Genomic DNA, 230,686 nt, shown 5'->3' on the forward strand with positions numbered 1-230,686 from the left:
TCTGGTGTACCGCCCTCCAGTTTAGTGTTGTCTACTAAAATGGCATATTTATTCTCGTGAAAGCTCTCTACAACTTTTTCCACTCCTTGTGCATAGGTGTTTGCGCCTAAATCATTAAAAGCACCTGTTAAGGTGGCTATAATAATATTGCCCTGGCATTCGATATGTACACACCCGTGTTGGTTTTGGATCAAATTGCGCTCTAATGTGATTATGTTTTTTGCTAGTTTACATCTTCTGACAGCTTAATTATTTAGTCAATATTTTAAGCAGTTTAACTAACCTATCCTTAGGTGCTTAGCAATTAACATCTGGGTGAAAGGTATCTTAAGATAAAAGCCTCTAGGCAATGTTTTAAATGGCCTCCCGTGTTTATCAAAGGCGTCAGTTTTGGCTTTGCTATTTGCGGCTTTAGGTCTTAACTGCATCACCTGCCCATGTCGGCCATTAATATTTTCAACTTCACCGAGTACGATCATGTCGGTAAGTTCTTGCCAATCGCAGGCAAGTAGGTTTTCTTCTTCTGGTGACGGTGACCAAAGAAATGGTGTCGCCACTATTCTCTCTGGTATTGGAATGTCACGTTCGGCAACAATAGGCACCCAAAGTACTCGTGAAAGCTTATTTTTAACATGACTGTTTTGCCAATTTGAACCTACCATCCCTGTTAGTGGAGCGACACTGACAAACGTCGTCTCTAAAGGCTTACCTTGGCGATTAATTGGTATTGTTTTTAACTCGATGCCGAGTTCAGGAAAATCAGGTTCTGGCTTAGAACCTGCAGTAGCACCTAAGGTATATTCAAGTAACAGACCAGGCCAACCTTTATCTCGATTAAGGTTTTTAGGAACGGTAATATTTGCTTGTTGCGCAATTTCGCCTAAAGAAAGACCTGCTAAACTTTGCGCCTTTTCAATTAATGCTTGTTCGCTTGCTGGAATATTTTCAACGGGGGTGATCATTTAGCTTGGCCACTTTATAACTTGCCTGCATTCTAACCTACTTAAATAAAAAGCAAAAAATAATCTGATGATTTATTTGCTCGTGTTCCAATATTGTGGAAGAATCAATTCATAAAGAATATTTTACTGGGAGTTCCTGTGATAGATGCCGAAGGCTATCGAGCCAATGTCGGCATAGTAATAATCAATGACAGGGGACAAGTATTTTGGGCAAGAAGGTTTGGACAACATTCATGGCAATTTCCTCAAGGGGGAATCGACGAAGGTGAGTCAGCAGAAAAAACACTTTATCGAGAACTATACGAAGAAGTGGGATTAAAGCCTGAACACGTTAAAATTGTTGGACAAACAAAGCATTGGCTGAGATACAAATTACCGAAGAGATTTATTAGACACGACAGTAAACCTGTTTGCATTGGTCAAAAACAAAAGTGGTTTTTGTTAAAGCTTGTTGCAGATGAATCGGCAGTTAATTTATTGCATTCATCGCATCCAGAGTTTGATGACTGGCGTTGGGTTAGTTATTGGTATCCTGTTCGCCAAGTGGTGTCTTTTAAGAAAGACGTTTATCGAAAAGTGATGAAAGAGTTTGCATCAACGGCTATGCCGTTTCATCGCCATGAACGAAAGAAGCGTAGAAACTGATTATTATTATGTTTATCAATCGCTTACCTTTTTAGGTGAGCGATTTCATTTTTACATGATGGAGTAAATTTTCCTATCAATCACTAAAGCATGATCTGCTGCTTTGCAAAAGGGATTACATGTTAACCACCTTACGCCGAATAGTACTGGAATTTAGTCAAGAACCTGAACTTGAATCAGCGTTGAAAAAGCTCGTCTCGCAAGTAAAACAAGCAATGGTAACCGACTGTTGTTCAATATATCTTGCCGATTATCAGCACCAGCACTTTTTACTAATGGCATCTGACGGTTTAGCGAAAGACTCTCTTGGTCATACTCGTATTGGTTTTACTGAAGGTTTAGTCGGCCTTGTTGGCCAAAGAGAAGAACCCTTAAATATTGCAAATGCACAAGCGCATTCACATTTTAAACACTCACCTGAAGTAAAAGAAGATGAACTAAACGCTTTTCTTGGAACGCCAATTATTCACCAAAGAAAGGTAATTGGTATTCTGTCTATCCAACAAAAAGTAGCAAGACATTTTGATGAAAATGAAGAGGCGTTTCTAGTCACGCTTGCCGCGCAACTAGCGACGGTAATAGCGACGACGAATAAGCACATAAATGACGCGGCCAATGAGCTACATTCTTTTAGGCAGCTAAAAGGGGTCGCCGGTTCAGCAGGTGTCGCAATGGCACCAATGAAAGTCATTCAACCTCGTGCAGATTTAAATAAATTACCTTTACAAAAGGTGTATGCCAGTGTTGAACAAACACAGCGATTCATCAAAGCGATAGCAAAAACTCGAATCGATTTTGATGCAATGAGCATGAAACTAGCCAATGTAGTATCTAAAGATAGTTTAGATATTTTTGAGGTCTATAAACAGCTTCTTGATAGCGCTAATATTGGTACAGAGGTTGAAGAAAAAATTAAATCTGGCTGGTGTGCAGAAAGCGCATTAAAGTTAGTTATAGATCACTATGCGGTGCAATTTGAAGCATTAGAGGAACAATACTTAAGAGAGCGAGCTAGCGATATACGTGACTTAGGTAATCGTATTTTATTTAACTTACAACAATTGTCTTTATCGTCTGAAAAATTACCCGCCGAATTTATCTTAGTTGCCAACGATGTTACTGCTTCTATGATTGCTGAATATCAGCATCAAGGCTTAAAAGGAATCGTTTCATTAACTGGCTCAAATAATTCCCATGCCGCTATTTTAGCTAGGGCTATGGATTTACCTGCAATAATGGGCGTGAGTTCATTACCACTGAGCCAATTAGATCACCAACAAGCAATACTTGATGGATATAGTGGTGATTTGTTTATTTCACCAGACAATACACTCATTCAGGAATACCAGCATTTAATTGAAGAAGAAACGGCGCTAACTGAGAAGGTTAAGTCTGTTGCTAACTTACCAGCAATTACACCCGATGGAAGGCCGATAGAGTTGGTGTTAAATGCAGGGTTAAGCGCTGGTTTTGAGCACTCACAGAAAGTGGGAGCGGTAGGGATTGGTTTATATCGAACCGAAATTCCATTTATGAATCGTAGCTGTTTTCCTTCAGAGCATGAGCAAACATTATGGTACAAAGAAGTGCTTGCTGCTTTTCCGACTCAAGCCGTTACTATGCGTACGCTCGATGTTGGCGGTGATAAAGCGTTACCATATTTTCCTATCAGCGAAGACAACCCGTTCTTGGGGTGGCGCGGAATACGTATTACATTAGATCATCCTGAAATATTTCTCCTACAAATTAGGGCAATGATCAGAGCCAATATTGGTCATAATAACTTAGAAATTATGTTGCCAATGATTACCAGTGTTACAGAAGTTGATGATGCCGTACGATTGATTAATCAAGCCTATCATGAGTTGTGTACTGAGTTTAATGAGCGACTGACGAAGCCTAGAGTGGGCATAATGCTAGAAGTGCCTGGTGTCATTTATCAATTAAAGGAGTTGGCTCAAAGAGTAGACTTTTTCTCAGTCGGTAGTAATGACTTAACACAATATTTATTAGCCGTAGATCGTAACAATGCTCGGGTCGCCACTATTTATGATTATTATCATCCGTCAGTTTTACGTGCATTAAACGTAATTGCTCAAGAATCGACCAATTATCTTGTGCCATTAAGTTTATGTGGTGAATTAGCAAGTGAACCTGCAGGTGCTCTGCTATTATTAGCAATGGGCTATGATAAATTGAGTATGAACTCACACAATGTTGCCCGAGTTAAATGGGTTATTCGTCATGTAGAAATGCAACGAGCAAAAGTTATGCTGTCACATGCATTAACCTTGAGTACAGCAAAACAAGTTCACAATTATTTGAATGAGCAGCTAGAACAATTGGGCCTTGGTGGCTTTGTTCGTGCTGGTATGTAGTTGGTTTATTCGCATTCATGCTTACAACATTTTTTATTGCTTGCCTTTTATTAGGGGCGTTAGTTGGTTTTTTAGCTGGCCTACTCGGTATCGGTGGTGGGCTAGTTATTGTACCTGCGCTAGTCTATCTGTTACCGCAAGTAGGCATTGAAGCAAACCTCATTATGCCTGTCGCGTTAGGGACTTCTTTAGCGACCATAGTGCTAACTTCAATGTCGGCTGTTAGGGCGCACCATAAAAATCGAAATATTCCATGGCAGTTGACTCGGCAAATTATGGCTGTAGTTGCTCTTGGCGCTTTACTCGGTGCATTTATCGCTGATGAGCTGTCAAGTCAGACTCTTGCCTATATCTTTGCTTGCGCGGTGACTTTACTTGCTATCTACATGTTGGCGTCTATAAGACGAAATAAAACACGAGATATGCCAAGTAATCTTGTCTTTCAAGGTGTCGGTTTGTTTACTGGTGTTATGGCAAGTCTTATGGGCATAGCAGGTGGCGCTATTCTTATTCCAATACTAAGTTATTTTGGCGTTCAGATGCGCCAAAGTATCGGTGTCGCTACAGCGTGTGGGTTAATCGTGGCTTTGTTTGGATCTCTTGGGTATTTTATTACCGGACTTGATCAGGATAATTTGCCTGGATTAAGCCTTGGCTATATATACTTACCGGCATTGGTAGGAATAAGTTTAACTTCTTCTTTATTTGCTCGTTATGGCGTTAAATTGGCGACTAAACTTCCTGTGCGCACTTTGAAGAAATGCTTTGCTGTATTCTTGATGATTGTTGCAATTAAAATGGCTGTGTAAACGAGTAAAATTGCCTAGTAATCGACTGTGAAAATCGGCATAATTCCAGCATAATTTTAATAACGAATTTATCGACCTAAGGTCGATGATAACTATCATTAATGTCATCTCAATTTATTCAATTTCCTGAAATCGACCCAATTATTTTTAGTGTAGGGCCATTGGCAGTGCGCTGGTATGGGCTAATGTATTTAATTGGCTTTGTTGCAGCAATGTATATTGCAAATCGCGCAGCAGATAAAAGCAACGGGCAATGGACCAGAGAGCAAGTCAGTGACTTGTTATTTTATGGCTTTCTTGGTGTCATATTAGGTGGCCGCGTTGGTTATGTGTTGTTTTATCAATTTGAATACTTTTTAGCAGATCCTTTATATTTATTTAAAATTTGGGAAGGTGGTATGTCCTTCCATGGAGGATTGCTTGGCGTTATTACTGCTGTATTTTTGTTTGCTCGCAAGACAAACAAGGCTTTTTTCGCGGTAGGTGACTTTGTGGCTCCGTTAGTTCCAATTGGCTTAGGTATGGGCCGAATAGGTAACTTTATTAATGCCGAGTTATGGGGTAGACAGACAGATGTTGCTTGGGGAGTTGTTTTTCCAAATGATCCTCTACAAGTACCGCGCCATCCTTCGCAGCTTTATGAATTTGCTTTAGAAGGTGTCGTATTATTCGCCATTTTGTATTGGATTGTTCGTAAACCAAGAACACTAGGGCTAGCTTCAGGCACGTTTTTAATTGGTTATGGCGCATTTAGAACCTTTATAGAGTTTTTCAGGGAGCCGGATGCGCACTTAGGGTTCATCTTTAGTGGTATTACACAAGGCCAGATATTGAGTGTCCCTATGGTCATTGCCGGTGTGGCAATTATTCTAATTGGACGCAATATTCACGCAAAATCAGCTGTTAAAGCTGACAGTTAAGGTAATCAAATAATGAAACAATATTTAGATTTATGTCAACGTATTGTTGATGAAGGTGTTTGGGTTGAAAATGAACGTACCGGTAAACGTTGCTTAACCGTGATAAATGCTGAGCTCAATTATAATGTCGGCAATAATGAATTCCCATTAATTACAACACGTAAAAGTTACTGGAAATCAGCAATTGCCGAAATTATTGGCTATTTGCGTGGCTACGATAATGCTGATGATTTTAGACGCCTTGGAACCAAAACTTGGGATGCTAACGCTAATGAAAATCAAGCATGGTTAGATAACCCTCATCGTAAAGGAATTGACGATATGGGTCGTGTCTATGGCGTACAGGGTCGTGCATGGGCCAAACCTGATGGTGGCCATGTCGACCAGTTTAAGAAAATCGTCGATAATTTATCTCGTGGCATTGACGATCGCGGTGAAATATTGTCTTTTTATAATCCAGGTGAATTCCATATGGGCTGCCTACGTCCTTGTATGCATACTCACAACTTTTCTTTGTTAGGTGATACGCTTTATTTAACCAGTTATCAACGCAGCTGTGACGTACCGCTAGGCCTCAATTTTAACCAAATACAAGTTTACGTGTTGTTAGCGTTAGTCGCGCAAATAACTGGACTAAAAGCAGGTATGGCTTATCATAAAATTGTAAATGCACATATTTATGAAGACCAATTGGATTTGATGAAAAACGTGCAACTTAAGCGAGAGCCGTTTGCCGCACCAAAACTGCAAATTAACCCAGAGATAAAATCTTTGAAGGATTTGGAAACTTGGGTAACTATGGATGACTTCTCAGTTGAAGGCTATCAACATCACGAACCGATTCAGTATCCATTCTCAGTTTAGTATGTATAGTTAAAAGGGCTTTTAGCCCTTTTTTAATGTCTTATATAACCTGAAATTTGTCACAAATTCCGATAGTTAACCTGATAAAAATTTAATAAGCTATTTGCAATACTTAGTGGTTTTAAAAATAACAATAAATATTAGGAGTAAACATGAATATGAACTTTGATTTGGCTATTACTGGCTTATATGCCAGTTTATTAGCGATGTTATTTGTCGCCTTGTCCTTTAACGTTATTCGATTTCGTCTTAAACATAAGGTTGGTATAGGTTCTAATGGTGTTAAAGAACTCGATCAAGCTGTCAGAGTTCATGGTAATTTTTCTGAATATATACCGCTCGCCTTAATCGTTTTAGCTGCACTGGAGCTTGGAGGACTAGAAGACACATGGTTGCATGCTTTTGGAGCTACTTTGTTCGCTGGTCGAGTACTACACGCGATAGGTTTAAGCAAAACTGTTGCGACTTCATTACCGCGTTTTATCGGCACCTTATCAACCTTTATTACCTTAGTAGCGATGGCGATAACTTTTATCGTCAGTCATTATTTATAAAGCTACAACCAGTAACAGTTCATTGAACTGTTACTGGCTTATTTATCCAGTAACATGCCGATATGTGGGATACCATCTTCTAAGTACATCTCGGTTACTTGCTTAAATTGATGTTGCTGATAGAAGTTTGAAAGGTGTTGTTGAGCCGAAATCTTAATCGTCTTTTCGCTGAAATGTGTCTGACAGGCATTAATACCGACCCTAACTAGCTCGTGACCAAGCCCTGTCCCTCTTGCTGATTCTGCTATGATAACTCGCCCAATACTATTGTATTGTTCATAAGTTGTTCCTTTAGGGAGAATACGCAAATAACCTAATATTTTGCCATTTTCATAACAAAATACGTGTAGAGTTTGGGGGTGCCTATCTAACTCATCTAAATCGGGGTAGTAGCAAGTTTGCTCAACAACAAACACGTCAATACGTAACTTCAAAAAGTCGTAAAGTTCGTCAGTGGTTAACTGACCAAATGATTTTATTTGCCAATCCATATTTAATCTTTGCAAATTACATAAAGCAATATTGAAACATGAAACACAAAGCTTATCTATATCTAGACTAACTCGCTTTTTGAAGAACCTGTAAATAACCTTCGTAGCTTTTGCTCTCTAGGTAGTCCAAAATTTCCTTTTTGTACTGCGCTATATCTAGATCCGGAAATTCACTTGCGGTTACTGTAGATATTTCACTAGGAGCTAAAAATAGAATATAACCAAGAGGTAAAAATTGAGGGTTAAAGTCTTTTTGGTAGATAGTGGCTCTAATTTGATGAGCTGAATAGTAAATTTGTTTACCGTAGCGCTTTTCAAGCGTAGGTAGTAACTTAGTGCCGTATTTTTTGATAGACCAATATTTTAACATTGCCATTCCTTAGCGATAGTGCATCGTCCCTAATACAGGCTGAGGATTATACAAAAATGTTATGGCAATGCAACTTAATAATTCCTAACTTTAGCTAACTCTTTGAACTTTGGTTTAATATTTTTATTTTACTTTTATCTACGAAAAAACCGGCTTGTTGGTACGCTTTGGTGATTGCGCCTTTACTTCTTAAGGCCTTTAATCCTATATTTATGGCCTTAAATGCTTCTTTCCCGTAAATGTGTTTTTTACTAATGACAAAATGGCGGCTATCTTCCAGCGCAATGGCGACTCCAGGTACAGGAATCAAGTGGATATTCTCTAAGGTAAAGCTTTTGTCTGGTGTCGAATGAAAAGGCATTAACATGAAGTCGACCCAGCCCATATTTACCATGCGAGCCATACTTAGCCATTCATCTTCTCTAACCAATTTCCTTAGTGGTAATGCATCGAGCGTTTGCCAATCTGTTCGCCATTTAGGTGTCGATACCGCTGTAAACTTGGCTAAGTCTTCGAGTTTATCTATTGATAATACATCTACTCGTTTAGGTGGCGTATAGATACCTGCAACATATTCACCATTTCGAATGACTGGTGCCGAAATGTGTAAATTGTCTTGCATAGTCAAAGCGTCCTTAAGCCAATAAGAGTCGAAGCTTATTAATAACTTTCCTGCTTCAAGCATCTTTGTATTTCTAAAGTTAACTTTGCCTGAGGCATATTGAAATGTGTGCTCAAACCCGCCAAGCTTTAAGGCTTGTTGGGCGATGATCATATCGACTACATCACGACGAATAGTCTTGCCAGAAAAAGACTTAATTTCGAGTACTTCACGTCCTTTAATAAAAGAAATGTAGTCTTCGTAAACATCGTCACGTATATAGATAAGGATGTTGTCAGCAACAACCGAAGTAGAAATGGACAATAAGAATAAAAGGCTTGTAATAAACTTCATACTATACAAGGCAATATTGAGTTACTTACTTAAATATAGCGGCTGGCAGAGATTTGGCAAAATCTACCAGCGACAATTTTCGAGTGGTTACAACTGTTATTTACTATGACGCTTTTGTAATACTGCCATAACTTCAGAAAGGTTCACTTCTTTGTCTTGCAGCAACACTAATGTGTGGTAAAACAAATCTGCGCATTCTCCAAGCAAATCTTCTTTAGTTTCAGCTACAGCTGCTAGCGCTACCTCTACGCCTTCTTCTCCTACTTTTTGAGCCACTTTAGTGGTACCTCTTGATAAGAGTCTTGCAGTGTAGCTTTCGTCAACAGGATCGTTTTTACGCTCGCCGATATATCGTTCGAGATATGAGATGAAATTTTGTTGAGTTAACTTTTGCTCGGAAAAGCAACTTTCGGTGCCTAAGTGACAAGTTGGTCCGTTAGGTTTTACTGAAACTAATAAACTATCTTGATCGCAATCTGTCAGTACTTGCTGGACGTCTAATGTGTATCCTGAACTTTCACCTTTCATCCAAAGGCGCTGTTTCGAACGGCTATAAAAAGTGGCTTTACCTGACGTTATTGTCGCACTAAGAGCTTCTTGATTCATATACCCTTGCATCAATATCGCACCAGTAGCGGCATCTTGGATAATAGCAGGTATTAGGTTGTCCATTTTTTGCCAAGCAAGAGAAGCTATATTGTCATTATTAATAATCATGGTTAAATCCTTATCTCGATGTTGGCAGCTTTCAGAGTTTGTTTTAGTTCACTCATATCGATGATCCCTTTGTGGAAAACACTGGCGGCAAGTGCACCATCGACATCAGCTTGCTTAAATACCTCAGTAAAGTGACTTATTTCGCCAGCGCCACCTGAGGCAATTAGCGGAATGTTTGCTGCTTTTCTAGCCTGTGTTAATTGTTTAATGTCATAGCCTTGTCGAACGCCATCTTGGTTCATACAGTTAAGGACAATCTCACCAGCACCTAATGATTGTACTTTTTCAATCCAATCGAAAGTTTGCCATTGCGTTTTTTGGGTGCGTTTTTCATCACCCGTAAATTGATATACTTGATAATGATTAGTTTCTTTATCAAAGTAACTATCAATACCAACGACCACACACTGAATACCGAAATGATCAGCTAATCTCGCTATTAAACTTGGATCTTGTAGGGCAGGCGAGTTGATACTTATTTTATCTGCGCCCATCATTAGAATGTCTTTTGCATCTTGTTCTGATTTGATGCCTCCAGCAACACAAAATGGAATATCAATAACTTCGGCTATTCGACTAACCCAGCTTTTATCAACCACTCGCCCATCTGAACTTGCGGTAATATCATAAAAAACTAATTCGTCGGCGCCGGCCTGTGCATACTTTTCTGCCAAAGGAACAATATCGCCAATAATTTCATGATTACGAAACTTAACGCCTTTTACTACTTTTCCATCACGAACATCTAGACAAGGAATTATGCGTTTGGCCAACATGCTAATGCCTCCTCTAATGTAAACTTACCTTCCAATAATGAACGACCCAAAATTACACCACTAACGCCGGTTGGTTTTAATGCTTCGATATCATCTAGCGAGCCAATTCCGCCAGATGCTTGCCATTGAATGCTCGGGTATTGCTGACAAAGTTCACTATAAAGTTGCACGTTACTGCCTGTTAAGGTGCCGTCTTTACTTATGTCGGTGCAAAGCACGTGTGATAGTCCAGCTTCAATATAATCGTCTAGTAGCTCTTCTAAGTTAACACCGCTGTCCTTAATCCAACCGTGAGTAGGTAGCGTTTTATTGCCGTGTTCGTCGATTTTCACATCAAGTGCCAATACTATTTTTTCACCGCCAAACTCTACTAACCACTCACGTACAAGGTTCGGTTGTTTAATAGCCAAACTGCCGATTACTACGCGATCAGCACCTAGCTCAAGTAGGTCGACCACGTCTTGCTTATCACGTACTCCACCACCAACTTGAATGACCATGCTTGGATGTTTTACTAATGTTTTAAGCAGCGTTAACTGGCGTTTACTGCTGTCTTTCGCCCCATCTAAGTCGACGAAATGCATTACCTTCGCCCCAGCGTCGCTATAAGCTTGTTGGCGCTCTGCAGCAGTGTATTGATAATTAGTTTTTTGGGCATAATCGCCCTGATACAGGCGAACTACTTCGCCGTTGATTAAATCGATTGCAGGTATTAGCACCTTACATCTCCAAAAAGTTTTTAATTATTTTGCTGCCATTTACGCCTGAACGTTCAGGGTGAAATTGGCAACCAATAAAGTTTTCTCGCACTACTGCAGCTGAGAACTCACTACCATAATCGCAACTTGCGGCAGTAAATTCGTTAATCGGCGCTGCAAAGCTATGCACAAAATAAAAATAATCCCCAACATTTACATTGGCAAACACAGGATGGTCAATGATTGACGTTAGTGTATTCCAACCCATATGAGGTAAGCGTAAACCTTTTGATGCTAGGGGTTTTACTGATGTTGGAATCAGATCTAAACAATTGATTAGTTCGCTATCTTGTCCCACGGTACTTTCTAGTGAGTCACTACACATTAACTGCATGCCTAAACAAAATCCAAGTACTGGCTGTTTAAGGCCTTGAATACATTCAACCAAGCCTTTCTCTTCGATATTCTTCATGGCATGTTTGGCATTGCCAACACCTGGAAGTATTACCTTTTTGGCGGTCTGAATAGTAGCGATATCGTCTGAAATGATTACATCATAGCCAAGGCGTTTTATCGCAAATAGCACGGATGATAAGTTCGCACACCCTGTATCAATAATTACATTGCTTACGTTTTCCGTCATTAAAGTGCACCTTTTGAACTTGGTAGCTCAGAGCCTTTTATTTCAACCGCTTGTCGTAAGGCGCGGCCAAAGACTTTAAATAAACTTTCTACTTGGTGATGGCAGTTTCCTTCACTTGTCGATAAGTGCAGAGTAATTGCCATGCTGTCGGCAAGTGAACGGAAAAAATGTGAGACCATTTGCGTTGACATTGTTCCTACGCGCGAGTCAGTAAAGTTTGCATCGAACTCAAGCCAAGGTCGTCCTGATAAATCAATGGCACACTCAGCGCGGCATTCGTCCATAGGTAGAACAAAGCCAAAACGGCCTATACCTCGTTTGTCGCCTAACGCTTGTTTTAACGCTGTACCTAAGGCAAGAGCGGTGTCTTCAACACTGTGGTGTTCATCAATGTGATAATCACCATCAACACTTACACTTAGTGAAAACCCGCCGTGCGTTGAAATTTGCTCAAGCATGTGATCAAAAAAGCCAAGCCCAGTATTAATACTACTGCCTGTCTTATCTAAATTAACCTTAATCGTAATGTCAGTTTCTTTGGTGGTTCTTGTGACACTAGCTGTTCTAGGCTGAGTAAGTAATTGTTCTTTAATATCAGACCAGTTAAGTAATTTTCGGTTGTACTTAATACCTGTTATGCCCATGTTGGCGGCAAGTTGCATATCAGTTTCTCTATCACCAATGACATAAGAATTTTTAAAGTTAACCTTACCTTGTTGAAGATAGTCAGACACTAAGCCTAATTTTGGTTTACGGCAGCTACAATTATCTTCGTCAAAGTGAGGACACAAAAGTACTTCATCAAATATCACCCCTTGTGAGGTAAACAAGTCCATCATTTTGTCGTGTGGTAAATCAAAATCTTCTTGTGGATAGCTATCTGTGCCCAATCCGTCTTGATTCGATACCATGACTAAACGAAAGCCCTTTTCTTGTAAAGCCAATAAAACAGGAATAACGTTTGGCTCAAAGACCAGTTTTTCTAGCGTGTCGACTTGAAAATCAATAGGCGGCTCTTCAATTAAAGTTCCGTCGCGGTCAATAAATAAAATATTCTGTGCTGACATCGTTATACTTCCTGCGCCGTTTGTACGGCTACTGTTTGATCAATGATTTGGTTAATTGCTTGTTTGACTGTGTTTAGCTCTTGCTCACTGCCAATACTTATACGTAAACAATTATCGAGTTGTTTTTGTTTTGACTGGTCGCGAATTAAGATTCCTTGAGCTTTTAAGCCGTCAAAAATGACAGATCTGTATTGGGTTCTAAACAGTACAAAATTAGCATCACTGGCAAATACCTCACTACACCAATCTTGTGAGACAAGCCATTGGCTCAAGTCTTTTCTGAGTGAGTTGCTCTGTTGTACACGTTCTTTCATTAATTGCAGGTTAGTTCCTGTTAGAAACTGACTGGCTAATTCTGCTACAGGCGCAGAAATAGGGTAGGGAGCAATGACTTTTGAAAGTAACGTAATAATTTCTGGTGAAGCTAAGGTAAAGCCACAACGTAATCCAGCTAACGCAAATGCCTTAGATAAGGTACGTAGTACCACTAAATTTGGGTAATCGCCTAACCAAGTTTGTATAGAATCTTGTGCAGAAAACTCTATGTAAGCCTCGTCTACTACGACAATTGCTTTTTCCTTTGCAGCATCTAATACGGCTTTAATTTGTGATTTTGGTAGTAAATTACCTGTTGGGTTACCTGGTGAGCAGAGAAAGACAATGTTAACTTGATCAAGTTTATTTACTATGGCTTCTACATCAAGTTGACAACTTGTTTGCGGCACACTAACAACGCCAGCCCCGTGGTTTTCCGCGCTAATTGCATACATGCCATAGGTTGGCGGGCAAATTAAAATACTGTCTTGGTAAGCGGTACAAAAGGTACGAATTATCAGCTCTATACCTTCGTCAGCACCGCGGGTTGCAAGCAAGTTTTCTACGGGGAGTTGGCAATATTCGCTATAAGCATTGAGTAGGTTGTTTGGTTGAAAGTCAGGGTATCGATTAATACAATCAGCTGACAATTGGTAATCACCAGTCCCTGAAGCTTCATTTGCATTGAGCCATATTTTATTTGAAAAGCTAGACTCGCCATCTGCTTTTTGTAAACGACGGGCAGATTGATAAGGCACCATATCAATGAGCTCTTTACGAGCGAGCTTTTTTATAGAACCTGTCATTAGCTTGCCTCACAATCTGTACTATTTAAACGAATCGTTACCGCTTTTTGGTGTGCCATTAAGCCTTCTGCATCGGTTAATTCAATAATACACGGAGCCAAGTTTTGCAGTCCTTGACGCGTGATTTTTTGCACCGTATACCGACGAGAAAAGTCAGCCAATGACAAACTGCTAACAACCTTAGAATAACCGTAAGTTGGCAGTACGTGGTTAGTGCCGCTAGCATAATCGCCTGCAGATTCAGGAGTATAAGCACCTAGAAAAATTGAACCTGCATTTCTTAGTTGACCCACTAATGAATCTGGATTTTTCGTTTGGACAATCAAGTGCTCAGGGCCGTATAAATTAGATACTTCAATTGCCATGTCTAGAGAATCGGTTAATATTAATCGGCTTTTTGAAAGTGCAGCTTTTGCTATCTTAGCTCTCGGTAGCGCTGCTAATTGGCATGACAGCGCCGCTCGTACTCGCTCTATCATTGATTTGCTGTCAGACAATAAAATGACTTGGCTGTCTTCACCATGCTCTGCTTGCGAAAGCAAGTCGGCGGCAACAAAATCTGCATTTGCATCGTTATCTGCAATTACTAACACTTCAGAAGGACCAGCTGGCATATCGATGGCAAAGCCTGGAATCTGTTGTGATAATTGGCTTTTAGCTTCCGTAACAAAACGATTTCCAGGGCCAAATACTTTGTTCACTGCTGGGATGGACTCTGTTCCTATAGCAAGGGCTGCAATTGCTTGTGCACCACCGACTGCATAAATTTCATTGATCCCACAAAGGTTTGCCGCGGCTAATACCTCTGGTGCAACGTTGCCTTTGTTATCAGGTGGCGATACTAAAACTTTTCTAGGGCAACCTGCTATCTCTGCTGGTACGCCAAGCATTAGCACAGTAGACGGTAGTGGTGCCGAACCAGCTGGGATGTATAGACCAACAGCCTCTATGGCTTCGGTTTTCAATATGCAAGTAACACCTTTGCAAGTTTCTACTTCAACATCTTGGTTTACCTGAGCTTGATGAAATCGTTTAATTTGACCATAGGCCGTCTCTAAAGCAGCAAGTCTTTGTGAAGAAAGGCTGCTAATTGCCGACTGTATTTGTTGTTCGCTTACCTTTAGTGATTCAAGTTTAAAACCATCAAATCGTTCAGTTAAGTCAATTAATGATTTGTCGCCAAATTCTTTCACTTGGTTAATGATGTTCTCTACTTGTGTTGCAAGTAGACCGCTTTCTTCTATTGCTGGTCGGCTTAGCGCGTTACTCTGCTCTTGACGAGAAAGTGTTGACCAAACGGATGTAGGTAGTAAATTTTGTAATGACATCTTAGCGCCCTTTTAACCCATCATCTTTTCAATTGGCATGACCAGAATTGAATCACAGCCTAGTGCTTTAAGGCTTTCCATGGTTTCCCAGAAAAAAGTTTCTGTTGCAACGACATGCACGGCCACCAGATCATCACGGCCGGCTAACGGCAATACTGTTGGTGTTTCTTTGCCGGGCATTAAATTGCTTACTTCCGCTAATTTATCTTTAGGGGCATGCAGCATGATGTATTTACTTTCTTTGGCTTTCATTACCCCTTGAATACGAGGTAACAGGGTATCTAAAATTTCCTGTTTTTTATCGGTCATCGTAGAAGTTGATTGAATTAGTGATGCTTTCGAGCGATAGATAACTTCAACTTCTTTTAGGCCATTTGCTTCAAGTGTTGCACCGGTCGATACTAAATCACAAATACCATCGGCAAGACCTACACGAGGTGCCACTTCAACAGAGCCTTTTAGTAGACAGTAATCGAGCTCGATTCCACTTTGCTGTGCAAAACGTTTTAGTAGTTGAGGGTAGGTGGTCGCAAAGCGAAGACCATTTAATGATTTAATACCGGTATATTCAAACTCTTCTGGCATCGCCAAAGATAAACGACAGCCGCCAAAGTTTAGCCCTGTAGTTTTAATATAGTCTGACTTTTCACCTAACAACTCGCGCTCTAACGCCGTTTCTTCTAGCGTATTATCACCGACAATGCCTAAGTCACACACGCCATCCATTACAAGTCCTGGAATGTCACTTGAACGAACACGCATGATGTCAATTGGCATATTGGTGACATGGGCTAACAATCTGCGATCGGCAACGTTAAGTTTTAGTCCACAACGCTTTAGTAATTGTTGTGTTTCTTCACTTAATCGACCTGACTTTTGCATAGCGATTCGTAAGCGAGTTTCTGTAGTCATTTTCCCATTCCTAGTATTTTTAATAAATTAGTGGTGTAAGTAAATTTAAGTCCTAAAACGTAAAAACCCCGAGAGAGTTTGACTCTTTCGGGGTTTTGGGAATTTTTTAATTCGCATGCCGCTGAAAGAGCCATAGCCCCTCAGCGAATAAACCTGAGCGGCTAATCCGTATGATGGTGATGATGGATAGTGCTTAGGTTTAAAATCATTATTTGCGTTGCCTTAAAAATTGTAAATTATCTATAAATCTATTGTGAGCTAATGCCTTAACAGCGTTACGCGTTTATTATTTTTTTTATTTTGCGTTTTTGCTCTAATTGCTACTTAACATACTGGCTAATTTTCATTCGCGCAACCCCTAAATATGAATCTTTTATGAAAAAATGTTTAACATTAGTCCATTTAGCACTAAGGGTTTTTGAAATTTAGTCGATATATAGGTTAGAATTTAAACAGGAAATGCATAAAGCAAAAGGTGTGGCATGGATATTTTTACGACGCAATTAACGCGAGTCGCGCCCAATAGAATTCGACCAAACAAGTTGAAAGTTAAAAGTTTGGCGAAAGAAGCGCGATCACAGTCAATCGATCAAGAGCATGATCATTTAGATGAACATGAGGTTAATACTGTCACTCATCAACATGCTGAAAAGCAATTTAGTCATCACAAAGATGAAGATATTGCCGAACAAAAACAATCAGGCTCTTCAGAAGAAATTGATGACGAGGATACTGAGAAACCACGTCACCTTGATATTTTTGTTTAATCCTCGTTACTTGCCGATATAATACGCGGGCCTTATTAATTTCATCATTACTGAATCACCCGTATGTCCTCTGTAGAACAAGCTTTTTCTTCTAGTGGTTTGCTTGCCAAAGCCATAACAGGCTTTTCCCCGCGCCAAGCACAATTGGATATGGCTCTTGAGGTAGAGCGAGCAATTGACAGCCAAACTTCTTTGATTGTCGAAGCAGGAACGGGAACTGGAAAAACATTTGCCTACTTAATTCCTGCGCTGATGTCAGATAAGAAAGTTATTGTTTCGACAGGTACCAAAACCTTACAAGAGCAATTGTTTCATAAAGATATTCCGGTGATAAAAAATGCCCTGGCAACTAATGCGCAAATGGCGTTATTAAAAGGGCGTTCCAATTATTTATGTTTGTATCGACTAGAGCAGTTCCAACACACAAGAGGGCAATTAGATGCGCAGGGTTTAGCTGACTTTGTTCATGTAAGGAATTGGGCTAATTCAACGCACCACGGTGATATTGGCGAGTTAGACAGTGTTGCAGAAGATTCAACAATTTTTCCGCTTATCACTAGCACGGTTGATAATTGTTTAGCAAGAGACTGTCCTAATATTGATGATTGCTATCTAGTGAAAGCCAGACAGCGAGCAATTGAAGCCGATGTTGTAGTGGTTAATCATCACTTGTTTTTTGCTGATATGGCACTTAAAGACACAGGCTTTGGTGAACTCATTCCTAAGGCTGAAGTGATTATATTTGACGAGGCTCACCAAATATCTGACATCGCGAGTGAATATTTTGGTGACGCATTTTCGACAAGGCAAGTCATTGAATTGTGCAGTGACGTTATTCAAGCATATAAAACAACCGTTACTGACGTAAAGCAATTAGGCAAGGCAGCAGAAAAACTTGAACGTACCTGCCAAGACTTTCGTTTACTGTTTGCCCATGATCCCGAGCGCGGTAATTGGCGAGATAAGCTTGCCAATGGTCGTATAAAGCAAGTGTTTGAGCATATAAAAGAAGATTTAGAGTTTTTGTATCAAGTGCTTAAATTGAACGTTTCCCGTAATGAACAGGTTGATAATTGCTTCGAAAGAGTGGTTACTTTGCGGACAAAATACGACATTGTCGCCAATGTTGATGCATTTGAAGTAAGCCTTTGGTATGAAACGACACGCAGGCACATTACATTGCACCAGACTCCGCTAACCATTGCAGATAAATTTAGCAAAGTGGTTAAGGATTCTGGCGCTGGCTGGATATTTACTAGTGCGACATTAGCGGTAAATAATGGGTTCGAACATTTTGCTAAACCACTAGGACTTTCCCAAGAAAATACGCTATTGCTAGATAGTCCGTTTGATTACTTGAATCAGTCTCAATTGATAGTGCCTCGTTATCTCCCAGAAGCCAATGATGCTAAGCGACCACAAGCGCTGGCAAAACTCGCGATACCATTAATTAAAGCCTCTCGAGGCTCGTGCTTTATGCTATTCACTAGCTACCGAGTAATGAATCTTGTGGCTGAAATATTAGCCGAAGAAATTGATAATCGGTTGTTGGTACAAGGGCAAATGGCTAAGCGCAATTTATTAAGCGAGTTTGTCAATGAATCTAACGCTGTTCTATTAGCTACAGCTAGCTTTTGGGAAGGCGTCGATGTTAGAGGTGATAAGTTAACTTGTGTTATTATCGACAAATTGCCGTTTGCCTCACCAGATGATCCGTTACTGCAAGCTCGTAGCGAAGACGCTAGACGACAAGGTAAAGATCCTTTTGCACAAATTCAACTGCCACAAGCTGTAATCGCCTTAAAGCAGGGAGTTGGACGACTAATTAGAGATGTGAACGATCGTGGTATATTAGTTATATGCGATAATCGTTTGGTAAATCGCCATTATGGGCAAGTATTTCTAAGTAGCTTGCCGGATATGAAAAGAAGTAGGGATGTTGATTACGCAGAAGCCTTTTTATCAGCAATCCATAATGAATCTATAGAAAATGAGAAAGCCTAATTGTGAAATTATTAGCCATTGACGCTTCAACAGAAGCTTGTTCGGTCGCCATTTATAACGATGGAAACGTTTATAGCGATTTTGAGTTATGTCCACAATCACATAGTTTAGTTTTATTACCTATGGTTGATAGACTGCTAAAAGAATCAAATAGTCAGCTAAGTGACTTTGATGCTTTGGTTTATGGCCGAGGTCCGGGTAGCTTTACCGGTGTAAGAATTGGTATTGGTGTCGCACAAGGACTAGCATTTGCAGCAGACATACCGACAATAGGTATTTCTACTATGCAAACTATGGCGCAGGAGGCGTTTGAAGTTCACGGACAAAAATACGTTAATGTGGCAATTGATGCTCGCATGTCTGAAGTTTACTGTTCTTCATGGCACTTAACTGATAAAGGCTTGATGGAACTAGCAACTCAAGAACAGGTGATGCCGCCTGAGAAATTTTCATCTTTAATTGAAAATAGCGGGTACGGCGTTGGAACTGGTTGGCAAGCTTATCCTCAATATTTAGCCGAAAAATGTCAAAATAATGAAGAAGTGGCAGTATTATATCCTAATGCTAAATATATGATTCCTTCAGCAATTCAATCTTTTAAAAATGGTGAAACGCAACCTGCGGATCAAGCTCAGCCTGTTTATGTACGTGATACGGTTTCGTGGAAAAAGTTACCCGGAAGAGAATAAGTCGCCAGTTTCGAAAAGATTTGCTAAATTATCCTTATGCAAGTAAATAATACCGGACTATCTTCGCAGATAGTTCGAAATCAACCGAATAGTGAACAGCTTAATCAGCAGGCCGAACGCGCTGCTGAACAAGTTCGTGAGCAACAAAAACAACAAGCTGAGCAAACTCAGCGTGTTAATCGAATAGAGGTTGATGAAAATGCAATAGCTGTTTTAGAGCGCGAAAATGCTCAAAGACAAAATTCAAGTGCGCAAAGCAATGGTAGCAACAACCAAAGTAGTGATAGTCAGACCAGCTATGATACACCGCCTTCACAAAACGCCACTGCTATTGCAACCTATCAATCTGTTAATAATATCGAACGTCGAGACAATGTTCAGCAATTACTAGGTGTTGACGTTTTTGCCTAACGTTAACTCTGCAATGACAAATCAAATAAACTCATCTTCTTTTTTTCAACGCTATGCGTTTTGGTTCTTACTGTTGGCAGCGGCATTATTAAGAAGTATCCCGATAATTTCATTGCCTTTTAACTGGCTTGAGAGTTATTTTCATGAAATTAGTCATGGACTAGCTGCGCTAATTACAGGTGGCAGCATAGTTAAAATTGAGCTATTTCCTAACGGTGCTGGTTTATGTACAACCATAGGGGGAAGCCGCTTCTTTACCAGTTTTATGGGATATACGGGCGCGGCCACATGGGGCGCTATGCTTTATTCGTTAGCCTCAATTAACCAAAAGCTTACTAAAGCGGTTTCTGGTGCTTTGCTACTATTGCTTATTTGTTCTTGTTTATTGTGGGTAAGAGACTTATTAACACTGGTTATTTTGTTTTTATTAATGGCGTTATTAGCTGTCAAAATAAGGTGGTGGCAAAGCAAGTGGTTTTACTATGGAATGCAATTAATAGGTTTAACAGTTTTATTAAATGCATTATTTAGTCCTTTTTATTTGATTGATGGCAGAAACCAAGGTGATGGTGCGACACTAGCTAGCCTCACTTTAATGCCAGAAGTCGTTTGGGTTGCAATTTGGGTAGCGATTGCTTTAGCTTTGTTGTACTTACTCGCAAAAAAACAACAATAAGGCTGATTGATTTGTGAAAATCGAAACCGAAGAAGTGTGTTATGACATAAACGAATTGTCATTGCATGGCTTAACTGCAGGCGATCCTGAACAACCGATTACACTTTGTTTGCATGGCTGGTTAGATAATGCCGCAAGCTTTTTACCGCTTATTCCTTTTCTTCCCGATAGACGAATCATTGCTATTGATTGGCCGGGTCATGGCTTTTCTTCGCATCGCAGCGGTGATGCACATTATCATTTTATTGATTGGGTTTATGATTTAGTTCAGCTATTTGAAGTCACACAATGGCAAGCGGTAGACATTGTTGCACACTCGATGGGCGGAATGGTTGCAACCGCATTCGCAGCAGCATTTCCTGAAAAAGTAAGATCATTGACCTTACTTGACTCTATCGGCTTTGTTTCAGACAAAGCTGAAAACACCACCGAGCAATTACGTAAAGGTTTGCAAAGCCGTATTGCTGGCCAAACTAAACGTAAGAATCTTCACCCTTCAGTCGAGTCGGCCATTAAAGCTAGAGTTGCGGTATCCGATCTAAATACCGAACAAGCAACATTGATTGTTAAACGAGGCTTAATGCAACAGGGGGGTGACTATATTTGGCGTGCTGATAGCAGGTTAAGGAATACATCTCCGTATCGTTTAACTCGTGAACAAGCAAAACAATTGATCTGTGACGTAAAATGTCCCGTCCATTTAGTATATGGTGATAAAGGATTAGACATGGTGCATATAGGAATTAAGGAGTTTTCTTCTTTATTTAACCAGTTTAGTTTGTTTGAACTTGAAGGTGGTCACCATGTTCATATGGAGAAGCCTGCGCAAGTTGCAGAGCAAATTCAGCTATTTTGGCAAAATATCACTGTATAGTTTCACAAAATACTAGGATTTTTATTCAAAATATGAAATTATGCTGAACTTTCGAGTAAAAGCTCAGAGGTCGGACAAGCGACTTTTGTAGCATACTTTATGGTGGCGATATCAGTAGATACTGACAATACTAATAAAATAATAATCGTCCCGAGTGTCACGTATATTAATAGGAGAGAACGGTGGAAAAAATTTGGCTTGAGAAAAGTTATCCTCCTGGTGTTCCACACGAAATTGATCCCGATAGATATTCATCTATTGTCGAAATGTTTGATAAATATGTTGGTCTTTATGCAGACCGAGCGGCCTTCATTAATATGGGCGCCGAAATATCATATAGGGAGCTAGAAGCTCAGGTAACGATGTTTGCCGCATATCTCCAAAAGGATCTTGGCTTAGAGAAAGGCGATAGATTTGCCATCATGGTACCGAATACCCTGCAATATCCAATTGCGTTATTTGGTGCGTTAAAAGCAGGTCTTACTGTCGTTAACGTTAACCCGTTATACACAGCAAGAGAGTTAGAGCATCAGTTAAAAGATTCTGGTGCTAAAGCTATGTTAATTGTTGAAAACTTTGCACATACGCTTGAGCAAGTTATCGATAAAACACCTGTCGAAAAAGTTATATTAACTGCCTTAGGTGATCGTCTAGGTGGTTTAAAAGGTAAGATTGTCAACTTTGTCGTGAAGTATGTGAAGAAAATGGTACCAAGTTATAAGCTTGAAAATACCATTAGCTTTAATCAAGTGTTGGCTAAAGGTCAGTCGCTATCGTTGGAGCCTGTTGCGATAGAAGGTGAAGACTTAGCATTCTTACAGTATACCGGTGGTACGACAGGTGTATCTAAAGGCGCCATGTTAACTCATCGAAATATGGTGGCTAACTTAGAGCAAGCTAAAGCGGCGATTAAGCCAATTTTAACTGAAGGTGAAGAATTGGTGGTAACGGCATTGCCGCTTTATCATATCTTTGCACTGACGGCGAATTGTTTGACCTTTATGACATTAGGTGGCACTAATTTGTTGATCACTAACCCGCGTGATATGCCTAATTTTGTTAAAGAATTAGCCAAGTACCCATTTACTTGTATTACAGGGGTTAATACCTTATTTAATGGCCTGCTTAATACACCAGGTTTCTCCGATTTAGATTTCTCAACGTTAAAGCTTACATTAGGCGGTGGTATGGCTGTTCAGCAACCAGTAGCTGAACGTTGGCAACAGTTGACTAAAACTCGATTGTTAGAAGGTTATGGCTTAACAGAATGTTCACCTATGGTGTCTATTAGCCCATATAACATTGATGGCTACGACGGTACTATTGGTTTACCAGCAGCGTCGACTAACGTGAAAATTGTTCGTGAAGATGGTACGGATGCGGATACTGGCGAAGCTGGTGAAATGTGGGTGAAAGGCCCGCAAGTTATGAAGGGCTACTACCAGCGTGAAGAAGCTACAAATGAAATCTTAAAAGATGGCTGGTTAGCGACTGGTGATATTGCTGAAATGGATGAAAATGGTTTCTTTAAGATCGTTGATCGTAAGAAAGATATGATTATCGTTTCTGGCTTTAATGTATTTCCAAATGAAATTGAAGAAGTTGCAATGATGCACGAAGGCATTGTTGAAGCTGCTGCTGTTGGTGTTCCACATGAAGTCAGTGGTGAGATTATTAAACTGTTTATTGTTAAGAAAGAAGATGGTTTATCTCAAAAAGACATTATTGACCATTGTAGCAAGCACTTAACCAACTACAAAGTACCTAAATTAATTGAATTTAGAGATGAATTACCAAAAACGAATGTGGGTAAAATTCTTCGTAGAGAGCTTAGGTAGTAAGTTCTAATTGGTACAAAATAAAAGCCGGCTAATGCCGGCTTTTTTATGTTCAGGACGAACTGTATGTCGAGATGTCATGGAAGACAAAGAACGACGATGTTCAGGACGAACTGTATGTCGAGATGTCATGGAAGACAAGGAACGACAATGTTCAGGACGAACTGTATGTCGAGATGTCATGGAGGACAAGGAACGACGATGTTCAGGACAATCTATTGAGCTTTTAAGGTTTTACCTGTCACATCTACGCTATCATCAGACATTAAGTAAACATATAGCGGCATAATATCTTCAGCGGTTGCTAACTTGTTTGCATCTTCGGCTGGGTAGGCAGAAGCACGCATACCGGTGCGGGTCGCGCCGGGATTAATTGCATTAGCACGTAGGCTAGTATTGTCATATTCATCAGCAATGAGCTCCATCATTCCTTCGGTAGCGAATTTCGATAAGCTATAAGGTCCCCAGAATGCGCGACCTTTGCTACCAACGCTTGACGACGTAAATACTATTGAACCATTGTTTGACGTTAAAAGTGCTGGCACAAGAGCTTGAGCAAGTAACAGTTGTGCTTTTACGTTTACTTGCATCACATCGTCATAAGTTTGCTCATGTATTGCGGTAAATGGCGTTAACTCACCTAAAATAGAAGCATTTAGCAGTGCACCGTCTAATTTACCAAACTGACTTAGTATCGTATTAGCCATATCAATATAATGCTGTTTCGTCGCGCCTTTCATATCTAAAGGTACAATTGCAGGTTCCGGATAGCCAGCAGCGACAATTTCATCATAAACGGATTCTAATTTTTCTACCGTACGGCCAAGTAAAATTACCGTAGCGCCTAAGCTTGCGTAAGTTATTGCTGCTTGTTTGCCAATGCCATCACCAGCGCCGGTAACTAAAATAACTTTTTCTAAAAGGTTGTTGTCTTTAATTTGATAATCAAACATTTCATCGAAAGGGTAATAATATAAAGTGACGGGATTTTACTCTTGTCAGTAGGCTGTGACGAGCAAAAATTATCAAAATTCATACAATTTATGGAAATATCGTTACTAAATATAAAAAACCGCTAGCACTTAGTTAAATCTTGGGGTAACTTTAACTGGTCTAACTAGTTAACTTGGTCGTGTTATACGACAAAGAAAAATAACAAGTTTAAACCTATAAAAAATAATAAGTAGACTAGTCTCTGGGGAGATATAATGAAAAAGCTAGTTCTTAGTATGGCCATTGCAGGTGCACTTGGATTAAGTGGCTGTGGTGATGAAACCATCAAAGATGTACAAGAAAATGTCGATAAAAATGGTGCAGTAACATCACCAACTGCGCGAGTAGTTTTCGACCCTTCAAATGGTGTATTGTCCGTTCCAAATGATTTACTTTTCTCAGGAACAACTGATGGCACACTTAATATGCCTGTTGCTGACCCAACAGACTTTGCAGATCCAACTGTTGCGCTTAGTGCTTTAGATGGCTGGTCAACTGTTCAACCTTTCGTATTGGATATCGACTTTCCAGCAGGTGTAAGCTTAGATGGTAATAGTGTATTCAACCCAGCATCTGTTCGTGTATTTGAAACAGAAATGGGCGGTCCTTTAGCTGCATCAGCAGGGTGTCAGGCACTACCACAAGGTACGGCGTGTCAGGTAATTGGTGAATTAACATTTGGCAGCGACTTTGTAACGCAAAAATCCGGTAATAGTATCGCTGTTGTACCACTTAAGCCGTTAAAAGCAAAAACATCATATGTTGTTGTTTTAACTAACTCGTTAATGGATGACACGGGCAAAGCCGTTGCCGGTTCAACAACTTATGAATTAGTTCAACAAGACTTAGCGACTAAGCCTTTAGGTTCACAATCGCAAAAAGATTTACAAGGCGTAATTAATAGTTTTGAAGCGGCTGTTGCAGCAGCTGGTGTTGATAAATCAACAATTATCTACACAATGGCAATGACTACACAGTCAACTGCTGATGCGGTAGGTACGTTAAAACAAGTTATGGCGCAAAATGCTGGTTTAGGACAAGTGCCTACAATTGGTATTCAAGATACAACGTTATCTGTTTATGACGTATTAACGTCTCAAGGTATCGTTTTACCACCTGAATTGGCTCCGGTATATCAAGCAGCCAATTACATGCAAGGTTCAATTACTTTACCTTATTATTTAGGTACACCAAGTGCAGAAAACCCTATGGCACCAGTTAATGATTGGTGGAAAGCACAATGTGACTCTGCTGTTATGTTGGCAGGCCTTGCAGCACAAAACCCTGATGCTATCCCTGCAAACCCTGTTAGTGAAACTGACGGTCTTTGTATGGCACTATCAGCAGCTGCTGGATTGCCAGCACCAGGTCTACGTGATTTAAGTACTGTGCTTCCGTTAGATACTGAACGTAATATTACTAAGTTCAACCCGCTTCCAGCTAAACGTGTTGATATGGCACTAGATGTTCAGGTAACTACACCTGATTTAGCTGTTGCTAATGCTGTTCGCGCTAGCTTAGGTATGCCTGCATTAGAAGAGCCTGCTACTGGTTGGCCGGTAGCTATATTACAACATGGTATTACTTCTAAGAAAGAAGACATGCTAGCAATTACTGGGGCATTAGCACTTCAAGGTATTGCGACAGCAGCAATTGACCACCCATTACACGGTAGTCGTGGTTTTGATTTAGACCCAACACAGCCAGGTGATGAAATTAATGCATCAACTGTATCTGCTACGCACTACATGAACTTGGCAAACTTATTAACTACACGTGATAACTTACGCCAGTCAACGATTGATACGCTTGGTTTACGTTTAGGTTTAAACTTTGCAGGTGGTTTAGATGCAACAGGTAACCCAATAAAGCTTAATGGCCAGCAAGTAACTTACTTAGGTCATTCATTAGGTGCAATTACAGGTATCAATACAGTAGCACTAGCTAATTTACCGTTAGATCCAGCCGTTGACCCATTATTCCGTGTTGCAGCAACATCATTTGCAATGCCAGGTGTTGGTGTTGCTAACTTCTTATTGGAGTCAGCTGCATTTGGTGGATTAATTAGAGCAAGCCTTACATTGGCTGCATCTCCTGAATTCCAAGCATTTGTAGCTCAAACATTCCCTGCAGGTCCTTCAGAAGCTGAGTTAGTGCAAGCATTTGACATGTTCTTCGCGGCATTAACGCCTGCTCAGCAAGGCGAGTTAAATGGTACGTTTGCACAGTTTACTTTTGCTGCTCAGACAGTGACAGGTTCAGGTGACCCTGTAAACTACGCAAGCATGTTAGCGATGACGCAAACACCTACGCATTTAATCGAAGTTGTAGGTAACGGTGCAGATAACCTACCTGACCAAGTTATTCCAAATGCTGTATCTTCTATGCCTCTTTCAGGTACTGAAGCTGCTATCGCATTACTTGGATTATCAGGCGTGAGTGAAACCACAGAAGGTTCAGGTGCTGTGCGTTTTGTTGCTGGCCATCATGGTTCAATTTTAGATCCTTCAGCTCGCCCTGAGTCGCCGGATCCATTGATGAGTGCTGCTGCGACAACTGAGATGCAAACACAAGTGACGACTTTCTTTGCAACACTAGGTCAGTTAATATCAGTAACCAATACTGATGTTGTGATGTAATTCATTACATTTAATTGAAAAAGCTCCCATCAGGGAGCTTTTTTTTTGTCGTTTAGACCCTATATAGTAATCATTGGTCAGCAATTGAATGCTTACATGATTGGAGAGTACATTGGAATTTTTATATGAATATGGCTTGTTCTTAGCTAAAGCGGTTACGTTGGTTTTGGCTGTTGTTGCAATTGTCGCGGTTATCGCAGGAGCAGCAATAAAGCAAAAAGCGAAAAAAGGTGAGTTGGAGATTGAAGACCTGTCTGAGCATTTTGAAGATGTTGAGCAGGAGATCGTGCATTCACTGTTAACGAAAGAAGAGCTTAAAGAAAAAGAGAAAGCAGATAAAAAAGCAGAAAAAGAACGCGTAAAAGCCGCGAAGAAAGGCGATACGCCAGATGCTAAGCCACGTATGTTTGTTTTAGACTTTAAAGGCAGTATTGATGCGAAAGAAGTCGCGAGTTTACGTGAAGAAGTATCGGCTGTTTTAGCGGTAGCTAAACCTGAAGATGAAGTGTTTGTGCGCTTAGAGTCAGGTGGCGGAATGGTACATGGCTATGGCTTAGCGTCATCACAGCTTGATCGTATTCGTCAGCGTGAAATTCCGCTGACGGTTGCTGTTGATAAAGTGGCTGCAAGTGGTGGTTATATGATGGCTTGTGTTGCCAATAAAATTATTGCAGCGCCGTTTGCAATTTTAGGCTCTATTGGTGTGCTTGCTCAGGTACCTAACTTTAATAAGTTATTAAAGAAAAATGATATCGAATTTGAGCAATTAACTGCTGGTGAATACAAACGTACGTTAACCATGTTCGGTGAAAACACTGAAAAAGGACGTGAAAAGTTTGTAGAAGAGCTGGAAGAAACCCATCAACTGTTTAAAGACTTTGTTAACGAGCACCGTGCGTCACTAGATATTGCAAAGGTAGCAACCGGTGAGCACTGGTTTGGTACTAAAGCGAAAGCGTTAGGCTTAGTTGATAGCATTCAAACCAGTGATGACTACTTATTTGATGCAGTGAAAACCCATAAAATAGTTGGTATTCGATACGAAACGAAAAAGGGCTTTGCAGAAAAACTATCTAAGGCTGCCTCATTATCTGCAGATAGCTTTATTTCTAAATTGCTTCAGCGTAATCGTATTTTTCCAGGCTAAGGCTAAGCGTTGCATATGAAAGCAGAGTTTTGGCATAAGTGTTGGGAAAAAAAAGCCATTGGCTTTCACCAAGATGCAATTCATCCTTTTCTAAAGAGTGAATTGGCTCAGCTTAATTTTTCAACAAGCGATACAGTGTTTGTCCCCTTGTGTGGAAAGTCACTGGATATGCTTTGGTGGGCTGAGCGCTGTCAGGTTGTTGGTAGCGAGTTAAGCGAGATCGCATGCCAAGAGTTTTTTGCTGAAAATGATTTAACAAGCCAAAAGCGAAAAAGTGATGCGTTTACTGTATATCAACTGGATAATTTAGCGATTTACCAAGGGGATTTCTTTGCGTTAGCACCGAATAAATTGCCTAAATTTAAGTATATTTATGATAGAGCTGCACTTATTGCTTTACCTGAACAAATGCAAAAAGCCTATGCTGCACATTTATCTCAATTTATTGGTCAAAACACTGAACTGTTATTAATTTCAGTTGAGTTTCCAAATGAAGAACATCAAGGGCCTCCTTTTTCTACATCAGCACAGTGTGTTAACGAGTTATTCGACCATTTTGTGGTGGAAGAGTTAGCGGTTAATGAACTTAAAGATAAACAGTTTGCTCGTAGAAGTTTGGATGTAAGTTATTTAACAGAAAGGCTTTATCGTATAACGAGAAGTTAATTTTTTACTGTAGCTGGTCATGAAATAAGTGGAAGTTTTTTAATAAAAGGTGCCTTTTGGGGCGCCTTTTTTTTGCCTATTTCTTTTAATCGATTTCTATTGTTTTAAGAATTCTATTGGCATAAATGTAAACTATAAATTATACTGTAAATATATACAGTATTTTGGTTTTGTGTTTGTGCAGATAATTGAACAGTTAAAAACTAAAGCTTTAATTTGGCAAGGCTATCAAGCAGAGCAAATAACGGAAAGTTGTAGCTCAAGCTATCCGGTTTTAGATTGTAAGCTTAACGGCGGTTTCCCTAAACAGGGGGTGATTGAGATTCGATCAAAGAACGGGATCGGTGAACTAAGACTCATACTGCCTTACCTACAACAAAGGGGGAGCGAAGGTTTAGTGATTTTTATTGCTCCACCTTCGGTTATTAGTGCAGAAAGTTTGAGTTTGTCTGGGCTAAATTTAGAAGAGGTTTGGGTTTTAGATGCCAGTGATGAAGAGTCATTATGGTGTGCAGAACAGTGCTTAAAAAGTGGCTGTTGCACTAGTGTTGTGCTATGGCACCAATGCTTTGAAATTCATCATATTAGACGCTTAACGTTAGCGTGTGAGCAGGGAGCTGCATCACTTATTATCTTTCGAGCCAATGATAGCCATGCATTGAGTTTGCCTGTTAGGTTAACGCTAACTTTGGTTGCACATCCGTATGGCCTGCAAGCTCAAATAGATAGACGTCGAGCCGGTGCACCAACTCCGCCTTTTGTTGTTGATATGGCAAGTGTTTGGCCTGAGTTATCTTTATCCTCATTACCTGAAAATGTTGTTTCTATTAATGAGTTTAAACTGCGAGCAGTATAATGCTTTGGGGGTACTTTTATTTTCCTCAATTGCAGCTGGATATCTTACAGCAAGTGCAAAGCTGTGATCAGCCATTAGTGATTGTAGATGGCCACAGCAACCATGTCGTTCAGTTAAATGAGTTGGCAATAGCACAAGGCATTAAGAAGCAAATGGGCTTGGCAACTGCAGCTTCCTTGTATCATCAACTACAAGTCATTCCTTACCATGAAACAACAGAGCAGCAAGCGCTTATTCATATTGTGGAAAGCTTATACGATCTAGTCGCGGATATTGCGGTTGATGAAGTTAATGGTGTATTTATTCGTTTTGGCAACATGTTGAAGCTATATAAAGGGCTTGATGGTCTAAAACAAAGCCTGTTGGCACGGCTAGCTGACATTAATCTGTGTTTTTCATACGCATCAGCCTATAGTCCTATTGCCGCTAAGGTGCTAGCTAAGTCATCACTTAACCAGTTTTATACTGAAGAAGAGCAACTTAATGTAGAGCTTGAACGTTTGGCAATTACTCAAGTTTTTGAGTCTACAAAAGACCAAGAGCAATTGGCTCGTTTGGGCATTAAAAGACTAGCGCAACTTAATCAGATTTCCTTTGGTGAGCTATCTAAACGTTTTAGTCATTCATTTTTAAGTTATTTTTTACAGCTTCAGGGTAAGCAGCCGTTAGCGATTACGTTTTATCAACCAAAACCTAGATTTGCTCAAGAAATTGAATTGCTCTATGAGATTTCAACGATCGATATTTTGCTTAAGCCTTTAGCTGGCTTGTTAAAGCGCTTAGCAAGCTTCTTGGTGTTGCGAGGTTTAGCTTGTCAAATGTTGACCCTGCGCTGTCGTTATCGCAGCAGTGATATTGTTTGTTGGGATATTCGCAGTGCAGAGTTTTGCGATAATGCAGATAAATGGCACCAGCTAGTTTCGTTGCAATTAGAAAAAGTTCAATTAAAGGAACCTGTTGTTAGTATTGGTTTGTTTTGTGAACAGCTCACATTAAAGGTGGTCACTCCTCAAGTATTATTCGGCCAACGCCAATCACAATTAACTCAATTGGAGTTGATGAGTTTGCTGCAGGCTAAACTGGGTATCGACAAAGTAAAACGGCCGACATTTTGCTCGGAGCACCGCCCTGAGCTAGCAAATCAAATGAGTACGACACTTACCGAGTCTAGCGCTGCTTCAGCAGAGCAACTAATTGCTAATATGCGGCCGAGTTATTTATTAGCTACACCTCAACCCTTAACTTGTTCGATTGATGTCATTCATGGACCAGAGCGTATTGAAACCGGTTGGTGGCAACATAGTGTTATTCGAGATTATTTCATTGCTCGTAATGGTCAAGGTCAGTGGTGCTGGGTATATCGTGAACCAAACCAGCAGTGGTTTATACATGGCTATTTCGGGTAGGTTGAGAAATGGCTGCTTATGCTGAATTAATTTGCCAAAGTAATTTTTCATTTTTACATGGTGCTTCTCATCCAGAAGAATTGGTAGAGCATGCCGCTCGATTAGGCTATCAAGCGCTTGCCATTACTGATGAATGCTCTGTTGCAGGAGTTGTTCGTGCATACTCTTATATTCAAACGCATGGTTTATCGATTAAGTTGATTGTTGGTGCACTGTTTACTATTGAAGTGGCTGACAGTTTAACCGCCAAAATTGTTTTGTTATGCCCAAATCGTCAAGCTTACGCTGAGTTATGCCGAGTGATCACCAACAGTAGAAGAAGAGCAGCTAAAGGTGAATATCAATTACACGAGTGGGATTTAAAATCTGTTCGACACTGTTTCGTACTTTGGCTGCCAAGCCATCAACAAGCGTCCGATCAATTTTGGCTTGAGTGGCTCAAACGTCATTACAAATCTCGATTGAGTATTGTCATTTCACGCGAACTTATCAGCGGTGAACATCACTATATTGAATATTGTCGACGCCTAGCTGAACAGCATAAAATTAATACCATAGCATCGAGCTTAGTGTTGATGCACTCCAAAGTGCGCATGCCTTTGCAGCATACGTTAACCGCGATAGCACGCGGCTGTGAAATTGAGCGCTTAGGTCGAACGGCATTGAGTAATGGTGAACGAAGCCTCCGCTCCATTGATAAACTCTCTAAGCTGTTTTTGCCTGCAGAGTTATTGTCGACGTGTTTGTTGGCGAACTTATGTCACTTTGAATTATCAGAGTTGCAATACGAATATCCTTCAGAGTTAATCCCTCAAGGTGTTAAAGCGAATGATTACTTAGTGACCCTGGTTGAGCGAGGGAAAAAAATTCGATTTCCTGAAGGGGTACCAACTGATATTGAACAAATCATTAATAAGGAGTTGCGGTTAATTACAGAGCTTGGTTATGAACACTTCTTCATTACGATTTATGACATTATCCAGTTTGCTAAAGAAAAAGGCATTCTTTACCAAGGGCGAGGCTCGGCGGCAAATTCAGTGGTGTGCTATTGCTTAGAGATTACCTCGGTAGATCCAAAGCAAATATCGGTATTATTTGAGCGCTTTATCTCTCAAGAACGCCAAGAACCACCCGATATTGACGTTGATTTTGAACATGAACGTCGAGAAGAGATTTTTCAGTATATCTATGATAAGTATGGCCGAGAGCGTACTGCAATTACAGCAACGGTAATTACTTATCGATTAAAAAGTGCGATTAGAGAAGTAGGGAAGGCACTAGGTATTGATGAAATGCGATTAGATTTTTTTATTAAGAATATTAACCGCAGAGATAGCCATCAGCCGTGGTTTATTCAACTCACAGAGCTTGGGTTAGATATAAAAAGTAAAAAGGGCCAATTATTTATTAAACTTGTTGAAGAAGTTAAGGGCTTTCCTCGGCACTTGTCACAACATGTTGGTGGCTTTGTTATTTCAAAAGGACCTTTGTATGAATTGGTGCCCGTAGAAAATGCCGCCATGGAAGGTCGTACAGTTGTACAGTGGGATAAGGATGACTTAGCGGCACTTTCACTACTGAAAGTCGATATTTTAGCGCTTGGTATGTTAACAGCGATCAGGAAATGTTTTCATTTAATTACACAACACTATCAGCAAGATTATTCCATTGCTGCGATTACACGTAAAAAAGATGACAAGGCGGTTTACGATATGATCCAGCAAGCGGATACCGTTGGTGTTTTTCAAATTGAGTCTCGCGCACAAATGAGTATGCTGCCGAGACTAAAACCCAAAACCTATTATGACTTAGTGGTACAAATTGCCATTGTTAGACCTGGTCCTATTCAGGGCGGTATGGTGCACCCATATTTGAAAAGACGAAATGGTGAAGAGGCGATTATTTATCCCTCAAAACCGCTAGAAGCTATATTGTCTCGCACCATGGGCGTGCCGATTTTTCAAGAGCAAGTTATTAAGCTTGCTATGGTGGCGGCGGGGTTTACCGGCGGAGAAGCTGATCAACTTCGTAGAGCCATGGGAAAGTGGAAGAAAACAGGGGAGTTAGATAAGTTTAAAGATAAACTAATCAATGGCATGTTAACTCGGGGTTATACATTAGAATTTGCAGAGCAAATTTTTCAACAAATCTGCGGTTTTGGTGAATATGGTTTTCCAGAGTCCCACTCTGCCAGTTTCGCGGTATTAGCGTATGTATCTGCATGGCTAAAATGTCATTATCCTGCGGTGTTCTATTGTAGTTTGTTAAATAGCTTACCCATGGGGTTTTATTCAGCGTCACAGCTAATACAAGATGCCAAACGTCATGGCATCGAGGTTAAGCCTGTTTGTATTAATCAATCAAGTTGGCATCATTATTTAACGGGTAATGCTGATAACGAACTGGTGTTACAGCTTGGTTTTCGTATTGTAAATGGCCTTAACCAAGCATGTGCAGAAACTATTGTGCAGCACCGACCTGAAGCAGGGTTTAATAGCTTTTACCAAATACAGCAACTTGGTCTTCGCAAAGATCAGTATCAGGCGCTAGCCAGTGCCAACTGTTTTCATGATATTGCTGATAATCGTTATGCTGCTCGCTGGCAGCTGCTTAACCACGAGCATCAACTGCCACTTTTTGCTGAAGCTGACTCTTCACATGAAGCAGGCTCTGCGCATAGAGAATGCGTAAAAGAGCCAAGTCCGCAGTATGATATTTTGCCAAACGACTATGATGATCTAATTGAAGATTATGCCGCGACAGGCTTAAGTTTAAATAAGCACCCCATTCAATTGTTACGTGACGCCGGCGCACTCGTTCGGGTAACCACAGCAAAAGATCTGAACAATATTCGCCATAAGCAAACGGTCACTGTAGCAGGAGTGGTTATTGGTCGGCAAAGTCCAGGAACTGCATCAGGTGTTACTTTTGTGACACTTGAAGATGATACGGGGAATGTTAATGTGGTGGTTTGGGTTGCTACCGCAAGAGCACAGAAGCAAGCATTTCTTGCCAGTAAAATATTAAAGGTAACGGGTATTGTTGAGCGAGAAGGGCAAGTCATTCACGTTATTGCTGGTCGCTTGCTCGATATTACCGATGAATTAAGTGAGTTAAACAGCCACTCAAGAGACTTTCACTAATGCGTTCAAATCACAGAAAAAGTAATCGCAATTACCAAATTAAAAAACGAGGTGTTAAAGATGATTATATTGACAAGCAGATCACCGCGATCCATCAGGCGATAGTTGAAAAGCTCATTGTTCAGCCAGAGCTTATTGTACAAGTACAGCAACGACTAGATGATAAAAGAGAGCAAGGCTCAATTGGCTATGGTGCATATATTACTTGGACATCAATTCTTGAACTCTATGACGACCAAGAAGCGTTTCGCCAAGGTATATTGGAAGATACACAACAAATGAAACGACTAAGGCGGACTACACCATTTGTTGGGGTTTTGACCGAGCAAGAGCGTAAAGAGGCATTGGAGTCTGGTGCGATAGCCACCATTAAAAATACTGACGTATTGTTTTTGTAGGCCAAAAATAATGAACCAGGCAGAAGAAAAAATTTTAAGCTGCCGATAACTAAAGTTCAAAATAGATACTCACAAAAGGCAGCCGTAGCTGCCTAATCAGAATACCAGAGAATTAGCCCCTTCTATATCTACCAAAAGCTAGAAGTGCTAAGCCAAACAGACTAAGGCTAGCCGGTTCTGGAACATCTTGAACGGTAGCTGTGAAGAATACCCTTTGGTCAGAAGAGTTCATAGAAACATTATTGGTACCGGTGACATTATATGTCCAACCAGGACTCACGTTCCCGCCACCTAGTGCGTGTGTATGGAAGGATAAACCTCTAGCTTGAACACCACCAGCTGAGACTTCCCTCTGTATAAGAGAGTTAGTTAAATTTACATCGGCACTTTGCAATGTAACAGTATCAATTGTGGTAAACCCCCATGAACCATGGCCAACTGTTCTATACCAATTTAAACCATTACTCCAGTTATTCAGAGCACCGTCTACAACATCATCAGTCGCCGGTCCGCTAAATGATACAGGAGGGTAACCACTAGAAGAAGTACCATATGTGAAGCGTGTTACTACATCAAATTCCCCCGCTCCTGCTATTCCGTACATTCCGAGTGACTCATCCCACAATGCCATCATCAAGTAATTACCATCATCACAATTATCCAGAATGCTTTGAGTGGTGATATTATTCGACCATGCTGACGTTCTACTACACTCAGTCCAGCCCCAGCCCTCAATTTCAGCTTGAGATAAATTTGATTGCAAGCCCAACGGGACGGTTATTAAAGAAGCCAAAGCCTGAGGAGAAAATATCGTTAAGAATGCTAAAGTTATTAAAATCTTAGAAGTCATATCAAAAACCAACGTTAAATTATATTAGATAAACTTCACAAAAAAAGTCTACGTAGTTATTCTAAGAAGTATTGCAATAAATGTACCAGGGATTTAACTCTTTGCTTTTAAATGAAAATTTTAATTAGGTAAGGCTTGTGTGTAAGAAAAGCTGACGCGTTATTTACAATAAAATTAAATAAATACATTTGTGAGAATTGGAAAAAGAAAAGTACTATCTAGGTTAACTAGAATGTAAAAGTCTCCTATCTAATTACTTAAATTCGCCAGGTTATATAGTTCTCTCTGCCAACATCCGATGCTAAATCTAATTAATACTCTAATAATAGCTAATATGGATAATGTTAGAGTATATTATTATTCTCTGAATCATTTGCTGAATGGTCCATGCATTGTATAGCTCCCGTCCAATCCATTATATATACTGACAAAATATGCATTTGAATTGGTATCTTTATATAACAAATACGATAAACCATCCATCATTTCAGGAGTGTGGATTTTACAAATAGGTTGATAATGTTGTGCGACTTTAAATGGGGTGTATGGCGTTGGATTTTTACTTAAATCAAGCTTGTTTCGTACAAGCCCTTCTTCAGATTCTGTACAATTTTCTATTGCAGATGCACTAAAAGGTAGTGCCATGATAGCTAACAAAAATATAAACTTACGCATAGTTCCCTTTACAAATATAGTCCGCAGAACAGGCTGATAATACTTGGCTATACTGTGCAACTATGTGGAACCAAGCAAACTACTAGCAACCCCAACATAGATTTGGCATTGAACGACTACTTTTTCGTTGCAACAAATGTTTTGTTGATAATGCGCCATTCGTTTTCTCGCTTGTACATTACAAGATAGTCAATGTAATGTGTTTTTGGCGTATCAAAATCTAGCTTTACCATAGCCATTTTGTCATCAACTATATCAACTGACAGGATATTTGCTGACCATATATCCTTAGTCGCTTTTTTGAAGTAACCAGAGAACTCTTTTAAAGGAACCGTTCTAATTGTTTCTTTTCCGGTTTTCTTATCAACATTAATCATTTTCACATGACCGAATTCCAAATCAAAAGCTTTTGAAAGAAGCTTTTGATTCCCATTAGCTGCGCCATTAAAATAGTTATAAGCCGTATCGACAACTGCTTGGTATTCTTTACCTGTCACAGATTCAGCGCTACTGGTCGCAGATAAGAATAAAGTGAAAACTGCAACAATCACCAATAGTAGCTTTATTTTATTCATTATATTTATATCCCACTAAGAAATTTAGATTTTTATAACTAAAGCACCATAATCTGAAAAAACGATTTGGTACACGCATAATAATTAAGTCGCTCATGAAAACTGTTACAAATTATGAGGGAATAGAGCGGATTGAAAGATGAAACAGTTAGACAAGTAACTTATTATTTCGCATTATTTTTTAACCAGTTACTAATATGATTGGTTGTGTCTTTAATTGAAGCTACTTCATTCAGTATTAAATCAGCGTTATTTCTAACTTGGTTGACAGCTGAGATATAAATATCTCTATAGTGATCTTCGTATTTATCCAAATAATTAGAAATAGAAGATATTGAATCAGAGTCTGGTTGTTCAGTATGCCTCTTGATAATACGAGAAAGACACAATTCCATGGGTTGATCTAATAACACAACGTAATCAATTAATGACGACATGGATTCACGCTCTTTACCAAATGGCTCTTCAATGAAAATTAAATCATTGCTATTTTTTGAAATTAAGCTTTCTAATGCAGTGACAAATTTTGGCGTTTTAATCAGAGAAACGTTTGCTCCATTAATTAGCCAATTTTTCATATTTTGAGGGTATGTATTTTTATCAATGTGATCATCAAAAAGTAGAAACGGGCGACTAAACTCTTTGGCTAGTGCTTTAACAATTGTGGTTTTTCCCGAACCAGATGTTCCACTTATAGCAACTACTTTTGTGTTACTCATACTACCCTAGTGAGGCTAAACTCAATTGCAAACTAATGTACCATTTAGGAACTGTTAATAGATTGCTTAAATAATGAACGTTGCGAACACTGCCAGCTGTTGTGTGTCCGTTTACTTTAACGTCTTGCTATATATCACTATACTCTGACTTAATTAAACCAAAGCACTTAAGATCATGAAACTGGTTTTTCCAAAAGCCACTTTGACGTCTTATACCTTCCTCCTTAAACCCTACCTTTCGAAGAAGTGCCTCAGATGCAGAGTTCCCAGGAACAGTATCACCTTGGATGCGGTTAAGTTTACCGCAAGGTAATTCACCTAAAAACGCAGCTTTAACTATTCGATGTACTGCTTCACTGGTAAAACCCATGTTCCAATATTTAGGCAATAAATCATATCCAAGAACAGCATTTTTCATTTTAGGACACCAAGTATTAAAGCCACAAGTGCCGATAAGTTGATTTGATTCTTTTAGGCGAATAGCCCAACGAATACCAGAGTTTTCTTCAAATCGAGAATTAAATAATTCTATTAAATTACTTGCTTGTGACACTTCAGTAAAAGCTTCCAGATTATAATATTCGACAACTGAATTGTTCGAGAATAACTTAAATAAGCTATTTGAATCTTCTTTAGATAACTTATCCAACCTTAAACGGCTTGTTTTTAAAACTGGAAATAACAACCTTAACCCTCCTTGAAATATAACTCCCTGTTAAGGGGCTAATAATGTTTGGCAATACTCGTGTAGCGAAGCGAACAAAATCTAGCTTTATTTCCTCAACTACAACCTGATACTCAAATATCGTGCTAATAAAAGCGCCATTAAGGCGCTTTTTTATACCGATAGAGGCATCTATTTCGTTATTCGCCAGAAAGCGAAAATTGCTGCAAAAAATAAGATCATGGGATAAAAGGCATAAACAATCACATCAACTGGCGATATGCCAATTGTCGCGCCAAGTAATAAGGCTTGTGCGCCGTAAGGTAATAGCCCTTGGTTAATACAAGCAAATATATCCAATAAACTAGCAGACTCTGCAGGGGAAATATTACCGTCATCAGCTAATTCTTTAGCTGTTTCACCAGTGATAATAATTGATACCGTATTGTTAGCGGTAAAGAAGTTCGCACTAAAGGCTAAACTTGCAATACCCAAACCAGAGGCTCTTTTCGGGTTGTTAGGGCTTAACTTGCCCGCAAGTTTTTTAAGGCTTTGTGTCAAGGCGTTTAATCCGCCTTGTCGGCGAACAAGTTCACTTAACCCACCAATAAACAACGCGAGAATGAATACGTCTTGGACATTAGCAAAACCTTTATTAATGTCTTGTATTAACGCTGATAATTGATAACCATTGTTAATAAAGCCCGTAACTGCAGCCAGAAGAATACCAACTAACAGCACCACAAAAACATTCACGCCAGATAATGCCAATACTAGTATCACGACATAAGGTACTAAGCCGACTATATCAATCGCTTCATTACTTTGGTATTGAGCACTTCCTCCAATAAACGTAAAAATAGTGAGTGCAACAATAGCGGCAGGTAAGGCAAACTTAAAGTTCACTCTAAACTTGTCTTTCATGTGTGCACCTTGGCTTCGCGTTGACGCAATCGTTGTGTCAGAAATAATTGACAAGTTGTCACCGAAAATTGCGCCAGATAAGATACTGCCGGCAACTAGTGCTGGGTTTAACCCAGCTGTGTCAATAAAGCCCGCTGCAATAGGGGCAATAGCGGCAATTGTACCAACAGAAGTACCCATCGCCGTTGACAAAAAAGCAGCAACCAAAAATAAACCGGGAATAATAAGATAGTCTGGAAATACCGCTAAACCTAGTTGAACACTAGCATCAACACTGCCTGTCGCTTTGGCGACAACCGCAAACGCACCAGCGAGCAAATATATGACACACATCGTTATGATATTGCTGTGGCCGGCACCTTCAATAAATTGCTGAACTTGATTAGTAACTGACTCTTTTCCCATACATATCGCTACAATAATAGCGGGTATAATCGCGACACTGGCTGGCAATTGGTAAAAGGCAAACTCAACATCTTGTAGCGTTAAAGCGATACCTGTACCTAAAAATAACGCCAAAAAAACGCCAAAGGGAATCAAGCTCATCAAGCGCGTAGGAGCAGTTTGTTCTGTCATAAATTGTCTCTTATTATTTTTCTTTGCATTGTTTATATCACTGCTAAAGAAAAAGGCCAAAAAAGAATGGAGTAAAAGTAAGGAGCTGATTATAGAGGACTCAATAGCTCTGTCAATCTAGATGTGTAGATGGCCAAATGAGAGGGTTTGATTTTAATTCACTTTTAACCGGTTAAATAGCGATTTAGATCTACTTTCTAGCTAGGGTATGTGCTATTCTTGCCGCCAATTTTTATACGAACTATTATGCGAAGAAAGACAGATGTCAGATAATAAATTTGAAAGTATTGAACAACGCGTAAGTTACGGCGTAGGTCGTCAATTAGGTGACCAGTTACGTAACAATCCATTTAAAGAATTTGATGTAACTGCTGTACAAGCAGGTTTAGCTGATGCACTTGCTGGTGCAGATAGCCAAGTAAGCGAAGAAGCATTAAACGAAGCATTTGCTGTAGTATCGCAAAAATTACAAGCACAAGAGCAAGAAGTTGCTAAAGAAAAATCTGCTGAAGGTGAAGCATTTTTAGCGAAAAATGCAGAACGCGCTGAAGTAACAGTAACTGAGTCAGGTCTTCAATATGAAGTAATTACAGACGCTGATGGCGAAAAGCCAACTGCTGCTTCTACTGTGCGTACACATTACCATGGTACGTTCATTAATGGTGACGTATTTGATAGTTCATACGATCGCGGTCAGCCAGCTGAATTCCCAGTAGGTGGCGTTATTGCTGGTTGGACTGAAGCATTACAATTAATGAGTGTTGGCGCGAAATGGCGTTTATACATTCCATACAACTTAGCTTACGGTGAGCGTGGTTCACACGGTGCAATTCCTCCGTACTCTGCGTTAGTATTCGATGTAGAATTACTTGATATTCTATAGTAGTGAATAAGCCGGGTTTTCCCGGCTTTTTTATGTGTTAAATAGCTATAAAAGCGAGTGAACAGGAACTACCTAGTTAAACCAAGATAATGCAAGCACAATTGACCCATCTATTTTCAAGTTATATTGGCGCATTTGCCTCATTAGATGTTAACGCCACAAAACTCTGTTATCGAATCCCTTGTATATTGTCGACGCCAGATAAAACATTACTCATTACAACTGACGCTGAATTTGAACAAGAATTTAGTGAAATTTTCAGTTTCTTATCTCAAAATACCATCACTGGTTTTAAAGCGAGTAACGCCAGTTATCAATCATTTGGTCCCGAGCAAATATTGGTCAGTATTGATTGGCAATTTCTTGATAAAAATGAAAGCGTTATTGCAGACTTTTGTGCCGTTTATCAATTAACGCAACAAGCTAATCAATTTAAAATATCGCATGTTAGCTCAATTGGGTTGGAGCAGTCGCTTTCACTAGAAAATCAGCTAACCTTAAACGTGGAGAATAATTAACTAATGACCATCAAAGTAGCAATTTTAGGATGCAGTGGCCGAATGGGGCGAAACTTAATTCAGGCTGCCCACGAGCATGAACAGATAACCTTAGTTGGTGGCACGGTTCGTCAATCTTCCTCATTTGTTGATTTTGACTTAGGAGAGCTTGCTGGCATTGGTAAAATAGGCAATAAAACAACCACTGAAATTAGTGACTTAACTGCGGCGGATGTTTTTATTGACTTTACTTCAATAGAGTCAACATTTGAACACCTAAAGTGGTGTCAGCAACAAAACAAAGCGATAGTTATTGGCACTACTGGCTTTAGTGACGAACAAGTCAACGACATTAAGACGTATGGCAAGACGAGCCCTGTGTTATTGGCACCTAATACTAGTGTTGGCGTAAATCTTCTATTTAAATTACTAGAAATTACCGCTAAAGCAATAGGCGACTATACTGATATAGAAATTTTTGAAGCACATCACAGATTCAAAAAAGACGCACCTTCGGGAACTGCAATGAAAATGGGGCAGGTTATTGCCGAAACACTGGGCAGAAACCTAGAAGAATGTGCGGTATATGGTCGTGAAGGGATTACCGATGAACGAGATCCAAATACCATAGGTTTTGCAACAGTACGTGCTGGAGATGTGGTAGGTGAACATACAGCGTTTTTTGCAGATTTAGGTGAAAGGCTTGAAATTACGCATAAAGCTAGCTCTCGGATGACCTTTGCCTTAGGTGCGATGCGAGCTGCTTTGTGGATAGCTAATGCCGATGCAGGTTATTACGATATGCAAGACGTGTTGGGGTTAAAATAAAACCACTAGCTAAATGTTAAAATTTGGTGACTAGAATTAGGGATAATTGTCACTTTTAAGGCTTTAGTTGTAAATACGGCTAATAAGCCTAATTTTTGTAAATTATGCTGGACGAAAGGTTCGTTTGAGCGTAGAATGCGCGGAATTTGTCAAAAATTTGCATTTTGCAAGCCAAAAGACGGATTAATGAACAATTTTCGCGCTTAATAAATCAGCAATAAATTGCTGGTTTTTGTTAAGTTTACTTTCTTCTTTTCGGAGGTTAAATTGACTAAATCTGCCATTTTGGTGCTAGAAGACGGCACTATATTTAACGGCACCGCAATCGGTGCAGAAGGAATGGCTGTTGGTGAAGTGGTATTCAACACTTCAATGACGGGCTACCAAGAAATCCTAACTGATCCTTCATACGCAGAACAAATTGTTACCCTCACTTACCCTCATATTGGCAATACTGGAACTAACTCGGAAGATGAAGAGTCAGGCACCATTTGGGCTAAAGGTTTAGTGATTCGAGATTTACCATTATTAGCCAGTAATTTTAGAAACGAAGAAAATTTGAGCGACTACCTAAATCGCAATAATATCTTAGGTATTGCTGATATTGATACGCGTAAGTTAACGCGTATTCTACGTGAAAAAGGCGCACAAAACGGCTGTATACTTGCAGGCGACAACCTAGAAGAAGCAAAGGCTTTAGCTGAAGCGAAGGGCTTCCCAGGGTTAAAAGGCATGGATTTAGCAAAAGTTGTTTCTACTAAAGAACAATACACATGGACAGATGGTAGCTGGCAGCTTGGCAAAGGCCATGTTTCTCCAGAAAACTTCGACTTTCACGTAGTTGCATACGATTTTGGTGCTAAGCGTAATATTTTACGTATGTTAGTTGACCGTGGCTGTAAATTAACTGTCGTTCCGGCACAAACACCTGCAGCAGATGTTTTAGCGATGAATCCCGACGGTATCTTCTTATCAAATGGCCCGGGCGATCCAGAGCCATGTGATTATGCGATTAGCGCAATTAAAACATTCCTTGAAACAGATATTCCTGTATTCGGTATTTGTTTAGGCCACCAATTACTGGGCTTAGCAAGTGGCGCCAAAACAATCAAAATGAAGTTCGGTCATCACGGTGGTAACCACCCAGTTAAAGATTTAGACCGCGACGTGGTAATGATTACTGCACAAAACCATGGTTTTGCAGTAGATGAAGATAATATGTCAGATAACTTACGTGTAACACATAAGTCTTTATTCGACGGTACGATCCAGGGTATTCATCGTACAGATAAGCCAGCATTTAGCTTCCAAGGACATCCAGAAGCGAGCCCCGGTCCGCACGATGCTGCACCATTATTCGACCATTTCATTGAATTAATAAAAGCTAGTAAAGCTTAAGATTAGGAGTATAAATTACTATGCCAAAACGTACTGACATAAAAAGTATCTTAATCTTAGGTGCCGGCCCTATTGTTATCGGTCAAGCATGTGAGTTTGATTACTCTGGCGCACAAGCGTGTAAAGCACTTCGTGAAGAAGGTTACCGTGTAATTCTTGTAAACTCGAATCCCGCTACGATTATGACGGATCCAGAAATGGCTGATGCAACATACATCGAGCCAATTCACTGGGAAGTTGTTCGCAAAATTATAGAGAAAGAGCGTCCTGATGCGGTATTACCGACAATGGGTGGTCAAACAGCACTAAACTGTGCACTTGAGCTTGAAGCAAAAGGTGTATTAGAAGAATTCAATGTTGAAATGATTGGAGCAACGGCTGACGCGATTGATAAAGCGGAAGATCGTAGCCGTTTCGACAAAGCCATGAAGAACATTGGTTTAGAGTGTCCTCGTGCTGAGATTGTTCACTCAATGGAAGAAGCGCGTGATACAGCAACGCGTATCGGCTTCCCTTGTATCATTCGTCCATCATTTACTATGGGCGGCACTGGTGGGGGTATCGCTTATAACCAAGAAGAGTATGAAACGATTTGTACTCGTGGTTTAGATTTATCTCCAACAAGTGAACTACTAATCGATGAATCATTAATCGGTTGGAAAGAGTATGAAATGGAAGTGGTTCGAGACAAAAATGATAACTGTATCATTATTTGTTCAATCGAAAACTTCGACCCTATGGGCATTCATACTGGCGACTCAATTACCGTAGCGCCAGCACAAACGTTAACGGATAAAGAATACCAAATCATGCGTAACGCATCGCTTGCGGTATTACGTGAAATTGGTGTTGAAACTGGTGGTTCAAACGTACAATTTGGTGTGTGTCCAAACACTGGCCGTATGGTTATCATCGAGATGAACCCGCGTGTATCACGTTCATCAGCGCTAGCGTCAAAAGCAACTGGTTTCCCAATTGCAAAAATCGCTGCGAAGTTAGCGGTAGGTTATACCCTTGATGAATTATCAAATGACATTACTGGTGGTGCGACACCAGCTTCATTTGAACCAACAATCGATTATGTTGTGACTAAGATTCCACGTTTTAACTTCGAAAAATTTGCTGGCTCAGAAGACCGTCTTACTACGCAAATGAAGTCTGTTGGTGAAGTTATGGCGATTGGCCGTAACCAACAAGAGTCAATGCAAAAGGCTCTTCGTGGCTTAGAAGTTGGCGCAAGCGGTTTTGATCCTCAAGTTGATGTCACTCAACCTGGTGCTAAAACTAAAATTATGCATGAGCTTCAAGAAGCTGGTGCAGATCGTATTTGGTACGTAGCAGATGCATTCCGTTTAGGTTTATCAATTGAAGATGTATTCCGTGCAACTAAGATTGATCGTTGGTTCTTAGTGCAAATTGAAGACATTGTTAAAGAAGAACAAGCGGTTTATGAAGGCGGAATGGCTGGATTAACTGAAGACCGATTACGTAAACTAAAACGCAAAGGTTTTGCAGATTCTCGCTTAGCTGATGTTATTGGTGTAAGTGAAGCGGAGATTCGTAAAAAGCGTCATAACGCTGAAATTTTCCCTGTCTACAAGCGTGTTGACACTTGTGCAGCAGAATTTAGCTCTGATACGGCATATATGTATTCTTCTTACGATGAAGAATGTGAAGCGGCGCCGACAGAAAAAGACAAAATCATGATCTTAGGTGGCGGTCCAAACCGTATCGGTCAAGGTATTGAATTCGATTACTGTTGTGTACATGCGGCACTGGCCTTACGTGAAGACGGCTATGAAACAATCATGGTTAACTGTAACCCTGAAACGGTTTCTACCGACTACGATACTTCAGATCGTTTATATTTCGAGCCGATTACCTTTGAAGATGTTTTAGAAATTGTTCGCATTGAAAAGCCAAAAGGCGTTATCGTGCAATATGGTGGACAAACACCACTTAAATTAGCACGTGCACTTGAAGCGGCTGGCGTACCAATTATTGGTACTTCTCCAGATGCAATTGACCGTGCAGAAGACCGTGAACGTTTCCAACAAGCTGTTGACCGTTTAGGCTTATTACAACCTGAAAACGCAACGGTAACTTCGTTAGATGAAGCGGTAGCTAAGTCAAAAGAAATTGGTTTCCCATTAGTTGTTCGTCCTTCATATGTACTTGGTGGCCGTGCAATGGAAATTGTATATGACGAGCAAGACTTGCGTCGCTATATGAATGAAGCGGTAAGTGTTTCTAATGACTCTCCAGTTTTACTTGACCACTTCCTTGATGACGCAATTGAAGTTGATATCGATGTAGTGTGTGACGGTACTAGTGTTGTGGTTGGCGGTATTATGCAACATATCGAGCAAGCAGGAGTTCACTCTGGTGACTCGGCATGTTCATTGCCTGCATACAGCCTTGACCAAGACGTACAAGATGTTATGCGTAAGCAAGTAACGGATCTTGCATTTGAGCTGGGTGTAATTGGCTTAATGAATACGCAAATGGCAGTAAAAGACGGCAAGGTTTACTTAATCGAAGTTAACCCTCGTGCTGCTCGTACTGTACCGTTTGTATCTAAGGCGACGTCTGTACCATTAGCCAAAGTTGGTGCTCGCGTAATGGCAGGTAAAACACTGGCTGAGCTAGGTATAGTTGAAGAAACTGTGCCAGATTACTTCTCAGTGAAAGAAGTGGTTATTCCATTTAACAAATTCCACGGTTCTGATCCGTTAGTTGGCCCAGAAATGCGTTCAACAGGTGAAGTTATGGGCGTTGGTAAAACGTTTGAAGAAGCCTATGCTAAAGCTAATTTAGGAGCTGGAGTTTCTGTACCTAAATCAGGTCGCGCATTAATCTCTGTTCGCAATAGCGATAAAGAACGTGTAGTTGAACTAAGTAAGCAGATGGTTGAACTGGGCTATGAACTTGATGCAACGCATGGTACCGCAGTAGTGCTTGGTGAGGCAGGAGTTCCATGTCGATTAGTGAACAAGGTTCACGAAGGTCGTCCACATATTCTTGATAGAATTAAGAATGGTGAGTACAACTACATCATTAATACTACGGAAGGTCGTAAAGCGATTGAAGATTCGAAAGTATTACGTGGTGGTGCATTGCGTTATAAAGTTGCATATACCACAACGTTAAATGCAGCATTTGCAGCATGTCAGGCACACTCAGCAGATGATCGAAATACAGTCACGTCTATCCAAGAATTGCACGCTACTGTGTAGCTAAGCAAAACTTATAGATTCGACAAGGTTAGGTATACTTTGTCGAATCATTTCAGTTTTGTTATGCTTATAACATTACTGAAATGAATATATAAAGGTGGTTAATAGCCACCTTTATCTTTTTCTGATTATTACGATATAAGAAAGAAAAAGAGCATGATTAATAAGAAAGGAAAGCAAAGAACAAATGAATCAATTTCCGATGACAATGCAAGGCGCAGAAGCCTTGAAAGAAGAATTACACGAATTAAAAACAGTTAAGCGTCCGCGAATTGTAAACGATATCGCTGAAGCGCGTGAACACGGTGATTTAAAAGAAAATGCTGAGTATCATGCTGCGCGTGAAGAACAAGGCTTTTGTGAAGGCCGTATTCAAGAAATTGAAGGTAAACTAGGCAACGCGCAAATTATTGATATCATAAAAATACCTAATACAGGTAAAGTGATTTTCGGTGTAACGGTCGGTTTATTAAATATAGAAACTGAAGAAGAGGTTACCTATCAAATCGTAGGTGATGACGAAGCCGATATTAAGAACAATCGTATTTCTGTTAATTCGCCAATAGCACGAGGTTTAATTGGTAAAGAAGTTGATTCAGAAGTAGAAATTAAAACCCCGGCAGGTTTAGTCGAGTTCGAAATTATTTCGGTTGAACATAAATAATTAAGAACGAAAATTTATTAAAAAAAGCCAAGCTAGTAATTAGCTTGGCTTTTTTGTTTTCTAAGCATTTATATTTTATTTAAAGGAATACAGGCCGTTCTTTATCACTTTATTTTTATTTTCTGTCATTTAACGCTAAAACCAATATTTTCATCGTTTAATCAAAGCACTATTAAATTTTATTAGCTATATTGATAGGTCAATAAATGGATTTATCCATCGATGTAAACGCAAAATCGTTATAACGAGCTTAACTTGGTAATCAATCAAGATACTAGGGCGCTAGAACAAGCACTTAAGCAAGTTAATGTATCTTGGGTTAAAGGTAAGTCATTGTAAAGTTTTAGAGCTGTTGGTAGCTTTATCAACTGCTTTTCTAAGTAATTTATAAAAATAAATAATAATATTAAGGTTATATAATCAAATGAAAAAATCCTTAACATCGCTGTTTGTTTCTGCAGCGTTATTAACAACAAGCGCTTATGCATCAATAGATACCGACTTACTCTCTGGTATCAAAGTTCGTAATATAGGTCCTGCGGCCACCAGCGGTCGTATTTCAGACATTGAAGCTGTTGTTTCAAATCCTAATATCATATACGCCAGTGCTGCATCCGGCGGCGTGTGGAAATCTGAAAATGCAGGCCTTAACTGGCAACCAATTTTTGACAATGAAGAATGGGCGTCAACAGGTGCACTCGCAGTACACCCGGCAATACCAGATATAGTTTGGTTAGGTACAGGTGAAGGTAATGTGCGTAACTCTACGTCAATTGGTGGCGGCATATACAAGTCTATGGATGGCGGTAAAACGTGGAAGAACATGGGTTTGAAAGGCACTGAGCGAATCAATCGAATTGCACTTCATCCTACTAACCCTGATATCGCTTATGCTGCAGCGATGGGAACGCTTTGGTCAAAAAACAAAGAGCGTGGCATATTTAAAACAATTGACGGTGGTAAAACTTGGAATAAGATTTTATACGTCGATAATGTTACTGGAGCGTCTGATATCAAGATGGATCCACGTAACCCGAATAAACTATATGCGTCAATGTGGCAGTTCCAACGTTGGCCAGATAAATTTGAATCAGGTGGTCCTGGTTCTGGTATGTTTGTTTCAACTGACGGCGGTGAAACATGGCAAAAACGCACATTTGCAGACGGATTACCTAAAGGCGAATTGGGTCGTATAACCTTTGACATCGCCGAAAGTCAGCCAAGTACGGTATATGCTTTGGTCGAAGCACAAGACAGTGCATTGTTGCGTTCTGATGATGGTGGTGATAGCTGGCGAACGGTAAATAGTGAGCACAATGTTGCAGACCGCCCATTCTACTATTCTGAAATAGAAGTTGATCCAAATAACCCTGATATTATCTACAATATCGCGACTATGATCCGTCGCTCAATTGATGGTGGCAAAACCTTCTCTACGGTTGATAAGGTGAATTGTTGTGCAACAGGTAACACCATTCATATCGATAACCACAGCTTATGGATAAACCCGAATAATTCAGAACATTTAATCTTGGGTAATGATGGCGGCATTGCTATTACTCAAGATAAAGGTGATAGCTGGCGTTTTGTACAGAACCTAGCGATTTCTCAGTTTTATCATATTCGTGTAGATGATGCGGTACCTTACAATGTTTATGGTGGTTTACAAGACAACGGCTCTTGGCGTGGTCCTGCAGAAGTTTTCCATACAGCAGGTATTCGTAATGTACATTGGCAAGAAGTAGGGTTTGGTGATGGTTTCGATACTATGCCATTTCCAGATGATGTCACTAAGGGTTATGTGCAATCTCAAGGCGGATACTTAAATCGCTATGACTTAGTAACTGGCGAGCAAAAGTTAGTACGACCAGCGGCGCCAGATCATGATACTGAGTTGCGTTTTAACTGGAATGCTGGCCTTGCCCAAGACCCTTTTAATGCGGACACTATCTACTACGGTAGCCAGTTCGTGCACAAGTCAACAGACCGCGGTGAAACTTGGCAAGTTATATCGAATGACTTATCGTCAAATAACCCTGAATGGCAACGCTATAAAGAGTCTGGTGGCTTAACGCCAGATGTGACTGCTGCTGAAAACCATACTGCCATAATTGCTATCGCGCCAAGCCCGATCAAGCAAGGCGTAATTTGGGTGGGCACAGATGATGGCCGTATACATGTAACTCAAGATAGTGGTAAAACATGGAAGAGCGTAGAAAAGAAAGCGCGTAAAGCACCGAAAAATGCATTTGTCCCGCACATTCAACCTTCACTTCACAACCCTGAAGAAGCGTTTATCGTTTTTGATAATCACAGACGTGGTGATATGAAACCTTATGTATTTAAGGCGTCTAAATATGGTAGTAAATTTACTAATTTAACAAGCAAGAATATTCGAGGTTATGCACTTTCAGTTGTTCAAGACCATGTCGATGAAGACTTATTATTCTTAGGTACTGAACTTGGATTGTACGCAACAACTGACGGTGGTGATTCTTGGTTTAAATATGATCAAGATGTGCCAACAGTATCTGTAATGGATATGGCTATTCAACAACGCGAAAATGACTTGGTATTAGGTACACATGGCCGTTCTGTGATTGTTATTGATGATTACAGCCCATTACGCGGATTAAATAAAAAATCATTTGATAATGAATTTGAATTTTTAAGTGTCGGCGATGGCCAGCAATATGTCTCAAGCCGCGCACCTTCAACACGTTTCTGGGGCGACGCCGCTTATGTGGGTGATAATGAAGTGTACGGTGTAACAATAAATGTTATGGCTTCAGGTGACCACTTAGTCCACCCAGATAAAGACAAAGAAAAGGCTCGCCAATTAGCAAAAGCAAAAAAAGATGCAATTGCTAAAGATACCGACGAGAAAGACAAAAAAGAAGAGAAATCTTTATCTGATAAAGCACGTGTTACGGTCAAAGACGCCAGTGGCAAGGTTGTACGTACGTTTGTTACTAAGCTTCAACAAGGCGTGAATCGCATTGTTTGGGGATTAGAGTCAGATGGTGATGGTCGAATGCCTGGCCAAGAACCAACTGAAGACAAGGACATTAAACCTGCAGGTCCGGAAGTGGTACCTGGTACTTATACCATTACTGTTAAACTTAACGAAAAAGAGTTTGAAACCACTGCAAAGGTATTGAAAGATCCTCGTTTCAGTGATGTGACTGACGCAGATATGCAAGCACGCTATGAACTTGAACATCAGGCTGTAGCGATGTATTCAACGTTGACTAAAGCTGTACATGCACTTACTGACAGTAAAAAAGATATTGAACTGATCAAAGGTATGGCAAATAAAGCGTTAGCAGATATTTCAGAAAATAAAGAAGATCACCCAGCAAGTAAATTAGCAAAATCTGCTAGCGATCTTGTGAAAAAGATAGGTGAGCTTGATAAGAACTTACGTTCTATTCCTAAAACAACAGGCATAGTTGATGAGACTTATAAAGTAACGTCTCATTTATTTATGGCGTGGGGTTATGTTGGCGGTCGATACGGTAAACCGTCACCAACGGCTGAAATCTATCTAGAGAAAGCTAAGCTTGAATTAGATAAAGGTGTAGGCAAAGTTAACGAGTTTATAGAGCAAGATCTTGCTGAGTTTAAAAAGGAATATCAAAACTCAGGATTAGGTCTACTCACTACCACTCAACCAATCGCGCTTAACTAAGCGTTTAATAAAGAAACCCAAAACAAGTGTTTTGGGTTTTTTCTTATATAGTATAAAAATAATAGGATCGAAAAATGAAACTATTTCCTTCATTATTGGCGGCATCCATTGCTCTTAGTATTTCTAGTAGTGCAATTGCAGCTAAATCAGATAAAAAAGCAGTTGATGCATCTATTTATAGCGGTATTAAATTAAGAAATATGGGGCCTGCGGTAACTGGTGGCCGTGTTAGTGATTTTGCATTTAATCCTAATAATCCTGCGCAATATTTTGTTGCAACCGCGTCAGGCGGTATGTGGAAAACTGATAATGCCGGTATTACATGGAAGGCAGTGGCTGATTCAATGCCTAGCTATTCATATGGCGATGTCACTATGGACCCAAACAACACTAATGTGATTTGGGCGGGTACCGGCGAAAATAACTCGCAACGTTCAGTAGCATACGGTGACGGTGTTTATAAATCGACCGATGGTGGCGCAAGCTGGAAAAATGTTGGACTTAAGAACTCAGAGCATATTGGCGAGATTTTAATCGATCCACGCAACTCTGATGTTGTGTATGTAGCATCGCAAGGACCACTTTGGAGTAAAGGTGGAGATCGTGGTTTATATAAAACTACCGACGGTGGTAAAACGTGGAATAATGTCTTAGAAATAAGTGAACATACTGGTGTCAGTGATATCGCATTTGATCCACAAAACCCTGATGTGATTTATGCAACGTCGTATCAACGTCGTCGCCATGTTTGGACATTAATTAATGGCGGCCCTGAGTCTACGATTTATAAATCAACTGACGCAGGTAAAACATGGAGCAAAATTAATAAAGGTCTACCAAGCGTTGATTTGGGTCGTATCGGTATTGATGTAGCTCCAACTGATGGCAATATTATTTATGCAATTGTAGAAGCGGCAGATGGCAAATCAGGCTTTTATCGTTCAACAGATGCAGGGGCTAGTTGGCACAAACAAAGCAGCTATGTTTCAGGTAGTCCACAATATTATCAAGAAATCGTGGTAGACCCTGTTATTCCAAATAGAGTTTATTCTTTGGATACCTACCTTATGGTTTCTGAAGATGGTGGTAAAAACTTTACAAGAGCGGGGGAAGCACATAAGCATGTTGACAATCATGCACTTTGGATAGATCCAAATAATAACAATCACCTTATCATAGGCAGCGATGGCGGTGTTTATGAGTCGTGGGATCGTGCTAAGAATTGGACGTTTAAAGACAATATGCCATTAACTCAGTTCTATAAAGTAACTGTGGACAATGATTACCCGTTTTATAATGTTTTTGGCGGCACTCAAGATAATGCATCTCTTGGTGCTCCTCACCGTACTACAACAAATTCAGGTATCCAAAATAGTGACTGGTTGTTTACGCAATTCGGTGATGGTTTCAAAACGGTAATCGACCCGAAAAATTCAAATATTATTTATTCTCAATATCAATATGGTGGTTTAGCGCGCTACGACAAAAAGTCTGGTGAACGAGTTCAAATGCAGCCTGTATCGCCTGATGCAAACGTTGCGCAGCGCTTTAACTGGAATTCACCATTACTGATAAGCCCGCATAATAACGAACGTATTTACTACGGCTCACAAACGCTTTTCCAGTCAGATAATCGTGGTGATGATTGGCAAGCAATCAGTGGTGATTTATCAAGAAATATTGATCGTAACAAGTTAAAAGTCATGGATAAAGTCTGGGGGGTTGATACGGTTGCAAAGAATAAATCGACTTCCTTCTATGGTTCATTGATTGCGCTAACAGAATCGCCGCTTCATGAAGGGATGCTATATACCGGTAGTGATGACGGTGTTATGCATGTTACTAAGAATGCTGGGCAAGAGTGGAAGAAACTTGACTGGCCTTCGAAAGTACCAGACAACTCGTATGTTGCAGACATGGAAGCATCTCTGTTTGATAAAAATACAGTCTTTGCAGTATTTGATAACCATAAACGTGGTGATTTTAAACCTTATGTTTATCGCAGTGATAACAATGGTAAGAGTTGGAAAAATATCACCGGAGATTTACCAATTCGAGGCTCTAGTTATGCTATTGCACAAGATCATAAGAATAAGGACCTGCTGTTTGTTGGTACTGAATTTGGCGTGTTCTTTACTCAAAATGGCGGTAAGAACTGGGTTCAACTGAAGTCGGGTTTACCAACAATAGCTGTTAGAGATGTAGAAATTCAACGCCGTGAAAGTGATTTGGCTCTGGCAACATTTGGTCGAGGTTTTTACATACTAGACGATTATTCACCTCTGCGAGAAAATGCGACTGAAGTGAAAAAGCAAGATGCAACCTTATTCCCTGTACGCCGTGCATTTCAATTTATTGAACATGACCCATTAGGGCTACCTGGTAAAGCAATGCGCGGTGCAGATTTCTATTTTGCAGAAAACCCAGAGTACGGTGCTACCTTCAGCTATTATATCAATGAAGACTTCAAATCATTGAAAGCTCAGCGACAAGCTAAGGAAAAAGAGCTGCGTAAAGAAGGTAAAGCGACTAACTACCCAAGTTGGGAAGCTTTGAAAGAAGAAGATTTTGAGCAAAAGTCGGCACTAATTTTAACGGTAAGAGACAACGAAGGTAACTTGGTTCGTCGCATTAAGGCGCCAGCGAAAAAAGGGTTTAATCGTATAAACTGGGATTTAAGTTATCCAGGGTTTGATCCTATAAAGCCAAGTGGTGATATGAATGAAGGTTGGCTTGTCGTACCGGGGACTTACAACGTTTCAATATCAAAAGTTGTTAATGGCGTTGAGACAGCATATGACCAAAGTCAAACATTTGAAGTAGCTTCAATTGACAATCGTACCTTCCCAAGTAGTGACCGTAAGGCAGATCTTAAATTTGATATGAAAGCAGGGCGTCTATACCAAGCAATTGCTGGCGCACGTAAGTATTTAGGTGAGTTAGAAAGTCGCATTAAGCATATTAAGGCTGCTACAACAGAAACCTTAACACTTGATCAAAAAACGCTTGGACTTGCACATCAGATGCAACGTGATCTGCAAGAGATTAAATTAGATCTCAATGGTAACTCTGTAATTGCGAAACGTGCCGAGCCAACAGAGACGTCAGTTTATGGCTACATCAGTTATTTATTATGGTCAAGAAGCGAAAGTACTAGCCCTGTAAATGGCCAGCAAAAGCTACGTTTTAAGCGAGCTAGTGAAGGCTACGCTGATACTTATCAACGCATTGTACAGTTAGCTGAGTCGGTTAAATTAACTGAAGAAGCGATTGCAAAAGCCGGTGGTAACTGGATGCCTGGCATGTTGCCTTCTAATGGTAAGTAATGATTGGCAATGTTAGTTTTAGATACTAAATGCTAAGCAACAAAAAAGCGCCTGTTAGGCGCTTTTTTTATAGGTTTAATATGTGCGATTAGGTTTATTTCAACGACAACTTCATATTGTGCTTAAAGCCCGGCACTTTCTTGAAGAACATCTACTTGTCGATAATCATCTTGTTCTGAAATAACCACGCGTGTGGCAATATCTTCTAAATAATAAATAACCGTAAGTCGACCACGTTTTCTCTCTTGCTCTACTGGTTCACCATAGTTTTCCGTATAAAAAGCAATAACGTCATCTTCAGTGGCATAAGTGTAGAAGTTAACTACCGCTGGCATAGAATCAATAAATTCAGCGAATACTTTGGCATCATCTAATACTGGAATATAAACGTCACCTTCTTGAGGGATAGGGCGTTCAAAATTGTAAGCGTTTGGATTGAACTCATCGTCATTACCTAAAGCTTCTTCACCAGACAAGTCAGACAACGTATCTTCTAGCTTAGTTGCTTCTTCGCTATATTCTTCATCGCTAATCTCATCAACAAGAACTGGCTCTGATTCAGCTAATTCGTCAATTGATTGCTCTTCAAGGGCTTCTTCTTCAACTGGAGCGATTGTTTCCTCAAGTGATTCATCGTCTAATGACTCTGTGGTTTCTTCAATAACATCTTCAACCACTTCTTCTACGCTCTCAACGTTATCGATACCTAATTCTGTTTCTTGTGGAGCTATGTCAATTTCTTGATAGGCATCTTCAGCAACAGCTTCTTGTTCTTGAAGCTCTTCGGCTAAAGGCTCAACTGCATCAACTTTTTGTGCTTGTTCGGTTGTTGGCGCTGCTTGATTATCGTCTATCGCATCCGTAGTCTGCGCATTTGCTGAAGCAAGCTGCAATAAAGCTAATGCGGCGATAGTAGAGGGTAAATTCACTTTCATTAAAAAGATACTCCATAACTTTTACATAACTGTAAAAGTTACAGGGTAAGGGGTCAACAACTTTTAGGGAAAATGGCTGAAAAGAAAGAGGTTTATGTCATTTTTTTATCTTTATAGTGATCAACCCATAACGCAGTTGCACCACATATGGCGACAGGCATCACTATCATGTTAACAAGTGGCACCATAGAAAATAGTGCGGTTGTAATACCAAAACCGTAACTTTGACCTTTTTTCTCATTAAGCTGTTGCTTCATTAAGTCGAAATTAATCTTATGATTATCAAAGGGGTAGTCTAAATATTGCACTGCCATCATCCATGAAACAAATAAAAACCAGATTAATTGTCCTATTACCGGGATAAACCACATGATGATAAAAAATCCTATGGCTCGAGGTAAATAATATCTAAATTTGCACCATTCTCTGCTTAACGTGCGCGGAATATCTTTAACAACATCTGACAATGTGCCACCTGAAAGTGGCTTGTTGGTAAGCAGCGCTTCAACTTTTTCTGAAAGTAAGCCATTGAACGGTGCCGCTATCCAGTTGGCTAGCGCACTAAAAATAAAGGAAAAGCCTATTAAAATAGTCATAATAGCAAAAGGCCAAATAATGTATTCTAACCAGAGTAACCACTCAGGTAGCCAAGACAGTAGTTGCTCAATAAAGATATTTAACTGGCCAAATAAAAAATAAAACGCTACACCAAAGATAATAAAATTAATTATTAACGGGATTAATACAAATCGCCGTAATCCTTTCGTATTAATTAAATCAAAGCCTTTTAAAAAGTATCCTGCACCGCTTTTTGCTAACATTTTATCTACTTCTATTGCTAGTTTGCCTCGATTATAGGGTTTTTTATCGTTAAACCAAGTGTTGGCTGCATCTTGTATGTTACAAAGTGCATCATTATTTGATAAATTACTTTTAATAATAACAATATTCTATTGGCCTTTATGCGCTTAAAACAAATAAAACTGGCAGGTTTTAAATCGTTTGTTGACGTAACTAAAGTGCCGTTTCCTCATCAAATGACCGCAGTTGTTGGACCTAACGGTTGTGGTAAATCAAATATTATTGACGCTGTACGTTGGGTGTTGGGCGAGAGTTCAGCCAAAAACTTACGTGGCGATGCGATGACCGATGTCATTTTCAATGGCTCAACTGAACGTAAGCCTATTGGTCAAGCAAGTGTTGAATTGTTTTTTGATAATCAACTCGACTCTATTAATCCGCAATTTAGTCTATCGGGTAGTCTTGCTCAGCGAAATGAAATATCAATAAAACGCTCAGTAAGTCGTGATGGAGTCAATCAATATTTTCTTAATGGGAGTAAATGTCGTCGTAAAGATATTACTGATGTCTTTCTAGGTTCAGGTTTGGGGCCAAGAAGTTATGCCATTATTGAACAAGGCATGATCTCGCGCCTTATTGAATCAAAACCTCAGGAACTTAGGATATTTGTTGAGGAAGCTGCTGGGGTTTCTAAATACAAAGAAAGAAGACGAGATACTGAGCTAAAACTTAAACATACGGGTGAAAACCTGCAGCGATTAGCTGATATTAGTCAGGAAATCGCCATTCATACACAAGTGCTACAAAAGCAAGCAGAACTGGCGCAGCGGTTTAAAGCGCTAAAAGCTGAACAGCGCAGTTTAAAGGTTGAAATAGCTACCTTATCACTGGCTAAAGTGACTAGAGCGGTTGATAAATTAGGTAAGGAACAATCAAGCCTTGTTGAACATATAGAGCAACAGAGCGAAAAGATAACTGCTAAACGCAGCTATTTAAAGTCTCTAGATCAGCAATTAAATCACGCTTACGATAAGGCTAAAAACCTACAGCGTGATAGTGCAAACGCAGAAAAATCTAAATCGTTAATACAACATGAATTAACAGTGACTCAGCAGCAATTTAATAAGCTCGAATCGGTACGTGAAAGTGCACAAATTCGAAAGCAAAAAATACAAGATAATTTAACTCAACTAGCCGATGAAAAAGATGTGCTGCAAGTAGCTTTCAACAGAGTAACACCAGAGCTTGCTGCGTTAACCGAACAAATTAAAGCAGAATTAAAAGCCTATGAATTGGCGCTTGAGTTACTTTCGGAAAAAGAACAGAGCTGGCATGAGAAAAATAATCAACTCATTGCGGAAAAACAGCAAGATATAGCACGTCGTCAACAAGCTATGAATAAGCAACAGTTTTTGGCAAACCTAATTGCACAACTCGCTGAAAAAGAGCGTCAATTGAGCGCGGTTGAAGATAATACCGATTCGGATTTGTCTAAGCTTGAGCTGCAACTTGAAGAAACACGACAAAAATTAAATGCTCATGAAATAGGTCTAAAAGAGTTAATGGAGCAACAATTGGCATGCTCACAGCATATTTCTCAGATAACCGATCATTTAGTCTTAGCGCAAGGGCAAGAGGCTAAAATTTCTGCGTCGTTAAACCTTACACATCAGCAGCTAACGCATAAAGCAGATTGGCATCAAACAGCGGAGAGGTTGTTAAAGGATAGCGGAATTGAACACGGCGGCTCTTTCTATCAACACATACAGGTTGAACAAGATTGGCAGCTGGCCGTGAAAAAAGTACTAGGCCAATGGTTAAATGCCTTAGTGCTAGACATCGGATATTCTGAGTTGGGTTTTGCCAGTAACATTGAGCAATACTGGTTTATCAATAAAAATGAGCTTACACATGAAGTTACTGAAGGCTCATTGGCTTCTGTACTGGGCTCAAAAATAGGTGTTTTTTCATGGATAAACGAGATTAAAATAGCCTCTTCAGTACAACAGGCATTAGCAATAAGAGAATCTTCAGGTGTTAATCAAAGCGTTATTTGTATTGATGGAACGTTTTTTAATGGTGCAGGCCTATCAAAAGGACTTAATGAATATAAAGTTGATTTCTTAGCGTTGGCACGACAGCAAAGCCAATTAGAAGGTGAACGAGAAAATAGTCTACTATCTATCAAAAATACTCAACAGCAATTGGATGATACAAAATCGTCACTGCAAGCAATCGAACAACAACTTGTAAGCGAAAAAGAGATAAAGCAAACGTTGAGCGTTAATGTTTCGACCTTGTCACACCAAATAGCGACACTGCAATTACACGAAAAAAACGAGAGACTTAAGAAAGAGCAATTAACGAGAGAAGTCGCACTACTTAAGAAGCATATTAATCAAGCTGAAGAAAATTCTATAGCTTTGTCTTCACCTTTATTACCTGAGGTATATCATGCTCAGGAGCAGGTGTTAGAAAGGTTGAAACGAGAGATTGACGGGCTGAAACTTCAGTCTGCAAAACATGATGCTAAACTCAACGGACTGAAAGCTCAGCAGCAGCAATTACAAATTGAGCAGCAGCAAAACTCTGTTTCATTGTCGCAAAATCAGCTTCAACTTAATCATTCAAAAGAAACTTTTGATTCATTAGAAGAGCAGCTGTCAATGTACCAACAAGAACTTGATTCCTTGACAGATGAAAGGCAATTAAAAGAGCAATTAATTGAAATAGAAGCAAGTTGTTGCGGATTAATTGAACAGTTAACAATGCTAGACCATGATATTGCTAAAATAAAAGCATCAAAAGAAGAAATTATTATTGCTAATGAGCAATTAGAAAAAGAGTTTACTTTGCTTGAAAATAAGCAACATAAAAAAGCATTAAAAAAAGAACAGTTAATATTTGAACTTGAATCTTTCAAGAAGGAGCTTAATGAGCTACAAGGCAGTATTAATATGATGTTGCCACTGAATGTAGATAATAAAAATTTGGCTCAACATCAACAGGAATTAATAGATGTAAATGCGCAATTAGCGCAAATAGGACCGGTAAATTTAGGTGCAATTGATGAATATGAATTGCAACAACAACGAAAAAATAAAATTGATTTACAAATAGAGGATTTATCTCAGGCGCTAGCCACGTTAGAATCAGCTATTGTAAAAATAGACAAAGAAAGTCGTAGTAAATTTAAAGCGACTTTTGAACGAATAAATTTAGATTTTTCTACCTTGTTTCCAAAAGTATTTGGTGGTGGTAGTGCTTATTTAACACTAACCTCGGAAGATGTATTGGAATCAGGTGTTAGCATTATGGCTAGGCCTCCAGGCAAAAAAAATAGCACAATTCACCTGTTGTCGGGTGGTGAAAAAGCGCTAACGGCATTATCATTAGTGTTTGCTATTTTTAGGCTAAATCCTGCGCCGTTTTGTATGTTAGATGAAGTTGATGCTCCACTTGATGATGCAAATGTCGAACGATTTTGTAATTTGGTGCGAGAAATGTCTAAAACCGTGCAGTTTATTTATATCAGTCATAATAAAATAGCGATGGAAATGGCTTCGCATCTTACTGGCGTTACTATGGTGGAACCTGGAGTTTCTCGAATGGTCTCAGTAGATATAGACGAAGCAATTGCCATGGCAGAAGTATCATAAACAGGCTTGATGATGGAAGATAATTTTAGAAACGCGTTAATTATTATCAGTGCAATAATTATTGCCGCCATTTTTATCCACGGATTGTGGACAATTAGAAAAAATAAAAACCCTTACAAGTTAAAAACCAATAAAACTAAGGTAGAACCATTATCGAGAGATTTTGATGGTTCAGGCTTTGATCAAGATGGCGTTAGTGAAGTGCGTGTAATAAAGCAAACTGCATTGACAGGGGAAATAGATAATCCTCCATCAGAAGAAGAAATACCTCATAAACCAGCCCCTGCGCCTGAATATCATGATGAGCCATTGCCCGTTGATATTGAAAAAGAGTCGGCACCTGTTGATGCTGAACCTACTCATGAGCCAATGGTGCAAGTTGATGAACCATCAATTGAGTTGACGCCGCCAGAAGCGGAACCTGAGCAGTTGTCGCAACCAAATTTGGCGACGGAACCTGAAACTAAAAAAGAAGAGTCGGTTTATCAAGAGCCGGTGATTCAAGCCAAGCCAAGTGCCCAAACCATTGCACAGAAAAGCAAATCAAGAACGAAAAATGCAGGTGCGAAGAAGAATCAATTTGAATTAAATTTTGATGACGCGTTAGATGAAATTGCCATTGATGACCCTAACGAACCAACGTTTGGTGCTAGTGAAAACAAAGCTAAGGTGGAAATCGAAACAGAAGTACTCGTTGTTTCTGTTGTAATGCCAGAAGGGCATGCTATTTCAGGTGCAGCACTGTTACCTAGTTTACTAACGCTAGGCATGAAGTTTGGTGATATGGATATTTTTCATCGCCATCAAGATAACGCCGGAAACGGCAAGGTAACATTCAGTCTAGCGAATATGATGAATCCTGGAACATTTGACTTAGATAATATGGAAAACTTCACTACGCAAGGCATTAGTATGTTTATGACGCTACCTAATGCGGGTGATGCATTCGAAGTTTTTGAGCAAATGATGGCCGCCGCTAAACAATTGGGGCAAGAGTTTCATGCACAGGTGCTTGATGACAAACGTAGTGTCATGACCAAGCAAACAGAGCAACATTATGTCAGCAAGATTAGAGAGTTTGAGCGTAAAAGCCGAATAGCCAACGCTTAACTAGATCTACCAATTTTAGTTTAAGCCTCCGTTTGGGGGCTTTTTTAAAACGCGAAATTTATTTATGTCAATCACAACTGCTAAATCACAACGCGATCATTTAGTTGATCAAATTCGCCAATATAACCATGAATATTATGTTTTAGATCAGCCTACTGTGCCTGATGCCGAATATGATCGATTACTGCGCGAGTTAATCGATATAGAGGAAAAATATCCCGAATTAAAGGCGATAGATTCGCCTTCGCAAAGGGTAGGTGGTGCAGCGTTAAAAACCTTTACGCAGGTGACACATCAGTTGCCAATGCTTTCACTTGATAACGTGTTTTCTGAACAAGAATGGCAAGCGTTTATAAAACGTATTAAAGATAGATTAAAAAGTGACAAAGATATTAGCTTTTGTGCTGAGCCCAAATTAGATGGACTTGCGGTAAGTTTAAGGTATGAACGTGGTGTATTAGTTCAAGCGGCGACTCGTGGTGATGGTGCGACTGGTGAGAATATTACTGAGAACATTCGCACGATAAAATCAATACCGCTTAAATTAATCGGTCAAGGGTACCCTGAAATATTGGAAGTTCGAGGTGAAGTATTTATGCCTATTTCGAGCTTTAATCAGGTAAATGAACTGGCTAAAGCAAGGGGCGATAAAGTTTTCGCAAATCCAAGAAACGCAGCTGCAGGTAGCTTACGGCAATTAGACTCTAAAGTTACTGCGAAAAGAAATTTAGCATTTTACGCCTATGGTATTGGTTTTGTCAGTGAGGATGGCGATTCATGGTTGGCAACTTCTCACTATCAGCGACTTAGACAACTCAAAGTTGTTGGTATGCCAATGTGTCCTGAAGTTAGGCTGCTAGCCAGTGCCAACGAATGTGAAAGTTTTTATCAAGATATCTTAGCTAAGCGTGATAGCTTGAGCTACGAAATCGATGGCACCGTGCTGAAAGTGGATGATATTGAATTGCAAGAGCAACTTGGTTTTGTTGCCAGAGCACCTCGTTGGGCAACGGCGTACAAATTTCCTGCACAAGAAGAACTGACGATATTAGAAGATGTTGAGTTTCAAGTAGGCAGAACTGGCGCAATAACGCCAGTGGCTCGTTTAAAGCCAGTATTTGTAGGTGGCGTAACGGTTAGTAATGCGACATTACATAATCAAGACGAAATAGAACGCTTATCAATCATGATTGGCGATACTGTTGTTATTCGTCGTGCTGGCGATGTGATCCCACAAGTTGTAAGCGTTGTAAAAGATCGTCGTCCAGACAATGCCAAATCGATAGTATTTCCTGATTGCTGTCCTGTTTGCCAATCACCTGTTGAAAGAATAGAGGGTGAGGCTGTGCTGCGATGTACTGGCGGTTTAGTGTGTGGAGCGCAGCGTAAAGAGGCGATTAAGCATTTCGCCTCGCGTAAGGCGTTAGATGTAGATGGCTTGGGAGATAAACTTGTCGAGCTTATGGTTGACGATAAATTGATTGCGACACCAGCGGATTTATTCGGTTTGACCGAATTACAAATAAGTAGCCTTGAACGAATGGGGCAAAAGTCTGCGCAAAACCTTGTCAACGCGTTAGAAACGGCAAAAACTACTACCTTTGCTAGATTCATTTATTCGCTTGGCATTCGTGAAGTTGGTGAAGCTACAGCTGCTAACTTAGCGAATCATTTTTTAACTTTAGCAGCATTGCAAAGTGCTGATGTAGAAAAGCTTCAGCAAGTTAATGATGTTGGCGAAGTTGTTGCAGCAAACATCGTTAAGTTTTTCTATCAAGAGAGCAATCTTGATGTAGTCGAAAACCTGATTGCTGCTGGTGTTAATTGGCCAGATATTGAAATTAAAGACGCTGACGACCAGCCACTTCTTGATCAAACTTTCGTTTTAACTGGTACGTTGTCACAAATGGGGCGAACTGAAGCAAAAGCAAAGCTACAATCTTTGGGAGCTAAGGTGTCAGGTAGCGTATCAGCAAAGACACACTATTTAGTTGCTGGCGAAAAAGCGGGATCGAAATTAACTAAAGCACAAGACCTGGGCGTGAGTGTACTGTCAGAAGATGAGCTAGTTGCACTCTTGACGAAATATGGTGCTTAATTAATGAATAGCGTATTAATTGATTTTGCTCAGTGGTTTCGTCCATACCAAACACAATGTGCTATGGCCATTATTGCGACTTTATTGGTGCTGTTTGGTGCGGAAATTTCACAGGCTATAAGGCAACTAATAAAAAAGCAGCATATCCTAGTAAGAACGTTGGTTTTTGTTTTCGTTTGCGCTTTTGGTTATGGAGCGCTGACAGTTTGGTTGACAGGTTTGTTTTCTCAGTGGCTTGGTATGATTAGTGATTTATATTTAATGCCAGTGATTTTACTTATTTTCATTGTATTAGGTTTGTATGCGCAAAAACAGCGCCATATTTAGTGCTAATTAACAAAACATTAACAAGCATGGATGATTTTGCTATCTTTAGTGAGTGAATCGCTTCATTTAAGGGAAATAGAATGAAAAAGGAATGGGCAGCACTTTGTTTTGCTGTTTCGTTAGCTTCTGGGCAAATTCAATCTGCGACTATCGCTGAGCAGTTGATTGACATGTCGGATGAACAAAGCCAAGGAGGTAGCTTGACAACAAATAAGACGATACAAGTTATTGCCGAACCTTTATCTGACGCTTCAGCATTGCAGTATGTTGGGGGAGAGGTTGCTAAAACCAAAATTAATAATTACTTAGTACAGCTTAAGGCGCTGCTAGGTAATGAGTTTGCTGTGTTTCGCCAAAAGCAAGTTGAGCGCGATCATGGAAAGTTTCATATTACGTTAGTTAATCCTTTTGAATTAAAAGAAGTAAAACCTTCGTTAATTCAAAAACTATTAAATGATAAAACACCATTGTCGTTTCAATTAAAGGGGCTAGGTAGAGTAAAAAATGAAAATGGAAAAGCCTATTTTATTGTTGCCGAATCAAGACAAGCGCAAAGTATCCGAGCTAAACTTGGACTTAAACCAAAAGATTTTCATATAACGTTAGGCTTTTCTCCTAAAGACATTCATGGTGTTAGAAAAGATAAAACAACGTTAATCTACTAAATAAAGCTATTTATTAATATTTATCGTGTTAGGACAAATGATGAAAAAATATTTATCAGTTATTGCTGCTTGTGTACTCGTGTCAGCATGTTCAACCTCTTCCACAGGTCGTCAGCAATTGACTCTTTTTTCAAGCGGTGAATTAAATAAAATGGGTGTTTCCTCGTTTGAACAGCTAAAAGAAAAAGAAAAGATCAATCGGGACAAAAGAACTAACGAATACGTAAAGTGTATTTCAACTGATATTGTTAAGCAGATCTCTTCAACGTCCGATATAAAAAATTGGGAAGTGGTGGTATTTGAATCTGAACAAGTTAATGCATTTGCATTACCTGGTAAGAAAATCGGTGTTTATACCGGCATATTGAAAGTTGCAGAGACACCGGATCAGTTAGCGGCGATTATTGGGCACGAAGTAGGGCATGTTTTAGAGCGTCATTCAAATGAACGTATGTCTTCAGGGCAGTTAGCCCAAATTGGTATGCAAGTAGCTGATGCCGCATTGGCGAGTCAAAATGTTCAGTACCGCAATGCGTGGATGGCTGGGCTTGGTTTAGGGGTTCAATATGGTGTGCTAATGCCTTATGGCCGAACGCACGAGTCAGAAGCTGATATTGTTGGTCAAAAGTTAATGGCAAAGGCAGGTTATAATCCTGAAGCGGCGATTCAACTGTGGAGAAATATGGCAAAAGTTAGCAAAGGAGCACCACCTGAGTTTCTTTCTACGCATCCATCAAGCCAAACCCGCATTAAACAACTCACCAATAATTTGCCGAATGTTCAAGGGAGTTACCGAAATGCCAATAAGGCGACTTGTAAGAAGTAGCCTATAACATATTGACGTTATTCGGTATTTAACGCGTTAAGCTCTTCTATTCTATTTTGGCTCAGCTTTATATAGCACTTTTTATAAGCTGGGCCTGCACCTGTTCCTGGTGATAAAGCAAGATACTGCCAACGACAGTTGTTTTCTCTATATTTAATAAAATTGCTTTGTGATCTTTTGAACATATTTAAAGCGGACTTTCGACCGGTTTGAAGTGCGAACTCTTCGAGTATAAATACTTGATTATTCACCCAGGTTTGTAGCTCACGATCAATCGATTCTTTAACGCCGTCTAAGCAACGAGAATATTCAATATTATCGGTTTGCTTCGTATCACAGTCTTCAACAGACTTAGCATGTGAGCTAACACTAATGAATGAAGTGAATAATACAGTGGTTAGTTGTTTACGCATTGTCATAATAGGCTCTAGGCAGGCAATACTTTTTTATAAGGTTTAACAATCACTTGTTGATAAACTCCAGCGTCAACATAAGGATCGACATCAGCCCATGCTTGCGCATCACTTAAAGAATTGAAGCTGGCTATAACCAAAGAGCCAGTAAAACCAGCTTCACCAGGGTTTTCACTGTCAATGGCAGGACAGGGTCCGGCCACGAGCAACCTCCCTTCATCTTGTAATAGCTTTAAGCGAGCTAGATGTGATTCTCTTACTGGTGTTCTTAGCGCAAGGCTATTCTCAACATCTTCACTATAAATCATGTAATACATGTTAATTCTCTACGGTTCTTTTTTTTCTGATGCAGGTGTTTGCTGCTCATCTTCTTGGGGGAAGTGCTTGTATAGCGCCATAATAGAGCCAATTGCAAACGCAAATGTTAAACCCATTAAACCAAATACTTTAAAATTAACCCAAACTTCTTGGCTAAAGTTAAATGCAATGTACGCGTTTAATACGCCACAAAACGCAAAAAAGCCTACCCAGCTCAAATTAAGTTTACTCCAAATTTCTTCTGGTAACTCTAAAGCTTCACCCATTAATTGTTTAATTAAATTCTTTTTGAATACATACTGGCTTACTAATAAAGCTAGCGCAAAAAACTCATTGATGATAGTGACTTTCCATTTTAAAAAGGTGTCATCTTGCAAAAATATGGTTAAACCACCAAAGCCTGCAATTAGGCCAAATATGATCCAGTTTTTTGTTGGTACCTTTTGACGAGTGAATACAAAATATAGAATATGAAGTGCGGCTCCGACAATTAACACTCCTGTTGCAGCGTAGATGTCGTAGAACTTATAAATAATGAAAAATAAAACTAGAGGAACGTATTCAAATAATGCTTGCATAATTCGGGTTGTAGAAACAATTAACTGGCTAAGAACTTCATTCTACCTAAAGCGAAATTCATAGCCAATTAAAAGTGTGTTAAGGGATATTAATTTTCACTGCCAAATGGGTCGTCTATGGCAAATGATGGCTCTGTGAACCACTTGGGGCCTGTATCTGTCATATAAAAATGATCTTCTAAGCGAATACCAAATTCATTAGGAATAACTAGCATAGGCTCGTTAGAAAAGGCCATACCTCTAGCAAGTAGGGTTTCGTCGCTTCTCACTAAGTATGGCCATTCATGGATGTCTAGGCCAATGCCATGGCCTGTTCGGTGAGGGCAGCCAGGAGTTTCGTAGTCTGGGCCAAGCCCTTTACTTGCTAGAAAATCTCTTGCGGCCCTGTCTACATCGCCACATGGCATGCCTATTTGAGCGGCATTGAATGCCGCGAGTTGCGCATCTTTCTCTATTTGCCACATAGTGCGTTGTTTTTCTGTAGGCTCTCCAAAAACGTAAGTGCGGGTTATATCAGAGTTATAACCTTCGACTTGGCAACCAGTGTCGATTAGTACAACGTCATCTTTGTCTAGTGTTTTGGGGGTCTTTACGCCGTGGGGATAGCTTGAGTCTTCGCCAAACAAAACAATACAGAAATATGAGCCTGAGTTGGCACCGACTTTTCGATGTGCAGTGTCTATAAATTCAGTTACTTCTTGCGTTGAAATACCGTCATATAAAATGCTGGCAGCCGCTTTATGCACTTCTAGTGTCATATCTTTTGCACGTTGTAACAAAGCAATTTCAGTATCAGATTTTTGCATACGACAACCAGCTGAAATCACTTTAGAATCTGCTAGTGTTAAGTCTGGACAAACTTGCTCAATACCTTTAGCGATAAAGTAAGGGGTTGATTCGTCTACCGCTAGTGTACCAGTTATTAAACCTCGTTGACTTAATTGTTGAGCAACTAATTGATACGGACTTTCATGTTCTTGCCACGAGAAAATATCGCCTGTAACTGTCATATATTGGTTTAAGGTATTTACTTCAAAATGAGGAGCTATGTAGAACAAATCACCTTGCTGAGGAATGATAGCTGCTACCATACGTTCACTGGCGTACCAGCGGGTTCCTGTAAAGTAATATAAATTTGTACCTGCATTTAAATAAAGTGCATCAATGTTTTGCTCTACCATCAATACTTGAGCTCTTTTTATGCGTGCTTGATATTCGTCAATGGTAATTGGCTTAATATCGTCAGTCATATTTGTCAGGCTTGCTAATGCCTGTTCTTTTGAACGTCCACCTATTCCTTTCAAGGGGCTCTCCAAGTTAACGTGTTTCCGATATTTTACTATTTTATACAATATACACAAGTGGTCGTGTTACCAAATTTGTAAATGTTTTATGACTGCGTGATTACATTACAAGGTAGTTTTGATTTGCTCGGCTTTTGAAAATAGCTCAGGGTCTGCTTGTTGAAAGTGTTCCACACGTTTTATTGCTTGCGGCAAACCTTGTTCCGCGGCGGTTATTAGCCAAGCTAAGCCTAAACTAGGATCTTCTTCTACACCTTCAGCAAGAAAGTATGCTCGACCTAGCGCACCTTTTGATTTCACACAACCGAGTTTAGCGGCTTGTTTAAATAAGGGGATAGCGTCGTCTAACTGTGCTTGTTCGCGATACTGTAATGCTTCTTTATAAAGTTTAATGGCCAATTCGTCATCAATTTCAATGGTGCTTTCATTTATCGTCTCTGTAATTGAAAGTTCTGTTTCTTCGACACTTTCTAATGGCAATGTAAACTCTATTGGAGAGCTATCGTCTTCATCTGCAAAGATAGCTTCAATTTCGATATCACGCTTTTTTTGGTCCAAAAACGTGGTCATTACTGCATCGTATCTAGCGTTGAGCTGTTCGATTGAATTTTGCTGTTGCGAAATTTGCTGTTTGTAATAGCCGATATCACTTTGTAATTGAGCTATGGTCGCTTGGCTTTGTTCCAGTTGTTGTTGATGAGCTACTTTCAGATTTTCTATATGTTGATTATTGGCTTCGTCTAATCGGGCTTGTTGCTTTTCGTTATACTGCTCAAACCTATTTAATACAGCATTTACCGTATGCTCATAGTTTGATTTCATTTTCTCAAACCAGCGAAATACTTGGCTTGGTGCTTTGAAGTTTTCAGACGACATGGGAAGACTCTATTTTTATTCTAATCGCTCAGTTACTACCTTAATGATTTGTATTTTTTAAATCAATTTCTCTTTACGGGTTTTGTCGTTATGTTTTGTTACATTTAAGCTAGTTGGTTAATTTATAGTCATTTTTTACTGATAATTTTATTGTGAATTTATATAGGAAATAATCATTATGGGCAATATAGCGATGTGTACAAGATCTATACAGTTAGGTTAACTGTGTGTAAATAGCTGATTAAAGATAGGTTTATTTGAAATTTATTCTTGACGTGTAAGTAAGTTGACCTATAGTTTTTATTAACTATATAAGAGAGTTACGATAAAAATATAAATAATAGGGATATCATGTTTAAACTGCCTGCAGAATTAACAATTGCAAAAGCTGAAGCATTTAAGCAAATACTCATGGAATATGTTGCCGACCATGATTCTATAGTAATTGATGATAGTGAAGTCGAAAAAATTGACACTATTGGTGTTCAATTACTAATAGCTATGATCACCTACCTAATATCAATCAATAAAAATATCGAATGGCAATGCAAAGCCGAAATAATCAAAGAAAGTGTTATTAAGCTTGGCATTAATGAACCTATTTTGTCTCAATACTTCGATAATGAGTAATAACGAAAAGAAATAAAGGAAAAAGAAATGGCCAAAGTGCTTGTAGTAGATGACTCAAACTCAATTCGTGACATGGTGAGCTTTACGCTTAAAGGAGCCGGTTATGAAACAGTGGAGGCGTCAAATGGTCAAGAAGGTCTGACTAAAGCGCAGTCAGGTGCTTTCGATTTAGTTATCTCCGATGTCAATATGCCAATCATGGATGGTATTACTTTATGTCAGGAATTACGAAAGTTACCTAGTTTTAAATTTACGCCGATTTTAATGCTCACAACTGAAAGTTCAACTGACATGAAAATGAAAGGGAAGGCAGCAGGAGCGACCGGTTGGCTTGTTAAGCCATTTAATCCAGATAAATTATTATCGACAATAAAAAGAGTCATTCGGTAAAAACATATGAGCGTAGATCTCTCGCAATTTATTCCAACGTTTCTTGAAGAAAGCTACGAAGGGTTAGCGTTAATGGAGTCAAGCTTGCTCAACTTAGAGCAAGGTGATGACGAAACGATTAATTCGATATTTAGGGCTGCTCACTCGATTAAAGGTGGTGCTGGTACTTTTGGGTTTGGTCATGTAACTGACTTTACTCATTTAGTTGAAACCTTACTAGATGAGATGCGAGATGGTCGTCGAGAAATACGCTCAGAAGAAGTTGAAGTCTTATTAGAATCTGTTGATTGTATGCGTTTAATGATAGACGCAATTCAAAATGAAACGGATTATGACAATTCTAGCATTGATGTTACATCCGAAAAGTTAGAATTACTATTATCAGGTTCGTTGAGCGATGATACAGGTGCGGATACACCTGTTGAGACCAGTAAAAATGCTAGCTCGTGGCAAATAATATTTATTCCTGAACATCATTTAGTGCAAACCGGTAATGACCCATTACTACTGTTTAATGCGTTAGAAGACTTAGGTGAATTAAAGGTTAATGCGATTGTTGATAGCTTACCCTCACTTACCGAAATGGATGTTGAAGAACTTTATCTTCAATGGGAGTTGCAATTATTTTCGGACTCAGTAACCGAGCAAGATATTCGTGAAGTGTTTGAGTGGGTTGAGGACGAATGTGAGTTGGAAGTGACGCCTGTTAGCTTCGACGAACCTGAAACTGAAAGTACTTCGTTAGACGAAACTTCTGAAACTGCAGAGGTAAAGCAACCAAATGACGAAACTCCAAGTCCTGAAGTTACAGCTCCTAACATTGAACCTGAAATAACACCTTCTCCAGCTGGTGCGCCAGTAACAGAAAACAAAGAAGTTAAAGTTGCAACCAAAGCAAAACCCGAAGGCGGTTCAATTCGAGTTGGTGTTGACAAAGTCGATAGTCTAATTAACCTTGTTGGTGAACTCGTCATTACCCAAAGTATGTTATCAGAGCTAGGTAATGATTTTGATTTATCTAAAGTTGATAAACTTACTGCGGGATTAGAGCAGCTATTACAAAATACTAAAGAACTTCAAGAAAGTGTCATGCGTATTCGCATGCTACCTATCAGCTTTGCATTCAATCGATTTCCGCGATTAATTCATGATTTAGCTAAGAAAACTGGTAAAGATATTGAATTGATAATTAATGGTGAAAATACTGAGCTCGATAAGACCGTAATGGAGCAAATTGGTGATCCGCTAGTTCATTTGGTAAGAAATGCTGTCGACCACGGTATCGAAACTGCAGAAAAACGTTTAGCAGCAGGTAAACCAGAAAAAGGGACGGTTTGGTTGGATGCGTATCATCAAGGTGGCAACATTGTCATCGAGATTAAAGATGATGGCGGCGGCATTAATCGTGATGCTGTTTTTAACAAAGCATTAGAGAAAGGGCTAATTGAACCAACAACAAATTTAACAGACAACCAAGTATTTGAATTGATACTTGAGCCAGGCTTTTCGACAGCAAAAGAGGTTAGCGATATTTCAGGCCGTGGCGTCGGAATGGATGTTGTTAAGAAAAATATTCAAGCATTAGGTGGGCGAATTCAAGTGGACTCAACACCTGGTGAAGGTAGTACGTTTAAAGTAAATCTTCCCCTAACGTTAGCTATTTTAGATGGTCAATTAGTGCGGGTTGGCGAAGAAGTATTTGTTGTCCCCTTAATAACGATTGTCGAATCGTTGCAGGCTAAGTCTGAAAATATTAATCGTGTTTCAGGCGATATGATCTTATATCGTTTACGAGACGAAAATGTTCCTGTTATTCCTATTTTTCAGTTATTTAACTTACCGGCAGACAGCCAAGATGTAGATGACTCTTTACTTGTTGTGGTCGAAGCTGATGGACAAAAAGTCGGGTTAATGGTTGATGATTTGTTAGCTCAGCAACAGGTCGTGATTAAAAGTCTAAAAGATAATTACCAAGATGTCTCAGGCGTTTCTGGCGCTACTATACTTGGAGATGGTTCTGTCGCTATGATTTTGGATATTCCAGGCATCATTCAAATGGCACTAGACATAGCGAATAAAAAACAAAAAGAAAAACAATTGAAAATGCAAAATGAAGGAGCGCTAATTTAATGGATATCCAAGCTTTAGCGCAAGAAATTCCTGTTGAAGGTGAGTATTCACTTGAAGGCATTGATTTTATTACCAGCGGTGAACAATACCTAACCTTCTTGCTTGAAACCGAGCAATATGCGGTAGATATATTGTGTGTTGAAGAAATTCGTAGCTGGGAAAGACCAACCAAAATTCCTAATGCGCCCAGTTATGTTAAAGGCGTTATTAACATGCGTGGCGTTATCGTACCTATTGTCGATTTACGTTTGAAATTTGGTATTGGTGAAGCAAATTATGATGAAACAACGGTTGTTATTGTTTTGAAATATGAGTCAGCTGAACAAGGAAGAACTATTGGGTTTGTTGTAGATGCTGTTTCTGATGTTTTAAATGCAGAAGAAAACGAAATTAAAAATGCTCCGGCATTCGGGGGCATTATCCCACACCATTATGTCAATGGTTTGGTTAATGTTGGTGAAGGGGTTGTAACCTTGTTAAATGTTGAAGCGTTACAGCAAATTGAAGCTCACACAATAGGCTAAGGCAAAGTAGCGATGGAACAAGAATATTTAACTTTTATTCTTAGTGGCGAAGAATTCGGTGTCGATATCCTATGCGTACAAGAAATTAGAGTGCTCACAACTGTCACCGAACTACCAAACAAGCCAGATTATTTGAAAGGTGTTATCAATTTACGTGGTGTCATTATCCCCATTGTCGATTTGCGACAAAGATTTGGTAAAGATCCTCTAGATTATAACGATAAAACAGTAACCATAATTTTACGTAGCCAAAATAGCGTTAAGCCTATGGTAGTCGGCATTATTGTCGATGCGGTGTCAGAAGTTTATAAGTTCGAAACAGCTAATATTCGTCAGCCACCAGCGCTGGGTAATCAAATCGATAGTTGTTTTTTAAAGGGCATTGCTGCTGTAGAAGAAAAACTCATTATTTTATTAGATACCAATACCTTACTTGATCAGGATGAACTTTTTAGTCTTGAAGCTGAAAATGAAGAAGCTGAACTTATTGGATAAACCTAACTAAAGCAAGTGGATTGAAAATATGACGCCTAAACAAATAACTACGATCAGAGACAGCTGGGCAAAAGTTAAACCAATAGCGCCACAGGCTGCGCAAATATTTTATGACACTTTATTTGAGTTAGATCCCGAGGTAAAACCGCTGTTTAAAGCAGATATTGCCGAGCAAGGTAAAAAGTTGATGACCATGCTTGATACTGCGATAACGTTATTAGATAAGCCAGACAAACTTATTCCTGCATTACAAAAGTTAGGCCAAGGTCATGTTAAATACGGAGTAAAAGCTGAGCATTACGATACTGTTGGTGCAGCGTTACTTAAAACGTTAGAAATAGGTTTAGAAAAAGAATTTACTGCAACGGTAAAGCGCGCTTGGACAGCTATGTATAAAACTGTAGCTACAACTATGATTGATGCCGCTTATAACAGCGAAAATGACAAGCAGACAACAGTGGAAAAAGAGACTGATATGGACACAACAGCAAACCAAAATGATTTAGCAGTACGTCTTCAAGGAGCATTAGACCAATCATCTACCGCATTTATGATGATAGATAGGGACTTTAACGTAACATATGTTAACGCTGCGACCATGGCGCTGTTAGAAAGGCATGAATCGGTATTTCAGATGAAATGGCCAAGTTTTGTAGCTAAAAAGGAAAGCATTTTAGGCGCATGTATTGATATGTTTCATGTTAAGCCAGAACATCAACGCAAATTGTTGTCAGATCCAAGTAATCTGCCTTTTACAACCGATATTCAAATTGAATTTTTAACAATTGAATTAAATGTTACGGCTATCAATGATGCTGACGGGAATTATATTGGCAACTCACTAGAATGGAGTGATGTTACTGAAATAAGAGCCCAAGAAAACCAAGCAGTGCAGTTACAAGGCGCAGTAGATCAATCTAATACGCCGTCGATGTTTATTGATCGTGACTTTAATATTACCTATGCAAACAAAGCAACCATGGAATTACTTAAGTTGCATGAGCAAACTTTTGCTAAGAAATGGCCGGGCTTTAAGGCTAATGAAGAGTCAATTCTTGGTTCTTGTATTGATGGTTTTCATGTAAACCCAGATCACCAACGAAAATTGCTTGCTGACCCTAACAACTTACCTTGGAATGCTGACATCCAAATTGAACATTTGACGTTTGAACTAAATGTTACGGCGATTATGGATGCTCAAGGTAACTATATCGGCAATTCACTTGAATGGCAGGATGTAACCGAAGTTCGCGATAAAGCGGTTGAAGTTGGGCGATTAATGTCTGCGGTAGAGGGCATGACAACTAACCTAATGATGGCTGACTTGAATGGTAATATTGTTTATGCCAACCCTTCAGTATTAACCATGTTGCGTCGCCGTGAAGCAGAGTTACGCAAAGTACTTCCTTCATTTAGTGTCGATACTATTGTTGGTTCAAACTTTGACTCATTCCATGCCAACCCTGCTCATCAGCAAAACTTGCTTGGTAATGCTGAAAATATGCCATATACGGCGGAAATTAGCGTTGCGGGATTAGTGTTTGAACTTATTGCAATTGCACTTAAGGATGATCAAGGTAACCATGTTGGCAATGCTGTTCAGTGGCTTGATTTAACAGAGCAAAAAGACGCTCAAGGGCAAGTTGAAGGTCTAATAAATGCTGCCATTAGTGGTCAATTAGATCGAAGAATTGATACCGCTCATTATCAAGGGTTTATGGCAGCTCTTGGTAATAATATTAATGGACTTATGGATGCCATTATTGAACCCATTAATGATGCAATTGAAGTGGCACAAGCATTAGCTGAAGGCAATTTAACGCAAACGATGGATGGTAGCTATGACGGTGAATTTCTAGCGCTTGCTGAAGCGATGAATGGTTCAATTGATAATTTGAACAATATGGTTGATGAAATTCGTCAAGCATCTACAAATGTATTTGATTCAGCAAGAGAAATTGCCGAAGGAAATAATGAATTAAGTCATCGTACCGAGTCTCAAGCATCAAGCCTTGAGGAAACCGCATCAGCAATGGAAGAGTTGACTAGTACTGTTCAGCAAAATGCAGAAAATGCGACAGAAGCTAGCAAGCTTTCGACTAATGTAGTGGATAAAGCGGTTAATGGTGGTGAAGTCGTTAAAAATGCCATCACTGCGATGAGTGATATAAATAAATCGAGCAAGAAGATTGCCGATATTATTAGTGTCATCGATGAAATTGCTTTCCAAACCAACTTGCTAGCATTAAATGCCGCAGTTGAAGCTGCAAGAGCTGGTGAACAAGGGCGTGGGTTTGCGGTAGTAGCTGCAGAAGTACGAAATCTAGCACAGCGCTCTGCTGGTGCAGCGAAGGAAATTAAAGGCTTGATTAATGACAGTGTTGAGGCGGTTGGCCAAGGTACAAAATTAGTTGACGATACAGGCAAAACATTCGAAGAGTTGGTTACCTCTATAGAAGAAGTTGGAAAAATGATCAGCGATATCGACAGTGCAGGTAAAGAGCAATCTGCCGGTATTGGAGAGGTAAGTGCTGCGGTAAGCCAAATGGATGAAATGACACAGCAAAATGCTGCATTGGTTGAAGAAGCAGCAGCCTCAAGCAAGTCAATGGAAGAGCAGTCTCAAGCATTATTGGATCAAGTGTCTTATTTTAATAATGGTGAAGAGGAAGAAGAGCCAGTGCGTAAGCCTGTTAAAAAGACTAACGCTAGAGTACAAAAACCTGAAAAGTCAGCAACTCGTAAAGCCAGCCGACCACAGATTCAATCTGACGATGAATGGGAAGAGTTTTAGGCTGCTGAATGGGAGACTCTAGAGATAGTGCGTTTAAGTTAAGTAACAAAGAATTTAAGTTTATATGTGACTTTGTTTATGACGTTGCCGGAATAGTATTAGGGGACTCGAAACGAGAGATGGTTTACCGCCGTCTCACTCGAGTTATAAGGGAACGAAAATTACCTACTTTTTCGGACTACTGCATTTTACTTAAGGAAAATCCAGAAAAAGAAAAAAACTATTTTATTAATGCCATTACGACCAATTTAACGAGTTTTTACCGAGAAAAGCATCATTTTGATTATTTGGCGTCACATGAATTTCCTGCGTTATTGGAACGTAATAAACGTAGTAAACGAATTCGGCTTTGGTCTTCTGCGAGTTCGACAGGTGAAGAACCCTATAGCTTGGCAATTACAGCATTTAAGTCGTTTTCAAGTGTCTTAAGTAATTGGGACATTAAAATATTAGCGACAGATATTGATAGTAATGTTTTATCTACGGCTAAAGCAGGCGTCTATCAACAAAATAGAATAGAAGATGTACCTAAAGCTATTCAGGAAAGTTTTTTTAAGAAAGGTACAGGTAATAATGAAAATAAAGTGCGGGTTACGGATAATGTTAAGTCACTTATTACGTTTAAACAGCTTAATCTGTTACACGAGTGGCCAATGAAAGGTCCATTTGACGTGATTTTTTGTCGTAATGTCATTATCTATTTTGATAAAGCCACGCAACAAGATTTATTTGAGCGCTATTACAATATGTTGGCCCCAGGTGGACTATTGATGTTAGGGCATAGTGAAAACTTAGGCAATTATCAGCGCTATTTTGAAAATGTAGGGCGCACTATTTTTCGAAAGCCTAAATAAACCGTAATTAAGTTGTTGATTTTATGGTAACAAAAAAACATCAGTTACAAGTTAGAGCTGTAATTGCGAAGTGTTTACCAGAGTTTAAACATGTAAACCATTACTGGGATGCACAACGAAAAATGGTTGTCGCAAAAATATTACCTGGTGAGTTTTATATGACTAGTACCCCTGTTGCAATATCTACAACTTTGGGGTCGTGCATTGCTGCGTGTATTTGGGATGATCGCTCAGGAATTGGAGGGATGAATCACTTCATGCTGCCGGAAACAGATAAAAATGCACATGAAGTTAACTGGGGAAGCCGAGGCTTAGCTTCCGATGCAACCCGTTATGGAAACTTTGCTATGGAACACTTGATTAATATGGTGTTGAAAAACGGCGGCTATAAGAATTCGCTGAAAGCCAAGGTTTTCGGTGGTGGTAAAGTACTAAAAAAAATGTCTGATGTAGGTGAACGCAATATAGATTTCGTTTTTGATTACTTAGAGACCGAGCAAATAGAAATAGTAAAACATGACGTGGGGTCAATTTTCCCAAGAAAAGTTCTTTTTGAACCAACGACAGGTAAGGCCTTTGTAAAGCGGTTGAATAATCTACATAACGATACAATTGCAAGACGAGAAGTTGATTATCGCAATAAAATTGATAACGAATCGGTTGAAGGCGACGTGGAACTTTTTTGATTATAAGGAGTCATTAATGTGAGTAAAATTAAAGTATTAATAATCGATGACTCTTCTGTAATTAGAAGTATTGTAAGGGAAATCATTGAGTCAGATCCGCTACTTGAAGTTGTTGGCGAAGCACAAGACCCATTTGTTGCTCGTGACCAGATAAAGAAATTAAATCCAGATGTACTAACGTTAGATGTCGAAATGCCAAAAATGGATGGCATTACCTTTCTAAGTAACCTAATGCGTTTAAGACCTATGCCTGTTGTAATGTTGTCTACATTAACGACTAAAGGTGCTGATATTACCTTAGAAGCACTAGAGCTTGGTGCGGTTGACTTTATTGCCAAACCTAGCTTTGAATTACTGCTTGAAAACCGAATGGCATTTAAAGAAACGTTAATAGATAAAGTTAAGTCCGCTGTTATTGTTGACCAAAAAAGTTACCAACTTTCATCCGCAATTGCCAAAAGTATTGAAGGTGGAACTTTAGCTTTTTCTGGCTGTAAGAGAGCTAATCACGTTATTGCTATTGGTGCTTCGACTGGTGGCACCGATGCAATTAAGTCAGTGGTTAGAATGATGCCAATTAACTGTCCTCCCATCGTTGTAACGCAGCATATTCCCCCAAAATTTAGTGAGCGTTTTGCCCAGCGGCTTAATGGCAATTGTGCCGTTACTGTGCAAGAGGCAAAACATGGTCAAAAAATGAAGGAAGGCAATGTTTATATTGCTCCAGGCGACAAGCACTTAAAAGTAGCAGCTAAGAGTGGCTCGTTATTCTGTACATTAGAGGATACCGAACCGGTAAATCGCCATAAACCCGCTGTGGATGTTCTATTTTATTCACTTGAACCTATAGCAAATAACGTACAAGCAGTATTATTGACAGGAATGGGACAAGATGGTGCGCATGGTATGTTAGCGTTGAAGAAAAGTGGTGCCCGTACATTAATTCAAGATAAAGCAAGCAGCTTGATATGGGGAATGCCCGGCAGTGCATATGCAATTGATGCACATACACATGAAGCATCGTTAAATGATGTCGCTAAGGAGCTATTATCTTTTGCGAAATTATCTCGAGATGAAATGAAAGAGGCGTTACATGGCTGAATATAAGAATAAAATTGTTTTAGCTTTAATAGGGTTATGTGCGCTTATAGTTGCCAATGAATTTTTACTAAATCTACCTTATTTGAACGTTACTTTAGCTATAGTCATTGCGATATTAGCATTTGTTACAACCGGTTCTAGCGAGGAACAAGTGAGTACGAATGTAAACCAAGACACGATATCCTCTTCAATTGAGCCTTTACTTATTTCAAACTCTTTTGAAGACATTAAAAGTTTAATAGATCAAGAGCTTGATGTAATTAGCCAGGAACATGGACGTGTCTCACAGTTAGTAAAAGATGCGATAGAAGGTATTTCACATAGCTTTAAAACATTGCAAGCATTAAGCACTGAACAGCAGCAGATGATAAATGAAGTTATTTCGGTAAATCAAGATATCGGTGATGCAGGACACACTACCTTAGAGTCATTTGTTAAAGACTCTAGTAAAACACTTGAAGATTTTGTTGGTGTTATTGTTAATACCAGCAAGCAAAGTTTAGAGACCATGTCCTACACTGATGAGATGGTAAAGAAGTTTGACGGTATTTTTGCGTTGTTAGAGCAAGTAGAAAACTTATCGAGTCAAACGAATTTGTTGGCGTTAAATGCGGCAATTGAAGCTGCGAGGGCTGGTGACGCAGGAAGAGGTTTTGCAGTAGTTGCCAACGAAGTTCGTTCTTTATCAGTAAATTCAACAGAGTTAAATAATGATATACGAGCGGAAATTTCTGAAGCTCAAACTACTATTGCTAATTTAAGGCGATCTGTTGAGGTAATGGCCTCTGCTGATATGACGTCTACACTAGAAGCTAAAGATCGTGTAAAAGTAATGATGGAGCACGTTGGACACGTCAATATTGAAACACAGGAAGCTGTAGAGCGCTTAGCTGAAATTTCACCGCAAATTGACGAAACAGCGACAATCGGCGTAAGGTCACTACAGTTTGAAGATTTAACTTTTCAAACACTTGACTCTTTATCCCTGAATATTAGCAATTTAGCTCAATTGAGTGAGCAATTAAATCAGTTTAATGCTGATGATGATATTGCTGCTCGATTAATTCAATTAAGTGAGCTTTGCCAACAAATAATGGCAGAGTCAAAGCTGGCTGATCAAGCTAGAACAGTATCTCAATCTTCGATGGATGAAGGTGACGTAGAATTATTTTAATTAGGAGAGTAGTAAAATGTCAGTGAAGAAAATTGTAGGTGATAGTGCACGCGATTTAACTATTGCTATTGACGATAGATTTGATTTTTCTTTACATCAATTATTTCGCGATAGTTATTCAGGCGCGGAAGAAACTGGAACGGTTTTTACACTAGATTTATCTAAAACCTCTTATATGGACAGCTCTGCATTAGGCATGATTCTATTATTAAAGGATCACGCGGAGAAGGTTTCAGGAAAAGTTATTATTAAGAACCCAAGTGACTCCGTTGCAAAAATCTTAGAAATTGCGCAGTTTCACCGCTTAATGACTATTGAGAAGTAGTTATGGCTGACGGGCTAAATGAACGTCATTATAAGCTAGCACTTGTTGTCGATGATTCGGTGATGCAATGTAAAGTCCTTAGTGTTTTGCTTAAAGAAGAAGGCTATCGAGTCTATAGCGCCAATGACGGTGCTCGAGGCGTAGACATGTACATTAAATACCAGCCTGATTTGGTATTAATGGACATTAATATGCCGATAATGAACGGCTATGAGGCTGCTCGTCAAATTAAATCTCTATCAAAGAATACATTAGCGCCACTGATATTTATCACCAGCATGGATACCGATCAGGCCTTTATTGAGAGTATAGAGGCTGGTGGTGATGGTATTTTAGTACGCCCTTTCTCTCCTGAAGTATTTAAAGCAAAAATAAAGTCCATACAGCGTATTAGTGATTTATATGCACAAGTGAAATCGCTACAACAAGCACAACAAAAAGATGCGGAACTTGCAGAGCAGTTAATGTCCGGCGTTATTGAGTCTAGAAATTATGCATTAGAGCGCATTGGTATTTTTAAAAAAGCTGCAGATTTATTTAGTGGAGACATACAATTAACTGCGCAATGTCCTAATGGTGACGTTAATGTGCTTTTAGGTGATTTCACTGGTCATGGATTACGCTCCTCTATCGGAGCAATACCGCTTGCCGAAACGTTTAGGGTCATGACCAAAAAAGGCTTTTCTCTCTTTGAAATAATCGATCAAGTTAATGCTCAATTGTATGATTTACTTCCTTCAGATTTGTTTTTGGCAGCGACGTTTGTAAGTGTCTCAAGCCATGACTCAACCGCTTATGTTTTTAATGCTGGCTTGCCTGATACTTATATTTATGATGAACAAGGCAATGTGAAACATAAAATTCCTTCTTCTCACCCTCCGTTAGGTGTAATACAGCAATTGCTACCAGGTTGCCAATTAAATGTCGTATCGGTAAACGAAGCAGATCGAATTCTTTTGTTAAGCGATGGCATCATTGAAGCTCGAAATGAAAAAGGCGATATGTACGGTATCGAGCGTTTCGAACAGGCGGCAATTAGCGGAGTTAAAGAAGGAGATATCACTAAATCATTACTCGCTGATTTAGAGGATTTTTGCGGCAATATGGTGCAGGAAGATGACATCTCTTTAATAAATATACCTTGCAAAGGCTGGGAAAGCCCAATTCTAGTAGCGCAAATTCAGCAGGGAGATTCCTCACTTGGAGAGTATGTAGAATTGGCTGAAAATGGCGCTATTTGGCAATGGCAAGTGAAACTTACTGGTGAAAAACTTGCTAAGGTAAATCCAATACCGATGGCGATGGGCTATGTTCACGAAGTAGAAGGTGGAGGTGAGCAATGGCAAAATTTATTCACCGTTTTAACAGAGTTGTTTGTTAATGCACTGGATCACGGTGTACTTGGCTTAAATTCAGATTTAAAGAAAGAGGCGGATGGTTTTGCTCAGTACTTTCATGAACGCGAAAACCGTTTAAAGTCATTATCAACTGGATTTGTTGAATTAACCTTAAGTTACTACGCTGCAGGAAACGGTGGGCGCATGCTAATAAAGATAAAGGATAGTGGTAAGGGCTTTGACCATCAAGCACTAGAGTTATCGACTAAGCAGGTAGCAATAGAAAGTCAGCAATTGAGTGGTCGGGGTATTTTATTGGTTTCCCAGTTATGTGAGCAACTTCATTATCAAGAAGACGGCACAATGGTTAGTGCCGAATATGTCATTAACTAAGGAATGTAATGAATATATTGGTCGTTGATGACAAAAAGTTAATTAGAGATTTGGTTAGCGCAATGGTGTCCGAAATTGGTCATCAGGCTTATAGTGCTGATGGCCACATTCAAGCGCTTGAGGTGTTAAGAGAACAATCAATTGATTTGATATTGATGGATGTAGAGATGCCAGAGATCAACGGCTTCGAATTGACGAGTTTAATTAGACAGCGCATATCTCATTGGTTTCCTATTATTTTTTTAAGTGGCAATGATAGCGAAGATTTTTTATCTCAAGGCATTGATGCTGGCGGTGACGACTATTTAACTAAACCGGTTAAACAAGTAATTTTAGCTGCAAAAATTAAGGCAATGGAGCGAATCGCCGATATGCAAAAGGCGCTTGATAGTGCAAATCAAAAACTCGCACAGTTAAGTCATGTCGACGAGCTTACTCAAATAGCCAATAGAAGAGGAATGGACAAGTTTCTCGAAAATGCTTGGCAAACTAATTGTCGCCAAAATGCCGAGCTATCGTTAATGATGATAGATATCGATTACTTCAAGCAATTTAATGATAACTATGGGCATCAAGAAGGGGATAGGTGTCTTAAAAAGGTTGCAGATATGCTAAGCCAGAGCATAAATAGAGCAACGGATGGCGTGTTTCGGTTCGGTGGTGAAGAGTTTGTGATTGTTCTACCTTTTACACCTAGCTCTGGTGCTCGTTTTAAAGCAAAAGAAATTATTGGCAGATTAAATGAACTTGCAATAATACATGATTTTTCAAAAATAAGTGAAAAGCTCACGTTAAGCATTGGTTTATCCAGTACGGAAAGTGGCGCTGATAGCGTAACTAGACTGATTGAACAGGCAGACAAAGCACTTTATCAAGCTAAAGAATTAGGTAGAAATGATTATCGTGTATTTAAAAATACGTAGTTAGAAAAAGGAATATATAACTGTGAATACATACAAGAAGTCGGTGTTAATAATTGATGATGATGATCAATACCTTGAGTTATTGGCAGAGAGCTTAGAAGACAAATTTAATGTCTCAACTGCAACAAACTTAACACAAGCACAAGCACAAATTGACGAGCATAGTAAATTTGACATTGCACTAGTAGATGAACATATAGGTGATGAACTAGGATCTGAATGGATCAAATTGTGTGTTGAACAAGAACGAGCTGCCACCTCATTTGTTTTGTATTCAGGTTTAGCATCTGAAGAGGCTATATTAAAGGGACTGGAATGCGGTGCTGATGACTTCTTGGCTAAACCTATTTCATTATTGTCGCTTGGCCAAAAATTGGAAAAATTAAGCGCTTACCAAGATAAAATACATGATTTTGAAAGCGAGCTGACATCAAAAGATCGTGTTATAAATATATCCATGGCTCAAGCGTCAAAATATGGCGCTTGTATGCAATTAACATCTCGATTAAACCAATGTTTTAGTTTCGAAGAAATTCGCGATGAAATATTTTCATTCTTTTATGGTATGAATTTGACTGGTTGCATTGCTTTCTATCCGCTGCAGGAGAAACCACTATTTTTTAGCTCAAAAAATGGCTTTTGTTCGCCTGTTGAAATTGGGGTGATGGAGCTACTTAAAGTGAAGCCTAGATTATATCGTTTTGGTACGCGAACTATATTTAATCACCCACTTGTCTCTTTGTTAGTTTTAAATTTAGAAGAAGGCGCGATAGATACTGATATTTATATCGACGCCTTGGCGTCTGTTATCGAGTGTATCGGGGCGCGAATGGCGTTTATCACTTATAAAAATTCGTTAGTTGATGTGCAAGAACAAATTCAACTTGCAGTCACTAAAACTAAGAAAATGATCGAAATATCCAAGCATCACCAACAAGAAGTGATGAATGAGATTGTTCAAAATATGGGAATGAGCTTCCATGTATTAGACATGAATGAAGAGCAAGAGAGTTATTTAACCAATTTAGTGCATACTGCACTGAAAAAACACACGCAAGACGATGTAAACTTTCTAGAAGTTTCTCAGTTGTTAGATGATGCGTTGGGTAGTGTAGATAGACTTAAATCTCTTAATCAACAACAAGATAAAGTCGAAGATGAAATTGATGATGAAGATGAGTTGTTTTAATGACTCTGCCAATGTTAGACATCAATAACATTCCTTTTGCTATTCTCGTTGTTGACAGAGATCAGGAACTTGTTTCACTTAATAATATTGCACAGGACTTAACCGGTTATTCGGAAGAAGATTTAGTCGCAAAACCAATTAGTTTTCTAATCGAAGAACTGGACGTTGACAAAACGCAAGAAACACTTGCTTTGACTGGTGAAAGTTCAAAAAGCTATTTGCTGAAAAAGTCAGATAAGTCATTGAATAGCGTTCAAATTAGAAAAGAACACAATGAAACATTTTGTTATCTATATTTATATGAACCGTTTGTAAAAAAAGACGAGATTTCGGAACCTTTGAAGGTTGATACTCGCACCGCATTAGAGTCTTTAGATGAAATGTTTTGGGAATGGGATATAGCTTCTGATCTTATCTATTTCTCTGCTGAGTTAATGGCATTAGTTGGCTATAAAAAAGAACCATTACAAGCTCCTAGAAGTTTTTTGAAGCAGCATGTTGAAAAAGAGTCTCGACAAGAACTTATTCGTCAAATGCAAACGTTACTAGATGGAGAAAGTTCTAGCTATAACCATACCTATCAAATATTGACGCGAGATAATCAACAGCTTTGGGTTAATGTTACTGCTAGGTCTATGAATGATGGTGATGGTGTCGGCAAAAGAGTATATGGCGCTTTAAGAAATGTCACCGAAACCAAAAGTCTAATTCGCCAGCTTAAAAAGCAAAATAGCTATCTGTCTTTAGCTGAAAGGATCAGTAACTCCGGGCATTGGCGTTATGATGTTGTCGCTGAAAAAATGTTTTGGTCGACTGAGCTATATCGTATCTTTGGTACTGAACCGCAAAGCTTTGTTCCTTCTGTTGATAATGAGTTAAGTTTCCATACAGAAGAAGAGCGAGAAAGTATCAAAATAGCGCTACAAAACAGCATTAACAATGCTCAGAGTTACTACAATAAATCGACCATTATTAGGTCTAATGGCAGAAAAGCCAAAATTGAAACGATAGGTGAAGTGGAGGTCGACTCGAATGGTAATGTTATCGCATTATTTGGTATATGCCGTGATGTCACCAAGTCAGAAGTTATCTTCGAAAAACTTAAACTATTGGCGTTAGTAAATTACACAATCAAAGTCCCTATTTTCTTTATTAATGAAGAAGATAATGTGGTTTATCAAGACTTATCACCGCAGCAAGGGGACGGTAAAACGGTATTGTTTAACTATATAAACTTTAGTATTTCAGAATATTTAAAGCTGAAAAAAATAGCGAAATCTAAAGGTCAGCTAAAACGTATAAATATTAGCTTTGACGACTTTAATACCGTGTTTGACCTATCCGTCACTTATGAAGCGGATGAAGGGGTTTATATTTGGATTGTCGAAAACGTCACTGAGAAGTTTAGAAAAGAACAACAACAAATAATAAGCAATAGGTTAGCACTTTTAGGCAATACCTTTGGCAACGTATCCCATGATATTAATAATGTATTAGGGGTTGCTCTAGGCGCCATTGAAATGCTCGAGCTGAAATTTTCTCAAGGCGAACAAGATATTTCTCGTTATATTGATCGTGTTAAAAATGCAATCGACAAAGGTAAAAGTGTTACTGAGCGCTTATTAGCATTTACTAAAAAGCCAATGGTAAAAGTGGTCGAATTCGACCCATTAAAAGACATTGTTGATAATCAGTATTTATTTAAGCAAATGCTAATTAATACGATAAAACTTAATATTGAACTACCTGAGCAGCAGTGCACGATAAACTTTCCGCAAGGAGAATTTATTAACATATTGCTCAACCTTGTTATCAATTCACAAGACGCTATTAAAGAAAAAGGCCTAAGTGGTACGATTGAAATAAAGGCTAACTACAACACTGACAATAACCTAGAAGTTCATGTAATAGACAGTGGCATTGGCATTCAATCAGAAAACTTAAATAAAATATTTGACCCTTTTTATTCCAGTAAATCGGTGAATAAAGGAAATGGTATCGGTTTAGCTAATGTGTATAGCACAATTTATAAACATAATGGCCAAATAAAAGTACTGGGAAAATCGGAACTTGGTGGTGCTCATTTTATTCTAGAGTTTAAATGTAAGAAGCTGCATGAGCCCGCAAATACCGGTGTAATTAGCAGTAACTTGTTAACATTGAAACAGCGAAGAATACTCATACTTGATGATGAAGAGAGTATCGCAGAATTTGTTGCATTATTTTTGGAAACTCATGGTGCTCATACCTTTCATGTGAGTGATAAGAAGCAACTTATCAACGCTATTGAGCATGAAGGTCCATTTGATATCTTTATGACCGACATGATATTGCCAGACCTGACAGGACGACAAGCCACCGATCTAGTGTTGCAGCACTTTCCATATATCAAAGTTTTTTCAATGAGTGGTTACATTGATAATGAAAATGAGAGTTGGCCGTACCCTGTGTTAAGGAAGCCTTTCAATTCAAATGAACTGTCAGAGTTTCTTGCGGCGAGTTATCGATAAATTAGTTGCCATTATACTGAGTCATTTTTGGAATTAAGATTGGTTAGTTGATGTTGCTATCATCATAGAGTTTTATCTGGTATTAATGAGTAAAATTAGCGTCTAAAGCAATATATAAATCCGCTTTATTATTTGCTATACAACATAATAAGCTACAACAAGGTTGCAAAGGTACAATGTCTGATCTAAAAGCTTCGAACTCCTTTCGGTCATTGAAATATAAGATACCCATCATTAGCTTTATCGTTTCGATATTTGTCGCTTTTGTTATTAGTTACACCTTTTATGTAGAAGGTAGCCATATATTAAGAGATCGGGTTGAACGAGATCTGAAAGAAAATGCTGAACTGATTTCGCCTTTGGTTAAAAATTTTTTGACTAAAAATATATATGATGCGCAGGTAATTTCTTCAGCCCCAACTGTTGTAAACCTCTTAAATTCGGTAAACATTAATCAGTCGTTCGCTACTATTAAACGTAATAGTGACACTGTAACCACAATGTTTGATTTGGTTATCAATGCAAAAAATGAATTTAGCAAAATAATGCTATTTGACAACAACAACCAAATCTTAGCCGAAAGCTCTAATAAAGTTTCTCCTAAGTTAAAAAGTACATTAGTGCAAACTAACCAAAATTGGTTAGCTTTAGGGACATCACAACGTTCAAATTCTTCATTTTATCGAGTCGAGGCAGATGAAGGGAGTAGTGCAGACGCCTACTTTTTAATTGTGAGTGAAGTCATTATAAACGACCAACATCTTGGAAATTTGGTCTCTGCTATTACTTTTAGCCAGTTTTCCTCGCTACTTGACTCCTTTCAAAAGCCAGGAGAAACGTTTTATATCATTAGTAACTTAGGCAACCATATTTATAACTCTGCTAATTACATGACAAATGCTGCTCAAAAGTTAGCCGATGAGTTGGTCTCACAACAATTTAGTGCAGATAGACAAGGTGAACCGTTAATAGAGCTTGAGCCAAAAAAACAAAATTCAGTTAATTTAGCCTATATTAAGCGCATTTCTTTTTCTGAGCTAGGCCAATATCAATCGCTAAATTTAGTATTGTTTCACTATAAAAATAACCTTTCAGCTTCATTCGAAAATTTAGAAGAGCGTAGTTATATATTGGCATTTTTGCTGGCAGTTATAACGTTTTCTTTATCATTTTTTGCGTCAAGAAGGCTAATTCAGCCGATGTCACAAATGATGGAAAGTATTCGACATTACGAAACGACTGGTAAAGTATTAGAACTACCAATTAATTCAAATGATGAAATAGGCCTGTTGGCCAGTAGTTTTGAACGCATGTTGTCTCGTGTTGAAATAAATAAAGCGTCACTGGAAGATGCTGCGAATGAAGCTAAAGAGTCATATGCTAAATTGCAATCAGTTTTAAACTCCATTGCTGATGCTGTTATCAACATAGATGATGATGGCAATATTATTGCGTTTAATCAGTCTGCTGAACAAATGTTTGGCTACGAAGAAAAAGAGGTTAAAGGCAAACTTTTTCATATGCTTATGCCGTCAGACTTTAGCCGAAATCATGAACAGTTTGTTGCTCAATATTTAGAAACAGGAGTGAATCAGAAAAATCGCTTTGGTAGTGAATTACCAGCCGTACGTAGTGACGGTGAAGTTTTTCCTATGCTATTGAGTGTTTCGCAAGTAGAAAGCGGGCAAGGGCAAATCTATACCTGTGTTATCAGAGATAATACGTACTACAAATTGTTGGAGTCTGAGCGACAATCTGCTTTAAAGGCTGCCGAAGAAATGGCTTGGCGTTTAGATTTTGCTTTGTCTGCGCCAAAGATAGGCGTGTGGGAATACAATAAACTTTCTGGTCGTCTATCTTGGGATAAACGAATGTATCGTTTATACGGTATAGAAAAAGACTCAGGAGTACACCCAGAGCAAGTTTGGTTAAAAGCATTGCACCATGAAGATAGAGAGAGAATGGAGCAGGCCATAGAGCAGTCTTTTGCAAGCGGTCAAGATCTTTCCGTTACTTGCCGCATTACAACGCCTGATAAACAAGTGCGCTATATTGAATTTAAAGCCAAGGCTATTTTTGAAAAAAATCAATTGATTAAGCGAATTGTGGGCACCTCAAGTGACGTAACGGAACAGCTTTTATTGAATGACTTAAAGCAACAAGCGCTTGATATGGCAAAGGAGTCGTTAAGATTAAAGTCTGAGTTTCTCGCAAGTATGAGCCATGAGATTCGCACACCAATGAATGGTGTCCTTGGAATGTTAGGGCTTCTGGAGAAAAGTGAATTAAATAAAAAACAGCAACATTACGTGCAACTAGCAAGCTCTAGTGCGTATTCTTTATTGAATCTAATTAACGATATTCTTGATTTCTCAAAAGTTGAAGCAGGAAAACTTGATTTAGAAATTTTAGAATTTGATATTGGGGCTCAGCTCGGTGAAATTGCAGAATCCTTAGCGATCAAAGCGCAAGAAAAAGGCTTGGAAGTTATATTAGATGTCAGTCAAATTAGTACGTCTATGGTTAAAGGTGATCCTACTCGTATTCGACAAATCATTACCAACCTTGTCGGTAATGCTATTAAATTTACCGAACAAGGAGAAGTCGTTATTACAGCGCGGTTAGAGGCTGAGCAGTCAGGTATTCGGCTGTTTTGCTCAGTACGAGATACGGGGATTGGAATATCGCCAGAACAAGTGAACAAGTTATTTGATTCCTTCACTCAAGTTGATTCTAGTACTACTCGAAAGTATGGCGGCACTGGTTTGGGTTTAGCTATTGTTAAAAAGCTTTGTACATTAATGAACGGAAAAGTTTCAGTTAATAGTATTGAAGGGCAAGGAAGCGAATTTAAATTTAACGTTTTACTTGCGCCTTGTCAGCGAAAGCTAGCTCAAATTCCGAAAGTTAATATCGCTGAGAGTGAAATTTTAATTGTTGATGATAACACTACCAACTTGGAAGTTTTAGAAGGGCAGTTAGTATCGTGGGGCGCTAGAGTTACTCGAGCAAAAAGCGGTGTCGAAGCGATAAATATCATTAACAGTCAAGAAGCTAATAAGTATCAAGTAGCGATACTTGATATGCAAATGCCTAATATGGATGGTGCCATGCTTGGCGCTAAATTGCGGAAGCTACCCAATAGTCAAAATACAAAATTAATTATGATGACATCGATGGGTGAAAACGGTGATGCAGAGTATTTTGCTAGGCTTGGGTTTAGTGCTTATTTTCCTAAACCAGCAACAGTCTCTGATTTACACGATGCCCTAGCTATAGTACTTGATAATAGTGAAGCACTTAAACAAGCGCTGCCACTGGTAACACATCATAACTTGCAAGCAATGAAACAAGTAGCGGATGATAAGTCGTTAGCTGAGACTCGGATTTTACTTGTAGAAGATAACCGCATAAACCAAGCAGTCGTTCAAGGTATGTTGGCAGATGTTGGTAGCCAAGCAGTTATCGCAGCTGATGGTTTAGAAGCATTAGAATGCCTTAAAAATACCAGCCAAAATGATGTATTTGACCTTATATTAATGGATTGCCAAATGCCAAAAATGGACGGATACCAAGCAACAAAGGCGATAAGAAAGGGGCAAGCAGGTATTCAATATAAGCATATTCCTATTGTTGCGATGACTGCCAACGCAATGAAAGGAGATCGAGAAAAGTGCCTAGAGTCAGGTATGAATGACTATTTAACTAAGCCTGTTGATTGTGATGTTTTGTATCAAGCTATTAATCAATGGTTGGATAAAGAAAAGCAGTCGCACTCCAGGAGAGAATTGCCTAAAATTGAAGGTGAAAACGTAACTGAAAGTGATAGCGTAGATGACGGTGGCGAAGTTAATATAGCTTGGGATAAAGAGGCTTTATTAAAACGAGTTCGTAAAAATGAAGTACTCGTAAATAAGTTGGTTCAACTATATTTAGAGGATACGCCAGCGCTATTTCAGCTTTTGAATAGCTCAATAGGAAGCGAACAATTGGAAGATGTTGTTGCGCACGCTCACAAACTTAAGGGCAGCTCCAATAACATTGGTGCCATTGAGTTTGCTAAAGTGGCTTCTGATATTGAACAAGCAGGTAAAAATAATGACTTGCTAACCGCTAAGTCATTGCAAGAAAATTTTGCTAAAAGCTTTGAACGATTGCAAGTAGAGTTAAGTAGTTACTTAAGTAATAATGTTCAAATTTAGCTTATATAATTGATTTTTATTAGCTAATATAAATTTATAGATAAAAACTGGGTGTTGATATGCAAACAATTTTGGCTGTGGATGATGCCAAAGATACATTAATGTTGCTTGAATTTGATTTACAAGCGGAAGGCTACCAAGTATTAACTGCTAATGATGGTGCTAGTGCTTTATCAATACTCGAAAATGAAAATGTAGATATGTTATTGCTTGATTTGTATATGCCGGGTATATCTGGCTTAGACACGTTAAAAGCTATTCGTGAAAATCAAGACTTGATTAACTTGCCTGTTATTATGCTGTCTGCGTCCGATGATGAAGATGAAATTGTTAGTGCGTTGGAATTCGGTGCGCATGATTATGTAACTAAACCTTATATTGCCAAAGTATTGTTGGCCCGAATACGTAATGCGTTGCGTTTGAAAGAAAAAACCATGAAGTTAGAAAATTTGGCAAAAACTGACTTTCTTACAGAGGTTAATAATAAAGGGGAGTTTGAGCATCAAGCGCTGAAGTCAATTAGCCAAATGTCGCGAATTAATCACAATTTAGTTATTGCTATGCTTGATATAGACCATTTTAAGGCGGTTAATGATACCTATGGTCATGATGCAGGTGATATTGTTCTTAAGCACTTTGCTAAGGAGTTGACTAAAACTTTTCGCGATTATGACATTATTGGCAGAGTAGGTGGTGAAGAGTTCGCTGTTTGTATGCCGAATACCGCACAATTAGATGGTTATAGTGCGTGTGAGAGGTTTAGAGTAGCGCTGGAAAATTTGATTATTGATATCGGCAATGATCAGACACTAAGTATTACTGCAAGTATTGGTGTGGCATCCGCCCAACATATTGATGGTGGCTATGACTTTAGCAGGTTAATGCATTTAGCTGATCAGTTTTTATATCAAGCGAAAGAGCAATCACGAAATAAAGTGGTTAGCCACGCAACCCCTATAATGGAAAGTGAAGTAAACCAACAAATAGAGAGTGATATTATGGCGAATGAAAGCGATGAAAAATACGCCGGTATAGATTACCAAGTTGGGGTTAATAATGTGTTAGGTGATGAAAATTTGTTTAAAGAAATTTTGAAAATGTTTTATGACGATCATCATCAAGATGGCGCTAATATTCAAACGGCAATTAGCAACGCAGATCAGTCTAGGCTTAAACATTTAGTTCATACCCTTAAAGGCGTCGCTTGTTCAATTGGCGCAATGCAGCTTTTTGAAAAAACAAAAGAATTAGATGTGGCTGTTAATGAAGGAAATACTGGAAGTTATCAAAGCTTATTTGACAATGTCGCACATGAATTAGAACGAGTGATTGGCGGAATAAAGTCAGAGCTAGATATTCGGTAGTGAGTATCTAATCAATCTCTATATCTATATCGGTATGGGGTATGCAACAACAGGGGAGTATCTCATCCTCCCCAACAAAAGCTAGTGGCTCACCTTGTGGGTAGGTTACTTGCCCATCATTTAACTTGACTCTGCATGCACCACAAAAGCCATCTCGGCAATGATAATGAACTTCAACATTCGCACTCTCTAAGCACTCCAGTAGTGTTCTATTCTGATCGGTGAATATGACTTCTGTACCGTTAGCAATAACGGTTTTTCTAGATTGGTGCTCACTCATTACATAATAACAATCTGTGATTGTCCATAATTACGAGCACCTATCGAATCGGTTATAAGTCGAAATCGTCAAAGTCATCAGCAGACACGGCAGAGTCTACTTGACCAACTAAGTAACTAGAAATTTCTGTTTCTTGAGGCGCAACTTGAACATTGTCACTAACAAGATATGCATTCATCCAAGGTAAGGGGTTACTTTTAATCGCAAACGGGGCTTCAAAGCCAATTGCTGTCATACGTTGGTTTGAAATGTATTCAATGTATTGATTTAAGATTTCAGCATTTAATCCAATCATCGAGCCATCTTTAAATAAGTACTGTGCCCACTCCTTTTCTTGTTCAACAACATCCATGAAAATTTGCCGACCTTCTTCACGAAGCTCATCTGACACTTCTTTCATTTCTGGGTCATCAACACCATTAGCCCAGTTATTTAAGATGTGTTGTGTACCTGTTAAGTGCAATGCTTCATCACGAGCAATTAGCTTAATGATTTTAGCATTACCTTCTAATAACTCGCGTTCTGCAAAAGCAAATGAACAGGCGAAACTAACATAAAAGCGAATAGCTTCTAATGCATTAACTGAACAGATGGCCAAGAATAAGCGCTCTTTAAGTTTACGCATTGAAACGTCGATTTTTTTGCCTTCTACTTCGTACTCGCCGTCACCTTGTGACTGAAGAAGTTGCGTTGTGATTATTACGTCATCGAAGTACTTAGCAATGCTGCTCGCACGTTTTAAAATCGCAGGGTTAACAACTATATCGTCGAACACTTCACCTGGTTCAGTAAATAAATTACGTAAAATATGCGTGTATGAACGAGAATGTATCGTTTCACTAAATGCCCATGTTTCTACCCAAGTCTCTACCTCAGGTAATGACACTAGTGGCAAAAGTACAGCATTAACAGAACGAGCAGCCATGCTGTCTAGTAATGTTTGATATTTTAGATTAGATATAAATATATGCTTTTCAGATTCTGTAAGGCTTTGCCAATCAGCTCTATCTTTTGAAACGTCAACTTCTTCAGGGCGCCAGAAAAATGATAATTGCTTCTCTATTAATTTTTCAAAAGCGGTATAACGTTGTTGATCGTAACGAGCAACATTAACACTATTTCCCAGAAACATTGGCTCTAATAATGCGTTATTTGGGGTCTGATTGAACGTGGTATAAGTCATTAAAAACTCCGGTAATATCACATAGACTATTTATGTGACCGCTAAAACACATTATTGAAGTTTTGTTAGCGTGTTGTAGCAATTGTTCATTGAAAAGCCGCTTTAATTTCTTAACGCGGCTTATTTTCTTATTTTGTTCGGTAAGCGTTAAATCTTACACGCACCGCCTTCACAGCCTTCATCAACTGTTTCTTGCGAGTCGTCTGCACCATCGCGAGTATTATGGTAATAAAGTGTTTTAACACCTAATTTATATGCATTAAGTAAATCTTTGATGATTTGCTTAACTGGTACTTTACCGCCTTCATACTTCGAAGGATCGTAGTTAGTGTTTGCAGAAATTGTTTGGTCAATGAATTTTTGCATAATACCTACGAGCTCTAAGTAGCCATCATTACTAGGAATATTCCAAAGTAACTCATAGTTGTCTTTTAAGCGTCTATACTCAGGAACTACCTGCTTAAGTACACCATCTTTACTTGCCTTGATACTAATTAAGCCTCGCGGTGGTTCAATACCATTAGTCGCGTTGGAAATTTGTGAAGACGTTTCTGAAGGCATTAGCGCAGATACTGTCGAGTTTCTTACACCATATTCTTTTATATTTTCACGAAGTGTTTCCCAATCTAAATGAAGTTTTTCACCAGTGATTTGGTCAATTTCTTTTTTGTAAGTATCAATTGGTAAGATACCTTTGCTTAATTTGGTCTCATTAAACAATGGACACGCACCTTGCTCTTTTGCAAGCTGGTTTGATGCCTTTAACAAGTAATATTGAATCGCTTCAAATGTTCTATGAGTTAGGTTGTTTGCACTACCGTTTGAATAGAATACGCCATTCTTAGCTAAGTAGTAGGCATAGTTGATTACACCTATACCCAATGTACGACGACCCATAGTAGCAGAGTGCGCTGCTGGCACAGGATAATCTTGATAATCGAGTAAGCTATCTAAAGCACGTACCGCTAAATCGGCAAGACCTTCTAATTCATCTAAACTCTCAATTGCACCTAAGTTGAATGCTGAAAGTGTACATAGCGCTATTTCGCCATTTGGATCATTAACATCTTCAAACGGCTTAGTCGGCAAAGCAATTTCTAAGCATAAGTTACTTTGACGAATAGGGGCTTGCTCTGAATCGAATGGGCTGTGAGTATTACAGTGATCTACGTTTTGTAGATAGATACGACCCGTGCTTGCGCGTTCTTGGGCAAATAAGCTGAATAGTTCAATTGCTTTGATGCGTTTTTTGCGAATTGACTCGTCCTGCTCGTATTTTACGTATAGCTCTTCAAATCTTTCTTGATTTTGGAAGAATGCGTCATATAAACCAGGTACGTCGCTTGGACTAAACAAGGTAATTGACTCACCCTTAATCAAACGTTGGTACATTAATTTATTGAATTGCACACCATAATCTAAGTGTCTTACACGGTTTTCTTCAACACCACGGTTATTTTTTAACACTAACAGGCTTTCAACTTCGAGGTGCCATAGTGGGTAGAATAAAGTGGCTGCACCACCACGAACACCACCTTGAGAACAACTTTTAACAGCTGTTTGGAAGTGCTTATAAAAAGGAATACAGCCAGTATGAAATGCTTCACCATTGCGAATAGAGCTACCTAACGCTCGGATACGTCCTGCGTTAATGCCAATACCTGCACGTTGAGAGACATATTTAACAATTGCACTAGAAGTCGCATTTATAGAATCTAAGCTATCGCCACATTCAATTAATACACATGAAGAGAATTGGCGCGTTGGTGTACGAACGCCCGCCATAATTGGCGTAGGTAATGAGATTTTGAAAGTAGAAATGGCATCATAGAAGCCTTCAATATATTTCAAACGCTCATTAGTTGGATATTTTGCAAATAAACAAGCCGCCACTAGGATGTATAAAAATTGTGCACTTTCATATATCTCACCAGTAACACGGTTTTGAACGAGGTATTTACCTTCTAATTGCTTAACAGCCGCATAACTAAAGTTTAAATCTCGGCTGTGATCAATAAAGGCTTCCATTTGCTCAAATTCAGCTTGCGAATAATCAGCTAGCAAATGTTGGTCGTATTTGCCCATCTCTACCATGTCTAAAACATGTTCAAATAACTTAGGTGGCTCAAATTTTCCGTATGCTTTTTTACGTAGGTGAAAAATGGCCAATCGAGCAGCTAAATACTGGTAATCAGGTGTTTCTTCAGAAATTAAATCTGCCGCAGCTTTAATGATCGTTTCATGAATATCTTCAGTTTTTATACCGTCATAAAACTGAATGTGTGACTTTAATTCTACTTGAGATACAGAGACCTCATCTAAGCCGTCAGCGGCCCAAGCAATAACTTTATGAATTTTTTCTAAGTCAATTGCTTCCTTTTCACCATTACGCTTGGTTACAAATAGATTACTGTTCATGAAAGACCTTGAGATTGTTTTATTGTTTTAATTATTTTTGCGGTAGATATTGTTGCAGCGTTAAACCGTTGCAATTGAGAGAATTCAACTAGTAGGTGTTTGAACATCCGATGCACAATATATTGGGTTTTTAAAATTTATAATCACAAGATAATGAGGTTCGGTGGCTAATGCAAGCGCTAAAAATCTGTGTGATTATTTAATAATCTGAGCGATTTTTAGCTGGTTAGTAATGACTAACGTAGTAGTGCTTTTTTAAAGTGATTTTATTAAAACGCAATGTTTTTTTTATGCTAATTTACCCCTATAGAATTATTTGTTACATAAAATAAGTAAGCTTAGAACAAAAAGAAATATATAGGTGTTATGGTCTAAAATTCAAGCAATTAGCGATTAGATTAAAAAATAAACACCTACAAAACGTGTGCTTTTAGTGCAATTGGGTGGTCAATTTTTATATTCGCCAACCATTCATCGATTTCATTGAGGTTTTCTATATATCCCCATTTGGCTATTACAGTGAACATGTTGGCTCGATTACCAGCTTCAATATCTCGAGGAGCATCGCCAACATATATGCAGTCACTCGGAGCAACACCTATTTCTTTTGCTGCTTGAAGTAAAGGTGCAGGGTGGGGTTTTCGTTGAGGTAAAGAGTCACCACCTAAAATACTTTGAGCATTTGATAATTCAGTAAATGATGGTAGTAGCGCATTGGTGAGATTAATTGGCTTGTTAGTGACAATTCCCCACGGAATATTATTTTCGTCTAAATATGCAATTAAATCGTTTATGCCACTATATAAACAAGTATGAACTGCGATGTTTTTTTGGTAATAGTTTAAAAACTCTTTACGCAATGCTTCATAGTCATATTGTGACAGTTTGTCTTTAAAACCTAACTCGAGTAATCCTTTGGCACCATCCGATGCTACTGGACGGTATTTTTCTCGAGCTACTGTAGGTAAGTTATGCTGACTTAACACAAAGTTAAGTGCTTCACCTAAGTCATTTGCGGTATCGAGTAAGGTACCATCTAAATCAAACAGTACCCCTTTAAATTTACTCATTCTTAACCTACCTTTTGACAGCACAAAATATAATTAACATCCAAACCTGGTGCTAACTTGTGGTTTTCTGTTACAGGGTTGTAGTGAATGCCAGTCGCGTCAATGCATTTTAATTGGCTAGCTTCGGCCCAGCCAATTAAAGTTGAAGGTCGAATAAATTTGTCGTGATCATGGGTACCATCTGGCACTAATTTAAATAGCTTTTCTGCGGCTAAAATTGCTAATAAATAGGATTTGGTCGTTTTATTCAGTGTCGAAAAAAATACATAACCACCGGGTTTTACCAGTTGAGCACACGCATTAACGATTGATGCAGGGTTTGGCACATGTTCTAGCATTTCCATACAAGTAACTATATCAAACACTTCTTGGTTTTCTTGGGCCTTTTCTTCAGCAGTTATTTTTTGATAACTAACTTCTACTCCAGATTCTAGCGCATGAAGTTTGGCTACGTTTAAAGGTTCCTCTCCCATATCTATACCAGTAACATTTGCACCTAACTTAGCTAAACTTTCCGCAAGAATTCCGCCACCACAGCCGACATCTATTATAGATTTACCAAACAATTCAGAAACGTGTTGTAAGATAAACTGTCTGCGCAAAGGATTTATTTGATGAAGTGGTTTAAAGTCTCCTGAGAGATCCCACCATTGGCTAGCAACTTTTTCGAATTTTGCTATTTCATTCAAATTTACGTTGAGAGATTTTGACATTGTTATAAGGTAGTGATGAATCTTGGCGAAGATTCTAAACCAATAAATTCAAGCAAGCATTAAAATAATAATAAAAAGGCACTAATGATGTCTCAAAGCAAACTTAAACGGGTAATCGGTAAATTTGGTATAGCAGCATTAGCGATTAATGGACTGATTGGTGCAGGGATATTTGCATTGCCGGCAGGGGCTGCTGCCCAAACTGGTAACTTTAGCCCATGGGCGTTTTTAATTTGTGCGGTACTTATGCTGCTCATTGTCTTGTGTTTTGCGCAGCTTGCCATGGGGTTCGATCATACTGGTGGACCGGTCGCTTACGCTAAGCGAGCATTTGGTGATCATATAGCATTTCAAACGACGTGGTTATTGTATATAGGGCGCTTAACGGCACTTGCCGCTAATACCAACGCAATAGTGTTATACCTTAGTTTTTTTTATGATGGATTTGCCCAAGGATTTCTACATTCGTTCAGCATCATTTTTGTGTTAATCACCTTATTGTGGCTTAACTTAAGAAATGCTGCTCAAACAATGTCAATTATTAACATTATCACTGCGATAAAGCTGCTGCCCCTAGTACTATTTGTATTGTTAGGTTTTACTTATATTGATTTAGATAAGGTTGTGGCATTTAATCTTGATGAAGTTGAAAACTTAAGTGGAGCATTATTATTACTAGTATATGCATACATTGGTTTTGAAGGAGCAGTAATACCAGCGGGGGAGAGTAAAGAGCCTAAGAAAATGATTGCTAAAGCATTAATTTCTACTTTGCTTATAACCGCAATACTTTATTTTTGTATTCAAGTGGTTTCTATTTCTGTATTAGATAATGTTGCAATTAGCAGTGCGCCACTAGCTGATAGTGCGCAAGTTATGGTTGGAAGTATAGGAGCAGCCATTATTGGCATTGCAGCGATTGTATCAATTTCTGGTAATTTATCAGCGATTGTATTTACCGCTCCAAGGATGACTTTTGCCTTGGCCCGACAAGGTAATTTACCTAAGTGGTTTGCATCAATATCTGAAAAAACTAAGACACCGCAAAACTCTATCATATTTCTTGTTGTTTTTGCCATGATATTGGCATTGACTGGCAGCTTTATTTGGCTAGCGATAATCAGTTCATTGGCGCGTCTAATTGGCTATTTTATTACGATTTCTGCGCTTGTTAAATTAAAAAAAGAACTGATTCAAAGCCAAACTCAATGGATATTACCATTGGGCTTATTGATTCCTTTGTTAGCGCTTTGCGTGTGTTTATGGCTTGCAAGTGCCGCTAGTTGGCAGAGTTGGTTAACAACAATGGCTTTTTGTTGCTGTGGTAGTGGGTTATTTTGGTTAACCCGACCTAAAACAAAAAATAAAAAAGTTGAGTAACTTCGTTTGAAATAGTCATAAAGTATTAAAAAATAGCTTAAAGCTAATACACTATTAATTAGCAATTAATAGTGTATTTGCGCTTCTTTCTGATAGTCGATAGACTCGCCGTATACCCTATCTCCCAGTTTATTCATAATATTAACGATGCCAGCGCACACAGCAATAACCTGTTTATCGTCTTTAAAGTCATTAGGTAAAGTCACACGCCCATTTTGATTGCGAGGAAAATTTCCATAGTGATGTTTTAGTTGTAAGTCCTGCTCGTCATAATATAGAACAGTGACTAGTTCATTAATGGCGTTCATGTTTGAACCCTCAATCTCATGTAGTTGTTACAATGTAATTTCAATTCAGTTATTTGTCTGTTGTGAATTGGTATTCAATTGTTACTCAACTGTAACGCTAACAATTGGTTTAGGTATAGTGAGTGGTTGTTTATTGTTCAATTTGAGATGTCGTCTATTCGCATCAAGAGAAATGACTTAGGTTATTCTGGATGTTTGCATATAAAATTTTAATATAAACAAGGAGATATTAGGGTTTATATATGGTTGTAATATTCCCTTGATAATCCATGACGAACATAGCAAAATGAAGCTCAGAAAGCTGTATGGCATCCCTACCTTTTGTGGTAGTATGCACTGCTTAAATTAAAATAATAATTTCGAAAAATTCTGTATAAATAGGGATACCATCGATTTATGTCCGATCTGGCAAAAGAAATCCTCCCGGTCAATATTGAAGACGAGTTAAAAAGCTCGTATTTAGATTACGCAATGAGTGTAATTGTTGGCCGTGCACTTCCTGATGTACGTGACGGTTTAAAACCAGTACACAGACGCGTACTTTACGCAATGAATGTACTAGGCAATGACTGGAATAAACCATATAAAAAGTCAGCCCGTGTTGTTGGTGACGTAATTGGTAAATATCACCCGCATGGTGATACTGCTGTATACGATACAATTGTTCGAATGGCGCAAGATTTTTCTATGCGTTATATGCTCGTAGATGGTCAGGGTAACTTCGGTTCGGTTGACGGTGACTCTGCGGCGGCAATGCGTTATACCGAAATACGTATGAATAAGATCTCACATTCGATCTTAGCTGACTTAGAAAAAGAAACCGTAGACTTTGTACCTAACTACGATGGTACAGAACATATTCCTGCGGTAATGCCAACTCGAATTCCTGCACTATTAGTTAATGGCTCTTCAGGTATTGCGGTTGGTATGGCAACAAACATACCTCCACACAATCTAACCGAAGTAATCAACGGTTGTTTAGCATTAATTGATAATGGTGAATTAACCATTGATGAATTAATGGAATACATTCCAGGTCCAGATTTCCCTACCTCAGGTATTATCAGCGGTAAAGCGGGGATCATAGAAGCTTATAAAACTGGTCGCGGTAAAATCAAAATTCGAGCGCGAGCAGAAATTGAAGTCAATGAAACTTCAGGCAAAGAAACCATCGTTGTTCATGAGTTGCCTTATCAAGTTAACAAAGCGCGCCTAATTGAAAAAATGGCAGAGCTTGTTAAAGAGAAACGTCTAGAGGGTATCTCTGCCTTACGTGATGAGTCTGATAAAGACGGCATGCGTATGGTTATTGAAGTAAAACGTGGAGACGTTGGTGAGGTTGTATTAAATAACCTATATAAACTGACTCAAATGCAAGTGTCGTTTGGTTTAAATATGGTGGCATTGACCGAAGGTCAGCCTAAATTATTTAACCTTAAAGAAATGCTTGATGCCTTTTTGCTTCATCGCCGTGAAGTAGTTACTCGCCGTACTATCTTTGAATTACGTAAGGCGAGAGACAGAGCTCATATTTTAGAAGGCTTATCAATTGCGTTAGCTAATATCGACCCTGTTATTGAACTTGTTAAAAGCTCAGCGAATCGTAAAGAAGCGGAAGAAAAACTAGTTTCACAAGGGTGGGCACTAGGCAACGTAAGTAGCATGCTGGAAACCGCCGGTACCGATGCTGCACGCCCAGAATGGTTGGAGCCTGAATATGGTATTCGTGATGGTTTATATTACCTAACCCCAGAGCAAGCAAAAGCGATTGTAGATCTACAGTTGTATAAGCTTTCTGGCATGGAACACGAAAAGATTCTAAATGAGTACAAAGAGTTATTAGACTTAATCGCTGAATTATTGCACATTTTGAGCTCGCCAGAGCGCTTGATGGAAGTGATTAAAGAAGAACTTGAAGCAATTCGTGAAGAATTTGGCGATGAGCGACGTACTGAAATTACCAATGCTTCACATGATATTTCATTAGAAGATTTAATTAATGAAGAAGATGTCGTCGTAACACTTTCGCATGAAGGTTATGTTAAATACCAAGCACTTAGTGATTATGAAGCACAACGTCGAGGTGGTAAGGGTAAAGCTGCTACTAAGATGAAAGAAGAAGATTTCATTGAGCGTCTTTTAGTTGCTAATACACATGACACTATTTTATGTTTTTCAAATCGCGGAAAACTATATTGGTTGAAGGTATACCAATTACCATTAGCTAGTCGAACAGCACGTGGTCGTCCAATTGTAAACTTATTGCCATTGGAAAGTGATGAACGCATTACGGCAATTTTACCTGTCCGTGAATATGAAGAAGACAAGTACATCATTATGGCTACAGCGTCTGGTACTGTTAAGAAAACGCCATTAACAGCGTACTCGAATCAACGTGCTAACGGTATTATTGCTTTGAATTTACGTGACGATGATACGTTAATTGGTGTTGATATTACCAACGGTGAGAATGACATCATGTTGTTCTCTGACGAAGGTAAAGTTGTGCGCTTTAATGAGAAGCAACGTGACAGCGAAACCGGTGAAATTAAGCTTGATCCTGAAACAGGTGAAGAAGTCTTAGCATTAAGGCCAATGGGTCGTACTGCGACAGGTGTACGTGGTATTAAGCTTGAGGGTGATCAAAAAGTTGTTTCACTTATTGTACCTAAGAATGATGGCCCAGTGTTGACGGTTACTGAAAATGGCTACGGTAAGCGTACTTCATTAGCAGAGTACCCAGCGAAGAGTCGTGCTACCAAAGGTGTAGTTTCTATCAAAGTGAGTGAGCGTAACGGTAAGGTAGTCGGCGCTGTTCAAGTTGAAGAAAACGACGAGATAATGATGATTACTGATAACGGTACGTTAGTACGTACTCGTGTCAACGAAGTTAGTGTTATTGGTCGTAATACTCAAGGTGTACGTTTAATTCGTACTGTTGAAGATGAGCACGTAGTTGCACTTCAACGTATTGATGAAATTGAAGAGTGTGATGACGTTATCGAAGGTGAAGTGGAAGCTTCTTCAGACGGTAGCGAAGCGCCAGTACAAGAAAAATCAGAGTTTAGTGAAGAGTCGCTCGGCGACCCTGAAGAGTAACGCCTGAAAAATAATAATAATGGGCGGTCTAACCGCCCATTTTTTTTCACTAATAAAAATTGAATAAGGAATATCGAGATAATGTCTGCAACATATAATTTCTGTGCAGGTCCTGCAATGTTACCGTCTATCGTGATGGAAAAAGCACAATCCGAGCTTATTAACTGGCAAGATTTAGGGTGTTCGGTAATGGAATTGAGCCACCGTAGTAAGGCCTATATGGCTGTCGCAGAAAAGGCTGAAGCAGATCTTCGTATGCTGATGGATATTCCTGAAAACTACCATGTACTATTTATGCATGGTGGAGGCCGAGGTCAATTTTCTGCGGTTCCATTAAACCTGTTACCGACTGATGCAAAAGCGGATTATATTGTAACAGGCTCTTGGTCCAGTGCAGCGGCAAAAGAAGCTGCAAATTATGGCAATATTAATGTCATAGATGCAGTGCAAGACATTGATAACATCAAGTCAATAAAATCACCGACTGATTGGGCGTTATCAGCAGATGCACAATATGTACATTACTGTCCAAATGAAACTGTTGATGGTATAGAGATTTTTGAAATACCAGAAACTAATGGTGTGCCATTAATAGCCGATATGTCATCGACTATTTTGTCTAGAGAAATAGATGTAAGTAAATTTGGGCTAATATACGCAGGTGCACAGAAAAATATTGGGCCGTCAGGTTTAACAATAGTAATTGTTCGTGACAACTTAATTGGCAATGCTCGAAAGGAAACGCCTTCCGTATTTAATTATCAATTAGCGGCTAACAATGGCTCAATGTACAACACGCCGCCAACGTTCGCCTGGTATTTAGCTGGCTTAGTTTTCGAGTGGCTGAAGGATATAGGTGGTGTAGAAGGTATAAGTAGAGTCAACATAGAAAAAGCGAATATGCTTTATCAATGTATTGATCAGAGTGGTTTTTACAAAAATAATATCGATAAATCAAATCGCTCTTTAATGAACATTCCATTTTGGCTTAATGACGAATCATTAAATAGTAGTTTTCTCGCTGAAGCTGAACAATCTGGTTTATTAGCGCTTAAAGGCCATCGAAGTGTAGGTGGTATGAGAGCGAGTATATATAACGCAATGCCAATTGAAGGGGTAGCCGCGTTAGTCAACTTTATGAACGTATTCGCTGAGCGTCATAAAGCATAACAAAAAGAAATGAAGGAAGTATTCATGTCAGAACATAAAACAAAACCAGCGTTGGAGGTTAACTAACATGGAACAGTTAACTCTACAACCTATCAATAGAATTAACGGTGAAATATTTTTGCCGGGTTCGAAAAGTTTATCTAATAGAGCGTTATTAATAGCATCACTTGCTAGCGGCACGACGAAAATAACTAACTTACTAGTAAGCGACGATATCAATCATATGCTTAATGCCTTATCCAAACTAGGCATTGAGTATTCATTAAGTGACTGTGGCACAGAGTGCACAGTTATTGGAAACGATGGTTTTTTTAAAGCCGAACAACCACTTGAACTTTATTTAGGTAATGCTGGTACAGCGATGCGTCCATTGTGTGCTGCGCTTGCGGCAAGTGATGGTGAGTTTGTATTAACGGGCGAACCTCGAATGAAAGAGCGTCCTATTGGTCATTTAGTGGATGCGTTGAGCCAACTTAATGCCAATGTCGAGTACCTTGAAAATAGAGATTATCCGCCTGTCAAAATTATTGGTAAAGCACTAGATGGCGGCAAAGTTTCAATTGATGGCTCTATTTCTAGCCAATTTTTAACGGCTATTTTAATGGTTGCACCACTATTAAAAACAGATACATACATTGATATCCAAGGGGACTTAGTGTCCAAGCCTTATATTGATATCACGCTCGATATTATGTCGAGGTTTGGTGTGAAAGTAGAAAATAACAATTATCAGTCATTTACTGTTAGTGGTAACCAATCATATCAAGCCGTCCCTAAGTATATGGTAGAAGGCGATGCATCTTCTGCATCTTATTTCTTAGCTGCTGGTGCGATAAAGGGTGGTCAAATAACTGTACACGGTATTGGTAAATTAAGTGTTCAGGGCGATAAACATTTTGCCGATGTACTTGAGAAAATGGGTGCAGAAGTGACGTGGAATGATGAATCAATTTCCGTAGTTGGAAAACCATTAACTGCGGTTGATATGGATATGAACCATATACCTGATGCTGCAATGACAATTGCTACCACTGCGTTGTTTGCTAAAGGAACAACAAGCATTCGCAATATCTATAATTGGCGAGTTAAAGAAACCGATCGACTCAACGCTATGGCGACAGAGCTTAGAAAGGTTGGGGCAACAGTAGAAGAAGGTGAGGACTATATAAGTGTTACACCTCCTGCCACACTTAAGCACGCAGAAATTGATACTTACAATGATCATCGTGTGGCTATGTGCTTTTCATTGGTTGCTTTAAGCAATACACCGGTCACGATTAATGACCCAAGGTGTACTGCAAAAACATTTCCGGACTACTTTGAAAAGCTGTCACAAGTTTCGAGTTAATCTGGAATATTAAATTAGATATAGAGGTCTATAGCAATAATCCGTTTGCTATACCTCTACATCGCGCTTGGTTTCTACAAATATTTAAAGCATCAAAGGCAGTCGAAAATAACTTGTTTTAAAATTGTTACAAATTAACTTTTTGGGCGATTTTGAATGACAATTCACGTATAATGCCGCCGATTTGCGACATTAGGAGAATAAATGTATGCAAGAAAGCATTCCAGTAATCACGATAGATGGGCCTAGTGGGGCCGGTAAAGGGACAGTATCTCGTTTTGTTGCAGACCAATTAGGTTGGCAGTTGCTAGACAGTGGCGCAATTTATCGAGTGCTAGCTGTAGCATTGATGCATCACAATATTGAAGTTCAAGAAGAAGAGCCGCTAATTCCAATTGCAGCTCATCTTGATGTGCAATTTGAAATTACCGGTGAAGGTGAAAGTAAGGTGGTTTTAGAAGGTGAGGATGTGTCTGATAGCATTCGCACTGAAGAAGTTGGTGCGCTTGCTTCAAAGGTAGCTGCGTTTCCTCGAATTCGAGAAGCATTATTACGTCGCCAAAGAGCATTCCGAGTTGAGCCAGGGCTAGTTGCTGATGGCCGAGATATGGGGACGGTTGTTTTCTCTGATGCGCCAGTTAAAGTATTTTTAACTGCTAGTGCAGAAGAGCGTGCCGAACGTCGATATAAACAGTTGAAGGAAAAAGGCTTTGATGTTAAAATCGGGCGCCTTTTGGATGACATACGTCAGCGAGATGAACGTGATCAGAATCGTTCTGTAGCTCCGTTGGTGCCAGCAGAAGGTGCGTTAGTTATTGATTCTACTGATCTTTCCATACAGGAAGTGGTTAATAAAATCTTGTCATTTACGAATGAAAAATTGACGCAAACAGAAGATATTTAAACCTTGCGTAAGGATACAAAAGGTATTTTTAACAACCCCATGAAACATGTATGTTGATTGGATTAATTTAAAAGAGTTTATACACAGGTATGACTGAAAATTTTGCACAACTTTTTGAAGAAAGTTTAAAAGAGATCGAAACGCGCCCTGGTTCAATTATCAAGGGTACTGTAGTTAAAATCGAAAAAGACAACGTAATTGTTGACGCAGGTCTTAAATCAGAGTCTGTTATTTCGATTGACCAATTCAAAAACTCTGCTGGTGAAGTAGAAATTGAAGTTGGTTCTGAAGTAGATGTGGCATTAGACGCTACAGATGACGGTTTCGGCGAAACTGTACTTTCTCGCGAAAAAGCAAAACGCCACGAAGCATGGCAAGTGCTTGAAAAAGCTTACGAAGAAAAAGAAACTGTTATCGGTGTTATCAACGGTAAAGTTAAAGGTGGTTTCACTGTTGAAGTAAGCAATATTCGTGCATTCTTACCAGGTTCATTAGTTGACGTACGTCCAGTACGTGATACTGCGCACCTTGAAGGTAAAGATTTAGAATTCAAAGTTATTAAGCTTGATCAGAAGCGTAATAACGTAGTTGTTTCTCGTCGTGCTGTTATCGAATCTGAAAGCAGCGTTGAACGTGACGAGTTACTTGAGTCATTACAAGAAGGTCAAGAAGTTAAAGGTATCGTTAAGAACCTAACTGACTACGGTGCATTCGTAGATCTTGGCGGTATTGATGGCTTACTACACATTACAGATATGGCTTGGAAGCGTGTTAAGCACCCAAGTGAAATCGTTAATGTTGGTGACGAGATCCAAGTTAAAGTACTTAAGTTCGACCGTGAACGTACTCGTGTTTCATTAGGTATGAAGCAGTTAGGCGAAGATCCATGGGTAGCTATTGCTAACCGTTATCCAGAAGGTTCTAAGCTTTCTGGCCGTGTTACTAACTTAACAGACTACGGTTGTTTCGTTGAAATCCAAGAAGGCGTTGAAGGTTTAGTTCACGTTTCTGAAATGGATTGGACTAACAAAAACATCCACCCATCTAAAGTTGTTAACTTAGGTGACACTGTTGAAGTATTAGTATTAGAAATTGACGAAGAACGTCGTCGTATTTCTTTAGGTCTTAAGCAGTGTGTTCCGAACCCTTGGGAAGAGTTCGCTAAGAACTTCAACAAAGGTGATAAAGTTAGCGGTAAGATCAAGTCAATTACTGACTTCGGTATCTTCATCGGTCTTGACGGTGGCATCGACGGTCTTGTTCACTTATCTGATATTTCATGGAATGGCGGTGAAGAAGCTGTACGTGAATACAAGAAAGGTGACGAAATTTCAGCTGTTGTACTACAAGTTGATCCAGAGCGTGAGCGCATCTCATTAGGCGTTAAGCAAGCGGAAGACGATCCATTCAATATGTATCTGACAGATAACAAAAAAGGTGCTATTGTTAATGGTAAAGTAGTTGAAGTTGACGCTAAAGGCGCTAAGATTGAATTAGCTGAAGGTGTTGAAGGCTACTTACGTGTTTCTGACATTTCTCGTGACCGCATTGAAGATGCAACAACTGAATTATCAGTTGGTGACGAAGTTGAAACTAAGTTCATGGGTGTTGATCGTAAGAATCGTTCAATTAGCTTATCTATCAAAGCGAAAGATCAAGCTGAAGAGCGTCAAGCGATGGATAACTTGAACCAAACTGAAGATTCAGGTTTCACAAACGCAATGGCTGAAGCATTTAAAAACGCTAAAGGTTAATTCTTTAGCGCTTAAGGTGAGGAGGTAATTTATTACCTCCTTTAGTAAAACTGCATGAGCGTGATGCTTAATGACAACTGGGAGGTCTAATGACCAAGTCAGAACTCATTGAAAAATTAGCTGAAAAATTAATTCATATTCCAGCTAAAGATGTTGAATCTGCTATCAAGGAAATTCTTGAAATGATGGCGCAATCCTTGTCAAAAGGAGAGCGTATTGAAATTAGAGGGTTTGGTAGTTTTTCACTACATTACCGTGCTCCACGCACTGGTCGTAATCCAAAGACTGGTGAAGCAGTAGAACTAAGTGGTAAATATGTACCACACTTTAAGCCCGGCAAAGAGCTGCGTGAACGCGTTAATGCTTCCTTAGCTTAGTTGCGAAATATATCTAAAAACGGCATGCTTTGTAGCATGCCGTTTTTTTTCATCAAATATATTTGGATATTCACTTGAAACTCTATTTCACTATTTTTGTGATGTTCGTGCTACTTATCATTGCTTTTATATTTGGAAGCCAGAACGAACAGTTAATTACATTAAACTATTTAATAGCTAAATCTAACATGCCAGTTGCAATGGCGGTTAGCTTATTTACGATGTTAGGTTTTGTATTAGGAATTGTATTTATGTTGTTTTTAAAGTTGCTTAGACCATTAAAGCGAAAGCGTGATAAAGGCTAAATTTCCAATATGTTAGAGTTGCTGTTTTTATTGCTACCTGTTGCCATGGGCTATGGCTGGTTTATGGGACGCAATAGCATTAAACAAAAAGATCAAACTGCGAAGCAAGACCTCTCAATTAAATATTCAACCGGTTTGAATTATCTATTATCTAATCAACAGGATAAAGCGATTGATTATTTACTTGAAGCATTAAAAGTAGAAGATGATAGCGTTGAAGCTCACTTTGCTATGGCAAATCTTTTTCGAAAGCGTGGAGAGTTAGATAGGGCGCTTAAGGTACATGAACATTTAGTTCGCCATGGTAACTTGCCATCCAAAGCACAGCAACAGGCTATCTTTGAATTAGCGAAGGACTTCTTAACCGCTGGCTTGTATGATCGAGCTGAACATATGTTTCAGAAGTTGCTTAAATCTAAGCAATATCAATTGAAATCACTTGGTTATCTAATGCAAATCTATCAGTCAACTAAAGACTGGCAACAAGGTATAGCGCTTAAGAAAACCATATTTAAGCTGAAAGATAAGCAACTCTTACATAACTTGGCCAATTTTTATTGTGAACAAGCGGTTGCAGCGCAAAGTCAGGAAAAGTTTATCGATGTTATTGAACTTTTAGAGCAGGCGTTAGAATGCGATCCAAAGTCATGTCGCGCGAATTGGCATTTAGCGGGTGTATATGAAGAACATGGCCAATTCGAACAAGCCGTGAAATGCTACCAAGCCATATATAAACAAGACAAAGAATTCTTTCCTGAAGTAATCGAGAAAATGCATGTTTGTTATAAAGAGCTTAATGAAGAGCGCATATTTTTTGATTTTATAAAAAAAGTTTATGACGAAACTGCTAGCACTAGTACATTAATTAAATACCTCGAATTTATGATTGCCAGTTATGGCGAAGAAAAGGCGGTAGAGTTTTTATTAGTTGCTTTAAAAAGGCGACCAACAATTAGAGGTTTTAAGCATTTTGTTAAGTTGCAGTTAGCAAGTGAGTCATCAGACAGCCAAAAAGAAAGCTTAGATGTCATTAAGGAGCTTATTTCAGCCTATATTAATATGCGTCCAAGATATAGTTGCAGAACTTGTGGCTTTAATAGTAGTACGCATTATTGGGCATGTCCTTCTTGTCATGATTGGGAACAATTAAAGCCTGTGCGGGGCCTAGAAGGAGAATAGTCGCTTTATTCGTCCTAGACGAGCTTATAGCGTTTATTCTCGATGCACTATGTATTTATAAACAGCGCTTCTCTTCTTAAGCTATTAGCTTTCTAATTAAAATAAATCTTACTATTTAGCACTTAAAAAGTTAAAAAGTTAAGCCAACCAATATAAAATAACGCTAATTATTTCCTAATAACGTAAAGGAAACCTTATATGAGTGATGCGAAAGTTGTCGTTGCATTGGATTTTGATAATCAAGCTGATGCGTTAGCATTTGTCGATAAAATAAAACCAAGTGATTGTCGGTTAAAAGTCGGTAAAGAGATGTTTACCTATTTTGGACCAGAGTTTGTAAAAGAACTTGTTAATCGTGGCTTTGACGTATTCTTGGATCTTAAATTTCACGATATCCCTAATACGGTCGCTAAAGCGGTAACAGCAGCAGCTGAACTTGGTGTTTGGATGGTGAATGTGCATGCAATGGGCGGCACGAAAATGATGGAAAAAGCAAAAGCGGCACTTGTACCATATGGTGATAAAGCGCCATTACTTATAGCCGTAACTGTGTTAACGAGTATGAGTGAAGAAGATCTCGAAGGAATTGGTATTGAAAAAACACCAGCAGAGCATGTTAATAGTTTAGCTACGCTTGCACAAAACGCTGGTCTAGATGGAGTTGTGTGCTCCGCTTGGGAAGCTGAATCACTTAAAAATAGTTTTGGTGTTGACTTTAAACTTGTAACTCCAGGAATAAGACCTGCTGGCAGTAATACTGACGACCAGAAACGTATTATGACACCAGAACAAGCGGTAAATGTTGGCGTAGACTACTTAGTTATTGGTCGCCCAATTACTAAGGCAGATAATCCTCATCAAGTATTACAAGAAATAAATCAATCGCTTATTTAATTGTAAATTTTTGACATTTTTAAAAAAGCATACTAATTATTAAAACAGTCATATTTATATGACTGTTTTTTTTTATGGACAAATATTCACAAGGAGTGAACATGAAAACCTACAAAATAGCTGCATTCGCAGCGTTATTGCTTTCTTCACCATTTTTATCAGTTGCATCTGATGACCTCGCTAAAGAGGAGCAGAAGGTTCAATCAATCATTACGATGCCGATTAATATTAATCAAGCTAGTATTGAACAACTTGTCTTGCTTAAAGGAGTAGGTAAGAAAAAGGCGCGTGCAATAATTAATTATCGCGAAGCTAATGGAAAATTTTATTCAGCTGACGACTTGTCTAATGTTAAAGGCATAAGCGATAAAACGGTGGAAGCTAATAGAACGATTATTGCCTTATAAGGTTTATTAATCTGATTCTTGATATAAAAAGGCCAAAGCATGTGCTTTGGCCTTTCATCGTATATATCGCTTGATAAATTAAGGCTTAGTTGGCCCTGCATTACTCATGTTGGTTGCACTAACTCTAGATGCCTGTTTGTCAGACTTACTATGAGCTTGTCTATCAGCAGCAACCATAAAGTCTGTTGGTATTTCTTTGATTGAATCAATACCTGTCGCTTTAGTCATTGGTGAGCTTGCCTTACCAGCGGGTACACCGTTAGCACGTTTAGCTTTTTTGCTTGTTGATTTAGCTTTTTTAACTGGCTTTACTTTCTCTTCAGTTAGTACAGCTTCTTCATTAACTGTTGCTGTAGCATCGCTATTAGTCTTAGTGCTAACTTCTACAGCGCTACTGTCACTGCTAGCTTTCTCTACAGTACTTTCTGTGTCAACAGAATCGCCTTTTTCAGAAGATACTACTTCGTCTTCGGCGTTGTTTGGCATTTCAACTGGCTGTGGCGTTTCAACCGCTTTAACTTCAGCAGGTTTTATATCAGCTACAACATCGTCACTTGGGCTCTCTGAAGCTTGCTCAGCTTCAAAACCAGGTAATGTTTGTTGAACTTCTGCTTTGTTTTCAGCTGGCTCATTTGGAGCCTCAACGATAGCAGTAACTTCTGGATATCTTGTTTCAACAGGATCTTCAGTAATTTCCGCTGTTATTGCATTGGCATTTTCAATGTTTTCAACATCTGATTTATCTTCAGCTGAACGGCGACGACGTTGGCCATGTGAACGTAAGTGTCTAGGTGAACGTCTGCTTCTAGAACGCTCTGGCTTCGCTGATTCGTTACTCTCTGAAGTTTCAGGAACTGTTGAGATTTCAGCCGTAGATTCTATCTGGTCTAAAGATTGAGCTTTTTGAGCCTTTTCAGCTTTTTTCGCTTGAGGCGCCTTCTTATTTGGTTGCTGAGTTTTTGTGTTATCTAACTCTTCAACATTATTTTTTGCTGTAACTTCGTCAGTCATTCGAACTTTTTTGCGGTTGTTTCTTCGCTGACGGCGTTCTGCTACTTTTTCCTCTTGAGGTTTTTTAGGCGAACGCTCTTGCTCTTGCTTGCGAGGCTTTTTGGCTTTGTTTTGTTGCTTAGGTTCGCGAGCTTCTACGCCATCTTCTTTATTCGTATTTCGTTGGTTGCGACGTTGATTATTTTGTCTACCTTTACGATTACGGTTTTGGTTGTTGTCGCGACGGCCTTTACCTTTAGGTTTAGGCTTTTCTTCTTTTTTAGGTTCTTCCGTAGAGAAAAGGCCACCTAACCAAGAGAATAATGACGCAATAACACCTTTTTCATCTTTAGCTTTCGAATTAGTTTTGGCATTCGGCTTATTCGTCGCTGGTGCTCGGTTTGGAGCAGTCATGCCTTGAATAATTGGCTCGTCTTTCTTAGCCGCTTCTTTGTTGAATTTCGGCATTACCGCTTCTTCAACTTCCGCTTGTCTAACTTTTACGTCGTAGCTTGCTTCATCTACCGTTTCATCTTGACGTACTCGCAATACTTCGTATTGTGGCGTGTGCATATTCGGGTTAGGAATGATTAGCACTTTTACACCATGGTGTTTTTCAACGTGCATTACCGAGCGACGTTTTTCATTAAGCAAATACGTTGCTACAGGCACAGGAACTTGTGCCTGTACGTGTGCAGTATTTTCTTTGATCGCTTCTTCTTCCATTAATCGAAGGATGGAAAGCGCTAGTGACTCAATACCACGAACGTGGCCTGTACCGTTACAACGAGGGCAAACGTTCTGGCTTGTTTCGCCTATTGAAGGACGCAATCGTTGACGAGACATTTCCATTAAGCCAAAACGAGATATACGGCCCAACTGAATGCGAGCTCTATCTTGTTGCACAGCTTCTCTTAAGCGATTCTCAACTTCGCGTTGGTGGCGTACAGGTGTCATATCGATAAAGTCGATAACTACCAAACCACCGGCATCACGTAAACGTAATTGGCGTGCAATTTCTTCAGCAGCTTCTAAGTTAGTATTAAAGGCGGTTTCTTCAATATCTCCACCTTTAGTAGCGCGCGCAGAGTTGATATCTATTGATATCATGGCTTCAGTTGGGTCAATTACAATTGAACCACCTGAAGGTAGACGCACTTCGCGCTGGAAAGCCGATTCTATTTGTGTTTCGATTTGATAGTGAGTAAATAGTGGTACGTCGTTGTTATATAACTTCACTTTGCTTGCGAAATCAGGACGTACTAGTTCGATATGCTGTTTAACGCTATCAAACACTTTAGGACGATCTACGATAACTTCACCGATATCTCGGCGTAAGTAGTCACGGATAGCACGTAAAATTAGATTACTTTCTTGATGGATCAAGAAAGGTGCAGGGCGGCTAGCAGCTGCATCCTCGATTGCTTTCCAGTGATGAAGCAATACATTTAAATCCCAAGCTAGCTCTTCATAGTCTTTTCCTACCCCTGCGGTACGAACAATTAAGCCCATGCCTTTTGGTAAGTCTAACTTATTTAATGAAGCTTTTAATTCAGTTCGTTCATCACCTTCAATGCGGCGAGAAATACCACCTGCACGAGGGTTATTTGGCATTAATACTAAGTAGCTGCCGGCTAGGCTGATAAATGTGGTTAACGCTGCACCTTTTTGGCCGCGCTCTTCTTTATCAACTTGAACAATAACTTCTTGGCCTTCAGTTAACACATCTTTAATGTTAGGTCGGCCTTGGAACTTGTAACCATCAGGAAAGTATTCACGAGCGATTTCTTTCATTGGCAGGAAGCCGTGGCGCTCGGCACCGTAATCAACAAATGCTGCTTCTAATGAAGGCTCGATTCGTGTGATTTTTGCTTTGTAAATATTGGCTTTTTTCTGTTCGTGGCCAGGACTTTCGATATCTAAATCGTAAAGGCGTTGCCCGTCGACTAGCGCTACACGCAATTCTTCAGATTGTGTAGCATTGATTAACATACGTTTCATAGTTTCTGTGACTCTATTTTTGCCACAGCACACCATTTGCTTAGAACACAAAGCAATCTATTGCAAAGGTAACAGCAATCTGTCAGCCATCTCGGATGTCATTCTTACTAAGTCGGTAATACTTAGTAAGCTGTTAAATTATCTGATTGTAGTACGAGGAATTAATCTCGTATTTATAATTCTTTATGTGCTCAGCATATTGTGCTGTGCTTAGTCTACTGAGCTGCTATTGTTTATTAGCTGATACGTTCTAGTATTTGCAGTAGACTTATTAAATTAATTTTGCACTCTTAATGCTGGACAAAATGTTTATGTATCTGCTTGGTAAGTTACACACGCCAAGTTTCACAACGGGCCGTTCAGTTATTGAGTCAATTCTCTATGAATTGCTCAGTAATGTGGCCTCATTTTGCCTCTTACTTTTTCAATAAGTGCTTCCAAAAAAGTTACATATTTCGTCTTGCGAATGTAACGGCCCATATTATCCCACTATATTCATCCGCAAAGCAATCAAATAGCTGTTTATTTTAGCTAAAAGGGGGATTTTTTATGCTAGACTGCGCGCATGAAAGAAGAAAGTAAGCCAAAAGTTCGTTTTTTCACTATCGATGCTGATGAAAGCGGACAAAGAATAGACAATTATTTACTGAAAACTCTTAAAGGCGTGCCGAAAAGTATGATCTATCGGTTGTTACGCAAAGGGGAAATCAGAGTAAATAAAAAACGCACCAAACCAGAATATAAAATTCAAGCTGAAGACATTGTTCGTGTCGCTCCAATTAGAATTTCTGAAAAGTCTGCACCCGTATCTACGCAATTAAATGTCGTAGCTAATTTAGAGTCGCAGATTATTTATGAAGATGAAGTGTTGTTAGTGATAAATAAACCATCAGGGATGGCTGTACATGGCGGCAGTGGGGTTAACTTTGGCGTTATAGAAGCATTAAGGGCATTACGACCACAATCTAAAATGCTTGAACTAGTACATCGCTTAGATAGAGATACCTCTGGTTGTTTAGTTGTCGCCAAAAAACGCTCGGCGCTGCGTAATTTGCATGAGCAATTGCGAAAGAAGAATGTACAAAAATTTTATCAAGCATTGGTCAAAGGTCGGTGGTCACCAAAACTTACTAAGGTAACAGAAGGCCTTAGAAAAAATGACCTTAAATCAGGAGAGCGTGTTGTCATTGTCGATAACATCAATGGTAAAGAGTCTGAAACCCGATATAAAGTCATTCAACATTATGATGGTGCAACACTTGTTAGGGCTTTTCCTGTAACAGGAAGAACGCATCAAATCCGTGTACATTGTCAAACTAAAGGTCATCCAATTGCTTGTGATCCTAAATACGGCGTAGAACCATTTGATGAAGTAATGAAAGAAGCGGGTTTAAAGCGATTGTTCTTACATGCCGCAAGTATTGAGTTTACGCACCCTAGAACAGAAAAGCGCCTTAAAATTGAAGCACCGTTAGATGCTAACCTTGAAAAAGTACTGAAAAGATTAAAAGTAAGTAAAAATGGATAACTATAAACTTTATATTTTTGATTGGGATGGCACGCTAATGGATTCTATAGGCAGGATTGTATCTTCGTTACAGTTGGCTGCCAAACAGGTCGGTTTAGCAATACCTACTGACGTACAAGCCAAAAGCATTATTGGTTTAAGTTTATCGGTGGCTTGCCAGCAGCTATTTCCCGGAATAACGCAAGATGAGGAAAAGCAATTGATAGCGGCATATCGTCAACAATTTTTGTTTGATAACCCTATACCTGCTCCATTATTTGAGCACGGCAAGTTATTACTCGAAAGGCTTCAGGAACAAGGTAAATTGATTGCGGTAGCAACGGGAAAGGCGAGAGCAGGTCTTGATAAAATGTTACTTGATACTGAGACTCATCACTTATTTGATATGACAATTTGTGCTGATGAATCACAATCTAAACCAAATCCGCATATGTTAAATGTATTATTAGCAGAACTTTCAATAGCAACTCATGAAGCTGTTATGGTAGGGGATTCGATACATGATCTTACCATGGCTAATAATGCAGGTGTTGATAGTGTAGGGATTACTCTTGGAGCCGACAGTAAAACTCGATTACAAACATGTAACCCTAATGCCATTGTCGACTCTATTTTAGAGTTAGGGAGATTACTTACTGGTAATCCAATACATTCAAGCCAAACTCCTTAAATATTTCCGTAAGACGAATTAGTGGTAAACCGATAAGTGTATTTGGGTCTGCACCTTCAAGCTTTTCAAATAGACAAATCCCTAGTCCTTCACTTTTAAAACTACCTGCACAGTTAAATGGCTTCTCTGCTTTAATATAGTGTCTGATATCACTGTCAGAGAGTACTTTAAAATGCACATGAAATGGCTCAACGATGATTTTTTCTTTATTGTCGTAGCTATCTATTACCGCTAAGCCAGTTAGAAAGGTTACTCTGTTACCACTAAATGCCTTTAATTGTTTGAAAGCATTCTCTTCATTATGCGGCTTTCCCAAAATCTCACTATTAAAAACGGCGACTTGATCTGAACCTATGATTAACGCAGCGTGACTATGTTGTGCAACCTTAGAAGCTTTTGCTAGAGCTAAGCGAGCAACGAGCTGACTTGGTGTTTCGTTATCTAATGGGGATTCATCGATATCTGGACTAGATGCGTCAAAAGGCAAATTTAATTTTTCGAGCAATTGTCTACGAAAAGGAGAGGTTGAAGCTAAAATGATATTTTTCATCTTTATTACGATTTTTGTATAATAATTAGCTATTATTGTACCTGTAGTCGGAAATTAAAGAAAAACCTTAAATTTCTTTTGACACATGCTCTCATGGGCATTATTATGCGCGCCTTATGCAGAACCTTAAGCTTCCAGTAACGATAGATCCTTACAAAAGCGCTCAAAGAAGACTTGAGTGTGTGGGAGTCTTTGAATTATCGGAAATGAAGCGATTGCTTGACGCTTGCGAAAGCTGTGCGGAGCATATCGAAGTAAGTTTTCAGTTTGATGTGGATGAACTTGGCCTGGTTATTTTTTCAGGTAAAGGCTCGGCATCAGTAGGGCTGATATGTCAACGCTGTAATGAAGTGTTTGATCATAAGTTGGAAATTGATTTTCAATTCAGTCCAGTTAAAAACGCTGAAGGTGCTGCAGATTTGCCGTCATATTATGACGCAATAGAATTAGATGAAAATGGTGAAGTTAACTTGCGAGAGTTAGTGGAAGAAGAGTTATTACTCGCTATTCCGTTAATTCCAAGGCATGAACTCAATGATTGTCAGGCAGATGCCGACAGTACTTGGGGTGAATTGCCAGAAGAGCTTGATAAGCCAAATCCATTTGACGTATTGAAACAACTCAAGTAGTTATATTTTAGTTAGCAACCGATTTTAGGAGTTAGGCTATGGCAGTTCAAAAGAGCAAAAAGTCTCGTGCTAGACGTGGCATGCGCCGTTCACACGACGCTTTAACAGCAGAAAATTTATCAGTAGATCCAGTATCTGGTGAAACTCACCGTCGTCATCACGTTACGGCAGACGGTTTTTACAAAGGTGTTAAAGTAATCGCTAAATAAGTCGTAAGACATAGCGAGAACAACTTTGAATAGTCTAACCATTGCGTTAGATGTTATGGGGGGCGATAAAGGCCCCCTTATAACGATCCCTGCAGCAATAATGGCGGTAAATCATTTACCCTCGTTATCTCTTATCTTATGCGGCGATCAGCACACCATCCAAGACATACTCCATAAAAATAATGCGCTAAACCACCCTAGGTTAAGTATTTGTCATACGACACAAGTTGTTGCTATGGACGAAAAACCATCAACTGCAATGCGCTCCAAGAAAGATTCTTCGTTACGCAAGGCCATTGATTTTGTAGAGCAAGGAAAAGCATCTGCATGTGTTAGCGCTGGTAACACGGGAGCGTTATTTGCTACTGCACATTTCGTTTTAAAAACTTTACCCGGTGTTGAACGTCCGGCACTTATTTCCTCTTTACCGACGCGAGATAAAGACAACCACGTATTTATGCTTGATTTAGGTGCTAATGTTTTTTGTGATGCCGATATCTTGTATCAGTTTGGCCTAATGGGTGCCGTGATGGCCGAACAGGTAGACGGCGTATGTAAACCTCGTATTGCGTTACTTAATATGGGTGAAGAAGATATCAAAGGTAGTGATCATATAAAGCTCGCTGCTTCACAGCTTGCACAAAACCCTGACATTAATTATGTTGGCTTTATTGAAGGTAACGACATCTTTAATAATAAAGCGGACGTTATCGTTTGTGATGGTTTTGTTGGTAATGTCGCTTTAAAAACTTGTGAAGGTGTCGCTACTTTAGTGTACGAAAAGGTTAAATCAGTATTTGAAAAGAATGTTTTCGCGAAAATTTTAGGGCAATTTCTTGCACCAACATTAAAAAAACTGTTTAAATCACTGAACCCCGACCAGTACAACGGCGCAAGTTTGATAGGATTGCGGGGCATTGTGGTCAAGAGCCACGGAAATGCAAATAAAAAAGCTTTTTTTACCGCTATCATGGAAGCTGTAAAAGAGGTTGAGAGACAAGTTCCAGAAAAAATTAAAGACAGCTTGGAACAAGGATTAATACAAAGGCCCTAAATAAAATATGTATTCAAAAATCATTGGTACTGGTAGTTACTTCCCCGAAAAAATTCGCTCCAATGCAGATTTAGAAAAGCTCGTCGATACAACAGATCAATGGATTACTGACCGCACAGGTATCAAAGAACGTCGAATTTCGTCAGAAAAAGAAAACGTCGGATATATGTCAGCAAAAGCTGCTGAAAAAGCCATAGAAATGGCGGGTGTGGATAAAGCTGATATCGATATGATTATTGTGGGTACGACAAGTTCTCATGCAGACTTACCAAGTGCAGCTTGCTTTGTTCAAAAACATTTAGACATGCCATTTATTCCGGCATTTGATATTGCTGCAGCTTGCTCGGGCTTTATTTACGGCTTAAGTGTTGCGGATCAATACATTAAATCGGGAATGGCCAAACGTATTCTTTTAATTGGTGCTGATGTACTTTCTCATTTATGTGAGCCAACAGATCGTAGTACCATTATCTTATTTGGTGATGGTGCTGGCGCAGTAGTTTTAGAGGCCTCTGAGCAAGTTGGTATTCTTTCCACGCATATTCATGCTGATGGCAATTACGGTGCGTTATTAGGAGCAGATTCTCCAAAGCGTGGCGAACCACTAACTGAAGAAAAAGCCTACATCTACATGAAAGGTAATGAGGTTTTTAAGTTTGCAGTTTCCAAGTTAAGCCAAATTGTTGAAGAAACACTTACCGCTAACAGCATGGAAAAGTCAGATATTGATTGGCTAGTGCCACATCAGGCAAATTTAAGAATCATTAAAGCGACAGCGAAAAAACTTAATATGTCGATGGACCAAGTGGTCGTAACCTTAGATAAACACGGCAATACATCCGCTGCAACTATTCCAACTGCGCTAGATGAAGCGATTAGAGATGGCCGAATTCAAAGAGGTCAAACATTATTATTAGAAGCCTTTGGTAGTGGTTTTACCTGGGGCTCGGCATTATTAAAATACTAATAATTGCTATCAACATCATTTCAACACTTAATTTTAGGTACGAAAATGCAAAATAATTTAGCGTTTGTTTTCCCTGGTCAAGGGTCACAAACTGTTGGCATGCTTAATGACTTTGCTGACAATGAGATTGTTCAATCGACATTCGAAGAAGCGTCAAATGCTTTAGGGTATAACTTATGGCAGCTGATTGCTGAAGGTCCTGTTGAAAAACTAAATGCAACTAACCATACCCAACCGGCATTACTGACAGCGAGTGTATCTTTATGGCGCTTGTGGCAGAGTGAAAGTGATAAGACACCTGCTTTTCTAGCCGGTCATAGTTTAGGCGAATATTCTGCGCTCGTCTGTGCAGATGTTATCTCTTTAGCAGATGGTGTTAAGCTTGTAGAAAAACGCGGCGAGTATATGCAAGCTGCTGTTCCTGAAGGAACAGGGGCCATGGCAGCTATTATTGGCCTAGCCGATGATAAAATCATCGAAGCTTGTGAAAGTGCAGGCCAAGAACAAGTCGTATCTGCAGTTAACTTTAATTCACCTGGTCAAGTAGTTATTGCCGGCAATAGTGAAGCAGTAGCAAGAGCCGGTGAACTATGTAAAGAAGCTGGTGCAAAGCGAGTACTACCATTGCCGGTAAGTGTTCCATCGCACTGCGCTTTAATGAAGCCTGCAGCAGATAAACTTGCTTTAGAATTCGAAAAAATAACCTTCAATACCCCTAAACTACCTGTGATTAACAATGTTGATGTACAGGCAGAGCAAGATGTTGAAAAAATTAAATCTGCGTTAATTCGCCAGTTATATAGCCCAGTGCGCTGGACAGAAACGGTTGAACTGTTAGCGAAAGAAAATGTAGAAAAATTACTGGAAGTCGGTCCAGGAAAAGTATTACAAGGCTTGACAAAGCGAATTGATAAATCACTTAGTTGTGTTGCAATAAATGATAATGGCTCGCTAGTTAAGGCTAAAGATCTTGTTTTAGTATAAAACGATTGCTAAACATTTTTATAACAGGAAAAAATATGTTTTCATTAGATGGTAAAGTTGCATTGGTTACGGGTGCAAGCCGCGGAATTGGTAAAGCAATTGCCAGTCAGTTAAAAGAGATGGGTGCTACAGTAATTGGTACCGCAACGTCAGAACATGGCGCTGAAAAAATAAGTGAATACTTAGGTGCAGGTAACGGCCAAGTGCTTAATGTTACGAATAATGACTCTATTAGTGCGCTGTTTGAGACAATAAAAGCTAATCATGGCGGCGTTGATATTTTAGTCAACAACGCGGGTATTACGCGTGATAATTTGATCATGCGCATGAAAGACGATGAATGGAACGATATAATTGATACTAATTTGTCCTCTATTTTTAAAATTAGTAAGGCTGTATTGCGCCCAATGATGAAAAAGCGTGACGGTAGAATTATTAATATTGGTTCTGTTGTTGGTACTATGGGTAACGCAGGGCAAGTTAATTACGCTACAGCTAAAGCTGGCCTAATCGGGTTTACTAAATCTTTAGCTAGAGAAGTTGCTTCTCGTGGCATTACTGTTAACACGGTTGCGCCAGGCTTTATTGATACTGATATGACGCAAACCTTAACCGATGAGCAAAAAGAAGGTATTTTTTCTCAAGTACCTGCAAATCGTTTAGGTAAGCCAGAAGAGATCGCAAGCGCAGTTGCTTATTTAGCATCTGATGCTGCAGCATATATCACGGGTGAGACTTTACATGTCAATGGTGGCATGTATATGGTTTAACATTGCTGTTTCAAGCCTTGTTAAAATTAACCAAACTGATATAAATATAGACAGGCCAACAGGTTAGACCAGAAGAAAAAGTAAAATTAGATGCTTGCATGGTTACTTGATGGCGAATACACTACACGCAATTTGCAAAATTGCATCTTTTTAGTAAAGGAAAAAAAATGAGTACTATCGAAGAACGCGTAAAGAAAATTACAGTTGAGCAATTAGGTGTTAGCGAAGACGAAGTAACAAATGAAGCTTCATTTGTTGACGATTTAGGCGCTGACTCTCTTGACACTGTTGAATTAGTAATGGCGTTAGAAGAAGAGTTTGATACAGAGATCCCTGATGAAGAAGCAGAGAAGATCACAACTGTACAAGCTGCTATCGATTACGTAACAGCTAACCAGTAATATTTATTCAGGCGACTTTTAAAGTCGCCTGTTTACTTTCTAAGTATTACATCTCGTTATTTCTATAACGAACTATAATTACCTTTCTACATTCAACTCTATCGGAGGCAACTCATCCTATGCGACGTGTTGTAGTTACCGGTCTTGGTATGTTAAGCCCGTTGGGCAATACTCCTGAAAAAACATTTGACGCATTATTAGCGGGTCAAAGTGGTATCGGCATGATCGAACACTTTGATACGACTGAATATCCAACTAAGTTTGCTGGCTTGGTGAAGGATTTTGATGCCCAAGACTATATGCCTAAAAAAGAAGCCAAAAAAATGGATTTGTTCATTCAGTATGGTGTGGCAGCAGGTGTTCAAGCATTAAAAGATTCGGGATTAGAAATTAATGATACTAACGCTAGTCGCGTTGGTGTTGCTGTGGGATCAGGCATTGGTGGTTTAGGCTTAATTGAAGAAAACCACGAAAAAATGCTAAAGACTAGCCCGCGTAAATTATCACCATTTTTCGTACCTTCCACCATTATCAATATGATCTCTGGTCATTTATCGATAATGTTTGGCATGAAAGGTCCTAATATCTCCATTGTTACCGCATGTACAAGTGGCGTGCATAACATCGGACATGCAGCTCGTATGATTGCTTATGGAGATGCTGATGCTATGGTTGCTGGTGGTGCTGAAAAAGCCTCTACACATCTAGGTATGGGGGGCTTTGGTGCTGCACGAGCTTTATCAACTAGAAATGATGAACCACAAAAAGCGTCACGTCCTTGGGATAAAGATCGTGACGGCTTTGTCCTAGGTGATGGGGCAGGTGTTATCGTACTTGAAGAGTATGAAAGTGCAAAAGCACGTGGGGCTAAGATCTACGCCGAACTTGTTGGTTTTGGCATGAGTGGTGACGCTTATCATATGACATCACCTCCACCAGATGGTGAAGGTGCAGCAGCAGCGATGCAAAATGCTATTAATGATGCAGGCGTAGATGTTAGTAAAATAGGCTACATTAATGCTCATGGTACATCGACTCCAGCTGGTGATATAGCAGAAACAAACGCCGTTAAATCAATATTTGGTGAGTACGCTAATCAAGTATTGGTTGGTTCGACTAAGTCGATGACTGGACACCTTCTAGGCGCTGCAGGCGCAGTAGAGGCAATATTTACCATCCAAGCATTAGCAAATGGTAAAGTTCCTCCAACAATAAATCTTGATAACCCTGATGAAGGTTGTGATCTTGATTATATTCGAGATGGTGCTCGAGATGTTGATTTAGAGTACGCCTTATGTAATTCATTTGGCTTCGGCGGAACCAACGGTTCACTGATATTTAAAAAATTTGATAGCTAGTTTGAGTAAATAACCAGCAAAAAACAAATTGCGGGCAAAATTAGCTTGCCATCAAAATGTTAAGCCTGAATACTAATTAGTATTCAGGCTTTTTTATTTGTGAATACATGTCGTTATTGTATTTTGAAATCTTCCAACGTGACGAAAGAACTGTTCCAATAACAGAACGTGCTTTGGCATATGGTGATGGGTTGTTTACTACAGCAAAAATATCCTATGGTAAGATTGAGTTAATCGACGAACATATAAATCGATTAAGGCAAGGAGCGCAACGGCTTGGTATTAAAGTTTCATTAAACGGACTGGTAGAAAGGTTAGGTGCCATTGCCTCTGAGTATGAAATAGCAGTCTTGAAAGTTGTAATAAGCGCTGGTGAAGGTGGCCGTGGTTATTCTCGCATCAATTCTTGTTCACAAAAAATTCTGATCTCCGTACATCCATTTCCAGAATATTACTTTGACTGGCAACAAAACGGGATCAGCTTAGGGGTAGCAAAAACGGCAATAGGAATAAATCCGTTACTTGCCGGCTTAAAGCATTTAAACCGCTTGGAACAAATTATCGTAAGACAAGAGTTGGATGCACGCCCCGAGGACGATTTAGTCGTGACCGATTGCCAAGGTAATGTCATCGAAGTATCAGCTGGAAACTTATTTTGGCTACACCTTAATTCTAAAACTTGGCAAACTCCTGCACTTGATAGTGCCGGAGTTAATGGCTTAATAAGGCAAAACTTAGTAGAACAGTTAGACAGTGTAGAAGAAATCACTGTGCAGATTGGAGGTCTAGTAAATGCCAGAAGCATGTTTATTTGTAATTCAGTAATGGGGGTTGTGCCAATTAAAACGTATTTAGATAAACCGCTTGATGTGGCGCCTGTTATGCAATTGAAAAAGCACTTTGAATTATGAAAAAGCTTGCAATCCTCATGTTGTTTATTGCGTTGTCTATATTGTTTGGCTGGCAGCAAATGAATAGTGCACTGCAACAACCATTAAATTTAAAAAATGAACGGTTACTGACGATTACTGCTGGCACGACTATGCATAAGTTTTCAAAGGAGCTAGTAAATGATGGCTATATCGATAGCCGATTTTGGTTAAGAAACTACGCTCGATTATTTCCAGGAAAAGTTGCATTAAAAGTTGGAACTTATCAGCTATTACCAGGCGACTCACTATTGCAAGTCATTGAAAAGGTAACCAGAGGCAAGGAACATCAATTACAAATTACATTTGTTGAGGGTTCTACGCTTAAAGAATGGTTAAGCCAATTGAGAAATAATAAATATATTTTAAAAAGTGCTGCCACAGAAAGCCCTAGTGCTCTATCTAAAGCGTTGAGCACTGAATATAAACATTTAGAAGGTTGGTTTTTTCCTGAAACCTATGCATTTACTCCAGAAACTCAAGATATAGATATTGTTAAACGGGCCTACCAGAAAATGCAGCGAGAACTTGCAGCATTATGGCAAAATAGGGCTAGCGATCTACCCTATAGCAATAGTTATGAAGCGTTGATTATGGCGTCAATAATTGAAAAAGAAACTGCTGTAATTGAAGAGCAGCCCAGAATTGCAGCCGTATTTGTTAACCGTTTAAACAAAAAAATGCGTCTACAAACAGATCCAACCGTTATCTATGGTTTAGGAGATAGGTACAAAGGTGATATAACTCGAAAGCACCTTAGGGAAAAAACGGCGTATAATACATATCGAATTAATGGCTTACCGCCAACACCAATAGCGATGCCAGGTTTAAAAGCTATAAAAGCCGCTTTAAATCCAGAGCAAAGTGACTACTTGTACTTTGTAAGTAAAGGAAATGGTACTCATTATTTCTCCAAATCGTTGGCAGAGCATAATCAAGCAGTTAGAAAATATCAGTTAGGAAAGTCTTAATGAGTTTAGGAAAGTTTATTGTCATTGAAGGTATGGAAGGGGCAGGTAAGTCTTCGGCAATTTCAGTTATTACAGAGGCTTTAAAAGAGCAAAGTATTGCATTTATTCAAACAAGGGAGCCTGGCGGTACACCTCTAGCAGAGCAGCTTCGCGATATTGTGAAATCAGCGAGCCATGAAGAAACCCTTACCCAAGAGACAGAGCTTATGCTGATGTATGCCAGTAGAAGTCAGTTATTAGCGAATGTAATTGCACCTGCACTTAACAAAGGTAACTGGGTTATAGGCGACAGACATGACTTATCATCTCGTGCATACCAAGGTGGTGGTCGTCAAATAGATGATACGGTAATGGAAACCTTAGCTCAGGTAACTTTAAAAGGTTTTAAGCCCGATTTAACCTTATATCTCGATATTGAACCGGCCATTGGATTATCTCGTGCGAAAGCTCGTGGAGAGTTAGATCGAATAGAATTAGAACAAATGGATTTCTTTGAACGTGTACATGCTAAATATAAAGCGCTTGCCGACAAAGACGATAGCATAGTGACAATTGATGCGAGCCAAGCCATGGACAAAGTTCACCAAGATATCCGTTTAGCATTACAGCAGTTTATTACTCAAAATGCATAACGAAGAATATAGCTGGTTAGCCCCACATCAAAGTCGATTGTCGACACAAATCAAGCAACAGAAGTTGCCACATGCTTTGCTTATTACCGGAGCAAAAGGGGCAGGAAAATCACGATTGGCGAACTGGTTAAGTCAAACCATTCAATGTCAGCAAATTTATCAAGATCAAACTGGCGTTTTGCTACCTTGTGGAGTTTGTAAACATTGCCAATTACAGAAGAGCCAAACATTTCCTGATATTGTTGTAATCGAAGAGGCTGACTCGACGATTAGTGTCGATAACATTAGGGCAGTGACGCGATTTTTTGAGACTAAATCTCAGATTGCTCAGCGTAAGGTTGTATTAATTAATACGGTTGAAAATATGACCGTTTCTGCAGCTAATGCACTATTAAAAACACTGGAAGAGCCTAATGAAGGCAACCTTTTAATATTAACTACAGAACATTTAGAACATTTATTACCAACAATAATCAGTCGCTGTCAGCGTGTAGAATTGCGCCCACAACTTGAAGAACAATTTACCCAAGGCACACTATCTGAGCCATATGCGAATACAAGTTATTTGCCAGAGCTTAAAGATAGTGAGGTTCAACAAGCTTATCGGACATTCCTTGATGCTTTTATCCAGTGTTTAACCAACCCAGCAGGCATTATTTCATTTGAACAGCAGTTAAACTCCTCAGAGCGAACTCTAATTTGGTTGGAGCGAATAGTTACACACCTAATGCGGGCTAAAAGTGGTTGGCAAACTCCACAAGAATTAGCCGAAGAGTATAATTTAGCTGCTAACAAATTAGATAATGATTCGTTGTTGGCTATTTTTCAGTTAATATTAGCAGCTAATAAACAGGTGAAAGAATACTCACAAGTTAATTCGGCTATGTTAAAACAACAATTGATTGTAGATTTGGCTGAGATCATTGCAGGTATTGAGAGTTAACATGAATAATTTATATTTGGAATTTATAACAGAGCGGGACTTATACCAGTCGTATATGCCGTTTTTGAAGCATGGTGGCTTATTTGTTAGAACGCCTGAGTATTTTGAACTAGGTGCTGAGGTTACACTTGACGTATTGTTACCTGATTCACTTGAAAAGTCATCTGTTAAAGGCGAAGTTTGCTGGTTAACACCGGTTGGAGCGCAAAATGGTACCCCACCAGGTGTTGGCGTAAGTTTTATTGAAGACAATGAAAACGTTCGTGGTCAAATAGAAAAAATGATCGCCCGCCATTTAAACTCGTCTGAACCAACTCTTACTATGTAAGCACAAATTAAGGTTTATTGTGTATATCGATTCCCATTGTCACTTAGATCGTCTTGATTTAAGTGAGTTTAATCATGAAATTAATAATGTAGTATCCGCTGCTTCTGCAGCAGGTGTTAACAAAATGCTTTGTGTCAGTGTCACGTTAGAAGATTTTCCTGCAATGGTAGAGAAAACCGCGGGATTTGATAATGTGTATTTGTCATGTGGCGTTCATCCGCTTAACCAAGAACATGTGACTAACATTGAACAACTAGAGTCTTTGGCTAAAACCCCTCGTGTAATTGCGGTAGGTGAAACCGGCTTAGATTACTACTATGCGCCGGAAACAAAGCAGCTTCAGCTAGATGCGTTTGTTAAACATATTCAAGTAGCACGAAACATTAATAAACCATTAATTATCCATACGCGTGATGCTAGAGAAGATACAATAAATCTCTTGAAAGCTGAAGGCGCACAACAAGTTGGTGGTATTCTTCATTGTTTTACTGAAAGCTGGGAAATGGCTAAACAGGCAATTGATTTAGGCTTTTACATTTCGTTTTCTGGCATTGTCACGTTTAAAAATGCTCATGAATTAAGAGAGGTTGCCAGGAAGGTACCTGCAGATAGGTTCCTTATTGAAACTGACGCCCCTTATCTAGCGCCTGTACCTCATCGCGGTAAACAAAATCAGCCAGCCTATGTAGTTGAAGTTGCCAAGCATTTAGCCAGTATCCGTGGGTGTAGTGTCGAACAAATTGCACAGCAGTCAACAGATAACTTCAATCAATTATTTCAATTATAAAAGTTAAAGAGTAGTAGATAAAAAAGGACCCGAAACATACGACAGTTTCGGGTTCCAGGGGAATGGCTCAATGGGCTGAGCCGTGCGCTAATTAACTAAATCGAATCGAAAACTGCGAGCATTGATTAAATATTGAGCTAATGTATTTTTAAGTGTAGTGCATTATTTGGGCATTGCTAGAAAAATCAATATATTTTTTAAGTGTTTAATATTTAACAGTTTAATTTAATGTCTTTCTTTGTTTGTCACAGCTTATACCTGATTGTTAACTGGTTGTTCACAAGTTATCTACAGCTGGGCATCAATTCACTTTTATGACATTATTCCTTTACCAAATTAAATAATAAGAAGACATTAGTGTTAAATAAAATTTGGATTAGCTTTTTCTTTTTAGCGTTATTTTCTGCACTATATCAATGGTTGTTCAACGGCAATCAAGAAATTTTTGCTGCACTAATCAATAGCATTTTTGATATGTCTAAAGTAACGGTTGATATTGCTATTGGCTTAATAGGTATACTCAGCTTTTGGCTTGGCGTAATGAAGATTGCCGAGCAAGCGGGGGTTATTAATAAAATAGCACAATGGATTTCCCCGTTATTTACTCGGTTAATGCCACAAGTGCCCAAAGGTCATCCTGCGATGGGATCGATGACGATGAATTTGTCGGCGAATTTTTTAGGGTTAGACAATGCGGCAACCCCGTTAGGGTTAAAGGCCATGAAGGACCTTCAAAGCTTAAATCCTAATAAAGATACAGCAACCGATGCTCAAATTCTTTTTTTAGTGCTCAACACCAGTTCAGTCACATTATTTCCTATCGCAGTCTTTGTTTATCGTGCTCAGCAAGGTGCTGTTAATCCAACCGATGTCTTCATACCTATTCTTTTAGCAACATTTGCGTCGAGTTTTGCGGGGTTACTAGCGGTTTCATATAAACAAAAGATCCATTTAATGCAAAAAGTGGTGTTGATGTATTTTAGCGCTGGTATCGCCATACTGTTCGCACTAATTATTTATTTTGCTCAGTTAAGTAGCGAGTTATTGTCACAACAATCTTCATTATTAGGTAATTCCTTGATCTTTATGACCATCATTGCATTTATCTCTGCGGCTATTTATCGCAAAGTTGATGTTTATGATGCGTTTATCACAGGGGCCAAAGAAGGCTTTGAAACGAGTATTAAACTCATCCCTTATCTACTCGCGATGTTAGTCGCAATAGGAATCTTAAGAGCTAGTGGTGCGTTAGGGCTAATTGTCGACATATTTCGTAGTTTCTTTACTTTATTAGGAGTTAATACCAGTTTTGTAGATGCATTACCGACAGCATTAATGAAACCATTAAGTGGCTCAGGTTCAAGGGCGATGATGATTGAAACAATGAATACCTATGGAGCAGACTCTTTTGCTGGCCGCTTGGCATCTGTGATGCAGGGCTCTACAGAAACGACATTTTATGTATTAGCGGTATATTTTGGCTCAGTAGGTATCAAGCATACTCGTCACGCTGTTTCATGCGGTCTTATTGCTGATTTTGCGGGAATTTTTGCCGCGGTGTGTGTTTGTTACTGGTTTTTTGGTTAAGTCATTTCTTTTTGCTTAACTTAAGGTATTTACTGCTGTCAGCGCTGTAGTCGTGCAAGCTTAATATGTGTTTGCTAATCAATTTATCTAAAATAATGCCGAATTTAATCGTTATTTATAGCTTCACCCTTGTTTGTTTGCGCTTTGATGATAGTTCCATTAAAGCTTTAAGCCAATAATAGCCCAGCAGTTCAAACACTTGGGCACTGTTTGATATTCTTCAATTTCATTACTTTGTAGCTAATTCGTCTTATGCTTATTGATATAGTTAGCTTTTAGTATTTGGAGTTATTGTCGACAATGTTCGTGTGTTTTATTTGACATATCGTTTATTTGAGCTATTATTCGCGTTATATTTTAAAAGTGTCGACAATCCATGCCGTTACAAAACCCTACTCGACAGGCGCCAATTACTGCCGCAGATAAAGTATTCGAACAGCTTCAACATGCAATTGTCGAAGGTGATATTGCCGCAGGCACTAAGATTAGTGAACCTGAACTGGCAAAGAAGTATGAAGTATCAAGGGCTACCTTAAGAGAAGCAATCAACCGTTTAGAAAAGTGTCATTTGGTTGAACGCCAAGCAAATATTGGCGCTCGTATTGTCGAATGTTCTGTAGAAGGGTTACTTGATCTCTATATTACTCGAGAAGCTTTAGAAGGCATGGCTTGCCGACAAGCTGCTGCTAATATGACAGATGAAGAGATTGTTCAAATGCAATCTATGTTAGCAGAGCATGCGAAAGCAAAAGAGTTACAAGAAGGTGTAGCTTATTATCAAGAAGAGGGTGACCTAGACTTTCATTACAAGGTCATTCTAGGCAGTCATAATCAACAACTCATCAATATTCTATGTGGCCAGCTTTATCACTTGCTGCGTATGTATCGTTGCCAATTTGGCATGAATAGCCCTCGAGCCACTCGCGCTTTTGATGAACATTCTCGAATTATTGACGCCATTGCTGATCGTGATGGTGAATTAGCCGAAATTCTCATGCGTCGTCATATAGCGGCGTCGCGTAAAAACATTGAAAAGAAAATTGCGCAGCACAAGCTGCAACAACATAACGAGGACAAATAATATGTCTGTACAATTATCTCCTGGTGCAAAGTTTCGACAAGCATTAGAAAACAACAAGCCGTTAGCGGTTGTAGGTACTATAAATGCGTACTGTGCCATGATGGCAGAGCAGATTGGCCATCAGGCAATCTATCTTTCTGGTGGTGGTGTAGCGAATGCTTCTTACGGTTTACCTGATTTGGGTATGACATCATTAAATGATGTGATTGCTGATGTTCAGCGCATTACTTCAGCATCAAGTTTGCCGCTATTAGTCGACATCGATACCGGTTGGGGAGGCGCATTCAATATCGCTAAGACTATTCGTGATATGGAGAAGGCTGGTGCCGCTGCAGTTCATATTGAAGACCAAGTTGCTCAAAAGCGTTGTGGTCACCGTCCTAATAAAGAAATCGTATCTACAGAAGAAATGGTCGATCGTATCAAAGCGGCTGTTGATGCACGTACAGATAAAGACTTCTTTATCATGGCCCGTACAGATGCATTCGCACAAGAAGGTTTAGAGGCTGCTCTAGAACGTGCCAAAGCATATGTTGCCGCTGGTGCCGACGGTATTTTTGCCGAAGCAGTTAAAACTGAAGAACATTATCGTGCCTTTTCTGAAGCATTAGATGTACCAATTTTGGCGAATATTACTGAGTTTGGTCAAACGGAACTATGGAACCAAAAAGAATTAGGTGAGTGGGGCGCAGATATGGTGCTTTACCCATTATCGGCGTTCAGAGCAATGAATAAAGCTGCAGAGTCTGTGTACCGCACACTATTAACTGATGGCGATCAAAAAGCTGAAATAGATAATATGCAAACTCGTATGGACTTATACGATTACCTTGGATACCACGATTTTGAACAAAAATTAGATAGTTTGTTCTCGGAAGGCAAAAACAAATAAACCTTATAAATATTAAAGAGCTACATTTTCGCTGATTGTGGCTCAATACAACAAGTTAAAAATTGAGGAAAGTGTCATGGTCGATAAAAAATTAGGTGGTGCAGGCCTTCGTGGTCAGAGTGCAGGTGAAACTGCTTTATGTACGGTAGGTAAAACAGGTTCAGGCTTAACGTATCGTGGCTACGATATGAAGGATTTAGCAGAAAATGCACAGTTTGAAGAAGTCGCTTACTTACTTTTATATGGCAAGCTGCCAACACAAACAGAGCTAGACGCGTACAAAGCGCGCTTAAAAGGCATGCGTGCCTTGCCAGCAGCATTAAAAACAGTATTAGAACAAATCCCAGCATCAGCTCATCCGATGGATGTTATGCGTACGGGTTGTTCAATGTTAGGTAATTTAGAAACAGAAGCGACAGATTTCTCAGATCAACTTGATCACATCGACCGCATGCTGGCTACTTTCCCTGGAATCGTGAACTACTGGTATAACTTCAGCCATAACGGCATTCGTGTAGAAACTGACACTGAAGCCGACTCTATTGCTGAGCAATTCCTTTGGACTCTGCATAATAAAAAGCCTGAAGCATTACATGTAGAAGTGATGCATGCATCACTCATTTTGTATGCAGAGCATGAGTTTAATGCATCTACCTTTGCAGGGCGCGTATGTGCATCTACTTTATCAGATATTCATTCTGTTGTTACTGGTGCTATTGGTACGCTTCGTGGTCCACTTCATGGTGGTGCGAATGAAGCTGCAATGGATATGATCGAACAATGGAAATCTGCAGATGAAGCAGAAGCTGCGATGTTAGGTATGCTTGAGCGCAAAGAGAAAATCATGGGATTTGGACATGCGGTTTATCGAACATCAGATCCGCGAAATGCAGTGATCAAAGATTGGTCTAAAAAGCTATCCGAGCAAGTAGGTGATACTCATTTATACGCAGTTTCTGAACGTTGTGAAGCTGTTATGTGGAGAGAGAAGAAACTATTCTGTAATGCAGACTTTTTCCATGCCTCAGCTTATAACTTTATGGGCATTCCAACGAAACTGTTTACACCGATTTTTGTGTGTTCTCGAGTGTCTGGTTGGACTGCTCACGCTATGGAACAGCGAGCGAATAACCGGATTATTCGTCCGTCAGCAGATTATACGGGGCCTGAGCCACAAGAATTTGTTTCTATTGAAAATAGAAGCTAATAAGGAAGGTAATTTTTACCATTAGCAGCGTTACTGAAAAAGGTTGATTGCACACATATTTTAATATGCTGCGCTTCAACCTTTTCCAAAGCCTTGCTACTGGCGAAAATTTCACTTTCTGTAAAATTGACTGTGTTGCTTTATGCCAACATCTGAAGCTTACTTTTTTTAATGTGTAAGCCTTTATATTCTAATCAAATTCAATTGTAGGTTAATTATGAACTATGATTACCGCAAACCGCTACCGGGCGCAGGTATCGATTTTTTCGATACGCGAGAAGCTTGTGAAGCGATAACGCCAGGCGCATACGCCAAACTTCCATATACATCTCGTGTGTTAGCTGAGCAGCTAGTGCGTAAATGTGATCCTGAAAGCTTAACTGCCTCTCTAGAACAAATTCTTTCTAACAAGCGTGACTTGGATTTTCCTTGGTATCCTGCACGTGTCGTATGTCATGATATTTTGGGTCAAACAGCGCTAGTTGATTTGGCAGGCTTACGTGACGCTATCGCTGATCAAGGTGGCGATCCTGCTAAAGTAAATCCAGTTGTTCCAACACAGCTTATTGTTGATCACTCGTTAGCAGTTGAGGCACCGGGTTTTGACCCAGATGCATTTGAGAAAAACCGTGCAATAGAAGACCGCCGAAACGAAGACCGTTTTCACTTTATCGAGTGGACAAAAACCGCATTTAAGAATGTAGACGTTATTCCCGCTGGTAACGGCATTATGCATCAGATCAACTTAGAGAAAATGTCTCCAGTTATTCAAAAACGAGATGGCGTTGCATTTCCTGATACGTGTGTTGGTACCGATTCTCACACGCCGCATGTTGATGCCTTAGGTGTTATTGCAATTGGTGTTGGTGGTTTAGAAGCTGAAACTGTCATGTTGGGTCGTCCATCAATGATGCGTCTGCCAAACATTGTTGGTGTTAAGCTTGTAGGAGAACGTCAACCGGGTATTACGGCAACTGATATTGTATTAGCTATCACTGAGTTTTTACGAAATGAAAAAGTTGTAGGGGCGTATTTAGAATTCTTCGGTGAAGGTGCAAGTTCATTATCAATTGGTGACCGTGCAACTATCTCCAATATGACACCAGAGTACGGTGCATCTGCAGGTATGTTCTACATTGATGAACAAACTATTGACTACCTAAGAATCACAGGTCGTGAACCCGAGCAAGTAGCATTGGTAGAAACCTACGCTAAGCATACGGGGCTATGGGCTGACGATTTAGCAACGGCAGAATACGAACGTGTATTAACGTTTGACTTATCTACAGTTGGCCGCAATATGGCTGGCCCGTCAAATCCACATCGCCGTTTAGCGACAGCAGATTTGGCCGCAAAAGAGATTGCAAAAGACTTAGATAAGGCACAAGCACAAGAGGCAGAAGGTTTGATGCCAGATGGCGCGTGTATCATTGCCGCGATTACTTCCTGTACCAACACGTCAAATCCTCGCAATGTAGTTGCAGCAGGTCTTGTCGCTAAGCGTGCTAATGAATTAGGTTTAGTGCGTAAGCCGTGGGTTAAAACGTCGTTTGCGCCAGGCTCAAAAGTAGCTAAGTTATATCTTGAAGAAGCAGGTCTTCTTTCTGAAATGGAAAAGCTTGGTTTTGGTATTGTCGCCTATGCTTGTACAACCTGTAACGGTATGTCAGGGGCGTTGGACCCGAAAATTCAACAAGAAATTATCGACCGTGATTTATATGCTACGGCGGTACTTTCTGGTAACCGTAACTTTGATGGTCGAATTCATCCATATGCAAAACAAGCTTTCTTGGCATCACCACCATTGGTCGTTGCTTATGCAATAGCAGGGACCATGCGTTTTGATATTGAAACGGATGCGTTAGGGCATGATGCTGATGGTAACGCTATCACGCTAAAAGATATTTGGCCATCTGACGAAGAAATAGATGCGATTGTTGAGGCAAGTGTTAAGCCTGAACAGTTTAAGAAAATTTATACGCCAATGTTCGATTTAGGTGCGTTTGAACCTGCTGAAAGTCCGTTATATGACTGGCGAGAAATGTCGACGTATATTCGCCGACCTCCTTATTGGGAAGGGGCATTGGCAGGTGAACGTACTATGAAAGGTATGCGTCCTTTAGCGGTATTAGGTGACAACATCACAACCGACCACTTATCACCATCAAATGCGATTATGCTTGATAGTGCCGCAGGCGCTTATCTTGATAAAATGGGCTTGCCAGAAGAAGACTTTAACTCTTATGCGACGCATCGTGGTGACCATTTAACCGCGCAACGTGCAACATTTGCCAACCCTAAACTATTCAATGAAATGTGTTTAGATGAAAATGGCGAAGTTAAGCAAGGATCGTTAGCGCGGATTGAACCTGAAGGTACTGAATCACGCATGTGGGAAGCAATTGAGACTTACATGGAGCGCAAGCAACCTTTATGTATTATTGCTGGCGCTGACTATGGTCAAGGCTCTTCACGTGACTGGGCGGCAAAAGGTGTTCGTTTAGCTGGTGTTGAAGTGATTGTAGCCGAAGGTTTTGAACGAATTCACCGTACAAACCTAATTGGTATGGGCGTATTACCACTAGAATTTACCAATGGCGAGACGCGTAAAACCTATAACATTGATGGTACTGAAACATTCGATGTTAAAGGTGATACAGCACCTGGTGGGGTAATGACTGTTATTGTAAACCGTGCAAGTGGTGAAATAGTGGAAATTCCGGTCAAGTGTCGTTTAGACACTGCGGAAGAAGTAACAGTTCATGCCGCGGGTGGGGTATTGCAAAAGTTTGCCAACGACTTCTTAGAGTCTAATGTTTAAAACGACTATTTAAGGTTTCTGCATTGTTGTTGATGCTCATGTACACTTTTACATGAGCTTCAACGCTTAGCAGAATCGCTAAAAATTCTCGTTAAAACATAAAACTCTATTTATACATTGTAAAGGCGGCTTAAGTCGCTTTTATTTTGATTATTATTGAACTATCACTTTGGGATTTTGGTTTTATACAAGGCGGTTAAAAGGAGCGTCGCGTGTTATGTGACGTTAACCAACGTAGAAAAAAACTAAAATAACAAGTGAAAACAAATGAAGGAAAAATATGACATTTCCTGCACAAGTAAAAATTCCAGCTACGTATATCCGTGGTGGTACGTCAAAGGGTGTTTTTTTCAATTTAACGGATTTACCTGAGCGTTGTCAGGTACCAGGTGAAGCACGTGACAACATGTTGCTTCGTGTTATCGGTTCACCTGATCCTTACGGTAAGCAAACTGATGGCATGGGCGGTGCAACTTCAAGTACCTCTAAAACTGTGATCTTAGCTAAATCTGATCAAGAAGGGCATGATGTTGACTATTTGTTTGGTCAAGTCGCCATAGATAGAGCATTTGTCGACTGGTCAGGCAATTGCGGAAATTTAACCGCGGCTGTTGGTTCTTTTGCTATTTACGCTGGTCTAGTCGATCCAGCAAGAATTCCTGATAACGGAATTTGTACCGTACGTATTTGGCAAAAAAACATTGAGAAAACCATTGTTGCGCAAGTACCTATTACCAACGGTGAAGTACAAGAAACAGGTGATTTCGAATTAGACGGCGTGACTTTTCCTGCTGCAGAAGTGCCGGTTGAATTTATCGCACCTGTTGACCCCAGCGAAGCTATGTTTCCAACAGGTAATGTTGTAGATGATCTTGAAGTGCCCGGGATTGGTACCTTTAAAGCCACTATGATCAACGCTGGTATTCCAACGATTTTCTTAAATGCGGATGAAATTGGTTACCAAGGCACTGAGTTACAGGATGATATTAATAACTCAGAAGAAAAGTTAACTTGGTTTGAAACCGTGCGTGCACATGGCGCAATTAAGATGGGCTTAATAAGTGATGTTCACGAAGCAAAATCGCGCCAACACACCCCTAAAATTGCCTTTGTTTCTCCAGCCCAAAACTACGTGGCTTCAAGTGGTAAAGAGATTAAGACAAGCGCTATTGATCTGAACGTGCGGGCATTATCAATGGGTAAATTGCACCATGCAATGATGGGAACTGCCGCGGTCGCAATAGGCACAGCTGCAGCAATTCCTGGTACCACAGTAAACCTTGCCGCAGGTGGTGGTGAGCGTGGTGCTGTTACCTTTGGGCACCCATCAGGAACATTAAAAGTGGGAGCACAAGCGTGTAATAGTGATGGTAACTGGGTTGTTGAAAAAGCCATTATGAGTCGTAGTGCTCGCATTCTAATGGAAGGTTTTGTTCGAATTCCAGAAAATAGTTTCTAGCAATTGAGCGCAATAGAATGGTCAAAAGCAGCTTTTTAGCTGCTTTTTTTATTTATTTGAGGGTAATCAATAACTTTTCTTGAATTATTTTTAAAATAACCTTTACTGAAACTAGTGAGATAACATATTGGTTTGTTTCTATTTTACTTACCGCAAGTTAACCACGCTCAGAGTGCTCTAAAAATTATAATAATTAACGCACAGTTTTACGATTTGAAAATATTAAACACATTAAAAGTCGGGGGAGTATATGACTTTAAACAAGTTAACAGGTGCGTTGCTTATGGCAGTTGCGTCTTCCACTGCTATTGCTGCTGATATTAACTTTAGCGGCTATGGTACTATTCGTGGTGGGATGGCATTTGATGAAGATGCTCAAACTACTAACTTTGGTTACGACGAGACTTTAGATTTTAAAAATGAATCTAAATTTGCTATTCAGGCTATCACACAGTTAAACAAAAAATGGTCGGCGACAATAGTGATGCACGCCGACGGTGCTGAAGATTTTGACATTGAAGCACGTTGGGCTTATTTGAATTATCAATACACTCCTGAGACGACGGTAACACTCGGGCGATTTGCTTTACCTTACTTTAGGCATTCAGATACACAAGACATTGGTTACAGTCATAATTATAGCCGGATGCCAACATCTATATATGATGGCCAGGAGTTTGACCTGATAGAAGGTATTCGGATTACACATGCTACTTATATTGGAGACGCAGATTTAACGCTTAAAGCATCATATGGTTCATTTGATGGAAGCGCTGATACATCTCTAGGAGACGTTGATACTGAGATTACCAATATTATTCAATTTTCCGCAGAATATAGTTATGAATGGTTTTCGTTTTATGCGGGTGTTTTAAGTGCTGACGTTACTTTAGATATAAACGATCAAATAGATCAACAATTAATGTTTACGCTACCGGGATATGTAGTTAGCAACAATACAGTTTACAACCCAACTAATGCAGCGGTTTATGACATGAAAGAAATTTATGTCGAAGAAGACAGTACTGTTTATATGACGGCTGGATTTACCGCTGAGCATGAGAATTGGTTGTTTAATATAGAGTATGCTGCTTACGATGTTGATGATACGTTTTTTGAAGAAAAGAAAGCATTTTACGCTTCAATCTCATACAATTTCGAACAACTGACAGTATCTATAGTTCATGAAGATGCTAGTTATTCTTTTGATTATGATCATGCTAACTCTGCCGATCCTTATGTGAATGGTTTCGCCCAAGCAGTAACAAACGCCTTTTTTAAACCTTCTGAATATGATGCCCAAGGCATACATTTAAGGTATGACGCCATGCCCGGTGTAGCGTATAAATTTGAGTATACCCACTCTAGTGGTGATTTCTCAGGCGATAGTTCTGGTATAGCCACCTTCGGCATTGATTTTGTTTTTTAGGAGCTGTTCATGAGGTTTACTAAGTTTTTGTCTACTTGTTTGTTAGTCACTTTGTGCTCGGTCGCACAAGCTGAAGTCGCGGTAATAGTGCACAAAGATAATTCAGTAGAATTGTCGAAGGGGAAAATTAAACGCGTTTTTATGAAAAAGATTAAGTCGTTTGAAAATGGTAATGAGATTCATGTTGTAAGTCTTAAAGAAGGCCACCCAATTTCAACTGAATTCAATACAAGGGTATTGAAAAAGACGGCATCTAAACTTAAATCATACTGGTCTAAGCTTACCTTTACTGGCCAAGCTAAACCTATGGAGTATATAGATACTTCAGAAGAAATGATTAGCAAAGTAAAAGCCGACCCAAACATGATTGCCTATATCGATGCAAACAAAGTAACAGATGAAGTCAGGGTATTAGCGACATTTTAATTCTTTAGTTATATTTTAACCTTGATATCATATAGAAGCGCCGTTAGGCGCTTTTATTTTTGGTAATATTACTAATGATATACACACCATAAAAACTAAAGGCCTATTTGATGAAACTATTTTATTTTTTCGTTCTTTTTACTTTAAGTTTTAGCTGCACTGCGGAGTTGTTATTTCCCGAACAATATCAAGTGCTAAAAGTAAATGGTAAGGATTATTCAGGAAGTTTTTTTTCATCAGAGTCTCGAGTAGAATTAACTAACACAAAGCAAGTTATTTTGTATCGTTATAATGAGTTGTTTGACGACACTGACAATGACGATCATACCAAAATTAAGTCGGAGCCTTTTGTTTTAATTATCGAAGGCACCCAACAGCGATTGCGAGTCATAGAACCGAACAATCTCGATATTCAACAAGCAAGAACATACGCGTTAAACCCAGTACTTGATATTAGGGGACAATCAGGGCAGGTCATCTCACACACAATAGCTTCTTTGATTGATTTTGAGCAAAGCCAATATCAAAGAGCCGTTAATAAAAATTTAATTAGGCTCGAGCAACCAAGTTCAGCGTTAGTTGATGAGAATGTTGTTAACCAACCTAAACCACTAAAAAATGATTCGCTAGAGAAAGCAAACCAGCCAATTAAAGCACAAAATTCTCGAGCATTAAGTATGTTGAACTATTGGTGGCAACAGGCATCAGAGCAAGAAAGGCAACAGTTCTTACAGCAGCAACTATTAATAAGGCAGTGATATGAAACGTTCAATCCCACTAATTTTCTTACTTTGTTCAAGCGCTTTTTCATTGCATGCCGAGCAACAAGGCATAACTGTAGTTGGTAAAGCGACATTAGAAAAAGCGCCAGATCAATTTAGTGTCTCTTTTACTGTAGAGCAAAGAGGGCGGGTAGTAAGTAAGCTGAAGTCTAGTGTCGATAATAAAGTTAAGCTTTTAGTTAATGCGATAAAGTCGTTACGAGTAGCAGATCGTGATATCACGACCACAAATTTACAAATAACACCCATATATCCACAGCGAAATAATCGTGTTAACCGCGCCTATATAGCCGGAGAAGGCAATGACTCAACTGTATATTCAGTATCTCCTGGCACTAGTAAGACCAAGTCACTTGATATGGAGTTTATGCTAAAGCGTATTGTTAAGGTAAATTTGAACCAAGTAAATCGCTATGAACTTTTATTAGATAAAGCTGTGAAATTAGGTGTCACGAGGATTTCTCCAGTCCAAACGGGTTTTGCAGATGCCGAGAGTTTGTATCAACAAGCATTGATACAAGCATTAAATAATGCGAAAGAAAAGGCAAATAAGCTTGCCCAAAAATTAGAAGTAAACTTAGGCGCTGTTCAGAAAATTCAAGAACAAGCATACCGAGCACCGGGGTCTGTTTTAATGGCAGCAGAGGCTATGGATGTCAGTGCTAGTCGAAAAAATTATACCGGAGTAAATCAAATCTCTGCAGAAGTTACTGTTACATTTGCGATTCAGCATTAATAAAATGCGTTAATAGCGGCATTAAAGCTTTAATTTATTGTGCTATCAAGGTATCTTTAGCGCTTTTCAAATGGTGTTGTTTAAAAGTAATGGAAAAAGCGGCATTTTATCAGCAGTTAAATGAACAAGTAGCTGCGATTATTCATGGTGAGTCAGACTTAATTGCTAACATGGCCAATATCAGTGCGATTTTATTTGAAGCACTTGAACAGGTTAATTGGGCTGGATTTTATCGAAATGTTGACAACGAATTAGTTTTGGGTCCGTTTCAAGGCAAAGTAGCGTGTATTCGAATTCCTTTGGGTAAAGGTGTTTGTGGTACTGCTGCTTCTGAAGCTCAAACACTGCGTGTTAAAGATGTGCATGCATTTGATGGACATATTGCATGTGATGCCGCCAGTAATTCGGAAATCGTCATTCCTGTTATTGTAAACAACCAAGTTGTTGCTGTACTGGATATTGATAGTGTTGCCTATGACCGTTTTGATGAAACAGATCAAAAAGGATTAGAAGCAATTGTTAGTAAACTAGTAGAGCAAGTAAAAGGCTGATGAAAGAGTTCGTTGTAATACATGATTACCTTGTTTCTGAGGCAGTCGTTGGTGACTGGGAAGGACAAGAAGAGCTAGTAGCCGAAAGAATTAACGAAATTTATCACACACTTTATGATATGGCGGAAGAGGATATTGAGCCTGAACAGCTAATCGCGATTTTAGAGTTGGTGTGGGAAACCTGGATACCGCAAGAAGCACTTCCAGAGTTAGAAATGGATGATATTTATGATTGGTGTCGGCACGTACTTGAAAACCGAGATCAATTTATTCAACAGTAAATTAATTAATAAGTAGTATTATGGAAACTAAACGTACTAGCAGCAAAGAAATTATCGCCTATTTAGCAGAGAAATTTCCTGCTTGTTTTAGCATTGAAGGTGCTGCAAAACCTTTGAAAATTGGTATTTTTCAAGACTTAGCAGAGTCATTAAGCGAAGATGAAACAGTAAGTAAAACACGCTTAAGACAAGCGCTTCGTCATTACACAAGCAGCTGGCGTTATTTAAAGTCGATTAAAGCCGGAAGCTTTCGCGTAAATTTAGCGGGTGAAAACGCTGAAGAGATTGATAAAGAGCAAGCTGACTATGCGGCGAAGACTTTAAAAGAAAGCCAAGAAAAGTTTGCTAACAAAAAACAACAAGACAATAACGAGAAAAAGACGTATAAGAATAAGAAGAGCAACGCTAATAAGCCCGCTGGTGACAACAAACGCTCTCAAAAGTTTAAGTCTGTTAAATCACCAGCAAAGAAATCTTCAAAGCCTGCTGCGCCTTTAAAACCTGTAGAATCGTCTACAATTAAAGTAAGCCAAAAGGTTAAGGTGCAACTTGGCCAATCACCAATGAATGCAACGATTACTGAAATTGCAGGTGATGATATTAGTGTTCAGCTAGATTCAGGAATGGTGGTTAAAACACGCATTCAAAACATTTTTTCTGAGTAATTAAGAGGTTACAGGCATGCAAAAATTCTGTCGTATCGCACTTGCCATTTCAATAGCATTTTCTTCTTCTGCTTTCGCTAGCCAGGAAAACACATCTGACGTTTTACCTATATTAGAACCCGAAAGCCAACATGCTACCGCAAGTAAACGAATTACGGCGCAATTTACGCGTGCCCATTATAAGCAAGTCAAAATTGATGATTTGTTATCAGAACAAATCTTCGACCGATATATTAAACAATTAGACTATGCTAAAAATGTGTTTTTAGCGTCTGATGTACAAGGTTTTGAAAAGTATCGAGACGATTTTGATCAAGTAATTGCCCGCGGCAAACTTGATATTGCTTATGAGATATACAACTTAAATCTTCAACGCCGTTTAGAACGATATGAATACGCACTTTCTTTACTTGAAAAACCGTTTGATTTTACTGTTGAAGAGTCCTATGAATTTGACCGTGAAGATGCAGAGTTCTCTGTGTCTGAAGCTGAGTTAAATGAACTTTGGCGTCAAAAAGTAAAGTATGATGCACTTAATTTGACACTTGCGGGCAAAGAGTGGGAGAAGGTTCAAGAGGTTCTTGGTAAACGTTACCGCTATGCGGTTAAACGCTTAAAACAAAGTGAAAGTGAAGATGTCTTCCAGTTAGTTATGAACAGTTTTGCACGTGTTGTTGAACCTCATACGTCCTATTTATCTCCTCGCAATGCTGAACGTTTTCAAATGGAAATGAACCTGTCTCTTGAAGGAATCGGCGCAGTGTTGCGAGCGGAAGAAGATTACACCGTAATTCAAAGTATTGTTAACGGAGGCCCTGCAGATAAATCTAAGCAGTTGAAGGCCAAAGATCGCATTGTTGGTGTTGCACAAGATGACGATGAATTTGTAGACGTTATTGGTTGGCGTTTAGATGATGTAGTCGATTTAATCAAAGGACCTAAAGGCAGTAATGTTAGGTTGCAAGTGCTACCAGGTGAATCTGACGACGAATCAAGCATTAAAACTGTTTCAATTGTACGTGATAAAATTAAATTGGAAGATCGTGCAGCGAAATCTGAAGTTTATTATGAGAATGAACAAGAGCAGGCGGGTAAAAAATTAGGTGTTATTAAAATACCTAGCTTTTATAACAACTTATCTCGAGATGTGAAAAAGGAAATTGAATCTCTTAAAACTGAAAAAGTTGAAGGCATAATCGTTGATTTGCGTGGTAATGGTGGTGGCTCATTAACTGAGGCAACGTTACTAACGGGGTTGTTTATTGATAAAGGTCCTGTTGTTCAAGTACGTGACGGTGCCAATAGGGTTCAAGTTAATAGTGATAAAGACGGTTATAGTTATTATGACGGACCATTAACCGTTATGGTTGACCGTTATAGTGCATCTGCTAGTGAAATATTCTCTGCGGCGATTCAAGATTACGGTCGTGGTGTTATTGTTGGAGAGCATACTTTTGGTAAAGGTACGGTTCAGCAACACAGAGGGTTAGGTCGTGTATATGACCTATACGAAAAGCCGTTTGGTAGCATTCAATTCACGATTGCTAAATTCTATCGAATTAATGGTGGCTCAACTCAACACCGAGGCGTGACACCTGATATTACTTTTCCATCGGCTATCGAACCAGGTGATTGGGGCGAGAGTAAAGAAGAAAATGCTTTACCTTGGGATCAAATAGCTAAAGCTAGATACAATAAGCTAAACGATATTACTACGGACTTGAATTACTTAGATTCTTTACATAAAGAGCGTATTAAAGATAATGCAGAATTTAAGTATTTATTAACTGATATAGCTGAATATAAAGCTGAAAAAGATGATAAGTCTATTTCACTAAACTTAGCTGAACGCAAAAAGAAACGTGAAGATCGAAAAGCGAAGCAGTTAGTACGTACAAATGAAAGGCTAGCAATGTTAGGAATGAAAGCCGTAGAAAATATGGATGATTTACCTGATGAATTAGATGAGCTGGATCCATTCCTAGATGAAGCAGCTAAAATCACTTACGACCTTGTTACACTAGGTCGAGTTGCGAGAAAGTAGTGTTGAATTAGTGTTAGAAGCCGCCTTATATTGGCGGCTTTTTTATTTCGAATAATTCGCTTAATACATTTTTATACAGCTTTCTCGAATAACTATCTGGATAATACTTAATCAATCAATCGGGTTTAGTATAATTACTTTAAAAAATGTCTTGCAGTCGCCTATAACTCTAGGCATGTTAACAACCCATTTGATAAACGAAATAGATTGATTAGGATTTATTAGTACAATGACACAACACTCCGAACCGCAACCTAGAATTCCTAGCATGTTAGATGCGTTGATTCCGATCTTTGCGTTAATCGCTATGCTCTCCACAGCGGTAATTTATTTTGGCGATAATTCTTCTTACGGGCCAAATCAAATAGCGTTGCTTATCGCAATGGGTATTGCGATTATCATTGGGTTAAAAAATGGCTTTACTTGGCCATCCATTGAAAAGGCTATGGTTAATGGCATTTCGTTATCACTTAGCGCTGTGCTTATTTTATTAGCGGTAGGTTCATTAATTGGTACTTGGTTATTATCAGGTACCGTACCGACCTTGGTTTATTTTGGCTTACAAATAATTGACCCAAGCTGGTTTTACGCGGCGGCTTGTCTAGTTTGTGGCATAGTTGCGATGAGTATTGGTAGTTCATGGACCACCGCAGCAACAGTAGGTGTCGCCTTTATTGGTATTGCGAGTGGCTTTGAAATGTCTACAGCTGTTACTGCGGGTGCAGTAATATCTGGCGCTTATTTTGGTGATAAGCTGTCACCATTGTCAGAGACAACAAATTTAGCACCAGCAGTGGCTGGTACAGAGTTGTTTGCTCATATTCGTAATATGTTATGGACGACAGTACCTTCTATTTCAATCGCTTTAATACTATTTTTAATTATTGGCTTTAGTCATTCAGGTGATGGAACTGGCAGTACAGATAGCATCAACAATTTAACGACAACTTTAGAAGCAACCTACAACATTTCAATTTTGAATTTACTGCCGTTAGTTGTTTTGCTTACGTTAGCTTATAAAAAAATGCCGGCATTTCCGGCTGTAGCTATTGGTGCAATAATAGGCGCTGTATGGGCGGTTATTTTTCAGCAAGAACTTATTGCCAGTATGGCGGCAGAAGGCGTAGAGGGTGTAAAAGCAACTATTATGGTTGTTTGGACGGCGTTTTTTGATGGCGTTAAGGTAAGTACTGGCGATACCAGCATTGATGAGCTGCTTAGCCGTGGTGGTATGTCTAGCATGCTAAATACTATTTGGTTGGTTATGACTGCTTTATGTTTTGGTGCCGTACTGGAGCATCTAGGAATGCTTCGACGTTTTGTCGACGCTATTTTATCGGCAGCGAAATCTACCGGTAGTTTGATTACTAGCACGGTAGCAACCTGTATTGGTACTAACTTAATTACAGCAGACCAATATATGGCAATTGTTATGCCAGGTCGTATGTATAAAGAAGAGTATGAGCGTCGTGGACTGCACCCGACAACATTAAGCCGCACATTAGAAGATTCAGGCACTATCACTTCCCCATTAATACCTTGGAATACTTGTGGTGCATTTATGATGGGAGCATTAGCGTTATCATCATATGAATATATATTCTATTGCTTCTTCAATATTATTAATCCAATTTTGGCAATTGCCTATGGTTACTTTGGATTTAAAATAAAAACTTTGCAAGAACAACCTGCGTAATTAAATTGGATAGTTATTCAACTTAATCTATATCTAAAGCCTGCATTTTGCAGGCTTTTTTGATACATTCTCAAATAACAATACTTACCTGTTTTAATCATTATTTATGTCTGAATTTACTGCACGCTATTTAGCTGATTACCAGCCTTCACCGTACTCAATAAATACAATTGATTTAACCATTGAGTTAGATGAACATGCGACTAAGGTTCGAAGCATTTTATCAATCACTAAAAAAGAAGAAAGTGACGAACCTTTGGTACTCGATGGTGAACACTTAATCTTAGTTTCTGTGAGCTTAGGACAGCAAAGCCTTAGCCCTGATGCATATCAATTAACAGAGCAATCACTAACGATTTTTAATTTGCCTTCAGAATTTACGCTTACCGTAGAAACAGAAGTCGACCCAGCGAATAATACTGCGCTGGAAGGCTTATATAAATCAGGTGATGCATTTTGCACTCAGTGTGAAGCGGAAGGTTTTAGACGAATTACTTATTACCTCGATAGACCAGATGTAATGGCAATATTCACAACAAAAGTGATTGCCGACAGAGCAAAATTTCCACAGCTATTAGCCAATGGTAATCCTGTAGAACGTGGTGAGCTTAATAACAACAAGCATTTTGTAACCTGGCATGATCCGCACCCAAAACCTTGCTACTTGTTTGCACTAGTTGCTGGTGACTTCGACCTTTTATCCGATCAATATAAAACAGCTTCTGGCCGAGAGGTGTTATTGGAGATTTTTGTTGATAAAGGTAATAAAGCAAAAGCTGAGCATGCAATGGCGTCACTTAAACATTCAATGAAATGGGATGAGGATGTCTTTGGCCTTGAATATGACCTAGATATCTACATGATTGTCGCTGTTGATTTTTTTAATATGGGGGCCATGGAAAATAAAGGGCTAAATGTTTTTAACAGCAAATATGTATTAGCAGATAGAGAAAGCGCTACAGATACCGACTTTTTTAACATTGAGGCGGTAATCGCCCATGAGTATTTCCACAATTGGACAGGTAACCGTGTTACTTGTCGTGACTGGTTCCAATTGAGTTTAAAAGAAGGTCTTACTGTATTTAGAGATCAGCAATTCAGTGCTGATATGCATTCTGCCGATGTTACACGTATTCAAAATGTTAAGTTACTGCGTGCTCAACAATTTGCTGAAGATGCAGGGCCAATGTCACACCCTATCCGCCCTGAAAAAGTAATGGAAATGAATAACTTTTATACCTTAACTGTCTATGAAAAAGGTGCAGAAGTTATTCGCATGCTACATACATTGCTAGGACAAAACGGTTTTAGAAAGGGAATGGATTTATATTTTGACCGTTTTGATGGGATGGCAGTAACCTGTGATGATTTCGTAACAGCGATGGCTGATGCTAACAATAGAGATTTAACGCTGTTTAAGCGTTGGTATTCACAATCAGGAACACCTGAGCTTACCGTAACGCAACATTTTGAATCGGCAAGTCAGCAATTTACGCTAAATATTGAGCAAATGACTCCAGCGACGGGGAATCAGCTAGAGAAGCTGGCATTACATATTCCGATTAAACTCGAGTTGATTGTCGGGGAAGAAGTTCAAACTCAGTTAGTTGAACTTACTAATCAAAGTCAGCAATTTCAGTTTGCCTGTGAGCAAGAACCTACAGTAGCGTTTTTATGCGACTTTTCCGCTCCAGTAAAAGTTAATTATGAACAATCTACAGCGGCATTGCTTACCATTATTGAATCGAGTCAAAATAATTTTTGTGTCTGGGATGCCGGTCAAAAAATTATGGCCAAAGAAATTGAACAGTTAGTATTACTAGCAGGTAGCCAACCATCAAGAGATATTGAGCGAATGTTCAACGCAGTGATTACCGCTGATTATGATGCCGCTTTTAAAGCCTTGATGCTTACATTACCTTCTTTTGATGAAATGACCGCCCATATTTCAAAAGTTGACCCTCAAAAGCTTATTAGCGCAATTGAAAAACTATCGACATTTATCTCATCAACATTCTCTGCAGAGTTTTTATCTTTATATAAGCAACATAGCGAAGTGGAGCACTTATCTAGTTCACAGCAAGTTGGCTCCAGAGCGTTGGCAAACACTTGTTTAAGGTATTTAGTTAAGTTGACAGAGCATCACTCATTAGTAGCGCAAAGGTATCTACAAGCAACAGATATGACCACAAAGTTGGGGGCGCTTCAATGTTCAATCAAGCAGGTTAATGATGAAACTTTAAGTTTACTTAATGACTTTGAGCAGCAATGGCATGCAGACACATTGGTGATGGATAAATGGTTCAGTTTAAATGCCAACCTTAATGATGAATTGATATTTGAACGATTGGAACAGCTAATGGCAAGAGATGATTTTGCCCTAACAAACCCAAATAGAGCACGTTCGTTAATAGGCGCTTTTGCTATGCAAAATAATAAATATTTTCACGAATCAAGTGGTAAAGGTTATCAGTTTCTAGCTCAGCAAATTATCGAAATGGACAGAATTAACCCGCAAGTAGCATCAAGGTTAATAACTCCACTTATACAGTTTGAAGCATTTAATGAGGTTCACCAATCGTTAATGATTAGCCAGCTACAATTTATAGCATCACAAGACAACCTCTCGCGTGATTTAGTCGAAAAATTAGAGGCTGCACTTAAAGAGTAAAACCATGAAGTATTATTTTGCCATAACGATGACAAAAGATGATTTTATGCCTTATTATCGTGGTCAATTGTCCACGATAATAACCCAAACAATAAACGGTCAGACAGTGCAGTTTCCTGCGATGCATATGCGAAAGTTTCTTACTAACCAAGGTATAAAAGGGCAGTTCTGCCTGGAAACTAAAAATAATAAGTTTATTTCATTAACTAAACTTTAATAATTAGAGTATATGCTTTAAACAGTGGTCAGACCATGCACTTTATTTATGTTCAATATAAATAAAGTGCTCTAATCCCTTATGTTAACTGTCATAAGATGATTTTAATTGAATAATTTTTCGTTTAAAACAGGTGTTTTAAACGCTGTTTGGAAAATATGCTTTTATTGTGTGCAAGTCATTAAAAATAAGTGACTTTGGAGACTGTATTAGCGCTTGCCACTTTTATTAAATGATGCAATTATTGTTTAATCCACAAAGTGGGATATAAAAATATAAGAAGTAAAAAATACTTTGTTTCAGGACTGGGGAGAGATTAATGAAACATAGCCCTCGTGTAGCGTTTTGTAAAAAACCGTTAGCATTAGGCGTTGCTGCAGCAATAATGGCAGTAACTGCACCTTCAGCTTCGGCTGCTAATTTTCAACTAGGCGATTTCGATATAAGCTTTGATTCTACTTTTTCACTAGGTACTAGTATCCGTGTAGAAGATAGAAACTGGCAAGATAATGTAGGTAAAGCGAATAACCCAAATAATGGTTTCGACTATTCGTTCTACCACCCAGCCTTTAATGTTCAACCAAGTGGTGCTGACCTTTGGGATGGCCAAGGTGGTTATTCTACTAATGGTGATAATGCAAATTTGAACTTTGATTCAGGTGATGCTTTTTCTACTGTTTTTAAAGGTACACATGAATTAGATATTCGCAATGATAATATCGGCTTATTTGTTCGTGGAATGTATTTCTACGATTTCGAAATGTCTGATGGCGATCGCGCATGGGATGACCCGTTAACGGGCAAAACTGACGATCCTTGTCGCGATAGCAAAGCAAAAGAGCAAGTGTGTCAAGATGTTCGTTTATTAGATGCTTTTGTATATGGTGATTTTGATATTGGTGAAATGCCACTGTCAGTTCGTGTCGGTCAGCAAGTAATTAGCTGGGGTGAAAGTACACTTATTGCACATGGTGTAAGTGAGCTAAACCCGATTGATATCGCACGTTTACGTACGCCAGGTTCTGAATTAAAAGAAGCATTTATACCATTTGGTGCCGTTTGGGCGTCATTGGGCGTAACAGAAAACTTTAATATTGAAGCCTTCTATCAGTATCAGTGGGAAGAAACCATTCTTGCTGCACCTGGTAGTTACTTCTCTACAAACGACTTTGCTGGTGACGGTGGTCACTACAATAATGTTCAACTTAACTTCTCTAGTAACCCAGACATGGATTTAGACTTTTTAATCGCAGGATTAAATGGTTTAGGTGACATGTTGCGTTCAGGTGACCCAGCATTAGCTGCAGCAGCAAGCGCCGGTTATTTAGCATACGGTACTAAGCTAACGCTTAAAGCGCCAGGAAGTGATGCGGTAATTGAGCCAGATGACGGTGGTCAATACGGCTTACGTTTATCTTGGTACTTACCAGAACTTAATGATACAGAGTTAAGCTTCTACCATATGAATTATCATAGTCGTCGTCCAGTTTTCTCTGGTATTACGGCTGACTTTACGTCGCAAGCCATTGCACAAGATTTGGCTTATATGGCTGGCAATGCAATTACAGAAGAAAATTACGCATCATTGCGCGCTTTTTCTAAAGTAATGCTTGAGTACCCTGAAGATATCAAGCTTTACGCGATGAGCTTTAATACTACGGTAGGTACAACTGCTTTAGCGGGTGAAGTTACATTCCGCCAAGACGAGCCACTTCAAATCGATGACGTTGAATTGCTATTTGCAGCGATGCCACAACAGTTAGCAAATGCAGGTATTCGCCCTGATTTAGATGGCGTGTCGCAAATGCCTGTATATGCTCCAGGTGAGCAAGCGCAGGGCTTTATCTTATCTGACACCGTTCAAGCGCAAATGACATTAACGCATTTATTCGGTCCATCATTTGGCGCAAGCCAATTTACTGGCTTATTAGAAATCGGCGGTATCAATATTAATGATATGCCTGATCCTGATGAGTTACGCTTAAATGGTCCTGGTACTGCTAGAAATGGTGGTATTGCAGGTAAAGAAGGCTTAGAACTAGCTATTCAAGATGGTGTTGAAACTAATCCTTTCCCAGATGAATTTGCTTGGGGCTATCGTGCCGTTGTAAAACTTGACTACAATAACGTGTTTGCAGGAATTAACGTATCACCACGTATTGTTTTCTCGCATGATGTAAAAGGTATAACACCAGATCCATTATTCCTATTTGTTGAAGACCGTAAGTCAGTAGCGTTTGGTGTCGATTTTGATTACCAGAGCCGTTGGTCTGCGAACTTTGGCTACAATGCATTCTTTGGTGGTGTAGGCACCACGAATCAGATGGAAGATCGAGACTTCATCTCATTCAGCATCAAGTACTCTATTTAAGGAAACAACTATAATGAAAAAATCAACCTTATTATCGTTGGCAGTTTCACTTGCAGTAAGCAGTACCGCTGTTTTTGCTAAAGTTTCGTCTGACGAAGCTGCAAAATTAGAAAGTGAACTAACACCAATGGGCGCTGTGCGCGCTGGTAATGCTGATGGCTCTATTCCAGAGTGGACAGGTGGTATACAACAAGCTCCTGCAGGTTATACGCCAGGTGATCATCACCCTGATCCATATCCAGGTGATAAAGTGCTATACACTATCACTGCACAAAATGTATCAGAATACGCAGACCTTCTAACGCCAGGTCAAATTAAGTTATTTGAAACTTATCCTGACACTTATAAGATGAATGTCTATCAGACTCGTCGTAGTGCGTCATACCCTCAACATGTATATGATGAAACTATTAAAAATGCGACGCGTACAGAACTAATTGAGCAAGGCAATGGTATTACTCAGGCAGCTGTAGGTATTCCATTCCCTGTACCTCAAACTGGTTTAGAAGCTATTTGGAATCACATCTTACGATATCGTGGTGAAGGTTTAACACGTCAAGGTGGTCAAGCTGCACCTACTGCAGGTGGTGATTTCACTTACATTGGCTTCGATGAGCAATTAATGCTGCCTTACAATGTGAAAGGTGCTAACCCTGAAGAGCTTCAAAAAACAAATATTTTGTTTAAATTTAAGCAGAAGGTTTCAGAGCCAGCTCGTATTGCAGGTACTGCATTGTTAGTACATGAAACAATGGATCAGATCAAAACTCCTCGTCAAGCATGGACATACAATACTGGTCAACGTCGTGTTCGTCGCGCACCAAACGTAGCTTATGATGCACCAGGTACAGCATCAGATGGCTTACGTACTACTGATGATTTTGATATGTATAATGGTGCACCAGATCGTTACACGTGGACGTTAAAAGGTAAGCAAGAGTTATTAATTCCTTATAACGACTACAAGTTACATAGTGACAGTGTTAAATATGACGACATTATTCAGCCAGGTCACATCAATCAAGATTTAGTGCGTTATGAAAAGCACAGAGTTTGGGTTGTTGAAGCTAACTTAAAGTCTGATACTCGCCATATCTACAAGAAGCGAGTGTTCTTTATTGACGAAGACAGTTGGCAAGTAGCTGTGACTGATATTTACGATAACCGAGATGAATTATACCGTGTAGGTGTAGCTCATGGTATAAATTACTATGAAGTACCGACACAATGGTCTACGCTAGAAGTGTTCCATGATATTCAAGCTCGTCGTTATATTGCTATCGGTTTAGATAATGAAGCAAATATGTACGACTTCGATGCTAAATTGAAAGATAAGTCGTTTACACCTGCAGCGCTTAGACGTGAAGGTCGTCGTTAAACTATAGAGTTTACGGCAAGCGGCTGGCTCTAATGTCAGCCGTTTTTATTTGAACAATATTAAAATAAAGTGTGGTTTTATTGATGAAGTCTGTAATTGCGGCAATTGTTAGTTGTGCCTTAGCTTCGCAAGCATATGCAGCATCACAGCCGATGACTGCGATGCAAGCGCCCTTAGCTAGTAAATCTTTGTTACTAGATATAGAAAACGTTGAACAAGCCTTTATGGTTGTAGTTGGTGAACGTGGGCATATATTGAAGTCTTTTGACGGCGAACATTGGGAGCAGCTTGCTGTTCCTGTCCAATCTACTTTAACAGCGGTGACCTTTGTCGATTTGAAATACGGTTGGGCAGTAGGGCACGACAATACAATTCTCGCTACTACAGATGGTGGAAAAAACTGGGAAGTTCAACAGTTTTTACCTGAACGAGAAAAGCCCCTTTTGGATGTTGTTTTTAAAGACCGTGACAATGGCGTAGCTATTGGCGCTTATGGTCAATTTTTTAGAACTGTCGATGGTGGCAAAAATTGGTCTGAAGAGTTTCACAGTGAATTTCTTCATGAAGAAGACGTTGAATACTTAAATGAGCTTAAGCTTGAAGATGAAGAAGCGTATCTTGATGAACGTGCTAGCATCTTGCCTCATTTTAATAAAATGGTGATGGATGGTCGTACTTCGTACCTTGTAGGAGAAGTTGGATTGATTGCTAAAAGTAATGACTTTGGTAAAACTTGGCAACAATTCGACAGCATTTACGAAGGTTCATTTTTTGATATTGAACGCACCCAACAAGGAAATCTGCTCACGGCAGGGTTACGTGGTAATGTCTTTAGAAGTTTAAGAAATGGAACACCATGGCAGCATATAGATACCGGTTCAACATCTTTGGTAAATGATATCGTGCTAACGTCAGATGATAGGTTATTATTACTTGGTAACAACGGTACTTTACTAATCAGTGAAGACGACGGTCAACGATTTAGTGCACGCCCTCAACCCGATGGTAAAGCGCTTATTTCCGGTACATGGTATAGAAACAAGTTAGTCGCTGTCTCTGAAGATGGTATTAAAACAATAACAATCGCAAAGTAGTTTTATGAGTATTAATCCAGTTATCAATAAATTAGAAAATGGCATTTTTAAGCACCGTGCGTTTGTATTAGCTTTCTTTGCGTTAACTACTGTCGTATTGTTATTTCAAGCGACTCAACTGAAGCTTGATGCCGCATTTACCAAGAATATTCCGCTGAATCATGAATATATGCAGACCTACCTTAAGCATCAAAAAGACTTTGGTGGGGCTAACAATATTCTTATTTCAGTGTGTGATGCAGAAGGTGATATTTTTAACGAGCCGTTTTTTGACGCCCTTAAAGGTGTTCATGACCAGCTATTTTTCATACCAGGTGTCGATAGAATACTTGTAAAATCTCTATTTTCACCTAGTACTCGGTTTGTAGAGGTTGTTGAAGATGGCTTTGCCGGAGGCCCAGTTATTCCTGCCAATTTCCGCCCTGATGAGCAAGGTTTATCCGTTGTAAAAGGCAATATTGAAAAAGCAGGTATTGTTGGCCGAATGGTCGCTGACGATTACAGCTGTTCTATGGTTACGGCGTCGTTAATGGAAATAGACCCTAGTACGGGTGAAAAGCTTGATACGCTATCTATTGCTGAGCAACTTGAAAATGATATTCGTGCTCAATATGAGAATGATCGAATAACTGTTCATGTTATAGGTTTTGCCAAAATGGTAGGCGACGTTGCTAATGGCGCCAAAGGCGTTGTTGTCTTTTTCGCTATCGCTATAGCAATAACGGCCATAATGGTATTTTTCTTCTGTCGCTCTATTACCTTAACGTTATTGCCAATTAGTTGTTCGCTAATAGCTGTTATTTGGCAAATGGGAATGTTATCTAGCTTAGGGTTTGGTATTGATCCTATGTCTATCTTGGTGCCATTTTTGGTATTTGCTATAGGTGTTAGTCATGGTGTTCAAATGATTAATTCAGTAGTTAAGCAAGTTAGAACCGGCATTAATTGTAAAGAGGGTGCTCAAAACAGCTTTAGAGCATTGTTAATACCTGGTGGTGTAGCTTTGTTATCTGACACCATTGGTTTTATCACTTTATTGTCTATTGATATTGGTATTATTCGTGAATTAGCTATCACCGCTTCATTAGGTGTAGCGATGATCATTTTAACGAACTTAGTATTATTACCAGTTTTAATTTCTTACATGAAATTAGAAAACAAGCCTTTAAAAGCATCGAAGCGTGGTGGTATGCACAAGTCAGATGTTTGGCACGCAATGGCTGCTCTGGCAACAAGAGGGCCTGCTACCGTTATATTAGTGCTTACTGCTGGCCTTTATGTTTTCGGCTTATATCATGCACAAAACATGAAGATAGGTGAATTACACGCAGGTGCTCCATCACTACATGAAAACTCTCGATACAATCAAGATACATTCTTAATTACCGATCGTTACGCGATTAGTGTTGACTACATCTCAGTTATTGTCGAAACAACTCCTGATGCTTGTACGTCATATGACAATTTAGATGTGATCGATCGCTTCCAATGGCAACTTGAAAATGTTCAAGGTGTTCAATCTGCAGTGAGCTTGGCTTCGATAGCGAAGATTGTTAATTCAGGCTATAACGAAGGCAACCCTAAGTGGCGTGTGTTATCAAGAAATCAACAAACTTTAGTGCAGTCGATTGCTCGTGTGCCGACTTCTAGCGGCCTATTAAACCGAGATTGTAGTGTAATGCCTGTGATTCTTTTCCTTGAAGATCATAAAGCTGCAACAATCACTCGTGTCGTTGACAAAGTAAAAGCGGTGGCTAGTGAGCTAAATAATGATAACTTAACATTCAAGTTAGCTTCTGGTCCTGTAGGTGTGATGGCTGCAACTAATGAAGCCGTTGAAGCTGCACAGCTCCCTATGATGCTTTACGTTTATGGCGCAGTAATAATACTTTGTTTAGTAAGCTTTAAGAGCGTAAGAGCTACGATTTCAGTAGTATTACCGTTATACATAGTTTCTACATTGGCTCAAGGTGTAATGACAGGGTTAGATATAGGATTAACGGTATCTACATTACCTGTAATTGCCTTAGGTGTTGGTATCGGTGTCGATTATGGTATTTATATCTTATCCACGATGAATGCTCGCCTCAAAGAAGGCGATTCAGTAGAACAAGCCTATTTTGCCGCATTACAAGAACGTGGTAGTGCTGTGTTATTAACGGGTGTAACATTAGCTATAGGTGTTTCGACTTGGTTCTTCTCAGCACTTAAGTTCCAAGTTGATATGGGAATACTATTAACCTTTATGTTTTTGGTTAATATGTTGGCAGCTATCATTGTATTGCCAGCAATTGCCGCATTTTTATGGCCAAAACCCAAAAAAGATGAAAAAAAGCAATAAATTTTTTATTGCATAAATAACCACGAAAATGGCCGAAAGGCCATTTTCTATTTAAACAGCCTGAATAAACAATTACTCCAGCCCTTAAATAGCCTTTTAATTGGTCTACCAGTGAGCTTTAGCACTAAAAAATTGCTCGCAATACCTTAAATTTCTTAATAAAATTGTACTAATGGTCTATTCTCAATAGAACAGGTTGATTTATGTACAATTTATGCGAAAAATAACCAAGTTTGTTAGTGCAATAATTGATAATAAAAATAACAAGCAAAACTCAAATTTGATAAGTCGTATTTTTCATAGATTGCATAACAAAAATACAATAATTATTCATAGCGTGTTATCCAAAAGGAAAGCAACATGGCGTTCGTAGACGGTTTACCCTCAGTTTTATTAAAAAACGTTGCTCAATCTATTCAACAAAAAGTGCCTGAAGAAACGGCCCCGTTAGTTGAGCAATTTGCTAGTTTACTTTATGGCAATATTTCGACTCTAGATTTAGCACACCGTAATGATAGTGATATGTATGGTGCAACAATGAGCTTATGGAGCTCATTAAACGGCCATATTGATGATACTCCAGTGATTAAAGTGTTTAATCCAGAAGTGTCAAAACACGGATGGAAATCTAGTCACACTATTATTGAAGTGATAGTACAAGACATGCCATTTTTAGTGGATTCAGTTCGAATTGCATTAAATCGTCAAGGCTTATCCCCACACTTAATGCTGAATAGCCCAATTCAAGTGGTACGAGACAAGCAACAACAAATTACTCAAATCGCCGCATCTGCGGATAGTGCTCTTAAAGGAGCGAAGACTGAAACAGTTTTCTTTATTGAGGTCGATCGTCAAGACAATCCTGACGTGTTGAGTGCTGTGACAGAAGAGTTGCACTCTGTTGTTAGTGATATTTCTCTGACCGTGTGTGATTGGCAACCTATGTTGAAAAAGCTCGACTCGGTAATTGCTGATGTTAAGAAAGCGAAAGTACCATGTTCTAAGCAAGAGAAGGTTGATGCCCTAGAGTTTCTTGAGTGGGTGTCAAATAATAACTTTACGTTAATGGGCTATCGTTCGTACGATGTAAAAACCTTAAAAGGTGACGTAGCGCTTGCTGCAAATGTCGACTCTAGCCTTGGATTAATGAAAAATTCAAAAGGCACTGAGCAACGCCTTATTTCTTCGTTAAGTGAGACAGCTAGAGAAATTGCTCTAGGTGATAATTTATTAATCTTAACGAAAACCAATTCCCGTTCACGAGTTCATCGCCCCGCTCATCTGGACTATATTGGAATTAAACGTTTTGATGCTAAAGGCAATGTTGTAGGTGAAGAGCGATTTATCGGTTTGTTTGGCTCAGCGTATTATACCAACAGTGCATTAGACTTACCTTTAATCAAATCAAAAGTAACGCGCGTTTGTGAATCATCGGGTTTTGCTGCGGGTTCTCATGCTTATAAAGCGCTAATTAATATTTTAGAAACTTATCCTCGAGACGAGATTTTGCAGTGTAGCATTGACGAGCTTCGTCAAAATGTTAAAGGCATATTGCAGATGCAAGAACGTGACTACACTGGTTTATTTGTGCGTCGAGATGCATTTAGTCGTTTTTATTCATGTATGGTTTATGTGCCACGTGAACGCTACAACACAAAATTGAGGATACAAACACAAGCGTTATTACAAGAAGCCTTCGGTAGTGATCAAGAAGTAGAGTTCAATACTTATTTCTCCGAGTCAGTGCAGGCGAGAACTCATTACATTGTACGTGTCGACCATACAAAAGCAGATATCAACGTGAAAGAAATAGAAAAGAATTTAAACGAAGCGGCGCGTAGCTGGGATGATAAATTGTCAGATGCTTTGAACTCCCATAAAGGTGAAGCTTTAGGTAAAGCGTTGAGTCGTAAATATTCGACTTTCCCACAGTCATATAAAGATGAAGTTTTACCTGGCACGGCTATTGTCGATATCGAGAAACTTGAAGCGGTATGCGACTTATGCCCATTAGAAATGTTGTTTTACCAACCGCAGGAAGAGAAAGAAGGCAGTCGCTTTGTAAAACTTAAACTTTTCCATAAAGGCGAACCGTTACATTTGTCTGATGTGTTACCAATGCTTGAAAATTTTGGATTAAGAGTCATTGGTGAGAGTCCTTATGCAATTCGAACAGCAGACGGCGAAACTTGTTGGATTTTAGACTTCTCAATGTTACTTACCGGTGATCGTGCATTTAATCTAGAGCAAGTACAATCGCTGTTCCAAGATGCATTCGCTAAAGTTTGGGCCGGTCACCTTGAAGATGATGGCTTCAACCGTTTGATTTTAGGTGCAGGTTTAGGTGGTAGAGAAGTTTCTATTTTACGAGCATTTGCTAAATATGAGCGTCAAATTGGTGGTACGTTCAGTCAAAACTACATTGAAGATACGTTTGCACGATACCCGAATTTAGCAGAGCTGATTATCAAACTGTTTAACTTACGTTTTTGTCCAAGTACAAAACGTACAGAAAAAATGGTTAATAAGGTATTAGATGATATCGAAACATCATTAGATAATGTTGCTAACTTAGATGATGACCGTATTATTCGTCGTTTTGTTGAAATGATTAATGCGACTATTCGTACTAACTATTTCCAAAAAGATGCGAGTAATAATGAGAAATCGTATATCTCATTTAAAATTTTACCAGAGCAAATTTCTGAAATTCCATTACCTATTCCGAAATTTGAAATATTTGTCTATTCACCGCAAGTTGAGGGTGTTCACCTACGTGGCGGTAAAGTTGCTCGTGGTGGTTTACGTTGGTCAGACCGTCGAGAGGATTTCCGTACAGAAGTACTTGGCTTAGTAAAAGCGCAGCAAGTTAAAAATACGGTCATTGTTCCTGTCGGTGCAAAAGGTGGTTTTGTTTGTAAACAGCTTCCTGCAGGTGGAAGTCGTCAAGAGATTTTTGAAGCGGGTAAAGAATGTTACCGTACCTTTATTCGTGGACTATTAGATATTACTGATAACATTATAAAGGGCGATGTCGTACCACCGATTGATGTTGTTAGACATGATGAAGATGACCCTTATTTAGTTGTGGCAGCTGATAAAGGTACAGCAACTTTTTCTGATATTGCTAACGCGATTTCTGACGAATATAACCATTGGCTTGGTGATGCGTTCGCATCTGGTGGTAGTGTTGGCTACGATCATAAAGGTATGGGAATTACTGCAAAAGGTGCATGGGAGTCAGTTAAGCGTCATTTCCGAGAAATGGATATTGATTGTCAAACGACTGAATTTACAGTGGCCGGTGTTGGTGATATGGCAGGGGATGTATTCGGTAACGGTATGTTGCTATCTAAGCATATTCGCTTACAAGCAGCATTTAACCACATGCATATATTTATTGACCCAGAGCCGGATGCAGCAAAGACATATAAAGAGCGAGATAGGTTATTTAATCTACCAGGATGTACCTGGGAAGACTATAACACTGACCTGATTTCTGAAGGTGGTGGTATTTTCAGCCGAGCAGCTAAGTCTATTAAACTTACGCCACAAATTAAGAAAATGTTAGGTACGCAGAAACAAAGTATGGCGCCTAACGACTTGATAAAAGCCATTTTAAAAATGAAAGTTGATTTGCTTTGGAATGGTGGTATTGGTACTTATGTTAAAGGTGCTGATGAATCACACCTTGAAGTAGGTGATAGAGCCAATGATTCGCTACGTATCAACGGTGGTGAATTACAAGCTAAAGTTGTTGGTGAAGGTGGTAACTTAGGTTTAACTCAATTAGGCCGCATTGAATACGCTGCAACAGGTGGACGTATAAACGCGGACTCTGTTGATAACGTTGGTGGTGTAGATTGCTCAGATAATGAAGTAAATATTAAAATTTTGCTTAATGGCTTAGTTCAAAGTGGCGACTTAACAGTTAAGCAACGTAATCAATTACTTTATGATATGACAGATGAAGTATCTGAAATTGTACTAAAAGATTGTTACGACCAAACTCATTCTATCTCAATAACTGCAACACGTGGTGCGTCTCAACTGAAAGAGCAAACGCGTTTTATTCATGAACTTGAACGTTCAGATAAATTAGATAGAGCGTTAGAATTCATTCCAAATGATGATGAAATTGCAGAACGATTAGCACAAGACAAAGGCTTTACTCGACCTGAGCTATCAGTGTTATTAGCTTATAGTAAAATGGTGTTAAAAGAAGATTTAGTCTGTGCGGAAATTACTAAAAACCCTTACCACGATCGCTTATTAATTAATGCTTTCCCGAAGCAATTGCAGGAAAAGTATATTGAACAAATGCAAGAGCATCCGCTAAGAGCGGAAATTATCGCTACACGACTGGCTAATAAGCTAGGTAACGATATGGGCTTTAATTTTGTTAACCGTATGCAAGAAGAGACGGGTGCTAATGTTGCCGAAGTTGCTAACTGTTATACGATGGCAAGCGAAGTGTTTGAAATGGAATCAATTTGGCAAGAAATTGCGTCACTTGATAATAAAATTCCAACATCGGTTCAAACTGAAATGTTATTCCAACTGCGTCGCAATGTAAGACGCGCAACTCGTTGGTTCTTGCGTCATCGCGATAAAGGGATGGATATTCAACAAACCATTGACTTCTATAGCCCTACTTTTGTCAGTATGGCTAGTAACCTAGACAAGTACATGGCGGCTGATGAAGTTGAGCAACTTATGCATGTTGAAAATGGTCTAGTTAAAGCTGGAGTGCCTAAGAATACAGCAAAACGTATTTCCCAGTTAAGCACATTGTTCTCAGTAATGGATATCGCTGAAGTTGCCGATAATGATGGCCGCTCAATTGATTTAGTCTCTGAACTTTACTTTAAACTTGGTGATCGCCTAGAGCTACACTGGTTCTTAGACCAGATCACTAAACAGCCAGTTGCTAATCATTGGCAAGCCCTTGCTCGAGCATCATTTAGAGAAGAGCTAGACTGGCAACAACGTGCAATAACCATTGTTGCATTAAAAGCTGATGGGAAGAGTAAAGATACTGATGAGCTATTAGACAAGTGGTTTGAACAGAGTGCTCAACCACTAGAGCGCTGGCAACATATTATTGCTGACTTTAAAACGTCACAAAACCATGAGTTTGCTAAGTTCTCGGTGGCATTAAGAGAATTAATGTTATTGAGTTTACATAGCGCTACAAGTCATTAAAATACAGCCAATAAAAGTCCTCGCTTAGCGGGGACTTTGTTTATCTAGCGCTGTTAAATAAAGAGGAAAACCATGTTGTATTCGGCCATTCGCAAATTGATGTTTCAGTTTGACCCAGAAACTATTCATAACTTAACCATTAAAGGGTTACATTTTACCGGCAACTCGCCACTTAAAGCCGTATATAAGCAAAGCCTCCCTGAAAAGCCTGTAGAAGTCATGGGTATAAAATTTCCAAACCCTGTAGGTTTGTCTGCCGGTTTAGACAAAAATGGAGAATGTATCCAAGCATTCTCAGCTTTAGGTTTTGGCTTTGTGGAAATAGGTACTATCACGCCTAGGCCACAGCCTGGTAATCCTAAACCTCGTATATTTAGGCTTGAAGAAGCAAACGCAATTATTAATCGCATGGGCTTTAACAACAAAGGTGTAGATTATTTAGTTGATCAGGTTAGACAAGCCAATTTTGATGGCGTTCTAGGTATTAATATTGGTAAAAATAAAGATACACCAGAAGAGAATGCCAAGGATGATTACATTCAATGTATGCGTAAGGTGTACAATTATGCGACGTATATCACAGTTAACATTTCATCGCCTAATACGCCAGGTTTAAGGTCGCTGCAATATGGTGAAGCGTTGAATGAGTTACTTTCAGCATTAAAGTCTGAACAAAAGGCATTAGCTGAGCAATATGGTAAATACGTACCATTAACGGTGAAAATAGCCCCAGATTTAACAGAAGAAGAAGTGAATGGTATCGCCCAGTGTTTAGTCGCTAATGAAATAGACGGCGTAATTGCAACTAATACAACACTTGCTCGAGATAAGGTAGCGCATTTACCGCATGGTGAAGAGCAGGGTGGTTTAAGTGGTATGCCAGTTAAGGACCAAAGTACTTTAGTGATTAAACAATTATCTGTCGCTCTTGATGGAAAATTACCGATTATCGGTGTTGGTGGCATTCATAGTGCTGAAGCTGCCAAAGAAAAGCTTGCAGCAGGTGCTTCGTTAGTTCAACTATACACAGGCTTTATTTATGAAGGCCCAGATTTAATTAAAGATATTGTACAATCACTTTAAGTTATCTTTAGGTTATTTCGAAATAAAAAACGCCAGCAAAATGCTGGCGTTTTTATGTTATTTAGTTAATTAAATTAGCCTTTAAAAATTCGCAATCAGCCAGTCTTTATTGTCACTGAAATAAAGCGTACGTACGTCGCCTTTCCCTTCAATGTTGACCATATTGATTTGCATTGGCCACAAGTCTCTTAACGCACCGTTAAATAGCTTAATACCCTTTAAGTCTTTTGGCTGTTTAGCTTCTTGGTAAACCCAAAAAAACTTGCCTTCTACTTCAAAGCCAACATTATTGAGCGGTAATGCTTGATCATTTAGCGTACTAGCCAAAAACTGCGTAGCTACATAGTCAGCAAATTGCTGCTGTGTTTCTTGTGAATCAAGAATGTCAGCATGCTTATCAAACAATGCTTGTACTGCGTGCTCGGTATCATGCAAGTAAAAACGGTGCATAACTTCAAGCAGACCAGAGTTTTTATTGAATAGCACAGTTGTTTCTGCGGCTTTTTGTTGGTGAGCATGTGCAATGTCAGCAGGCATTGCACACATCACTAACACAATAGCTGTGAGTAAAGATAATAACCCTTTGGTCATTAGTTATCCTTGTTCTCTTTTTTAGCGTCTTTGGCTTCGTCGTCAGTTTTCAGTTCAGTTTTGATATCTTGCATGATATCGCGATACACCTTACCTGTACGTTTCTTCGATTTATAAGCTTCAACACGAGAAGGAATAATCTCACGAGGGTAGTGATTATTCTCTATATTTACGTCAGCCGTTTCCCAACCTGGATCAACTACAACATTTGCTAACTCTTTCTCTTTGTCAGTAACAATGAGTTTACGAACTTGTTTAGGACTGCGGCGCCAGATTTCTGCTGGAATGTACATATCTTCAACCGTACCGTCTTTGTATGTTAGCTGAAGAAGTATAGGCATTACCAAACCACCTTTGTTAGAGAACTCTAACACGTAGTAGTTTTTGTCTTCCCTAATCGCACGCTCAAGTGTTTCTCTTTCCCAAGGCTTTAAGTCTTTAAGGAATTTATTGTACTTGTTACGCTCTTTATTCGTTACGGTGAAGCGATCATTTTCGTCGTAGAAGTCAGTCACATCTTTGTTGCGATCAATCCACAATGTTTTGCCTTCAGCTTTGTTACGCTCAACAAATAATGACGACGGCTTATCGTTTTCAATGTCACGTAAACGTGCAAAGTCGATATCAGGGTTGTGCGTGTCTAAACGCATTTTGTAAACCTTGTCGATAGAGATATCAACGTGATCTGTTGAGTAGAACCAACCACGCCAGAACCAATCAAGATCAACACCTGATGCTTCTTCCATAGTACGGAAGAAATCACTTGGTGTAGGGCGTTTAAACATCCAACGCTCTGAGTATTCTTTAAAGGCGAAGTCGAATAATTCACGTCCTAAAATCACTTCACGTAGAATGTTTAGTGCTGCAGCAGGCTTTGTATAAGCGTTTGGACCTAAACGTAAAACACTGTCTGATTGCGTCATAATTGGCACTTGGTTTTGAGACTTCATGTAACCAGTAATGTCACGCGGTTCAACCCCCCATGGAATTGTAGGATCCCATTCGCGACCTGCAACACCGTCAAGGAAACTGTTCAATCCTTCATCCATCCAAGTCCACTGACGTTCGTCAGAGTTCACGATCATAGGGAAGTAGATGTGACCAATTTCATGAATTACAACACCAATTAAGAAGCGTTTTTCGGCTTGTGAGTATGTGCGATCACCGTCGTCACGTAACTCAGTACGAGGGCCGTTGAATGTAATCATTGGATACTCCATACCGCCAACCGGGCCATTAACTGATTGAGCGGTAGGGTATGGGTAATCGAAAGAGTAACGCGAATATACTTCCATAGTGTGAATAACAGACTCGGTAGAGTATTTCTTCCAAAGGTCACCACCTTCTACAGGGAAGAAAGACATTGCCATAACGTGGTCTTGTACATCACCACCTTGTTGGTAACCTTTAGCATCCCACATAAATGTTCTTGATGAAGCCCAAGCGAAATCTCGCACGTTCTTAGCTTTAAATTTCCACGTTTTACGCTTATCGGTACCTTCCTTTTCGTTTTCTAATGCTTCTTCTTCAGTTACGATAAACACAGGGCGTTTAGCTGTTTTCGCTTCTTCTAAACGCTTACGTTGTGTTTTCGTTAGTACCGCTTTCGGGTTTGCTAATTCACCTGTTGAACTGACAATGTGATCAGCTGGAACATCAATTTCAACTTCATAGTCACCGAATTCAAGCGTGAACTCACCACGGCCTAAAAATTCTTTGTTGTTCCAACCTTCGTAGTCAGTGTAAGCGTGTAAACGTGGGAACCACTGTGCTAATAGGAAGATGTCGTTGCCGTCTTCAAACTTCTCGTAACCAGAGCGTGCAGATACCGCATTTTCTTCAACAATGTTGAACGCGAAATCAATGGTAAATTTTACGTCATCGCCAGATTTTAAAGGCTTAGGTAAGTCGATGCGCATTTGCGTACCAACAACGGTAAAAGATAGCTTCTTACCACTGCTATCTTTCACTGCGTTAATTTCATAACCTAACTCGTTATCCGCTTTGAAGTGCATTGCTCGCAATTCGTTAAGGTTTAATTTAGTTGCCTTGTTTGCGTCACCAATAGTATTAACAGGGCCACGACGACCGAGACCACCAAAGTTATCAGTCATATTAGCGATAGAGTCGTCTTTAAAGCGATTTTGATCTAGCTGTACCCAAAGATACTTTAACCGGTATGGTGAGTTATTTTGGTATGTAATATCTTCCGTTGCTGTAATTCGACGTTTTTCTTCATCAAGTGAAACTTTGATTTTGTAGTCGACTTTTTGCTGCCAGTAGTTCTCACCAGGTTCACCCGCTGCGTTACGGTAAACGTTTGGGGTAGGGAGTACTTCATCTAACTGGCGAAACTTATCTTCAAAGTCGCCTTTTGTTTGTTTAATAGCGGAGGCATTTGCAAGTGTCACTATTGTAATTGGTAACATCAATGCTAGCGCTAACGATTTTGTTATATTCATAGAGCTGACAATTATTCTCTTGTTAGGTTGGTTTAAAAAATTAGGTAAGGTAACTCTGTTATAGAGTTACTACCATACCTACTACGTTAAAGACCCATTTATTTGCGATAAACGGTATAATTATTTCTATATTGCCAATCGGTATTAGCATTACTTTTTAAATTTTATCTAACATACTTTTACGAATTTTTAGTTATCAATTGGTTCCCGAGCATCTTCGTCTCATTGGTTTTAGATTGTCAGGAAATAAAGAATGCTATGTTATAATATAACATTTATTGAGACTCAAACTTTATCGTTTGGAGTAATTGATAAATCAGTAGGTTTTATTAGAGGTGTTTAATGTTTCAAATTAGTACCAAGCTTCTTGATTCAAAAAAGCCAGCTAAAAGCTGGCGTTTTTTATTTTAGATTATAAGTCTTATTGAGCTGGTGGCGGTGTAGATTTAGCTTTTAAGCTCTCAACTCGCTCTATTAACATTTTCACTGAGGTATCGAGTTCTTGAACCATAGTTGCTAATTCTATTTGTTGTTTGTCTCGGCCTGAAGACTTGTTCTCTAATGTTAACATTTTGCCATTTAAGATTTCTAATTCAGACTTTATGTTTTGTGCTTGGCCAAGTTGTTCACCTAATGCATCGATACTGAAAGTCGCTGCTGTTTGCTTTTCATTTAAGTCGGCAATTGCGCTTTTATTTGCAGATATGTTGGTAGTAGAGTTTTTAAGTTTATTTTCAGACTTAATTGACTTCGATCGAAGCTCTTTTATTTGTGTTTGGTTTTTGCGCCATGCGGAAGCCCAAAGCTTATCCATTTCACTCCAAAGCTTATCAGTTTTATCAATTAACCCTTCAAGCTTTGCACGCATCGCAACGGCAGATTCACCCATTTCTTCATCTGTTGCTGAAAGTTGTCGCTCAAGATCAACAATACGCTCTTCTGCAGACATTAGTGCTTGTGTACTTTTTACGTCTTGCTGATAGAACCAGTAGCCACCAGCTAAAATAGCACCATAAATGATTAAGCTATTAATGATACCTAAACCTGAAGACTTAGATGCTACGGCCTGATTTTCATTGTCAGGCGGTGTAGAAGTGCTTTGTTTACTTGTTTTCTTAGTGCTACGGTAAGCTTCTACTTGGTCGCGATCAGGCTTTATGCTGGGGATATTGTCTTCAATTTGGTCTTTCAATGGTGAAGTCCTAATACTTACTTAGATAAAGTTACAAAAATTAACGCTTACTTTAAAATAAATTGCTTTAAAAATTAACTGTCAATTGACATTTAACTGCATTTAATCAATGAAAAAGGCGCATTTAGCGCCTTTTATATAAATAGAAGGAGTTAATCCATTAATAACTGTCGTTATGAACCGCTTGCACTGCTCGGCCAGATGGATCTGCCATTTTACTGAATGCTTCATCCCATGCTAGTGCTTGTGGTGTGCTACAAGCAACAGATTTTCCGCCTGGAACGCACTTAGCTGCACTTTCTAGTGGGAATTTTTCTTCAAATACGCTGCGGTAGAAATAAGCTTCTTTTGTATCTGGTGTATTGATTGGAAACTTGAATTTAGCATTTGCTAGTTGTTGATCGCTTACTTGCGACTCAACGTAAGTTTTCAATCCATCAATCCATGAATAACCAACGCCATCTGAAAACTGCTCTTTTTGACGCCATAAAATTTCTTCTGGCAAGTAACCTTCAAAAGAAGCACGTAAAATGCCTTTCTCTACTTTACCACCGCCACACATTTTATCTTCAGGGTTGATTCGCATCGCGACATCTAAAAAGTTCTTATCTAAGAATGGCACGCGTGCCTCAATACCCCACGCAGACATCGATTTATTGGCTCGTAGACAATCAAACATATGTAGTTTATCTAGTTTACGGTTTAACTCTTCATGAAACTCTTGTGCATTTGGCGCTTTATGGAAATATAAATAACCACCAAAAATCTCATCAGCACCTTCACCAGATAAGACCATCTTAATACCCATAGCTTTTATTTTACGAGCCATTAAATACATTGGTGTTGACGCGCGTACAGTAGTTACATCATAAGTTTCCAAGTGATAGATAACTTCTTTTAATGCATCAATACCTTCTTGTTCAGTAAAGATAACGCTGTGATGGACTGTACCTATAGCATCAGCTACTTTTTGCGCAGCGACAAGATCTGGTGATCCCTCTAAGCCACATGCAAAGGAGTGTACTTTTGGCCACCATGCTTCTGATAAGTCGTTTTCTTCAATTCGACGAGACGCATATTTTTGAGTTATAGCCGACACTAATGATGAATCTAGACCTCCAGACAATAATACGCCATAAGGTACATCAGTCATTAAGTGACTTTTAACTGCATCTTCTAGAGCGTTACGAAGTTTATCTTTACTGGTGTGGTTGTCTTTTATCGCGTCGTATTGCATCCAGTTACGTTGATAATACTTACGCAATTCACCAGTTTTGCTATCTAGCACATGGCCTGGAGGAAATTCTTCAACGGTTTTACAAATAGGCATTAATGCTTTCATTTCGGAAGCTACATAAAAGTTTCCGTCTGCATCGTAGCCTGTATATAGTGGAATAATGCCGATGTGATCGCGGGCAATAATATATCTGTCTTGTTTTTCATCGTACAAACAAAAGGCGAACATGCCTTGCAGTTTGTCGATAAATTCAGCACCAAACTCTTGGTACAAAGGTAAAATAACCTCACAGTCTGATGCTGTTTGAAATTGGTAGTCTACGCCTAAGTTAGTCGCTAGTGCTTTGTGGTTATAAATTTCACCATTAACGGCTAAAACATGAGATTTATCTTCATTGTATAGCGGTTGTGCGCCGTGTTCAGTATCAACAATCGCTAAACGCTCGTGAACTAAAATTGCGTTATCACTTAAATAAATGCCAGACCAATCAGGTCCGCGGTGACGTAAAAGACGAGAACATTCTAGTGCTGTTGGGCGTAATGCAGACGCACTAGTTTTAATATCAAGAATACCAAAGATTGAACACATTGAAGCGCTACTCCTTTTTCCAAATTGTAAGAATATAGCTTTTAGCAAGCTTAAAAGTGTCTGCCTAAACTCCTTATTAGCTGGCAGACAACGCTAGTAAGGGCTTGATTATCGGGCTTTACAAACGGTGGGCCGTCTGCAGTTACTATTTAAAATGCAAGGTTTTGCTGTTAATTGCAATAGCAAAATTAAAATTTCTTGTATAAAAGCTCTAATTTTATTCTTTAGACCATACCTTGTCTTCAAGTTTTCCCTGAAAATTGATGTCTTGTTCAGTAAATTCCATATTTTGTTGTCGAGCTCTTTTATCGTTGTAGTTCTTAAATAGGGCTTTAATAGTTGGCGTTAATTGCATAATGGCAAAGATATTAACTAAGGTCATTAATCCTAATGCCATATCCGCCATGGCCCATACTTGGTTGAGAGAAGCGTTCGCTCCCCAAAGCACCATTGCGAGATAACAAAAGGTGTAGACGGAGCGACCAACCTTGTTGTCTAGTTTAAATAAATGCAGGTTACTTTCAGCATATGCGTAGTTCGCTACTACAGAAGTAAAGGCAAATAATGAAATAGCAGCGGCAACGAAATAGACACCGCCATCGCCGATATGGGCGGTCATAGCATCTTGAGTTAATCGTATTCCTTCCATTTCTCCACTCATAGGAATTCCTGCTAATAAAATAATAAATGCAGTACAAGTACAAAGCACCATAGTATCTAAAAATACCCCGAGCATTTGAACATAACCTTGAGCAACTGGGTGGTTAGGCGTCGGGCTAGCACTGGCGGAAGCGTGCGGTACGGAACCGGCACCTGCTTCATTTGAATATAACCCTCTTTGAATACCATTTTTTATTGCCGCACCTAGTGCACCTGCACCTGCCTCTTGAAGACCAAATGCAGAAGAAAAAATATCTAAAAGCAATGACGGTACAAGTTCTATGTTCATTGCGGTAATGAGTAATGCAGCTAATATGTATGCAATCCCCATAAAAGGCACGACAAGTTCGGCAAAGCGTGCAATACCTCTAAAGCCACCCGCAACAATAACACCAGCGAGTACGGTAATGACAAGGCCTGAATATAATGTTGGAATATTGAGGGCGTGGTTTAGGGCATCCGTAATGGTGTTAGCTTGCATTGCACTAAAGCTAAAGCCATAACCAAGGAATAAACACAGCGCGAAAGCAATAGCTAACCAACGTTTATTTAATCCCATTTGTATATAGTAAGCAGGGCCGCCACGATATTCGCCATGTTCGTCTTTTACCTTATACAGTTGACCTAGAACACTTTCGGCAAATCCGGTCGCCATTCCTAAAAACGCGATCACCCACATCCAAAAAATAGCGCCAGCACCGCCTAGCGAAATAGCAACGGAAACACCAGCTAAGTTGCCAGTTCCGACACGAGCAGATAAACCAGTACACAGTGCCTGAAAGGAGCTAATACCTGCTTTATCACCTTTACTGGAGTTTTTCATTACCGAAAACATATGGCGAAAATGAAAAAACTGAACAAATCGTAATTGATAGCTAAACCAAAAACCGGCAAAAACAAGAATATAAATAAGTAGTTGACCGTTTCCCCAAAGCAAATTGTTTATATTGCCGACGATAAGGTTAAACAATTGGTCAATCATATATATTCCTTTTGAAGTTTTATTAGCTTATCGATAACTAGGTGTTTTTAGCCCGCTTTACTTGCATTTTTTACCGGTAAATGTATCCCGGCAAGCATACAACGAATAGAGCCCCCAGCTAACTCTATAGTAGGGATTGCGAACGGTATCAGCGGTACCTTTTCTGTAATTATCTTCATTTGTGTGTGGTTTAAAGCGTTATAGGCGGTTTCTGAAACAGCGATAAAGCGTCCGCTATTTCCAGATAGTTCTAGCATATTACCGGCAAACTGACTAATTTGTAATTCAGTTAATGAGACATGTTTTTTGCCACTTTTCTTGATGGTATCAAGTATCATTTGCCTTTCATCATCATTTTTAATCATTTCATCAGCAATAATGACAAAGTCTGAAGTAACGCACATCAAAACATTAGTGTGATAAACCTCGACCCCTGATTTATCATAGGCAGAGAATAGTACCGGTCTTACATTGAGCTTTTGACAAAAATCTTGCAATGCGCGCTCTGTTGCGCGATTAGAGCGAGATACATAGGCGGCTCGTTGTTCGTAATCGAATACCATCACACCAGTGCCTTCCAAATATTCTTCGCGTGATTCCCAGCCAGTTAAGTCAACAATGCTGTTTACCTTATATCTTTCTTGTAGCATTTCTATGATGTCATTTCTACGCTCTAGCCTGCGATTTTTAGCGTACATAGGGTAAAGGCATAAGTTACCATTAGGATGTGCGGTAAACCAGTTGTTAGGAAATACTGAATCTGGTGTATCGCCAGTTTTATCTTCAAATAAATGAACTGTAACGCCAAGGCTTGCTAATTTATTCGCTACTTGTGTTACTTCCTTATAAGCATTACTTGAGACCAGGTTTTTATCTAAATCGGCAATGTTGCTAACTTGAAAAGCATTATCTGAGGCGGTTTCAACATTAGGTGAAAAGTGGTGAGGCCTAACCATCACTACGATTGAAGGAGCTTGCATATAATTAATCACTTCATGGTCATCAGCAGTATTTTTATAGATTACCTAAAGTTACTGCCTAACAAAAAGTTAGAAATGTGTTAAATTGATACTTAAATTGAGCAATTTGTTAGGTGGTGTTGTGCAAAGTGACAACATTGAGCAGAAAAAACTTAATCCACATCGTTATGATGTCTTAGACCAGTCATTAATCGCTTTATTAAGGGCGGATGCACGAGCATCAGTATCTTTTTTAGCTAAAAAATTAGGCGTATCTCGCTCTACGGTTCAAAACCGAATTGATAAATTAGTAAATACTGGCGGAATACTGGGGTTCACCATAAGAGCACATCAAGATATCGATCAAAATGTGGTTCGCGCGGTAATGATGATTGAAGTGGTTGGCCGCTCGACAGCACAAGTTATCCAGAAACTTCGAGGTATCCCAGAATTGGCTAAATTGCATACGACTAATGGTAAGTGGGATTTGGTCGCTGAAATTACTACAACTAACCTAACTGAGTTTGATCGCATTTTACGGATAGTTAGGGAAATAGAAGGAATTATAGCGAGTGAAACCAGCATCTTGCTTACTAGCATTTAGCAGCACTCGCTATAAAAGTTAATCATTGATTGGTAAGGGTTAATAAATCTTTTTCAAATTCTTTTAATTTAGGATCAGAGTTCTTCTCTGCTATTTTTACTGCTTTAGCGAAGTTTGATTTAGCGAGTTCTAGCTCGCCATTAGCGAGATAAACCTTTCCCAAGCCTTGATGTAAAAGTGCATTTTCTGGGTACTTTGTGATCGCTTCACTGAAATATAATTTGGCTTTACTAAAGTTTTGATGTTTTAAGTAAAATCGTCCAAAGCGATTTTGCCAGTATGCTGAGTCATAGCGTTTAGTCGAGAGTACGTCTTTAAACACTTCCATGAATTTTTCGAAATACTCATAGTTGTCTCTGTTCCAAGCGAGCCATATAAGGTTGTTTTTAGTAGCGTTGTCAATTTCAGGTTCAAAGCCAAACCTTTGTCCTCGTTTCATAAAGTAGGATTTTAGATACTTCATACCACCAAGTTGCTCATATTCATCAATAGAAGAGAACGCTAATGTAGGAAAGCCTCGATAATAGTATCTTAAGCCTTTATACATAGCCGTATAGGGAAGAGATTCATGTGTCTCATCATTAATTAATTCGTATTGCCAATTTAGTGTTTTCGATTGTGTTTGCTTAAGTTTATCTGCCAATTGATTGCTGTATCGAATCGAATAAATGTCTTTAATAGAGTTTACAAGGTACAGATACTTTTCATTAGAAGGTGTTAATTCATTGAATTGTTTTAGCTCGTTATCGGTTAAATAGCCACCATTGCTTGCGATGACACCATTGAATAACTGTTGCTTTTCTACAAGTGCATAAGTTGCAAATGCAGCACCTGCTTCCCATCCAAATAGTATACGCTCGTTGGTTGTACGATAATTTTGATCAATAAAGGGGATTAATTCACTAGCTAAGTATTCTTGGAACGTCTCCACTCGGTTGCCAAACCAAGTTCGGCGCATAGGTTCACTGTTTTCAATCCCGACAACGATCATTTCAGGTAGTGCATCAGGGACTCTTAGTGACTGCAGAATTGCTACCGCGTTAGTATAGTGCCACTGACCATCTAACACATATAAAACAGGATACGATGATGTAGAATCTTGATACTTTTCAGGTAAGTAGATGTGAATTTTGCGTGCTTGTTTTAGTACTTTCGATTGTTGAGTAATTACCTTTCCAGGATAACTGGTGTACTCATTACGGTTAATTTCGCTAGCTTTGGCAAAAGCGCCTATTAAACTTAATAGTACCAGCGAGATTCTTATACGATCCATTTTAAATTCCTTTTAGCATAATGCCTTTTGCATAAGTTCAAGCTAGGCGCTGTGTAAGCTTTCGTAAACTAATCTGGGATGAACGTAAATAAAAAAAGGACGAGTAACAGTAAATTAATGGAAAATAGTGCGTGACATGCAAGATTGAATAGTAAAGTCCACCGCAACGAGCGGGATATAAACGCAAAAAAGGCCGCATAATGCGGCCTTTCCTTAAATGGCTCCCCTGGTCTGATTTGAACAGACGACACATGGATTAACAGTCCACCGCTCTAACCAACTGAGCTACAGGGGAATAAACTTTTACTTTTGAGCTTTTAACTCTCGTAACCGTACTAAACAATAGTTTACTACCATTACTTTTAATTTGGCTCCCCTGGTCTGATTTGAACAGACGACACATGGATTAACAGTCCACCGCTCTAACCAACTGAGCTACAGGGGAATAGTGTTTATTCCGTTAACAAGCTTGCGTCTCGTTAACGGGGCGGAATATTAAAGATCGATAATGAGACTGTCAACACAAAAATGACAAAAATTTTAAATATCGGACTGTTTGCCTGCTTTGTAAGCAATTAGACTTTAATTTGCTCAAGTGCCATAGATGAATACGAAATTATCAACTCTAAGATAGTTATCCACCTAAGTTGTGGATAACTGTGTGAGTTAAAGTGTAATAAATAGTAACTCCAACGAAGTAATAGGGGGTGTAGCCAAATGATGTTTTCTAAGTGTAATTTAATTAATTTGTTGTATAACAATGACATACATACGAAAGTGTAGGAAATAACAACATAGCGCATATTATTTAATCAAACAGCTGAATTGCAGCTATATCTGTGTGTTATTTCAATTTTTTCTTATGTAATAATGTAACTAATGTGTCGCTTTACATTAAGTTTTACAATTGAATACGGTCAATTTTGCTTGAAATTAAAGTTTGCGATAGCGACTCTTACCACTATCTTTTACAATAGCTTCTTTCGTTCTTAGTAAAAGTAACTGCCTTTTAATGACAGATAAAACACATAAGCACCAAATAGACTTACTAGAAGATCCAGTAGGACAAACGCTTAAAAATATGACCATTCCTATGATTTACGGAATGGTACTGCTTATGACGTTTAATTTAGTCGATACATTCTTTGTTGGATTACTTGGTACTCAGCCACTTGCTGCTGTAAGTTTTACCTTCCCTATTACATTTACAGTGATTAGCTTAACTATAGGCTTAGGAATAGGCACATCGGCTGTAATTGCTCGATATCTTGGCGCTAAAGATAAAGAAGCGGCAAAGGATAGCGCGACAAGCGCTATGTATTTAGCGGCAGTTATAGTGTCAGCATTATCTGCAGTTGGCTTTTATTTTACCGATGAAATATTTTTACTGTTAGGAGCTAGTGAAAGCTTATTGCCGTTAATTCATGAATATATGGATATTTGGTATTTAGGCAGTATTTGCCTTATTGGTCCTATGATAGGCAATGCGGTGTTACGCGCGTCAGGCGATACTAGAACACCAAGTATTGTTATGGGAAGTGCAGGCCTAATTAATGCTGTACTAGATCCTGTATTTATTTTCGGATTTGGACCAGTACCTGCCATGGGCGTGCAAGGAGCAGCAATAGCTACGCTTATTTCTTGGTTATTTGGCTTAGCTTTAGTATTAAATATTTTGGTACGAAAACGTCAATTAATTCATGGTCATTTTATTCCATTGCAAACATTTCTTAATGCTTGTAAACGTATTTTGCATATTGGGTTACCAGCCGCGGGGGCTAATATGTTAACGCCTATTGCTGCAGCAGTGATGACCGCAATCATTGCTGGCTATGGTGAATCGGCAGTTGCTGCGTTTGGGGTAGGCTCTCGTATTGAGTCAATTGCTAGTTTAGTCGTACTTGCCATGTCGATGACATTACCTCCCTTTATTAGCCAAAATTTTGGTGCCGGTAACATGGAGCGAGTTGAACAAGCTTATCGAACCTCTGTTAAATTCGTTATGTTTTGGCAAGTATTAATTTATGCATTACTTATTTTAGCTTCTTCGTATATTGCTAATGCTTTTGCTAAAGAGCAAGCGGTGGCTGATTTAATAGAATTGTTTATTTATACCCTGCCGTTAGGCTATGGGTTACAGGGTATTATCATTTTGACTAATTCATCATTTAATGCATTGCATAAACCTATGGTTGCACTTGTGTTGTCTGTTATTCGATTATTTGTTTGTTACGTGCCGTTGGCTTATTTAGGTAGCAAATTTTACGGTATTGAAGGATTCTTTGTTGGAGCCCTGTTAGGTAATTTAGTTATGGCTTTTGTTTCTTATTATTCTTTTACTCGTCAATTTATTGATCAAAATATTGATGTGGAGCCTCAATCAACATGAAGGATTTGCAGTTAGTTTCTGAATATACCCCTAATGGCGATCAACCAACAGCAATAGAACAATTACTAGATGGCATTGAATCAGGATTAGCACATCAAACCCTATTAGGAGTTACGGGTTCAGGTAAAACATTTACCGTGGCCAACGTGATAGCCAAATTAAATCGTCCGACCATGATGTTGGCACCCAATAAAACATTGGCTGCTCAGCTATATGGAGAAATGAAAGAGTTCTTCCCTAATAACGCCGTAGAATACTTTGTTTCTTATTATGATTATTATCAACCTGAAGCGTATGTACCTACGACAGATACTTTTATCGAGAAAGATGCGTCGATAAATGACCATATAGAACAAATGCGTCTGTCAGCGACTAAAGCATTGTTAGAGCGCCGAGATGTCATTATTGTTGCGTCTGTATCAGCGATTTATGGTTTAGGTGATCCCGACTCCTACCTTCAAATGATGTTGCATTTACGACAAGGCGATATCATTAACCAACGTGATATTTTGCGCCGACTGGCTGAACTGCAATACACACGAAATGATGTGGCCTTTCAACGAGCAACATATCGAGTTCGCGGTGATGTGATTGATATATTTCCGGCGGAATCGGATCGTTTAGCGCTTCGCGTAGAGCTATTTGATGAAGAGGTAGAAAAAATTAGTGAGTTTGACCCACTAACTGGTGCTGTAGAAAGAGCATTGGCCAGAGTAACTGTATACCCAAAAACTCACTATGCAACGCCACGAGAAAAGATACTAGCTGCTGTTGATTCGATTAAAATTGAATTAAAAGACCGTGCAAAACAATTAAAAGACAACAACAAGTTAATAGAGGAGCAACGAATAGTTCAACGTACCCAGTTTGATATTGAAATGATGACTGAATTGGGCTATTGCTCAGGTATAGAAAACTACTCTCGTTACTTATCTGGTCGAGCATCGGGCGAAGCGCCGCCGACATTATTTGATTACTTACCTGATGATGGTTTACTCGTGATTGACGAATCACATGTCACAGTACCGCAAATTGGTGCTATGTATAAAGGCGATAGATCTCGTAAAGAAAATCTTGTTGAGTATGGCTTTCGTTTACCTTCTGCCCTTGATAATCGTCCAATGAAATTTGAGGAATTTGAAGCATTAGCACCTCAAACCATTTACGTGTCGGCAACACCTAGTAACTATGAAATCGAAAAGTCAGGTGACGAAATAGCAGAGCAGGTTGTCAGACCGACGGGCTTATTAGATCCTGAAATTATGGTGCGTCCAGTAGATACGCAAGTTGACGATCTATTATCTGAAATTAATAAACGTGTACCGATCGGTGAAAGGGTACTTGCTACCACCTTAACAAAACGCATGGCAGAAGACTTAACTGACTATCTTGATGAGCATAATGTTAAAACGCGTTACCTGCATTCAGATGTCGATACGGTAGAACGAGTGGAAATAATACGTGATTTTCGCTTAGGGAAATTTGACGTATTAGTCGGTATTAACTTGCTCCGTGAAGGCTTAGATATGCCAGAAGTTTCATTAGTGGCTATTCTAGATGCCGATAAAGAAGGTTTTTTGCGTTCCGAACGTTCACTAATACAAACAATTGGCCGGGCTGCACGAAATGTTAATGGTAAAGCAATTTTGTACGCAGATAGAATTACGGGCTCAATGCGTCGAGCAATAGATGAAACTGATAGAAGACGAGAAAAGCAAGACAGCTATAACAAAGAGAAAGGTATAATACCTAAAGGTGTGATAAGAAAAATCACTGATGTTATGGATGTAGGCTTAGATCCTGAACAACAGCTAATTGCCAACAAGGTTGCTGAGAAACAAGCAAACTATAAGGTACTTTCTTTTGAAGAAATTGAAGAGAAAGTTAAGCAGCTTGAAACAACTATGATAGAACACGCTAAAAACTTAGAATTTGAACAAGCTGCCGCAGTTAGAGATGAAGTTGCAAAATTACGTGATCTGCAATTACAACGTTAATTATTTTAATTCTGGCATGGAGTAGCGACCAATAATATCCGCTACAGCTTCACTGTTGCAGTGAGCCAGGTTACTTATTTCTTCGATGATTTTATCTTGCACATCAACGGGAAACAGCATCAATTGTTCCAAATATAAATGAGCTTGCGTTTCTTTGTTGCAATTAATCATATTGGCTAAATGCATGGCATGGTTTTTCCATATAGCACTCATAAAGAGACCCTCATGGTTGTGGCTACCTCTTTAAGTTTAGTCTATTGGGCTGGAAAGGTTATATTCATTGGTTATTTTAAAGCGTAGAGATAATTGTCGAAGTTATAAAGCGGTAATATTATTGTCGCCATTTATTCCAACAAGGGGTAAAATTCCGCATCCAAATTTATTGGTTGTAAGAAATACCAATCAATATGCAAACAGAGATTTAACAACTATATGTCAGAAATAAGAGCCCGAGTTAACCTAAAGGTTGGGCACAACAGCGATATTGATGCAGAAATTCTTAGTTTCACATGTTTTGATAAAGACAACGAGCATGTGGCTATGGTATTTAAGCAAGCCGATTTAAAGCAAGATGTTCCACTTGTTCGAGTACACTCTGAATGTTTAACTGGCGATGTCTTTCATTCTTCTCGTTGTGACTGTGGCGAACAGCTCGATGAGAGTATAGAAAAAATGGCGGAAGAAGGCGGTGTCATCTTATACATGCGTCAAGAAGGCCGCGGCATCGGTTTGTATAATAAAATTGATGCATATGTATTGCAAAGCCAAGGTCTAAATACCTATCAAGCCAATAATCACTTAGGGTTTGACGACGATCAGCGCAGCTTTGAACATGCTATTGCAATGTTAAATGCGCTAGACATAAAGCAACTTAAATTGCTAACTAACAACCCTCGAAAAGCAAAAGCATTAGCAGACCATGTTGATGTTAAAGAAGTGGTAAATACTCGAGTTCACTTAAAGTCAGATAATGCCGAATATCTAGCAGCTAAACAGCAGCACGGTAAACACAATATTAAATTAGACTAAAAATTTAGAGCGTTGATAGGTTTTAACTTTAAACGCTTTAAATAACGATATTTTATAGGAACTCTATGCGCCGCAGTCATCATCCTGATATTGAAGTTAATGAAATTGACTGGCGAGTGTTAAAAACGCTGTGGCCATATTTATTAGAGTTTAAAGCCCGAATAGGAATTGCTGTCGCTTGTCTTATTTTGACTAAAATTGCCAGTGTATATCTTCCTTTTATCCTCAAAGACTTAGTTGATACTTTAGATGTTAATGGCAAGCAAAGTTTGCTGGTGGTGCCTTTGGGGTTAGTCGCCGCCTATGGCCTAGTGCGTTTTTCTATCGTTTTGTTTGCTGAAATTCGAGATACCTTATTTGGCCGAGTCACTGAGCGTGCAATTAGGCGTATTGGACTGAAGGTCTTTCAGCACTTACATCGACTAGAGTTAGATTTTCATTTAAATAGACAAACTGGTGGCTTATCTCGCGATATAGATAGAGGTACATCGGGCATTAACTTTTTAATGCGCTTTATGGTTTTTAATATCGTCCCGACCTTGTTCGAAATCGTCTTAGTTGTTGGCATATTAGGTTATAACTATGGTGCCTATTTCTCGTTAGCTGTCATCCTTTCTATTAGTTGCTATGTTGCGTATTCGGTCAAAGCGACCGAGTGGCGTACCCGATATATACGAGAAGCTAATAAAGCAGACTCTTCAAGTAACACGCGAGCCATTGATAGTTTACTTAACTATGAAACGGTCAAATATTTCACCAATGAGAGATACGAAGCAAATGCTTATGATGAGCAGTTGGCTAAATGGGAACAGGCAAAGATTAAGAATCGCTTAACGTTATTTGCCCTTAATGGCGGGCAAGCCTTAATTATAGCAATGTCGATGACCGTTATGTTGGCAATGGCTGCCTACCAAGTGACTTATCAACAAATGACACTGGGTGACTTCGTCTTAATAAATGCGTTCATGATGCAGCTTTTTATGCCGCTGAATTTTCTGGGGTTTGTTTATCGAGAAATTAAAGGCTCGATGGCTAATATTGAGAATATGTTTGGTTTGTTGTCTAAGGCACCCAAAGTTACAGATATACCTAATGCAAGTACCTTAGACGTTTCTGGTGGCCAAATAGATATCGAGGACGTTAGTTTTAGTTATGATGGTAAGCGACAGGTTTTAGATAAAGTGTCATTTAGTGTATTACCAGGTCAAAAAGTTGCGGTAGTAGGTGATAGTGGGTCAGGTAAGTCTACGTTGGTAAAACTACTGTTTCGTTTTTATGACGTTAATTCGGGAAAAGTTTGTATCGATGCTCAAGATATAAAACAAGTCACGCAAAATAGCTTGCGAAAACATATTGGTATTGTCCCACAAGATACGGTTTTATTTAACGACACGTTGTTCGCAAATATTCAGTATGGCAACCCATTAGCTGATGAATCAGAGGTTAAGCAAGCAATTAAGTTAGCTCATTTAGATAGCTTTATTGACTCGTTACCAGAAGGTGACAAAACGATTGTTGGCGAAAGGGGATTAAAATTATCTGGAGGTGAGAAACAGCGTGTTGCCATAGCAAGAACCATCTTAAAAAATCCTGAAGTATTGATTTTTGATGAAGCAACATCGTCGCTTGATAGTCACTCAGAGCAAGCAATTCTCACAGCCATTAAACAAGTAAGCAAAAATAGAACAAGTCTAGTGATAGCACACCGGTTGTCTACAGTTGTCGATGCTGACAATATCATCGTCATGAAACATGGCAAAATTATAGAACAGGGCAATCATCATTTCCTATTAGCCAAGCAGGGTGCCTATCATTCGATGTGGATGCTTCAACAGCAAAGCTAAAAGTTGATTAATTAACGGAGTTATAAATGTCCTCAAACTTACACCCTGCAGTTGAAAAAACAAAGCGATGGTTAGAAGAAATTGTTATTGGTCTAAATTTTTGTCCGTTTGCTAAAAAAGAATTTGTTAACAACACGATTCATTATCATGCCAGTAAACATGGGATGATAGAGCAAGCATTACATGAGCTTGCCGAGCAAATGCAGTTTTTGATTGAACACCCTGAAATTGAAACTAGCTTGGTCGTGTATGCCACAGGTTTTAGAGATTTTGGCAGATATTTGGATCTGGTAGATTACGCAAACGATCTGTTAGTCTCATTAGAGTTAGAAGGTGAGATTCAAATAGCGAGCTTTCACCCTGATTATATTTTTGAAGGGGAATCAGAGCAATCACCAAGTAACTATACTAACCGTTCACCATTCCCAACTATTCACCTAATTCGGGAGCCGAGTATGGAAAAGGTACTAGCCGTTTATAAAAATCCTGAACAGATACCTCAAGATAACATCGAGCTAGCTCATGAAAAGGGCGTTAAGTTTTTTAAACAGTTTTTGGCTAGCGTTCACAAAATGTAATGAGTTTCCAAGTCGTTTAAATTCGGTACACGTTGTAACAACTTGGTATCCTCCCTGATAGTTTTATTGCTGAAAATTCATACAATAGTAGCGACTAGTAAGGAGAAGACTAATGAGCGCATTGTCTCTAGGTAAACGATTCCATTTTGATAGCCTTGATGATTAACGGCAATTTTACAGCATTCAATTAAAACAAAACCTTTAGCTATTTTAATGTTGTTTGTTACTTTCTAAGGAAATTTCTATCAACAATTATTCTTCATATCAGGTACAATAGCCACTAATTGATGTTTAACTTATGTCTATAAAATAGTACATAAGAGATTGCTAAATAAGGCTTTATTAGTGGAAAAGGATACTATCATTCAAGTTGGCGGGGATATAGAAAAAGCATTGAAAGGTGATTATAAAATCAACCCTAAACAAGTGCTAACCGAAGCTTGGCAAAAAACGGGGAATACCCGTTGGACAATTAATATTGGCTTACTGTTTGTGCTTGTTTTAGGCATGCTTGCATCCGTTGTGCTTGGTCAATATTTAGGTGGTATCGAGCATATCTTTGAAAACCCCCAAGCAAGTATGATCCTTAATTTGGTTGTAACAATTGTGATCTGGCCTTTCTTAGCGGGCGTAGAGATGATGGGGGTTTTACATGCTGTTGGTGTTAAAACACAGCCTAAATTGGTTTTTGCATTTTTACGCCGTGGTAGCTGGGTAGCGATTTGTGCAGTAATGACGTCTATTTTCGTTAGCTTAGGCCTACAACTGTTAATTTTTCCCGGTATTTTTCTCGCGGTAGTTCTATCCTTAACTATACCTTTAGTTGTTGAAAAGCGGTTGTCGCCTGCCAAAGCAATAGTTTTGTCAATTAAGGCACTGCGTTTTCAGTGGTTCAATATTTTTACTGTTTACTTAGCATTAGTCGCTATTTTGGTGGTTGCGATTTTACCACTCGCCTTAGCTCAAGGATCTTCTTTAAGTATCTTTGCTGCTGTATTATTTTTTGTATTGATGTCTTACTTAGCTCCACTGTACTTCAATGTTAAAGGGATACTTTATCGGGATATATTTGGCATGAAAATTCACGCCGTTGCTGATGATCAGCAAGTTGGCAATGACACGTTCGTCGCGTAGACCTAAAGGATTTAGGATAAAAGATGTTAAGGAAATTATTATTAATAAGTACAGTCGTTGCCTTTATATTTTTATTGGCCTGGCCGTTTATATTTAAGCCGCAATACCTAAAGGAAGAAACTGTTGCAGTTAAACCTGAAGTGAAAAAGCCTGTTACTCCGGAAAAGCCGCTTCATAACGTTGCATTACCAAACTTTGCTGATATAAAAGATATAAAGCAAAAGAAATTGGCTTTCTTTTCATTTATTCGCCCAGCAGTGGAAATTCAAAACGACCAAATTCGTAAAGAAAGAACCCTATTGCTAAAAATGCTTGAACAAGTATCCCTTGAAGAAATATTAAGCGATGAGCAATATAGTGCGTTGGAACTACTCGCCACTCGTTACCGGGTGAGTCAAAAAGACAGCCTTATGCAACAGTTAAACGCTTTAATAGCTAAGGTTGATGAAATACCTACTGCACTTGTGTTGGTTCAGGCAGCTAATGAATCTGCTTGGGGAACGTCAAGATTTGCTCGAATTGGTTTAAATTTTTTCGGCATCTGGTGTTATCAAAAAGGTTGTGGCATGGTTCCTCGTTCGCGCAATAGTGGAGCAAACCATGAAGTTGAAGCTTTTCAGAGCGTAGATGATGCGGTAAAAAGATATTTACACAATATCAATACCAACAATGCTTATCAGGTATTTAGAACAATTAGGCAGCAATTGAGAGAACAAGAGCAGCCACTAATTCCTGAAATTTTGGCTACCGGCTTGTTACCATACTCTGAGCGTGGCTCTGACTATGTTATGGAGATATCAGATATGTTAAGACATAACCGCCAGTACCTAACTCCTATAACTACAATACCTGCAACTTCGCCTTAAAATAATTGATAGTAATCATGAAAAAGGGGCTTAGTAGCCCCTTTTTTATAAATATACTTTTATTATTGCACTAACGACACTTTCGTTATCTAAACCATCAATACCAAACTTGTTACGCCAGTAACTATATTCAATGCCGGCTGTTATAGCATTCGGCTTACCAAAGTAATTTCCAATATCTAAACGAATCTGAGGGTTGAAATGGAAATCTGCTGCGTGGTCATCAGCTGCAGACGACCAATCAAAGTACCCATCAATCATTAGTTTATGCTTGCCGAAATTAATAGGATAACCATAGGTCACGGTAAGTTGAACATCATTGTCTGCCAACTCGTTGTTAACTTGGTATAGGTTAGCGCCAAAATATGCAAACCCCGGAATAGTCCATGACGAACCAAGACCTAATAGGTAATTATCAAAACCTTTAGAAAAGCTAGGCTCTGATAAGGTTGAGTGCTCCCATGTAGCAGCTATAAAAAGGTCGTTTAATGGGCCGTACGAGACTTTATGGTTAAATGCATAATCAAAGCTCAATCGTGCTGATAGTTCACCATAAGTTTCTTTATGCCTTGGCGCGTTGTTATCAGCTTTAGCATCAATGCGGTCGACAAACATAAAAACGTCACCCCAGTTATGCCCTGAAGCATGTTCTAGCGTGAAAACATTAATATCGTCGTTGGTTAATACTTCAAAATCACTAGTGTTTTTTAAGTACGTTAAACTGTTTGAGCTAAATAGTGTTTCTGCGTTCACTGCATTTAGTGACATTAACGCACCTACAGCAAGCATAAAAATTTTATTGTTCATAGTTTTATCCAAAATAAATGAATTTAACGATAAATAACGCAGCTAATACTAAAACACTTTTAGATAGTTGCTGGTATTTTCCTGCGAAAATCCTTACGGCGGCATAGGCGATAAAACCAAAAGCGATGCCATGTGCTATAGAAAATGTGAGTGGCATGGTAATGCAAATAAGTGCTGCTGGTACCGCATCTAATAAATCGTCCCAGTCTATATGAGCAAGACTTGAGAGCATTAACACTGCCACAAAGAATAAAGGTCCTGCTGTTGCATAAGCTGGCACCATACCGGCAAGCGGCGAGAACAATAGTGCAAGCAAAAACAGTAATCCGACTACGACAGCGGTTAACCCTGTACGCCCGCCAGCACTTACACCAGATGCACTTTCTACATAACTGGTAGTTGTTGAGGTACCTAACATGCTACCTGCAATTGTCGCAGAAGAGTCGGCTAAAAGTGCTTTATTTAGTCGCGGAAGTGAACCGTCATCGTTTAGTAATTTTCCTTTTTGCGCTACAGCAATCAAAGTACCTGAGGTATCAAATAGGTCGACGAAGAGAAAAGCAAAAATGATGCTTATCATGCCAACTTCGGTTGCCCCGGCTATATCTAGTTGCATAAATGTTGGGGCGATATCTGGTGGCATTGACATCAAGCCATTAAATGCAACGTCGCCAAGCAGCACTCCTAAGCCAGTAATGATTAATATTGAATACATTACGGCGCCATTAATACCTCGACTGGCCATAGCTACAATGAGAAATAAGCCAAGTGCAGCCATTAAAGCAGGTAAGGCTGTTACATCACCCATATCTACTAAGGTGGCAGGGTTGTCAACGACAATGCCTGCGCTTTTTAGCCCGATAAAAGCCAAAAATAAGCCGATACCCGCAGCAATACCAAAACGAAGCGCCTGAGGTATGCTGTTTATGATCCACTCTCTTATCTTGAAAATGCTTAAAATTACGAAAATAATACCTGATATAAACACGCCACCTAATGCTACCTGCCAGGTGTAACCCATTTCCAATACTACGGTATAAGTAAAGAATGCATTCAATCCCATACCTGGAGCTAAAGCTATTGGATAATTTGCAATGAAACCCATGATAAAACAGCCGATAGCTGCAGCAACACATGTTGCAACAAATACTGCCCCATGATCCATACCTGCGTCAGCGAGCATTGTTGGGTTAACAAATATGATATAAGCCATGGTTAGGAACGTAGTAATACCTGCAATAACTTCTTGTCGAACATTGGTTTGATTTTCAGAAAGTTTAAAGAGATTTTCGAGCATAATAGATTGATTATATTATTGTTTAAGCCAAGTATAGTCGGCTTTTTTTTATTTGCGTTCCATGCTCCAATGTTTAATTGGTGGCAATACACCTACCACCATATATAAAAATGGCTAGATATTAGATATATCAATAATAAGAGAATCATCGATGTTGGTAGAAGACACAACTTCTTTTGAAAAATCGTAATCTTGTCTTGGGTTGCTGCGATCAATTGGTAGATTGATAAAATCAAATAGTGCTGTGTCGGCTAATTGACTAGGACTTACGTTCTTAATAGATTTGAAAATGTTTTCAATTCTGCCGGGAGAAGTTTTATCCCACTGTGTCAGCATTGCCTTGATGTTTTGGCGTTGCAAATTTTCTTGTGAGCCACATAAGTTACAAGGGATTATTGGATATTGCCTTAATTCTGCATAATCAATAAGATCTTTTTCGCGACAGTAAGTAAGTGGGCGAATAACCGTATTTCGACTGTCGTCTGCTCTTAGCTTTGGCGGCATAGCTTTTAGTTTAGCGCCGAAAAACATATTTAGGAATAGTGTTTCAACTATGTCATCCATATGATGGCCAAGTGCTATTTTCGTCGCACCAATTTCTTCAGCAAACGAGTAAAGAGTACCACGGCGAAGTCGTGAACAAAGGCCACAGGTTGTTTTGCCTTCAGGCACTTTTTGTTTTACTACAGAGTAAGTATCTTTATCAATAATGTAGTAGGGAATATCGAGTGATTCAAAGTAGTCTGGCAATATGTGCGCTGGGAAGCCAGGTTGTTTTTGATCTAGGTTTACAGCGATTACTTTAAAGTCTATAGGTGCCGCTTTTTGTAAACCAAGTAATATATCGAGCATAGCAAAAGAGTCTTTGCCGCCACTAATTGCTGCCATTACCACATCACCTTCTTCGATCATGTTGTAATCTGCAATAGCTTTGCCGACTTTATTACGAAGGCGCTTTTGCAATTTGTTTGCTTCGTACACTGCTTTTCTATTGTCTGCGTCAATCATATTTAAAACTACCTAGATAAATCGGCGCGTATTATAAAGGGAAAGGGCTTACATGATAAGTAAAAAATAACCAACAATTGTAAGAGGCATGTTGGTTATTTTTGTATTAGAGTTTTATGGTATTAGCTTTGTAATGGTGAAATGTAGTCGGCTGGTTTAAGTGCTAACACATCACAGTTGAGCTTATCGATAACATGCTCTGCGGTATTACCGATAAGCGCAGCGGATAAACCTGTGCGCCCAATTGTACCTAAAATGACTAATTCTGCATCGAGCTTCTGAGATAAACTCTCAATGACATCTTCAGGCAAGCCTTCTTTGACATAAGTGTGTTCTTTGTTAATACCATATTTTTCAGCATGCTCAGCCATGGCGTCTTGATGGTGCTTTAGCATAGTGTCGTTATATTGGCTTGCATCAAACTCTGGAATTTCAATCGCAATATTTACAGGTGTGCCAGGGAAGGAATTAACTAAATGAACGTTGGCATTAATAACATTTGCTAAATGTTTTGCTTCTTTAGTGATAATTTCGTTAAGTGATTGATGTTCATGTTCGTCACTCCCTACATTTACAGCGGCCAAAATGTTTCCGTTGGCAGGCCAAGAGTGATCTTTTACCAATAGTAGTGGGCAAGGGCATTTTCTTAGTAAATGCCAATCTGTAGGTGTAAATATCACCGACTTCAACTTGTCGTGCTCGTGAGTACCCTTAACTACAATGTCGTGATTGCTATTGAGTACTTGGTCGATTACTGCTTCAAAGGGTCTATTGTGCCAGATAACTTTAACATCGATACCTTTGTCCTGTGCACCTAACGCTTTAATTCGTTCTTCTATCCAAACTTTGCGATCTTTGATGACAGTTTGGCGCATTGATTCACGTTCATCGCTTGAAAGCATGGTTGTCATTTCATAAGAAAAATCAAAAATGCTAAGAAATGCTGTAAGCTTAGCATTTGTCTTAATTGACAAGTCTATCGCTCGGCCTAACGCCTTTTGCTCATCAGTTGTAGGATCAATTACAACAAGAATGTTTTTATACGTTTCCATGTTATGCCTCACCACCACATTAAGTTTAAAAACAGTGTGCCTGCTTTAAGTGATAAATAATTTGTTTTAAATCAACAAATAGAATCACCGAGTACGTATACTCAATAGCATAGTATGGAAACGTGGTTTAGAAAAGTGGCAAAAACTAAAGTAATGCCACTTGATGTAATTTGTCGATATCGTTAATTATTATTAATTTTCCGTCAATAGTAATTAAACCTTCTTTATGGAAGCGGTTCAACAATCGACTGATGGTTTCAACGGTAAGACCAATGTAATTACCAATATCACCACGTGTCATTGTTAATCGAAATTCAGAAGGTGAAAGGGCTCGTTCTTTATAACGAGAACTAAGCGTCGATAAAAATGTTGCTAAACGTTGTTCCGCATTTTTACGATTAAGTAGTGAAAGCATATCTTGATCAGTCAAGATTTCATTACTCATTAATCTAAGCACTTGACGTTTAAGTGAAGGCATTGAGTTTGATAATTCATCAAGCGTATTGTATGGGATTTCACAAACCATCGCTGTTTCAAGCGCTTGTGCAAAGCTTTGGTGTTCGCTATTTGCCAGCGCATCAAAACCGAGTAGGTCGCCTGCTAAGTGAAAGCCTGTTATTTGCTCTTCACCGTTTGAATCAATGGTAAATGTTTTAAATGTACCTGAACGAATTGCAAACAACGAGTGGAGGGCTTCGCCATCTTGAAATATTTTTTCACCCTTACGAATAGGGCGTTTACGATCAATAATATTATCAAGGGTATCCAGCTCTTTTTCGTTTAATGAAAAAGGTAAGCATAATTCGCTGATACTACAATTTTGACAATGAATGTGACTTTTGTGTGCGCACGACTGTGACATTAATCTAACTCGACCATGATAAATTTAACCTGACTATGATATTAAATCATAGCTTGGTAGGCAACCTGAACTGTATACATTCCGTAAACAATCATCAAAATAGCCGTTGTTTTTCTAAAATATTTCGATTTAAGTAACGACTGGACTGAAAACACACCAACAGATAATGAAATCATTGCGGGAAGTGTTCCTAATCCGAATGCTGCCATAATTAGCGCTCCCTGAGAGCCACTGCCGCTAGCTACTGACCAAGTCAATGTTGAATATACTAGCCCGCATGGTAGCCAGCCCCAGACAAGCCCCAATGAAAGCGCTTTAGTAGGTGAATCTACCGGCAGACATTTTTTGGCTAATGGTGAAATATGCTGCCATACAAATTTTCCGGCATTTTCTATTTTGGCTAGAATGAAAAGCCATTGACCTAGGTATAAACCGAGTAAAATTAAAAAAATACCAGATATCAATCTCATCGCATTAAGCGGTACACCAATACTTTTCGCAGCCAATGAACCTGTAAAGCCAACCGCTGCGCCAATTAGGCTATAAGAGAGAATACGACCTGCATGATAGCTTAAAATTAGCGGCCATTTTCGTATGCGCTCTTGATTAGGTAGTGCTGACAGTAACATACCCGACACGCCACCACACATAGTAAGGCAGTGACCTGCACCTAAAAGGCCAATGGCAAACGCTGATAACAAATCAATATTCATTTGTTAATGTTATCTTCCGTTTCATCGATTGTGCTATTTTGAGCCGTTTGAGGCTTATCTTGAGAATTATTTTTTAGTTGTTCGTCGTCAAAAAGAATACTTAAACCTTCTTTCTCCAAATCATTAAATTGTTCAGACTTAACAGCCCAGAAAAATAGGTAGATGCCTATTATTGTTAAAATAATAGCGATAGGGATTAAAACGTAAATTACACTCATTTCTTTAACAACCGTAGCGAGTTTGTAACAACTAATATCGAGCTAGCAGACATACCAATAACCGCCATATATGGCGTTATATAGCCCATGACGGCTAATGGCAATACTATTGCGTTATAGCCAAAAGCCCAGCCGTAATTTTGCCAAATGATACGTCGAGTATATTTGCCAATATTAATTAAGGTATTGAGCGATGACAATTGATTATTGAGCAAAATTACATCTGCACCACTTTTTGCTACGTCAGTTCCACTGCCCATAGCGATAGAGACATGAGCGGCACTAAATACGGGAGTATCATTGACGCCATCACCTACCATTGCTGTCGTGTGAACTTTGTTTCTTTCCTTAATAATCGACATTTTTTCATGGGCTGTTAGGCTGGCGTGAATTTGATCGATAGGTAATGCATTAGCAACATTAGCACAGCCGGTTTCACTGTCACCTGATAGCATCAACGTTGAGGTGTTTTGTTGTTTTAATTTATTTAGTACTTTCTCTGCATCATCGCGAAGAGTATCTGTTAGATATAGAGCTGCGCAGGTTTCTTCATTGATAACGACTACTATTTGCGCGTTATTACCGTCATTTTCATGTTGCTGGGTTAGCAGCCAACTTGCTTTACCTAACTTAATGTTTAGGCCTTGTACTTGGCCTGATATACCAAGCCCCGGGTGCACTTCAACTTTCGCTGCATTAATTGAATAATCACGAAATTCGTTAAAAGCATTAGCGATAGGGTGCTGTGAATGGGCCTCTAGTGCGGCAATAAGTGTTAATAATTGCTGCTCTGAATACTGCTGGTTAAATCGTTTGATTTTAGCCACAGTAAATTCACCTTTGGTTAGGGTGCCTGTTTTATCAAAAGCAAAAAGGTCTACCTCAGGAATGGTTTCCATTACATGTCCTGATTTTATCATTATGCCTTCACGGTTTAAGCGAGTCGTAGCACAAGTTAAAGCCGTAGGAGTGGCAAGTGAAAGGGCACAAGGGCATGTGGCTACTAATACTGAAAGCGTTATCCAGAATGCTTCTTCTGGCATGTGTTGTTGCCAATATAACGCAGTAAAAATTGATGTTATTAAAATTAATGCCACAAAATATTGGGCAATTTTGTCTGAAAGTTGTGCAATTTTAGGCTTGTGAGCTTGTGATGATTCGCTTAAACGAATTAATTGACTAAGAAAAGTATTGGTACCAGGCTGCTTTACGCGAGCAATTAGGTTGCCGTCGCCATTAATCGTACCGGCATAAATATTTTCTCCACTTTGCTTTGCAACAGGCTTTTGCTCACCTGATAACATAGCTTCATTTAAGTGGCTATTTCCTGTTTCTATAATGCAATCAGCAGGTACAGTTTCTCCGGGTTTAATCATTACTTGGTCATTAACCGCTAACGACTTAGCAGTGACAAATGATTCAACACCATTAACAACCTTTGTTGCCGTCATTGGCATTAGTTTTAACAAGTTAGCCGAGACTTGAGCAGCTCTAGAACGAGCACGGAACTCTAGGAACTTTCCAATCAACAATAGGAAGGTGAACATCGACACTGATTCAAAGTACACCTCGCCACTTTGCATAATTGTTGCCCAAGCACTAGCAAAAAATGCAAGTAATATCGCAATAGAAACAGGGACATCCATCGAGAGCCTGTGGGCCTTTATAGCGTTTATGGCACCGACATAAAATGGAAATGCACCATAAAATATAATAGGGGTGGTTAGTAGCAGGCTTGTGTAACGCAAGTAAACTAAATTGTGCTCAGACATATCTGAAAAGGCGCCAAAGTATAAACCAATGGCGATCATCATTACTTGCATCATTAAAATGCCAGAAATGCCTAATCGTTTGATAAATGTCTTACTTTGCTCGATGTTTTGCTGTTCGACATCACTAGCTTTAAATGGAAGTGCGTGGTAACCAAGTCGCTCAATATGTTCAATGATTTTACTCAGCTTAATTATTTCATTTTGCCATGTAACCGTTGCTCGTTGAGTTGTAGCGTTTACTGAAATATTATGGATACCTGCAACTTGTTCCAGTTTCATTTCAATTAACCAAGCACATGCTGCACAGCTTATGCCGTCTACGGTGAGAATAGTTTCTCGATTTTCACCTGACTGATGGGTAAACTCATGTTGTAAGTTATCATCATCCAAAAGCCTATTGCGTTTTAGCTGGTCTGGCACCAATGTCGAACCTTTAGGAGCGTTTTCAGTGCGAAATTTATAGTAGTCAGTAAGGTGATTGGCAACAATAGTTTCTGCGACGGCTTGGCAGCCCGCACAACACATTGCTCTAGCGGCGTTATTTATATCGACATTGAGCACAATACCGTTGGGTATCGGCTCACCACAATGAAAACAAGGTTCTGACATTATTGAGCTTCAGCAGGGTTCGGTATTAACTCGATAAAGTTTGCCTGAGGCAAGGCAATGGTTGATTGAATCTTCCAGTTATTTTCAAATGACGAAATTGTTACTCGCCACTTTCCTGAAACTTTTTGGTCAAACGTATGACGAAAATCGCCATTACCGTCAGGTGTAAGTGCTAAATAAAAATCTTTTTCTTGTTGAGTAGGATGATAAAAATTAGCATTAATAATTGGGAACTCCCTCTCAATACCTAAAGGAGTAATAATCAATTCATTATTTGCCAGTTTTAGCCCAAATTTCATACCTAACTTTTGTGCATGCTTAACTTTGGAAACTTGGATATTTATTGCTTTACCTTTTTTGTAGTAATCACCGACAACGAGATCATCTGGATCGGTATTAGCAATTATTAACGTAGTAATACCTGCGATTACTGCTGATAGGGGGAGAAAAAAGACTAACCAAGCCCAGGGCTCTTTATACCAAGGTGTTTTCATTGACTATTTTTATCAGTAAATTTGGGGTCGTATTGTATCTTTTTTCGAATCTTGACCCAAGTAAATTCGTAATATGTAATGGTCTAAATAATAAAAAGCGCCTTGTTGAAAATTCAACAAGGCGCTTTTAAATAACTATTTTAAATCAGTTACTTTTGAGAAAGGCTATAAACGTATGCGCTAATAACGTGTACTTTATCTTCGCCTAAAATGTGTTGCCATGCAGGCATAACACCCGCTCTACCATTACGAATTGATTCTTCAACCGCTTTTTGCGAGCCACCATATAACCAAATGTTGTCGTTTAATGCTGGAGCACCTAGAGCGATACCCATTTCAGCACTACCTTGACCAGCGTCACCATGACATGCGGCACACATTGCAAACTTAGGTGCTGCCTTGGCTGCATCGTCTGCGTTAACTTCACGACCACTTAAACTCAATACATAAGCAGCCATTTCTTTAACGCCTTGCTCACCGCCTAATGCCGCTTTCCATGGCATCATTCCGTTCGCTTTACGACCGTCCATAATACTTGCTTTGATAGCAGCAGCATCACCACTGTATAACCAATCTTTATCAGCAAGGTTAGGGAAGCCAGTTGTACCACGAGCATCTGAACCGTGACATTGAGCACAGTTTTGTAGGAATAAGCGTTGACCAACTTTTAACGCTTCTTCATCAGTTGCTAAGTCTTCGATGCTACGCGCAGCGTAAGCCTCAAAGATTGGGCCATACTTTTCTTCAGCACGAGCAACTTCGCGATCGTACTCAACTAGCAGGCCAGAGCCTTCAGCTAAGCTAGATGCTGTTTGCGCTTTAGAAGAATCCAAAGTCAAAACATCTTGGTTTGAACTTTTCCAGCCCAATAGGCCATCCCAATTTGAACCAAAAACACCTGGGTATAGTGCTAAGTAACCAAAGCCCCAAATGATCGTTAATAAGAAGAATGTACTCCACCACTTAGGTAGTGGGTTATTTAATTCTTCAATGCCGTCGAATTCGTGTCCCATAGACTCGCCTTCAGGCACGCCTGCAAAGTTCTTTAAACACCAGCGAAGTAGGATATAACAACCTACTAAGGTGCCTAGTGTTAGAACAGCTATCCAAATACTCCAGAAGCTAGACATTATTATTAGTCTCCTGTTTGTTTACTTCATCTTTGCGGTCTTCTTCAAAAATTGAGTTAGCAGCATCGTCAAATGAAGAACGACGTTTCTTGCTGTATGCCCAAACCACAATGATAATAAAAAGTGCCAATATAAGGAGGGCGATTAACCCTCTTAGTGTACCGTAGTCCATATCAATTATTTCAACGCATGACCTAATGACTGAAGATAAGCGATAATAGCTTCCATTTCTGTTTTGCCTTCAACATCAGAACGTGCATTTGCAATATCTTCTGCTGAATATAAAGGAATTGGATTACCACTTGCGTCTTTATGACCACGGTTTCTAGTTAGTAAGTTAAAAGTTTCTAACTTTTTGGCCGTTAATTTACCGTCTAACTTATTTTCTTCTAACCATTTAAAAGATGGCATATTTGACTCAGGTACAACTGAACGTGGGTCAATTAAGTGAGCACGATGCCAGTCATCAGAATAACGACCACCAACACGAGCTAAATCAGGACCTGTACGTTTTGAACCCCATAGAAACGGATGTTCCCAAACATGTTCACCGGCAACCGAGTAGTGACCATAACGTTCTGTTTCTGCACGGAACGGACGAATCATTTGGCTGTGACATGTATTACAACCTTCACGGATGTATATATCACGACCTTCCATTTCTAACGCTGTGTATGGGCGTAAGTTTGTTACAGGTGTCGTTGTTTCTTTTTGGAAAAACAACGGTGTAATTTCAACTAAACCACCAATACTGATTGCTAAAATTGTGAATATAAAGAACCAACCAACGTGCTTCTCTACTGCTTCGTGCTTATTTTGCGTATTATTCGACATTATAACTCTCCTTAAGCTGCTTCAACTTTCTTAAGGCTGCCGTTTTCAGCACCTATGGTTTTAAACATGTTGTAAAGCATGATTACGAAACCAGCTACAACTAATACGCCGCCTAAGAAGCGCATAAAGTAGAACGGGTAAGAAGCGGTTAAACTTTCTACGAAGCTATAAGTTAGCGTACCGTCTGTATTTACAGCGCGCCACATTAAACCTTGCATTACACCTGAAATCCACATAGCTACGATATATAAAACAATACCAGCTGTGTGCATCCAGAAGTGGATGTTGATTAAACGAATGCTAAACATACGTTGTTGATTAAATAACACAGGAATTAAGTGGTACATTGCACCAATTGAAACCATAGCTACCCAACCTAAAGCACCAGAGTGAACGTGACCAACGGTCCAATCAGTGTAGTGAGATAAGGCATTAACTGACTTAATCGCCATCATTGGACCTTCAAAAGTAGACATACCATAGAAAGATAATGAAACGATTAGGAAACGAAGAATTGGATCGTGACGAAGTTTGTGCCAAGCACCAGATAGCGTCATGATACCGTTAATCATACCACCCCAAGATGGTAAGAATAAAACAACTGACATTACCATACCTAAGCTTTGTGCCCAGTCAGGAAGTGCAGTGTAATGTAAGTGGTGTGGTCCTGCCCATATGTAAAGAGAAACTAACGCCCAGAAGTGAACGATAGATAAACGGTATGAGTAAACAGGACGTTCTGCTTGCTTAGGAACGAAGTAGTACATCATGCCTAAGAAACCAGCTGTTAATAGGAAACCTACGGCATTATGACCATACCACCATTGCATCATCGCATCGATGGCACCAGAGTATATGGAATAAGACTTCATCATTGAAACTGGAATTGCCATACTGTTACCAATATGCAGTACAGCTACGGTGAGAATGAATCCACCGAAGAACCAGTTAGCCACATATATATGTGACGTTTTACGCTTTATTAGCGTGCCAAAGAATACGATTGCGTAACTCACCCAGACAACGGCGATAGCAATATCGATTGGCCATTCAAGTTCTGCGTACTCTTTACTTGAGGTGTAACCTAAAGGAAGAGTAATTGCGGCAGCAACTATAATGGCTTGCCAACCCCAAAAGGTGAATGACGCGAGGCTTCCGCCAAATAACGCTGTTTTACACGTACGTTGTACAACGTAATATGAAGTAGCGAATAAGGCGCTAGTACCAAATGCAAAAATTACCGCATTGGTATGCAATGGACGTAGACGGGAGTAGGTTAACCAAGGGGTATCAAAGTTTAATGCAGGCCAAATTAATTGTGCTGCAATTAAGACACCAACTAGCGTACCAACGAACCCCCAAATGACAGTCATCACAGTAAATTGACGCACAACATTCATGTTGTAGTCTACTGCTGATGTATTACTTTGACTCATGTTTATGGTTTCCGCAGTTATAATTATTCATTAACAGATAGTGGATCTCGCTCGAAAACCACAATTATATCTATTGATTAGTTATAGACTATAAATTGCAAGTTGACCTAGCGGTTCTCCAATCCGAGCGCATAATAAAGATTTCGTACATAAAAGTCATTAGTATCAAAGGGAAAACCTGTTCTAAATCAAAAAAAATCATAGATAGTTACAATAATTGAAATAAATGCCTGTAAAATAGTGCTAGCAGTTAGTTAATGGGTTGAAAAGTGGTCAAAAAATACTCAGCGTTTTTACTTGTTTTAATTAGCCTTTTAGCTTGTGAAAGGCAAAGTGCTTTTGAAAATTTAATCCAAGAGCCGTCTTGTATCAAAAGCCAGAGTCATTGTCAGTTGAATACTAAGGCAGGACTATTGAATATCCAATTTAATGTCCGGTATCTAATTGCTGAAGCGCCTTTTGAGCTTTATGTAAGTGTTCCCAATGAACGATACACAATCAAAAGAGGCTATATGGAAGGTGTTGATATGTTTATGGGGAAAATTCCGTTGTTTTTTGACGCTCATACTGCTGAAGAGGTTATAGCAGAAAGTATGTTTGGCAGTTGTAGTCAAGATAAAATGCAATGGCGAATTTGGCTAGAAGTTATTGATAAAGAGTTAGGTGAAACTGTGGTTCAAACAGTCTCTTTTACTATTACCAGTTATCGAGGTATGAAAGCGCTTCCTGCTAGCTCATAATTAACCAAATGGCGACGCATATCATCAGTGTGCCAGATACTTGGTTAAGTAACTTTACATTGTTACGTTGAGTAAGCACTTTACCGATAGTTTTTCCTCCAGTAGCGTATATCATCATGCAAACAAACTCTGACACCAAGATGATTGCGATAAGTAAACTTAGTTGTGGAATAACTGGGATTTCTGGGTTAATAAATGGTGGTAGCAAAGAGACCATAAAAGCCCAGCCTTTGGGGTTAGCAATGGCCGTAATAAAGCCTTGATTGAACAGTTGCCATCGCGCTACTTCTTTTACCTTATTTTCCTCAGAAATAGCTAACTTACCTTTTGACAAAAACATGTTGATACCGACATAACACAGGTAGCAACCGCCAAGTATCTTCAATGTTTCAAATGCTGAAGGGTAACGATTTAGTATTGATGACACACCAGCAACCGCTGCGACGGCAACCGTGGCAACGCCTAAAAGCTCTCCACTCATCATGAACATGGTACGCCTAACACCAACGGACATGCCTAAACTCATGGCTAATGTCATACACATTCCAGGTGTAATACTTACGAAGAAAAATGTAGGGATGAATACAGCAATTAAGGCAATATCGAACATCATGATGGCTATTAACTTTTGGTAAGATACAGTAAAGCTCCCGAAGGAGCTTTGATATTTAGATGCTGTTGGTTACATCGACAGATAGTTTGAGCATTTGCCCTGGTTGTAAATATTCTTTACGACTAAGACTGTTCCAACGTTCAATATCGCTAATTTTTACGTTGAATTTGTCTGCAATTCGGGCAAAAGAATCACCACGGCGCACTCGATAAGTGATGTTACGCATAATTGCTTGAGCGTCGCGCTTTTGAGCTGCCTGTTTAAGGCCAACCTTTTGCCAGATAACAAGGTTTTGTCCTGGTTTTATATAATCTTTAGGCGCCATGCCATTCCACTTTGCAATGCTTCGCGTTGATACATTGTATTTACGACTTATGTCCCAAAGCGTGTCACCAGATTTCACTTTATGCATTGTTTTTACGCCGTTGCGACGACGTTGCTGGGTTTTGGTCAAACGTTGCTCTTGAGATAGAATGTAATCGTCTAATGCCTGGGCTGCGACAGGAATTAATAGATGCTTGCCTGCCCGTATATTATTACCACTAATATTATTGACTTTACGAATAAGTTCAGGAGTTGTGTGAAACTTTTTAGCTATACGGATCAGGCTGTCACCATTTTTAATTTTATAACGCTGCCATGAAAGTCGGTCTTTATCAGAAAGCTTTGCTAACCCTTCTTCAAACTTTTCAATTTTTGCATTTGGTAATAATAGGTAGTGTGGGCCTTCAGGGTCGGTTGCCCAGCGATTAAAACCTGGATTTAATCGCTGAAACTCAGCTAAACTTAAATCAGCCAATCTTGCAGCTTTCGCCAAATCAAGCTGTGATTTGATATCGACTGTAGCAATAACAGGCGTGTTATCGATTTCATAGAGTTTTAAACTAAACTGCTCCGGTTGTTTAACGATGTCTGCCAAAGCAAGTAATTTTGGTACGTATGCGCGTGTTTCTTTCGGTAAATCAAGTGACCAAAAATCTGTAGGCTTATTTTTACGCGCGTTATTTTTCATTGCTCGCCTAACTCGACCTTCACCGGAGTTATAAGCTGCTAATGCTAATAGCCAATCACCGTCGAAATACTTGTTTAAATATTTCAAGTACTTAATAGCACCTTGAGTAGAGGCTACAACATCACGTCTACCGTCGTACCACCAGTTTTGCTTCATACCAAAGCGTTTGCCTGTTCCTGGCACAAACTGCCACATACCAGAAGCTCGACCATGAGAATATGCAAAAGGGTCGAAAGCGCTTTCTACAATCGGTAATAAAGCAATTTCTAATGGAATATTCGCCTTTTCCAACTCTTGTACGATGTAAAATAAAAACGGTTCTGCTCGTTTAGCGACCCGATCTAAATAATTAGGGTGTTTAACATACCAATTACGTTGTGAAATAACGCGTTTATTTTGTGGAACGTCAAAAGTTAACTTACCACGAATGTGCTGCCAAATATCTTCAGATACGTGTATTTTGTCTTGATCAAGATCGATTTCTACATCTGCGACAGGGTGAATTACATCAATAGACTCATCTACTAACAGTGCCTGATTAATTTCTACAGGCGTAGCAATGGTATTACTTACCACAAACTCATCTGCAGTGCGCTGCTCTTGTGTCGTTTGGCACCCTAAAAGGAGAATGGATGCGGATAAGGAAAGTGCTAAATGCTTCATAAACAAATTTTTCTTTGAAAAGTAACCGAATTCTACTGGTTTAAAAGGCTATTTCAAGTGTTATTAAAACTCGTCCTTCCAGCGGCGAATAGCAGCAAATACATCCACTTCACTTTTTATACTATTTTCAGTGAAGCGCTCTGCAGCATGTTTAACGTTTTCATTATCGCATCTAAGGAACGGGTTAATGCATAATTCTCGAGATAAGTTAGTAGGAATCGTAGATTTTTTGTCTAACCGGTCTTCTTGCACTTGCTTAAAATAAGCCAATAATTCTGAGTTTTCAGGTTCAACTGCTAAAGCAAAATGTAAATTTGCTAGGGTATATTCATGAGCACAATAAACTTGGGTATTAGCCGGTAATTGTTTCAATTTATTTAACGAGTGATGCATTTGTTCAGCTGTTCCTTCAAATAGGCGTCCACAGCCGCCTGAAAATAGTGTATCTCCACAAAATAATAGCGAATCACTGAAATATACTATATGACCAGAAGTGTGACCCGGAACGTCTAATACTGACAAGCTTAGGTCAATACCCTTGATTGATACTTTGTCACCTTCTTTAAGTTTATGCGTACATTGTGGGATAGATTCATTAGCCGGACCATAAACGCTAATATCTTCACCATATAACGCAATGAGCTCGTTAATTGCTCCAACATGGTCAGGATGATGATGAGTGACTAATATCGTCGTTAGTTTAAGTTGGTTATTTTCTAAGAACTCAATACATGGCTGTGCTTGTCCAGGATCAACGAGTGCGGCTTTGTCGCTACTCGCTTCTGTTATTGCCCAAATATAGTTGTCGTTAAATGCATGAATTGGGGTTATATTTATAGTCATAAGTAAGCTTTTATGCTGAAATTTTTACCATTATAACCTGATTATAGAGAGAGTTAAGCTTGATGAAATCTGCTTTAGCTTATCGTGAACCAAGTAGTCCCGAAAATTGGCAAGAATTGCCAATGGGAGAGCTAGTGCTAGAAGAAATCAATAGCGCAGTAGCTACTTGGACTCCAAAATTTTTTGGTTATCACTTACTCAAAATTGGTGCTTTGAGTAGCCAGATTGATTGCAAGTTGTCGCCAATTAAACATCAAGTTAATGTAGCGCATTGCCGCGAAAAAAGCTCTGTCATAGCCGATATCGACGACTTACCGTTTACAGAACACAGTGTCGATGTTTGTTTGTTGGGACATGCACTGGAGTTTAGTATAGACCCGCATCACGTGCTTCGAGAAGCAAGTCGAGTATTAATACCCAATGGTTATATTGTGCTTACTGGCTATAACCCATTGAGTTTTGTAGGATTAAACAAAATTATTCCTTATCGCCGTAAACAAATGCCGTGGAAAGAGCAGTTTTTCACGCCTATGCGAGTTAAGGATTGGTTGGAATTAATGGGCTTTGAAATACTCGAAGACAAACGGTTATTACATTCAACTTTAAGTGGTAGCACTCAAAACAATAAAGCCAGCAAATTGAAAACACTATGGCAAAGGTTAGCTTCGGATTATTTACCTTCCATGGGCAGTGTTTATGTGATTGTCGCGAAAAAACGTGTTCATCCGCTAACGCCAATTAAACCCAAATGGCGATTAAGGCCAAGTTTAACTCCTGCACGTGTGCCATCGATGAACAGTAATAAAGTCAAACTTAGATGATAAAAAAACCCAGAGACTACTCTGGGTTTTTACTATTTAAGTCTAAGTAAAACTTATTTCAAAGCTTATTTTAGAACTTGTATGTTGCTTGTGCATATGCAAAGCGGCCTTGACCACTATGTACATTTACAACAAATCCCATGAAGTCATGGTATGCAAATGGCGGTTCTTCATTAAACAAGTTAGTTGCACCAATCGTTAAGATCGTATTTTCAATACCGTAGTAATTGAAAGAGGCATCAACTGTAGTCATTGAATCAACTTTACCATTGTCGGCTACTTCTTGTTCGAATTCATCGATGAAGTTAATAGCCATTGTTGCGCTGAAGTCATCTTTGATCCAATCTACAGACGTTGTCCAACGAATTTCTGGTTGTTCAAAACCACCTTCTTCAGTGTTTTTGTAATCCTCAAACTTCAATACGTAATTCATTACGTAACCTAGTTTAAACTGACCATATTCAGTTTCTAAGTTATAACGAACATCAATATCTAAACCTGAAGTTTCTAAATCACCAATGTTTTGGAAACCATCGTTAACTTGAATTACTTCACCTGGGTCACCAGCAATAGAAGTAGGGCGACGCTCTACGATCGCAGGATCCAAACCAAAGTTATCCATCACAAATTGTGTGTCTGAATCAATAATGTCTTCAATGTCGTAATTGTAGTAATCAACAGAGAAACTTAAATCATCAGTAACGTTATAAATAACACCTAAGTTGTAACTTTTAGATTCTTCTGGACCTAAGTCAGGGTTACCTTCAAATACGGCTGTGTACTCTTGAGGTTCACACGCTCTATCTTGATTACCAATTGCATTACAACGTAACGTATCGATTAAGTTTGGTGATTCGTCGGTACGACCTAAACCTAGCTGATGTAACGATGGCGCGCGGAACGCTGTACCATATGAACCGCGTAGACTTAAGTCGTCACTTGGCGTCCATAAGAAAGATATTTTCGGATCAGTCGTAGTACCAAAATCAGAATAGTCTTCGTGACGAACCGCTACTTGAACTTCTAATGTGTCAAGTACTGGGATTGCAACTTCACCAAAAATTGCGGTGTTATCACGTGAACCGTTTGCTTGGGTAGCTTCTGTACCAAAAACATCACCACGTAAAAATTGATCATCAGGGTTATCTGAAATCTTCTCTTCACGATATTCTGCACCAATCGCTAACATTAATTCACCATGGCTCATCTCCATCACTGGACCAGAGAATTTAATGTCGAATGATTTATTCGTTGATTTACCGATACGAGTTGTTGTCGTTTCGATGTAATCAAGCGCTTCTTGTGAATTGCTAGAAGGCTCGAACGGGTTCCATAAACCTGAATCAATGGCTTCTTGAATTCGACGAGAATTAGGGAAACCATCTACACCACGTTCAACTGATTCACTTTTGATATAGCTGTACGCTGCTTCCCAGCTCCAATCGTCAATCTCGCCTTGTAAACCTAAAATTGCACGGTAATAATCAGAATCTACGCGTTTTTCACGGTTACCAATATCAACTGTGCGGCGACGCATTGTTAAATCTTGACCGTGGAATTCGTGATCAGGCATATCAGCAAATGGGTGATTAATACTGTCGCCTGGCATGGTCAATTCGTTAAAGCTTGGGCTACCTGCACCACGTACGATTGATTTTGAGTTTTGGCCATTTAATTCAGCAAATGCTCGTACCGTATCGTTAATTTCATATTTACCCATGTAGTTCCAGCTGAAGCGCTCGGCATCAGGGATCATCGTCATGTGAGGTGCATAGTCATATCGACATAAATTGTTAGCAAAATCACGATCAGCTTCAGGACAAGTATCGTTACCGTATAAATCGATTAAACGGTTTGAAGGATCCGACGCCAATGCGATTGTACCTGGAATACCTGATGACGAACGGAAGTCTGTCGCTAGTGGATCGCCAGTGCGTGCTGCTTGGTTAGCTGTTTTTGAATAGCTACGGTCAGCATAAAGCACTTCTTCACGATCAAAGTATTCTAAAATAAAGGTGTGGCTTGATTTTTCAGTTTGGTTACCAAAAACTAAGCTAACGCTTTGCTCGTCACCGCCGCCATCAGCAGTAGTACCAAACTTGCCTGAAAGCTCAACACCGTCAACGTCATCACGTAGTACAACGTTAATTACACCAGCTACCGCATCTGAACCATAAGTTGCTGATGCTCCATCTTTTAAGATGTCTACACGCTTAATTGCTGATAGTGGGATATTGTTAATATCTACGAATGCAGTATCAATACCCTTAGCGAACGGGCTTACCGATACACGGCGGCCATTAACTAAAATAAGCGTCGAGTCAGCACCTAAACCACGTAGTGATACTGAAGAACCACCATTGGCGGTATCATCAGAACTGTTTGCCTGCGTTGAGAACGTACCTTGTCCTGAAATAGGTAGCTTAGTGAACAAGCTAATTAAGTCAGTTACACCTGATTTAGCGATATCTTCTGAAGATAAGCTAGTAACAGGTGAAGGGCCTTCCATATTTGTGCGTTTAATGTGAGAACCCGTGATTTGAATGCGTTCGACTTCTTCTTCAGTCTCTGCAGCTACAGCGTTGAAGCTTTGAGAGGCAAACAAAGCGGCTGAAATACTGATCGCAAGCGAGGTTTTCTTAGAGAAAAACTTAGTCATTTCCATGTTTCCTTTTGTTTATAATTATATTCGTCAAATCCTACATTAACTAACTGTTAACAAAGCATTAACGAGGGGGTAGCTTTATTAACAGAAGTAAATTTTGACTATGATTTTTGTAACAGATATTGAAAGCTTTAGGAATAGCTTTTATGTTTATAAATTCAAGAATTTGTAAATAAATCTGTCCAAAAAACAAACAGAAAATGACTGCAGACGTTGAATTACGTAATGTCTTGTACGATTTGATTCGTATAAAAGAAAAATTTTCAACTGATTAATTTGTAAACAGTAATGCTTGTGGTTTTTATCATTGCCTATAATTGTGCGACAATCTCGGTTAAACCAAGAATAAATTGGATTGTTAAATGTTAAGAAACGAATTTGAGCAATATTTAACTCAACTATTGCAACCTTCACAGATAAAAGACTTTTCCCCTAATGGGTTACAAGTGCAAGGGAGCGAAGAAGTTAACCGCATTGTAACAGGTGTTACAGCTACAGGGGCATTAATCGATAAAGCGATAGCATTAGGTGCTGATACTTTGCTTGTTCATCATGGCTATTTTTGGAAAGGTGAAAACCAAGCCATTACAGGTATGAAATATCAACGTATTAAAAAGCTAATAGATAACAATATTAACTTATTTGCCTATCATCTCCCGTTAGATATTCATCCTGAACTTGGTAATAACGCACAACTAGCGAAACTATTAGGTATTAAAGTTACAGGCCCACTAGAGTTGGGTAACCCTGTAAGTGTTGGTGTGCAAGGAGAGTTACCTTTTAATATCGATGGGGAAAGTTTCAATCAACTGATTAGTCAAAAGTTGAATCGACAGAGTTTACATATCTCAGCATCATCTAATAAACCAATTAAAACAGTTGCTTGGTGCACTGGTGGTGGCCAAGGCTATATTGATTTAGCTGCCGAGCAGGGCATTGATGCATTTATCTCAGGCGAAGCTTCTGAGCAAACGACGCATATAGCTAGAGAAATGGACATTCACTTTTTTGCAGCAGGACATCACGCTACAGAGCGTTATGGCGCTAAAGCGTTAGGTGAACATATTGTTAGTGAACTAGGCTTAAATGTAGAGTTTATTGATATCGATAATCCAGTTTAAACTTAGTGTTGGCAGTAGAAAGCTTAGTAAGCTATCCACTGCCACAATCTACCCATGGTTTCATACCATGCGATACTAGTTTGTGTGAGTTTTTTACTACTCGGTAAATAGTAAGACCAGCTTTCTTCTTCAAGTTGATTCTTTACCCAAAAACTCGCCGGTGCAGGCGTAGCGTTTACACCTGCTAAAGCAAAATAATGCATAGCTCTTGGCAGGTGATAGGCATCGGTCACTAAGACGACGTGTTTTCCTTTCACTCTTGGCGCAATAAGTTGGGCCTCTTCTCCTGTATCTTTAGGATATGGTTCTACGAGTATTTTATTCGGAGCGACCCCTAAACTAATGGCTGCTTGTTTTACTTTTTCCGCATTAGGAATAGGATCGTTGGCAGAATAGCCTGAAGTAATTAGCATGGCTTCAGGGTGTATGCTTAGTATTCTAATGCCTTCTATCATACGTTTAAGTGAACAGTCTTGTAATTGAGATGTTGGCGGCAAAGCATCATTAGTCGTATGCCCACAACCTAGTACCACAATATAATCAACAGGCTTTATAGAGCGTGTAAAGCTCTCGTATTGTTGCTCCATAGGTATCATGAATCTATCTGAAATCGGTGCTAATGATGAGAAGGTTAAAATAACAAAAGCCGATAATAACCATTTGAATGCTAATTTTGGCTTTGAATGCAGTGTAATCAACGCAAAGAGCATAAAAATAAGGCTCAAAGTAATTGGCATAACGACAATCGACACTATTTTTTTAAAGAGAAAAAAATCCATAGTACTTCTAGGTGAGAATGCATAAGCACATACTAGCGCAGCAGAAAATGTTATCAAAGCAACAATTTGTGTAAGAAACTTACATAGACATCTAAAAGGCTATTGAAATTGGCCTTTAATTAGGGTTTAATAGCCGTGTTATTGAGTTTTTACTTTAATTTAACCAGTAACACCAGAAGAGGCGCGATAGCCAGGTAAATAGCAAGAGGAACCACATTCCTTTGATTGTTATTGAGGGGGACTATCGCCGAGGACATTGTCTTGTGTGGCAAGCAAAGTTCGGTCACTAGGGTTGAATCCCTAGGATTGTCACCGTTTACGTAAGAACGTAAACAGGGTGGAGAGCTTCTGGCTGAAAAATATTTTTGCTTTATTATGCTCGCGAATACTCTCAGCCGTGCTCTTCCTTGTTGTAAATAGTTGATTTGCTATGTAGGGAGAACCTTCGATGAAAATCTTTAATAATATTATTGTAGTCTTTTTGACTTTTTCTCACCCTTTCTTTGTTTGGGGGCGTTATGTCTAATTTAACTGTCGCTAAATTTGGTGGTACTAGTGTTGCTAACTTTGAAGCAATGCAACGTTGCGCTAATATCATAAAAAATGATCTGTCGAATCGAGTAGTTGTCGTTTCTGCAAGTGCAGGCGTTACAAACCATTTGGTTAGGCTTGGTCAAGAAAACGTTGCATTGCATGAGCAACTCGAAATTGTCCAATCAATTAAAACAATTCAGTACGCAATTGCCCAGCACCTTAGTAATAAGGATGCACTGTCAGTTGTAATAGATGGCAAGTTAAGTGAATTGACTGCAATCGCTCAGTTACAGTCTGAACAATATAGTGCGAAAAACGCTGATGAAATATTATCTTTTGGCGAACAGTTCAGCTCTTTATTATTTACAGAAGTATTAAATAGCTTGGGCGTAAATGCCTGTTGCTTTGACGTAAAACAAGTGATGAAAACCAACAGCTTGTATGGCAAAGCTGTCGTTGATAATGAAGCATTGAAAGTTAATGCTGTAGAAAAACTAGCAGCTAAACTTAATGAGCAGGTTATTGTTACACAAGGTTTTATAGGACAGGATGGTTTAGGTCATACTACAACTTTAGGGCGAGGAGGCTCTGATTATAGTGCTGCATTGCTAGCTGAAGCTTTAGATGCCTCAAATTTAGCTATCTGGACTGATGTGGTCGGAATTTTTACTACAGATCCGCGTATCACAGATCAAGCTCGAGCAATTCCTGAAATAAGCTTTGGAGAAGCGGCTGAAATGGCAACATTCGGCGCTAAAATTTTACACCCGGCAACGCTTATTCCTGCAATGAGACAAAACATTCCTGTATTTGTAGGTTCAAGTAAAGAGCCCGAAAAAGGTGGTACTTTGATTCAGCAGTCTGTTGAATCTAATCCTACTTACCGCTCTATTGCACTGCGTAGAGAGCAAACATTAGTGACCGTTAGAAGTCCAGCAATGCTTCATGCAAGTGGCTTTTTGGCAAAAGTATTCGCGATTTTGGCTAAGCATGAATTAAGTGTTGATTTAATTACCACGAGTGAAATCAGTGTTGCGCTGACTTTTGATAATCCTACAGGTAGCACGCAGTCATTGATTAATAGTTCTGTTGTCGAAGAGTTGGAACAGTTATGTGAAGTTACTGTAGAACATGGCCTTTCACTTGTTGCTGTTATTGGTAATAACCTCCACGCAACGAAAGGATTGGGTCGAAGCGTTTTCGATAAGATCAATGATTTTAATATTCGAATGATTTGTCATGGTGCGAGTAGCAATAATTTATGCTTTTTAGTGCCAGAAAATGATGCCAATGTCGTAGTAGAGCAACTACACAATACTTTGTTTGTTTGATAAACCGAGCAATGACGAATTAAAAAAGGAGCGTGTTGCTCCTTTTTACTTATTTCTTTACATGTACTTGTGGCGTTAAATGCACTTTGAGGCGCTATAGGTGTTGCTTTGTTGCTATTAGTAACTTATCTAATGTGGATTGAAGAATCTGCATCTCATTAGATGATAAGCCTGTCAGTGCAAAAAGCTTCATCGGTATGTGTTTTGCTTTTTGTTTGATGTGTTTGCCGTGTGCAGTCAAACTTATCGTTACCGAGCGTTCATCTTCAGGGTTACGAACACGGGAAATTAAGCTGGCTTGTTCCATTCTCTTAAGCAAAGGGGAAATGGTACCAGTATCCAAATCAAGCGCATTGCATAAAGCTTTGATCGGTACACTTTCTTTGGTTTGCCATAACGCCAACATCACTAAATATTGCGGATACGTTAACCCCAACTCCTTTAATAGCGGTGCATAAAGTTTAGTAATGTTTTTATTTAAGCTATAGAGCCTAAAGCACAGCTGTTTTTCAAGTGCTAAGTTGTCACTCATATTCGTATTACAATAGTGCTTTGATTGCTGATTCCATTGCTTCAGGTTTTGTCATTGTCGAAAACCTTTTTACAACTTTCCCATCTTTACCAACGAGGAACTTTGTAAAATTCCATTTGATATTTTTTGAACCTAAGATGCCAGGTGCTTCACTTTTTATGTAATTGTATAGCGGGTGAGCATTTTCACCATTTACATCAATTTTGCCAAACAGTGGAAATTGAATATTAAATTTTAAGTCACAAAACGACTTAATTTCTTCATTACTGCCTTTTTCTTGCTCTTTGAATTGATTACAAGGGAAAGCCAAAATTTCTAAGCCTTGTTCTTTATATTTTTCGTACAATTTTTGTAGGCCTTCATATTGAGGAGTAAAGCCACAAGCGCTAGCCGTATTAACGATGACAACAACTTTGTCCTGATAATCAGATAGATTAACTTCATCACCTTTGTAGTCTACTGCGGTGAATTGATAAATGCTTTCAGCCATGAAATGTCCTTAAGTAATAAATGTTTTGCATAATAATGTTGTGCACAATATAAAGTAAATGGATTCAAAATTCAATATTACCAATTAACTTTGTTGGAACATCAGCTAGAATAGTTTTCATTTTAATTTTATTAATAGGGAATAACTCGATGCAGAAAGTCGCCTTTATTGGTTTAGGTGTTATGGGCTACCCAATGGCTGGTCATCTAGCAAAAGCTGGATTTGATGTTTCAGTCTATAATCGAACGTTTGAAAAAGCAGAACGATGGGCGCAAGAATTTGGTGGTCATTGCGCGCAAACGCCTAAAATTGCTAGCGAAGGTTGTGACATTGTATTTTGTTGCGTAGGTAACGATGACGATGTGCGCCAAGTAGTTTATGGAGCTGATGGCATTTTGGCCGGATTAAAAGATGGCGCTGTTTTGGTCGATCATACAACTGCATCCGCCGAGTTAGCACGCGAGTTGGAAAAAGCAGTAAATGCTCAACACTGTGGTTTCTTAGATGCGCCTGTTTCTGGTGGTCAAGCTGGCGCTGAAAATGGTGTGTTAACGGTAATGTTAGGTGGTGAAGAGTCTGCATATAAAACAGCAAAACCAGTGATGGAAGCTTTTTCTCGATTTACGCAACTTATGGGGCCAGCAGGCAGTGGTCAGTTAGCAAAAATGGTTAATCAAATTTGTATTGCCGGTGTTGTTCAGGGGCTGGCAGAAGGCTTCACATTCGCAAAAAATGCTGGTTTAGATCCCGACTTATTATTAGAAACTATTGCAAAAGGTGCTGCGGGCTCTTGGCAAATGGAAAATCGCTATAAAACGATGTTTGCTGGCGAGTATGACTTTGGTTTTGCTGTTGATTGGATGAGGAAAGATTTGGCTATCGCGTTTGAAGAAGCGAATAAAAATGGTACAGAGTTGCCTGTTACTAAGATAGTAGATGGTTTTTATCAAGAAATTCAAAATAGTGGTGGTAATCGTTGGGATACTTCTAGTTTAATTTCTCGATATAAAAAATAAGGCATTGAGTACTTGTCTTTGCGGCTAAATGTTTATTTTGATTTAAGCTTTGTTTAATCGAATAGTATGATAATAACGCCGTTGTTTGGTATGAATGAATAGCGTAAGGTTTTGGTTTTGTACCAACATTCGTTCTAATTTAAAATTCAATTGTAATGAACGTGGTATGCTTAGTTTATTGGCTATAGGAAACTAGAGAGTGTAGATGAAATTAACATGGGTTAAAATTTTTGTTTACATTGTTATTTTATGTGGTGTTTTGCATAAGCATACCTTTGCAAACGAAGAGATTTTTACGATTACAATTCCCGGCCCGTTGAGTGGGCAAGAGGTCCGGAACCCTTTTATTGAAGAGTTATTGCACTTAATTTTTGATAAAGAAGGGAAGCAACTGGAATTGGAATATCTCGAAAGGGATTTTTCCAAGGGAAGAGCGTTAAAAGAACTTGAGCAAGGTGAGTTTTTCGATTTGAACTGGTCGGCGACATCTATTCAACAAGAGCAAGAGCTTTTAGCAATTAAAATACCTATCTATCAAGGGTTAATTGGTTGGCGAATTTTACTTATTCGAAAATCAGATCAAGCAAAGTTTGCTCAGATCAAAAAACTAACTCAACTTAAAGATTTAGTAGCTGTTCAGCGTTTTGATTGGGCTGATTACGACATACTCAAAGAAAATGGTTTACAAGTAGAAGGGAGTTTGTCATTTGAAAACCACTCTTTAGCGGTTATAGACGGCATTGCAGACTACTTTCCCCGCTCGGTATTAGAAGTTATTCGAGAGTCAAAAACACCAAGAAATAAGCAGTTAATCATAGAGCAGAGCTTATTGCTCAAATATCCGTCGGCGAATTATTTTTTTGTCAATAAAAACAATCAAGCATTAGCGAGTCTAATTAAAAAAGGTTTTGATAAAGCGCTGATAGATGGTAGTTATGCCATACTGTTTCAAAAACATTTTGGCGATATGCTAAAAGCACTTAATCTTGAAAAACGGTATGTTTTGCAGCTGAAAAATAGCCAATTTCCACCCTCAGAGCATATGACGCATTATTGGTATAACACGCCATAGCTTTTTATGACTGAATGTATTGATATAACGCCTTTAGTACCGACATCTTTTGCTGATTACTTTCATGCTCATGAACTAAATTCTCAAGCTTTATCATAAATTCATCGGCACTCAATAACCCTTTACCACCTGATTGAATTTTATCTTGGCAATATTGTTGCCATTGCTGTTGCTCGGTATCGTCAAGCGTATACGGGTAATTTCTAGCTCGAAAACGAAATAACATAGTTGGCAAGCGAGAGTCTTGAAACTGGAACTCGTGATTGGCCAATTGCTCAGGCGAAAGGCTATGCAAAATATTCATTTGTGCTTTGTCTGACTCACTAAAAAAGTTACCACCATATAACGCATGTTCAGCATCTATTTCATCATCGTTATCGAAACTTGAGGTAAACACTTGTGACAGCTTTTCAGTAAAACTTCTGTCTTCTTTTAACTTGGCAAGGTTAGCTAGACACGTCTCGCGTGGAATATTTAATCGTTCGGCATTTTCAGGCAGCAAAGTTTTTGCTGGCGCAACGACTGGGCACTTATTCAAATGAATTAACTTAACCGGAATAGGTAGCTCATCTTCAGCTAAATCTTGATATCGAGTGTACAAGCGACTTTCAATTTCATCTGCGGTTAGCTCAAACAACGGTGATAGATCCCGTGCTAAATCAATAGCAATCACAGCGTTTTTATTGGTTGGATGATAGCAAACTGGTGAGAACCAGCTTGTACAACCATGTATAGAAGATACTTTGCTTGATGTGTGAACAATCGGCGACATATTGTAGACATCGATATGTTCAGCTACTTGCTTTTTATTTCTTAAGTCAAACAAAAAGTGGTACAACTTTGGCTGTTTTTCTTTAATTAACTTCGCCATAGCAATGGTGGCATATACATCACTCATAGCGTCATGTGCAGCCTCGTGACTTATACCATTTTCCGCCGTTAGTAATTCTAAGCGAAAACTGACTCTTTCTTCGCCAGAATCTTCATAAGTAACTTTAGGCCAGTTAATACCGTCAGGACGTAATGCATAGCAAGCTCGAACCATATCTATGATATCCCAACGGCTATTGCCATTTTGCCATTCTCGAGCGTAAGGGTCATAAAAATTGCGGTATAACAGGTAACGGGTCACTTCATCATCGAAACGAATGTTGTTGTAGCCAGCTACGCAGGTATTCGGCTTTGAAAACTCTTCATGAATGCGCTTAGCGAATTCCGCTTCTGGTAAGCCCTCTGACATCGCCTTTTGAGGTGTAATTCCTGTAACGAGTGCTGCTTCTGGGTTGGGTATGTAATCTGCTGGCGGCTGACAGTAAAACATTATAGGTTCGCCGACGATGTTTAAGTCTAAATCGGTGCGAATTCCTGCAAATTGCGAAGGTTTATCATATTTAGGGCTAACACCCCAAGTTTCATAATCGTGCCATAGAATTGTAGGTTGGCTTGATGTCATATCACTTCTTTGATTTTATTGATGAGCACAAATGAGTACTACTTACTTTGATGCAGTACTTTATCATACATAAATCATTGAGTGGAATTAGTAGGTCTGAACTAGAGGCTGTTTATTATCTTAATAAAACGCACTAACGACAATCATGGATGGAAAAATAATAAAGTAAAGCCGCATTAAAAAGCGTAAATTCTTATTTCCTTCCTTTAGCTCCATAAAGTTATCTATTACAACAAATCCTTTATAAGTAACGGTGGCTGCAATAATTATGCTGGCTAGGGTGATAGAAGAGAATCGTTCTCCAAGGAAAGTGTTAAATAAGGTCACAATAATTAATAAGCATAATAGAATTTCTAACTTGCCAAAATTTTTCATAGGTAATTACCTTAAAACATACAGTAATGGAAATATTAAGATCCACATTAGGTCAATCATGTGCCAATAAACCGCTAAGGCTTCCATTCCTGAATTATCTTTTGAAGAATATGCGCCACTTCTCAACCTAAAAATTACGTATAAAATGGCACAGGAAGCCCAACCAACGTGTAAGAAATGATTAAATGTCATGTAATAATAGACGGTGAAAAACTCACTGGTATTTGTGCTAAAACCTTGAAGGTCGTTCCAATGAAATTCCCAAACTTTGATGACCAAATAAATACAGCCACAAAAAACTGCTAACCACAAAAAGCGCTCTGATTTTTTCCTATCATCAATACGAATTGATGCCATGGCTTTGGCCATAAAATAACTACTTGTGAGCAATACTATTGTATTGGTAACACCTAAAGCAGTATTTAACTGCTGCGGACCTTCGGCAAAGACTGCAGGGTAATAAAATTTAGCAATGAAATAAGCTGCGAAAAAAATACCGAACTCTGTTAGTTCAGAGAGAATACCAACCCAAATAGGTATGTTGCCAGGAACTCGGCCTGCATGAGCTTCACTCCAAGATTTTGGGAAGATATTAAGGGAGGTATTTGCTGGCGAGTCTTTCATTTATTATTAGCTTTTAAGTTACATTAATTAATGATAATGAGCTTAATTAATACTGTTTGGAATATAGATGAATTATGTACTACGAAGCCTAATCAATACTTTGAAGGAGATCATACAAAGGCTAATAAAATTGAATTAGAACACTACAAATCCGTTATGTATGGCAATAACAACCTTTAGCTTTATCCACAATAATATTCGCAGCAAAACCTTTCTCTAGATTATTCAGTACAGTTTGAGCAAAACCATTGGTTTTAGAGCAGGCAATACCTTGGCCATATGGACCAAAGTAAACTAAGTTACCTTCTTCTAGAATAGCAACAGAAGGAGTGGCGGGTATTAATAATGGCTGGTCTCCTTTGTTGAGTTTTACTTCTGCTATTTCGTATTGATTATTAGCGGCAATAGAATTGATTGTAGCGATATGTTTTTCACTGAATTGTGAACAACGACATTCTTCTTGCGAAAAATGAATGATGACTGTTTTTTCTGAAATCTGGCTTTTTCCGCCATCTAGGTAGCGGCTAAATAATTTAGCCGCGCTTGATAAGTCAGGGTTTTCAAGTTTTTTATGAGGATCAAATGCTACCAGTTGCTCACTTATCACGACAGCGAAAGCGGCAAAAGTAAATAGCAGCCAGCTAACTGCTATTACCCAGTGTCGTTTTAAGTGCGTTGGTTTATTTAAACCGTGCAATACTTTGCTCCATTTGTTGCGCCGCATCACCAACTGCAACCGCTTCAGCAGCTAACGATTCTATTTTTGATTGGTCTGCTTGTACGGTAGCGCTTAGGTTTTCAGTACTTTGTGCTATGCCTTCGGTCGTTGTAGATTGTTGCTCTATTGCAGCAGCTACATTGATTGAAATTGAACTGGCTTGTTCGACTAATGAACTTGCTTGTTCAACTTGTTCTTTTGCTTTGTTAGTTTTTGCAATGACCTCTTGTACCACTTCAATGCTTGAGTTCATTGAGTCAGTAGTCGATTTAGAATAGCCCTGTAATAAAGACAATGTTTCTCCAATTTTATCTGTGCTTTCTTTGGTTCTGTTAGCTAGCGCTCTTACTTCATCTGCTACAACGGCAAAACCTCTACCTTGTTCACCAGCGCGTGCTGCTTCAATTGCAGCATTTAAAGCCAAAAGGTTGGTTTGATCGGCGATACCGGTAATTTCAGATAAAACGGTGGAAATGGCATCGGTTGAATTAGCAAGTTCAGTTACTTGTGCACTAGTTTTTTCAAGTGCTGCAGTTAATGCTTCATTCTGGTGATTAATTTCCACAATGTCTTCATTAGTTGCACGAGTAAATTGATTCGCGCTTTGCATTTGATCGCTAAGCTGGCTTGTTTCTTCGGCGATAGAAGCTACTGTTACCGCCATTTCTTCAGCAGAGGTTGCAATGACTTCGGTTTCTTGCTGTCTGTTAGCCGCAGACGCTTCAAGCTCAGCTTTTGAAGAAACTAGATTGTTGGCATTGGTATTTAATTCTAATACTTGGTGTTTAACACTATCGATTACTGTTGAGAGTAGTGTTAGAAGCTCGTTAAATGATCGCAAGGTTGCGTTATCTTGGCTATCAGTTCGAAGCGCTAAATCAATCTCGTTTTCATTTTCAGTTAACTTTCCTGCAACATCCGCTAATTCAATACCTGTTTTACTTTCATCGGCCATCATTTTAGCTAAATAACCGCCGATACAAGCTTCGGTAATTGCATATACAGCATGAATAATTACGGTAGTGAACGCTAATCTGTCTTCATCAAATATATAAACACCCACATCGTTTACTTGCATAAAATAAAAAGAAAGATGATGAACTGCGACAAGCGCTATGGCTGAAACAAATACTCGCCAATCTTGGAAGGCAATTAGGAACGCCATTAAAATAAATATTTCAAAATGTACTTCAATTAAACCGTTAGTTTGATGAATGTGAAGGGCAGCGAATACCATAATAGCTAATGCACTAATATGTTTGGTTAGGGCAAGATTGGGTGCCGTCTTTATAAAATATATAGGGACTAAAGTTGCCGGTAAACCAATGATAAATGCTGCCAAATAGCTATTGTAGATAAATGATAGCGCAATTGTTTCTATAAAAAGAGCAACAAATAGATAGGTAAATAGTTTATTAGTTTGATTCATGAATGCCTCTAAAGATTATCAAGTTGCATCCATGCATATTCCTCACCTTTGTTTTAAATATAGTCAATGTTTCGAATATTTCTCAATAAGTTATCTTTTAGTTAAATTGCCCAAAAGTGCTCATATCTCAACTAATTCACTAAGCTTTGGTATAAATCATTTTAATTATGCATACACAGTGTTATAAAAATACGATTAGTCTTTAATGCGCCGATATGGAGATGTTTCAGCTTGGATAAAGAATTGCGCAATGCTTTGGAAGATTTTAGCCAATTAAAAGTATTAGTTATCGAAGAGAATACGCTTATTCATGGTGTGTTAACTGACGCGTTGTATGATATTGGCATTAAAGAAATTAGATGTGCGCAAAATGCCTATTACGCATTAAGGCTATGTGATGAGATGCACTTTAATGTGGTCATTTGTTCTTTTAACTTACAAAGCGATAAAGACGGATTTCATTTACTTGAAGAACTGAAATTTAATGGCCACGTCAATAAGAGTACGGTACTCATATTTTTAAGCGCTGATACTGATGAATCATTAGTTAATTCAATTATTGAATTACAGCCAGATGACTTTTGGGCTAAGCCAGTATCCCCTAGTCATATTCAAAAACGACTAAAGCATACGCTGCAATTTAAAAAGCAGTTATTTAATATTTACCAAGCCATTGATAATAAAAACTATTCTAAAGCGGTGTATTTTGCCGATCGTCACCTTCTCGATAAGTCCTTACAAAAATACTATCCCAATTTACTGCGTATGAAAGGCGAAGCATTTTTAAGCTTGCTGGAATTTAAAGAAGCCGAAGCATTTTTCAAGGGGTTACTTAAAGTTTACCAGTATTCATGGGTTTATTTGGGGTACGTACGTTCGTTACTAAGACAAGGTCGAATTGAAGAAATTACCGAGATGTTGGAGCAATTAACCGAAAAACCGGACACTCGTTTTGCAACTCACGATATGTTGGCTCAATACTATATTGAACAAGAAGATTACCCACAGGCATACTTGGAAATAAAGAAAGCAGCGGCACTAGCGCCAAGAAATATTGAACGAAATAAAAAATATTGGGATTTAGCGCGGTTAAACCATGATCATAAAGGCCAATATAAAGCGACTAAGAATATTGCTCAAAATGCGAAAAACTCGGTACATGATTCACCGCAATTATTATTGAACTGCATTCGAGCAGGCATAGATTTGGCCTGCACGTTAACTGACAATAAGTCCGATGCTATTTTGAAAGAGTCAGAACTGTTTATTAAACAGTTAGAGACAGAGTACGACGATAGTCATTTGTTCAAAGAGCAAATATTGGTCGCTCAAGCGAGGATCCATAACGTTCGCCAAGAAAATGAACGTGCCGAAAGCATAGTTGAGAACCATTTGTCGCTTAGGACGTCGACGGAAATTGAAGATAATTTAGACAAAGTAAAGGTTTTTCATGAGCTTGGCATGCGCGAAGAAGCGCTGATTATTTTAAAAGCGATAAAAAACCAAATTACAGGCGAGTCGTTAACAAGCCAAGTAGTAAATAAGTACGTTGAGCAAGAAATGGAAGAAAGACAAGAAATTCATTTCACGCCAAAACATTTACATGAAATGGCAGTAGAGCATTTCCAGAAGAAACGTCTGCAACCAGCTTTTGAGTCAATTCAACAAGCATTAACGTTAGCACCGAGTAATGCTAAATTTTCAATTAGCTTATTGAAAATTTTACTAGCGATGCAAAAAACAAATGAACTCGCCGAGCCTCATTTTGATGCAGCACAAAAAGCTATTGATGTCCTAGACGGTATGAAGTTCGCAGGTAAAAATTTAGAGACAGTTAATCAACTAAAAGAGCAGTGGTTGTTAGTGGAGCAGTAGAGTAGCTGTTCATTTAACGAGTGCATATTTTACTTCACATCAGTTGATTACACCAAATATACCTATATATAGAAATATACAATATTAAAGCTAAGGATTTTTATGTCTTACCCATTAATTTATAGCCAATCTGGCATTCCTCTTTTTGTACTTAGCGAAGCCGAATACGACTCTTGGCATAGTAGTCAAACAACCTTTGTAAAAAACTGGCTGGCAAATAATGATTTTGAAGGTCAAGGCTGGAGTACTATTCCTTCGCAAGACGGCGAAATATCCTCCGTTGTGGTTGTGGTAAAAACAGGTACAGAATATTTTGCCTGTGGCGATGTTATTAATAAATTGCCAGTAAACCAGTATTTATTGAAGACGTCTCAAGAAAATCTTGAAGCTACTGCATTTGGTTGGTTAATTGGTAGTTATAAATTTGACCAATATTTAAATGAAAATAAGCAATTACCGACACTAGCTGTTGATGATGAACAGCTGGTTAGTAAATCGATTAAGCAATATAAAGCAACGGCCTTAGTGCGCGACTTAGTTAATACGCCAGCAGCCGATATGATGCCGCAAGACTTAGCACGAATAACGAAAGAGCTTGCTGTTGAATTTGGCGGTACATTCACTGAGATTGTTGGTGAACATCTACTTGATGAGAACTACCCAACGATTCATGCTGTTGGTCGAGCAAGCTGTCATGCTCCTCGTTTACTCGACTTGCGCTGGGGGCGCAGTGACGCACCTAAAGTTACCTTGGTCGGTAAAGGAGTATGTTTCGATAGTGGTGGCTTAGATGTTAAACCAGCGGCTGGCATGCGCAATATGAAAAAGGATATGGGAGGTGCCGCACATGTGCTTGGTTTAGCACGTTTAATTATGGCATTTAATCTAGATGTGCAATTACGAGTATTAATCCCTGCTGTTGAAAATGCAATCGCCGGCAATGCGCTACGTCCTGGAGATGTCGTTAAAACACGTAAAGGTTTAACTGTAGAGATTGATAATACCGACGCAGAAGGGCGGTTAGTCTTATGTGATGCAATTGACGAAGCGGTACAAGAAAAACCGGATATGTTGATTGATTTTGCGACCTTAACAGGTGCAATGCGCGTTGCATTGGGAACAGAATTACCAGGCTTTTTCGCAACAAGTGATGAAACCGCAAACGGTATAACGAATGCTGGCCTGCCTATTCAAGATCCGGTTTGGCGCATGCCGTTATATCAGCCATACAATGCCTTGTTTAAGAGTGATATCGCTGATATGACAAATTGCTCAGCGGGACCTTTCGGTGGAGCGATTACTGCAGCACTTTATTTGCAAAAGTTTGTACCTGAAGGTATCGATTGGTGCCACTTCGACATTATGGCGTTTAATGTTCGTCCGTTATCTGGCCGTCCAAAGGGTGGTGAAGCTTTTGGTATTCGCGCGGTTTTTGATTATTTACAACAAAAATATACGTAACATTAAAACCCATATGTAATAAGAAAAAAGAGCTTACCTTGAGCAAAAGGTAAGCTCTTTCTTCGTTTTCGCTTCCAAAAAAAATATAAATTTTTAAACCTTTTCTTTCGTAAACGCTACTTACTTTCTGATTGTTCAAAAAAATTTCGGGAAAGTAACGTGAAAATAGAAGATACAAGTGGTCAGGATGTCGTCCTGAGCCACAAATCAAATAATAAACGCTGGGTAATAATTAGTGTCGTTGCCGTAGCGATTCTTTCGCTAATTGGTTTGACTGCGCCTGCAATATCAAGTTGGTCTTCTGGTGATGCCAGTATTTCTCAAGACCGAGTGCGACTAGCTAAGGTCATTCGTGGTGATCTAGTGCGCGACCTTTCTGTACAAGGGCGCGTTGTTGCCGCTATTAGCCCTCGGCTTTATGCTACCGGACAAGGCACAATAACCTTTAGCGTCGATGCTGGCGATAAAGTAGTTAAAGATCAAGAGCTCGCTGTAATAGAAAGCCCTGAGCTAACCAATGAACTTAAACAAGAGCAAGCGTCTCTTCAAGAGCAAACATTAGAATTAGAACGTCAAAAAATTCAAGCAAGAAAGCAAGCTCTTGAAAATCAAAAATCAGTCGATTTAGCCAAAGTTACTTTAGTGGCTGCTGGCCGTGAAAAACGTCGCGCTGATAAGGCGTATCAATTCAATTCGATAAGCCAAATTGACTTCGAAAAAGCGCAAGATGATCTTCAAAATGCCGAGCTTGTATACAAACATGCCGAACAAGACGCAGCGCTCAATGACGAAAGTTTAGCATTTGAGATTAAATCAGTTCAATTACAGGTAGACAGACAAGCATTATTAGTAACTGAACTTCAACGTAAAGTTGATGAATTAACTTTACGTTCACCCGTTAATGGAATAGTCGGTAACCTTGCGGTGAAGCAAAAAAACCAAGTGAGCCGAAATCAGCCTATTTTAAGTGTTGTCGATTTATCTGAGTTTGAATTGGAAGTCGATATTCCTGAAAGCTACGCGGATGATTTAGCCATAGGTATGGCAAGTGAAATTACCGTTAATGGCAAAACGTATGCGGCGAATCTCGTTACTATCTCACCCGAAATTGAGAACAATCAAGTAACTGGACGTGTGCGTTTTGCCAACTCATCAGATAACGATAGTCATCCACCGGGACTTCGCCAAAATCAACGATTAACAACACGCATATTAATGGAAAACAAACCTAATGTACTGATGGTGCAACGCGGACAATTCTTAGAAAGTTCAAGTGGACGTTTTGCATACAAAGTAAGTAATGGCGTTGCAGAAAAAGTTGCTATTCGTACCGGTGCTCGCAGCCTGTCTAATGTAGAAATAAGTACAGGGCTAGTAGAGGGCGATACCATTATCGTTTCTGGCACCGATCAATTTAATGACTCAGATAAAGTGCTTATTACGCAATAGCAATAAATAAAAAGACAATAACGATAAATAAATACTTATAGGGTAGAGGAAATAACCATGCTAACGATGACAAATGTAAAAAAGGTTTTTAGAACCGACTTGGTAGAGACTCATGCATTACGAGACTTTAATTTACAAGTCGATGAAGGCGAATTTGTAGCAGTTACAGGGCCGTCGGGTTCAGGAAAGACAACATTTCTAAATATAGCAGGTATGCTGGAAACCTTTAATGGTGGGACGTACCAGTTAGATGGTAAAGATGTCAGCCATTTAAACGACAACCAACGTAGTCGGTTAAGAAATGAAAAAATTGGTTTTATCTTTCAAAGCTACAACTTAATCCCAGACTTAAACCTTTTTGACAATGTAGATGTGCCATTACGCTATCGTGGCTTTGATGCTAAAACGCGCAAACAGCGTATTGAAGAAAGCTTGGAAATTGTGGGCCTAGCAAACCGTATGAAGCACCTACCTGCACAATTATCTGGTGGTCAGCAACAACGTGTTGCAATTGCACGTGCTTTGGCAGGAAAGCCTAGGTTTTTATTAGCAGATGAGCCAACAGGAAATCTAGACTCTGAAATGGCACAAAGCGTAATGGAGCTTCTTAAAAATATTAATAAATCAGGCACTACCATTGTTATGGTGACTCATGACCCGCTTTTGGCTAAGCAAGCGACACGTAATATCTTCGTTAAAGACGGCCAAGTGAGCGAAATAGAAGATGTTATTCCTATGCATGTAGCGAACGCTTAGGGGGCACAATGTTTAGTTACTATTTAAAGCTAGCGTTTAAAAGCATTCGGAAAAACCCGTTGCTAAGCTCATTAATGGTGTTGGCAATTGCACTGGGAATAGGTGCAAGTATTACTACAATAACAGTTAACTATTTAATGTCGGCCAACCCTATCCCAGAAAAAAGTGAACAGCTGTTTTATGTTCAGGTTGATAGCTGGGATCCACACAACTCATTTAATGAAGAGTCGAATGATCCGCCAAACCAAATTACATGGACTGAAGCGACTAATTTGTTTACTGCCCAAAAAGCAAGTAAACAGGTGGTAATGGCGAAATCAGGCGGGATAATTGTTCCTGAAGATCAAGATATTAACCCGTTTGAAGCACAGATAAGATTAACCACTGGGGACTTCTTCACTATGTTTAACACGCCATTTTTATATGGTAGTGGTTGGCAAATAACTAGTGATCAAAACCGAGAGCAAGTCATCGTTTTAACTAAAAAAATTAACGACAAGGTCTTTGGTGGTGAAAACTCTGTTGGTAAGAGTATTTCATTAGCGGGTCAACATTTTAAAATTATTGGCGTTTTAGATACCTGGCTGCCTGTACCGAAATTTTATGACGTCAACAACGGGGCTTTTGATGAACCAGAGGAAGTGTTTATTCCGTTCTTCTTAAAAGAATCTTTCGAACTGCCTAACTGGGGAAATACCAATTGTTGGAAAAGTCCTGAAGGCGAAGGTTTCAAAGCATTCCTAAGATCTGAATGTATAAATTATCAAATGTGGGTAGAGCTTAATAGCGATACGGAAAAGGCTGAATACATAGACTTTTTAAACAACTATGTCAGCGAGCAAAAAGCGTTGGGAAGATTTCCGCGTCCAATGAACAATAAGCTTTCTGATGTGATGCAATGGATGGAAAACCAACAAGTAGTTCAAGACGATGCCAAAATGATGATGTGGATGTCATTCATGTTCTTGATTGTATGTCTTTTAAATACCGTTGGATTATTGCTGGCGAAGTTTATTGGTAAATCGTCAGAAATAGGTTTGCGAAGAGCAATAGGTGCATCAAAAAGTGACTTGTTTGTTCAACATATTATTGAATCAGCATGTATCGGTTTACTGGGTGGGTTAGTTGGACTTTTATTAGCGACTTTAGGCTTAAAAGGAATAGAAAGTTTATATGGAGATTTTGTAAAAAATCTTGTTTCTCTGGATGTAACCATGGCCATTACGGGGCTATTGATTGCGTTAATTTCTAGTGTACTTGCAGGTTTATACCCGACTTGGCGAGCATGTAATATTTCACCAGCAAGTCAGCTTAAGAGCCAATAAGGAGCAAATGATGTTAGAACTAGGACCTATATTTCGTGCCTTATTGCGCAATAAAGTTGGCGCAGTATTAATCGCGATTCAAGTCGCTTTTACAATGGCAATTATCGTTAATTCTGTTTCTATTATTTACGAGCGCAGCCAAGAAACTAAACGGCCAAGTGGAATTGACGAAGAAAATTCATTTTTTATCAACAGTAGTGGCTTTGGTACCAATTTTGGAGCAAAAGCAACAATCAATAAAGATCTTGAAGATCTTCGAGCATTGCCTGGTGTTATTGATGCAGTGCAAATAAATGCCATTCCTGTAAGTGGTGGCGGTTGGTCGATGGGCCTGCAAACCGAACCAGGGGCTGAGCATGATGGTATTGGTTTAGCTGTGTATATGGTAGATGAACATGGTTTAGGTGCATTAGATGTGGAACTGTTGGCAGGTGAAAATTTTACAGCGTCAGATATACGCTGGCGTGGCAACGCTGAAAGTAGTTGGCCTGACAAAATTATTATTACACAAGCCATGGCAAATCGGTTATTTCCAGATGTTGACTATGCTCAAACGGTAGGTAAAACAGTCTATATTAATGACAATGAGCCAATGATCATTTCGGGTATTATTGATAAGTTGCAAGCACCTTGGGTGGGGTGGAATAATGTTGAAAATGCTATGCTATCGCCAGAATATTTAGAAAGAGATGCCGTTCGTTATTTCATTAGAACTGAGCCTGGTCGCCGTGACGAATTGATGAAGACCGTAGAAGAAATGCTGGCACAAAACAAAGAGCGCGTTATTGATGGTATGCGTAGTATAGAGTACGTGCGAGAACGTAGTTATCGCAGCCACACAGCGATGATCAAAATACTGACGACAGTAATTATCACACTTACTATTGTGACAAGCCTTGGCATCGTTGGTTTAGCAAGCTTTAGTGTAAACCGACGTAAGAAACAAATTGGGATACGCCGGGCGTTAGGTGCAACAAAACGTGATGTACTTAGGTACTTTATGGTGGAAAACTTTTTAATAAGTACGGTTGGCGTGGTATTAGGTGCTTGTCTAACGATAGGACTTAATATTGTGCTGGTAAATGCCTTGTCACTCACTCCTATGGATTGGTATTACATTCCTATTGGCATGTTAGTGTTGTGTTTAATAGGACAAATAGCGGTATTTGGCCCTGCTAAACGAGCAACCAATATAGCACCAGCTACTGCAACTAGAACTGTGTAGTTTTATAAATAGTAAGTCCACGTTTCGTGGACTTACTATTGGCTATTGAATTAGTGCATTAATATCGAATGTTTAGCGCGCTTATTTTATCTATAGTTTGGTGCTAGCTCTAAACACGCTGAACATATGGTGAATTAGTGCGAGATTATTCTCTTCCATACTTGAAACTGCTACGCCAAATGGTATTGCCTCAATCACTTGAGCAAATTGCCTAGTGGTTAGCTCAATATTTTCCATTGATATCCGATTTAAAGAAACTTCCTTTTCCAGTCGGTTAAAAATGACAAGTTGGATTTCTTCTTTTTCTTTGATGAGTATATCGTGGCATTGTGATTGCCCTGCGTGAATAAGCTCTGAACGGATTAAATTACTACTTATTTCGTCGAAAAGCCCTTTACACCTTTCTGTTATTAAATTTTCTGTATCTTGCCAAAAATCACTTTCAGAGGCTGCGTAAGTGATGAGCCCAGCCTTATTTTCGTCAATATGATTTTGAACAACAGCGCGAAAAATAGCTTCTTTTGAACTAAAGTTCTTATAAATAGTAGCGCGAGATATATCAGCATATCGTCCAATAAGCGATACATTCGACGCACTGAAGCCATGTTGGAAAAAGCATTCTTGTGCCGCGGCTATGATTTTTTCTACCGATTTAGGCAAAGTGAACTCTCCATAGAGTACAAAAATGAATATAGGTTATGCCTAATAATAATAATAAATGAAGCAATAAACAACAGGTTTACACATTGTGTAAATGTGTAAACCTGTGTTAAGATCTCTTTAAATTATGTGTCCAAAGTCCCTTTTTGTTGGAGCCAATGTGAAAAACTTATTAATTGTCAGTGTACTATTCTTGTTGCAGGCGTGCTCTGAGCCAACACCAAAAATCGTTGAACAAGCGCCTGTAGTGGTGCAAATGTCGAAAGTAGTTCAAGTAAATTCGAATAAAGAATATGAATTTCCAGCTACCGTTTCAGCGGTTAAAGATGTTGATTTGAAATTTGAAGTGTCAGGTCGTTTAATAGTTGAAAACTTGGTTGAAGGCAGTGAAGTGGCAAAAGGGCAAGTGCTCGCACAAATTGATCCTGCACCATTTCAACGAAAGGTAGATGAAAGTCGCACTCGGCATCAAGACGCAGCTCGCAGTTTAAGTCGTATTAAGGAAATGCATAGTAAAAATGTAGCGTCTCAGCGAGAACTTGATGACGCAGAATCTTTATTTACTATTACTGAAATTGCTTTAGAAAATGCAAAACAAGACTTAAGTTACTGCACCATCAAAGCTCCTTATGATGCAGTGGTTGGTGCTCGTTTTATCGAAAATAATAGCTATATACGTGCAGGTGATACTATTGCAAACCTTCAGGATAGATCACAATTATATTTCTCGTTTGAAGTGCCAGAACGCATTATGACTGCTAACGCAGGTAATCGAAATGTCAAAGCCACTGCTTATATTATCGGTCAAGAAGAGCAAGTGTTTGATATCCACTATGTCGAACATAAAACTACGCCAGACCCTGTTACACAAACTTACGACATTCGTTTTGCAATTGATGGAGAAGTAACGAATTTATTTTTTCCTGGCTCAAGAGCAACGGTAAAAATTGAAGATTTAAATCAAGCGAAACACGCGCTTGTTATTCCAATTAACGCATTGGTTGGTGATAAAACTTCGGGGTTCTTTGTATGGCGTTTCAATGAAGTAAAAGGGGTTGTTGAAAAAGCTAATGTTGATATTGCAGATTTAAACCAAGAGCTTGCGGTGATTGCGAGTGGCTTAATGGTTGGAGACAAAGTGGTTTCTGCAGCGGTTAGTCAAATGCGAGAAGAAATGAATGTAAAAGAATATAAGGCGGACTTTTAGTATGGATATCGCTCGTTATTCACTAACTCGCCCAATAAATATTTGGTTGATCGCGCTGTGCTTTTTAATTGGTGGCGTGGTGGCTATGAGTAATATAGGCCGCTTAGAAGACCCTGCTTTCACGATAAAGCAGGCGGTAATCATGACTTATTACCCAGGTGCAAATGCCGAAAAAGTTGAAAAAGAAGTGACCGAACAAATCGAGATTGCGTTACAACAAATGTGGCAATTGAAGAAAGTGGAGTCTGAGAGTAAACCCGGATTTTCTCGCGTCACAATGGAAGTGAAACCAAATCTCGACGGCCCATTATTACCACAAATTTGGGATGAACTGAGAAAGCGACTTAGAGATATTCATCAAGATTTACCTATTGGCTCTAGCAAGCCGATTGTCATAGATGATTTTGGCGATGTGTTCGGGGTTTATTATGCGCTGACTGCTCCCGATTTTTCTGCTTATCAAATGAGAGAGTTTTCTCGCATAATTCGACGAGAGTTACTTACCGTTGATGGTGTCGCTAAAGTTGCTGTGAATGGTATTTTAGAAGAGCAAATTGTTGCGGAAATAGACACTTACCAGATAGCGGGTTTAGGCTTGTCTTTTCCGGATATCCAACAAGTTTTAGCGAGTAATTTACAACCATTCGCCGGTGGAAGGTTATTTGTAGGGGATAAACAAATACGCATTCCCGTTTCTGCGGCAACAAACAAAATAGAAGAAATTGAAAATATTTCATTTGTTATTCCGGGTAGAACGGCGTCGATTAAAATTAAAGATGTTGCAGAGTTGAGCCTACAACCTGTCGACATTCCGTCTGACTTAAAACGATTTAATGGCGAAAGTGCCATCACGTTAAGTATTTCAGCACAAAATGATGTAAATATTGTTCAAGTTGGTAAGCGAATCGAAGCTAAATTAAGCCAAGTGTTAGCGAATTTACCAGCAGGTATCGAAGTCTCACCAATTTATAATCAAGGAAAAATTGTCGATAAAGCCGTTGATGGTTTTATTTTGAACCTTGAAATGTCAGTGATTGTGGTCACTATTGCGCTGTGTATTTTCATGGGGTGGCGTTCAGGAGTCGTTGTTGGCGGTACGTTACTTGTAACCGTTCTTGGCACTGTGCTTGTAATGTGGCTTTACGGGCTGCAATTAGAGCGTATTTCGCTTGGTGCTATGGTTATTGCAATGGGGATGCTTGTTGATAATGCAATCGTTGTTGCCGAAGGAATGATGTTGCGAATGGAAAAGGGCAAGTCAGCAATGGAGTCGGCTAGCTTTATCGTTAAGCGCACTCAGTGGCCATTATTAGGCGCAACTATTATAGGTATTGCCGCTTTTTCCGGCATTGGCTTATCTGACGATGCTACTGGAGAATTTCTATTTTCTTTATTCGCGGTAGTGCTAATTTCGTTGATGCTTAGCTGGGTATTGGCTGTGTCATTCACGCCTTTGCTTGGCAAATATTTCTATCAAGTCTCTCAACAAGAGGAAATGGAAGAAAAACCGTCGTTATTTCACAAAGGTTACTTATCGTTATTAACTAATGCTTTGCATTATCGAGGGATTACTGTTGCCATTTTGTTGATCATCACTGTAAGTGCATACGCGAGTTTTGGTTTGATAAAACAAGGATTTTTCCCACCGTCAAACACACCTAACTTTTTTGTTCACTATTGGGGTCCTCAAGACAGCGACATTCGAGCGACAGAAAAATACATGAAATTAGGTGAATCACTCATTCTCCAAACGGATGGTGTCGCGTCACTCACTAGCTTTATTGGCCAAGGTGCGGACAGGTTTACCTTGGTATATAGCCCACAAATGCCGAATGAAAGTTACGGTATGTATCTAGTACGCGTTGAGGAGGCATCGAAAATTCCAGAGATTGCGCGTGATGTCGCTCTGCGCATAAAAGCAATAAACCCTAACGCGGAATACTATGCGGAAATTATGCAGTTTGGCCCAGGTGCAGGCGCGAAATTGCAAGCAAGGTTTTCAGGCTCAGATCCTGTTGTGCTAAGAACATTAGCGGAAAAAGCTAAAGCAATATATCTAAACGATGGTCAAATTCGTGATGTTCGTGATAACTGGCGAACTAAAGGCATGATATTAATGCCAGAATATGACGAAAATGCAGCAGGTGTAGCAGGTGTTTCACGTAGTGACTTTAATCAAGCGATCCAGTTTTATACTAATGGTTTAACATTAGGGCAGTTGCAAGAAGGCGATTATCTTTACCCCATTGTTGCTAAAAGTCGAACAGCAAATACTAACCCTGATGATCAGCTAAGCCACCTTGAAAATGGCTTGGTATGGAGTGCAAGCCAACGTACTTATATTCCATTTAAACAAGTCAGTGGTGAAACGACTTTCGATAGTGAAGAAATGTTAATTAACCGCAGAGATCGCGTTAGGACTATCACCGTAATGGCGGAGGCTGGTTATGAAGAAACAGCTGGTGCGGCATTCAATCGCGTTAAGCCACTAATCGAAGCCATCGAACTACCTGACGGTTATAGTTTAGAGTGGGGCGGTGAATATGAATCGTCAAAAGATGCACAATCTGCGCTAGGCCAAGGTTTACCTTTAGGCTTTTTAGTTATGTTTATTATTAGCGTCTTGCTCTTTGGTCGTGCTCGTCAGCCAATAATTATTTGGTTAGTTGTGCCGATGGCTATTGTTGGCGTTGTTGCAGGGTTACTTATTGCAGATTTACCTTTTGGTTTTATGTCGTTATTAGGCTTTTTGAGTTTATTTGGTATGTTAATTAAAAATGCCATTGTTTTACTTGAAGAGATTGACTTGCAAATTGATGAAGGTAAAGAAAAAGCGGTTGCTATTGTCGAAGCAAGTCTCAGTCGTTTAAGGCCAGTATCCCTTGCCGCTATTACGACGATTCTAGGTGTCATGCCGTTAATCGCTGATCCATTTTTTGCTGACATGTCGGTCACGATTATGGGCGGGTTAGCTTTTGCGACAATTCTTACGTTAATTGCAGTGCCAGTACTTTACAGCATTTTCTATAAAATCGAAGTAAAGAAAACTTAGAATATTTGGCGTATAAAAAAGCACCGCTAAAGCGGTGCTTTTTTCATAAAACAAGATTAATAACTTTCGCTAGTTATTATGATTTGCTACTGAATGTCGATTAATTAATGTTGGTTCAAAAACTCGTTCAATTTCTAATTTTTTCTTTTGATAAACATCTTTCAAAACTAACTTTGCAGCCATATGGCCCATACTGTTAACTGGGTTATCTATTGTTGTTAATGTTGGATACAAATAGTTAGCAAAAATTACATTATCGAAACCTATAATCGATAAGCCTTCAGGTAACCTGAAGCCGTGTTCTCGGGCATACTTCATTGCGCCAGAAGCCATTTCATCATTAGCACAAACCAACGCAGTAAACTGCTCATTTTGTTTAGTTAGGTACCTTAATCCGTCACTACCACCGGTTTCTTTAAAGTCGCCAATGAAGAACAAGTCTTCATTAAACTCTATGTTACTTTCTTTTAATGCGCGCTTATGTCCTAGTAATCGATTACTGGCATCCGCTTTAAATTGAGGGCCTGCAATATAGGCAATTTTTTGGTGGCCATTATCGATAATGGCTTTTGTTGCTAAGTAACCGCCAAGCTCATTATCAAGGCTAATACACTTTTCACTAAGTTCTTCAACGAAGCGACTCATTAGGTAAACTGGCGTTTTTCCTTCGTTAAGCTCTATCAAGTATTCATCTGAAACAGCTTCTACATGCGCAATGATAGCGTCACAATTTCGACTAATAAGAAACTCGATACCATCCTTTTCTTTATCTTCTTCAGAGTGACCTGTAGTAATAATAACGTGCTTACCTGCGGCGCGAAGTTCAGATTCTATACCAGCCATCATTTGTCCGAAAAAGGGACCATGTAATTCAGAAACTAAAATACCGATAGAGTCACTTCGACTTGATGCGAGTGAACGAGCAATTGAGTTTGGTCGATAGCCAAGTTCAGCCATAGCATCGAGCACTTTTTGCTTTGTTTTGTCACTCACTCGGGCATTGTTATTCATTACCCTTGAGACAGTAGCCAGTGAAACACCGGCTAATTTTGAAACTTCGTAAATGGTGGCCATTAATTAAGTAAAACTATTTTGTTTTTATTGACGAAATAATACCTAAGATGTTCGATATTAACTAGCACTGAGTTTAAGTTTACTTTGAATATCGTCAAGCTTGTCACTTGTTAGCGAATACTTTGTCATAATTGCAGCAACTACATAAGAACCAACGGCTGGTAAAACAGTGAATGATAGGAGAATACCATTTTGAGTGGCGACGGTTTGCTCCACATCTGGTTGATATTGATAGAAAGCTAATAACCAGCCAGCAATCGCACCACCAAGCGCTACGCCCATTTTAATAAAGAAAATTACGCCCGAATATACTAAGCCCGTAACACGGATACCGGTTTTTACATGACCATAATCAATAGTGTCTGCCATTTTTGCCCATAAAAGCGGTGTTGCCATATCAAGGAAGAATTTCCATAAAATAAAGGCAATAAAGGCTAAAGCAATTTGATCTGCACCAATGAAGAAACTAAAGATACAAATGGTAGCTGATATAACTTGCAACCATATATACGCTTTAATTTTACACACGCGTTTTGCCAACGGTTGAGCTACGGCACAGCCAATCATACTTGCGACCACGCCTAAAGTCATAAAAGAGGTAATTAAATCTTCACGGCCTAGGAAGTACTTAACGTAATAGACCGCTAGCGTAAACCTTAACACTTGTCCTGTTAGTAGGAATAATGCGGCAAGACATAAAATTCTCCACTGATCATTTTGCCACAGCGATTTAGCGCTAGCGGCAAAACTTGATTCTTGTGATTTGGGTTGTTCAATGCGCTCTTTGGTACCAATAAAGCATAATAGGAACATTACTAACCCCATTAAGCTCATTGCGGCCATAGTGTATTGATAGCCTTTTGCATTATCGCCTTGGCCGAAGTATTCAACTAGAGGCATGGTACAACCGGCGACAATAACACCGCCTAACATACCAAAAACGAATCGGTAGGATTGAACAGTAACGCGCTCTTTTGCATCTGCTGTTAATACGCCACCTAGTGCACAGTAAGGAATGTTAATTGCCGTATAGGCAATCATTAGCATGGTATAAGTGCTAAATGCGTAAACAATTTTACTTGTACCTTCGAGATCAGGTGTAGTAAATGCCAGAATACTGATAATGGCAAATGGTAGTGCTAGCCAAAGTAGATATGGTCTAAAGTGGCCCCAACGTGTATGAGTTCTATCAGCAATGCTGCCCATTAGCGGATCGGTAACCGCATCTATTACACGCACAGCAAGAAACATAGTACCGACGACAGCAGGTGACAAACCAACTACATCTGTGTAGTAAAGCATTAAAAACATCATCACTGTTTGAAAAATGATATTACTGGCGGTATCACCTAAGCCATAGGCAATTTTTTCTTTAACACTTACTTTGTTTGAAATAGTCATCGTTATTATTTTTTATCTATTTGAAATTAAGTCGCGATACGCTAAACCACTTTGTTTTATAGTACGTTTTTGCGTTTTATAATCAACGTAAACAATACCAAACCGTTTTAAATAACCTTCTGCCCATTCAAAGTTGTCCATTAAACTCCAAGCAAAATAGCCAACGACATTAACCCCTTTTTCAATGGCATCGTTTACAGCATTTAGGTGCAGCTGATAATAGTTCACTCGATCAAAATCACTGACTTTATCATCTTCGATAGTGTCAGCCATTGCCGCACCATTCTCGGTGATATAGACCGGGGGTAATTCGTATAACTCATTTAGGCTAGTTAACAGGCTAGTAAATGCCGCAGGATAAATTTCCCAACCTATATCCGTAATTGGTGCAGGAGGTGGCAATTGACGATAAATTTCATCTTCATCTGAAGTGTAAATTGCACGGGTGTAAAAGTTAATCCCTAAAAAGTCGATTGGTTGGGCAATAATATCCATATCGCCATCTTGAATGTCTGGCTGCTGCCAATCAGGCATAGTATTAATAATTTCTGGGTAAGCTTTATCAAACAATGGCTTTATATACCATTGATTAAAATACTGATCGGCATAATCGCTTGCCGCTTGATCTGCTTCTGTATTGGCATAACAGGGCGTAAAGTTTAGAACGATACCATTTAAGCTCTTCGGGCTATTTTTTTGTAGCACTGGCATTGCTAAACCATGGGCTAACAATATATGGTGAGCCGCTTTTCTACCAAATTCTTTTCCTTTAATTCCAGGTGCATGAATACCGACTTCATACCCAAGGTAAGAGCTACAAAAAGGTTCGTTAAATGTCGCATAAGAGTGAACTCTATCGCCAAACGCTTTGGTAATTACATCGGCGTATTCTTTAAATTGATATGCTGTTTCTCTATTTAACCAACCACCATTACCTTCCAAATGTTGCGGTAAGTCCCAATGATAGAGCGTGACAAAAGGTTTTATATTCTTCGCCAATAGCGCATCTAATATTTGAATATAATAATTTATCCCTTCTTGGTTTGCGCTACCGTCTTGATTAATAACACGAGGCCAAGAAATAGATAATCGATAAGCATCAACACCTAACGAATTTATCAATTCAATGTCTTGTTGCCATAAATTGTAATGATCACAAGCGATATCACCATTGGAGTTATCTGCAATTTTGCCTTCCGTGGCGCAAAAGGTATCCCAAATACAAGGTAACCTGTTACTTACGCCGCCTTCAATTTGAAACGATGCTGTTGCAACTCCAAAGGTGAAGTCTTTTTTTAGCATGGCAGAGTTTGAGGGTAGCTTATATTTGTTCATTAATGTCTTACCTATCAAAGCGCTTTCGATATTCTCGTCTGCGTAATTTATTCATTAGTCTATAATTCGTTTTGAAAGCGCTTACAATTTACTTGAAAAAAAACTTTCATTCGTTTTAAATAGTGAGTGAAAGCGCTTACATTTCTATTTAGATTAGTTGCTATTGATATTAAGGTCAACTGATTTATCTATTTCTAATTAAACGCGCTACCACACATATTGATGATAACTATAAAGGGGGAGTGTATGGCAGGAAGTACTGCGATACCCGGACAAACAAATCAACTATCGACAGGTGGTAATGAAAATTACGGCTTTGCTCTAACATCGTTAACCTCACTATTTTTTATGTGGGGGTTTATAACGTGTTTAAATGACATTTTAATACCGCATTTAAAAGCAGTCTTTGATTTAACATACACCCAAGCAATGCTTATTCAATTTTGCTTTTTTGGTGCTTATTTTATTGTATCTCTGCCATCTGGCGTATTGGTTAAAAAACTTGGCTACCAAAAAGGTATTGTTATCGGCCTAGTAATCGCTGCACTTGGTTGCGCGAGTTTTTATCCTGCGGCCGCTATGCAAAGCTATCCAGTTTTTTTAATAGCGCTATTTATTTTGGCAAGTGGTATTACGTTATTGCAAGTGTCTGCAAATCCTTATGTAAGTATTTTAGGTAAGCCGGAAACAGCGTCATCACGCCTAACGTTGACACAAGCGTTTAACTCGCTTGGTACAACAGTAGCGCCATTTTTTGGGGCGTTTCTAATTTTGGAGCAAGCAGCAACAGAAGTTGGTAATGCGGCAAATGGTGCTGAAGCAGTGCAAATGCCTTACCTTTTATTAGCTGCTATGTTGCTGATATTAGCCGCTGTTTTTGCTTATTTGAAACTGCCAGTGGTTGCTGATACTCAAGTAGAAGATGGTGAAGAAATTATTGGTAGCGCTTGGCAATACCGTCATTTAGTTTTAGGCGCGTTAGGTATATTTGTATATGTAGGTGGTGAAGTTGCTATTGGCAGCTTTTTGGTTAACTTTTTCGCTGATCCAAACATCGCAGGTTTAGAAGAAGCAGAAGCGGCCAAGTATATTGCTTACTATTGGGGCGGCGCCATGGTTGGTCGATTTATCGGTGCAGGCGTGATGCAAAAAATTGCAGCTGGCAAGGTACTGGCATTTAATGCTGTTGCTGCTGTGGTTTGTATATGCGCTGCAGTATTTACTAGCGGGACATTCGCTATGTGGGCAATACTAGCCGTTGGCCTTTGTAATTCAATTATGTTCCCAACTATTTTTAGTTTGGCAATTAGCGGACTTGGCAAACATACTTCTCAGGGCTCTGGAATTTTATGTTTAGCTATTGTCGGTGGTGCCATCATACCGCTATTTCAAGGCATGCTTGCCGATAGCATCGGTGTACAGCTGTCATTCTTATTGCCGATAGTTTGCTATGTATATATTGCATATTACGGCTTAATTGGCAGCCAATTTAAGCAAGTCAATAGTTAAAGGAAAGCAATCAATGTTTAATAAAAATAAAATCACTTTAGTACTGCCATTTGCTTTTCTACTTAGTGCTTGTGGCGATGATTCTGCAGCGACGGCAGATGAAACTAAAGTTGAAGAAAAACAAGTACACCGAGATATCTCAATTTGGCCAACGCTTGATATAGCCGTGAAAACAGACGAAGAGATTGAATCAAAGGTTGAAACGTTATTAGCAAAAATGACCTTAGAGCAAAAAGTTGCTCAGATGA

General features: G+C 39.1%; 197 protein-coding genes, 2 tRNA genes, 1 pseudogene and 1 riboswitch (2 of these 201 only partly in view). Of the genes and pseudogenes, 126 read left to right on the forward strand and 74 right to left on the reverse strand.

The genetic code is table 11. The features are described from left to right. Both HII17_RS07045 and mutH read right to left on the reverse strand, forming a co-directional pair. A protein-coding gene (locus HII17_RS07045) for a DUF7793 family protein (protein WP_169074634.1) crosses the window boundary here: on the reverse strand, positions 1–194 show its 5' portion. It extends 193 nt beyond the left edge of the window; 194 of the gene's 387 nt are visible here — the first part of the coding sequence; its start codon is at positions 192–194; the stop codon falls past the left edge of the window. An 84-nt stretch (positions 195–278) separates the two neighbouring features. Then, positions 279–962 (reverse strand): DNA mismatch repair endonuclease MutH, encoded by a 684-nt coding sequence (mutH, locus tag HII17_RS07050; RefSeq protein WP_169074635.1) that lies wholly within the window; start codon positions 960–962, stop codon positions 279–281. Positions 963–1,100: 138 nt separating this feature from the next. On the opposite strand from mutH, the gene rppH reads away from it, so the two are divergent. The 6 genes from rppH (at position 1,101) to HII17_RS07080 (ending at position 7,132) form a co-directional block, all read left to right on the forward strand. Beyond that, positions 1,101–1,607 (forward strand): RNA pyrophosphohydrolase, encoded by a 507-nt coding sequence (gene rppH / locus HII17_RS07055; RefSeq protein WP_169074636.1) that lies wholly within the window; start codon positions 1,101–1,103, stop codon positions 1,605–1,607. A 119-nt stretch (positions 1,608–1,726) separates the two neighbouring features. Beyond that, complete coding sequence (gene ptsP, locus HII17_RS07060; protein WP_169074637.1) at positions 1,727–3,985, forward strand: phosphoenolpyruvate--protein phosphotransferase; 2,259 nt, start codon at positions 1,727–1,729, stop codon at positions 3,983–3,985. Between the two features lie 17 nt (positions 3,986–4,002). Then, on the forward strand, positions 4,003–4,794 hold the full coding sequence (locus HII17_RS07065; protein WP_169074638.1) for a sulfite exporter TauE/SafE family protein: 792 nt from the start codon (positions 4,003–4,005) through the stop codon (positions 4,792–4,794). Positions 4,795–4,895: 101 nt separating this feature from the next. Continuing rightward, complete coding sequence (gene lgt, locus HII17_RS07070) at positions 4,896–5,714, forward strand: prolipoprotein diacylglyceryl transferase (RefSeq protein ID WP_169074639.1); 819 nt, start codon at positions 4,896–4,898, stop codon at positions 5,712–5,714. A gap of 12 nt (positions 5,715–5,726) precedes the next feature. After that, on the forward strand, positions 5,727–6,578 hold the full coding sequence (locus HII17_RS07075; RefSeq protein WP_169074640.1) for a thymidylate synthase: 852 nt from the start codon (positions 5,727–5,729) through the stop codon (positions 6,576–6,578). 152 nt (positions 6,579–6,730) lie between these two features. Next, the gene (locus HII17_RS07080) at positions 6,731–7,132 is read left to right on the forward strand and encodes an MAPEG family protein (protein ID WP_169074641.1); all 402 of its coding nucleotides are present in this window, start codon (positions 6,731–6,733) and stop codon (positions 7,130–7,132) included. A 38-nt stretch (positions 7,133–7,170) separates the two neighbouring features. On the opposite strand, the gene HII17_RS07085 is transcribed toward HII17_RS07080, so the two are convergent. The 11 genes from HII17_RS07085 to hisG all read right to left on the reverse strand — a co-directional run bounded on the left by HII17_RS07085 (position 7,171) and on the right by hisG (position 16,210). Then, positions 7,171–7,623, reverse strand: coding sequence for a GNAT family N-acetyltransferase (locus HII17_RS07085; protein ID WP_169074642.1), 453 nt, complete (start codon positions 7,621–7,623; stop codon positions 7,171–7,173). 67 nt (positions 7,624–7,690) lie between these two features. After that, positions 7,691–7,993, reverse strand: a complete 303-nt coding sequence (locus HII17_RS07090; RefSeq protein WP_169074643.1) for a DUF6559 family protein — start codon at positions 7,991–7,993, stop codon at positions 7,691–7,693. 94 nt (positions 7,994–8,087) lie between these two features. Further along, a complete protein-coding gene (locus tag HII17_RS07095) occupies positions 8,088–8,948 on the reverse strand; it encodes a hypothetical protein (protein ID WP_235938665.1) in 861 nt (286 codons plus the stop codon). Between the two features lie 96 nt (positions 8,949–9,044). Further along, positions 9,045–9,665, reverse strand: a complete 621-nt coding sequence (gene hisIE / locus HII17_RS07100) for a bifunctional phosphoribosyl-AMP cyclohydrolase/phosphoribosyl-ATP diphosphatase HisIE (RefSeq protein WP_169074644.1) — start codon at positions 9,663–9,665, stop codon at positions 9,045–9,047. A 2-nt stretch (positions 9,666–9,667) separates the two neighbouring features. Then, positions 9,668–10,441, reverse strand: coding sequence for an imidazole glycerol phosphate synthase subunit HisF (gene hisF / locus HII17_RS07105; protein WP_169074645.1), 774 nt, complete (start codon positions 10,439–10,441; stop codon positions 9,668–9,670). Further along, positions 10,423–11,160, reverse strand: coding sequence for a 1-(5-phosphoribosyl)-5-[(5-phosphoribosylamino)methylideneamino]imidazole-4-carboxamide isomerase (gene hisA / locus HII17_RS07110; RefSeq protein WP_169074646.1), 738 nt, complete (start codon positions 11,158–11,160; stop codon positions 10,423–10,425). The genes hisF and hisA overlap by 19 nt, the downstream gene beginning before the upstream one ends. A gap of 1 nt (position 11,161) precedes the next feature. Then, the gene (gene hisH, locus HII17_RS07115) at positions 11,162–11,782 is read right to left on the reverse strand and encodes an imidazole glycerol phosphate synthase subunit HisH (RefSeq protein ID WP_169074647.1); all 621 of its coding nucleotides are present in this window, start codon (positions 11,780–11,782) and stop codon (positions 11,162–11,164) included. Next, positions 11,782–12,849 (reverse strand): bifunctional histidinol-phosphatase/imidazoleglycerol-phosphate dehydratase HisB, encoded by a 1,068-nt coding sequence (gene hisB / locus HII17_RS07120; protein ID WP_169074648.1) that lies wholly within the window; start codon positions 12,847–12,849, stop codon positions 11,782–11,784. Before hisB ends, hisH begins: the two co-directional genes overlap by 1 nt. A gap of 2 nt (positions 12,850–12,851) precedes the next feature. Further along, complete coding sequence (gene hisC, locus HII17_RS07125) at positions 12,852–13,970, reverse strand: histidinol-phosphate transaminase (RefSeq protein ID WP_169074649.1); 1,119 nt, start codon at positions 13,968–13,970, stop codon at positions 12,852–12,854. Continuing rightward, a complete protein-coding gene (gene hisD, locus HII17_RS07130; protein ID WP_169074650.1) occupies positions 13,970–15,298 on the reverse strand; it encodes a histidinol dehydrogenase in 1,329 nt (442 codons plus the stop codon). The genes hisC and hisD overlap by 1 nt, the downstream gene beginning before the upstream one ends. A gap of 12 nt (positions 15,299–15,310) precedes the next feature. Continuing rightward, a complete protein-coding gene (gene hisG, locus HII17_RS07135) occupies positions 15,311–16,210 on the reverse strand; it encodes an ATP phosphoribosyltransferase (RefSeq protein WP_169074651.1) in 900 nt (299 codons plus the stop codon). Between the two features lie 482 nt (positions 16,211–16,692). Between hisG and HII17_RS07140 the strand changes: the two genes are divergently transcribed. The 7 genes from HII17_RS07140 to fadD all read left to right on the forward strand — a co-directional run bounded on the left by HII17_RS07140 (position 16,693) and on the right by fadD (position 23,469). Then, on the forward strand, positions 16,693–16,977 hold the full coding sequence (locus HII17_RS07140) for a hypothetical protein (RefSeq protein ID WP_169074652.1): 285 nt from the start codon (positions 16,693–16,695) through the stop codon (positions 16,975–16,977). A gap of 63 nt (positions 16,978–17,040) precedes the next feature. Next, complete coding sequence (locus tag HII17_RS07145; RefSeq protein WP_169074653.1) at positions 17,041–18,981, forward strand: ATP-dependent DNA helicase; 1,941 nt, start codon at positions 17,041–17,043, stop codon at positions 18,979–18,981. A 2-nt stretch (positions 18,982–18,983) separates the two neighbouring features. Then, positions 18,984–19,670 (forward strand): tRNA (adenosine(37)-N6)-threonylcarbamoyltransferase complex dimerization subunit type 1 TsaB, encoded by a 687-nt coding sequence (tsaB, locus tag HII17_RS07150; RefSeq protein ID WP_169074654.1) that lies wholly within the window; start codon positions 18,984–18,986, stop codon positions 19,668–19,670. Positions 19,671–19,706: 36 nt separating this feature from the next. Beyond that, positions 19,707–20,081 carry a hypothetical protein gene (locus tag HII17_RS07155; RefSeq protein ID WP_169074655.1) on the forward strand — a complete coding sequence of 125 codons (375 nt, stop codon included), beginning with the start codon at positions 19,707–19,709 and terminating at the stop codon, positions 20,079–20,081. Then, complete coding sequence (locus HII17_RS07160) at positions 20,074–20,757, forward strand: M50 family metallopeptidase (RefSeq protein ID WP_235938666.1); 684 nt, start codon at positions 20,074–20,076, stop codon at positions 20,755–20,757. Before HII17_RS07155 ends, HII17_RS07160 begins: the two co-directional genes overlap by 8 nt. A 13-nt stretch (positions 20,758–20,770) precedes the next feature. Next, positions 20,771–21,631, forward strand: coding sequence for an alpha/beta fold hydrolase (locus HII17_RS07165; RefSeq protein ID WP_169074656.1), 861 nt, complete (start codon positions 20,771–20,773; stop codon positions 21,629–21,631). A gap of 182 nt (positions 21,632–21,813) precedes the next feature. Next, a complete protein-coding gene (gene fadD, locus HII17_RS07170; RefSeq protein WP_169074657.1) occupies positions 21,814–23,469 on the forward strand; it encodes a long-chain-fatty-acid--CoA ligase FadD in 1,656 nt (551 codons plus the stop codon). Positions 23,470–23,684: 215 nt separating this feature from the next. Here the strand turns inward: fadD and HII17_RS07175 are convergent, their stop codons facing one another. Then, positions 23,685–24,422 carry a YciK family oxidoreductase gene (locus HII17_RS07175; protein WP_169074658.1) on the reverse strand — a complete coding sequence of 246 codons (738 nt, stop codon included), beginning with the start codon at positions 24,420–24,422 and terminating at the stop codon, positions 23,685–23,687. Between the two features lie 255 nt (positions 24,423–24,677). Here HII17_RS07175 and HII17_RS07180 point away from each other — a divergent pair, with 255 nt between their 5' ends. The 7 genes from HII17_RS07180 to HII17_RS07210 all read left to right on the forward strand — a co-directional run bounded on the left by HII17_RS07180 (position 24,678) and on the right by HII17_RS07210 (position 34,717). Continuing rightward, positions 24,678–27,101: a VolA/Pla-1 family phospholipase gene (locus HII17_RS07180; RefSeq protein WP_169074659.1), complete on the forward strand. Its 2,424-nt coding sequence runs from the start codon at positions 24,678–24,680 to the stop codon at positions 27,099–27,101. A 112-nt stretch (positions 27,102–27,213) separates the two neighbouring features. Next, positions 27,214–28,248: a protease SohB gene (gene sohB / locus HII17_RS07185; RefSeq protein WP_169074660.1), complete on the forward strand. Its 1,035-nt coding sequence runs from the start codon at positions 27,214–27,216 to the stop codon at positions 28,246–28,248. 15 nt (positions 28,249–28,263) lie between these two features. Further along, positions 28,264–28,914, forward strand: coding sequence for a thiopurine S-methyltransferase (locus HII17_RS07190; RefSeq protein WP_169074661.1), 651 nt, complete (start codon positions 28,264–28,266; stop codon positions 28,912–28,914). A gap of 178 nt (positions 28,915–29,092) precedes the next feature. Then, a complete protein-coding gene (gene imuA / locus HII17_RS07195) occupies positions 29,093–29,770 on the forward strand; it encodes a translesion DNA synthesis-associated protein ImuA (RefSeq protein ID WP_169074662.1) in 678 nt (225 codons plus the stop codon). Beyond that, positions 29,770–31,176, forward strand: coding sequence for a Y-family DNA polymerase (locus HII17_RS07200; protein ID WP_169074663.1), 1,407 nt, complete (start codon positions 29,770–29,772; stop codon positions 31,174–31,176). Before imuA ends, HII17_RS07200 begins: the two co-directional genes overlap by 1 nt. Before the next feature lie 8 nt (positions 31,177–31,184). Further along, positions 31,185–34,319, forward strand: a complete 3,135-nt coding sequence (locus HII17_RS07205; protein WP_169074664.1) for an error-prone DNA polymerase — start codon at positions 31,185–31,187, stop codon at positions 34,317–34,319. Beyond that, entirely contained in the window at positions 34,319–34,717 is a 399-nt protein-coding gene (locus tag HII17_RS07210; RefSeq protein ID WP_169074665.1) for a hypothetical protein, read from the forward strand. Before HII17_RS07205 ends, HII17_RS07210 begins: the two co-directional genes overlap by 1 nt. Before the next feature lie 112 nt (positions 34,718–34,829). On the opposite strand, the gene HII17_RS07215 is transcribed toward HII17_RS07210, so the two are convergent. From HII17_RS07215 to HII17_RS07240, 6 genes are all read right to left on the reverse strand, one after another. Further along, positions 34,830–35,567, reverse strand: a complete 738-nt coding sequence (locus tag HII17_RS07215) for a PEP-CTERM sorting domain-containing protein (RefSeq protein ID WP_169074666.1) — start codon at positions 35,565–35,567, stop codon at positions 34,830–34,832. Positions 35,568–35,936: 369 nt separating this feature from the next. Then, entirely contained in the window at positions 35,937–36,242 is a 306-nt protein-coding gene (locus HII17_RS07220; protein ID WP_169074667.1) for a hypothetical protein, read from the reverse strand. 116 nt (positions 36,243–36,358) lie between these two features. Then, entirely contained in the window at positions 36,359–36,817 is a 459-nt protein-coding gene (locus HII17_RS07225; protein ID WP_169074668.1) for a nuclear transport factor 2 family protein, read from the reverse strand. Positions 36,818–36,981: 164 nt separating this feature from the next. Beyond that, positions 36,982–37,536 (reverse strand): AAA family ATPase, encoded by a 555-nt coding sequence (locus tag HII17_RS07230; protein WP_169074669.1) that lies wholly within the window; start codon positions 37,534–37,536, stop codon positions 36,982–36,984. A 127-nt stretch (positions 37,537–37,663) separates the two neighbouring features. Beyond that, a complete protein-coding gene (locus HII17_RS07235) occupies positions 37,664–38,221 on the reverse strand; it encodes a GNAT family N-acetyltransferase (RefSeq protein WP_169074670.1) in 558 nt (185 codons plus the stop codon). Positions 38,222–38,392: 171 nt separating this feature from the next. Beyond that, complete coding sequence (locus tag HII17_RS07240; protein ID WP_408033882.1) at positions 38,393–39,793, reverse strand: Na+/H+ antiporter NhaC family protein; 1,401 nt, start codon at positions 39,791–39,793, stop codon at positions 38,393–38,395. Positions 39,794–39,962: 169 nt separating this feature from the next. Between HII17_RS07240 and HII17_RS07245 the strand changes: the two genes are divergently transcribed. From HII17_RS07245 to HII17_RS07280, 8 genes are all read left to right on the forward strand, one after another. Further along, positions 39,963–40,583 (forward strand): FKBP-type peptidyl-prolyl cis-trans isomerase, encoded by a 621-nt coding sequence (locus tag HII17_RS07245; RefSeq protein WP_169074671.1) that lies wholly within the window; start codon positions 39,963–39,965, stop codon positions 40,581–40,583. An 89-nt stretch (positions 40,584–40,672) separates the two neighbouring features. Continuing rightward, entirely contained in the window at positions 40,673–41,101 is a 429-nt protein-coding gene (locus HII17_RS07250) for a hypothetical protein (RefSeq protein ID WP_169074672.1), read from the forward strand. A gap of 3 nt (positions 41,102–41,104) precedes the next feature. After that, positions 41,105–41,908, forward strand: a complete 804-nt coding sequence (gene dapB / locus HII17_RS07255; RefSeq protein ID WP_169074673.1) for a 4-hydroxy-tetrahydrodipicolinate reductase — start codon at positions 41,105–41,107, stop codon at positions 41,906–41,908. Between the two features lie 267 nt (positions 41,909–42,175). Continuing rightward, entirely contained in the window at positions 42,176–43,306 is a 1,131-nt protein-coding gene (gene carA / locus HII17_RS07260; RefSeq protein WP_169074674.1) for a glutamine-hydrolyzing carbamoyl-phosphate synthase small subunit, read from the forward strand. Between the two features lie 20 nt (positions 43,307–43,326). Then, positions 43,327–46,542 carry a carbamoyl-phosphate synthase large subunit gene (gene carB, locus HII17_RS07265; protein WP_169074675.1) on the forward strand — a complete coding sequence of 1,072 codons (3,216 nt, stop codon included), beginning with the start codon at positions 43,327–43,329 and terminating at the stop codon, positions 46,540–46,542. Between the two features lie 187 nt (positions 46,543–46,729). Further along, positions 46,730–47,206 carry a transcription elongation factor GreA gene (gene greA / locus HII17_RS07270; protein ID WP_169074676.1) on the forward strand — a complete coding sequence of 159 codons (477 nt, stop codon included), beginning with the start codon at positions 46,730–46,732 and terminating at the stop codon, positions 47,204–47,206. Positions 47,207–47,630: 424 nt separating this feature from the next. Then, complete coding sequence (locus tag HII17_RS07275) at positions 47,631–50,897, forward strand: VPS10 domain-containing protein (RefSeq protein ID WP_169074677.1); 3,267 nt, start codon at positions 47,631–47,633, stop codon at positions 50,895–50,897. Between the two features lie 74 nt (positions 50,898–50,971). Then, a complete protein-coding gene (locus tag HII17_RS07280) occupies positions 50,972–54,223 on the forward strand; it encodes a VPS10 domain-containing protein (protein WP_169074678.1) in 3,252 nt (1,083 codons plus the stop codon). Between the two features lie 122 nt (positions 54,224–54,345). Here HII17_RS07280 and HII17_RS07285 read toward each other — a convergent pair whose 3' ends face one another. Continuing rightward, entirely contained in the window at positions 54,346–55,158 is an 813-nt protein-coding gene (locus tag HII17_RS07285) for a hypothetical protein (protein WP_169074679.1), read from the reverse strand. Positions 55,159–55,250: 92 nt separating this feature from the next. Further along, a complete protein-coding gene (gene cysZ / locus HII17_RS07290; protein ID WP_169074680.1) occupies positions 55,251–55,979 on the reverse strand; it encodes a sulfate transporter CysZ in 729 nt (242 codons plus the stop codon). A gap of 141 nt (positions 55,980–56,120) precedes the next feature. On the opposite strand from cysZ, the gene smc reads away from it, so the two are divergent. The 6 genes from smc to HII17_RS07320 all read left to right on the forward strand — a co-directional run bounded on the left by smc (position 56,121) and on the right by HII17_RS07320 (position 64,644). Further along, positions 56,121–59,618: a chromosome segregation protein SMC gene (gene smc / locus HII17_RS07295; RefSeq protein WP_169074681.1), complete on the forward strand. Its 3,498-nt coding sequence runs from the start codon at positions 56,121–56,123 to the stop codon at positions 59,616–59,618. A gap of 9 nt (positions 59,619–59,627) precedes the next feature. Then, on the forward strand, positions 59,628–60,728 hold the full coding sequence (gene zipA / locus HII17_RS07300) for a cell division protein ZipA (protein WP_235938668.1): 1,101 nt from the start codon (positions 59,628–59,630) through the stop codon (positions 60,726–60,728). A 64-nt stretch (positions 60,729–60,792) separates the two neighbouring features. After that, entirely contained in the window at positions 60,793–62,826 is a 2,034-nt protein-coding gene (gene ligA, locus HII17_RS07305; protein ID WP_169074682.1) for an NAD-dependent DNA ligase LigA, read from the forward strand. A gap of 3 nt (positions 62,827–62,829) precedes the next feature. Further along, entirely contained in the window at positions 62,830–63,153 is a 324-nt protein-coding gene (locus HII17_RS07310) for a DUF3392 domain-containing protein (protein ID WP_169074683.1), read from the forward strand. An 80-nt stretch (positions 63,154–63,233) separates the two neighbouring features. Next, positions 63,234–63,818 (forward strand): 2'-5' RNA ligase family protein, encoded by a 585-nt coding sequence (locus HII17_RS07315; protein ID WP_169074684.1) that lies wholly within the window; start codon positions 63,234–63,236, stop codon positions 63,816–63,818. Between the two features lie 37 nt (positions 63,819–63,855). Continuing rightward, entirely contained in the window at positions 63,856–64,644 is a 789-nt protein-coding gene (locus HII17_RS07320) for a M48 family metallopeptidase (RefSeq protein WP_235938669.1), read from the forward strand. Positions 64,645–64,661: 17 nt separating this feature from the next. Here HII17_RS07320 and HII17_RS07325 read toward each other — a convergent pair whose 3' ends face one another. The 5 genes from HII17_RS07325 to HII17_RS07345 all read right to left on the reverse strand — a co-directional run bounded on the left by HII17_RS07325 (position 64,662) and on the right by HII17_RS07345 (position 68,133). Then, a complete protein-coding gene (locus HII17_RS07325) occupies positions 64,662–65,063 on the reverse strand; it encodes a lysozyme inhibitor LprI family protein (protein WP_169074685.1) in 402 nt (133 codons plus the stop codon). 8 nt (positions 65,064–65,071) lie between these two features. Beyond that, on the reverse strand, positions 65,072–65,374 hold the full coding sequence (locus tag HII17_RS07330) for a YciI family protein (RefSeq protein WP_169074686.1): 303 nt from the start codon (positions 65,372–65,374) through the stop codon (positions 65,072–65,074). Positions 65,375–65,383: 9 nt separating this feature from the next. Beyond that, a complete protein-coding gene (locus HII17_RS07335; protein ID WP_169074687.1) occupies positions 65,384–65,953 on the reverse strand; it encodes a septation protein A in 570 nt (189 codons plus the stop codon). 89 nt (positions 65,954–66,042) lie between these two features. Then, the gene (locus HII17_RS07340) at positions 66,043–67,203 is read right to left on the reverse strand and encodes a M24 family metallopeptidase (protein ID WP_169074955.1); all 1,161 of its coding nucleotides are present in this window, start codon (positions 67,201–67,203) and stop codon (positions 66,043–66,045) included. Positions 67,204–67,362: 159 nt separating this feature from the next. After that, entirely contained in the window at positions 67,363–68,133 is a 771-nt protein-coding gene (locus HII17_RS07345; RefSeq protein WP_169074688.1) for a sel1 repeat family protein, read from the reverse strand. A gap of 333 nt (positions 68,134–68,466) precedes the next feature. Here HII17_RS07345 and HII17_RS07350 point away from each other — a divergent pair, with 333 nt between their 5' ends. The 17 genes from HII17_RS07350 to HII17_RS07430 all read left to right on the forward strand — a co-directional run bounded on the left by HII17_RS07350 (position 68,467) and on the right by HII17_RS07430 (position 91,154). Further along, positions 68,467–68,763, forward strand: a complete 297-nt coding sequence (locus HII17_RS07350; RefSeq protein WP_328824503.1) for an STAS domain-containing protein — start codon at positions 68,467–68,469, stop codon at positions 68,761–68,763. 27 nt (positions 68,764–68,790) lie between these two features. Then, entirely contained in the window at positions 68,791–69,153 is a 363-nt protein-coding gene (locus HII17_RS07355) for a response regulator (RefSeq protein ID WP_169074690.1), read from the forward strand. A gap of 6 nt (positions 69,154–69,159) precedes the next feature. Further along, the gene (locus HII17_RS07360) at positions 69,160–71,283 is read left to right on the forward strand and encodes a chemotaxis protein CheA (RefSeq protein ID WP_169074691.1); all 2,124 of its coding nucleotides are present in this window, start codon (positions 69,160–69,162) and stop codon (positions 71,281–71,283) included. Further along, positions 71,283–71,807, forward strand: a complete 525-nt coding sequence (locus HII17_RS07365) for a chemotaxis protein CheW (RefSeq protein ID WP_169074692.1) — start codon at positions 71,283–71,285, stop codon at positions 71,805–71,807. Before HII17_RS07360 ends, HII17_RS07365 begins: the two co-directional genes overlap by 1 nt. A 12-nt stretch (positions 71,808–71,819) precedes the next feature. Continuing rightward, positions 71,820–72,302 (forward strand): chemotaxis protein CheW, encoded by a 483-nt coding sequence (locus tag HII17_RS07370; protein ID WP_169074693.1) that lies wholly within the window; start codon positions 71,820–71,822, stop codon positions 72,300–72,302. 28 nt (positions 72,303–72,330) lie between these two features. Next, positions 72,331–75,096, forward strand: a complete 2,766-nt coding sequence (locus HII17_RS07375) for a methyl-accepting chemotaxis protein (protein ID WP_169074694.1) — start codon at positions 72,331–72,333, stop codon at positions 75,094–75,096. 8 nt (positions 75,097–75,104) lie between these two features. Then, the gene (locus HII17_RS07380) at positions 75,105–75,950 is read left to right on the forward strand and encodes a CheR family methyltransferase (protein ID WP_169074695.1); all 846 of its coding nucleotides are present in this window, start codon (positions 75,105–75,107) and stop codon (positions 75,948–75,950) included. 23 nt (positions 75,951–75,973) lie between these two features. After that, positions 75,974–76,636, forward strand: coding sequence for a chemoreceptor glutamine deamidase CheD (gene cheD / locus HII17_RS07385; RefSeq protein ID WP_169074696.1), 663 nt, complete (start codon positions 75,974–75,976; stop codon positions 76,634–76,636). 18 nt (positions 76,637–76,654) lie between these two features. Beyond that, positions 76,655–77,737 carry a protein-glutamate methylesterase/protein-glutamine glutaminase gene (locus HII17_RS07390; protein WP_169074697.1) on the forward strand — a complete coding sequence of 361 codons (1,083 nt, stop codon included), beginning with the start codon at positions 76,655–76,657 and terminating at the stop codon, positions 77,735–77,737. After that, positions 77,730–78,911, forward strand: a complete 1,182-nt coding sequence (locus tag HII17_RS07395; RefSeq protein WP_169074698.1) for a methyl-accepting chemotaxis protein — start codon at positions 77,730–77,732, stop codon at positions 78,909–78,911. Before HII17_RS07390 ends, HII17_RS07395 begins: the two co-directional genes overlap by 8 nt. Positions 78,912–78,927: 16 nt before the next feature. Further along, a complete protein-coding gene (locus HII17_RS07400; RefSeq protein WP_169074699.1) occupies positions 78,928–79,236 on the forward strand; it encodes an STAS domain-containing protein in 309 nt (102 codons plus the stop codon). Positions 79,237–79,238: 2 nt separating this feature from the next. Further along, positions 79,239–80,966 (forward strand): ATP-binding SpoIIE family protein phosphatase, encoded by a 1,728-nt coding sequence (locus tag HII17_RS07405; protein WP_169074700.1) that lies wholly within the window; start codon positions 79,239–79,241, stop codon positions 80,964–80,966. Between the two features lie 8 nt (positions 80,967–80,974). Beyond that, a complete protein-coding gene (locus HII17_RS07410; RefSeq protein WP_169074701.1) occupies positions 80,975–81,889 on the forward strand; it encodes a GGDEF domain-containing response regulator in 915 nt (304 codons plus the stop codon). A gap of 22 nt (positions 81,890–81,911) precedes the next feature. After that, positions 81,912–83,078, forward strand: a complete 1,167-nt coding sequence (locus HII17_RS07415; RefSeq protein WP_169074702.1) for a response regulator — start codon at positions 81,912–81,914, stop codon at positions 83,076–83,078. Further along, positions 83,078–85,588 carry a hybrid sensor histidine kinase/response regulator gene (locus tag HII17_RS07420; RefSeq protein WP_169074703.1) on the forward strand — a complete coding sequence of 837 codons (2,511 nt, stop codon included), beginning with the start codon at positions 83,078–83,080 and terminating at the stop codon, positions 85,586–85,588. Before HII17_RS07415 ends, HII17_RS07420 begins: the two co-directional genes overlap by 1 nt. Before the next feature lie 176 nt (positions 85,589–85,764). Continuing rightward, positions 85,765–89,790, forward strand: coding sequence for a response regulator (locus HII17_RS07425; protein ID WP_169074704.1), 4,026 nt, complete (start codon positions 85,765–85,767; stop codon positions 89,788–89,790). A 59-nt stretch (positions 89,791–89,849) separates the two neighbouring features. Then, positions 89,850–91,154 carry a diguanylate cyclase gene (locus HII17_RS07430; protein WP_169074705.1) on the forward strand — a complete coding sequence of 435 codons (1,305 nt, stop codon included), beginning with the start codon at positions 89,850–89,852 and terminating at the stop codon, positions 91,152–91,154. 7 nt (positions 91,155–91,161) lie between these two features. On the opposite strand, the gene yfaE is transcribed toward HII17_RS07430, so the two are convergent. The 5 genes from yfaE to ubiG form a co-directional block, all read right to left on the reverse strand. Next, positions 91,162–91,434: a class I ribonucleotide reductase maintenance protein YfaE gene (gene yfaE, locus HII17_RS07435; protein WP_169074706.1), complete on the reverse strand. Its 273-nt coding sequence runs from the start codon at positions 91,432–91,434 to the stop codon at positions 91,162–91,164. Between the two features lie 52 nt (positions 91,435–91,486). Then, a complete protein-coding gene (gene nrdB / locus HII17_RS07440; RefSeq protein ID WP_169074707.1) occupies positions 91,487–92,617 on the reverse strand; it encodes a class Ia ribonucleoside-diphosphate reductase subunit beta in 1,131 nt (376 codons plus the stop codon). 147 nt (positions 92,618–92,764) lie between these two features. Further along, a complete protein-coding gene (gene nrdA, locus HII17_RS07445; protein ID WP_169074708.1) occupies positions 92,765–95,035 on the reverse strand; it encodes a class 1a ribonucleoside-diphosphate reductase subunit alpha in 2,271 nt (756 codons plus the stop codon). Between the two features lie 413 nt (positions 95,036–95,448). Continuing rightward, positions 95,449–96,105 carry an HAD family hydrolase gene (locus tag HII17_RS07450; RefSeq protein ID WP_169074709.1) on the reverse strand — a complete coding sequence of 219 codons (657 nt, stop codon included), beginning with the start codon at positions 96,103–96,105 and terminating at the stop codon, positions 95,449–95,451. Between the two features lie 2 nt (positions 96,106–96,107). Continuing rightward, positions 96,108–96,818, reverse strand: coding sequence for a bifunctional 2-polyprenyl-6-hydroxyphenol methylase/3-demethylubiquinol 3-O-methyltransferase UbiG (gene ubiG, locus HII17_RS07455; protein WP_169074710.1), 711 nt, complete (start codon positions 96,816–96,818; stop codon positions 96,108–96,110). Between the two features lie 84 nt (positions 96,819–96,902). Between ubiG and HII17_RS07460 the strand changes: the two genes are divergently transcribed. Further along, complete coding sequence (locus HII17_RS07460) at positions 96,903–98,198, forward strand: APC family permease (RefSeq protein WP_169074711.1); 1,296 nt, start codon at positions 96,903–96,905, stop codon at positions 98,196–98,198. 65 nt (positions 98,199–98,263) lie between these two features. Here the strand turns inward: HII17_RS07460 and HII17_RS07465 are convergent, their stop codons facing one another. Then, a complete protein-coding gene (locus HII17_RS07465; RefSeq protein ID WP_169074712.1) occupies positions 98,264–98,506 on the reverse strand; it encodes a TIGR02922 family protein in 243 nt (80 codons plus the stop codon). Between the two features lie 396 nt (positions 98,507–98,902). Here HII17_RS07465 and gyrA point away from each other — a divergent pair, with 396 nt between their 5' ends. From gyrA to HII17_RS07515, 10 genes are all read left to right on the forward strand, one after another. Then, entirely contained in the window at positions 98,903–101,605 is a 2,703-nt protein-coding gene (gene gyrA, locus HII17_RS07470; protein ID WP_169074713.1) for a DNA topoisomerase (ATP-hydrolyzing) subunit A, read from the forward strand. Between the two features lie 81 nt (positions 101,606–101,686). Next, a complete protein-coding gene (serC, locus tag HII17_RS07475) occupies positions 101,687–102,775 on the forward strand; it encodes a 3-phosphoserine/phosphohydroxythreonine transaminase (protein ID WP_169074714.1) in 1,089 nt (362 codons plus the stop codon). A gap of 67 nt (positions 102,776–102,842) precedes the next feature. Beyond that, a complete protein-coding gene (gene aroA / locus HII17_RS07480) occupies positions 102,843–104,123 on the forward strand; it encodes a 3-phosphoshikimate 1-carboxyvinyltransferase (protein ID WP_169074715.1) in 1,281 nt (426 codons plus the stop codon). Between the two features lie 208 nt (positions 104,124–104,331). Continuing rightward, entirely contained in the window at positions 104,332–105,027 is a 696-nt protein-coding gene (gene cmk / locus HII17_RS07485) for a (d)CMP kinase (RefSeq protein WP_169074716.1), read from the forward strand. An 89-nt stretch (positions 105,028–105,116) separates the two neighbouring features. After that, positions 105,117–106,781: a 30S ribosomal protein S1 gene (gene rpsA, locus HII17_RS07490; RefSeq protein WP_169074717.1), complete on the forward strand. Its 1,665-nt coding sequence runs from the start codon at positions 105,117–105,119 to the stop codon at positions 106,779–106,781. Positions 106,782–106,870: 89 nt separating this feature from the next. Continuing rightward, the gene (ihfB, locus tag HII17_RS07495; protein WP_169074718.1) at positions 106,871–107,158 is read left to right on the forward strand and encodes an integration host factor subunit beta; all 288 of its coding nucleotides are present in this window, start codon (positions 106,871–106,873) and stop codon (positions 107,156–107,158) included. Positions 107,159–107,259: 101 nt separating this feature from the next. Then, positions 107,260–107,463, forward strand: coding sequence for a LapA family protein (locus HII17_RS19200; RefSeq protein ID WP_268969144.1), 204 nt, complete (start codon positions 107,260–107,262; stop codon positions 107,461–107,463). Positions 107,464–107,472: 9 nt separating this feature from the next. After that, positions 107,473–108,642: a lipopolysaccharide assembly protein LapB gene (gene lapB, locus HII17_RS07505; RefSeq protein WP_169074720.1), complete on the forward strand. Its 1,170-nt coding sequence runs from the start codon at positions 107,473–107,475 to the stop codon at positions 108,640–108,642. A gap of 198 nt (positions 108,643–108,840) precedes the next feature. After that, entirely contained in the window at positions 108,841–109,536 is a 696-nt protein-coding gene (gene pyrF / locus HII17_RS07510) for an orotidine-5'-phosphate decarboxylase (RefSeq protein WP_169074721.1), read from the forward strand. Between the two features lie 101 nt (positions 109,537–109,637). Next, positions 109,638–109,943: a ComEA family DNA-binding protein gene (locus HII17_RS07515; protein WP_169074722.1), complete on the forward strand. Its 306-nt coding sequence runs from the start codon at positions 109,638–109,640 to the stop codon at positions 109,941–109,943. Positions 109,944–110,021: 78 nt separating this feature from the next. On the opposite strand, the gene rne is transcribed toward HII17_RS07515, so the two are convergent. Further along, positions 110,022–112,934, reverse strand: coding sequence for a ribonuclease E (gene rne, locus HII17_RS07520; protein WP_169074723.1), 2,913 nt, complete (start codon positions 112,932–112,934; stop codon positions 110,022–110,024). 565 nt (positions 112,935–113,499) lie between these two features. Here rne and rluC point away from each other — a divergent pair. Together rluC and HII17_RS07530 are read left to right on the forward strand one after the other, a co-directional pair. Beyond that, the gene (gene rluC, locus HII17_RS07525) at positions 113,500–114,462 is read left to right on the forward strand and encodes a 23S rRNA pseudouridine(955/2504/2580) synthase RluC (protein WP_169074724.1); all 963 of its coding nucleotides are present in this window, start codon (positions 113,500–113,502) and stop codon (positions 114,460–114,462) included. After that, positions 114,455–115,132, forward strand: coding sequence for an HAD-IA family hydrolase (locus HII17_RS07530; protein ID WP_169074725.1), 678 nt, complete (start codon positions 114,455–114,457; stop codon positions 115,130–115,132). Before rluC ends, HII17_RS07530 begins: the two co-directional genes overlap by 8 nt. On the opposite strand, the gene HII17_RS07535 is transcribed toward HII17_RS07530, so the two are convergent. Beyond that, complete coding sequence (locus HII17_RS07535) at positions 115,095–115,682, reverse strand: Maf family protein (RefSeq protein ID WP_169074726.1); 588 nt, start codon at positions 115,680–115,682, stop codon at positions 115,095–115,097. The genes HII17_RS07530 and HII17_RS07535 overlap by 38 nt on opposite strands. Positions 115,683–115,798: 116 nt before the next feature. Here HII17_RS07535 and yceD point away from each other — a divergent pair, with 116 nt between their 5' ends. The 37 genes from yceD (at position 115,799) to pyrD (ending at position 160,661) form a co-directional block, all read left to right on the forward strand. After that, positions 115,799–116,311, forward strand: coding sequence for a 23S rRNA accumulation protein YceD (gene yceD / locus HII17_RS07540; protein WP_169074727.1), 513 nt, complete (start codon positions 115,799–115,801; stop codon positions 116,309–116,311). A 38-nt stretch (positions 116,312–116,349) separates the two neighbouring features. Next, on the forward strand, positions 116,350–116,520 hold the full coding sequence (gene rpmF / locus HII17_RS07545; RefSeq protein ID WP_169074728.1) for a 50S ribosomal protein L32: 171 nt from the start codon (positions 116,350–116,352) through the stop codon (positions 116,518–116,520). Between the two features lie 25 nt (positions 116,521–116,545). Further along, a complete protein-coding gene (gene plsX / locus HII17_RS07550) occupies positions 116,546–117,574 on the forward strand; it encodes a phosphate acyltransferase PlsX (RefSeq protein ID WP_169074729.1) in 1,029 nt (342 codons plus the stop codon). A gap of 7 nt (positions 117,575–117,581) precedes the next feature. Next, positions 117,582–118,541 (forward strand): beta-ketoacyl-ACP synthase III, encoded by a 960-nt coding sequence (locus tag HII17_RS07555; protein ID WP_169074730.1) that lies wholly within the window; start codon positions 117,582–117,584, stop codon positions 118,539–118,541. A gap of 45 nt (positions 118,542–118,586) precedes the next feature. Continuing rightward, positions 118,587–119,525: an ACP S-malonyltransferase gene (gene fabD / locus HII17_RS07560; protein ID WP_169074731.1), complete on the forward strand. Its 939-nt coding sequence runs from the start codon at positions 118,587–118,589 to the stop codon at positions 119,523–119,525. 35 nt (positions 119,526–119,560) lie between these two features. Then, positions 119,561–120,295 (forward strand): 3-oxoacyl-ACP reductase FabG, encoded by a 735-nt coding sequence (gene fabG, locus HII17_RS07565; RefSeq protein WP_169074732.1) that lies wholly within the window; start codon positions 119,561–119,563, stop codon positions 120,293–120,295. A 167-nt stretch (positions 120,296–120,462) separates the two neighbouring features. Further along, positions 120,463–120,696, forward strand: a complete 234-nt coding sequence (acpP, locus tag HII17_RS07570) for an acyl carrier protein (protein ID WP_116000470.1) — start codon at positions 120,463–120,465, stop codon at positions 120,694–120,696. Between the two features lie 119 nt (positions 120,697–120,815). Then, a complete protein-coding gene (gene fabF, locus HII17_RS07575) occupies positions 120,816–122,054 on the forward strand; it encodes a beta-ketoacyl-ACP synthase II (protein ID WP_169074733.1) in 1,239 nt (412 codons plus the stop codon). Between the two features lie 107 nt (positions 122,055–122,161). Continuing rightward, entirely contained in the window at positions 122,162–122,965 is an 804-nt protein-coding gene (pabC, locus tag HII17_RS07580) for an aminodeoxychorismate lyase (RefSeq protein ID WP_169074734.1), read from the forward strand. After that, the gene (mltG, locus tag HII17_RS07585; protein ID WP_211185280.1) at positions 122,962–123,954 is read left to right on the forward strand and encodes an endolytic transglycosylase MltG; all 993 of its coding nucleotides are present in this window, start codon (positions 122,962–122,964) and stop codon (positions 123,952–123,954) included. Before pabC ends, mltG begins: the two co-directional genes overlap by 4 nt. Further along, on the forward strand, positions 123,954–124,586 hold the full coding sequence (gene tmk / locus HII17_RS07590; protein WP_169074735.1) for a dTMP kinase: 633 nt from the start codon (positions 123,954–123,956) through the stop codon (positions 124,584–124,586). The genes mltG and tmk overlap by 1 nt, the downstream gene beginning before the upstream one ends. Beyond that, on the forward strand, positions 124,579–125,529 hold the full coding sequence (locus tag HII17_RS07595) for an AAA family ATPase (protein ID WP_169074736.1): 951 nt from the start codon (positions 124,579–124,581) through the stop codon (positions 125,527–125,529). The genes tmk and HII17_RS07595 overlap by 8 nt, the downstream gene beginning before the upstream one ends. A 1-nt stretch (position 125,530) precedes the next feature. Then, positions 125,531–125,857, forward strand: a complete 327-nt coding sequence (locus HII17_RS07600) for a PilZ domain-containing protein (RefSeq protein WP_169074737.1) — start codon at positions 125,531–125,533, stop codon at positions 125,855–125,857. A 19-nt stretch (positions 125,858–125,876) separates the two neighbouring features. After that, entirely contained in the window at positions 125,877–126,644 is a 768-nt protein-coding gene (locus HII17_RS07605; protein ID WP_169074738.1) for a TatD family hydrolase, read from the forward strand. Between the two features lie 357 nt (positions 126,645–127,001). Continuing rightward, the gene (locus HII17_RS07610; RefSeq protein ID WP_169074739.1) at positions 127,002–128,231 is read left to right on the forward strand and encodes a nucleoside recognition domain-containing protein; all 1,230 of its coding nucleotides are present in this window, start codon (positions 127,002–127,004) and stop codon (positions 128,229–128,231) included. 376 nt (positions 128,232–128,607) lie between these two features. After that, positions 128,608–129,312, forward strand: coding sequence for a GntR family transcriptional regulator (locus HII17_RS07615; RefSeq protein ID WP_169074740.1), 705 nt, complete (start codon positions 128,608–128,610; stop codon positions 129,310–129,312). A gap of 1 nt (position 129,313) precedes the next feature. Further along, positions 129,314–130,204: a methylisocitrate lyase gene (gene prpB, locus HII17_RS07620; RefSeq protein WP_169074741.1), complete on the forward strand. Its 891-nt coding sequence runs from the start codon at positions 129,314–129,316 to the stop codon at positions 130,202–130,204. A 76-nt stretch (positions 130,205–130,280) separates the two neighbouring features. Further along, positions 130,281–131,411: a bifunctional 2-methylcitrate synthase/citrate synthase gene (gene prpC / locus HII17_RS07625; protein WP_169074742.1), complete on the forward strand. Its 1,131-nt coding sequence runs from the start codon at positions 130,281–130,283 to the stop codon at positions 131,409–131,411. A 217-nt stretch (positions 131,412–131,628) separates the two neighbouring features. Then, positions 131,629–134,232: a Fe/S-dependent 2-methylisocitrate dehydratase AcnD gene (gene acnD / locus HII17_RS07630; RefSeq protein WP_169074743.1), complete on the forward strand. Its 2,604-nt coding sequence runs from the start codon at positions 131,629–131,631 to the stop codon at positions 134,230–134,232. A 280-nt stretch (positions 134,233–134,512) separates the two neighbouring features. Beyond that, the gene (gene prpF, locus HII17_RS07635; protein WP_169074744.1) at positions 134,513–135,691 is read left to right on the forward strand and encodes a 2-methylaconitate cis-trans isomerase PrpF; all 1,179 of its coding nucleotides are present in this window, start codon (positions 134,513–134,515) and stop codon (positions 135,689–135,691) included. 250 nt (positions 135,692–135,941) lie between these two features. After that, complete coding sequence (locus HII17_RS07640) at positions 135,942–137,120, forward strand: porin family protein (RefSeq protein ID WP_169074745.1); 1,179 nt, start codon at positions 135,942–135,944, stop codon at positions 137,118–137,120. 9 nt (positions 137,121–137,129) lie between these two features. After that, complete coding sequence (locus HII17_RS07645; RefSeq protein ID WP_169074746.1) at positions 137,130–137,546, forward strand: substrate-binding domain-containing protein; 417 nt, start codon at positions 137,130–137,132, stop codon at positions 137,544–137,546. Between the two features lie 110 nt (positions 137,547–137,656). Then, the gene (locus HII17_RS07650; RefSeq protein ID WP_169074747.1) at positions 137,657–138,304 is read left to right on the forward strand and encodes a DUF2057 family protein; all 648 of its coding nucleotides are present in this window, start codon (positions 137,657–137,659) and stop codon (positions 138,302–138,304) included. A 1-nt stretch (position 138,305) separates the two neighbouring features. After that, on the forward strand, positions 138,306–139,064 hold the full coding sequence (locus HII17_RS07655) for an SIMPL domain-containing protein (RefSeq protein ID WP_169074748.1): 759 nt from the start codon (positions 138,306–138,308) through the stop codon (positions 139,062–139,064). Positions 139,065–139,153: 89 nt separating this feature from the next. Next, complete coding sequence (locus HII17_RS07660) at positions 139,154–139,615, forward strand: GAF domain-containing protein (RefSeq protein WP_169074749.1); 462 nt, start codon at positions 139,154–139,156, stop codon at positions 139,613–139,615. After that, entirely contained in the window at positions 139,615–139,896 is a 282-nt protein-coding gene (locus HII17_RS07665; protein ID WP_169074750.1) for a hypothetical protein, read from the forward strand. Before HII17_RS07660 ends, HII17_RS07665 begins: the two co-directional genes overlap by 1 nt. A 20-nt stretch (positions 139,897–139,916) precedes the next feature. Next, positions 139,917–140,561 (forward strand): RNA chaperone ProQ, encoded by a 645-nt coding sequence (proQ, locus tag HII17_RS07670; RefSeq protein ID WP_169074751.1) that lies wholly within the window; start codon positions 139,917–139,919, stop codon positions 140,559–140,561. A 16-nt stretch (positions 140,562–140,577) separates the two neighbouring features. Next, positions 140,578–142,605 carry a carboxy terminal-processing peptidase gene (gene prc, locus HII17_RS07675; protein WP_169074752.1) on the forward strand — a complete coding sequence of 676 codons (2,028 nt, stop codon included), beginning with the start codon at positions 140,578–140,580 and terminating at the stop codon, positions 142,603–142,605. Between the two features lie 229 nt (positions 142,606–142,834). Then, on the forward strand, positions 142,835–144,301 hold the full coding sequence (gene nhaC / locus HII17_RS07680) for a Na+/H+ antiporter NhaC (RefSeq protein WP_169074753.1): 1,467 nt from the start codon (positions 142,835–142,837) through the stop codon (positions 144,299–144,301). A gap of 106 nt (positions 144,302–144,407) precedes the next feature. Next, the gene (pepN, locus tag HII17_RS07685) at positions 144,408–146,972 is read left to right on the forward strand and encodes an aminopeptidase N (RefSeq protein ID WP_169074754.1); all 2,565 of its coding nucleotides are present in this window, start codon (positions 144,408–144,410) and stop codon (positions 146,970–146,972) included. A gap of 4 nt (positions 146,973–146,976) precedes the next feature. Beyond that, positions 146,977–147,189, forward strand: a complete 213-nt coding sequence (locus tag HII17_RS07690; protein ID WP_169074755.1) for a DUF2835 domain-containing protein — start codon at positions 146,977–146,979, stop codon at positions 147,187–147,189. Between the two features lie 319 nt (positions 147,190–147,508). Beyond that, entirely contained in the window at positions 147,509–149,560 is a 2,052-nt protein-coding gene (locus tag HII17_RS07695; protein ID WP_169074756.1) for a DUF1302 domain-containing protein, read from the forward strand. 10 nt (positions 149,561–149,570) lie between these two features. Then, positions 149,571–150,938, forward strand: coding sequence for a DUF1329 domain-containing protein (locus tag HII17_RS07700; protein ID WP_169074957.1), 1,368 nt, complete (start codon positions 149,571–149,573; stop codon positions 150,936–150,938). Between the two features lie 83 nt (positions 150,939–151,021). Then, complete coding sequence (locus HII17_RS07705) at positions 151,022–152,032, forward strand: WD40/YVTN/BNR-like repeat-containing protein (protein WP_169074757.1); 1,011 nt, start codon at positions 151,022–151,024, stop codon at positions 152,030–152,032. A gap of 4 nt (positions 152,033–152,036) precedes the next feature. Next, the gene (locus HII17_RS07710; RefSeq protein ID WP_169074758.1) at positions 152,037–154,373 is read left to right on the forward strand and encodes an efflux RND transporter permease subunit; all 2,337 of its coding nucleotides are present in this window, start codon (positions 152,037–152,039) and stop codon (positions 154,371–154,373) included. Positions 154,374–154,733: 360 nt separating this feature from the next. Further along, on the forward strand, positions 154,734–159,578 hold the full coding sequence (locus HII17_RS07715; protein ID WP_169074759.1) for an NAD-glutamate dehydrogenase: 4,845 nt from the start codon (positions 154,734–154,736) through the stop codon (positions 159,576–159,578). Positions 159,579–159,650: 72 nt separating this feature from the next. Next, positions 159,651–160,661, forward strand: a complete 1,011-nt coding sequence (gene pyrD / locus HII17_RS07720; protein WP_169074760.1) for a quinone-dependent dihydroorotate dehydrogenase — start codon at positions 159,651–159,653, stop codon at positions 160,659–160,661. Between the two features lie 81 nt (positions 160,662–160,742). Here pyrD and HII17_RS07725 read toward each other — a convergent pair whose 3' ends face one another. From HII17_RS07725 to ctlX, 6 genes are all read right to left on the reverse strand, one after another. Next, a complete protein-coding gene (locus HII17_RS07725; protein WP_169074761.1) occupies positions 160,743–161,252 on the reverse strand; it encodes a DUF6702 family protein in 510 nt (169 codons plus the stop codon). Continuing rightward, the gene (locus tag HII17_RS07730) at positions 161,252–163,681 is read right to left on the reverse strand and encodes a M1 family metallopeptidase (RefSeq protein WP_408033883.1); all 2,430 of its coding nucleotides are present in this window, start codon (positions 163,679–163,681) and stop codon (positions 161,252–161,254) included. Before HII17_RS07730 ends, HII17_RS07725 begins: the two co-directional genes overlap by 1 nt. A 454-nt stretch (positions 163,682–164,135) precedes the next feature. After that, on the reverse strand, positions 164,136–164,906 hold the full coding sequence (locus HII17_RS07735) for a hypothetical protein (RefSeq protein WP_169074763.1): 771 nt from the start codon (positions 164,904–164,906) through the stop codon (positions 164,136–164,138). Between the two features lie 160 nt (positions 164,907–165,066). Next, positions 165,067–166,731, reverse strand: coding sequence for an asparagine synthase B (gene asnB, locus HII17_RS07740; protein ID WP_169074764.1), 1,665 nt, complete (start codon positions 166,729–166,731; stop codon positions 165,067–165,069). A gap of 217 nt (positions 166,732–166,948) precedes the next feature. Continuing rightward, complete coding sequence (locus tag HII17_RS07745) at positions 166,949–168,373, reverse strand: alanine/glycine:cation symporter family protein (protein ID WP_408033879.1); 1,425 nt, start codon at positions 168,371–168,373, stop codon at positions 166,949–166,951. 47 nt (positions 168,374–168,420) lie between these two features. Beyond that, the gene (gene ctlX, locus HII17_RS07750) at positions 168,421–169,353 is read right to left on the reverse strand and encodes a citrulline utilization hydrolase CtlX (protein ID WP_211185282.1); all 933 of its coding nucleotides are present in this window, start codon (positions 169,351–169,353) and stop codon (positions 168,421–168,423) included. A gap of 136 nt (positions 169,354–169,489) precedes the next feature. Between ctlX and HII17_RS07755 the strand changes: the two genes are divergently transcribed. Then, positions 169,490–169,936: an Lrp/AsnC family transcriptional regulator gene (locus HII17_RS07755; RefSeq protein ID WP_169074960.1), complete on the forward strand. Its 447-nt coding sequence runs from the start codon at positions 169,490–169,492 to the stop codon at positions 169,934–169,936. Between the two features lie 22 nt (positions 169,937–169,958). On the opposite strand, the gene HII17_RS07760 is transcribed toward HII17_RS07755, so the two are convergent. From HII17_RS07760 to HII17_RS07770, 3 genes are all read right to left on the reverse strand, one after another. Beyond that, positions 169,959–171,209: an alpha/beta hydrolase-fold protein gene (locus HII17_RS07760; RefSeq protein ID WP_169074765.1), complete on the reverse strand. Its 1,251-nt coding sequence runs from the start codon at positions 171,207–171,209 to the stop codon at positions 169,959–169,961. A 218-nt stretch (positions 171,210–171,427) separates the two neighbouring features. After that, positions 171,428–171,504, reverse strand: a tRNA-Asn gene (locus tag HII17_RS07765). A 73-nt stretch (positions 171,505–171,577) separates the two neighbouring features. Beyond that, positions 171,578–171,654 (reverse strand) — tRNA-Asn (locus tag HII17_RS07770). A 567-nt stretch (positions 171,655–172,221) separates the two neighbouring features. Here HII17_RS07770 and HII17_RS07775 point away from each other — a divergent pair. Then, complete coding sequence (locus HII17_RS07775) at positions 172,222–173,598, forward strand: MATE family efflux transporter (protein WP_169074766.1); 1,377 nt, start codon at positions 172,222–172,224, stop codon at positions 173,596–173,598. Continuing rightward, entirely contained in the window at positions 173,595–175,595 is a 2,001-nt protein-coding gene (uvrB, locus tag HII17_RS07780; protein ID WP_169074767.1) for an excinuclease ABC subunit UvrB, read from the forward strand. Before HII17_RS07775 ends, uvrB begins: the two co-directional genes overlap by 4 nt. On the opposite strand, the gene HII17_RS07785 is transcribed toward uvrB, so the two are convergent. Then, positions 175,596–175,808, reverse strand: a complete 213-nt coding sequence (locus HII17_RS07785; protein WP_169074768.1) for a hypothetical protein — start codon at positions 175,806–175,808, stop codon at positions 175,596–175,598. Between the two features lie 219 nt (positions 175,809–176,027). Between HII17_RS07785 and HII17_RS07790 the strand changes: the two genes are divergently transcribed. The 6 genes and pseudogenes from HII17_RS07790 (at position 176,028) to HII17_RS07810 (ending at position 181,046) form a co-directional block, all read left to right on the forward strand. After that, positions 176,028–176,624: a GTP cyclohydrolase II gene (locus tag HII17_RS07790; RefSeq protein ID WP_169074769.1), complete on the forward strand. Its 597-nt coding sequence runs from the start codon at positions 176,028–176,030 to the stop codon at positions 176,622–176,624. 65 nt (positions 176,625–176,689) lie between these two features. Then, a pseudogene (locus HII17_RS19380) lies at positions 176,690–177,553 on the forward strand (ABC transporter transmembrane domain-containing protein); the annotation flags it as partial. A 195-nt stretch (positions 177,554–177,748) separates the two neighbouring features. Next, positions 177,749–178,468 (forward strand): ATP-binding cassette domain-containing protein, encoded by a 720-nt coding sequence (locus HII17_RS19385; protein ID WP_408033884.1) that lies wholly within the window; start codon positions 177,749–177,751, stop codon positions 178,466–178,468. A gap of 26 nt (positions 178,469–178,494) precedes the next feature. Further along, the gene (locus tag HII17_RS07800) at positions 178,495–179,046 is read left to right on the forward strand and encodes a DUF1415 domain-containing protein (RefSeq protein ID WP_169074771.1); all 552 of its coding nucleotides are present in this window, start codon (positions 178,495–178,497) and stop codon (positions 179,044–179,046) included. 345 nt (positions 179,047–179,391) lie between these two features. Continuing rightward, positions 179,392–180,180, forward strand: coding sequence for a hypothetical protein (locus tag HII17_RS07805; RefSeq protein WP_169074772.1), 789 nt, complete (start codon positions 179,392–179,394; stop codon positions 180,178–180,180). Between the two features lie 23 nt (positions 180,181–180,203). Beyond that, entirely contained in the window at positions 180,204–181,046 is an 843-nt protein-coding gene (locus HII17_RS07810) for a glucosaminidase domain-containing protein (RefSeq protein ID WP_169074773.1), read from the forward strand. Between the two features lie 45 nt (positions 181,047–181,091). Here HII17_RS07810 and HII17_RS07815 read toward each other — a convergent pair whose 3' ends face one another. From HII17_RS07815 to ccoN, 13 genes are all read right to left on the reverse strand, one after another. Further along, the gene (locus tag HII17_RS07815) at positions 181,092–181,853 is read right to left on the reverse strand and encodes an outer membrane protein OmpK (RefSeq protein WP_169074774.1); all 762 of its coding nucleotides are present in this window, start codon (positions 181,851–181,853) and stop codon (positions 181,092–181,094) included. Positions 181,854–181,857: 4 nt separating this feature from the next. Continuing rightward, positions 181,858–183,150: an NCS2 family permease gene (locus HII17_RS07820; RefSeq protein WP_169074775.1), complete on the reverse strand. Its 1,293-nt coding sequence runs from the start codon at positions 183,148–183,150 to the stop codon at positions 181,858–181,860. 114 nt (positions 183,151–183,264) lie between these two features. Next, positions 183,265–184,158: a tRNA 2-thiocytidine(32) synthetase TtcA gene (gene ttcA, locus HII17_RS07825; protein ID WP_169074776.1), complete on the reverse strand. Its 894-nt coding sequence runs from the start codon at positions 184,156–184,158 to the stop codon at positions 183,265–183,267. Between the two features lie 122 nt (positions 184,159–184,280). Further along, the gene (uspE, locus tag HII17_RS07830; protein WP_169074777.1) at positions 184,281–185,210 is read right to left on the reverse strand and encodes a universal stress protein UspE; all 930 of its coding nucleotides are present in this window, start codon (positions 185,208–185,210) and stop codon (positions 184,281–184,283) included. 145 nt (positions 185,211–185,355) lie between these two features. Then, the gene (gene fnr, locus HII17_RS07835) at positions 185,356–186,072 is read right to left on the reverse strand and encodes a fumarate/nitrate reduction transcriptional regulator Fnr (protein WP_169074778.1); all 717 of its coding nucleotides are present in this window, start codon (positions 186,070–186,072) and stop codon (positions 185,356–185,358) included. A 41-nt stretch (positions 186,073–186,113) separates the two neighbouring features. Further along, a complete protein-coding gene (locus tag HII17_RS07840) occupies positions 186,114–186,785 on the reverse strand; it encodes a sulfite exporter TauE/SafE family protein (RefSeq protein WP_169074779.1) in 672 nt (223 codons plus the stop codon). Next, positions 186,782–187,003: a cbb3-type cytochrome oxidase assembly protein CcoS gene (gene ccoS / locus HII17_RS07845; protein WP_169074780.1), complete on the reverse strand. Its 222-nt coding sequence runs from the start codon at positions 187,001–187,003 to the stop codon at positions 186,782–186,784. Before ccoS ends, HII17_RS07840 begins: the two co-directional genes overlap by 4 nt. Then, a complete protein-coding gene (locus HII17_RS07850; protein WP_169074781.1) occupies positions 187,000–189,384 on the reverse strand; it encodes a heavy metal translocating P-type ATPase in 2,385 nt (794 codons plus the stop codon). The genes ccoS and HII17_RS07850 overlap by 4 nt, the downstream gene beginning before the upstream one ends. Continuing rightward, a complete protein-coding gene (locus HII17_RS07855; RefSeq protein ID WP_169074782.1) occupies positions 189,384–189,878 on the reverse strand; it encodes a FixH family protein in 495 nt (164 codons plus the stop codon). The genes HII17_RS07850 and HII17_RS07855 overlap by 1 nt, the downstream gene beginning before the upstream one ends. Positions 189,879–190,027: 149 nt before the next feature. Next, complete coding sequence (gene ccoP, locus HII17_RS07860) at positions 190,028–191,008, reverse strand: cytochrome-c oxidase, cbb3-type subunit III (RefSeq protein WP_169074783.1); 981 nt, start codon at positions 191,006–191,008, stop codon at positions 190,028–190,030. Continuing rightward, positions 191,001–191,180 (reverse strand): cbb3-type cytochrome oxidase subunit 3, encoded by a 180-nt coding sequence (locus tag HII17_RS07865; RefSeq protein ID WP_169074784.1) that lies wholly within the window; start codon positions 191,178–191,180, stop codon positions 191,001–191,003. Before HII17_RS07865 ends, ccoP begins: the two co-directional genes overlap by 8 nt. 5 nt (positions 191,181–191,185) lie before the next feature. Next, the gene (ccoO, locus tag HII17_RS07870) at positions 191,186–191,842 is read right to left on the reverse strand and encodes a cytochrome-c oxidase, cbb3-type subunit II (protein ID WP_169074785.1); all 657 of its coding nucleotides are present in this window, start codon (positions 191,840–191,842) and stop codon (positions 191,186–191,188) included. Positions 191,843–191,853: 11 nt separating this feature from the next. Further along, positions 191,854–193,278, reverse strand: a complete 1,425-nt coding sequence (ccoN, locus tag HII17_RS07875; protein ID WP_169074786.1) for a cytochrome-c oxidase, cbb3-type subunit I — start codon at positions 193,276–193,278, stop codon at positions 191,854–191,856. A gap of 413 nt (positions 193,279–193,691) precedes the next feature. Here ccoN and HII17_RS07880 point away from each other — a divergent pair, with 413 nt between their 5' ends. Then, on the forward strand, positions 193,692–194,018 hold the full coding sequence (locus HII17_RS07880; RefSeq protein WP_169074787.1) for a hypothetical protein: 327 nt from the start codon (positions 193,692–193,694) through the stop codon (positions 194,016–194,018). Here the strand turns inward: HII17_RS07880 and HII17_RS07885 are convergent. From HII17_RS07885 to gloB, 3 genes are all read right to left on the reverse strand, one after another. Beyond that, positions 194,008–194,628 (reverse strand): LysE family translocator, encoded by a 621-nt coding sequence (locus HII17_RS07885; protein ID WP_169074961.1) that lies wholly within the window; start codon positions 194,626–194,628, stop codon positions 194,008–194,010. The genes HII17_RS07880 and HII17_RS07885 overlap by 11 nt on opposite strands. Positions 194,629–194,686: 58 nt before the next feature. Then, the gene (locus HII17_RS07890; RefSeq protein ID WP_169074788.1) at positions 194,687–196,306 is read right to left on the reverse strand and encodes a lytic transglycosylase; all 1,620 of its coding nucleotides are present in this window, start codon (positions 196,304–196,306) and stop codon (positions 194,687–194,689) included. Between the two features lie 63 nt (positions 196,307–196,369). Next, on the reverse strand, positions 196,370–197,149 hold the full coding sequence (gene gloB, locus HII17_RS07895; RefSeq protein WP_169074789.1) for a hydroxyacylglutathione hydrolase: 780 nt from the start codon (positions 197,147–197,149) through the stop codon (positions 196,370–196,372). Positions 197,150–197,211: 62 nt separating this feature from the next. Between gloB and HII17_RS07900 the strand changes: the two genes are divergently transcribed. Further along, a complete protein-coding gene (locus tag HII17_RS07900) occupies positions 197,212–197,970 on the forward strand; it encodes a methyltransferase domain-containing protein (RefSeq protein ID WP_169074962.1) in 759 nt (252 codons plus the stop codon). Between the two features lie 70 nt (positions 197,971–198,040). Here the strand turns inward: HII17_RS07900 and HII17_RS07905 are convergent, their stop codons facing one another. Beyond that, positions 198,041–200,629 carry a TonB-dependent receptor plug domain-containing protein gene (locus HII17_RS07905; protein WP_169074790.1) on the reverse strand — a complete coding sequence of 863 codons (2,589 nt, stop codon included), beginning with the start codon at positions 200,627–200,629 and terminating at the stop codon, positions 198,041–198,043. Positions 200,630–200,997: 368 nt separating this feature from the next. On the opposite strand from HII17_RS07905, the gene HII17_RS07910 reads away from it, so the two are divergent. Beyond that, on the forward strand, positions 200,998–201,756 hold the full coding sequence (locus HII17_RS07910; RefSeq protein ID WP_169074791.1) for a Nif3-like dinuclear metal center hexameric protein: 759 nt from the start codon (positions 200,998–201,000) through the stop codon (positions 201,754–201,756). Between the two features lie 23 nt (positions 201,757–201,779). Here HII17_RS07910 and HII17_RS07915 read toward each other — a convergent pair whose 3' ends face one another. Then, positions 201,780–202,535 carry an ElyC/SanA/YdcF family protein gene (locus tag HII17_RS07915; protein WP_169074792.1) on the reverse strand — a complete coding sequence of 252 codons (756 nt, stop codon included), beginning with the start codon at positions 202,533–202,535 and terminating at the stop codon, positions 201,780–201,782. A 168-nt stretch (positions 202,536–202,703) separates the two neighbouring features. Next, positions 202,704–202,891: riboswitch (Lysine riboswitch) on the forward strand. A gap of 162 nt (positions 202,892–203,053) precedes the next feature. Between HII17_RS07915 and lysC the strand changes: the two genes are divergently transcribed. After that, the gene (lysC, locus tag HII17_RS07920; RefSeq protein ID WP_169074793.1) at positions 203,054–204,400 is read left to right on the forward strand and encodes a lysine-sensitive aspartokinase 3; all 1,347 of its coding nucleotides are present in this window, start codon (positions 203,054–203,056) and stop codon (positions 204,398–204,400) included. 94 nt (positions 204,401–204,494) lie between these two features. On the opposite strand, the gene HII17_RS07925 is transcribed toward lysC, so the two are convergent. Both HII17_RS07925 and HII17_RS07930 read right to left on the reverse strand, forming a co-directional pair. Next, positions 204,495–204,932: a MarR family winged helix-turn-helix transcriptional regulator gene (locus tag HII17_RS07925; RefSeq protein ID WP_169074794.1), complete on the reverse strand. Its 438-nt coding sequence runs from the start codon at positions 204,930–204,932 to the stop codon at positions 204,495–204,497. Between the two features lie 7 nt (positions 204,933–204,939). Further along, on the reverse strand, positions 204,940–205,422 hold the full coding sequence (locus HII17_RS07930; protein WP_169074795.1) for a glutathione peroxidase: 483 nt from the start codon (positions 205,420–205,422) through the stop codon (positions 204,940–204,942). A 149-nt stretch (positions 205,423–205,571) separates the two neighbouring features. Between HII17_RS07930 and HII17_RS07935 the strand changes: the two genes are divergently transcribed. Beyond that, the gene (locus tag HII17_RS07935) at positions 205,572–206,438 is read left to right on the forward strand and encodes an NAD(P)-dependent oxidoreductase (protein ID WP_169074796.1); all 867 of its coding nucleotides are present in this window, start codon (positions 205,572–205,574) and stop codon (positions 206,436–206,438) included. Positions 206,439–206,643: 205 nt separating this feature from the next. Next, positions 206,644–207,510 (forward strand): substrate-binding periplasmic protein, encoded by an 867-nt coding sequence (locus HII17_RS07940; RefSeq protein ID WP_169074797.1) that lies wholly within the window; start codon positions 206,644–206,646, stop codon positions 207,508–207,510. A 4-nt stretch (positions 207,511–207,514) separates the two neighbouring features. Here the strand turns inward: HII17_RS07940 and sbcB are convergent, their stop codons facing one another. From sbcB to HII17_RS07965, 5 genes are all read right to left on the reverse strand, one after another. Continuing rightward, positions 207,515–208,963: an exodeoxyribonuclease I gene (gene sbcB, locus HII17_RS07945; protein WP_169074798.1), complete on the reverse strand. Its 1,449-nt coding sequence runs from the start codon at positions 208,961–208,963 to the stop codon at positions 207,515–207,517. A 120-nt stretch (positions 208,964–209,083) separates the two neighbouring features. Then, positions 209,084–209,338, reverse strand: a complete 255-nt coding sequence (locus tag HII17_RS07950) for a cytochrome C oxidase subunit IV family protein (RefSeq protein WP_169074799.1) — start codon at positions 209,336–209,338, stop codon at positions 209,084–209,086. A 6-nt stretch (positions 209,339–209,344) separates the two neighbouring features. Continuing rightward, complete coding sequence (locus HII17_RS07955; RefSeq protein ID WP_169074800.1) at positions 209,345–209,962, reverse strand: cytochrome c oxidase subunit 3 family protein; 618 nt, start codon at positions 209,960–209,962, stop codon at positions 209,345–209,347. 154 nt (positions 209,963–210,116) lie between these two features. Beyond that, positions 210,117–210,659: a DUF6436 domain-containing protein gene (locus tag HII17_RS07960; RefSeq protein ID WP_169074801.1), complete on the reverse strand. Its 543-nt coding sequence runs from the start codon at positions 210,657–210,659 to the stop codon at positions 210,117–210,119. Next, positions 210,643–212,109, reverse strand: coding sequence for a methyl-accepting chemotaxis protein (locus HII17_RS07965; RefSeq protein ID WP_169074802.1), 1,467 nt, complete (start codon positions 212,107–212,109; stop codon positions 210,643–210,645). Before HII17_RS07965 ends, HII17_RS07960 begins: the two co-directional genes overlap by 17 nt. 231 nt (positions 212,110–212,340) lie before the next feature. On the opposite strand from HII17_RS07965, the gene HII17_RS07970 reads away from it, so the two are divergent. From HII17_RS07970 to HII17_RS07995, 6 genes are all read left to right on the forward strand, one after another. Next, positions 212,341–213,984 carry a response regulator gene (locus tag HII17_RS07970; protein ID WP_169074803.1) on the forward strand — a complete coding sequence of 548 codons (1,644 nt, stop codon included), beginning with the start codon at positions 212,341–212,343 and terminating at the stop codon, positions 213,982–213,984. Between the two features lie 102 nt (positions 213,985–214,086). Further along, positions 214,087–215,445, forward strand: a complete 1,359-nt coding sequence (locus HII17_RS07975; protein WP_169074804.1) for a leucyl aminopeptidase family protein — start codon at positions 214,087–214,089, stop codon at positions 215,443–215,445. A gap of 159 nt (positions 215,446–215,604) precedes the next feature. Continuing rightward, positions 215,605–216,894: an efflux RND transporter periplasmic adaptor subunit gene (locus tag HII17_RS07980; RefSeq protein WP_169074805.1), complete on the forward strand. Its 1,290-nt coding sequence runs from the start codon at positions 215,605–215,607 to the stop codon at positions 216,892–216,894. A 57-nt stretch (positions 216,895–216,951) separates the two neighbouring features. Beyond that, complete coding sequence (locus tag HII17_RS07985; RefSeq protein ID WP_169074806.1) at positions 216,952–217,650, forward strand: ABC transporter ATP-binding protein; 699 nt, start codon at positions 216,952–216,954, stop codon at positions 217,648–217,650. Between the two features lie 8 nt (positions 217,651–217,658). Next, the gene (locus HII17_RS07990) at positions 217,659–218,975 is read left to right on the forward strand and encodes an ABC transporter permease (protein ID WP_169074807.1); all 1,317 of its coding nucleotides are present in this window, start codon (positions 217,659–217,661) and stop codon (positions 218,973–218,975) included. A gap of 7 nt (positions 218,976–218,982) precedes the next feature. Then, positions 218,983–220,200 (forward strand): ABC transporter permease, encoded by a 1,218-nt coding sequence (locus tag HII17_RS07995; RefSeq protein WP_169074808.1) that lies wholly within the window; start codon positions 218,983–218,985, stop codon positions 220,198–220,200. 90 nt (positions 220,201–220,290) lie between these two features. Here HII17_RS07995 and HII17_RS08000 read toward each other — a convergent pair whose 3' ends face one another. Next, entirely contained in the window at positions 220,291–220,860 is a 570-nt protein-coding gene (locus HII17_RS08000) for a TetR/AcrR family transcriptional regulator (RefSeq protein ID WP_169074809.1), read from the reverse strand. Positions 220,861–221,020: 160 nt separating this feature from the next. Here HII17_RS08000 and HII17_RS08005 point away from each other — a divergent pair, with 160 nt between their 5' ends. After that, entirely contained in the window at positions 221,021–222,067 is a 1,047-nt protein-coding gene (locus HII17_RS08005) for an efflux RND transporter periplasmic adaptor subunit (protein WP_169074810.1), read from the forward strand. Between the two features lies 1 nt (position 222,068). Continuing rightward, positions 222,069–225,119, forward strand: a complete 3,051-nt coding sequence (locus HII17_RS08010; protein ID WP_169074811.1) for an efflux RND transporter permease subunit — start codon at positions 222,069–222,071, stop codon at positions 225,117–225,119. A 69-nt stretch (positions 225,120–225,188) separates the two neighbouring features. Here the strand turns inward: HII17_RS08010 and HII17_RS08015 are convergent, their stop codons facing one another. The 3 genes from HII17_RS08015 to HII17_RS08025 are packed head-to-tail and all read right to left on the reverse strand — an operon-like array spanning position 225,189 to position 228,929. After that, entirely contained in the window at positions 225,189–226,193 is a 1,005-nt protein-coding gene (locus tag HII17_RS08015) for a LacI family DNA-binding transcriptional regulator (protein WP_169074812.1), read from the reverse strand. 57 nt (positions 226,194–226,250) lie between these two features. Then, positions 226,251–227,594 (reverse strand): glycoside-pentoside-hexuronide (GPH):cation symporter, encoded by a 1,344-nt coding sequence (locus HII17_RS08020; protein WP_169074813.1) that lies wholly within the window; start codon positions 227,592–227,594, stop codon positions 226,251–226,253. 12 nt (positions 227,595–227,606) lie between these two features. Then, on the reverse strand, positions 227,607–228,929 hold the full coding sequence (locus HII17_RS08025; protein ID WP_169074814.1) for a GH1 family beta-glucosidase: 1,323 nt from the start codon (positions 228,927–228,929) through the stop codon (positions 227,607–227,609). A gap of 246 nt (positions 228,930–229,175) precedes the next feature. Between HII17_RS08025 and HII17_RS08030 the strand changes: the two genes are divergently transcribed. Beyond that, a complete protein-coding gene (locus HII17_RS08030) occupies positions 229,176–230,438 on the forward strand; it encodes a sugar MFS transporter (protein ID WP_169074815.1) in 1,263 nt (420 codons plus the stop codon). Between the two features lie 13 nt (positions 230,439–230,451). Beyond that, positions 230,452–230,686, forward strand: the 5' end (the start) of a protein-coding gene (locus tag HII17_RS08035; RefSeq protein ID WP_169074816.1) for a glycoside hydrolase family 3 protein. 2,339 nt of this gene lie beyond the right edge of the window; 235 of the gene's 2,574 nt are visible here — the first part of the coding sequence; the start codon lies at positions 230,452–230,454; its stop codon lies off the right edge, out of view.

This window comes from Thalassotalea algicola, from assembly GCF_012932965.1.
Taxonomy (GTDB): Bacteria; Pseudomonadota; Gammaproteobacteria; order Enterobacterales; family Alteromonadaceae; genus Thalassotalea_F; species Thalassotalea_F algicola.

Bases quoted from the DNA above. Each gene is read 5' to 3' on its own strand.
- mutH (WP_169074635.1), bottom strand. From the start codon at position 962: ATGATCACCCCCGTTGAAAATATTCCAGCAAGCGAACAAGCATTAATT.
- ptsP (WP_169074637.1), top strand. From the start codon at position 1,727: ATGTTAACCACCTTACGCCGAATAGTACTGGAATTTAGTCAAGAACCT.
- HII17_RS07065 (WP_169074638.1), top strand. From the start codon at position 4,003: ATGCTTACAACATTTTTTATTGCTTGCCTTTTATTAGGGGCGTTAGTT.
- lgt (WP_169074639.1), top strand. From the start codon at position 4,896: ATGTCATCTCAATTTATTCAATTTCCTGAAATCGACCCAATTATTTTT.
- HII17_RS07075 (WP_169074640.1), top strand. From the start codon at position 5,727: ATGAAACAATATTTAGATTTATGTCAACGTATTGTTGATGAAGGTGTT.
- HII17_RS07080 (WP_169074641.1), top strand. From the start codon at position 6,731: ATGAATATGAACTTTGATTTGGCTATTACTGGCTTATATGCCAGTTTA.
- HII17_RS07085 (WP_169074642.1), bottom strand. From the start codon at position 7,623: ATGGATTGGCAAATAAAATCATTTGGTCAGTTAACCACTGACGAACTT.
- HII17_RS07090 (WP_169074643.1), bottom strand. From the start codon at position 7,993: ATGTTAAAATATTGGTCTATCAAAAAATACGGCACTAAGTTACTACCT.
- HII17_RS07095 (WP_235938665.1), bottom strand. From the start codon at position 8,948: ATGAAGTTTATTACAAGCCTTTTATTCTTATTGTCCATTTCTACTTCG.
- hisIE (WP_169074644.1), bottom strand. From the start codon at position 9,665: ATGATTATTAATAATGACAATATAGCTTCTCTTGCTTGGCAAAAAATG.
- hisF (WP_169074645.1), bottom strand. From the start codon at position 10,441: ATGTTGGCCAAACGCATAATTCCTTGTCTAGATGTTCGTGATGGAAAA.
- hisH (WP_169074647.1), bottom strand. From the start codon at position 11,782: ATGACGGAAAACGTAAGCAATGTAATTATTGATACAGGGTGTGCGAAC.
- hisB (WP_169074648.1), bottom strand. From the start codon at position 12,849: ATGTCAGCACAGAATATTTTATTTATTGACCGCGACGGAACTTTAATT.
- hisC (WP_169074649.1), bottom strand. From the start codon at position 13,970: ATGACAGGTTCTATAAAAAAGCTCGCTCGTAAAGAGCTCATTGATATG.
- hisD (WP_169074650.1), bottom strand. From the start codon at position 15,298: ATGTCATTACAAAATTTACTACCTACATCCGTTTGGTCAACACTTTCT.
- hisG (WP_169074651.1), bottom strand. From the start codon at position 16,210: ATGACTACAGAAACTCGCTTACGAATCGCTATGCAAAAGTCAGGTCGA.
- HII17_RS07140 (WP_169074652.1), top strand. From the start codon at position 16,693: ATGGATATTTTTACGACGCAATTAACGCGAGTCGCGCCCAATAGAATT.
- HII17_RS07145 (WP_169074653.1), top strand. From the start codon at position 17,041: ATGTCCTCTGTAGAACAAGCTTTTTCTTCTAGTGGTTTGCTTGCCAAA.
- HII17_RS07155 (WP_169074655.1), top strand. From the start codon at position 19,707: ATGCAAGTAAATAATACCGGACTATCTTCGCAGATAGTTCGAAATCAA.
- HII17_RS07175 (WP_169074658.1), bottom strand. From the start codon at position 24,422: ATGTTTGATTATCAAATTAAAGACAACAACCTTTTAGAAAAAGTTATT.
- HII17_RS07180 (WP_169074659.1), top strand. From the start codon at position 24,678: ATGAAAAAGCTAGTTCTTAGTATGGCCATTGCAGGTGCACTTGGATTA.
- HII17_RS07190 (WP_169074661.1), top strand. From the start codon at position 28,264: ATGAAAGCAGAGTTTTGGCATAAGTGTTGGGAAAAAAAAGCCATTGGC.
- HII17_RS07200 (WP_169074663.1), top strand. From the start codon at position 29,770: ATGCTTTGGGGGTACTTTTATTTTCCTCAATTGCAGCTGGATATCTTA.
- HII17_RS07205 (WP_169074664.1), top strand. From the start codon at position 31,185: ATGGCTGCTTATGCTGAATTAATTTGCCAAAGTAATTTTTCATTTTTA.
- HII17_RS07210 (WP_169074665.1), top strand. From the start codon at position 34,319: ATGCGTTCAAATCACAGAAAAAGTAATCGCAATTACCAAATTAAAAAA.
- HII17_RS07215 (WP_169074666.1), bottom strand. From the start codon at position 35,567: ATGACTTCTAAGATTTTAATAACTTTAGCATTCTTAACGATATTTTCT.
- HII17_RS07220 (WP_169074667.1), bottom strand. From the start codon at position 36,242: ATGCGTAAGTTTATATTTTTGTTAGCTATCATGGCACTACCTTTTAGT.
- HII17_RS07225 (WP_169074668.1), bottom strand. From the start codon at position 36,817: ATGAATAAAATAAAGCTACTATTGGTGATTGTTGCAGTTTTCACTTTA.
- HII17_RS07230 (WP_169074669.1), bottom strand. From the start codon at position 37,536: ATGAGTAACACAAAAGTAGTTGCTATAAGTGGAACATCTGGTTCGGGA.
- HII17_RS07245 (WP_169074671.1), top strand. From the start codon at position 39,963: ATGTCAGATAATAAATTTGAAAGTATTGAACAACGCGTAAGTTACGGC.
- HII17_RS07250 (WP_169074672.1), top strand. From the start codon at position 40,673: ATGCAAGCACAATTGACCCATCTATTTTCAAGTTATATTGGCGCATTT.
- dapB (WP_169074673.1), top strand. From the start codon at position 41,105: ATGACCATCAAAGTAGCAATTTTAGGATGCAGTGGCCGAATGGGGCGA.
- carB (WP_169074675.1), top strand. From the start codon at position 43,327: ATGCCAAAACGTACTGACATAAAAAGTATCTTAATCTTAGGTGCCGGC.
- greA (WP_169074676.1), top strand. From the start codon at position 46,730: ATGAATCAATTTCCGATGACAATGCAAGGCGCAGAAGCCTTGAAAGAA.
- HII17_RS07275 (WP_169074677.1), top strand. From the start codon at position 47,631: ATGAAAAAATCCTTAACATCGCTGTTTGTTTCTGCAGCGTTATTAACA.
- HII17_RS07280 (WP_169074678.1), top strand. From the start codon at position 50,972: ATGAAACTATTTCCTTCATTATTGGCGGCATCCATTGCTCTTAGTATT.
- HII17_RS07285 (WP_169074679.1), bottom strand. From the start codon at position 55,158: ATGAAAGTGAATTTACCCTCTACTATCGCCGCATTAGCTTTATTGCAG.
- cysZ (WP_169074680.1), bottom strand. From the start codon at position 55,979: ATGTTAGCAAAAAGCGGTGCAGGATACTTTTTAAAAGGCTTTGATTTA.
- smc (WP_169074681.1), top strand. From the start codon at position 56,121: ATGCGCTTAAAACAAATAAAACTGGCAGGTTTTAAATCGTTTGTTGAC.
- zipA (WP_235938668.1), top strand. From the start codon at position 59,628: ATGATGGAAGATAATTTTAGAAACGCGTTAATTATTATCAGTGCAATA.
- ligA (WP_169074682.1), top strand. From the start codon at position 60,793: ATGTCAATCACAACTGCTAAATCACAACGCGATCATTTAGTTGATCAA.
- HII17_RS07310 (WP_169074683.1), top strand. From the start codon at position 62,830: ATGAATAGCGTATTAATTGATTTTGCTCAGTGGTTTCGTCCATACCAA.
- HII17_RS07315 (WP_169074684.1), top strand. From the start codon at position 63,234: ATGAAAAAGGAATGGGCAGCACTTTGTTTTGCTGTTTCGTTAGCTTCT.
- HII17_RS07320 (WP_235938669.1), top strand. From the start codon at position 63,856: ATGATGAAAAAATATTTATCAGTTATTGCTGCTTGTGTACTCGTGTCA.
- HII17_RS07325 (WP_169074685.1), bottom strand. From the start codon at position 65,063: ATGACAATGCGTAAACAACTAACCACTGTATTATTCACTTCATTCATT.
- HII17_RS07330 (WP_169074686.1), bottom strand. From the start codon at position 65,374: ATGTATTACATGATTTATAGTGAAGATGTTGAGAATAGCCTTGCGCTA.
- HII17_RS07335 (WP_169074687.1), bottom strand. From the start codon at position 65,953: ATGCAAGCATTATTTGAATACGTTCCTCTAGTTTTATTTTTCATTATT.
- HII17_RS07340 (WP_169074955.1), bottom strand. From the start codon at position 67,203: ATGACTGACGATATTAAGCCAATTACCATTGACGAATATCAAGCACGC.
- HII17_RS07345 (WP_169074688.1), bottom strand. From the start codon at position 68,133: ATGTCGTCTGAAAACTTCAAAGCACCAAGCCAAGTATTTCGCTGGTTT.
- HII17_RS07355 (WP_169074690.1), top strand. From the start codon at position 68,791: ATGGCCAAAGTGCTTGTAGTAGATGACTCAAACTCAATTCGTGACATG.
- HII17_RS07360 (WP_169074691.1), top strand. From the start codon at position 69,160: ATGAGCGTAGATCTCTCGCAATTTATTCCAACGTTTCTTGAAGAAAGC.
- HII17_RS07365 (WP_169074692.1), top strand. From the start codon at position 71,283: ATGGATATCCAAGCTTTAGCGCAAGAAATTCCTGTTGAAGGTGAGTAT.
- HII17_RS07370 (WP_169074693.1), top strand. From the start codon at position 71,820: ATGGAACAAGAATATTTAACTTTTATTCTTAGTGGCGAAGAATTCGGT.
- HII17_RS07375 (WP_169074694.1), top strand. From the start codon at position 72,331: ATGACGCCTAAACAAATAACTACGATCAGAGACAGCTGGGCAAAAGTT.
- HII17_RS07380 (WP_169074695.1), top strand. From the start codon at position 75,105: ATGGGAGACTCTAGAGATAGTGCGTTTAAGTTAAGTAACAAAGAATTT.
- cheD (WP_169074696.1), top strand. From the start codon at position 75,974: ATGGTAACAAAAAAACATCAGTTACAAGTTAGAGCTGTAATTGCGAAG.
- HII17_RS07395 (WP_169074698.1), top strand. From the start codon at position 77,730: ATGGCTGAATATAAGAATAAAATTGTTTTAGCTTTAATAGGGTTATGT.
- HII17_RS07400 (WP_169074699.1), top strand. From the start codon at position 78,928: ATGTCAGTGAAGAAAATTGTAGGTGATAGTGCACGCGATTTAACTATT.
- HII17_RS07405 (WP_169074700.1), top strand. From the start codon at position 79,239: ATGGCTGACGGGCTAAATGAACGTCATTATAAGCTAGCACTTGTTGTC.
- HII17_RS07410 (WP_169074701.1), top strand. From the start codon at position 80,975: ATGAATATATTGGTCGTTGATGACAAAAAGTTAATTAGAGATTTGGTT.
- HII17_RS07420 (WP_169074703.1), top strand. From the start codon at position 83,078: ATGACTCTGCCAATGTTAGACATCAATAACATTCCTTTTGCTATTCTC.
- HII17_RS07425 (WP_169074704.1), top strand. From the start codon at position 85,765: ATGTCTGATCTAAAAGCTTCGAACTCCTTTCGGTCATTGAAATATAAG.
- HII17_RS07430 (WP_169074705.1), top strand. From the start codon at position 89,850: ATGCAAACAATTTTGGCTGTGGATGATGCCAAAGATACATTAATGTTG.
- yfaE (WP_169074706.1), bottom strand. From the start codon at position 91,434: ATGAGTGAGCACCAATCTAGAAAAACCGTTATTGCTAACGGTACAGAA.
- nrdB (WP_169074707.1), bottom strand. From the start codon at position 92,617: ATGACTTATACCACGTTCAATCAGACCCCAAATAACGCATTATTAGAG.
- nrdA (WP_169074708.1), bottom strand. From the start codon at position 95,035: ATGAACAGTAATCTATTTGTAACCAAGCGTAATGGTGAAAAGGAAGCA.
- HII17_RS07450 (WP_169074709.1), bottom strand. From the start codon at position 96,105: ATGAGTAAATTTAAAGGGGTACTGTTTGATTTAGATGGTACCTTACTC.
- ubiG (WP_169074710.1), bottom strand. From the start codon at position 96,818: ATGTCAAAATCTCTCAACGTAAATTTGAATGAAATAGCAAAATTCGAA.
- HII17_RS07460 (WP_169074711.1), top strand. From the start codon at position 96,903: ATGATGTCTCAAAGCAAACTTAAACGGGTAATCGGTAAATTTGGTATA.
- HII17_RS07465 (WP_169074712.1), bottom strand. From the start codon at position 98,506: ATGAACGCCATTAATGAACTAGTCACTGTTCTATATTATGACGAGCAG.
- gyrA (WP_169074713.1), top strand. From the start codon at position 98,903: ATGTCCGATCTGGCAAAAGAAATCCTCCCGGTCAATATTGAAGACGAG.
- serC (WP_169074714.1), top strand. From the start codon at position 101,687: ATGTCTGCAACATATAATTTCTGTGCAGGTCCTGCAATGTTACCGTCT.
- aroA (WP_169074715.1), top strand. From the start codon at position 102,843: ATGGAACAGTTAACTCTACAACCTATCAATAGAATTAACGGTGAAATA.
- cmk (WP_169074716.1), top strand. From the start codon at position 104,332: ATGCAAGAAAGCATTCCAGTAATCACGATAGATGGGCCTAGTGGGGCC.
- rpsA (WP_169074717.1), top strand. From the start codon at position 105,117: ATGACTGAAAATTTTGCACAACTTTTTGAAGAAAGTTTAAAAGAGATC.
- ihfB (WP_169074718.1), top strand. From the start codon at position 106,871: ATGACCAAGTCAGAACTCATTGAAAAATTAGCTGAAAAATTAATTCAT.
- HII17_RS19200 (WP_268969144.1), top strand. From the start codon at position 107,260: ATGTTCGTGCTACTTATCATTGCTTTTATATTTGGAAGCCAGAACGAA.
- lapB (WP_169074720.1), top strand. From the start codon at position 107,473: ATGTTAGAGTTGCTGTTTTTATTGCTACCTGTTGCCATGGGCTATGGC.
- pyrF (WP_169074721.1), top strand. From the start codon at position 108,841: ATGAGTGATGCGAAAGTTGTCGTTGCATTGGATTTTGATAATCAAGCT.
- HII17_RS07515 (WP_169074722.1), top strand. From the start codon at position 109,638: ATGAAAACCTACAAAATAGCTGCATTCGCAGCGTTATTGCTTTCTTCA.
- rne (WP_169074723.1), bottom strand. From the start codon at position 112,934: ATGAAACGTATGTTAATCAATGCTACACAATCTGAAGAATTGCGTGTA.
- rluC (WP_169074724.1), top strand. From the start codon at position 113,500: ATGAAAGAAGAAAGTAAGCCAAAAGTTCGTTTTTTCACTATCGATGCT.
- HII17_RS07530 (WP_169074725.1), top strand. From the start codon at position 114,455: ATGGATAACTATAAACTTTATATTTTTGATTGGGATGGCACGCTAATG.
- HII17_RS07535 (WP_169074726.1), bottom strand. From the start codon at position 115,682: ATGAAAAATATCATTTTAGCTTCAACCTCTCCTTTTCGTAGACAATTG.
- yceD (WP_169074727.1), top strand. From the start codon at position 115,799: ATGCAGAACCTTAAGCTTCCAGTAACGATAGATCCTTACAAAAGCGCT.
- rpmF (WP_169074728.1), top strand. From the start codon at position 116,350: ATGGCAGTTCAAAAGAGCAAAAAGTCTCGTGCTAGACGTGGCATGCGC.
- HII17_RS07555 (WP_169074730.1), top strand. From the start codon at position 117,582: ATGTATTCAAAAATCATTGGTACTGGTAGTTACTTCCCCGAAAAAATT.
- fabD (WP_169074731.1), top strand. From the start codon at position 118,587: ATGCAAAATAATTTAGCGTTTGTTTTCCCTGGTCAAGGGTCACAAACT.
- fabG (WP_169074732.1), top strand. From the start codon at position 119,561: ATGTTTTCATTAGATGGTAAAGTTGCATTGGTTACGGGTGCAAGCCGC.
- acpP (WP_116000470.1), top strand. From the start codon at position 120,463: ATGAGTACTATCGAAGAACGCGTAAAGAAAATTACAGTTGAGCAATTA.
- fabF (WP_169074733.1), top strand. From the start codon at position 120,816: ATGCGACGTGTTGTAGTTACCGGTCTTGGTATGTTAAGCCCGTTGGGC.
- pabC (WP_169074734.1), top strand. From the start codon at position 122,162: ATGTCGTTATTGTATTTTGAAATCTTCCAACGTGACGAAAGAACTGTT.
- mltG (WP_211185280.1), top strand. From the start codon at position 122,962: ATGAAAAAGCTTGCAATCCTCATGTTGTTTATTGCGTTGTCTATATTG.
- tmk (WP_169074735.1), top strand. From the start codon at position 123,954: ATGAGTTTAGGAAAGTTTATTGTCATTGAAGGTATGGAAGGGGCAGGT.
- HII17_RS07595 (WP_169074736.1), top strand. From the start codon at position 124,579: ATGCATAACGAAGAATATAGCTGGTTAGCCCCACATCAAAGTCGATTG.
- HII17_RS07600 (WP_169074737.1), top strand. From the start codon at position 125,531: ATGAATAATTTATATTTGGAATTTATAACAGAGCGGGACTTATACCAG.
- HII17_RS07615 (WP_169074740.1), top strand. From the start codon at position 128,608: ATGCCGTTACAAAACCCTACTCGACAGGCGCCAATTACTGCCGCAGAT.
- prpB (WP_169074741.1), top strand. From the start codon at position 129,314: ATGTCTGTACAATTATCTCCTGGTGCAAAGTTTCGACAAGCATTAGAA.
- prpC (WP_169074742.1), top strand. From the start codon at position 130,281: ATGGTCGATAAAAAATTAGGTGGTGCAGGCCTTCGTGGTCAGAGTGCA.
- acnD (WP_169074743.1), top strand. From the start codon at position 131,629: ATGAACTATGATTACCGCAAACCGCTACCGGGCGCAGGTATCGATTTT.
- prpF (WP_169074744.1), top strand. From the start codon at position 134,513: ATGACATTTCCTGCACAAGTAAAAATTCCAGCTACGTATATCCGTGGT.
- HII17_RS07640 (WP_169074745.1), top strand. From the start codon at position 135,942: ATGACTTTAAACAAGTTAACAGGTGCGTTGCTTATGGCAGTTGCGTCT.
- HII17_RS07645 (WP_169074746.1), top strand. From the start codon at position 137,130: ATGAGGTTTACTAAGTTTTTGTCTACTTGTTTGTTAGTCACTTTGTGC.
- HII17_RS07650 (WP_169074747.1), top strand. From the start codon at position 137,657: ATGAAACTATTTTATTTTTTCGTTCTTTTTACTTTAAGTTTTAGCTGC.
- HII17_RS07655 (WP_169074748.1), top strand. From the start codon at position 138,306: ATGAAACGTTCAATCCCACTAATTTTCTTACTTTGTTCAAGCGCTTTT.
- HII17_RS07660 (WP_169074749.1), top strand. From the start codon at position 139,154: ATGGAAAAAGCGGCATTTTATCAGCAGTTAAATGAACAAGTAGCTGCG.
- HII17_RS07665 (WP_169074750.1), top strand. From the start codon at position 139,615: ATGAAAGAGTTCGTTGTAATACATGATTACCTTGTTTCTGAGGCAGTC.
- proQ (WP_169074751.1), top strand. From the start codon at position 139,917: ATGGAAACTAAACGTACTAGCAGCAAAGAAATTATCGCCTATTTAGCA.
- prc (WP_169074752.1), top strand. From the start codon at position 140,578: ATGCAAAAATTCTGTCGTATCGCACTTGCCATTTCAATAGCATTTTCT.
- nhaC (WP_169074753.1), top strand. From the start codon at position 142,835: ATGACACAACACTCCGAACCGCAACCTAGAATTCCTAGCATGTTAGAT.
- pepN (WP_169074754.1), top strand. From the start codon at position 144,408: ATGTCTGAATTTACTGCACGCTATTTAGCTGATTACCAGCCTTCACCG.
- HII17_RS07690 (WP_169074755.1), top strand. From the start codon at position 146,977: ATGAAGTATTATTTTGCCATAACGATGACAAAAGATGATTTTATGCCT.
- HII17_RS07695 (WP_169074756.1), top strand. From the start codon at position 147,509: ATGAAACATAGCCCTCGTGTAGCGTTTTGTAAAAAACCGTTAGCATTA.
- HII17_RS07705 (WP_169074757.1), top strand. From the start codon at position 151,022: ATGAAGTCTGTAATTGCGGCAATTGTTAGTTGTGCCTTAGCTTCGCAA.
- HII17_RS07710 (WP_169074758.1), top strand. From the start codon at position 152,037: ATGAGTATTAATCCAGTTATCAATAAATTAGAAAATGGCATTTTTAAG.
- HII17_RS07715 (WP_169074759.1), top strand. From the start codon at position 154,734: ATGGCGTTCGTAGACGGTTTACCCTCAGTTTTATTAAAAAACGTTGCT.
- pyrD (WP_169074760.1), top strand. From the start codon at position 159,651: ATGTTGTATTCGGCCATTCGCAAATTGATGTTTCAGTTTGACCCAGAA.
- HII17_RS07725 (WP_169074761.1), bottom strand. From the start codon at position 161,252: ATGACCAAAGGGTTATTATCTTTACTCACAGCTATTGTGTTAGTGATG.
- HII17_RS07730 (WP_408033883.1), bottom strand. From the start codon at position 163,681: ATGTTACCAATTACAATAGTGACACTTGCAAATGCCTCCGCTATTAAA.
- asnB (WP_169074764.1), bottom strand. From the start codon at position 166,731: ATGTGTTCAATCTTTGGTATTCTTGATATTAAAACTAGTGCGTCTGCA.
- HII17_RS07745 (WP_408033879.1), bottom strand. From the start codon at position 168,373: ATGATTGACCAATTGTTTAACCTTATCGTCGGCAATATAAACAATTTG.
- ctlX (WP_211185282.1), bottom strand. From the start codon at position 169,353: ATGCAAGCTCCTTCAATCGTAGTGATGGTTAGGCCTCACCACTTTTCA.
- HII17_RS07760 (WP_169074765.1), bottom strand. From the start codon at position 171,209: ATGGATCGTATAAGAATCTCGCTGGTACTATTAAGTTTAATAGGCGCT.
- HII17_RS07775 (WP_169074766.1), top strand. From the start codon at position 172,222: ATGACAGATAAAACACATAAGCACCAAATAGACTTACTAGAAGATCCA.
- uvrB (WP_169074767.1), top strand. From the start codon at position 173,595: ATGAAGGATTTGCAGTTAGTTTCTGAATATACCCCTAATGGCGATCAA.
- HII17_RS07785 (WP_169074768.1), bottom strand. From the start codon at position 175,808: ATGAGTGCTATATGGAAAAACCATGCCATGCATTTAGCCAATATGATT.
- HII17_RS07790 (WP_169074769.1), top strand. From the start codon at position 176,028: ATGTCAGAAATAAGAGCCCGAGTTAACCTAAAGGTTGGGCACAACAGC.
- HII17_RS07800 (WP_169074771.1), top strand. From the start codon at position 178,495: ATGTCCTCAAACTTACACCCTGCAGTTGAAAAAACAAAGCGATGGTTA.
- HII17_RS07810 (WP_169074773.1), top strand. From the start codon at position 180,204: ATGTTAAGGAAATTATTATTAATAAGTACAGTCGTTGCCTTTATATTT.
- HII17_RS07815 (WP_169074774.1), bottom strand. From the start codon at position 181,853: ATGAACAATAAAATTTTTATGCTTGCTGTAGGTGCGTTAATGTCACTA.
- HII17_RS07820 (WP_169074775.1), bottom strand. From the start codon at position 183,150: ATGCTCGAAAATCTCTTTAAACTTTCTGAAAATCAAACCAATGTTCGA.
- ttcA (WP_169074776.1), bottom strand. From the start codon at position 184,158: ATGATTGACGCAGACAATAGAAAAGCAGTGTACGAAGCAAACAAATTG.
- uspE (WP_169074777.1), bottom strand. From the start codon at position 185,210: ATGGAAACGTATAAAAACATTCTTGTTGTAATTGATCCTACAACTGAT.
- fnr (WP_169074778.1), bottom strand. From the start codon at position 186,072: ATGTCACAGTCGTGCGCACACAAAAGTCACATTCATTGTCAAAATTGT.
- HII17_RS07840 (WP_169074779.1), bottom strand. From the start codon at position 186,785: ATGAATATTGATTTGTTATCAGCGTTTGCCATTGGCCTTTTAGGTGCA.
- ccoS (WP_169074780.1), bottom strand. From the start codon at position 187,003: ATGAGTGTAATTTACGTTTTAATCCCTATCGCTATTATTTTAACAATA.
- HII17_RS07850 (WP_169074781.1), bottom strand. From the start codon at position 189,384: ATGTCAGAACCTTGTTTTCATTGTGGTGAGCCGATACCCAACGGTATT.
- HII17_RS07855 (WP_169074782.1), bottom strand. From the start codon at position 189,878: ATGAAAACACCTTGGTATAAAGAGCCCTGGGCTTGGTTAGTCTTTTTT.
- ccoP (WP_169074783.1), bottom strand. From the start codon at position 191,008: ATGTCTAGCTTCTGGAGTATTTGGATAGCTGTTCTAACACTAGGCACC.
- HII17_RS07865 (WP_169074784.1), bottom strand. From the start codon at position 191,180: ATGGACTACGGTACACTAAGAGGGTTAATCGCCCTCCTTATATTGGCA.
- ccoO (WP_169074785.1), bottom strand. From the start codon at position 191,842: ATGTCGAATAATACGCAAAATAAGCACGAAGCAGTAGAGAAGCACGTT.
- ccoN (WP_169074786.1), bottom strand. From the start codon at position 193,278: ATGAGTCAAAGTAATACATCAGCAGTAGACTACAACATGAATGTTGTG.
- HII17_RS07885 (WP_169074961.1), bottom strand. From the start codon at position 194,628: ATGTTCGATATTGCCTTAATTGCTGTATTCATCCCTACATTTTTCTTC.
- HII17_RS07890 (WP_169074788.1), bottom strand. From the start codon at position 196,306: ATGAAGCATTTAGCACTTTCCTTATCCGCATCCATTCTCCTTTTAGGG.
- gloB (WP_169074789.1), bottom strand. From the start codon at position 197,149: ATGACTATAAATATAACCCCAATTCATGCATTTAACGACAACTATATT.
- HII17_RS07900 (WP_169074962.1), top strand. From the start codon at position 197,212: ATGAAATCTGCTTTAGCTTATCGTGAACCAAGTAGTCCCGAAAATTGG.
- HII17_RS07905 (WP_169074790.1), bottom strand. From the start codon at position 200,629: ATGACTAAGTTTTTCTCTAAGAAAACCTCGCTTGCGATCAGTATTTCA.
- HII17_RS07910 (WP_169074791.1), top strand. From the start codon at position 200,998: ATGTTAAGAAACGAATTTGAGCAATATTTAACTCAACTATTGCAACCT.
- HII17_RS07915 (WP_169074792.1), bottom strand. From the start codon at position 202,535: ATGGATTTTTTTCTCTTTAAAAAAATAGTGTCGATTGTCGTTATGCCA.
- lysC (WP_169074793.1), top strand. From the start codon at position 203,054: ATGTCTAATTTAACTGTCGCTAAATTTGGTGGTACTAGTGTTGCTAAC.
- HII17_RS07925 (WP_169074794.1), bottom strand. From the start codon at position 204,932: ATGAGTGACAACTTAGCACTTGAAAAACAGCTGTGCTTTAGGCTCTAT.
- HII17_RS07930 (WP_169074795.1), bottom strand. From the start codon at position 205,422: ATGGCTGAAAGCATTTATCAATTCACCGCAGTAGACTACAAAGGTGAT.
- HII17_RS07935 (WP_169074796.1), top strand. From the start codon at position 205,572: ATGCAGAAAGTCGCCTTTATTGGTTTAGGTGTTATGGGCTACCCAATG.
- HII17_RS07940 (WP_169074797.1), top strand. From the start codon at position 206,644: ATGAAATTAACATGGGTTAAAATTTTTGTTTACATTGTTATTTTATGT.
- sbcB (WP_169074798.1), bottom strand. From the start codon at position 208,963: ATGACATCAAGCCAACCTACAATTCTATGGCACGATTATGAAACTTGG.
- HII17_RS07950 (WP_169074799.1), bottom strand. From the start codon at position 209,338: ATGAAAAATTTTGGCAAGTTAGAAATTCTATTATGCTTATTAATTATT.
- HII17_RS07955 (WP_169074800.1), bottom strand. From the start codon at position 209,962: ATGAAAGACTCGCCAGCAAATACCTCCCTTAATATCTTCCCAAAATCT.
- HII17_RS07965 (WP_169074802.1), bottom strand. From the start codon at position 212,109: ATGAATCAAACTAATAAACTATTTACCTATCTATTTGTTGCTCTTTTT.
- HII17_RS07975 (WP_169074804.1), top strand. From the start codon at position 214,087: ATGTCTTACCCATTAATTTATAGCCAATCTGGCATTCCTCTTTTTGTA.
- HII17_RS07985 (WP_169074806.1), top strand. From the start codon at position 216,952: ATGCTAACGATGACAAATGTAAAAAAGGTTTTTAGAACCGACTTGGTA.
- HII17_RS07990 (WP_169074807.1), top strand. From the start codon at position 217,659: ATGTTTAGTTACTATTTAAAGCTAGCGTTTAAAAGCATTCGGAAAAAC.
- HII17_RS07995 (WP_169074808.1), top strand. From the start codon at position 218,983: ATGATGTTAGAACTAGGACCTATATTTCGTGCCTTATTGCGCAATAAA.
- HII17_RS08010 (WP_169074811.1), top strand. From the start codon at position 222,069: ATGGATATCGCTCGTTATTCACTAACTCGCCCAATAAATATTTGGTTG.
- HII17_RS08015 (WP_169074812.1), bottom strand. From the start codon at position 226,193: ATGGCCACCATTTACGAAGTTTCAAAATTAGCCGGTGTTTCACTGGCT.
- HII17_RS08020 (WP_169074813.1), bottom strand. From the start codon at position 227,594: ATGACTATTTCAAACAAAGTAAGTGTTAAAGAAAAAATTGCCTATGGC.
- HII17_RS08025 (WP_169074814.1), bottom strand. From the start codon at position 228,929: ATGAACAAATATAAGCTACCCTCAAACTCTGCCATGCTAAAAAAAGAC.
- HII17_RS08030 (WP_169074815.1), top strand. From the start codon at position 229,176: ATGGCAGGAAGTACTGCGATACCCGGACAAACAAATCAACTATCGACA.